The sequence below is a fragment of the Paraburkholderia sp. C35 genome (assembly GCF_003121405.1).
In the GTDB taxonomy this organism is placed as follows: Bacteria; Pseudomonadota; Gammaproteobacteria; order Burkholderiales; family Burkholderiaceae; genus Paraburkholderia.
In genome coordinates this window covers 1-219375 of the sequence record NZ_QBUY01000005.1, presented here as the reverse complement: position 1 = coordinate 219375, position 219375 = coordinate 1, and the positions used below count along the sequence as shown (strand labels likewise).

Sequence of the window (219375 nt, the reverse complement as noted above, 5' to 3'; positions counted from 1 at the left end):
CTTCGCGCAAATCCCACCACCAACGCCGAGTCCGTGACGACGCGTCACTCAAACCACCTCAGTCCCGGCCTGCAAAGAGAGTTTTTCAACAGTATCGGCCGGACCCGGTCAGCCGTGAAAGGCTGGTCTCGATGGATTCGGCAAATCACCACCAATCTTCATCGGCTGCGCACGATCGACTAGCCATATCATCATGATCTGTGCGGCACGGCTATCAACATCAGATGTTGGGCTTCGCCACTGCGACCACACTGACGTTCGAAAGAGTCAACAATACCGAAGGCGCAAGCAGAAGCTTCGCCTCGCGTATGCCAGCGCCCATGACAATGGTTTGACGTTCCAGCACGGCTGTGTCTACCAGGATTGGCCAGTCCACAGGCACCCCAAATGCGGTAATGCCACCGTATTCCATTCCCGACGCATCAACCGCTTCATCGCGCGACGCGAAAGAAATGCGACTTGCCGCCAGTGTTCTTCTGGCGGCGCCATTGACGTCGATCCGTTTGCCTGCGAGTGCGACGACAGCTGCCAGATGCTCGGCGCCGTCCTTCCTGAACCGCAAAATGATTGTGTTCGCATTGTCTTCCACGGGAATGCCGAAACGCGCCCTGCATGCGTCGGTATCCGATGCATCGTCGGGCACGTTGAACACCATCACGTCTTGTCCATCGAGCGAGTGAGCAACCCTGTTGGGCAACCGGACAAAGCGTTCAGCTTCAGGGAGCAGATCCAGTCTGGAAAGGTAATCGGGTGTCAACATGCGCTAAATCCCTCAGGCAGTCATCTTGTCCCGGCCACCCACCTTTGACTGATACAGCGCGCGATCGGCTCGTTGAAGCGCATCACGCAGATGCGATTCATCCTGCCTTACCTGAGCAAGACCTACGCTGATCGTCCATTTCGGCATACCGGACGAGTGCAAACGGCACGCGTCGTGAATCTGTTGCGCGCACGCCTGCGCGTATGACGCTCGCGATGCCGGCAGCACGGCGACGAATTCATCGCCCCCCAGGCGTCCGAACTCACCACCTAACGACGCCACCTCGCCACCGGCAAGATCCGCAAGTGCCCTCAGCACTTCGTCGCCCACAGCATGACCGTGGCTATCGTTGATCTGCTTGAAATGATCGAGATCGATCGCGAGCACCGTTGCGCCAGGCTCGACGAGCGAGCGCGCATGCGACTCAAAGCCCGCGCGATTCCAGACGCCCGTCAACGGATCGCGCTGCGCAGCGGCGCGCAATCTCTGGTGCGCGCGTTCAGCTGGCATGGCCAGCAGCCCGAGATTGAGCACGGCGAGCAGCAACTGGTCCGACAGCATCGGAATGAGCGCGAGCAGATTGTGACCCGGAACCGTCCACAGGTACCCGCTGAGCGCGATTGCATAGCCGGGGAGATAACACAGCATGGCGAAGCCAGCGAGGCGTCGGCCGCGGCTGCGATATCGCGGGACCATGCGTGAGCCAGAGCGACGCTCTTCTCCAGGCTCCCGGGTGAGGCAAGCAAGGCCGGCAATCGTCGCCGATACAGCGATGCTCAACGTGTCGCAGACCTGCGTGACAACTTCGATGTGCGGATTTACACCGGCGATCCAGAACGGCAGAACGTGCGTGCCGACGCATGCCGCGACAGGCAGCACCATCCACCAGCGAAACGGTGGCACCCCGTCAAAGGCCCGGATTCCGGACACGATGAGCATGTTGGTGACTGCGAGCGCGCCGAGCAGCGCACTCTTCAGGTACGGATGGCCCGGCGCAAATTCAAAGCCAATCAGCACCGCCGCGTAAAGCAACGCACTCGCTGACCAGTGAAAGCAGTAGCGCTCTTCCTTGCGCCCCAGACCAACGAGTGCGAATACAAGTCCAAACGCCGTGCTGGAGAGGACACTGCACAGACGAAGCGTTTCGGTATCAGGCGTGTGGAACATGGGGAGAAAATCAGAAAACTTGACCGACTGGCCGACATGCGGCTCGATATAGCCGGTTAACGGCATTTTATCCGCACTCTTTCACTGGCCTTTTCCGCGTAGCCCGACGATGCTGATTCATCACCGCGTCCCCGAGGCCGCATGAGCGTCTGGGATACCGCCTTACCTGGACTTCGCTGGTGCGTCACCTATGCTTAACGCATGCCCCTCTGTCGAACTGGAAAATGGCATGGGAAGCTGTACTGCATGTAGCGGATTAGCAGGGATGCCCTCGACCGTTCTGCCGCACGCGGGTCTGCAACGCGCCGGTACCGGCGTTTTCGGTACGCCAAGAAACCTTATCCGGCGCTACATCCAGTATCGGTGCACTGTTTGCGGCTGCTGGATGCATCAGAATACACTCGCCGGAGTGCCTCCGGGCGCATGGTCGATTTGCGGTTCGAATGTGCCAGCCGTTGAACTGAATCAACGTAGTAGCAGCACGTCGGCCGACGGCCAATCCGTCGCGACAAGCACAAGGTCAGAACCAGCCCACTGATAATCTAGCTTTTCAGACAAACGAAAAACCGAACCGCGCTATTGCGATAAGTTTTCTTATCAAACTATTTTTTTGGTTTCGATGTTACTTGCTCTACGTATTCCAATCTTTAAGTATGTCTTCTTGCTCGCGCCATTCGTGGTTTCTTCACAACTCTGTCTCTTCTAAATGGCCCGAACCGTTCCAACTCTATCTCTTTAGCGTTCAATCGTTCTTCATCAGGAAGTCTACATGGACAACGTCATAAGGAAACTCAATGGCACCGTCAGCGTTGCGCTCAAGGACACCGACATCGAGTAATGCATGAACATCGCGATGCACGCACTTTACGTCTCGCGTCACACGGCGCGCGATTTCGCGGATTGATAAAGGCCCCGCACCCATGATGGAGCGGATAAGGCTCCAACGCAGCGGTGTCATTGTCTGAAACAGCAGCTCGTGCGATGCGAACGAAATATGCGCGCCCTGCGCATTGCCTTTGAAGGCTTCGATGAACCGATCGGATATTTCCTCACGCGAACTTACGCCAAATGTAACCGTCCTCATCTTTCCTCCCCGTGCTTGACGCATCGTCCGCACGCTTACCGGTGCGTATTACGCAGCAAGCTGATGCTCGAAATACGGGTGCACCTTGTCGTCAAGAATTGCGTACTGGGCCGCCAGGTCTCCCGGATCCGGGTTGAGCCACGCCGCGACGTTCTCCGGCTTGATTGAAACAATACAGCGGTCATGTCCCGCCGCTGCAACCTCTGCCGGAGGCTCGTCGGTGATAGCCGCAAACGAATAGAGGTCTGGTTCGCCCGGCGCCGGCCACTTCGACCACAGGCAAGCTACGAGCATCCTGCTCCCATCGCGCGGTGAGAACTGAAGGACGACGTTCGCGTCATCTTCCCCCTCCGCCAGAACGCGACCCTCCATTTTCGATCGAGGGACGTTTTCATAGAACGAGTCAACGATCACCAGACCGTGCGAGTATCCGAAAAGCGGCGCCCAGAATTTCGCCAGGCTGTCCAGCCTGGCATTGTAGGGCCCCGGAAATCTGAAATCGTACTTGGCCGGCTTGCCCGCTATCCTGCATTGGTATCGCATTGGCCGCACCACGAGTTGCCCGGCTTCCTGAATCAGGACCGGCGCATAGTGCCCGGGAAAAATACGCGCATCACGCGGCTTGCTGTCCGTGCGCCTGATGTCATCAATGCGGCGAAGCGCGCTTTCGATCTTGTCGCCCGCGATGCGTTTGCTCTCACTCGCGGCTTTCGTTGTCTTCGTCTGCAATGTCCGCTCGGCTGCCACAAAGCGCGCGCGCTGCGCAAACAGCTCCTCCTCGAGTGCCTTCATTTGATCACCGTTGTAATGGTCAATGAGGTCTTTGATTTCACGCTCTTCGTCAGACTGCGGGTTCGCGAATGCCTCGTCTATCGCCTTCGGAATCTTTACCTTCATGCGACCTTCGGCACGCTCCCAATACAGGCGCGCAAACTCCCGGATATCAATGGTCGCACCAAACATTCGGACGAATTTCTTGTAGTCCGCTTCAATCTGGGCTGAGTAACACACATGACCTCCGTCAGTGCTCGAGGAATCTGGCCTTATTGGTCGAGTGCCTCCATGGCCGCTCCCTGCGTCGCCTGCGACTCTTCAAAAGGCGCAGGCGCGGCTATGCGCGCACTCTGACGTCGTGGTAATAGCAGCACGGGCGTTGGTTGCAGCGACACGGAAACAGGCTCAGCCATGGTCGGCCCTCGCCGCTTGACGACATCCACAATAAGTCCATCCGCTGTTGGTCGTAAAGCGAGACGTAGAACCGTTGGCCAAGCATCTTGAGACGTGGCGAACGGTCGGACCATGATGAACAGTGACTCCGCCGACTGGGCGGCCAGGTGCAGTCGGCATAGCGACGAGTCTTTAACATGCTGCGCCCAGAAGACGACACTGCTGCACGTGCCAGCACGGAGAATCTGTTCCACTGACAACAGCGCATCCGCAGTCGTTGCCGCTTTGATCAGCATCAGCCAGTCAAGCGGCAGGCCAATGTAGGCGAGGCCCAAACCGTCCGGCTGATGCGGAGGATTGACCAGGGCAATGGCTCCTCTATCTCTCGCGCTCACAATGCCCGTCGGAGCAAACGCAGCTCGCCCACGCCCGCCTGCTGCACGAGGAGGTCCACCAGCGCTGCGAGCGGCCACCCTCCTCTGGGCAGTTCTTTCGATAATTCCGGATAGCCCGTTTCCAATACGCGCCCGCGGCCCCGGGCGAGCTGCGAAGCGCGCCAGATGAACGGATGTATGTCTTCCGGGGACGTAGTCGATGCAGTCATCAGCAACAAAAACTGTATATATACAGTATCGATAGTACCTCGCCGTTTGTCGAGGTGAAATCTCAACGACCTTTGGGACTGGATGATCGCCCGGTCTTCACCAAACTGGCCGCCACGCGTTGTTGTGCTATTATTGTGCGTCAAATGTGCGTGGAGTCTTTCGATGAATACGGAATCCGTGACTGCCCGCCCCAACGCGGGCCTAGGCTTTGACCAGTTCATGGCATCGCTTCGGGACCCGGACAGCCTGGCACCGATTGTCTCGGCCCGACGCTTCGGCGAGGCGTTGCATATTGACCTGCAAACCCTCGCCCAGCAGGCGCATGTGCATCGCAACACGCTCAGCAGGCAGCCGGCCTCGGAGAGCGTCCAACGCTTCCTGCGGGAAGCGCTGAGGGTGATCCGCGCCGCAACGGACATCTCCGGCGACGTCAATCAGGCGTTGTTCTGGTACAGGAATGAGCCACTGCCCGTCTTCGACTACAAGACAGCCGAACAGCTGGTGTCGGATGGTCGGACTGACGACCTGCTTCGCTATATTTCGTCCCTCGAGGCGGGCGCAGCCGGATGATCCTCACAGCGCTATCGAAGGTAACGGCGTACCGGATGCATGTGCCCAAATGGGCGGTTGCGCCGACGAGTGGCGCTGGCGCGGGTAAGCACGGCGGACGGGCCAACCGTGTAGGACTCAACGCCCTCTACCTTGCTCTTGATGTGAACACGGCGGTGCGGGAATATCAGCAGATCTCCCCGTTGATGCCCCCGGGCACGCTTGTAAGCTATCAACTGACCGTCGATCCGGTTGTTGACTTCACGACCGGGTACCGCGCCGAAAAGTGGCTCCCCATCTGGGAGGACTTCTATTGCGACTGGCGTGGTTGCTGGTTCAACCAGCGCATTGAGCCACCAAGCTGGACTATCGGTGACGAGGTGATCGCGGCCGGTGCGAAAGGCATTCTGTTCAGATCAAACCTGTCGCCGGACGGCGTCAACCTTGTCGTCTACGTCGATGAGCTGGAGGCAGCAGACCGTCTTGATGTATACGATCCGCAACGCGCGCTTCCGCAGAACCAGTCGTCCTGGACATAACCGCTGGGCGGTGGACGGTCGGCGTCGCAATCTGCGGTAAGACTCTGGATCGCCCACCGGGACGCTCCTGGCACGCATATCCTTCCGATGTTTTCGATAGGAGTGGTGAAGCCGCATTGACTCCCGGTCGCGGCTGCGCCCCCCGTCGAGACACCCATTCAAGCCGGTCCACGTGTGCGCAGCGCGAGACGTTTCCGGCGAGCGCTGGATAGACAGTTCTTACGTCGCCGCCGGGTGGACAATCCAGGCCGGCGTGGCGAGTATCGGATAGGGATGTGGCTTCAATACATACGTCGAGCACCGGGTGATGCAAACGCCACCAAATGATTTCATTGTCGCTCGCCCCTTGTGTCCAGCGATGAGTCGAACTCGAGAACTCGCCGCTGCTGTGTTAAATGCGATGACGCAAGACAGACCGACGCCGTGGGCGAGAATCAAATATCCGCAACGCATGCCACAGGTCCTTACTAGTCGCCATTCAATCGTAAAAGGATCAAATACTCGCCGATCAGCACACCCGGCAGGTCAGGTGCATTGGTCAAGACACGAAGGTGTTCGTCAAGGATTATCATCCGGCGGCAGCGCGCATCGTGTCTATGACGAGACGTCTCGAGCGCGTGGGGCGATGGAACTTGGATCGGGATACATCCTGTCACGGCGCGAAAGTCAAGAACACCATTTACTCCCGAATGACAGCGACATACCGCGTGCGGCTCGGCGAGCTTGGTCCGCGCCGCGCACTCACGGGTATCGACATCAACGTAGCAGCGCGCCGCGAGCGGTTAGAAGTGGGACGGTTCCTCATCACAAGATCGAGCCGCTCGCGACAGATTTCGCGGTTTGCATGGCCCCCTGCATGAGCCGTAGGCTCGCCGATATCATATAGCGAGCGCAAACGTCCGCGCATATCGGTCACGACTCGCTATCGGGCGATATAGGCATGACCGCCTTTCTAGAAATGTGGCGACGGCGAAACTCAGGAGCCAACCTGACGGCATCGGCAGTTAGTGGATTTTCTCGACTCAGGGAGCGCAAACGCCCTCGGGATAGCCACTTTCGAATCACGATCGCTTGCGGTTCGAACGAGCCCAAGAGGTCTGCAGGCGCATCCAACCACCCCCCGCAGCAAACACTCTTCGTCCGCGACTGATACCCACTCGTAGTCTCGATCCCCGGCCGCGTCGGCGGCGATCACTGGCAGACAACGGCGGTCGCTCGTCAAGCACGCGCACACGTGCGATCAGAGCGCCCGACATCGTCGCGATCGCGAATGCCAAAGATGAATGCATAGCCGTCGTTGGCGTGCAAATTCCTGCTATGTCAGACTGTTAACTGAACCTGCTCAGCCTTGTCTGGTATGGGTTTCCGGGGGAAATATCCGATTCACAAGGGCTTTTATGGTGAAAAAGTCCGGCTCCTCAGTCTGTTGGCAGGGCGACGCCCCAGCAGGTGATTCGACGACGTCAGGACCATACGACTCACAATGTCCGCCCGCCATCCAATACACACAGCTGTCTTCGAGACCCTTTCGCTAGCTGCGCCGTTGAAACTTAATAGCCCGGACACCCGGCGGACGGCTGAGGATTTGCAATACCCTATACCCTGACGAGAAGATACCTACCTAAGTCGCACATATGAATGACTGCCGCGGCGAGTCCGTCAGTCGACCAGCCGAGGTACGGAAGAAATCACACATATGTCGTCGTTAAGTCGCTTCGGGAGCATTCCGGGACATTCATTGGTCTCTGACATACGAGTGCTGGGGGCACCGCATTGCGTCGAGGAAGCCATCTGGTTCAAATCAGAGATCAGCTGAGACTTCTCGCAGCTGGACGGAAGTCAATTGCCGCGCCACAGCGACCGATCGATTTGAATAACTGGGAGGATCAAGTTTTGCGCTTCGATCAGCCATTGGCGGCCGTTGACATTCAGGCTGATCGGCCGACATCCTGCACGCCGGCTTTGCGATTCGAATCCTACGGGGCGCTCAGGTCGGCGGTGTCCCCTGCACTTCGATTGCGTCCCCTTGCACGAGTGATTTGACTGCCGTTATACTTGAGTCAGATTCAAACGCCTTACTCAGGCATTATCACCACGCTTTAATCCGGCCTACCAGCGCAAGCTCTTAGAAGCCGCAGAAAATACCCGTCACTTCGCCAGAAGTGACCAGGGATAGCACGCGCGACAAAAGCAATCGGCTCGCGCGCGCCAGAAACATCCATCCGTAACCAGGCTTCCGGGTCGATACCCGAGCCAGAAATCATCCATAACGCTCACGGACTGCCTGGACTATTTGTCCAGACGGAACTCGGAACGTCTTCTTGCCGTGCTCACCGCGCACCGGCCCGCAAATCGTCAACTCAAAACCTTCGACTGCCAAGGCCCAGCCGCGCCTTGTCCGCAAGATTTATCTCCAAGCGGCTAGGAGCGGGTGCGCCCACTCCGAAAGGCGATCATCGCCTTGGTCTTTCCGCTTTACTGCTTCATCGCACTGCTAGCGGCGTCTCCGGAGTGGGACGTGTCGCTGACTCATATTTTCAACCCACCGGACGGTTCGAAAACGATGTCAATGCAAGAATTGATAGCTGCGCTACGCGGGCAATATGGCGAATGTCCACCCGCAAAAGAACGACAACGCAGGCGGCCGGCCCCGCTTGACGAGTTTCTTCCCCTGATGCGGAGCTACACCATGGCCCGCGTCTACGCCGAGGACGCGCGGCCCTTTACGCTTGAGAGGCTGGCGGACGAAATCGAGGTCGCAGCCGGCCGCCGGTTCTGTCAGTCTGCCATCAGGAAGGCGCTGATCGAACACGCGCTGTATCAGTTGTGGAGCCGATAGCATGAACATTACCCAGCGCGCCTGCGAGACGATCGCCAGCATCACGGCACATGGCGCATCCAAGCAGGATCTCCAAGAGAAAAAACTCGACAAGCTCGCGGTCCGGTCTGTCGGGACCGAGCGTACGTATCGCCAAGCCTTCAAAGGCTATCTGCGATGGCTGATTGACAATCGAATCTCTCTGGACGATGCAGGCTTTCGGCCCATGATGCTTGAATACCTTGAGGAGTTCGCAGAAGGCCACGCGCAAAAGTCCGTCAATCAGGCCAAAAACATGCTCGAAAAGGTCTATTCGGTCCGACTCCCCTGGTTTGAAAGCTGCATTCCGGCTGTGGTCCAAAGAAGAGCCTATGACTTTGACCAAGTCGAGCGGTTGATTGCGTTTCAGACACCTCAAAACCAGCTATCGACACTCTTGTGCTACGACGCCGGACTCCGGTCGCATGAATGCATCACGTTGCGCGAGAGAGCGTTGGGCAAGCCGTCTCCGCGGCGGAACTGGACAGACGCGCGTTTCTGCGGGCGCACGGACGTTGAAGTGTTCCTCGTCACGGGGAAGGGAGGACTTACGCGCGAAGTCGCAATCTCAACGCCGCTTGCCCGTGAACTCAGGAAATACGCACGGCCACATCCAACGGTAATCCGCGACCGCGAGATCGAGCACCTCAGCTATTTTGAGATTGGGGGCGGGCAGGCACTCTCCACAAGTTTCAGCAGGGCGAGTCAAATTGCCCTTGGCTGGACCCGGGGAGTACATGGCCTGCGTCATAGTTTCGCGCACAACCGCATGCGCACCCTCATTCCGCTCGTGGGTGCAAAACTGGCGCTTGAGATACTAAGCCAGGAGTTGGGGCATTTCCGACCCGAAATCTGCCTGGCTTATCTTGTGGGACGCTAGACCGACATGGAAAAGAACACACTTCCTCCCGGCCTTCGAGCGCGACGAACGCTCGCAGGCAATGTCTACTACTACCTGAAAACGGACCTGCAAAAGGAAGTTCCCTTGGGGCAGGACCGAGGCAAGGCATTCGCTCGGTGGCGCGCGCACACCCTTGAGCGGTACGTCGCGGCTCAACAGATTGCGTCGCCCGTCGCATTGCTCCGGTGCTTTCTTATTTGCGAGATTCCTCTCCGGGAGCCGCACGCGCGTCCCGCGCTGCGGCGACAGGTGGCAGCACTCGAGGCGTACTTTTCCCTGTGCGGATGCAACACGCTCACGGGACTGCCGGAGCCCGGTCTGTATCTTGCACATCGGGGACCAAACTACCTGATACGGGCAGGCGCAGAAATCAGGCTTTTCATTCACATCTGGACGTGGGCAAAGCGCCATGTCACCAATCTGCCGGCATGCCCGTGGACATCCACTATTGTCGGACGTCTATCGCAAGATGCTCGCATGACTGATCTCGCCGATGCGCTTAGACTCCATGGCCGATCTGCCTTTTTGGCGGGGCAGAAGGTGCCTGCAAGTCAGTCCCAGCAGGAAATGGCCGACAGTCACGCGAAGTACCTCGATGACGGGACTCTCACCTCCTTCGCACGACGTGTGGCGGACCAACTCGCACGGGATGGACGGCCCGACCTCGCGCGCGCACTCTCACGATTAGATATCGTTGCGATACGCACCATACTGGAGGCCGGAGAGGGAGAACATTCCCGCTCGCCTGGGAACCTGATCCTCGGCACGAGCCGCCGAAAACGGTTGCAGGAGCTACGACAGGAGCTACGAGAACGATCCGCGACGCAAGCCATCGGCAACAAGCGATAGACAGCGCCATATGTCCAAGGAGTATGTCGTACGTAGCATCCTTAAGTGTGTCGGGACGCGACGACGCTGCAGCTGTGCCTGGCCCATTCAGATATGGCGGCGTACGACATCTCAAAAAAAGCTTGCATCTTTCACTCCATTCGTCGTACGATCGACTCCGCGAGTGGCCGCCTCTGCGGCATTAACACAGCGATCATATGAACGAAATGCTCGAACGCTCACCGATGGCTCAGTTGTCATAAGTTGCAAATGGGCCATCAGTGAGCGTTAAAGCTAAGTCTCCCGCGGCGCAATTGCGCCGGATCTGTCAAGCGGATCTGCGGGACAGGAATATCGCAATTTATCAAAAGTTGCGGTTTCCCATGAATTGTACTGTATCAATCATCTCCGAAATCTCGTCTTGCCTGCCCTCAGTCCGTTTCGGGCTTGCGGGGCACGCGCAGTCCTAAACTATCAAAACTGAACCATCGTCAGGGCACCCTTTGCGGAGTCGTGACGAGATTGCGCGCGAAGGCCTAGCTGCGCTCGTCTGCAATTCGACAACGGCATTCTTTCAAAGCCGGTTCAGAGTCGTCCTTCTTCCAGCTTTTGGACGATTCCTGCATCTGAAACCTGCAAGCAAGGGTCCTCGCCAAGACCAGCCCTTTCCTTCTCGATCAATCATCAATCTACGCGCACCGTCACTAACCGGTGCAATCAAATCGTGCCCGTTCGACTGGTCGATGGCGTGAGAGCACGTCCACCAGGCTGATCTTCGCCCGGCACTTTTCATCCCGAAATGAGGAATACGACCGCCTCTCGATCGTGTCGCTAACTTCGCTTTCCGTTCGCTTTCTACTTCTTTCTCATCCTTCAAAGGAGGATCTATGCCGATCTGACCAAAAACCAAAAATGCGAACCAGCTTTGTCGTTCATCCACTTCATACCTCAATAAGGACTACTGATGTCACAATTCGCCCGTACCAATACCGACCGGATTTTGTCGTACAACCCGTTCCGCCCGGACATCCGTCTGATGGCGGAGATGCTCGGCATCCCATTGCGCACGACGCCAGAACACCTGGCGGATTCGATTGCGCTCTCCCAGATGCTGTACGAGGTTGAGAAGGACGCCACCAAATCGCAGCATATCGAGCTCTGGGACACAGATGAGCGGAAGCTGCGCGAAACGCACGCTTTCCACGAGCGCGTTTCCGATTTGCTCTCGCAACGTGCCTACTATCTTGATTGCCCGTGGGGCGAACTACAGCTCCTTGACGCTAGCTTCCGTGAATGCGGTCACGTGCATTCGCAGGTGGCGTTGGTGTGTTATCCAGACGCGATCATTGATGATCCGAAGATCGCTGATGACTTGTGTGTCGCAGATGAGTACATGCATAACTACGCGCTGGATGTAATGCTCGTGGAAGAGCTCGGCCCGCTGGTTTACAAATACAGCGGACCTTGCGACATCGACGTCGACGAGGGCGACGAATACCACGAAGGCATGATCATTCGCATCTGCAGTGAGCCGGGAAAGCCCTTTCCTAGCGCGGAGGTTGCAGCGGGTATCGCCCGCATGTTTGAGCGCGAGAATTTTCACGCATGTTTCCAGCAGGTCGTGGAGCAAGTACAGGCAATTCATGACGAGCTCCGGGGAGGCGTATAGATTTGTCTGCATGAGCTTGAGCATCTCCGGTCATCAGTCGACGGGAGGTGCTCACTGGACAACGTACCAGATTGTTTCTCTGCTCCGTTGACGGTCTATGACGCGCACCCGCTGTTCCTGCCTTTTTCACGAAACCAGATGGGTTCATATGTCTGCCCATCTGTTTTCTTTGTAGTTCGCAGTTGAATGATTATGCAGCCCGATCTGGCTTAGCTATTTATCTCTGCTGCCACGTCGAAGCCGTCTTTAACTTCTTGTCCGATTGCAGGACTCAACCGGAGGATGCTATGCACCCGTACCCCCTTCATCGCGAGCCGCGTCTTAAAAAAGCTGTTGTTGGAATTGACCTGGGCTTTGGCAACGTAAAGGGATTCATGGAGGATCCCGACGGTCAGGTGACGACCACGTTCTTCCCTTCCTGCATTGAGCCCCTCGATGCTTCGTCACAACTAGCAGAGTTTGCCGCAGGGTCAGCCGACAAGGATGGCGAGGTGCATCCCGTTGTAAATGGTAAAGAGTTTCGTGTGCTTACTCGGAGCACGTCCCTGTCCACAGTCGCGCGGCCAACCCCACTTGACGACTTCCAGCAGAGTGACGAATACACAGCACTTCTTGCTGCCGCTCTCCACTCCCTGAAAGCGTACGAGATTGAGGTCCTCGTCGTCGGCACCCCAATCTACAGCTTTTCGCAACACGCCCCCGAACTTCGCCGCAAGTTTGAAGGCGTAAAAAATCACGGGCTCGGCACAGTAAAAATCCAAAAGGTGGTTGTGTTGCCGCAACCGTTCGGATCATTGCTCACCGCCCAGAACACCGGACAGCTTCCGCAGGACCCGACGCTTGCGTCCGTCATTTTCGACGTTGGCTTCCGGTCCACTGACTCGCTGTGTTCGGTAGGACTGCGTTGCGATCCAAAGCGCAGCATCGGCGTACCTATCGGGATGCACGCAGTGCTCACTCGGATGGCCGATGTGCTGGAGAAAGAGCTTGGCCAGCGTATCTCCAAACTCGAGCGCATTGAGTTTGCGCTGCGCAATAACATGACACTGCGGGTACGCGACAAGGATGTCGATATAGCTTCCCTCTGTCTCCCTCAGGTGCAACCGATGATTGACGATGCGATCAAGACTATCAAAGGCAAGCTCGGGACGGACGAGGATATCCACATCATTGCAACTGGCGGTGGAGCGAAATATTTCCTGCCTGCACTGCAACGCGCGTTTCCAGGGACGCCAATTGTCAGCGTGGTCGATCCTTTGCATTCGAACGCCAAGGGATTTCTCACCGCAGCGAAGACCACGGCCGAGCAGTTCGCACAAGCACCGCTTCCGAAACAGTTCTGATGACAGGAGCAGTGCGATGACACGGAACGAAGGGAATTCACGACGCAAGCCCGTGGCGGCCGAAGACTCTATTAAAACGACCATTACAATTTCGCGGTTCAGCACCCCTCGACTTCACGCGGCCGCTCGTGAAGCGGGCCGGGGAAAGGATCAAACGCCAGCCATGGTCAAGCAGCTTGCTGAAGAAGCCCTCATGCTGCGCGAAATGTTCGCTCGGGGACACGCGCGTCTTCGGGAGGACGCGTTCCCTGGATTCCCAGTTGTATCTTCGAGTTCCTCTTCTGCGACTGAGCCGTACGAAGGCGATCGTGCGAACCTGCTCGATCGCGACAGCGTATTGGACGCGTTGTCTCAGTTTTCAGATAACGCGTGAGAGACCTATGCGTTCCTGCAGCAGCCCAGCGCACGAGAAGACCGACATCACGTGGAGGGGTTATCCGTGCCCCCGACAGCGAGGCGTTGTTCGTTTCCGGCATCCATTGAGAAACGCTGTCGTCGACGTGATGTCGCGCATCGGCAGGTCCACTGCCTTAGCGGGAATCGCCACATATCCCTTTGAGCTCTTCTAGATAACCGGGAGTAACTCACCTTGTGATGGGTACACAGCGCATATTGATCACCAGCTTTATTCGAGGTCAACCGGACGTAGGTGCATGATCGCACCTGTACCTCAAAAACTCCTGCTGATCGACCCTCGGTCTGCAAGATTGGGCTATCGATACGCATGCACGCGACGGGTAGTACGTGATGAAAAGGGGGTGAACCGCCCCTGAGTCTTTTGGTCAATCAACCGATATAGGTCGAGGCAACGCCTCATCGCGTGACCGCCGACGAAAAGAACGGTACGTGACAAAAAAAAGGGCGATCAACCTCTGAATCCTTCGATGATCCAACCGATAAAGATCGAAGCGACGCTCGCAAGCATACGTCGTGTGGGTGGGCGCGGCTGAATAGGCAGCATTAACCAACTGGTAGCTTTCTTGTAAAGCACAGATTATTTGAAAGGGACTGAAATAATGAGCAATTACACGCCTGAGCAAGCGCACAGCGTTACGAGCAACTTCCTTGGGTTTATCTCGCTTTTGGCTTACCTTGTTCTAGAAGGAAAAAATCGAAAAATCTTCGACGACGCCTTGGCGGCTGCAGAAGTTTGCTTGAAACTCCCGCCGTCAAAATCGACATGCAACGAACTGGGTCACTACTTGGGAATCATGGAAGATTGCATGCACGACGCGCCGTTGCTTTACACGAAACCCGAAGATCAAGTACTAGTAGTTCTGGATTCGTTCTCTATTCCTGGCATCGCGCTGGCTGTTGCGAGTGGACATTGGCGGCCCGCCGGTAAAACTTCGGTACATTAAAAATATGTGGAGAATGTAACCGAAGCGGCGCGAGCCTTTTTGTCGCTTCGGTAGTGCTATATCTCTGCATCGCGTGCAGGCGTAGTGCCGCTCAACTTGAGCGTTTTTCTTTGCGCCAACTCCGATGAGAGTTAACGTTTCGTACGGACCGACCGAAGACGGCTGTCCGTAAAGGTCTGCGCATGGCGCGCAGGGTTGCATCCAAAGTTCCAGGTTGAAACCCCTGCTTCTTCAACTGTGAAAAAAGGTCACGGAATTCAGCGGCAGAATGAATCAGGACGCTCGCGAGAGGTCGGGTTCCACATCGAACTCGAAAAGCACTTGCGAGATCGAGGTTCCAATGACCGCCCTCGTCTAGATCGTGTCCGGTTGCGGACTATATCCGATTGCAGTCGCACCGTGCTTCCCTACGGATAGAGAGACACATGCATCCCGGGTTCATAACCACCGATGTCAGGCATTCGCTTGTTAACCTCGGCAATAAACTCTTCTGGCGAAATCACGAGTTTGGACGTGGTTGCGGTCTCATGGATGTTTTGCGAGGAATGCTGCATAGGCGCAATCATTAGGCCTTGCTGCTTGACGCTATCTAAGGTCGATAAAAAAATCATCGCCGCCTACATCCAGCCTGTATTGGCGCCCAACAAACGCGAAGCCCGCCCCGAGTTCGAGAAGAAATCGCGTAATGTGCTGTGTAAGCGCCTGCTCGATGTCGCGTTCCTGCACGTTTTCAGTCAGGTCGAGAAAATCGAATATGTAGGGGTCTTTCAGCGCCTCCCGCGCGAGGTCTGACTGCGGCGACGGTAACGTCTCTCTGAAATTGGGCACGGCGCGGCCGGCCCGCGCATGTGCGGCCGTTTCGATCTGCATAGTCAGCACCTGCCGCGACCAGCCGTGCTCCAAGGTCTTGCCGGCGTACCAGTTTCGTTGCTCTGGATCTTTGACCTTGTCCAATAAGGTGCAGAGATGGAACCAAGGCAATTGTGCAGCAGGCTGCTGCACAAATTCCACGTCGGGCCAAGCTTGCGCCAGGGAGCGCATGTATTTGAGGTTGCGGGGGGAAAAACCACGCATGTCTGGAAACGCCTCCTTCAGGTCCCGGGCAAGCTGGTCAACTACGCCAGCCCCCCAACCTTGCTGCTGTTGGCGATCCAGAATTTCCCGGCCGATCTGCCAGTACAGGGTTACGAGTTCGCGGTTCGCGTTCGAGACGGCGCGAAGTCGCGCCCTTTCCACCCTTTGTTTCAGCTCGACGAGCCAGTGCCGGTAGTCTTCGCCCCAAGGGCTGCTCGGGAGTGATTTGTCATGCAGTGTCTGCGGTCGCTATTCAACAGCATTCATTATCCGGACGCCATCGACCCGCAGCAATCCCAAGCTCAGAAAGCGAAAAATCATTGTCCGTAGCAGGCCACAACCAGATTCGACACGCAGTCACACCGCCTATTAAAATAGGGGCAGATTATTCTATGGAGCTTAAATTATGTCAAATTGGGGCGCGATCGCGATATCGCTGGACCGCTAATGCGCAATATTTTGCGCCTTCCGACCAGTCGGCTTATACTCCAAGGCGGAGGGACGCGATCATGGACATCCGCACACTTGGCAAGACGATCAGCGAACGGCGCCGGTCACTGGGCCTGACACAAGAGCGCCTAGCAAAAATGGCCGGCCTGTCCCGTCGCACCATCCAGGCGCTTGAAGCCGGCACGCTGCAAGATCTGGGCTTTGACCGGGTTATGCGGACTCTGGGCGTCCTTGGACTGTCGTTTTCTCCAAGCGCGGAGGCGCGCAAACGTAAGCGTGGCCTATGGATGGCAGCGAAAAACGCCAGCGTCAGCTATCGCGGAGAGTTGTCCGCGGACATGCTGGAGCAGGCGCTCGCGACGGCTGAGGTGCCATCGGGCTTCGAGGCGCACGTTGGCCACTTCCTCGACGAGTCACCACTCGACTACGTGGTCATGGCGGTGGAGGAAGCGGCCCAACTGGAGCACCGCGCGCCCTCCGAGATATGGGCGAATGTCGCACGCCTCGCGCAGCGACACTCAATTAACCGGAAGGATCTGTGGGCATGACCCAGCCGAAAGAGCTTCCTGCGGGCCCTTGGGAGACTTTGCTCCTGAAGGCACTGACACTTGTCGACGAGATTTCGAAGCACGGCGGCGTATCCGATCCGTTTTTTACGTTTGGGGGCGGCACGGTCCTGATGCTTCGGCACGGCCATCGCATCAGCAAAGACATTGATTTCTTTGTGCCCGATCCTCAGGCGCTCGGATACGTAACGCCCCGCCTCAGCGATGTCGCCGATACCTTATGCGACTCGCAATATACAGAGGCGTCCAACTTTGTGAAATTGCATCTGGATGAGGGCGAGATCGACTTCGTTGCCTCCCCCAACCTGTTGCCTGATGAGCATGCCTTTGAAACGTGGGAGCTTTGCCAGCGTTCCGTTCGCGTGGAGACCGCTGCGGAGATTGTCGCGAAGAAGATGTGTCACAGGGGAAACCAGGGAACCGCCCGCGACCTGTTCGACCTGTCGATGGTCGTGGAGCGCGAACCCAACGCGCTGCAACACGTGCGACCGTTCATGTACCGGCATCTGGACGCACTTGCTGAAGCTCTCGACGCACCGCCCCTCGCGATGAAAGAGCGCTTCGCCTCAATCGAAATGTTGAACTACACTCCAACGTTCGATCAGGCAGTAAGCGTCGTCCGCCCATTTTTTGCGGAACTACGCGCGATTCAACAGAGGTCCGGCAGTGAAGCCGAGGCGTTCGTGTTGGCCCATAACCTTACCTGGCAGGAAATCGATACGACTCAGGGTGAATACGGCGGCCCGATTATCCATCTCACCGAGCGGCACGCGGTACAGGATATCGGACACAATCGGGCGCTCGTGCACGACGTTGAGCGATTGGATCGCGATGTTCAAACGGGTGACGGATTGCTCCGGATACGCTATCGGAATGGTCGAGCGGCCGTCACGCCTGCTCAGAAAGCCGTCAAGACCAAGCACATGTGAGCGACTGTCCCAAACCAATATCGCCAAATCGATCGATCCATTTGCATAGAAATCCTATTAATCTAATGTTAGCTTGGTTTATATCAAATCGTATAGCTTTACTAACTATGTGGCGGATAAGATGTCGTCCTCGCCGACGTTCGCCCTATTCCCAGTGAATCTTGCATAGGTGCACCAAAGCGATGGTTTGCCAGACGTATGACTACCGAATCCCTCTCGGCACAGCCCGAACCGGTGCTGCCTGACGGTGGCGTACGGAATTTTCCTGTCCGAACCTGTGCAGACTGCGAATGCACCAAACCGACCCAATACTGCGAGTCGTACTGTCACGCTGTGATTGACGGTTACCGACGCTCGGATGTCCGTTTCTTAACCGAGTCATCTGCTCACCGAGCATTTCCGGGCGACGATCCGCCAAAGTTGCCGACTGGCGGAAGCTCACAAGATCCCAGTTCGAACTGCGTCAGCCGCTGACGCTTGCGTCGCGCGAAAATCCTCGATATCGCCTCACAAAATCGCGAGCTTTTCCAGTACACCGTTCAAGGCATGAGCACGCACTTCTTTTTCCCAGGCTGAAGCAGGATTCTCGTCGCGATAGTACCGCTGCAGTATTTCACCTGGTCCAGCTTCGAAATATCGAACAGGAAACCGCGCGCCGTCTTTGTGACCGTCACGACATCATCGACCAACATCTGGTATGTAGTCGTAGTACCGGAGACGATGGGTGTACCCTTGACCAGGCTGGAATCTATGGTGCAATTCGTCGCGAGACCCTGGGTGGGAACGCTAGACAGATACGAAAAGCTGACGATGACACCATTGGACTGCTTCACCTCAAGATCGTGAGACACCTCTTTCTGGTCAACAGAGCATTCGAGACTGTTCGGGTCTTTGACTGCCGCTTGCGCATTGCCAGCAAGCACAATTGCCACACAAAGCACAGTTCCGGTTCTCTGCACAATCATGTTCCTTTTACATCATTGGCGGTATCTGCGATGCTCTTCGCCACCGCTAGCTTTTGAAGGGTCACAGGTGAGTCCAGTCCCCAGCGGAGAGACCAGCCATGAAGTAGAAGCATCAGTGCACCTCTCCCTCCATGAGAAACGTCGGATGCCACCAATGCTTGGGTATTTTGATTCATGAACGGAGAGAGCTTGCTTGCCGGGATTGTCGCCAATCTAGCCCTCAACGTCCAATGTCCCATTATGGCCGACTCGTGCCCGATGCGATTGACTATGGTTACCTATGTTTACCAGTCCAGTTTCCTACCACCAGTCGTACATAGGAGGCCAACGATCGCCTACAGCTATGGCAATGGGCCGGTGGATGGCATCGGGGGTGGGGAAATCATCGCCGTTGATGGCGGACGACAGATCGGGTTGAGTACGACACGCTGCGTGGCTAAGAATGGCTCGGATGCGACCAGCGTCGAGACTCGTCGTGGGCACGACGAATCACCAATCGATGTCGTGTGGGCGCGAGCCGGCCGCCCTTACCCGAGTTGCTCGGCCAGTCCGACGATGATGCCCTCAGGCCCACGAATATAGGCCAGCCGGTACGATTTCTCGTACTGCATCCGGCCAATTAGTTCTGCGCCATGGGCCTGCATCCGCGCTACGACAGAATCGATATCATCGACGGCAAACATGATGCGACGAAGACCCAAAGCGTTCACTGGCGCATCCACGGTCCCAAACCTGACTGCATCTGGCCGGTGAAATTTATTCAGTTCAATTCCCTGCCCATCGGGAGTCCGCAGCATTGCGAGGGTGGTTCGGACGTCTCCAAGCCCGATGAGGCTCCCGACAGAAGGCCCTTCAATCGTGGTTTGGCCCTCGAACTCGAGGCCCAACTCGATAAAGAAAGCCTTCACCGCTTCAAGATCGTCGACAACGATCAGGACGTTGTCCATTCGCTTGACTGTCATGTCCTTTGGTTCCCTTTTGCAACGCTGCCTCCCATTTGTAGGAATGGGCGTCCAGATCGATCCCGGGCGGATGGTTTCCCGAAGCAAACAGCCTACCTGAGAGTTGCCCTGGGCGACTAGCTGCTTTTGGCCGTGGCCAGTGCCCGTGATGGACTCGAGTCGGCCCACCAGGGACAATTGAGACTGCCCAAATCGAGCGTTCGCGCCATCGCCAGACTGCGTGTAGCCGGCGAGCCTGTCCCTGGCCGCAAGCCGCGTCGGCACGTTATACAAGCCCTTGAGCGGTCATCGCTAACAATAGTCGTTCAGCGCCGATACCAAAACCGGCTCCCTCCTGATATGCGCCACCACCCGCCACTTGCTGTTGTGCCCCGAGTTCGGTACAGCGCATTTCGAAGCCCCGACCGTTCAGATAGTAGCTGAGGCCTCTGCAGGCCGAATTGTCGAGTTCATAGCGAAGGCCGAATGAATCGAAAAAGCCGGTCGCTATCTCCTGGCTACGTTTGGCGGCCGATCCAGGATTGGAGCACAGATACTCAAATCCCAGTTGGCAGAATTCACGGTAACGACCAGCTTGCGGTCGTTCATAGCGGTAGCATCGCGCGACATAAAACAACATCCGCTCCCGTTGTCGCCCCAGCAGCTCGCCGCATCGCTCCTGAAACAGTGCCGTTGCCTCTGGAATCAGGCAACAAGCGCGCCCCTTCTTATCTGGAAAAGCCCACATCTGGCCTATGATCTCGCTGCCGCCGGCTTTTTGAATGAATGTATCTTGCGACCACAATGCAGGGACAATGGCCTCCTCTGCTCCAACGTTAATGAAGATAGCTCCGGAATCGGGTTTCCAGAGCGCGAATTTGCGCAGCTTCCTTGCCAACGATGAAGCGTGTTCCGCGAATCATGGTCATCAGAGTTCTCCTCGAGGTAGAAAATAAAAAAGGCGCCTCAGGCGCCTTGGTCGTTTGCACAGGAAGGGGAACTGCAATCCCGGGTGTCCTGTTATGGACGTAACGAGCCACGGCGCATCAAGAGGCGACCGTGATGATGACAAGATTGGTTCGGGACGTTACGGAGTTCCATACCAGCTATATTGGCACATTAAATTTGATTTGTGAATGGATGGCTCAGGATCGTCGTCGATCTATGCTCTGTTGCAGGCTGACCGATTCTCGACCTCGGGCACCTTTAACGCGACTATGCGACTTGGCACAAAGCGATCGAGTGCGCGCCCGCGTGACACATACGTCATGACGACCACGCCGAGTTTTGCAAAACGATGCGGTAGCCGTCGTGATCCTCGAAGGTTCTACCTGACACGTCCCAGTACGGATTGAACGAGGTCACGCGGATAAATCCACTTTCGGCGAGGCGGTCGCAACTGGACTGCCACTCGATCTCATCCGGGGCGTAAAACACCAGCAAGTCCTCGCGTGTTGGTGTCGGCGCTACTGGATGATCGCGGCATTGGGTGAACTCGAAGTGATAGCCCGTGCCGGGGCGCCCAAGCATCAACCCGTCGAACCCCTGATGATTCTGGAATTTTGCCAGGACAACGAGTTCGAGCCCTGCGCAATACATGCTTTCTGATTGCGCGAGGTCGCTAACAGGTCTGGCGATTCTAAGATGTGCTTGCATCGGGCCTTCGATCTCCAGGAATATTCCGAACTTAATTGTCGCCAATTTTCGTTGCTTTGCCGAGTGACCGGTTGTGGCCGAACCCGGCAGTTCGAAGCTCGCGGTTGGGAGAGCAGCGCCTAGCTGCCCCCCCAACTTCCGTAGCCGAGTCGTTGCAGCCGCTCACCCCGTCGGATATCCACGGCTGATCTCAAGGCGAAATGGTAGCCTGGCGTACGTCGTTTTTGCGCGGCGAACGGCGCCTCGTGGAGCGGTAATCTCAAGTGCCGGCATAACACTGACCGCGGCAGTAAATTGTTCGCGTTGTCAGACAGCAACAATAGTCCACGCTTCGACGCGACCAGTTCCACAAGACTGTCGACACTATGCCCGGCTTTCGGGTCAAGTCCGTTCTCCTGCAGATAGCACGTGACGATATCCTTAAGCACACTTGCCTTCTTTGATACCAGTTTCGCTACAATCTCCGAAGCTCGAACCAAGGGCCTGGAATCCACGACAAGAGATCGACGACGCTGACGAGTGCTCTTTTCCTCACACATACAGACGATGGACATCAAGCACCTGCAACTGTTTTCCGACATCGTCGAGGCGGGCAGCCTCAGCAAGGTCTGTGCATCGCGGGGCATCGCCCAGTCTGCCCTCAGCAAGCTCATCGCGACGCTCGAAAGCGAATTCGGCGCCAAGCTCTTCTATCGCACTGGCCGCGGTGTGATGCTGACGGAATTCGGACAATCCATCATGCCGCGAGTGAAATCGCTGCTAGGCGAATTCGAACTTCTGAGAAGCGAGATCAGGGATCGCGCAGATGTGCCCAGCGGGCCAGTCAGGCTGGCGCTGCAAGCGTCCATCACGCAGCACATCGTTGGCCCGCTGTTCCGGCAGGTGCGGGCCGACTTTCCGAAGATCGAACTGCGCTTGATGGAAGGTTTTGCCGGCAATATCGAAGACGCGCTCGCGAACGGCCGCACGGATGTGGGTGTCTTCTCGCGCTATGGCGACCGTCTCCACAAGACGGACGAACCGCTCGCTACCGACGAGCTCTACCTGATTGCTCCTGCAGGGGACCCCAACATCGCCAAGCCAAGCTGCCCATTCGCACATGCCGCGGCTCTGCCGCTCGTGCTGCCCGGCGCGCCCGACGGGTTTCACATGATGTTGCTGGACGAGGCGAAGAAGGTGGGCGTATCCCTGAACACCCAGATCGAGGTCGATTCGCTCACGGCCATGCGCGAGGTCGTCGCCAATGGCGCCGCGTACACGATCCTCACCCGGCAAGCCGTGGAAGTCGATGTTCGACTCGGGCGGGTCGGGGTCAGCCGCATCGTTGACCCCGTACTGACACGAACACTGGTGCTGGCCACCAGCACCCAGCGGCCGCTAACGCACGCGAGCCGCACAGTCATCAACCTGATCCGGAAGTTGACGCAGAACAGCGCCCCCGCCGAACCGCAGGTTGCGACGACGGAGACTCCTCCCACGAGCACGCGCCGTCGTAACACGCGGTCATGAGGTGCAGGTCTCTGCGCTCGCGCGCCTATGCAAGAGGTCGAGCGCAACATCGACGATCATGTCCTCCTGACCACCCACCATGCGACGTTTGCCAAGTTCCACCAGGATGTCGACGGATTTGATTCCGTACTTCGCCGCGGCCGCCTCGGCATGCCGGAGAAAACTGGAATAGACGCCGGCGTAGCCCAGTGCCAGCGTTTCGCGGTCGACGCGCACGGGCCGGTCTTGCAGCGGCCGGACAATGTCATCGGCGGCATCCATCAGTGCGAACAGATCGCAGCCGTGGTCCCAGCCCAGGCGATCGGCGGCGGCAATGAATACTTCCAGCGGCGCGTTGCCCGCGCCCGCACCCATTCCGGCCAGGCTCGCATCGACCCGGTCGCACCCTTCCTCCACTGCCACGATCGAGTTCGCGACGCCGAGCGACAGGTTGTGATGCGCATGAATGCCCACTTCTGTGTTGGCGTCGAGCACGTCCTTTAACGCGCGAACCCGATGACGGACATCTTCCATGCCGAGCGCGCCGCCGGAATCGACCACGTAGACACAGGTCGCCCCATAGCGCTCCATCAGTCTGGCCTGCTCGGCCAGCTTCGCCGGCGCAGTCATGTGACTCATCATCAGGAAGCCTACCGTGTCCATGCCGAGAGCACGCGCGGTCTCGATATGCTGCTCCGCGACATCCGCCTCCGTGCAATGCGTCGCCACCCGGACTACACGTGCGCCCGCGGCGTAAGCTTCCTTCAGGTCGTGGACGGTGCCGATGCCCGGCAGCAGAAGTGTGGCGATCTTCGCCTGCTTCACGACGCCAGCAACGGCCTCGATCCATTCGAGGTCAGTGTGCGCGCCAAAACCGTAGTTGAAGCTCGACCCCTGCAAACCGTCGCCATGCGCGACTTCGATTGAGTGGACGCCAGCCTCGTCCAGCGCCCTGGCGATCGTCCTGACCTGCTCCACGCTGTACTGATGACGGATGGCGTGACTGCCATCGCGCAGTGTGACGTCGGACACGTAAATCTTCTTGCTCATGTTCTGCTCCTTCAAATGGCAGTCACAGATCGTTCGACCAGGCTCACGGCAATCCGGCTGGCAATCTGCTCGGCTGTCGACAACGCTGCGCTGGTCATGATGTCCAGGTTACCGGCATAAGCCGGCAGGTAATGCGCGGCCCCTTCGACTTCCAGCAGCACTGTGGTCTTGAGTCCGTCCATCCGGCCGAGGCCCGGCACGTTCAGGTTATGCACGCGGTCGAACTGGACATCCTGTTTGAGCCGGTAGCCTGGCACGTAGCGCTGCACGGCCGCCGCCATCTCCTCGATGGACGCTGCCACCCGCGCCTCATCCGTCTGTTCGCTCAGGCAATAGACCGTGTCGCGCATCATCAGCGGCGGTTCGGCCGGGTTGAGAACGATGATCGCCTTGCCGCACCGGGCGCCGCCTACCGTCTGGATCGCCCGGGAGGTAGTCTCAGTGAATTCGTCGATGTTCGCTCGGGTACCCGGTCCCGCCGATCGGCTGGAGATACTGGCAACGATCTCCGCGTAATGGACGTTCGCCACTCGTGACACGGCGGCCACGATGGGAATGGTGGCCTGTCCGCCGCAAGTAACCATGTTGACGTTCGGCGCATCAAGGCAACTGTCTCCATTGACGACAGGCACGCAATAAGGTCCGATCGCTGCCGGTGTAAGGTCCACCATCCGTATGCCGGGCTTGCGTTCGCGCAAAAAACGGTCTTTGGCGATGTGGGCGGCGGCGCTGGTGGCGTCGAAGACGAGTTCGAGGTCAGCGAACGCAGGCAGGCGAGCCAGTCCCTCCACACCTTCATGCGTAGTCGCCACGCCGAGTCGAGCCGCGCGCGCCAGCCCTTCCGATTGCGGATCGATGCCGACCATTGCCGCCAGCTCCACGTTGCGTCCATGTCGCAGGATCTTGATCATCAGGTCCGTGCCGATGTTGCCGCTGCCGATAATGGCAGCCTTGACCTTTCTGGTTGACATGCAGTGCTCTCCCGTTCAGTTGGCGGAAAAGGCCGTCCGGACGACGCCCAGGCCCGCGATGGTAGTTTCGATGAGGTCGCCCGGCTCGACGGTGACCATGGGCCCAAGCGCGCCCGTCATGATGACGTCGCCCGCCTGCAGCGGCCGGCCGACTTCCGCCATCTTGCGAGCCAGCCAAAGCGCGGCATTCAGCGGATGGCCAAGGCAGGCAGCGCCCACGCCTAGCGAGACGACTTTGCCCTTGCGTTCCATCAGCATTCCGCACATGCGCAGGTCCACCTCCGACAACTTGCGTGGCTGGGTGCCGAGCGCATACAGACCGGACGACGCGTTGTCGGCGACCGTATCCAGCAAGCGGATGTCCCAGTCCCTGATCCGGCTGCCGACAATTTCAACCGCGGGCAGAACGTAAGCCGTGGCCGAGATCAGTTGCGACAGCGTTACCTCTTCGCCGTCGAGATCGCGCTCCAGCACCACGGCGACTTCGGCCTCGACCTTCGGCTGCAACACGCGGCCCGGCGCCACTTCTTCGTCGGGGGCGAGCTCCATGTCGGCGAAGAGCATGCCGAAGTCGGGTGCGTCGACGCCGAGTTGCTGCTGCACGGACTTCGAGGTCAGGCCGATCTTGCGGCCCGTCAGACGGCGTCCGCTTTCGAGTGCGTGGCGCGTGTTGATATCCTGGACCGCGTAAGCGCCCACGATACCCATCCCGGCGAGTTCGTCCCGCACCGGCAGGATTGTCTGGCGCTGCCGCGCGGCGTCGCGAAGCGACGTCGCCAACCGGAGCAGCACGGTGCTATCCATCGTCATGAGCAGCTCCTCAAAGCGGCGGGTTCAGGTTGTCGGCGCATGCGAAGACAAGCTTCCATGGTTTCATCACGATCTCGCGGAACAACGACGCCTGCGCGAACGGGTCGTCGGCGGCGAGCCTGGCTGCTTCGCTCTCGTTGGCGACCTCGTAGACGAACAGCCCGCCGCTGCCATCGGCGAACGGACCGGCGACGACCAACCGTCCCTGTTGCAACAGATCCTGCAGGTACGAGCGATGCGCGGGCCTGAACTGGGCGAGCCGCTCAGGCTCGTTGGCGTATTCAATGAAGGCTGCAAATTTCATGTCAGTAACTCAGTGAGAAAGGAATCCGGTGGAAATCCAGGGCACGGCGGCGACCACCAGCGTCCCGACGATCAGGGAAACCAGATAGCGCCAGATGTGGCGCGCGCCGTCGCCCGGCTTCGTTCGGCTGATCGCGCAAGCGGCGTAGTAGCCGACTCCGAACGGCGGCGCGAACAGACCGATGCCCATGGCGAGAACCACAACCATCGAGTAATGCACCTCGTGAATACCGAGCTGCCGCGCAATCGGGAACAACAGCGGACCGAACAGGACAATGGCTGGAATCCCCTCCAGCACGCTGCCGAGCAGGACGAATGCCACGATGGAAACCGCGATAAACGCAGCAGCGCCGCCCGGCAGCTTCGCCATCGCGGCGGCAAGGTCGCTCGCAAAGCCTGACTGCGTGAGCGACCAGGCCATGCCGGTAGCAGTCCCGATGATCAACAGGAACGCGCCGGACAGCGCCGCCGTATCGACGAGCGCCGGCCAGATGCGCCGGACGTCGAACTTCCGGTACACAAACAGCCCAACGACGATCGCGTAGACGATGCCGAGGGTCGACACCTCCGTCGCCGTCGCCACGCCCTCCACCACTGCCGCGCGAATGACGAACGGAAGCGCCAGAGCTGGGAATGCCACCAGCAGGCTCTTGCCGACCGCTCGCCAGCCTGCGCGCGGACTGCATGCGGCGCCCGCCTTGCGCGAGCGCCACCACACCACCCCTGCGAGCATCAAAGCCAGCACGACGCCCGGCAGCAGACCGGCAGTGAACAGGTCGGCAATCGAGATGCTGGTGACGGAACCGATGGTGATCAACACGAGGCTCGGCGGCACGGTCTCGGTCTGTGCACCCGGGGCCGCGAGGAGCGCAAGCATCTCGCCGTCGTCCGCGCCACGCTTCTTCATCTCCGGGAACAGCGCCGGCGCGACGGCTGCCATGTCCGCCGCCTTCGCGCCTGAAATGCCCGACACGAGATACATCGCGCCGATCAGCACGTAGGACAGGCCGCCCCGCACATGCCCCAGCAAATTGGCCAGGAACTGCACCATGGCTCGCGCCATCGAGGTCATCTCGATCAGCATGCCGAGGAAGACGAACAGCGGCACCGCCAGCAGGATCAGATGCGACATCCCTTCATCCATCCGGCCGACCACGACGATGGTCGGCGTCGACGTGGTGAGCGACAGATAGCCGATCGTTGCCAGTCCGAACGAAAACGCGATAGGCACGCCGGAAAACACCAGCATTCCCACCATGCCCACGAAGAACAACAGCAGGTTCGCATTGCCCAACGCCTGCAAGATCGGCTGCAGCTGGACCAGCCCGGCGATCACAGCGCCGCACACGACGAGTGCCGCGAGCACCGTGCGCGGTCTGGCCGTCGTTAGCAGCCGCACCACGCTCATCAGCAGGATCAGCACGATCCCGACGGGCAGCGCCGAGGCACGCCACGCGTTGGAGATGTCCAGCCCCGGCATGGTGACCAACGTCTCTTCGCTGGCGAATTCGTACGCAGGCGCCGCAACCAGTGCCAGCCACATCAACGCGGCGTCGGTCGCCACGAGTTCGAACACGCTGCGCCATTCCGGCCCCGCCTTGTCGACCAGCGCCGTCATGCGCATATGGCTGCCGCGCCGGAACGCAACCGCCGAGCCGAGCATGATCAGCCAGATGAACAGCAGCGACGCCAGTTCGTCGACCCACACCAACGGTGTGTGCAGCACGTACCGGCTCACGACACCGCTGAACAGCACGCCGACCTCGGCGACCACGAGCAAGGCGGACGGCACCTCCGTCGCGACGCCCAGCACCTTGTCCGCGACTCGCAGCGCGCGAGCCGGCGAGCCGCCTCCAGCTTCATCCGCGTCGCACTCGATGCCGTGCGGGTCCGCTTCGACGATATGGTTGGACATGATGCCCCCTCACTTTTGCGGCAATCCAAGCACGTTGGCCTGAATCTCAGGATCGGTGAAGCGCTCGAGACGCTCCGGGTACACGGTGACGGTTATCTCGCATGAGCCTGTCCCGACCGTCAGGCCGAGCAGATGCCCGCCCGCCGCCTCGAAGTTGCCGCCCGTCACTGTGCCATGCGCATGGATGGACGGCTTGCCTTCCTTCCACGCGATGGAGCCGGTCATGTTCGCCATCTCGACGTTGTGGTACGTCTTCGGATCGAACTGCTTGCGGCTGAAGTCGTAGAACCCGAAGGTCGCCTCCGACATGAAGCCAATGCCGACGAAACTCCCGGCGGGAATGTTCTGGTCGCGCGCCAGTTGCTCCAGGCTCTGCAGCACGTTGTCGCCATGCCGGAGCACCATCAGGTAGCCGGTGGGGGTTTTCATGAACTTCCCCTTGAGTTCGGGCGTCTGCGCGCCGCCGCTCGTCGCCATGCAGGAAAGGGTGAGGCCAAGTGTCAGGACAGAAATCGCGCGCTTCACAAAATTCATGATGTCTCCTGGAATTCGAGTGCGAGCGCCACCGTGGCAGTGGCGAATTGCCACCGGCCATCGGTACGCCGGATGGGAAATCGGGGAGGACTCCGCGAGCCTGCCTGCGTACTTCTCCAGCAAGGCCCAACTCGCGGCTGGGAACTTCTGCTGCCAGCCCGTGTAGAAGCCGACCTTGCTCAGATAATTGCGGAAGGACTGGATATCGGGCTGGTTGAACGCCATCCCGCGCCCTTTCAGTTCGTCTCGCAGGCGCGTGTTCAGCGCTTCCACTGCCTGGCGCTGCTTCACGGCATAGGCATCGAACGTCGTGACGGCGAGTTGCCGCAGATCCTCGGGCAGCACGTTCCATGTGCGCAGGTTGGCCACGAGCCAGAACCCGTCCCACACATGCGATGTGAGCGAGCAGTACTTCTGGACCTCGTACAGTTTCTGCGTTTGCAGGATGGTCAGCGGGTTCTCCTGCCCATCGACGACTTTCGTCTGCAGCGCAGTGTATGTCTCCGCCATGTTGATGCCTGCGGGCGCCGCGCCGAAGGCCTTGAACATCGTGGTAAGCGCGGGACTGAGCGGCACCCGGATCTTGAAGCCGCTGAGGTCTTGCGGCGTGGCGATCTGCCGGCTGCTGCTGGTGACCTGGCGGAAGCCGTGGTCCCAGATTTTTGGCATCGGCATCAGGTTGACCTTCGCGAATTCGCTACGGATATGCGCGCCCAGTTCACCGTCCATGGCGCTCCACACCTGGTCATAGCCTGCAAACGCGAAGCCAATCCCGCTGATGGAGGCCGCCGGCACCAACGTGCCCCAGATAAGGCCCGCCGTGCTGACGAAGTCGATAGCGCCGGCGCGAACCTGCGAGATCATGTCCGTGTCGTTGCCCAACTGGCTGCTGGGGAACACACGTATGTTCAGCCGTCCATTCGATGCGCGGGCAATCTCGGCCGCTGCGGCGGTGAGGTTGACGGTGGTCGGATGGGTAGCATCGAGTGCGATGCCGAGTTTGTAGTTATAGACCTGCCCGGCTGCGCGCGCCGGCATACCGGGCATCAGGCCGGACGCGACGGAGGCCGCTGCCATGGCACAACCGTGCTTGAGCGCCAGACGGCGCCCGCTGTTGAATCCGCTCATCACTTGTCTCCTTCGACCAGAATCGGCGCTTCAGCGCCTGACTCCGGTCCCATGCAACGTCGTTGCTGGTCTGTTTTATAGTGTCTGGCGATACGATGACGATGGCCTATGCGGCCCGCGCCGGCCGGGCTTCCCGGCCGCTGAGATACTTCGAGAAACTGCGCGCGCCGTCCCAGTCCTGGATCAACGTCAGCCGGCGCTTCAGGAACAGCCCGTCCGCCACGCGTTCCGCGAACGCCTCGAAGGTATCGGTCGGATCGTCGATCTCGAAGACGAAGTAGACCTTGGCTTCCTCGTTGGACAGCCACGGTCCTGCGAGAAGCTTCAGGTCACCCGGCAAGTTGTGCGGACGCACGCCCTGGCGCAGGTTTCCAAGGAAGTTCACGACGCCCTGCATGGTCTTCGGGGACATGTCGCGCAACCAGACTTCATTGAAAAATTTCGGCATGTTTTTTCTCCTGTAAGTTCAGAGCGACACGCGTTCCGTGTACGCCTTCATCTGGTCCCAGCCCGACAGCAGCGTGAGCTTGCGGCGTGCGAACAGCCCGCTGACCACGCGCTCGGCGTAGGCGTCGAACATGGTGGAAGGGTCGTCGATTTCGAAGATGAACATCACCTTCGCTTCCTCCGCGGAAAGCCACGGGCCAGCAATCATTCGTAAATCAGGCGGCAGATTGCCGGGCTTGGTGCCGACGCTCAGGTTGCCGAAGAAGATAATCGCCTCTTCGATCACGTCGGGTTTGATATCGCCAAGCCAGACTTCGTTGAGAAACAGGGGCATTGATGTCTCCAGGTCTATGTTCGGGCCGCTCAGGGTGCGGCGCGATGACCCAAGGATATGAAATGGTCGCCCCGCGTCATATCCTCAAAGTGAGATATCAGACTTTCCGTTGGCAGCTATGGGTAATGTGCGATCAGGAGTACTGGGACGCACTAACCGGAACCTCGTATCAATAGCGGCCGAAATGCAGTTTTCGGCTTTGGCTTATCTCGGAGCGGACCGGCCCTTCGGATGATGGCTTCACGAAACGAGCAAATGACCAGAACGGGCCGCATATTGCCTGCCGTCTCTGTGCACAGACAATGCTGCTCGATCTCTACGAGACCGAACGGGCGGCGTCCCCCCAAACGCGATGGCCCGACGGGTGCGCTCAGAGAACCTCAAACGGCATGCAGGCTCGTGGGCACCGTATAGTGTCGATCACGATACTCAAGAAGAAAGTTACACGTGAGTGGTCCGCGGCTCCTGCAGAAGGAGCTCACTTGGTTCCGATGTCGAGATAGGTTTCTTTAGGCGTCTCTTCGTATGCTTCCTGATGAATAGACGCATCGTTCTGGCCACCATTGACCGTTTGTGACCGATCCCAATATCTCGAAGGCCGCCGAGGGCCTAGCGGCCGAGGCGCTCCCGAACTTCCGTTGCGCCCCGTAGCGGCCTTTCGGAATGGCCGATACAGGTCACTCGCCACGCGCCTAGGTGCTTGGCCGAGTGCGCTTGCCTGTTACGCAGCACTCGCTTGAACCGTTTATGTTCTCCAATTGTCGCCGAATCAAAAACGTGTATCGAACTTCTCTGCCTGACCGAACTCTATCGCATGCGAGTAGCATGGACTACGCGAATTTCGCGGTCAGCATCGACCACACGGAGCCTTGAGCAGCGCTTCGACTTCATCCTAAGAGGCAGCGCAAACGTCTGGTGAAGCTGCTTTGACGGTCAGTCACCCGCGCGCCATTCCATTTTCTGGACTTCGACGTTTGGATGACTGGCCAACGTTTCCCACTCCGGCAAGAACACGAAGCCGTGCCGACGATAAAGACTCGCTGCTGGAGCATTGTCTGGTGAAAAGTTCAAGACAGCCCTACGGTGCTCTCTCTCAATCGCCCGTGTCTTGACCGAGTCAACCAGGCACCTCGCAACTCCTCTGCCCGGAACATGGGATTAACCCACATCGCGATCAGGTTGTATTCCTGCGTTGGGCTAACAGCGTCGCCGATGAGACCGACCGCTTGCCCTTGATGGATGGCGAGCAGAAATGCAGGTTGTGTCTTATTTGACGCACGTTCGCGCCATTCCTGTTCGGTATAGGCAGCCGCAGTCGCGTAACTCACGCCAAACGCCTTTGGGCTGTCTAGCAGCGCGGCAAGACGAACTGTCTTCAGGGTTTCCCAGTCTTCGTCCGTCGTTGCACGCACCGCCGAAATACTCAAGTCCGTTGTCATGTCGGTCCCTAGAGTAAGAAAATAAAAAAGACGCCATTGGCGCCTTGATCACTATCAGCATCATTCGGGACCTGAAGGTACCAAATCAATTACGTAAACGAAGCAAATCATGGCGCACGAGGCTCCGACCGCAACGCTGGTGAAAGTGGACGAGGAAGTTGAACGATTGCATGACTTCAATATTGGCAAAAACCCCAGATTTTGTCAGCAATTCACGGCGTTATTTCGACCGTCGCGAACTGGCCGCGCCAGATACCTACCAGACCAGAATCGGTCTTCGCAAACCTAGCGCGTCGTCGCGTAGAGCGGCTCTTGACACAAGCTGGCGATACGCCCCTGCTGCTGGAAACCCATTGCCATATATATGTTTCCGGCATGGTATGCCTCATCTGCAACGATGATAAGCCGGTTTGAACGCCCAGCGATCTGCCTGATAACTTCGCTTACCAAGGTCTTGCAAATACCTGTGTTTCGATGCTGGGGCGCCGTAATAACTGACTGAAAACGCGCGATGCCCCCAAGGAAGAATAAGCCAAGACTTCCTACCTGTTCATCTTCGATATAAGCGCCCCACCAGTTTCCCAGATCGCGGTTGATCAGACTCGTGTAAGCCTTCCGTTGATATTCGATGTATCGCTGTGAACTATCGGTTGGATCTGACATATCGGAGAGGTGCATTCGTGACCATGCATCCCAATCTTCCGCTGTGTCAAACGGGCGCACTTTGATCAATGAGTTTTTTTCGATGGGACGTATGTCGTCAGGATGAGCAGCTAACACTCGACAGACAGCCGGGATGTAGCCTTGCTTGACGAATGCATCCAGATTCACAGTGCTTTCGGCGCTTTCTGACCACGCAAATGTCCGATGTGCGATCAGGGGCGGCTCTCCGACGAGTTGCGCGAAATCGTACTCCAGCCGCTTGAGATCCCGGGTCGAGGGTCGCCAGGGTAAAACTAGCATGTTTCCGAAAAAGTACTCGGGCGCGTCCGGTGTACGGACGGCGATATTCTCGCCCTGCGACTCGACCAGGCTGCCGGTTTCCGCGAGCAGCAATAGATCAGTCGCAAGGCCGACGCTAACAGGTAAATGACACATTCTTGGTAGGGTAGCGGCAGTTGGACCTTGTTCTTACGTCCCTAGGCGTTTAGATGAATTCTCGGGGCGGGTTATCGCGTGCTCGAATTCCGATGCCATGACTGCGATTGTCAATGATCGATACAGTTATGTCGACCATCCAAAACTAGCCCTGCTATACGCCTTCGAATGTCGTGCCGATCGCTTGTCTCAGCAGAGCAAGGGAGGCGGCAGGCTTAAACGCGGCCTCGAATATGCAGAAATGCTGTTCGATGGTTTCGCTTAATGTTCGCAAACTCTGTTTGGGACCCAAGTACCACTTTCCACGAACGACAAAGCAGTCTTCAAGCAAAACGCAAAGAAGCCAGTGACGACGGCAGTTCCCCTCTGCGTCCGCTTTGGCTGTTCGCTCGGGCATCTTTTCTGCTCAAATTTTTCGCACACGCAACTCTGACTGGCATTGCCTCCGGTCCTGCGTCGACAAGCGCCTGCACCCGAGAAAGCACATTGTCGCCGAAGCTGTCCTTCTAGATCGTTGACGTGATATGCGTAGTTGCCTGCTGGTGTCTCGTGAGCCGTCGCATAGCTATGGACGTAGTCGCGCGAAAATGTGTACTGTCGCCCTAGAGTCAGCGAGCCGATTCCTTTCATGTCCAAACCAACCCACCCCTGGCGTCCGAAGAGTGCACCGCCTTGCGATATCGATCCGTCTCCAGAACTGAAGCCGCCTTCAATCGTGAAGATCGCGCTGATCCCGCTGCCGAGGTCGTCCTTCCCTCGAAGACCCCGACGGCTCCCCTCCGCCAACGGTACCTCGACGACGGCCGGGCGACTGTTGAAGTAAGCCGTTAAGCAGGCTGGGGGGTCTTTGCAAAGGCAACGTGACGCGTTGCTGTCCAATCCACGGGACCTCTCGTCTCGTTGTGCAAGTTCGTGAAATTTCTGGTTCAACAGCGCACATCGCGATCGCTGTCTCGCCTCGACTTCGCTGGTGCGTCGCCTATGCTTAATGCATGCCCTTTGTGGGCAATTCGAACTGGAAAAAGCGTGAAGCGATGTCTCGCATGTAGCGGGCTAGCAGGTATGCCCTCGACCCTTCCGCCGCACACAGGCCTGCAACTCGCCGGTACAGGCGTTTTCGGTACCCCCAAGAACCCGATCCGACGTTACATCCAGTATCGGTGCACGATTTGCGGCTGCTGGATGCACCAAAACACGCTCGCCGGGGCGCCGCCGGGCGTATGGTCGGTTTGCGATTCGAACATACCCTCCATTGAATTGAATCAACGCAGCAGCACATCGGCCGACAGCCGATCTACGCCTACAGGCGTAAGACCAGAGCCGGCCCACTGACGATCCACGAGTCTGCGCGCGAGATTCACTGTGCCAGACCGCAGCTCTTAGGCTTTTTGCGTGCTGCGTGCTTCCAGAATTGCCTTCAAGCGTGAGAGGCCCGCGAGATAGAGACTACGATAGTTTGCGGTGATCGTCTCTGCTTCGCCCGGAATGTTCGGTTCAAAGCGGCTCGCCCATGTCACTGTCGTGCTACGTGCGTCAAGCCGCCGCACCGACATCGACGCAATGTAGTCTGTCACCGGGTCGGGGCTTTCGATGATCGTGTAACGATACTCCATGTTTGCATCGCTATGATCAAGCAGCCTTTCGACGACGATCGAGCCGTTCGCCGCCGCCAGACGGCGAACCCGGCTGTCGTCCGACAGCCGCGATGAGCGGATGAGTTCGAGCCACACAGGCAACCCGTCGAAGTCGCCGACCAGCAACCACACTTCTTCGGCAGATGCTGCAATGTCGATGGATACGCTAACGCTCGCCATGTCCTTTCCTTTAAACATTGAACGCGCGGCGTCTGCGCGCTCTCGTTGTCGATTCGCACGACGGTCGCCCGTCAGCCGTTCGTGCCTGTGAGGGCCGGGTAATCGGTCAGCCCTTGAGCACCGCCGCCAAATAGCGTCTCGCGATGATGCGATGCAAGTTCAGCATTCGCGGCGAGGCGTTGCGGAAGATCGGGGTTCGCCACGAATGGTCGGCCGAACGCAACGAGATCGGCCCAGCCTGCAGCGATTGCCTCGCGCGCGCGCTCCGCCGTGTATTTGCCCGCGTAAATCAGCACGCCCGGAAACGCTTTCCGGATGCGTTGCTTGAATTCGACGGGCATATGCGGCGCGTCGTCCCAATCGGCTTCTGCGATATGGATGTACGCGACGCCGATCTGGCCTAGCATCGTCGCGGCGCCGATATAGGTCGTTTCGGGGTCGGCATCGACGCAGCCGTTCAGCGTCGTCAGCGGCGCGAGCCGGATGCCGACGCGTTGCGTGTCACCCGTGCCTTCGATCAGCGCATGGGTGACCTCGTTCAGAAAGCGCAGGCGATTTTCCAGCGAGCCGCCGTATTCGTCGGTACGGTTGTTCGCGCCGGAGTCGATGAACTGATTGACGAGATAACCATTGGCCGCATGCAGTTCGACGCCATCGAAGCCCGCGAGCATCGCATTGCGCGCCGCATCGCGATACTGCGCAACGACCTCGGCGATTTCAGCCTTGCTCAGCGCGCGCGGTGTAGAGGCCTGCACGAAGCCCGGCACATTGCTGCCGTCAGTACCGGCGATAAACACATTGACGCCCTGCGCCTGAATCGCCGATGACGACACCGGCTGTTCGCCGCCAAGCAGGCTCGTGTGACTCAATCTGCCGACATGCCAGAGCTGCGCAAAGATTCGGCCGCCTGCCTGATGGACAGCCGTCGTAACCTTGCGCCAGCCGTCGATCTGCGCCTGAGTGTGAATGCCAGGCGTCCATGCATAGCCCTTCGCGAGCGGTGAAATATACGTGCCTTCGCTGACGATCAGACCGGCACTCGCGCGCTGTGCGTAATAGGCGGCCATCAGATCGTTGGCTTCGTCGCCGGGCTGGCTCGCGCGCGAGCGTGTCATCGGCGGCATTACGATGCGGTTGGGCAGCGTGAGCGAGCCGAGCGTGAGTGATTCGAAAAGCGGGTCGTTCTTCATGATGCGATTCCTTGCGACACGCGCGGCAATCAGGCCGCGCACATCGAGCGTAAGAGCGTGGTGTGTGCTTAGTCCCAGACGGGTGCAAGGCCTTCGGGGCTGACTTCGCGGCCGTTGCGTTCGAGCGCGGCGATCTGCGCCATGTCGTCGGCGGTCAGTTTGAGCTGTTGCGCGAGCAGGTTGCTCGCAAGGTTCTCTCGCTTCGTCGACGACGGAATTACCGAATAACCGAGTTGCAGTGCCCAGGCGAGCGCGACTTGCACTGGCGTCGCGTCATGGCGTCTCGCGATCTCGCCGATAACGGGATCCTTCAGCACCTTGCCGTAAGCGAGCGTCATGTACGACGTGACGTGAATGCCTTGCTCTGCGAGGAACTCGACCAGCTTGCGGTTCTGCAGATACGGGCTCAGTTCGATCTGATTGGTCGCGATGTTGTCCTTGCCGACCGCAGCAATCGCCTGTTTCGTCAGTTCGATGTTGAAGTTCGAAACGCCGATCTGACGCGTGAGGCCCTGCGCCTTTGCATCGGCAAGCGCGCTCAGGAATCCTTCGAGCGGCACGCCATTGTTGGGTGCGGGCCAGTGGATCAGCGTCAGGTCGACGCGGTCGGTGCGCAGCTTCGTCAGGCTGTCTTTCAGGCTCGCAACGAGCTTGCTGCGCGAGTAGTTGTCGACCCAGATTTTTGTTGTCAGGAACAGTTCGTCGCGCGCAACGCCCGATGCGGCGATCGCTGCGCCGACTTCGGCTTCATTGCCGTAAATCTGCGCGGTGTCGATCGTGCGATAGCCGAGTTCGAGACCATTGCGTACTGAATCGATTACAACCTGACCTTGCAGACGGAACGTGCCGAGACCGAATGCAGGAATGTGACTCATGGTGATGCTCCCCAGAATGGATGAATTCGTATAGCGATGAACAAGGCTTATTCTGCTCCGCCCGATTCAATCGAAAAACCCTTAGAAACGGGAAAGAATCTTGATTTCTAATCAAGGATTGCCGACCGCTTCCAAAGCGAATGAAGACTGCACATTCTGTTCGGCCGCATGAAAACGCGGCAGCACTTCTTGCGCGATCTCATGCAGCGTTTCGTCGAGCGGCCGACGGTTGCGCCTGAAATGCAGCGCGATGTGATGCACGCCCGCTGCGTTCATCGCGGCAAGCTCGTCGATCAGCGCGAAGCGTCCGGCATGCGCGCCAAAGCGGTGACGTGTGAGCGGCTCGTGCGGATCGTCGGCGAGATCGAGATGGATAAAGCTGATGTACGGCTTGTTGCCCGCCACCGCGCGCCACGCGGCGGAGCGGCGCAGATGGTCACCGGGCGTGCCGGGATAGGCGAGACAGCCGTCCATCTGCGCGCCGAGCCATTCGGGCTGCTGCTGCGCGAGCCCCGCTACCAGCAGCGGCAAGCGGCGTTGCATATGCGGCAGCACTTCGATGCTGGGCGGCAAGTGCTCGCGCGCGCCCGTGCGCAGCATCGCGATCTGCTCGCGGAACTGCGCGCCGCGCGTTGCGAAGTCTCGCCCGAACAACGGATATTCAACCGGCCGGTCACCGCTTGCGACACCCAGCAGCAGACGATCGCCACTCAACTGCTGGATCGTTGCCGCCGATTTCAACGTGAGCAGCGGCTCACGCAACGGCAGCACGACGGCTGCTGTGCCGAGCAATACGTTGCGCGTGATGCCCGCGAGATACCCAAGGTACGAGAACGCTTCGAAGACCTGCGCGGCATCGCCGAATGCCGGATCGTAGAGCGGCACGTCACGTACCCACAGCGCACGGAAACCCAGTGTGTCGACGAGCCGCGCGAGTTCCGCGTGACGGCTCATGTCGGGGACACCGGGACGACGCGGTGCGTGTCCGTGATCACGTTGCGTAGCGGGCGACCAGTCGTTGTCGAGCGGCAGTTCGACGCCGATGCTGAAGCCGCCTTGCGTGAGTTTGTCGAGTGAGTCGATCATGAATGGCTCCGTTCAGGTTCGATGCGCACTTTAATGGGTTACGGCGACGGCTTCCGCCGGACGCTCGGGCAGTCCCGCGCGGCGGTCGAGGCGGCCGCTCAATGCTGTCAGCGCGAAGGCGAGCAGGGTCACGGCAGCCGCGATCCAGGGCGTATGGCCCAGCCCCAAATGCGCGACGATCACGCCGCCCAGCGACGAACCGCCCGCGACGCCGAGATTGAATGCGGCGATGTTGAAACCCGATGCGACATCCGTGGCTTGCGGCGCGAACTGCTGCGCCTGCTTGACGACGTAGACCTGCAACCCCGGCACGTTGCCGAACGCGACGGCGCCCCACGCGAGCATCGTCAGAACGGCGAGCCACGCGTTGTGCGACGTGAACGTGAACACAAACAGCACGGCTGCGAGCAGCAGGAAAATGCGCTTCAATGCCTTGATGGGGCCTTGCGCATCGGCGAGCTTGCCGCCCCATACGTTGCCGAATGCGACCGACACGCCATACGCGACGAGCACCATGCTGACCTGCGACGGCGTGAAACCGCTGATCTGTTCGAGAATCGGCGCCATGAACGTGAAGGCGATCAGCGAGCCGCCGTAACCGACAGCCGTCATCGCATACACCAGCAACAGACGCGGATGCGCGATCACGCGAGCCTGTTCGAGCAGCGCGGCAGGGCGCTTGTGCGGCAGATTGTTCGGCATGAAAAGCAGCGCGCCGAGCATCGCGACGAGACCAAACAGGGCGACCACGAGGAACGTCGCGCGCCAGCCGAAATGCTGGCCGATGAACGTGCCGAGCGGAATGCCCGCGACGAACGCGACGGTCATGCCGCTGAACATCGTCGCGATGGCGCTCGCGGATTTCTCCTTCGGCACCAGCGTCGTCGCGATGATCGAACCGACTGAGAAGAACACGCCATGCGCAAGGCCGGTAAGAATCCGCGCGATGACAAGCGATTCATACGAAGGCGCGCGCCACGCGACCAGATTGCCGATCGTAAAGAGCGCCATCAGCGCGACCAGCAAGGTCTTGCGCGGCACGCGTCCCGTTAGCGCGGTCAGCAGCGGTGCGCCGATCGCGACGCTCAACGCGTACAGGCTGACGAGCAGGCCCGCGGAAGGAAGATTGACGCCGAGATCGGCAGCGATGGTGGGAATGAGGCCGACGATAACGAACTCGGTCGTCCCGATCGCAAAAGCGCTGAGTGTCAGCGCAAAAAGAGCAAGTGGCATGGTCGTCTACCAGAGAGCTTCAAAAGGATGGACGAAGTGTGCCGTCTTTACTTTTGCAGAAAAACTGGTCTATAGAGGAAACACTTTTGATTTCCAATCAAGTATGAAAGTCACATCCGATGAACTGCGGACCTCCGCAACCGTAGCCGACATGGGTCCGATCACGGCCGACGCCGGGAAGCTGGGTAATTGGGTTTTCGGCGTAAGCCGGGCGCTTAGACGGCCCGATGTCCATGAATTGACCGAAACCGCGCGGATATTGGATCTCGAGATCGCTGCAGTCGCGAGTGTCAGGTGGCCCCTGTTTCGGGGTAGTCGCTCTTTCCGTGATGTATGGACCTGGCGCCTTTTGCACGCTTCTTATTCGTGATGTCGAAACGGTCTGCATGCATGTATCCGGCTTGCCAGATGGGCAGTTGCCGAAGCACGCCCGCAGCCTTGATGAGATCCCCGCGCCCCTGTCCTTAGCAAAATCGCGGCTTGCCTGAAAGTGCAGCCGGCACGGAAAGGGGTAATCGTTCGATGCGTGCAAAATCTGGCGGTTTTCACGAAAAACGACCGATAGATCAATGGCGTGCGCAAACCTTGATCGCACGAAATCGAGGAAGCGGCAAACCTTTAGTGCGCAAGCCTCTGTGCCCTGCAACCGCCAGATTTTGCATGATAAGTACGAACACCCCAGACAGCGTCACGCCTGTGGATTTCGATGCCGTGTTCTATCCGGGCGGACATGGTCCGCTGTGGGACCTGGTCGACGACCGGAACTCGATTGAACTGATCGAGTCGTTCATCGCTGCGGGCCAACCCGTCAGCCGTTGCTGAACGGCAAGGAAGTCACGGGATTCAGCAACACCGAAGAAGCCGCCGTCGGTCTGACCTATGTGGTTCCGTTTCTGGTCGAGGACGTACTCAAGGACGAAGGCGCTACGTACTCGAAAACCGAGGACTGGGCTCCGTACGTAGTCAGCGACGGCCCGCTAATCACAGGGCAGAATCCCGCATCGTCTTTATTGGCAGCGACGCATCTGCTGAATCAGCTTGCGCTGGCAGCGAACGCGTAATCGGCTTGTATTTGGAGATTGATCTGCGCCGATGGGTTTTGCGGCCAGAACGGCAGCTTTGGCACAAGACGGACGACGTACCCCCTACGTCGCCCTCAGAAACCCACACGCTCATGAACAAAGAAGACTCGAAACCGATTTCTTCGATTGACACGGAAAGTCATATCAGTTGTGTGAGCGTGCATGAGCGGCGGTGAACGAGAAACCAAACCGTACTATTGCGATAAGTCTTCTTATCGAGCTATTTTAGGTTTCAGTGCGCGCTCGCTCTATGAACAGGCCATTGATCTTGGGCATAAAGCTTCCGCGCTCAATCCGGACTTTTCCGGGAGGGGGCGTGTGAGGCGCAGAAGACGGGAGCGTCGTCCCGGACCGCACAAAGGCTATGCAGTGCGATCGCCGCGGCGGTGATGACAAACATTGCCAACGCCGACTGGAAGCGCTGCGTTAAGTCGTGACCGCCTGCAAGTCGCTCCGGTGCAACACGGCGGCCCTTAACATTATCGGATGGAACATCGCCTCTTCTATAATCAGGAAACGCAGATCAACCCCTTCGCAGGGAGTCCCAGTTTATGAGTCAAGCCCGCGGGCGATATGCGGGATCCCGGGACAGCGGCCAACGCCATCCTCGCCGTGACAATCAATCCCAGCCAAACCGGCAGGGACAACCGTACGCGAAGACGCCTCCCCGCGACGCCGCCCAGACTGCCTCAATTTTCAAAACACGGTCGTTCCAGTTTCTGGTGGAAGCGGTGGGCGCGGAAAATCTCGCGATCGCACTTGAATCGAACATGACACGCGTGGGCGAACTGATGAAAGGCGAGCGGTTCACACCCGAGACTGCGTTTCATATGGAAACCACGCTTGGATTACCGCATGGCTTTTTTGACCAGCCCAATCCCGGGCTCGCAGCCGAGACCATCGCGCGCCTGAAGTCACCGCTCGACTTCATTCAAACGGACGACGGATCCGACGTGGAGTCGGAAGCACTTCAGCCGGCTTCTGCCCTGAACGTCGATACGCAATCAATTCCTGAAAACGGTTTGTCCGAGGAAGTGCACATGCCCAAAAAAGCAGCTGGCGGGTCCCCCAGAGCCAGCAGGAATAGTCGAAGCGAAATGCCCGAACAGCCAGCAACCCGCGCGCCGCTCAAAGCTGCGCCTTCGAAACACAAAGCGCCTTCCAGAACGCCCCAGCAGCAACCGCTGGCATTGAACGACATCGCCGAGGTAGAGAGCATCCGACGCGCGATTCTCCGCCTACTCACGAGCCGTAACGGATCGAAGGTGAAACTTGGCGTTGTCATGGAGATGAGTGGATTTAACATCGCCGATCGCCTCCATGGCAAAAAGCGCATGGACAGCGTCGAAGCAAACCGGTTCACGGAACGGCTTGGTTTGCTGGCCGGCTGGCTGGACACGCCGCGCACCGAGGCCGAGATTCCAGAGTCGGTGTCACAGATGCTGACGCCTGCTTCGCGCGGCCGCTCCGCCTCCCAATCAAACGTCCCACTTGCGGCTGCGACAGACAAAGGCACGCCGGGGAAGAAGGCCGCAAGGGCGAAGGCACACGCCGGGCGCGCGCACGCGGATGCCGTGGGTGATTCGGCACACCCCTCACCTGTTTCGGCGGGCGCTGCAGAAGCGCAGGAAACGATCGTCGTCAGCCCGCAAGTGCATGTCGATGATTTTCGCGGCGATCCTGACGGTCGCGCACAGGGTGGCAGCGATGGCCAGGCATCCGCAGCCTCACCGTCAGCCCGTGGGTCGCTCCCCGCCTCCGCGACACTGCAACAACACCCGGCATCGCTTCCTGTAGCGTCTGTCACCAGCCTCGACAACCTTCACGGCATTGAACCGATAGCAGAAGCATTGATCAAGACGCTGGCAGGTAAGGCACGCACCGGTCGACTGGATGAATTGAAAGCGCTGGAACTTTTGCAGCAGGCGATCCTGTTGTGAACGGGTGGTAGCGTGCCAGCCCGCCTTCTACCATCATGTGTAAGTGCATCGAGGTAGTCGGACTGGTATGCAGAAAATCGCTACCGTGCGAGTCGGCGATCGATCATCGATCCGGCCGCGGATCGTCGTGAGTGCCGCACTGTCGGGAATGGTGGTGAATCGGATCGTCTGCCGCGGCGACAGGATGCGGCTGTTACGGCGATTTGCGGATTCGCAGCAGCATCAGGTGATGCGGCAGCCATCGACCTGCTGATTGGCAGGTCTCATTCCGGCGTGGTACAAAGTCATCCGTCGTGGGCGGTCGCTACGTGCCGTACCGCGTTCCTGACAGCGATTTTCAACGTCTACAGGTTTAAAAATGGCAACTGGTACAGTGAAATGGTTTAACGATGCGAAGGGCTTTGGTTTCATCACGCCGGACGAACGGGGCGAAGACCTGTTCGCTCACTTCTCCGAGATCAAGACGGAAGGCTTCAAGTCATTGCAGGAAAACCAGAAAGTAAGCTTCGACGTCAAGATGGGACCGAAGGGTAAGCAGGCCGCAAATATCAAGCCGGCGTAACAGGCACTTGCATCATCCTGTCGCAGAACCCGCCTCGCGTAAATCACATTTCGCGCGCCCAGCGTAGCAGGAACCCTCGAGGGTGATGGCGTTGTGGGTGTAGTGACACCGGGCAGGACAGACAGGGTCTGCGCGAACCCGTTTCTGGTGCAGTCGGCAGCACGGTCGCTGTCGACGCGCTCCCCTTCCTCGTCGCTCCCTTCTCGCCCACTTTCGGCTGTCGCCACGTTCTCACACGTACAAAGCGTCGTAACTACGCATGGCCCCTCAAAACAACGCTCCGCGTTTCATTCCAGTGACCCGGTTCGCCGCACTCGTCGGACACCACGGCGTTGACATCCGCCCATCTTTTATCGTATGTCAAAGCCACGGTGTTCATGTACGTCGGATTACATCCGGCATGGGTTGCGTGCCCTACCCGACCTTCGCCGTACCCTCCAATCACACAGATCGAGGATCCGTCGATCCACGGCAAACAGGAATGCCAGCAAGGCGCGCAGGATTGAGAGGAGCGCGCCTCAGTTCATCACCCGGCTGACAAGCATTGATAACGCCTCGGGGCTTGTCGACTCCAGCTCCTGCCTGTTCTCGAATTCCACCACATATCCCCAAACACAACCCTCCTCGTCCCTGGGAAAAAGACGCGTTATAAAATGCCCCCTCACGCATGGGCACCCGACCAGACCGCATCCGCCGTCTGGTGGGCTCGTCGCTATCATGCCGTTGACCGGCACTTGCGCACTTTCATCGATCAGTCCGTCGACGGGAACGCCGTCATACTGGATAATTTCTACTCGAGGCATTGCTTTCCTGGCATGGGTTAAGGAAATTCAACTAAAGAAACAATGACCTTTCGACACACTGTATTCATTCACTTCGAAAACCCTATCCAATCGCGTCCTTGAAGTTGCCTTCAGCGCTTCCTCACCGACACTTATAGGGTGTCGCCAGGGTGCCTTCCACCTCGTCGATCACACTTCTAAATAACGTTATATGGAGTGCGAATGAAGTTTATCAAGAAGGTGTGGTTCTACTTTTTTCCATCCGATGCTAGCGAAACTCCGATTCTCTTTTTCGCACTTGCAGTTTCGGTGACAACATGTGGCTGTTTTATCCTTTGGTTGTGGATCGTACACACGCCAGAGGCGCTGTCAACAGACGGTGCAGCGCATGCCAGTTGCCTGAGTAATCGCCAGCGGGCATTTAGCCCGACCGGTGGCTAGTACCTCACAACAGTCAGTCAACAGAACCGGGAGGCAAATCCGTTGGATATTCTCCATCTGAGGAACAACTTGAGAATGCTGAGACCCATTTTCCAGTAGCTTCCTGAGTGCGCAAGAATATCAGCGATTTTTGTTCCCCGGTCATCTTGTAAAGGCAACAACTGAGCGACCACCGCTACGACGCTCATACGAGGGATAATTTTGGCGCCAGACTTCTGGAGCAGAGACTATGTGCCGCCCTATCGCGTGATTAACCGGACATGTCCAGCCACCATCCCGGCGAGCCGAAAAGCTGATATCCGTCGTCGGTGCGACACTTCAGTCATCTGATTCCCGGTCCGCTCCCCATTTCTCTCGGTATAGCCAGACAGTGCCAGCTTCACGTTGGTCATCGTATACCACCAGGCTCGTTCACCGAACGCAGCTACGCGAGCTTGAGTCCCCGGCGCATCCGCACTGCACGGCACCGTCCGGGATGCACAATCTGGAATGCCAGGGTTTCGCACTCGTAGAAAACGATGAGGCAATTCCCGAGCGGCCCTTACGGTCCGTGAACCCTATCTCAAGCGATCAACTGGTTTTTCGAAATCGTGCAGCAAAGCATGAAATCTCCACCAGGCTTGCTTTTTGGCGGAGCCAGAATCCCCCTCTTTCTAGCAAACGGTTTGATGGCGCAGCTCGAGATGTTCTGCGATGAATCAGACCGTTAGTTGCATACGCCCTTACGCAATCGACGGAGTCGACGGCTTCGAAATGCTTGCCGTTTGAACATTAGACGCTTCAACGAGCCCATCAAGCAGTCCATCACAGCGACTGTGCGTCTGCCCTGGATACATCGCCGACATCCGGGCGAAGTCTGGTTGTTCTCTGCAGCCAAGGTTAACACCAGCGTCATCGCCCCGGTCCAGCAAGCGCGTGGTGCCTGCGTTCGCACCCACCACGCGACCTCTACGCGGGAATTTGCCTTATATGCGGTCGCACATACGCTGCGCTGGCTGCGGAGCGACCGGTTTGGGCACACGTTTGCGAAAAGACTATGCGAGTGCCGATACCACTCGACTTGCATCCGGAAGGTGTCGTGCGATCCTTGGCATCAACTAACCGGATATCTAAATGCGCACACTGCCACCAAACCTAAGTGTTGCCAATCACTTGCTCCGAACTTCTTCGGAATGCTCCGTATCGGAGGAAATCGATGCTCAAGGCCCATGACCGCGAGGTGAGAATGGGGAACGTGTTCTCTTCGTTGGCACTTCCGCGGCCTCCTCCCACAGAGCGGCGTGAGCGGTCAACTGCTTTATAAGATCTGCTCGCCTACCGGGCCCCGGTCCGTGCCCTGAATCCCCTACCGACAGACATTGCACGTTCCTATCGACGACTCCTCGACGGCCTGCTCTTTTACTCTCATCACCACACTTTTTTTATGAAAGGAACCGGAAATGAAACTATCCAAAAAGCTCTGGCATGCATTCGTTGACGAATGCAGGGCGTTTATCGTCGAATGCTTCATGCCTTTCATTGCCTTCGCAAAGAAAATAGCGCGTTGCCGTCGTAAGTGACGACATGGAATACTCGATATGGAGTTTTCGCAATGAAAGTCACCCGATTTACGACGATCAACGACCAGAAAGCAATTCGGGTCGTCACAGCATCCGGCGTCACCGGCTATGTTGATACCGCGATCCCGCCTGAAGCCCTGGAAGCATGGCGCCGGCGCCTTATCGCGAGACTGAAGCCCACGATCTCCCCGCTACGCCGCAATGTAAGACGGCAGCGAAGACGCGTGCGTGTTTCTGCCCGTCAACACGCACGCCGCCCTCGTCGGAACCTGCGCATGAACCTGCATAAGCGTCGCATTCCCCTCATCAGGCGTCGATAGCATGTACCGGCTTGCGTCTCAGCAGAACCGTGTGATCCTGGACCTGCTATCCGCTGCATACAACCTGCGTGACGGCAGTTGAGCCCTTATCCACTACCTTGAGGAAATGATTGATGCGCACCGGCAAACACAGCGACTCGCTGCTCAATTTCATTCACCCGGACCATGCGTGCCTTCCGTTCTACGTCAGGATGTTCTTCAATGGTGTGGCCTTACTGATCTTCTTCGCACCACCGTTCATGGCGATCACATCCGGCTTGGGGATGGTGATGGGACTGTCATCGCTTCAGCAGATATTTCCAGCGTTGGCGCGCGGTTTTGCTCACGAAGTCATCACACTCGCCAGGCTCGGAGCCATCGCGTTCTCCAGTCTCTTACTGACAGTCGATTTCTTCGAACGGCATGAACTCGCCCGCGTCGTCCGCAAAGATATCCATGACATGATCGAAGAGTTCGTGATGCCCCTGTTCCGCTAGCCTTGGTACAGCCGTCCACCAGACGACCATAAAGTGGCACGCACACCCGAATGTTCCAGCCCGGCCGCTGTTTCTTGAAGTCCGGCGGCGAGCGCATCAACGCTTGACTCCGTACCATGCGGGGTTGGCGATACGCATCGATGCGATGCGCGAAACGCTCACAGAGCGCATGCCGAACTTTCGTCGTGGAAAGATCATGCCTCGACTTGCAGACCCTCAACTTTCCCACAACGGCTTGCGCTCAACCTTTCATTACCTCCACCCTGACCGAAGTCTTTGGCCAGCGTTGCCTGGATTATCTGTCGACCTGCGCTCACATCGCCGATCGTGAGCTCGCGGCTTACGGGTTGTGTAACGGCATCAGCAAAAAGTCCTAGGCAACGACGTTATTCACAACGACGTCGCTCGCTGAACAGGCTTCCCGTTCTTGGCCCAAGCATAGTCGGATCGGCTGTCATGCCGAAAGCGCAGACATGTCGATTTCCTTAACTGATGAAGTTTGGACGGTGCGAAAAGGAGGTAGATCGTTCGACGTCATTCGAAGCACAGGCGCCGACGCATTGATTTGCCTTTTGCTCGACCCGAATGAATATGGACGTGAAGCATGGCGAACAAGATCGCGATGGTCGCGAAGATCGTAGCTTCTATCAAACAATTTCGAGGACCCAATGCGCGAGCTTCTCCGAGATTTCTTTGATGTGTTTTTCTGGGTCCCAGCGGCTCTTCTGGCGCTGAACCTGCTCAGATCTTTCGACGTAGGTGGTGCTCGCCTTAGCGTCGCGTCGAGCCAGTATCTGCTGGCGATCACGCTGGCGGCGGCGTGGGCGTTCTGGGCACGCCGCCGCGACAGCTGGACGTGGACGCAGGGCGCATTCGGTGTGCTGAGGCTTGGCCTCCTTCGACTGTTGCTCGCTTTCAACCAGTACAGCATGTATGGCGCGATTATCTGGGGCCTGGGTTTCCTTGGCATGGTCTACCAGCTTCGTCGCATGCAGCGTAACGGCGCATCGAACAGCACGGCAGCGCCTCAGGTCGCAAAGGCATCGACGGCGGCACAGGGCCAGCCGTCCCAGCAGCAACAGCCGCAAGCGCCCACCTACGACTATGACCACAAGGTGCAGGCCGCCCGCTATACGTTTGACGACATCGTAGGCATGGCGGACACGAAGCGTCGACTGCTGGCCGCCGCGGAGGAGATTATTCAGGGGGAGGCGTCCAAGCGAAACGGCATGATGCTATTTGGCGAACCCGGTAACGGCAAAACACTTTTCGCGGAAGCGCTTGCCGGCCAGCTGGGCATCCCGTTCTTTAGCCTCGCGTACGGCGATGTTGCGTCTGCCTGGATCAACGAGACGCCGATGAAGGTAAAGGCAGCGTTCGATCGCGCCCGTCGTGCTGGTGTCTGTTTATTCTTCGTGGACGAATTCGACTCCTTTGTGAAGGCCCGTGACAGCCGGGCATCGCATTCGATGGATCAGGATCTGACGAACGTGATCCTGACGGAGGTAGTGTCTCTGCGAAACTCGCGCGTGGTATTCGTCGCGGCGACGAACTTTCTGGACAAGCTCGACGCGGCGAGCATTCGCGAAGGTCGCTTCGACTACAAGATCGAAGTCCCCTCGCCCGACTTCGAGGCGCGGCAGGCCATCCTGCGCAAGTCGATCGGCGAAGCGTTGGACTTCGCTGCCGTGGATGGCAACGTCGTCACTAGTCTCGCGGACCGGTGGGAAGGTTTCAGCGCCAGCCGTCTGTCGAAGGTCGGAGACGAGCTCAAGTCGATGCGTCGCGATGGTCTGATCGGTCAGGGTAAGGTGTCCTTCGACAGTGCCATGCTTGCGATGCGACAGATGGTCGGCCGTAAGGGCAAGCTGCCGGAGAAGGTGCTGTCGATTGACGAGATCATCATGCCGCCGCAGTCGCGCGACGCGCTGAAGGATCTGGCGTTCAAGATGAAGAACATCGCCAGTCTTGAGAAGATTGGTGGTCGTGTGCCGGTTGGTCTCGCATTTATCGGCCCGCCGGGAACGGGCAAGACGGCAGCAGCGATGGCGTTGGCCAAGGCAAGCGAATGGGCGTTTCTCAAGATTACGGGCGCTGAAATCATGGCGGATCCGGAATCCTGGGACAAACTCATTCGCGAGGCCCGGGAGATACGGCCGACGGTAGCGCTTCTCGACGAAGCGGATGACATTTTGTGTGACCGACGTTACTCGAGTCACCACACGCTGACCAACAAGCTCCTCACGACACTGGATGGCGGCAGCGGTCGTATTCGCGACATCATCTACATCGCGGCAACCAATCACTACGACCGCATTGATGAAGCAGCGACGCGCGGCGGTCGCTTTGAGGAAAAAATTGTGTTCGACGTGCCGTCCGCGGACGACATGCAGCAATACGCTACGAAAAAGCTGAAGACGCTGGCAGGTACGAATTACCGGATCCTCCCGGCTACGCTAGAGACGCTGGTACTGGCTCTCACAAACCAGGCCATTGCCAATGCCGACGCCGTTATCCAGAGGACGATCGACTCTGCGGCAGTGAGGGCATTGCGTGAGCAGATTGCCGAGATCCGACCGGATGACGTCGAATCGGCGGTCCGTACGGTGTTCGCCGACGTCCCTGATCGAAGTAGAGATCGCTTCAACGGCTAGCTGCACTCGCGCTCTCCGCTGCTTGCGACGCGCCAGCTGTCGGAAGTGCAGCAACAGGCTGCGAGCGTGCAGCAGTCAATACCAAGCACTCTGCCCTGCCCAATCGGGCATAAGGCCATCGCTTAAGGCGGAATGACTCGCCGCACAGCCCAACGCGCCGCTTCGCCCGTCCGAACCCGAGTACAAGCGTGCCCATACGCTCGCCCGCTTGCGACGAAATCTGACGACAACAGCCTTAGGACTGTGGTGTGCACCGCTCCAGCCGTCTGGTGCCGCTTCAGCCGTGACCACCGGGTCGTGCCGCTGAGCACACACCGTCCGCGACATATGCGCAAATCGTGGGTCTGCACCGAGATGATCTGTCGCACCAGCCCAACAATGAGGACATCACACGATTCCTAAAACGCGGGAGCCTGCGGCAGCGCCCCCACGCCGTTAGGTGCCACCTCAATCGTCCACGTCGTCGCCCGGAGATTTCCCCCGTGTAACGCGCGTGATCGTTGGCAGCCGGTCCCGGAAAGGCAGACGCAGTTGACGGTCAGCGTGCTGGCGGCTCTTCACCGTTCCCTTGCGTTTCACAGGCTCTGCCTTCACCCTTTCATTGACGACTTTGGCTGCAAACCTGCCGACACCACGCACCAGTGGTTTCGACGGATCAGGACGAACACGCCCTGCTGGCATCGTGCGGTAATAGGAACCAATGAGGTCCAGAACTCCTTTCGGCGCTTCGCCCGCAGCGGCGAGCCGCTCCTCCAGGCTGGTCACAGTCCCAACCGGCGCTCGCTGCGTTGCGTTGTCGACGATACCGGTGGACGCACCGCTCCCGCTTTCCCCCGGGGATTCCGAGCCAGCCGTTTGCGGATCTGTGTTCGGTGGGCTGCCATAGTAACTATCTCGCGTAATCCGGGCGCGGCTGTGCCCGAGGTTTTCGCTGACCTGTTTCTCCAGAATCTCTAGGTCTTCGCGCGGCATCTGGTTTGCCTTCCCACCGAGTGACGCCGGAACGAACCCGCGAAGGAGCGCGCAGTTTTCCGCGTACTCTGCCCGGCCCCCATGGCCCGTCACAAAGACATCCCTTCTGGAGATGCCGAGCTTCTTCATATATTCCTTGTACCGCTCAAGGCTGTACGGCAACTTCGCGTCTTGGCCGCGCCGCGTTTTTTGCCACCCCAGATGAGCCCGCTTGGGAATCCGCGATTTCGCATAGTCGAGCGCCCATACCTGAAAAGGGAACTCGAGCCGGATCAGCCGCTGCCGCCCGCCCTTGGTGCCGTCGCGCTCATACATCATGAACGCGTTCTGTCCCACCGCCCGAAGATCGTTGATCCACGGGCGAATGCTGATCGTTTCCTTGCGCCGGTAGCCGAACGCAAATTGCATCGCAAGAATGATTCCGAAGCGCTCATCCAGCGCAAACGCCTCCTGGAGTTTCTTCTCGACGTCGATCCCGTTTGCGCTCCAGGACTTTGACCTGTTCCCGGTCGCGGCCATGTTCCGGCGCTCAACGCGTTCGACCGGTGCGTCAGGGAGATAGTCCCTGAGCGATCGCACAACCCCTTTCTTCCCCATCCAACCGTAAAACTTCCGGATCACGGAGAGATCGTTGTTCATCGTCGACGCCGCCTTGCCCTGCTCGTACCAGTACCGCACAAGCACCTGCACATGGCGCTCGGTCAAATTCTGCGGCTTTTTGACCTTGTGGTTGAGCTTGTTGTGCCACGTGTCAAACGCGCAGAAGATGACTGTCGTGTTGTGCTCTACCGTGCGATGCGCCGCCACACGGCCATTCACGCGTCGGCGAATATTGGCTTGCAGAATCGCGTCAACACGCTTGCGCCAGCCATCCGGATCATTGTCGAGCGTATCGTCGACACGCGGTTCCGATCCCGTACTTCTCAACTTATAGCGAGACATCTCCCTCTCCCACAATGTGAAATATCGCCCCTCTGCCTCTGTTTGACATGGGGAGACTGGTTCGCGCAATGACGCCGCGAACCTGTGCGTTGGAGCTCGTTCCTCGTCCCGGTCTCGCCGCCGGTCTGAGTTCGATGCGCGATCTTCCGCGCACCCGGGAGGAAGCAACTCCCGCATATCACAATGAGAAATGGTCGGTCTGTCGTAAAAATGTCCATTCCGGCGGTAGCCTGACCACTCAAAACTCCGCTCAGCCTCGCCCTTACGGTCACGAGGTTACCTGGTACCAGACCAGGCGCCGGCCCCTTGAAGGGGAGCCAATCCTGCGCGCTTCCATCCTTCGCGATGAGGAACGGTCGGAGATAGCGCACGTATCTCCAGTGTTTGATCTTCCCTGCCATGACTGGCGGGCAAGGCGACCCCACTCACCCCGACGCTCTCGCGTCCAGTGAGTAGTCCGTCCACCAAGGACGGTTACGCCTACGGTTCTTGCGAATCCGATGCGTTTCCCCCAAGCGCGTATGTCGTACGACGGTTGAGGCAAACAACCCGCTCGGCCGCACTCGTCAAGGGTTTGCGCCTTGCCTCTGTGTGGATATGTCGGGGATTCGCTATGGGCTGAAAAAAACGCCCGTAAGGGCGTCGGATGCAAAAAACGACGTTCGCGCGGATAACTCCGCGGAACCTTTGAGGGGTGTTCAGTGCGAGTACTGAACACAGATGCCGCCTAACCGCGACCCGGACTAATTCGTTGTCGCACTCGGGTTAAACACCTCAGAGTAGCGCTGGCTCGAAGTAAAACATAGACACCTGGCATTTGCAAGGGATGTACGAAACGAAAAACGTTAATCGCTTAGCAATACATAGAAATCCTCCAGACTGCACTTCAAGGGCAGTGAGCGAATGGCGCATTTTGAGAGCGAGCTGTTGGCAGCGGCCGCCGCGCAACCAAATCTACGGCGCCTATTCGAGACATCGGCAAAAGGCTTCAACATCGCCTCTGCACGGCCTCCTAACGGCAGCCCTATGGCATCGGTGTGGCATCGGTGTGGCATTGGACGGCAGCAACGCGGCGGCGTCATGGCATCACTGTGGACCCCTCGGCATCAAATGGTATCCACGTGGCACCGATGTGACATCAGCCGGCATCGCGATGGCCTTGTGTGGCATCGAGACAGCTTTTATGTGGCATGGATCCGGCATCGGAACTGCATCGATGTGACATCGGAGTGGCACTTTCCTCGGCATCGCACGGCATCGACATGGCACCGATGCCACTCCGTGGTGGAATCGCTACGTCATCGACATGGCATCGAACGGCAGCAGTGGGGCACCCACAGCACACCGATACGGCATCACGGACCTTGCTTGCGGCCGATTCTTAAAATGGCGCACTAAATGGGTTCACATTTCTCCGACGCCTTGTGCGGGAGATCCAGCAAACTGCTCATGCATGGACTATTCAAAGGCCAGGCACATATCTCCCTAAAGAGACATCGAAAGAAATGAAAGTAGAAGAGTTCCTTGCGTCCGAGCACTTCGAGCCGCGCACAAAAATAAGTGAGTTCGATGCAGAGATCCGCCTGTTGAGATCACGCGGCGTGAGTGCACGAAACATCGCCAAATTCCTGGTTCTAAACAGTGTTCCGGCCACAAAGAACGGGGTGGTCAAATATTTCCTGCGCCACCCGGAGCGCTATTCCCCAAATAAAAAGGTGGCCCGCTCACAGCACCGCGATGCTTCGGGTCCCGCAGCCTTGCAAGAAGAACCGGCTCGATCATCGCAACACGAGGGCGATTCGACTGCAGAGCACCTGGCGGACTCGACCAAGCAGGAAAGTCCCAAAGCAAACGCGATTTTGCCCGCTGAAGAGCCGAAACCAAGAGTTGCACCGGGCAATCACTCCCTCACTGCCCGCGACCCTATGGCGACTATTCGGCCAGCAGATCCAGCAGAAGAGTCTCGTGGTCGAGAACCCGGATGTGAAAACAAAGGAGATTTGCAGGAGCAACCCAGTGACGCCACGAATGAAAGCGAAAACACCCGTACTTTCGATACGAGTGGCACCACGAGCGTTCACTATGATCGGGATACACGCGTGCGAACTCAACTGGAGCCGTTCGAAGACGAGCGCCGCGTGCAGGGCAAGATTAAACACTGGGACCCGTACCTTCCTGAGAACCAGGAGGCCGTGCGTGAATATGTACAAGGGCTGAAGGCAGGGACCATCCCCACGGGCGTGATTACCAATTCTGAAGGACAGTCAAATGAGCGGAAAGAAGATCCTGATCATCCATAGTTTCGGCGGCGTCGGCAAAAGCACCATCGCGGGTTGCCTGATTCATCCGCGCACTGGTGGCGAGCTCCTGTCCGTCGAAAGCAGCAACCTTGATGCGTCGGCCTATGATCTGCGGGTCCATCGATACAACGCAGCTGAGTACACAGAATTCTATACAGACTTTCGCAGGTACTCAGCGCTCGGCAACGTCATCGCAGACATCGGCGCATCGAACGTCGAGAAATTCATCGACCATCTCATTAAATCCGGTGGTCATGAGCAGTTCGACTACGTCGTAGTCCCCGCGACGCAGAAAGTGCGTGGTGAGACCGAAACCATTACCACGTTGCAAACCCTTCTCGACGTCGTGGGAATTGCTCCCGCCCGAATTCGCGTTGTGTTTAACAAGGTCGACAAAGCCCGGACCAACGCGCCCATCGAACAATACTTTCCACGCCTGTTCGCTTTCGCCGGGCAGGATGGCCGGATTCAACTCAATCCGAACTGCTGGATCCCGGAACTGGAGGTCTTCTCGGTTCTCGCCTCGGCAACCCGCAGCTGGTCGAGCGTACGTAGCGACCATACTGACTATGATGCCAAGATTAACGAAGCCACTATTGCGCAGGAAACGCGAGCTATTGAGCAAGCCGCGAACAATGCCCTGATGCAGACGATGGTGCGTCAGGCCTCCAGATATGTAGACCCCGCCTGGGACGCGCTGAATATTGATATCGCCGAACCAGCTACCGAAAAACTTGTTGAAGATCTCAGACGTAACCATCAAGTCGATTGCTCATGAACAGCGACATCCCGACGATCGAGACTGCTCGCGTAGCACTCTTCTACAAACAGATTCTCGAGATCACTCAGAATCTGGAGGCAACGCAGACTGCTACTGCACAGACCGCCGAAAAATTGGAGGTTCTGATCAGCGCGGTTAGCAAGCAGGGAGTGCTGCCGGAACACGCGAAACAGCTCATCGACGAAGCCATAGCGAGAGTCGCCGAGATGATCAAGGATGATCCGATCTGGGAAGAGCGCTATAAAAAGATGGGCGAAGAAGTGCATTTCAACGGTTATGCCGAGCTCGCAACACTCGTCGAATTCAAGAAGAAAGAGATCGAACACAACTTCAGCACAGCAATCACGGACGCGCTTGCTGCGGTAGAGCTTCAGGTCAGCCACTTGAAGGATGCTGTCACGGGCAGGTCGTCCCTCCCCATTCTGGCGACCGAATCGACGCTCGGCCAGAAGATAGGTTGGCATTTCGCCAAGGCGGCCGCGCGGTTGCATCGTTGGTGTATCAGCGCAATGCCGCTTCATGTCTTTATCGTCGCTATTCTGCTTACACTGATGCTAGGCAAACTGTTCTTCCCTAATAACTTCTCGCGCTAGTGACCCACGGGGTGCTCAATCGAGCTCCCCTTCTCAACCCTCAGATCTACACGTTCCCGCTCGCTTCGGATCAGATAAGTAACCGAACCGCCGCTTCGTCGCGCTTCGCTTGAAAGAACGCTAACGCAATTTCAGAAACTGAATATGCAGCGCCCGTTTTCATCCGAGTCCAACAAGGCGGACTGCTCCACGAACGATTACCGCCTCTCGCTATGCGCGATGGAGTGACGCACCGCCGAGCGTTCGACATGAAATCTCAGGGTCCTTAGCGATCCACATCCCAAGCGCAGCCACTTCGTAGCAGGACTTGTCGCTCCTCAGCAACCCAAAACCGCTCTTTTCAAGCAGTCAACTGACCACGTCCGACGTCTTGGCGTGCATTGCGCTGTCGATTTCAGTCTCACAGTGAGACGAAATCGCGTGCGCTCCACGTTGATTTGAAAAGAAAAGCCCGGATCGAATTTGCACAGAATCGCTGATCCTTTGAATAAATTCGATCCGAGATCGCTCTGCGCAGCAGCGCTCTGACCGTCCATCGGAAGAAAGTCCTTTCGCTAAATTCCACACGTATTGAACCGATAATGGCTGCACTCGTCCCCGCTTCCGCCATACATTTCAGTACGTAAGGACGGCCGTTCTTAAAGGTACATCGGCCATCCTAACGGTCGCAATGGCTGATTACTTGCAGCGATTGCGACCGTTGGAACCGAATCGTGTTCCAGCCGGCGCGCGTTTTGGGGTTCGCGGGAATCTTCGAGGCGGTCTATGGCCTTGCTATCCACCTGCGGGAGCACCACGACGTCGATATATTCGAGATGGCCATACTTGACCTTGTCCTGGTGGTAGAGGTGGCGCCAAGTGGAGAGACGCCGGTTGCCGTTGACTACGAAGCCGTCGTGGTCGAGCAGGATCGGATCGACTTGCTTGTTGTCGGGTTTCTCGAAGAACTTCCGAAGGTCCGACTTGTCGGCATGAGACTCAGCAGAAGCGCATGCTGGGCTTCTTGTGCATCGAGCATCTCCGGGTCGCCAGTGAAGAGGTCTTCGCGTGCGGTCGGGTTCTTGGCGAGGTATTCCACCTGGACCGAGGCCGTGCGCCCATTCTCCAGGCGATACCTAGGGATGTCTTGATGAATGCGGATGACGGGCAGGTCACGAGTTTGTCCTTGGAGGACGACGCGAAAGGTCGCGGTCGTCCCGGCGGTCATCGAGTTCTTGAACTGCTCGCGCCGCTCAAGGAGCGGCCATACTTGATGAACGATCGCTTACTAGCACCACCGGGAAGAACAGAGGCGCCTGGAATCATTGCCAGTCGCAACTGCCTGTGTCAGTCGCAGCGCCGGACTTCAATCCAAACGCGGTTTTCTTGGCGCTTTTTCTGTTGATATGAACCATCGTTCCCTGACTCACCATCTGATACTCACCTGTGACCTGCTTTCCGTAGACCTCAATCCACGTCGTGGTGTTTTCATCAGGGGAATTCTTGTCGAGTGTTTCCGATGTTGCTTGCTTGTCTCACGAGGCCACAATGAAGCGTCTCGAATTGAATTGACGATTGGTGACCTGCCCAAGGTGTTGGATGCCGTGGACAAGAAGGCTGACTGGTCGCTGGAGGAGCCTGAGCAAGCGACAACTCCGTTACCTTTGCCTCTATCTGAATCCGAAATCAGTAGTTCAAACCCGCCAGTTCTCTTTTGAACCTGGCGGGTTTTCTTTGCCTGCGGGCGTGGGCTACATACAGCGGTGGAGTCACTCAGCCGTTCAGTTGCGACTCGACATTCAGGACGATCCGTGCGAGCGGGTTGCTTTCTGCGGATTGCGGCGCGAGCTTGATCTGGGCGAAGGTGACGATAGCGAGAGCGACGACCAGGAGTGCGCCAGACGCGGCGATGCGGGGAAGGTATTTCATAGGGACCTCATCTTGATGGTGAAGACAGAAACTGGGCGTAGCTGACAGGCGTATCGACTCACCTTCAGCGGCATGTCTGTCCGCAACCCGGCAGCGCCGGACGCGGTCGTCTGATCGAACTTGCCGATCGGACGGGCTTTGTGCAGTGCACTATAACACGACCGTCAGATCGCACCTACCGATCGCACGGGCTTGTGCAATGCACTATAAATGGTTAATCCACGTGCCCGACGCGGCATCCTGTCGCCAGCGGATGCTTAATTGCTCGAGCGTTTCGCACAGGCACGAACGAGGCCGAGGTGTCCGCCTCGACAGTCTCCCTGCTGGAGCCCGCTAGATTGAAGATGGGTTTGCGGTCGGTATCAATTGCGCTATGATTAGGTATCAACTGATACTTTAATCGGGAGTCGCATGTCGCTGATTACGCCTGAAGCAGTGGCCGCGGTCATGGGACTGCGGCAGGTTCCGCACACGCTCGCGGAGCTCGAGGCACTTGTCCGCGACGGCCTGCCCAAGTCCGCGCTGCGCGCGGGCGTCGAACATGCGACGCAGGGGGCCGACGCCCGGCGTGCGCTACTTGCCCGCATCATCCCCGAAGCGACCTATAAGCGACGTCGCGATCGGCTGACACCAGACGAATCGGAAAAGACTGAGCGGCTGGCCAGGATCGTCGCGACGACGGCCTACGTCTGGAACGACGAAGAGGACGCGCGGGAATTCCTGTCGACGCCGCATCCGGAGCTCGAAGGGCGGGCGCCGCTCGATGTTGCGCTGACCGAGCTCGGCGCGCGCCGGGTAGAAGAGCTGCTCTGGAAATTGTTTTATGGGTTGCCGGCGTGAAGCTGTTTCGAATCGCCGACACTCGACACACGGTCTGGAGTGGCACTGGCGCGATGCTGGTGGGCGGTCGCTTCAATAGCCCGGGGCGACCGGTCAGCTACGCCGCGTCGACCTTCGCCGGTGCGATGCTCGAGGTTCTTGTTCATGCGCGCATCGGCAAGGTACCGAAGACACACGGATGGGTTGAAGCAGCGGTTCCCGACGATATTCGCGTCGAACGCCATTCGGTCGAATCGTTGCCTAGGGGATGGGATGCGCCAGCACTGCAGGCGGCAAGGGAGTTCGGCGACGCCTGGCTGACCGAGTCGCGGACCGCGCTCCTGATCGTACCTTCCGGCGTCGTCCGTGCAGAATTCAACGTGCTGGGCAATCCCGCACACCCCGACGCGGCGCGGATTGCCGTGACCGAGCCGCAACCCGTGGTATGGGACGACCGCCTCTTTGGGATGCCGTCGGTCGGACACTCCTAGATTAGGATGGTGACGCTTTGCTACTCGATGGATATGACTAGGACGTCGCTTCCAGTTTAGTCCGTACTCGCCGCTCGGAATTGCCAGTGCAGCGCCATCCCGTATGCTCCGTGTCTGGTTGCCAAAGCCGACTCGGCGGTCAGTTTTTGACAATTGCCCCGACATTTGAATCTGGCCCAAGTGCCTTGCCAGAAAGGAGAGACGGCTATCGTCCCAAGCGTCACATCCGGATTGACACTGTGTGCCGCCCGGGACCGTCGTTCGTCGGATATACCTGTACCGGTGCGCGTCTATCTTTCATCTCAAGCCGCGACCTGTGAGCCCGGCGCCGGCATATAAAATCCGTTTGAGACGGATCAAGTTGTCGCGCAAATATGCGAGACATAGGAGGAAACATGCGCCTTGATGATGAAGCAGAAAGTCAGAACGTCGAAGACCGGCGAGGCGGCGGAATGCGGGTAGGAGGTGGCGTCGGTATAGGCACCATCATCATCGCGCTGGCCGCTTCGTATTTCTTTGGCATCAATCCACTCACCATCATCAATGGTGCACAGGTGCTCCAGGGCAGCGCCCAACAGCACCCAGGGCCGACGAACGCGCGTCCCGTCGAAGATCCGGGCAGCCAGTTTGTACGTCGTGTGCTCGGTAATACGGAGCGCACCTGGCAACTGATCTTCCGGACGCGCTTCAACCAGGACTACCCGGCGCCCAAACTCGTGCTCTTCACCGACGCAACGCCAACTGCTTGCGGTACCGGTCAGTCCGCCATGGGCCCTTTCTACTGCCCGCCTGACCGCACCGTGTATATCGATTTGTCGTTCTATCGTGAATTGCGTGACCGCTTCGGTGCCGGTGGTGATTTCGCACAAGCGTACGTGATCGCGCACGAGGTCGGACATCACGTGCAGAACGTCCTGGGCATCTCTGACAAGTATGAAGCGGCCCGTGCGCGTATGTCTGGCGCACGGCGCAACGCGTTGTCCGTGCGTCTTGAATTGCAGGCCGACTGTTTTGCCGGTGTATGGGCTGCCGTCGCGAAGCAACAAAATGCCAGGCTGATCGAGCCGGGCGATTTCGAACAGGGTCTCAACGCAGCCGGCGCAATCGGCGACGACCTTCTGCAACGGCAATCGCAGGGGCGTGTCGTGCCCGAAGCATTTACGCACGGAACAAGTGAGCAACGGCAGCGCTGGCTGCGGCGCGGCTTGTCGAGCGGCGATATCCGCCAGTGCGACACGTTTTCAGCGCAGTCGCTATGATTCGTAGTCGTCGCGAATATCGTTCCAGCGCGCCCGCAAGCCGTCTGGCATTGCGTAGCGCCCGCTGGGGATTATGACGCTCTACGTCGGCACGCACTGCCCGCCCACCACTGCCTGAAGCTCCAGGCTACTTTCAGCGGCAATGTTCGCCGCGGCCTGCGTCAGGTCGCCATCGGGTTGCGTTCCAGAATGAGTCACGCCACAAGCGAGGCGCGTAAGCCGCGATCGGCGGTTCGACTGCACCGCTTACGCCGGGAGCGCAGAGTCAGAAGGTTCCATCCAAAAACCACGCTTCAAGGGAAGCTCTAGCCTTCAGGCCGGGATAGTTCAAGCGTCGAAGTAGATTGATTCGAGCGACAGCGAGATGTCGAAGATGGATTGCTTCCGTTGTCCCTCGGTGCCATAAAACTGCACCTGACCGCGTGATCTGATGATAGCGACTTCGCGAGCGCCGCTTTCCAGATAAGCGTTCACTCTGTTTGCAATGCCTGTCGTAGGCCGATCCAGAAGCACTTCCACACAGAGATCTGGCGCAAACGGAACAGGGAGATCCCGGTCAATTCCTTCCCACTTCTCTGGGAGCATCCACACCACGTCTGGCACACGGATACCGAACGACCGCGTCATGACGGCAGTCGACATCCCGGCGATATGACCGATCTGCTCGGTAATCTGACAGTAGACATCCGTCGCAATGATCTGTCGCCGGGCTGACTGTTGTGGAAACGCTACCACTTCACCGTGTTGACCCACCTCAGAACAAACAGCGCTACTGTGTTCCGCACCAACGTTGATTCGACACCAGGTTGCTACCAGTCCGTCCTGTTCCAGAAGAGTCGACACAAGCAAACGCCTCAATAGGGAAGTTTTCTAAGGGTATTCCCTTTCTGCGTTTTTGAACATATTGTTTTTGTGTGCAACGCACAAGACAGCCTTGCTGTTCGCCATGCAATCGGCCAGCATTCGGCCTATCCTGTTCTGTGCCGATACTCCGAGGCGTTATGCAGCAACTGTTTGCCGGAGATTGTTGATCTTGTCGATTAAGAATTGGTGCAGTGCGGAATAATTTCTGAACCACCGCTGTTCAATTCGGTCTGACGCCCTACGCCCATCGATGCCCTAAACGGCGTGCGTTTTTCCGGCGTGTTAGCGTATCGAATGCTTGAGGCCCGTCGTACGTGAACACGTTTCCTCAGGAGTTGCTCGTTACCAGACCTACGGTAAACCTGCCGTAACGGTGAAGGGCTAGCATTCGCGTGATCACAGGAACTGAGATGGAACTGGACTTAGACACTTTTCGACGGTTGCGTCGCCTCGCCCCCGTACTTGACGACGTGCTGAACGCACGTGAAATTGAACACGCAGATCAGGCTGTGTACCTCGACGACCTCGCGCGACTCTGCTCCCAACTATTTGACGAGTATCGTCGTCTGCACCCGGAAGAGACTGCACAGGCTCAGCTGGAGGCGCTTGTGCCCCAGTGAGATTGCTGGGCAGGCGATCGCCGGCACATACGCGTAGAATCCTGCCTCGCGCTGTCATGCCGCAACCGGGTATCTTGATCCACGTCCCACGCCCTTTCGCCAGTGAGTCCGATGCGCTCAGGAGGCCTTGAATCCGCCGGCGACAGGCGAATTGCCCAACATGCGGCAAGCAGATAGCAAACAGCAACCTTAAAGACAACAAATAATTGTGCTGCCTCACAAAGACCCGTGCAGCCGCGATCGCGCTAACCGGACAATTGCACGAAAATGAAGGTCGCCCCTAACGTCCATTAAATCTGGCGGCTCACCCGATCAAGCAGCAACTGATCCGCAGCGAATCAGAACTCGCCCTGGCTCCCTAGCCGCTATCGTTACGGGATCGGATGGGAAAAAGTCATGCGCCGTATCGCGCATGACTTCCCAACAGTAATATCGCGCGTTTAGCGCGTTCGTAGCTGGCAAAACCCGCCGCCAGCGCGCCGTCGGATGGCACCTGCGACGATACACGAAGACGCTGAAATTTTAAATAGTGGGATCGCTTCCATTTGTGGTTTGTAGTTCGAGCGATTTATTTCACCTGGCGCATACGTGCTGCATGATTTCTATTTTTTAGACCTTTTTCGCCGAATTTTTATTTAGCTATCCATATTAAAAAATGATCAATTGAATTACGCCAAACAATATGCAGTTGGAATGTATGGCGTACGCGACCAAATCGATCCGATCCGCTTTGATCGCCAAGGTGGCGTTGACGTTTGAACCTACAGAAGGCATGAAAAACGTAATGCTTATGCTGCATACGACCCGATTGGTCGCACAAATGCCGCACCAACCCTCTGCTTTGCGCGATCGATCGATCAAAGAATGACGCGATTCAAAACACACCTTTGACCGCTTCGTCACCTAACTGGTAATTCCGGTTAGTCAGACGCGGGGTCCGGTTCACCAATGGTCGCGCATACAGCGGATGACGCAAACTCCTGACTTCATGTTCCAGTCTGAAGCACTGCGCACCGCTGACAGGATCGATGAGATCGGCGAAGCGAAACTGATGGGGCTCTTCTCCGTACGCCAATCCACGTCCCGCGAGCCGTGCATGGGGTTCCGAGAAATTAGCCACGTAAATCTGAATATGATGCCCATCGTATTCCCGGCTTGCCGTGGGCGTTTCCGCGTAGATGAGCTGCTGATGCCCACCGACTGCCACCACGGCCTGCATCGATCCGTTGCGCTCGTGCACGTCTGCTGAGGCTGCGAAGATCTCGCCATAGAACGCAGCAATCGACGCCGCGCAGCCCACGGGTACGTCGAGTTGAACATACGCGATGCCAACGTCGATGCGTGACCACGGATCAGCTGGCGCACGCGCATCGGGGTCGAGGCAATCGTAACGATTGCCCCATGGACACGTCACTTCGACGCGGTCGTCCCGTTCGATCCACCCGAACTGGCTGTGGACGAGCAGCGGCTGCGCGGCCCGCAGCCGCTCGATCAGCGCCGCGCGCGTGCCCACAATCAGCCCGACATGTCCACGCAATCGCTGGGCCTCGCCGTGCGGCAAGTGGATCTGCGAGCGACCGATATTGATCCACATGTTCGTCACGCCCGTCATCAGATAAGGATCGCGCGTCAGCCCGAGTGCGCTTACGTAGAACACCGTCGCGAGACGCTGGTCCGGTATGGTGAGATTGACGTGCTCTAGCAACACGAGATTGCCCGTATCTTCACGTGTGTAATCGGAACGATCCATCTAGGGTCCTCGAAGTGTTGGTGCGATAAAGCAAACATACACCACTTGTGCGGTGCTAACCGTCTCGCTGCTGGCGCCTGAGCCCGGAAACTCGATGCGCAGGACATCGTCGAGAACGAAATGTACGACACTGAACCCACCACTGCCATCACGCCGAGTTACACAAACCTTAAGAGCCGCCAAGGTGGACCGAAGTGGCTGTCATTCGAAGCAAAGAAAGGCACGCTCACCCTCGCCGACTCTCCAGATATTTGTGAACGAATGCGATTGCCATACTGCCTTCTCCAACGGCAGAGGCGACGCGTTTGACTGGACTCAGTCGTACATCTCCGCATGCGAATACGCCCGGGATACTCGTTTCGAGTAGATAAGGGTCGCGAGTTTCGGACCAGCGCCCGGCCTTAACGACATCGTCGCCCGTGAGTACGAACCCACGTTGATCGCGCGCGATCTCTATCGGTCGCCAACCGGGCTCCGCATCTGCACCGATAAAAACGAAAAGCCCCCCGCAGGCTTTCCAGCTCACCTCTCCATGTGACCGATCCCGCAAACAGATCTCCGAAAGACGAGAGTCTCCCCGTACCGCGGTCACTTCTGAATCGAGTTGGACGGAGATGTTGGATTTTGCCTTGATCTGCTCAACGAGATAGCGGGACATATTTTTCTCAAGCGAATCCCCACGCACAACAAGTGTTACGTGCCGTGCATGATTGGCGAAATTCAAAGCGGCTTGACCGGCCGAATTGCCACCGCCGATGAGGAAAATGTCGAGACCATGCGTACCGCCAGAGTCGCCGCGCGAGGCACCATAATGGATACCCTTACCAGCAAATCGGTCACAGCCCTCGATGTCGAGCCTTCGCCAGCTGACGCCTGTCGCGAGGATGATTGTTCGCGCCTGAATGATGTCGTCACCGTCGAGGTGTAGACAGTGAGCGCCAATCTCGACTTTCCTGACCGATCGCGCAACCACGATCTCTGCACCAAGTCGCTTTGCCTGCTGCAATGCGCGGCTTGCAAGCTCTTCCCCTGATACGCCATTCGGAAAACCCAGATAATTTTCGATCCGCGATGATGTACCCGCCTGCCCACCTAGTGCCTCGCGCTCGAGCACCAGAGTACGCAGACCTTCAGATGCACCATAGACGGCTGCCGCAAGCCCAGCCGGACCTCCTCCGATAATTACGGTGTCGTAGTCCCGAAGGCTCGGCTGGGTTCGCAAGCCAAGCGCTGTAGCGAGCTGTCGAGTTGACGGGTGCCGGAGAACAGTCCCGTCATGTAACTTTAAAACGGGAAAATCATCTACTTGAAAACATTCCCCGGACTCCGAAGATCGCTTCTCGAAATCGTCGGGCGCCGTCACCTCGAAGCTGACCTGATTGCGTTGCAGGAACTGTTGCAACGCCCTGCAGGCGGGATCAAGCCGATCGCCGATCATCGTCGCCCGAGTCCTGGGCGGCTCGTCAGCGATTTCCTGCAGCCCTCCGACGCGCTCTCGGGCGAGGAGGCCTACTTTTACTGCGATTTCTCGGCATGAGGCCGCAATTGCATAGTAGTGTTGCGTGTCGACACGCACAACGCGGGAGGGCGAAGCAGCTCGGTAAGAGATAACGAATGGCGAACTCAACACAAGCGGAAGTTCACCGAACACACTTCCGGGCGTTCTCCAACCCAGCGTGCGCTCGACATTATCAAACACCTTGAAGGCTTCTAATTTCCCTTCCAGCACTGCGTACAGTGCGGGCTCTCCGCCCTCATGTACGGCAAAATCTCCGGCCTGCAAATGTATATCGCCAGCGGACCTTGCCAACCGCTCAAGTTCGCTGTCGGGCAGACCAGCAAACAAGGGAATCATTCGTATATCGTCTATCGTGAGCATATGAAGTGCGGAAATATGGCGGATATATAACTCGTGAGAATAATTTGCTTCTCGCGATGATCCGCTTCCGCAAATTGTGTCCCCGCACTACTTCATACATCAGGTTTTCGACGGCTTTCAGATCATTATAATTTGCAACACACAAAGCTCGCTTGGTACCGCTCTCGATGTATTCGGCAGCTTTAGTCGCACGTGGACGCCGTCCTCGCAGTCGATTGGCGTGGATGTCGTCGAGCGCACCACCACGGGCACATCTTTCGTGTCATGCCCGCTGTTACCGACAGCAGCCTGCGTTGCGAATCACGGAGATGTCGCCCGGCTCCCGCTGGGTAACTTTCCAGAAACCAGGCGGCTCTCCGAACAGGTCACGAATAACGCCGTAGGCGACTGTGACGTAGCGAGCTTATTGCACAGGGCCGCTTGCGAGTCGGCGTCTCAACTATTCGTTTTCCCAATTGCGACAAGAACAAATCAGTCTTGGACGCTATAGCTGAACAGGCTCATTCTTCGTTCATCGGTTCCCGCCGGATAGTCCGCCTCCATGTCGGGCAATGTCGGCAGAGATCCGGTTGAGCCGCCTGAGCAGATCTTTGAATCTTTCGGATAGAAGAAAACGCGAAGCTCGGCCCTACAGTTGAGTCCAGGCCATCCGGAGATTCCCGCTTCTTTGGGATAGGCGGTTTGCCAGGCCTATCAACGTCGGTGACGCGCGGATCATGTCCTGAACCGTCGCCATTTAAGCAGGAATTTCATGAACACAATGTTAGCCACCCTGTCGTCCAGATCGGCGACATCCAGGCCACTTGTCATCGCAGCCGTGATGGCCTCGCTGGCGATGGTCGCCATCGAAGCAACAATCGTCTCGACCGCCATGCCGCAGATCGTGACGAAACTCGGCGGGCTGCATTTATATAGCTGGGTTTTCTCATCGTTTTTGCTGACGCAGACTGCCATGACGGTGGTCTTCGGCAAGCTCGCCGATATCTTTGGCCGCAAGCGCATCATGCTGACCGGCATTGCCATTTTTCTGGTCGGATCGGTGCTCGCCGGCTTCGCATGGTCTATGCCTGCGATGATCGTCTTCAGACTCATTCAGGGCATTGGCGCCGGTTCAATACAACCAGTCACGCTGACCATCGTTGGCGACCTCTATCCGGCAAAAGAGCGTGGGAAGGTCCAGGGATATCTGGCCAGCGTGTGGGCAACGGCAGCTGTCCTCGGACCGATGATCGGCGGCTGTATTATTCGCGACTTGTCCTGGGCCTGGATCTTCTGGATCAATATCCCGATCGGATTGATTTCAGCCGCAGGATTTGTCCTGTTTCTGCATGAAAAGGAAAGAGACGCCCGGCCGTCGATCGATATCGGTGGTGCGGTTCTCTTCACCGTCGCCATCGCCGCGCTCATGATCGGCTTGACGAGCCTGAGTACAGCGCAGTACACGCACGCTATACTTAGCGGCGCCGTGTTCGTTGCAAGCTCAGCGCTGTTTGTCTGGCAGGAGCTGCGAAGCCCGGACCCGATGATCTCGTTTAGCCTGTGGGGGCATCGTCCCATTGCGATGACCAATCTCGCAACGGTTTTCTCCGGTATGGCGTTAATGGGGCTGACAACGTTTCTGCCGATGTATGTTCAAGGCGTGCTGCATCGCACGCCGGTGGTCGCGGGCTTTGCGCTAACCATGGTGATGGTGGGGTGGCCGCTCGGCGCCACGCTTTCCGCCCGCTCCTTTCACAGGTTCGATCTGCGCAAGCTGCTGATCGTTGGAAGCGCAGTGATCCCTGTCGGCGCGATAGTCTTTGTCTCCTTGACCCCTCACAGCGCACCGCTTCTTGCGGCTATCGGGTCGCTGGTTATGGGCTTCGGAATGGGCGCGCTTAGCGTCACTTCTCTCGTCCTCATTCAGGAGCAGGTGGACAAGTCACAGCGTGGCAGCGCTACCGCGTCGAATCTCTTTTCGCGCAACCTTGGAAGCACACTTGGCGCGACCATCTTCGGCGCCTTGCTCAACTACGGACTGGCTCACTCGAAGACGCTTGGCGTCGTCACTTCCGATCAACTGCGCAAGGTGATCGAGTCATCAACTGGCGGCACGGACAACTTTGCCGCCATTCGTCTGGCGCTGCATCAGTCGGTCCATTTGACGTTCGTCGGACTCTTTATCGTTGCTTTGACTATCGTCGTTTTCGCGGTTCTCGTGCCTGCCATTGCTACAGCCAGAAACCGTGAAGCGCCGCAGCGTTAAGGCTGGCGTCACTATTCCACTCACACATTGAGCGCCGGCAAACCGCTTGCACATCCAATGCAACGGTGCCGGTAGCACAGCATTAAGTTCTTCGTTGTAGTCGCCTGAACGCTACGCGCTTCATATCTACTTGACAGAAACATCAAAGGAAACAGCATGACCCGTCTTACTACCGCCACGCCTGAAACCGCAACTGGCGCAACCGCAGAAGTATTCGCGAGGGTTAAAAAGAACGTAGGCAAAGTTCCCAATGCATTTGCGACGATCGGCACCCACAGTCCTGATGGACTTCAGGCCATATTCGCTGTCGACGCGGCGGTCACCCGAAGTGAACTGTCGAATGCGGATATCGAAGTACTCAAGCTGGTTGTCAGCGAGGGTTCGGGCTGCGATTACTGTGTCGCGGCTCACGCACTGAAGGGTAAATTCGCGGGCCTGTCTCAGGACGTAATAACGATGGTCCGCGCTGGAAAGCCTACTGGCGACACCAGGCGAGATGCGCCGGTCCGTTTCGTGCGGGTTCTCGTCGAAACCCGGGGTACGCTTCCCGTCGCGGAACTGGATGCATTTCGCGCGGCTGGCTACAGCGAGCATCAGGTGATCGGCGTAGCTCTGGCGATCGCTTCCATCACCTTTGGGAACCTGGTGAACCGCATCAACGATACAGTGATCGATTTCCCGCTGCCAACCGCGCTGGTGACCGGGAGCAACGAAAGCACCCGCGGATAACTGAATTGAGTCCCGGCAGTCGCGCGACGAGCACCCCCGCTTGTTCGTGCGAGTTGCCCCTGACCTCGCAATCGGCGAACGAAGCGCAATCCGGTTTCGGCGATGCGTTCGCCGGCATCGGTAGCTTCGTGGACAGTGCCATCGGATAGGCGCACGCTATGGGCTGAATGACGCAAGAGAATGCTACCAACCCAATGCCAGTTCGGCTCAGACTGACGGGCCAACCATTGACGGCTTAACTATGTAGCACCTTCATCAATCGCTGGCACCATGTCGAGAACACTCACCGATCCGCTGCATCCGAGTGAACGCTTCGTCGTCGATCTGTCCAGGCTGCGCTTCTCGCTTCTCACTTATGTCGCCGCGTCGATAGTATTGATCATATCGTTCACGTCGAGTCTGCCGCGTCCGTGGTGGGCGCTGCTGACGCTCTACGTCACAGCGCAATCGATGACGGGCCCATCCGCACCGAGAGTGCTTTATCGCATTCTTGGCATTGTCATCGGCGCCTTCGTGACCCTCGCGCTCGTTCCGAACATGCAGAACTCACCGGTTTTGCTCGTGCTGTGTCTGTCAATCTGGACTGGACTTTGCATCTATCTCGCGGTTCTGGACCGCACGCCGCGTGCCGTTCTATTTCAGATGTCGGCGTTTAGCGCAGCCGTCATCAGCTTTCCCTATCTCGACGACCCGACCAACATCTTCACGACCACGATTTCCCGCGTGCTGGAAATGATTGTCGCAATCCTTTGCATCGCATTCGTGCATGGCGCCACGCGGCCAATGAATGTGCACGCTGTAATCAGCAAGCGTTCATGTTCATTCCTGGTCCATGCCGCCCGGTGGACGGCCGACGCACTCGGGACTCGCCACACGACGCTCGAGTACGAACATCGCAGGATGCTGGCCTCCGATGTGACTGAACTCGGCATGCTTGCAGTAACGCTTGGCCGTACCGATCGCCAGGCGTTCACGACGCGCGACAACGTGATTGAACTGCAGCACCATCTCGCCGAACTGTTGCCTCTTGCTACAGCGGCAGCGAACCGGCTGGACACATTGCGCGCGTTGCAAGCCGTCGATTCCACGACTAATGCTCTCGTTGCGAGAGTCATCGACTACCTGCGCACCCCACCGGATGTCGCGAATGCAATGGACATCGGACTCTCGGCTCATTGTCGCGAGCTGGCAACGCAGCACGCGCTCAGCAAACAATGGACATCGCTTCTCATGGCGAGCTTCTGCGACCGGATCGCGGAGTTCATCGACACCTTGCACGCCGCGCGCGCGCTCGTTCGCGACATCGGCGACAACCGTACCGGGGACACGGATGATTCACAGAGACGACAGCCGCGCATCTTCCCGCTGTCGTCCGATGGAAGCATTGCTTTGCTAGCAGGCATCGCTACGATGACGGCCGTATTGATCTATTGCGGTGTGTGGATTCTGCTTGCATGGCCAAGCGGATCGACGACGGCCGCCTTTGCCGCGCTCATTACCTGCTCGTTCGCCGCGCAGGATGACCCCGCACCGGCAATCCGGCGATACCTGGTAGCCACACTCAGCACCTTTCCGCTCGCCGCGTTGTATCTGTTCGTGTTGCTGCCACGTGTGGACGGAACACCGATGCTGATCCTCACGCTCGCTCCCGCGCTCATCTGGATGGGATATCTTCAGGCCGATCCAGCAAGCGCTGCGCGCGCGTTGCCGATGTTGTCCTGTTTCATTGTCGCGCTCGGCTTTCTCGACCGGTTCCATGTGGACTTCGCCGCATTCGCCAACACTGCGCTAGCGCAGTTGACTGGCATCGTCACGACACTGGTCGTCACTACCCTGTTTCGATCCGCGAGTCTGCGGTGGAGAGCGTATCGGATCGTGCACAGAAACTGGTCGGACCTCGCCAGGCTTGCCGACCCGCACGAATCACCCGATACCGGATTCTGGACTGCGCACGCGACCGACCGTCTGGGCCAACTTGCCGCGCGGATGGCGCTCGTCAGCGCGGAGGATGCGCTGCATGAAGCGGATGGATTGATGGATCTTCGAATCGGTCGCAACATCATCCGGATCCGGCAGGGACTCGAACGTGGACCAGAAAGCGCACGCGAGGCACTACGTGAAGCACTAAGTCGAATCTCCGCGCTCTATCGCGAACGTATCGGCGAGAGCAAACCGGTCGCTGGATCGGTCGAATTGCTGAATGCACTGGATCGCGCGATTGGTGTATCTCTGGATCAGGAAGGACCCGGTGAGAACACCCTGCTGGCGCTCGTTGGTTTGCGCTGCAACCTGTTTCCGCATGCGCCACCCTTCGATATGGAGGGACGATGATCGAAGAGATCCACATCTTTGGCGTCTATCTGCCTGCAGGTCTCGCATGGGCCGTAGTTGCCGTGGCCATCACCATGGTTGTTCGGGGCCGTCTGCACCGCCTTCCGCTTCACGCCGTGCTGTGGCAACCCGCGCTTGTCGATCTGGCGCTATTCCTCGTTCTATGGTGGGGCATCGCGCGACTGGCCGATTCCTGTCTCCCGCACGGGTTCATTTCCTGACATGCTTCGCGCTACCCACCTCATTCGCACGCTTGTTACAGCAGTGGCCATTCTGGCCATCCTGGCGGCGATTTATGGCTTATGGGTGCGCTATCAGATCGAGCCGTTGACGCGCGACGGCAAGGTACGCGCGGACGTGATACCGATTGCGCCTGACGTCAGCGGCCTCGTGACGGACGTCAGGGTGCGCGACAATCAGCCCGTGAGAAAGGGCCAGGTACTGTTCGTCATTGACCAGTCGCGTTACAAGATCGCGCTCACACAGGCCGAGGCTATCGTATCGAAGCAACAGGCGGCGCTTGCAGAGGCGGTCCGCGAAGACCGGCGCAACCGCGCGATGCCCGACGTCGTCGCGCGGGAAACGACGGAACAGGATGTCTCCCGCGTCCAGCAACTACGCGCCGAAGTCAGCCAGGCCATCGCATCACGCGACCTGGCGGCGTTGAATCTTGAACGCACGTTGGTGCGGGCACCCGTCGACGGCACATTGGCAAACGTCGTTCTGCAACCCGGTGTGTACCTGAACGCCGGCATGGCGGCGATGGTGCTGGTCGACAGCGGGTCTTTGAGAGTAGAGGGATATTTCGAAGAGACCAAGCTGCCCGCCATTCATGTGGGCGACCCCGCGAGTATCTATCTGATGGGTGTCGCCAATGAAATCCGCGGACACGTGTCGAGCATTGCGGGCGGCGTCGAAGATCGCGAGCGCGCTGGGACCAGCGGCCAGCTTCCGAATGTCAATCCATCGTTCACGTGGGTACGACTCGCCCAGCGCGTGCCCGTCAGAGTGGAAATCGACCAGGTTCCGCCAGGTGTACTTCTCGTACCGGGCCAGACGGCTTCCGTCGAAGTGCATACCCGCCCCGGCGAGGTCCAGATACGGCGGAGTCTGCCGTGGTAAGCGTGCGCATCACGGCGATGGCCAGTCTGACCGCCGCATTGGTGGCTTGTGCAGCCGTCGGACCGGACTACACGATCCCGCCCGAAGCAGTCGTGAATGCGCCAGCCGCCAATGCGGGCTTTATCTCCGGCGGATCCGCCGTGTCGAACAGTGCGCTGCCCGATCATTGGTGGCACCTCTTCGACGATCCCGTTCTCGATAACCTGGTTGAAAAAGCGCTCGCGGGCAATACCGATCTCCGGGTCGCACAGGCCAACCTCGAACGAAGTGACGCGCTACTGGCGGAAGTCCGGACGCGCCGTGAAGTCAGCGTCGCGACTGACGTGGAAGCGAACTACACGCAGCAATCGGCTGAAGCCGTGCTGTCGCATGTGCAACCGCCCCGGCACGGCATCTACAACGTGGGCCTGACGATGAGCTATGACCTCGATCTCTTCGGCGCAATCCGTCGCGGCATCGAGGCGGCCTCCGCCGAAAACGAAGCGGCCGTTGCGGCACGCGATCTGGTGCGTGTCAATGTTGCCGCGGAAACCGCGCGCGCCTACGCCGACCTCTGCAATGCAGGTAACCAGATCGTCGTGATTCAGCGCGCTACCGCGATTCAGGAGCAAAGCCTTGCACTCACGCGGCAACTGGTCACGACGGGGCGCGCCGCACCGTTCGAGGAGGGACGGCAACGCAGTCCGCTCGAAGCCACCCGTTCTTTGCTCGCGCCGCTACATGCACGGCAACTGAATGCGGCATTTCGGCTTGCGACATTGACGGGACTTCCACCTGAACAATATGACGACACGCTGCTCGCATGTCATACGCCGTTGAAGCTGCAGACGGCACTACCGGTGGGCGACGGTCAGTCGCTGTTAAAGCGCAGACCGGATATTCGTGCGGCTGAACGCCGACTCGCCGCCGCCAATGCCGAGATCGGCGTCGCGATCGCGCAGTTGTATCCGGACAACAAGCTCGGGGCGTCGATAGGCTCGACAGGCGCGCTCACTAACTTCGGGTCGCCATTGACGAATCGTTTTGCCATCGGACCGCAGATCAGCTGGGATTTGCATCGCAGCGCGATTCGCGACCGTATTGCCGCAGCGCAGGCTCAAGACCGCGCGACTCTCGCGTACTTCGACGGCGTTGTGTTACGCGCACTACAGGAAGCCGAGAGTTCACTGGATACCTATGCGGCAGCGCTCGATCATCTCGATCGCCTCGAGGCGGCGAAGGATGAAGCGCTGAAGGTAGCGCAAAGGACCGAAGAACTCCGGCGAGGTGGGAGAGTCGGTGGCCTCGTCGCGCTCGACGCGCAACGTACCTGGATTCTCGATGAGATTGCTGTTTCTTCAGCGCAGGAAGCCATCAACAACGACCAGATCACACTATTCCTTGCGCTTGGCGGCGGTTGGCGCTAGCAGTTGAGGATTCGACGTTTGAAGAATGCTTAATGACATACGAGCTCTAAGCCGTCAGCAAAAGCGCGCCGTTACAAAGGAAAGTCGGTCTCAAAGGGACATGGTCTAGTATCCCCCGGAAGCCCCGTACTGTATGGCGCAAAGCCTGATTTGCATTTCAGCTAAAGTAGGTCCTGCCGGTGCCACGCCGTCAGCTAAAGTTGTAACGCGATGGGCTTGAGGTCGAACCGAGTTGATCATGGCTTACGAGCCGATCCAGGGTGCATACTGAGTAAATAACCGGGCAGCTTGGTTCGCAAAGGGCGGGCCTCGCATCAGCGAATCGAACCCGCTTGACTATTAAGCTGGCAGTCATGCCTTCCCCGAGGCTGCCTCGGGAAAACCGCAATCGGAGATGTAATGCAATTTGACAAGCAACAGGAAAGACTCAGGCAGAATGGCGCAACCGTGCGCCCTGGCCCCCCAAGCTTAATGGCGAAGGTGCTGACCGTAGTAATAGGGGTCGCGTTGCTCGTGGTAGGGTTTGCCGTATCGCTCGTGATGCTGGCAGTGGTACTTGGAGCAGGCATCGCGATCGGCGGCTTTATCTGGTGGAAAACGCGCAACCTGCGCAAACAGCTTCGCGAGCAGGCAATGCGCGCACAACAGATGCATGAGCAAGAGGTGCACGGGCGCGCGAGCCAGCGCACGAATATCGACGGCGAGATCGAGGATGTCGAGTTCCACGACGAGAATCGTCAGAAATAACCCGGACCGACCCGCCCTGCCTGTTGAGCTCGAGGACACCACCTATCACGGCACGTATCGCGTCATGGCAGGAAAGCGAAAGCGCAGTCTGCCTGCGCCGCCGATGGGCAGGCGCTGAGTTGACGGGTACCTTCCCGGCCGAGGCGAGCCTTGCCGGGACAATTCTGCTAGGGGCGACGCAAGGCGTTCAGACGGGCAAACTCCGCGGGCCTCGCAAAGGAACGGTAAAGTTCGCCGACGGTGCCAAACGCTAACGCGGGTTTCAACGTCGCACCGGGCAGCGCGCTCGAAAGCCAGTCATACGCGTTCATGTCCCGCTGCTGGCAATGAATTGCATTTGTGAGTACTTGAAGCGCTTTGTGTGCCGAATGTCCACCCAGGTCGATGAACAGTCTTTTCAACGCGTCGCTATGACATTCTGTGACGCGAGGTACAGCCGAGCGCTCAGTCAAATCATTCTCCTGTCAGAGAGTGGATAGTGATCAACACGAGATAACGTTGATGCAACGCGTCGCAGCTCCGCAGGCGAGGTCAACAACGGTACCTCCGTGACAAACTTCCAGCAGGTTCCCATGTGTACTTTGCATGTCCGTGACACTCATCGATCGGGACCCGCAACAATCGCAACATTATCTGGAGCGCTCGCATATCTCAAGGATATGCGTGACGGGCTCCAGAAAGTACGTCAATCATCGCCCTCACGGCGCCCGTCATGGGCCGTCATGACTCTGTGGGCAATCATATCCATGGCTGGCTTGACCAGACCATTCTTGTCCGTCCATACCTTTGGGGTCAATGCACCGCTCAGTGCGACGCTATCCGCGTCGGCCAGTGCGAGCAAAGTGGTTTGCACATCATCGTCGAACGCAATCACGTTGACGAAAATCGTATCGCCGTCATTGGTAGTCGCCCGGACCTTACAGGTCACGAATCGCTTGCCATTCTGCCCCGTCCGAATCTGAGCTTCGCCATACAAGCGCCCGCCCACCAGTCCATCGATCATCGCCCTTCTCCTGTGATGCTTGCCGGGCAAGAAGTCCCACCGCCTGGCGCAAGCCGAATGATCCCATGAAACGAAGTGCCGACAGCGTATACGCATGCACTACACACGCCTTTCGCCAGCGTCCGCGGGATAAGCCTCCGGTCACGAAATGACGAGGCAGTCTTCAGCGCAAGCCGATTCTCTGTTGAAAGGTGCGAGATGTCTTATTGCCCGCTTTTCAGGGCGTTGTACGCGTGAAACACGCCCTGTCGGTATCCTGGGCCGCGGCGGCCTGAACGTCACAGTCGACCCCGGCCCGGAATCGATCATCACGGACGCGAACAACGCGACTGACTGAAACCGCCGGCAGGGCTAACTCAGGCGATGGCCTTCTGCTCCGCTGCAGCCTGCTCCCGCATGCGACGGGCTTCATCGCGCAGGAACTGCTGGTAATCGTCCAGATCGCCGTCGAAGGGCTCGACGCCCCCCTTGGTGACCAGCCAGAACTCATCACATACCGCGCGCAACAGGGCCCGGTCGTGGCTGACCAGCATCACCGTGCCTTCGAATTCGTTGAGCGCCATGCCTAGCGCTTCTCGGGTGGCCAGGTCGAGGTGATTGGTAGGCTCATCGAGCAACAGCAGATTGGGGCGCTGCCACACGATCATGCACAACACGAGCCGCGCCTTTTCGCCGCCACTCATCGTGTGGACCGCTTGATGGACCATATCGCCACTGAAGCTGAACGTGCCGAGGAAGGTGCGGAGCGATTGCTCGGTGCCGCTCTGGCCGGGCGCGCGCATGTGCGGCGGGGTGTCCCTGGCAAGGCGGATCATGTGTTCCATCGGCGTGTCGTGCGGACGCAGCACGTCGAGTTCCTGCTGGGCGAAGTAGCCGATGTTCAGGCCCTTGCCCTCGCTGATCTCGCCAGCAATAGGCGCCAATGCATGCGCCACCGTCTTTACCAGCGTGGACTTGCCCTGGCCGTTTGCACCGAGGATACCGATGCGCTGCCCGGCCAGCACGGACCGGTTGATGCCTCGCACGATGACCGTGGGCGGTGTGCCGGCTGGTGCATCGGTCGGCGCCGGGTAGCCAAAGCTCGCGTCCAGCATCGACAGCAGCGGGTTCGGGACGTTGAGCGGCTCCTTGCACTCGAAGCTGAACTCTGCGTCGGCAAGCACGGGAGCGATCTTCTCCATGCGTTCGAGCGCCTTGACCCGGCTCTGAGCCTGCTTTGCCTTCGAGGCCTTGGCCTTGAAACGATCGATGAATTTCTGCAGGTGAGCGATCTTGTCAGCCTGCCTGGCCAACGCGGCCTGCTGCAACACGAGCTGCTCAGCGCGCATCTCTTCGAACTTGCTGTAGTTTCCGCCATAGCGCACAAGCTTTGCGTTGTCGACGTGCACCGTCACCTGTGTCACTGCATCGAGGAATTCGCGATCGTGGCTGATCACGACCAGGGTGCCTTGATAGCGCTTGAGCCACGCTTCCAGCCAGACCAGTGCGTCGAGGTCCAGGTGATTGGTCGGCTCGTCGAGCAGCAACAGGTCGGACGGGCACATGAGCGCGCGCGCCAGCTGCAGTCGCATGCGCCAGCCACCGGAGAAACTGTTGACCGGTTGATGAAGCTGCGCATCACTGAAACCAAGGCCCAGGATCAACGCCTGGGCACGCGCAGGGGCATCATGCGCACCGGCGTCGTGCAGATCCATGTAGGCGTGCGCCATGCGCATACCGTCCTCACTGGCTTCAGCGGCGGCTACTTCGGCCTGCGCGGCCAGAAGCACCGTGTCACCCTCGACTACAAAGTCGGTCGCGCTCTGCACGGTCTCCGGCATATCCTGCGCGACCTGGCCCATCCTCCACGCACCGGGAATCGAGAACTCGCCGCTATCTTCGTGCAACGTGCCGTTGAGAAGGCCGAAGAAGGACGATTTGCCGGCGCCATTGCGGCCGACAAGACCAATCTTTTCGCCTGGAGTGAAGGTGATGGACGCGTTGTCGAGTACGACATTCACGCCGCGGCGCAAGGTGAGATTACGGACGGAAATCATATGGGGCTACTTCGGAGAGGATAGGCATGATAGCCGACTGATGACGGCGCTGCCTCTTTTCTGGCCGGAGGAGTGAAGGATCGCTTGCGCCCTGCGGCGCCCACCGGCCTCAACGCAAGGCAGTACCGGCTGCGGGACCGGCGAACAGGATGATGACGTGTTGAGCCCTGCCGCGTTACCGGTTGGCTCAGCCGGCAAGCGCGCGCGACATCTCGCCAATTGGCAGCGCACGGATTGAGCCCAGCAAGCGTCGCTCTCCTGCGCCAGGCTGTGCGATCTCCAGGATCCGGTTGAACGTCTCATCGAGCCGCGCACGAAACGATTCGAGCATCGCATCGAGTAGCCGCTCGGCCCCTCTTTTGGGAAGACCGAGTTCATCCGCGAACCTCAGCATGTTGTCTCTCGATACGTCGGCAAAATGCTTTGCGTCGCCTATGGGCATCGTCAGTTCGCAATCTGGCCACTGGTCTGCCCGCCCGGCCTGATACGTCGGCGTGTGATAGACCACCGTGCTCACGATGTCGTAGAACGGCGCCAGCATGTAGCCGCGCGGCGTCACGAAAAACGACAGGTTCTTCATATGCGCGTCGCCATTGCCGACGAGCACGTTGAAGACAGCCCAGCGGAAGATCTCCAGGCGGGCGGCGGCGCGAGTGTTCGTGCTGTCGATCGCCTCCCGAAGTTTTCCCGCGTTCGCGCCGTCGTACTTGAAAGTCCGCGAGAAGTTCAGCAGTTGAGCCGCATCGATCACGTGTAACCTGCGCGCCGGCTGCATTGACTTGTCCCGGTCGAACCGGTCGATCAGATAGCACGGCGTCGGCACCCGCAGGAAATGCGTTGAGGGCACAGGGAGCGCGACAGCACGCGCGAGGCGCATGCAGAAGAACTCGTTGACCGCCGAGTGGGGATAGCCTGCTGCGCGCGAGTCGGGCTTGAGCAACTGCATGGAAGGCTCATTGCCTTCAGGCTCAAAGAGTTCACACTCCGGGGGCTCGCCCAGCATGGCCACTAGCAGCTTCGGTTGCGCTCCTGCCGCAGACATCCGTTTGGGTGAATCGGCCGTCAAGGACTTGTGTGGCATCGCCTGAATGCGTCCATCGAGATCCTCGAACGACAGCGGCTTTAGCGCTCCGGGCGGCTCTTCCTCATTGGGCGCGAGCAGCGTGAGCGCACCCGCAGACTCGCGGCCGTAGTATCCCAGCAAGCCCCACGCATCTTCCCGGTCAATCTTTGCTTCGCGCGCGAGTTCGGTACGCATGTTTTCTTCGGGAAGGAGATTGTCGAAGAACCACTGCACGGGCCGGTTACTCGATCCGTCGACGAATGGCTCCTCGCCCAACGGGAAGGCTGGCGACAACGGGAATGCACCTCGTGATGCCGGCCATTGCGCGTCATAGACGAATGACCAGATGTCGTTGTCGTCCTGAACCACTCCCACGCGCTCGCCGTTGGCCCATGCCACAAGCTGTCTAACCGGCATGGGGACTCCTGCGGGTGCGGCGGGCCTGCTCCGCGACCTTCGACGAGATGGCGACGGACGTCTGGGCCTGCAAAGTGATACCCAACTCCCGGAGCAGGACGAACACCTTGCCGATCTGCGATGTCGGCTTGCCCGACTCTACGTGCGTAATGAACTTGGGCGACAGTCCCGTGACGTTGACGAGGTCGTCGCGCGTGAGCCCTTGTGCGATCCGAGCGGCGCGCACCACATTCGCCAGTGATCCAACATCCGTTATTGGGAAATCCGACTGGTCCATGGGACGCCTCCTAGTCTTCGTATCCGCTCGGGTACATCATATCAGATCAATTGGTCGGGCGTGCTGTAAAGGCTACGATCGGGTACGAAGACTGGTGTGTGGATGCATTTTTAAACCCTGGTATCCGCTCGGGTACGATGAGCCGCACTTCGCCGCACCTCGCGGCGTTGGCATTCGATCGGGTACGACTGATGTAAGGGCCGAGAAATCGGGTATCCGTGTGCACTCTCGCGTATGCATCGGTCTCGTGGAACAGCGAGATGGTGTATCAAGGAATGGGATTGGCCCAGGTGTCTGCTCCTTTAACCGGGTCGTCCACATGGCCGCAACCGCACGCCGTTAGTCCTACCCTACTTCCTAAAGGCTCGAATTTTTTCGAGCGTCCACCCGGCTAATTTGAATTCGAGCGTGGCCCCGTTCGAGTTTCCCATTCAGCCGCTGAGAGAATCAGGGAGGATGCTACGGCGCGCCAAACAGAGTCGGGATCGTCAAATTTCAAACAACAGGAAGGAACGAATGAAGAGATGGCAAAGCCTGGTCGGACTATTGACCGTCGCAGCAGCGAGCTACTTGTCGGTGGGACAGGCTCACGCGCAGTCCAAAGCTGGTGGAAACTCGAAGACTGAAGCTCAGGCGCTGTCCACTCCAAAGCAGGAAGATGGGTTCGGCACGAAGCTCCCGGATGGCTTCTCGCGAGCCTTCGTCATCAGTCAGGTTGCGCCGAAGGAAAATCCCGCTTCCGCGTTACTGGTTGGCGTGAAGCCCTGGCCCGCGCGCGCGAACTCGTACGTGGCGATCGTCTGTCTCGCCGAGTCAACGGATGATGCGAAGCGAAGACGCGAAAACGCCCCCGACTGCGACGCGAGAGATCCATTTTCCGCGTCAGTCTGGCTGGGTGTCTTCGAAAAGACGAGTGATAACCCGCCGACGCTCGTTGCGCGCAGCCCCGCCGCGGTGGACATGCTCCCCGACTGGAGTGACACGAATATCGACACACAGCAAGCGTTCGGCGACACTGCGACCATGCCCGAGCTATGGTCGCGATTCGACCTCGCACCGTACCAGCTGCGCGCGGGAGACTACGCTTTCGGGATACGAGCGGGCTGGAGCGAGAGTTACGCTGGCGGCGGCGGTAGCTTCGAAGGCCTGTACCTCTTCAGGATCGATGGCAAGGAAATTCGTCCTATCTTCGCTGAGCCCATGTCGTTCTCGAAGTTGATCGCTGGCGAGTGGCATAAGGACGGGACACGCGATCACGAAGAGACTGGCGCGACCAACACGTTGATCGTTTTGCCAGGTCAGACCAGCGGCTTTCACGATATACAGCTCCGTGAGTTGCACGGAAAATGGCGGCGGACGTACAAGTGGACCTCGCAAGCAGGCTCCTACGCGGCAGACCACTGATTGTATTGGCGGTCGCACGTAGAGAGAGAAATCCCCCTGCCTCTCTATTACGCGCGCGCTGTTTCCAGCACTCCGGCCCGTGCGCGGCTTCGGCTTCCCAGTGGAGAACAAGAGGTTTGTCCAATATGCCGAAGACGGACGGATGTACTTCGTGACTGAGATCGTGCTTCAGAATTTTGATCACACCTCGAGGGTGCGGTTGTATTCCAAAGATCGCGGGCCGGTGGAGTTGAAGGCGAGGGCCTCGGCTGAGAAGTGCGATCTAAGCTTCTAAGTGCATCATAATGGCCAATACATCGTTGTATGCGCGACAGGTCAATGACTGGGCAGAGGCATTCGCGATTGCTATCGGCGTTACGCTGCTCAGGCATTCGCACTAACCAGCCCGGTTAGCGAATGTAGGGCAAGCGGCGTGAAAGTCGCAAACGTGTTGGCGACGGGCCATCCTTGCCCGAGAGCGAAGCTTCAATATGCCCGTCCGGGAAAAAATGCACCTCTGGATATGCTGGCTTCTCAGCGACCGGACCCGTGACGCGAACGTGCGCTCTCACGATATCTTGATCCGCTGGCTTGATGATACGCTCCGAGGGATACTCGACCAAGGCTTCGCGTATGTAGCCGACGTCGATATCGAACGGCGTCTGGATAGTCGGATCAAGTCGGACGCAGCAGGCGTATTTTCCGCCACCTGCGGTGCTGGTGCTCAGAAGGACATTGCCACCCGACATCCCATTGACGGAAAAACCGAGCAGGGCTCGATCGGTGTAATCGTAACCCACAAGCGCGACTTCAATGGGATGCCTTTCGCACCCGCTCAGACTGCAAGCTCACAGAGAAACAGCAAGAGCGAGCAGACGGACGCTGAACATTCGGAATGTCATGAACGTTACTGTCGCGCGAGATCGCGGGTGCTCACCCACCGCACGACGTCTTTGCCTCGTTGGAAGTAGTCGACTTGCACCCACTTGTCTTCTTTTTGCAGCACAGCGACGACATCGTCGCGCACCAGATAGGCTTTGGTTCGTGCGCCATCCGCAGGCCCGACGAAGAGAGTCGCTCTTGCACTCGCAATGCTTGCGAAACCGATCCAGTTTCGCGTCGACTCCAGCGTCAGCGAGTCACCCGATTCAAGTGTCGGCACTTCGCAGTTTGGAAGATCACCGTCGACGTGTACCGACCACACACCCACATTGCCTGGTGACAGCGCGAGGCTAGCGCCCAGCTTGCCGGCGAAAAAGGTTGTCACTTGCAGTTTCCCGTCCGGAGCCGATGCCCCCTTGAACAGGAAACGGCAGGTTGGATCGCGGTCGGGGATGTTCTCCGCGGGCGTGGTGAAAGGGTTATCGAAATAACCCGTCACCTGTCCCTTGTCCACGGCGATATAGACCTTGCGATGATCAAGGTCGGCGCCGGGTACAGTGCGCAATGCATAGACGCCCGAGCGTAACTCTTCCGCGCCCGCAGCGCGTGCTATAAGAAGGCATCCGGCCATGAGCACAGTCACGCCAATCTTCGCATTAGCCCACTTCTCGCGTCTGTAGATCATTTTCTCTCGTGCAATATAGGGCTACGCGCGCCGCTCTCGTCGCGTGGCCCAGATTCAACGCTTTCCAGCAAAACATGGCCAGGTCCAAACACCAGGCTCACGATCGTGTCTGCATTGCTGGGTGATACGAGGCGCCCGGCCTTATCGCGCGAAATCGTCTCGATTGCCACGACGGGCACGCATGAAACAGCCGAGTCTCGGCCGACGAGTTCGCCATTGGCATCGTTGCAACGAAAGATGAAAGAATCGGGCAGCGTGCGCGCATCCAGTACGTCCCGCGTGTCGTTCCACGCATAAGAGACAGTGATAGTGCCCGGGTGCGGGGCGCGTGGATCCTGCACGCCAGGCTGCGGCTCTGCTCTCGAGATTGAACACATGCAGGCCATCAACGAGAGACCGACGATGACGACGCGCGCGCCCCTCGCGATTGTTCCGATGCATTTGGAGTAAGGTCGATTGGTGCTGGGCAAGTTATGAGGTTTCCGCAGGGGTTGGCCGACGTAACGCTAACATCAAAGTGTCGCTAAGCTACAAAAATGAGAGCCCTGCGGGAAGTTGAACATCCCCGTAGGTCTGATGCACTGTCAGCCGGCGACCGTCGACGACGACCTCTCACACCTATTCGCAATTTTTTATACGGTGCGATTAAAGGCATACGTCATTCATGCCGATAACCCAGACTCGTGTGCTAAGACCGGCAATCGACGCAGGTCTGGCGCCTGCTGTCTGGTCAGGTAGAGAGGCCTGACCTTGAGATCTATACAAGGACTTGAATGACGATTCGCAGCCCCATCGCGCTGGGCGTGGCCCTATGTGTCTCAGGATGTGCCATCAATCCGCAAACCGGTCAGCCGGAAGTCGCCGCTTCAGTCAAAACCCAGTTCAACAGCATATTCAATAGCGAAGACCCCTGCTCGAACAATGACCGCAATATCGGCATTGCCGTTGGCGTAGTCGCTGGCGGTGTAATCGGTTATCTGGCTGACGGGGCGAAGGGCGCGGTCGCTGGCGCCGCGATCGGGGCCGGCGGTGGCTTTCTGGTCGGTCATGCGCTGGACGCGCGCCGCTGCGAGTTGTACCGGATTGCTCAGGCAAACGGCCTGAAGCTGGCGTCCGCACCCATCACCCAAGGCAAGCCCAATGCTGGTTCCGCCGATAAACCCACGACAGTGGGCCTCGATGTCCAACTCGAAAACAAATCGGACGAGTTCGTCGCGGGCTCGGCGGAACTGACTCCGCAAGCACGTAAGTACCTTTCGCAGATTGCGAACCAGTATTCGCCCAAAACACTGATGGCTGCACTGCCGCCTGACGCGACGGCCGAGCAACGTGCGCAGGCAAGCGGCCGCAAGGTGCTGATCGTCGGACACACTGACGAAAACGATTCGTCTCTCGGCGTGGATGTTGCGTCGCTTTCGCAGCAACGCGCAAAAGCGGTAGCCAAGGTGTTCGCGGATCAAGGCGTACCTGTGCAGAACATCTTCTATCAAGGCGCGGGCGACACGTTGCCAGTCGCACCGAATGGGACGGATCAGGGACGCGAAGAAAACCAGCGCGTGCAGATCGTCGACGTTCCTACGGAAGCAGACCTTCAGCAGTTCCTGTCCGCGCGCACTGCCGACCCGGCCAATTACCGTTTCGCTAACGCAAGCACAACGTCCATCCAGGAGCCGTCATCGGTCGCGCGCAAGAACAGCGTTGCCTCCGCATCTCCGGACCACTCGGCAACAGCCAAACAGCCCGCCAAACCCCGCTCCAAACCGGTCGCTGTCGCGAAGTCGAACAACGCGGCTAGCGCGAAGACGGAAACCAATGCAGACCAGTCTGCCGCATCCAATGGTACGGCCGCCGTTGCGCCTCAGCAGCAGACCACAGTGACTGCGAGCGATGCTGGAGCATCGGGTTACAACTTCGGCGGCACGCCCACGGCGGGTAGCGGCATACCAGTGCGGCTGGGTTCGAGTCCCGCCAGGTCGTCGTTCAGCCTGATCAGCAATGCCAACGCGGGCGCACCGATGACACTCAACTCGTGCCTGGGCGATCGCCCGCACGTCGCGTCAGCGGTGCGCAATCTCGCCACTGGGCAGGTGCTGAACGTTCGCGACTACCTGCCCGGATTCTACGGCGCGCCATGGGCGGCTGGAATGGGCGGCAATCTGGTGGCGCTCCTCGACGTGCGCGTTCCCAGCGATGCCGGCAGTCCCGTGCCGCAACCCGAACTGAAGATCTACAAGGACTACACCGGCAACGTGAGCCAGAAGCCCTCGTATTCCGCGCGGGTGCCTGTCAACGTATATCGCGGCAGTGACGCGACGCTCTATCGGGTCTTCGTGGACGGACCGATGCAGTGCATGGATCTCGTCGTTCCGCTCAGCAAGCCTCGCGCGACGGGCAACGTCTACTACACGAACCGCTCGGTGGACTACACCGCATCAGGCAACTTTGCACTTCGTTGAAACCACCTAACAACCAATAACCAACATACTCCGGGGCTCGAACGTGATATCCGATATTCTCCAGGCTTTTGTCTCCACGATCGTGTGGTCGCTGCCGCTTCTGATTGCGGCCGTCTTGACGCTTTTTTTCGTGTGGAAACGCTATACCGACGACCTGTGGTGGGCTGACTTCTGGGTCTGCGTGCCGCTGGTCGGCAAGATGCGCCGCTGGAAACAGCAAACTCATGGCATCGAAAACGTGGCGACGTGGAAGGACGCCGGCCTGCCGCCGGCAGAAGAGTCGCTGTGCTCGACCTACATCGACAAACTGCCGAAAGTCAACCAGACGGTTTTCGAGCGCGCCAGCGAGTATCTGAAGATCACCCATCAGAACGGACGCTCGCCGATGTCTGCGTTCATGTTCGTCGCGCTGATCATTCTGACGATCGCAGAAGCGGCCGGGACAGGGATGCTGATTGCACCGTTCGTCGCTAGCGAAATCACGGGCAACCAGATGGTATGGATCGGCTATGTGATCGCTACTGTGATGGCGGTCGGCCTGCTCGGACTCACGCATGCAGCAGGCGCCGCTGTGTATAAGCGCTCGGCGATCAAAAAAGCGCTCGGTTCCGTGAATGCGACGGTCGAGGGCTATACGGGGCATAAGATCAGCAGCGGCGACGATCAGGACGTCGACAGGGACGCATCGCCGAAAGTCCGCTTCGGCAGCCGCATTCTGGAAGGCGCGCATGATCGCGGTAGCCTCGTTGTGCCGGTTGTTGCCGTTACGTTGCTGGCCGTGCTTCTGATCGGCATCACCTGGATGCGAATCAAGGGCCTGCAGATCGAAATGACTAATCATGTCGCGGATCACGGCCAACTGGCAGTGAGCGGCGGCAGCAACCCCTTCCCCGCCGTGCCGGGTCTCGATGCCTCCACGCCGTTGCCGACGGACGTGGCCGACTCGTCGCGCGCTGCACAGCAGAACGTTGACCATGAACTGAGCAGCGAGATGTTCAGCCAAGGCATTGCCGGCGCGATCGTCCTCGCGATCATCTATGTGATCACGCAGGCACTCGGGTTCTTCCAGGCATTCGGCAGTTCGTTTATCGGCGATGGCAAGAACGCCTATCGGCAGACCTTTGGCCATACTAGCTTCCAGAGCTACCAGGCGAAACACATCAAGCCTGCGCTCGATCGCGGCAACATGCGTCTGACCGACCTTCGATCACACCTCGGCCGAGAAGAGCCGAAATATCGGGAAAATGTGTCGAAGCTGAGCTGCAACGCCTACTACCGGCGCAAGGTGGACGAGGAAACGGCCCCCACGTCCGTCGCTCAATACACGCAGCAAAGCGATGCTACCGCTGCGCCTGCTGTTGTCGCGCAACCGTCTCAAGCGCCCCTCCAGCAAGAAGCAGTCGTCAACGTCGCGCAGGCGGCAGACGCACTGCCGATCTTCAGCGATGTCGCGCGAATCGCAGAGCGCATCGTGGATGAGCCTGATCAAGAGCGTCGCAAGGTGATTCTCGACATTGCCGCCGAAGGTTCGGCGGAACGCCGCAGTTCGCTTCTTGCCGCCGTGCAGGCCCTCAAGGCGCACCGTAAGGCCGCCGCCGAACAGGCGCGTCTCGAAGACGATATCCTTGGAGATCTCTGATGCGCCAATCGATCAAGGCACTGCGTTCGTTCGCGGTTGGCGCCGGCCTTTTGCTGTCGGCCGCGATGCCCGCTCACGCGGGTCTGACGAACAACGTTCCCAGTTGCTATGCGGCGAACAGGATCGCGCCGCCGCAGGTTCCGTACGACCAGCTCATCTACGTGCTGATCGACCAGACGGTGCAGCTCGACGCGACCTTGCAGAAGTCGGTGCTCGACAATGTGCAGTCGATGCTCAAACCTGGGACGAAGTTCGTCATCGCCGAGTTTTCGGCCTTTTCGCAAGGGCACTATCTCAACGTACTGCATACGGGTGTCATCGAACGTCCGATTCCTGCAGCCGATGAAGGCAATGTCGTGATGAGCCGTCTGCGGGATTTCCATACCTGCATGCAGCAACAACTCGCGTACGGCCAGAGACTCGCGCTCGCGACCACCGCACAAGTGCTGAAATCCGGCACATCGAGCCTCGATCAGTCGGACATCCTGATGGCGCTAAAGAGCGTGTCGCCCGCCGTCGCCCAGGAAAAGGCCACGCACAAGCTGGTCTTCGTCGTCACGGACGGGCTGGAAAATTCTAGCGTGACCAGCTTCTACGCACGCAACGCGGTGCGACGTGTCAATGTCGATGTCGAACTGAAGAAAGCGCAGGACAATAATCTCTTCGGTGACTTCGGATCGGCACGCGTGTACGTGCTCGGCGCCGGCGTGATGCAGCCCGCCTCCAATGGATCGACTGCTGAGCGCAACGGCTATCGGGACCCGAAGACCTTGATGGATCTGAAACAGTTCTGGAGCGGGTATTTTTCGCGGTCGAACGCGCAGCTTGTCGAGTTCGGCGCACCCGCGCTACTCGAACCGCTGTCGTGGTAGGTCGAAAACACAGAGCCATCAATCGGTGTTCACGATGCACACAACAACAATCGCCGCATCGCTTGTCGCTGCTGCGGGGCTCGAAGGTTGCGCTACCAGAGCGACCCTCGCAGAGGGTCTCGAGCCGCTCTACGATGGACCTGTGGTCCGCTTGCGCCACGCGCCCGGCCCCTCCGCTTCGAAACTATTGGTATAACCTCTGGAAAACATAGGATATCGGTCTTGGACCCTATAACTGGACTCGTGCATTCTTACTCCATCGTCACTTTTTTCTCACGGAGAGAATCATGAAATCCCGCTTCCTCGCTGCACTGATTATCGCCGGCGCTGTCGCCAGTCCTGTATTTGCAGCTACCGATGCGCCGGCGCTGACCCGCGCGCAAGTTCGCGCCGAACTCGCGCAACTGCGAGCCGCCGGCTATGACCAGTCTCGCGGCGAAGACCCAAGCTACCCCGCCGAGATACAAGCGGCCGAAGCACGTGTCGCTGCCCAGCATGGGAACGACAACAGCTATGGCGGCGTCAACGCAGAGGGCTCATCTTCAGTCGGCGCTCGCAAGATCGCGCGTCATCTGGACAACGACGGCATGCAACCGATCTATTTCGGCCAGTGAGGATCGGAGGCTTGATGGGCCGGGCGATTCTTCAAACATGTCGATGTCTTGTGTGAAGATTCGCCGGTCGCTTCAGCCTGCCAGGCCGACCGATTCCCTGCACAATGCGACCGTGCGGAAACGATATATTTCACATACGCCCGGCGACTAGAATTATTAGCAGTTTGCCTCTGTCGGGGTTACGCACGCGCCAGGCAAGGAGGTGCACATGATTAACACGCAAACCGCGCGTCTCTTCGCCCGGTACAAGGCATGGGCCGACGAACTGCTCTTCACCAGTGTTTCGCAATTGCCTGCCGCGGAAGTGAAAGCGACCCGACAGACTCTTTTCAAGTCGATTCTCGGTACGCTGAATCACAACTACGTAGTCGATTTGATCTGGAAGGCAAACCTGCTAGGAGAACCGCACGGCTTTAGCCGGCGTGACGAGATCCTTCATCCCGAACTGAACGATCTCTTTCAGGCGCAACGGCGCGAAAATCAATGGTTCGAAGAATGGGCGGCGAAGCAGACTGAGTCGTCGCTAGCCGAAGTCGTTCCGTTCAAGTATGTGTCAGGGCAAGAATTCGCGATGTCGCGAGGTGCGATGCTCATGCATCTCGTGAATCACGCCTCGTATCATCGCGGGTGGGTTTGCGAAATGTTCTTCGAGATTCCTGCAAAACCACCCGTCACAGATCTGCCTGTTTTTCTGGAGTCGCATCCGGCTTTTGACAGTCCTCGCGACGCCGACAGCCATCACGCGAGCGCGTAGGGACCAACAGCTTCAATCGCTGCGCGTCAGGCCGGTTGCGAGTGAATGCGCGTTAGAAATGCATTCAGATTGGCATATGTCCTGTCGAGTCCGCCACGTTGACGCGCATCCTCCAGCGGAAAGCTCATCACGATGTCGACAGCCGTAAATGTTTCTCCGGCAAACCATGGGCGCCCGGCTAGCACGGCGTCCATCCAGGCGAGATGGCCAGCGAACGATTTCCGAACATTCGTCGCTGCCGCCTGTCCCGCTTCTCCAATTTCCTCCGCCAGTGAGGTTGAAGATGCTCGCGACAATCGCCAACACAGATATCTTTTTCTCCGACGAAGGTCGATTGAATCCCGTCGTTTTCATACATGGACTGGGCGGGCAGTCAACGAACTGGGCTTATCAACGTCGCTATTTTCAGCGCGACTATCGGGTGATTTGCCCGGACCTTCCTGGTCACGGTGCTTCGTCGGGACGTGACCTTTCGTTCCAGCGCTTCGCCGCTATCGTCATTGCGTTGCTCGATGCGTTACAGCTGCCCCGCTACGCGCTGGTTGGTCTCTCTACGGGTGCGCGCGTGGCTCTCTCTGTTGCTGCTGCACGCCCCGATGCAGTAGCCTGCGTGACCGCTATCAACACGTTCGTGAATCTCACACCACGAGATCTGAGCACGCGCATCGCGATCTACGACCTTCTCCTCCAGGAGGACCACGCAGACAGTTGGGCAACGGTTCTACTTCGCGAAATGAACGTCCAGGAAGACTCAGCGATCGAACGAGGCTTTCGACGAGCCGCCGCAGCGAGCGACCCAATCCATATCCGTCGAATCTTTCGAGAAATGGCCGGGTGGGACCAGAACGATGAATTGAAGAACGTCTCCTGTCAGGCCCAGATTATTCGCGGCTCGCTCGACAAGTTCGTGCCTTCCTATTGCACCGAAGATCTCGCTTCGAGGCTGCGCGCGGTTCAGGTCGATGTCCTCGAAGGCCTCGGTCACTTGCCCTATCTCGAGGACCCAATCCGGTTCAATGACTGCCTGCAGCGATTTCTGCAAGCGAAAGCCAGTTGGTGACGATTGTCCCAGCGAAAACTTGAGCCGTTCGAGCATAAACTTGAGCTGTATAGAACTGGTTTTCCGGTTGGCGAAGCAGACAATACCGGCAACCTTACCGGAGAGCATAATGAGCCGCTTGCAGCTTCACACCGCAGATACAGCCCCGTCTGACAGTCGTCCTTTTCTTGAACGTTCGCTGGCAAACAACGGCTTTCTTCCCAATCTCGTCGCAACGCTCGCCAACTCGCCAGCGGCAACTTCGGCTTATTTCACCCTCGGAGAAATCAACGCGAAGGGCTCGTTGTCGCTGGCAGAACGAGAGATTATCCAGATCGTCGCCGCGACGATACATGGTTGCGGCTTTTGTGTCGCGGGCCACACCGCCGTTGCGCTCAAGAAGGCTCAATTACCTGACGCTATCGTTCAGGCCGCTCGACATGGTGAGCCGATAGAAGACCTCCGCTTGAATGCCGTGGCGTCATTGACGCGAGACATCATCGCATCGCGAGGTGCAGTGTCAGATTCTGCACTTGCAGCCTTCAGAGAGGCTGGCTTCGACGATCGAAATGCTCTCGATGTCGTGCTGGGCGTCAGCCTCGCCACGCTGTGCAACTTTGCGAACAACCTCGCAGGCACGGAGTTGAATCCGCAGATGAACAACTATCGGTGGGAGCCGGCAAAATCGTGACTTCGCGCTAACGCGTGAGTGCAAGACTTGACACGTTGGCAGCGTGATCTAGTCAAATCACATCGATGTAAGGTGCAATGTCTCGTGCGGGAACAATCAGCGCATCTCCCCGGACGGGACGCTGCATCTTCGGCATAGGTGGCAGATCACAGATAATGGTCGCCAGTTCGTTTATTGGACGTTGACCATCACTGTCTTCATCACGAAGGACCATCATATGCTCGTCATCGAGCAGCATCACAAACGTCAGCGAATTGCTTTCAAGGATTTTCTCAATTTCGCGTGCGGAAAATGGCCCCTTTAGATCTATTGTTTCCCCGCTGCTCTTGAACAGCCGCCTCATTTTCGCCTCCTGATTCTCTCGCATCGGAACTAGGAACTCTGCAAACAAGGCCCTCGATAAAACCACGCGGCATAGGTCAAAGTATCAAACACCCGACTAAAGCGGAAACTTTCACGACCTCCTGGCTTTCCCGCTGGAAACACTCCGACCGCGCGCACAGTGGTATTTCATCTTGCTACGCACCTTCTTCATTTGAGTCGTATTTTGCCAGGCGAACCCGCTCCGCTATAGAAGAATCCCATCAATATTGGACATTCTTATCGTAACGCCTGAGGCAATCGTCAGGGTCTCCGACCCGCCTTCCAGACCTTAGGCGTGGTGCCGACGATTTGCGAGAACACGCGAATGAAATGGCTCTGATCTGCGAATCCGGTTGCTGACGCAATCTCGGATGCAGTCATCTCACCCCGCTCCAGCATGATTTTGGCCAGTGCGACCCTGCGTAGCAGAAGCCACCGATGCGGCGGCACGCCCGTCGACTGCCTGAAGGCACGGGCGAAATGATAGGGCGACATGCCGCACTCCTTTCCAAGCAGCGCCAGGCTGACATCACCGGAGAGATTCTGGTCGATGAGTTCTTTCGCTCGCGCGAGGTCTCTCGGTGAGAGGCCGCCCCTGAAACCCACGGGTTTTGCGGAAATATTTCCATACCGCCACGATAGATGGGCGAACATTGCCTCCATCAGACCTGACAGGAATAACAGGTTCGCTTGCTCCGGATGCGTGAGTGCCGGACGCATCAGCAGGCTCAGCTGATATGCGACCGGGTCCATCGTTCCGTTTGGGATCACGACGTCGTGGACCAGTGGTGCGTCTCCGTCGTCAGCCATCGCTGCAAGGCTCTCTTTCGGAAAGTAAATCTGCAGCGAATCGAGCCTTCCGCCGTAGTATCCCGTGGGCTCCTGCTCCAGATTCACCACGGAGATCGTTCCGGCCGGCAGAGGTCCGACGGGGATTGATTTCCCTGCCAACCATAATTCGTGAACCAGCGGCTGGAAGAGGATGCAAACTATGTAGGCCGGACGCGCCGGAATGGGGAGCGTCTTCCCGATACCCTCATCCCCACACAGCATATGCGTCGCAGCGAAGAATGCACCGGGGCGGAGGTGGGTCGTGATAGATGGGGCACTCTTCAGCCGGAACCTGTTCGCAATGCCGTCGCCGTACGCCTGATTCAATTGCATCGTGCCTCCTGCGATATCCGGTTCGTGGTCGAGGGCGTGCCTTGAATCGATGCCTGCCGCTCTCACCAGTCTCACCTCTGAGAAACACACATCAGCCGAATAAAGCGTAGGTCTCTACCAGCGGCAAGTTCAATGGCCTGCGGATCTTCCTGGGTCGTGGGTATTCGCGCAGCATTCGCACAACTCGCCAACGCTGCGAGCGAACTAAGCACATTCCTTTCGATCCACCGAAATTCTGCGCAGACCTCACCCTACGTCATAGAACGATGCATCGCCATGTATCAGCCTGCGAGCCAGATACTCCGTTTCAGATTGCGGTGCAAAGTTAAATATTTCTTGTGACGCTAATGTTCTAATGAAACTGTCATTGCAGTGCACGGCTTTATCAGTTTCTTCAAAAACCCGACTGTGGCTGTTAACGCTTTGATCGCGACGCCTGTTCCCGCCAGCGTTTGGGTGTCAAACCCGTCGCCTTGCGGAACACCGTCGTGAAATGCGCCTGCGTATGAAACCCCACTGCATAAGCAATGTGCACGATCGGCAAGCGACCTTCCGCGAGTAACGATTTGGCAGAGGCCAGTCGCTTTTCCGTCAGATACGCATGCGGGCTCAATCCCGTCGCAAGCTTGAATTGCGCTGCAAAGTGCATTCGGCTCAAGCCCGCGCGCTGTGCGAGGTCTGTCAGGCTAATCTGCTCGCCGAGATTGTCTTCGATGTATTCAATTGTGCGCTTCAACCTCCACGGAGCCAGCCCCTGACGAAGTCCATCGTCTGAGAATTCGTTCTGAAACTCCATTGCCCGCGCGAGGATCGCCATGCCAAGGCTTTCGCAATAGAGGCCAGAAAATGGACTTCGCAAGCTCGTTGCTTCAAGCAAAGTACATCCCAGCTTGCCCATCACAGTATCCGGGGCGAACCCTGGGTCTGACAGGTGATATTCGGCTGGGCAGCTGCATTGCTGCAACTCCTCATAGGTCGAGACGAGAATTGACCGCGGTATAAATACGTGAATTGCTTCAACTGGTCTTTTGAAGTTGCAACGGATTTCTTCTCCCGGTGCTGCGATTTGTGTTCCGCCAAAGCCTCCCGTGCCCTTTGTTATGCGCTTTCCATTTCGAAAGCAGTCGACGATAGTGTTTCGCAGCAGTACTTCAATGATGTAATGCTCTTCAAGCACTGGCGCGCTCAACTGTCGCTCATGTTCTGCAGCATCACGCCAGAACGCAATAGAAATGCGTGACGCTGTGAGCTGGATGTGGGAAGACTTTCGCCAATCCGCCTCTTCTTCGAGCGAGTGACCTGGATCTCCTGGCTTTCCGACCCCAGCCTCGCAAGCAAACATGTCTGGATACATTGCACTGCCTCTCAATCGAATCCAATACGCACTACTGATTTAATTATCCTCAATTCACACGGATACTAATCACACGACTAGGATTGCAGCGTGAAATTCAGGCAGCTAAGTGGCGGCTCTCTATCCGCGCACAGGCGGAGGGCGACTCCGCACGTATCGGCCACATTTAAATTTATCGGATCTAGCTGCGTGGGTGAGCGCAAGACAATAACATAGGGACTTTGTCCCCTACGCGCGACATAGCTCCGCACGCCCGTAGCCATCTCTGTCGTCGCCAGCGTTGCGTCGCTTACCAGAACGACACGCGTCTGTTCGAAATCGACCGTTCCCATGCATACACCAACTGTGTCCGCCTCCGAACAGCGCACGCCCTCGAGTTCGAAGAGTTGTTGGTATCGAACAAGGGACGCTGGAACGTCGACAACTGCGACGTAAATCGAATCCATGCCAGTCACGCCATTGGGATGCAACCGGATATCACCGTCAGGAACTCGAGCGATGCGAGGCGTGATGTCGCAGCAAGCGAATGGAAGTTCTCTTGAAGCTGGCCATCCAGCTTCCCACTGCAAATCAAAACCCTCGACGGTCCTTCTGGACCCGCCAATAGGCCCGGTCATCTGAACGTCGTGTCTTTGCGCACGATCAAGTAGGCCTGCAAGGTCCCGCATGCTCACAGCGAAATCTACAAGACCCTCACCGTCTGTCTCCAGAATGTTTTGCCAACGGTCTTCCGGTGAATGCGCGGTCCACTCGATCAACTCGATGAACGATCCATCACCCAATACAATCAACGCGTTTCGCGTCGGTGCATGTCCGTGTTCTCCGCCAGCAATGACATGAAAACCCAGCGCACGATAAGCGCGACTCGCCTCGGCAAGATCCCGTACCGCGACGACCACATGGTCGATTTGCAATGTCGGGTTCACGACAGGCACTCCTTCAAATACTCACTGATCGAAACAAGTTCGAAATCGTATCAATCCGATGCAGCTGGATCGGGATCGCCCTGTATTGGCTCGTATCCACCCTCTGCAGTGTGAGTCTCTTCGCCCGCAAGGGCCGGCGTGAATACACAGACCAGTCGAAGGTCGCCTTTGATCGCACGCACGAGATGGCGGTCATGCTTATCGAGGACATAGACGCTACCGGGTCCGAGCTGAAACGTCTCGCCGCTCGTGAGGTCTACAACCTCGCCTTCGCCAGCGAAGCAATAATTTGCCTCCACATGGTGCCGATACTGCAGCTCCATCTGTGTGCCCTCTTCGACTGTCGTATCGTGGAGGGAAAAACCTACGCCGTCGGCCGCCACGACCAATCGCTTGCTGTCCCAGCCTTCCCCGCGAACGTGCCTCTGTGTTCCAACGGTCGTCTCGACATCACGTACTAACATGTCATGTTCCTCTCACGACTGCGCGCATTCGTTGCTGGCTCACGCAAGGCGACGCAACGTATTCCTACTTGCCACGCGCGACGAACACTTTCTCGTCGATCCATCTGTCGCCAGCCAGGCGATACACCGTGTACGGCGCCGCAGCGAGGTCACCGTTATTGTCGAATGCAATCGGCCCCGTCAAACCACTCATGCTCGTCTTTCGCACCGCCTGCAGTACGTCGGCGGCTTTGGCAGATTGGGCAGTCAGTACGGCCTGCACGATCACCGAAGTTGCATCGTAGGTGTAGGGACCTTGAAATCCTTCCATCTTTGCCTTGAATCGCGCCTCATAACGCGACGCGAAATCTTTTGCCGGCATTTTGTCCGATGGCAATCCAGGCTGGATCGTGACCGTGCCTTCACCGTCTCCGTGCGCAAGGTTCAGGAAGGTGTTGTTGTTGAATCCTTCACCGGCGAGCGTCGCATTCATGCCCAGACTGCGCATCCGTCTGACGATCTGGCCGGCTTGCGCATCGAAACCGCCGAACACAACCACGTCGGCATTCTGCGAGCGTATCCGGGTCAAAACGGCGCTGAAATCAACGGTCTTATCCGTCACGTACTCGCGCGCAACGATAGCGACGTGACGTTGGCTGATGAACTCGCTCACGTGGTCCGCGAGTCCCGCACCAAAATCCGTTCTGTCGTCAATGATTGCAACACGCCTCGCCTGAAGATCTTCGACGATATAACGCCCTAACTCGGCGCCCGCAACCGCGTCCTGCCCGACCACTCTGAACGACGACCGTTTCCCTCGAAGCGTATAGGCAGCGCTCGTGGAACTTGGACTGACCTCCGCAATCTGCGCGCCGTCGTACACGTTCGACGCGGCAATGCTGCACCCGGAATTGAAATGCCCCACTACGCCAGCCACCGACATGTCGGCAAAGCGCTGCGCGACCTGACTCGCAATCCGTGGGTCGGCCTGGTCATCTAGCGGCACCAACTCGAATGAAACGGGACGTTCGGCTATCCTGGGATGCCGGTCGTTCGCATCTTCGATTGCGAACCGCGCTGCGTTTTCCATTTCTTTTCCGTCGGCGGCAGACGGACCCGTCAGCGGTGCTGCAAATCCAATTCGAACGACAATCACATCCTCTGCCTGCGTGCCCTGACACGATAGCGCCCCCAACGCGATCACTGCTCCGCCGATGAAGTGCCGCGACGTGGTCATGAACCAGCTCATGATCTGCTCCCGATGAACAAGACTCCCCTAGTTCAACGGCGCGGTGTAGAAGCACAGGTTTTGCTGCATCGCGCATATCCATACAATAGAAACAAGCATCGCGAAATGCAAACAATTTTCTTAGAAAAATCCAATTGTCTGCATTCAATCATTCAATTAAGCGCATACATTTTTCTCCATTGCATTCGCGCGGTTGTCGCCCGCTTTGGCGCTATTTCAGAGCCTTTTGCTATTGTTCACATGTTTTGATCGCTTCAATCAGTGTTCGATGTATGCATCGCTTCAATTAAATTCGTCATATTCCGCTCAGAGCGCTTCATCTTTTCAAGCGAAGCGGATGCAGACACTCACGCACAAAAGCGGAGCAGATGTCAAAAATGTTGCATACAATAAGAACAGATTGCTCCGGGCGAGGTGCGAAATGTTGCGAACATCTGGCTGGACTCCCGTCCTTGAAGATGGGAACGGTCCTACGTATCTGGCAATCGCAAATGCCGTCGCCGAAAGCATCAACAACGGCGAACTCCGCGTCGGCGACAGACTGCCTCCACAACGCGCACTCGCCGCATCTCTCGGCATCGACTTCACCACGGTTAGCAGGGGCTACGCCGAGGCCCAGCGACGCGGCCTGCTCGAGGCTCGCGTGGGCCGCGGCACCTACGTAAAAGCAGTACATCGTCCACCTGCCGTCCCGACGAACGTGTCTGGCATCGACATGCTGATCAATCAGCCGCCGCCATTCGACGATCCCGCACTGGAAAAACGTATCTGGGAAGGCATACCCGCCATGCTGGCCGAGCGCGGGATGGACATGCTGATGCGCTATCAGGTGCCTGGCGGAGCCATGAGAGACCGTCTGGTGGGCGCAAACTGGCTTGCAAGGCGTATGCACGGGCTTGGGCCTGATCGCGTGCTCGTGTGCCCTGGCGCACAGGGTGCGCTGCTTGCTGTCTGCCTGATGCTGGCAAGCACCGGCGACACCCTTTGTGTCGAAGCGCTGACCTACCCCGGGTGCATTCTGCTTGCAAAGGAACTCGGTATCCGCCTGTCCGCCGTCGAGATGGACGAGCACGGCGCGATACCTGAATCACTCGATGCGGTGTGCCGGTCCGACAAGCCAAAAGCATTCTATTGCACGCCGATCGTTCATAACCCCACTACGATTACGATGCCCCTGGACCGGCGCATTGCATTGATTGAAGTAGCGCGCCGTCATAACCTGCCCATTATCGAAGACGATAACTATTGGCCGCTCGTCAACTCGCCCGATGACTCCGACGATGCGTTGCGCGAACTCCCCAGTCTTGCATCGCTTGCGCCCGAACTGGTCTATTACATTTCCGGTCTTGCGAAATGCGTTTCGCCCGCATTGCGGATCGCCTATCTGGCCGTTCCTGATCAAAACGCTGCGGAACGAGCTTCTGTCGTCATACGTGCGACGGCCTCCATGGCGGCACCATTGAGCGCAGCAGTCGCGACCTACTGGATCGAATCTGGCCTCGCAGACGAGATGCTTCGCGCGACCCGCACAGAAAGCGACGCTCGCCAGGCTATCGCGCGTCGATATCTCGGTGCGGACCTTGAAAACCGGCATAGCCACGGTTTTCATGTATGGCTGCCATTGCCCATGCCCTGGACGCGCAATGCATTCATCACTCAACTGAAGCTCTCGGGTATATCCGTTGCCGGCACCGATGCCTTTGCGGTTTCCGAGGCCCCCGATGGCGTTAGGCTCTGTCTGGGCGCACCGAGAACACGCAACGATCTTGAGAATTGCCTGCACAGAATCGCTGACATCCTGCATCTGAAATCATATGAACCGAGTCAGGTCATCTGATGCCTGTGGCGCAGTACGCAGAAATGTTCAGGCGCAGAGCGTCGGGGTTGCTCGAAACAACTAGATATCCAGCGTAACGCCTTCACGATTGAGCGTTCCGTCTTCGAGGTGAGGACCGGGATGCGGCCGCGCGATACAGATCAGCGCTTCACCCGGTTCCACGTCGTGCGCCGGCGCCTCGGAGTAATCGACTTCACCTTTGACGACTCGCGTCACGCAAGTGCCGCTACTGCCCGACCGGCAGGCATAAAGCGGCTGGAGTCCATTGGCTTCAGCCAGTTCGAGCAGACTGCCAGCCTTTGGCCTCCAGATTGCGGGCTTGCCACTTTTCGCGAACGTGACCACGACACCCTCGCTGTTGTCCACTTCCGCAGTCGGTTCGATCCGGCGCGCCACTGACGCCGGGCCGAAGCTCTCAAGGTGGATTCTGGAATCTCGCACGCCTAGCGACAGCAGTGCGTCGTACACGCTCTGCATGAAGCCCGGCGGCCCGCAGAGATAAACCTCGTAATCATCGAGGGGAAGCACTTTTCGCAAAAGCGTCCGGTCGATACGCCCCTCGCTGTGATAGGTTTTTCCAGGTACATCGTCTTCAGATGGCCGACTGAACACCGTATGGAGAATCAGGTTGGCGTGAAGCTCTGCTTTCTTCGCGAGATGCGCTGCGAACGCCTGTTGCCTGCTATTAACGGCGGAATGTATGAAGTAGATTGGCTTGTGGAGCAGCGTACGGCCATCGTTGACCAGTTGGCTATTGAGCATTGCGATAACGGGTGTAATGCCAACTCCAGCGGAGATAAGCGCCAGAGGTCGCCCTGCTGCTTCATCGAATACGAATGCGCCGCGCGGTGCGAGTGTCTCAATGGTATCGCCAGCCGTAATGTGGTCGTGCAAATAGTCGGAGCATCCGCCGTTGCCTTCTCGCTTGACGCTGATACGGTAGGTTCGCCCGTTCGATGCGTCCGACAGCGTGTAGGTTCGGGTTGCGGGTTCGGCCCAATCAGGCGGCTGCACCCTGATAGGCAGATACTGCCCTGCCTGGTAAGTCACGAGGCCGCTACCGTCCGTTGGCGCAAGAATGAAAGAGCGAATAGTTGTGCTCTCGTCGACGGTCTCGAGCACCTTGAACGGTCGCCAGACGGTACGTAGGCGCTCTGCTTCCAGCGTCTTGGCAACGTCATCCCAATGACCAGTACGCTCGAGGAGCGGCGAGTAGTCCGGCGCAGTGAAGGTGCATGGCAGGCTTGCTTCGACACGGCATACTTCGTCAATGTGATAGCGAAAGAGGCGCTGCGCGCCAGTAAAGGCACGGATCTCAGGACCGTCCCAGATAACCTCTGCGTGAGCGGCAAGGTAGAGCATGTCGCCACTCTCAAAGTCGACGAACATCAACCCCGCGTGACTGTCGAATTGCCAGTTGCCAATCGTATTGAAGATAAAGTTGCCGACAAAGTCCGGCGCCGTCAGCGTATGGTCGTCATCAATACGCACGAAGCCGGGCCGTCCGCCGCGGTGGGACACATCTGCGCCTGTTGCGACCGCATCCCTTTCCTGCAGAAGGACACTTGCAACAAAATAGGTATCGGCTCTGGAAATAATGGCCGAGGCCGAGGCATCCAGGTGGCGACTGCGATGAACCGGCCGTGACTCCGGTAAAAGCGGGTCGCGATGAAAAGAAAGCTCTCGCCCCTGAATATATTGCGGGCAGATTCCTAACGTCTGCCGGACGTCGATCGTGAAGCCATCGGGCAGCAATGCCCCAACCGTGCCTATCATGCGATTACGGCGGCGGGTATGAAACTGCACGCCGAGCAACGCGACTTCCGCGCCGGGCATGAGCGTGTCATTAAGTGGGTCCCCGTAAAGCGCGCGTGCGCGAACCTTGACTGCAATGTCAGTGGTGGGATCGACGAAACCGGGCTCGCCAACCAGCAACGAGGCCCAAGGTCGCCCAGCCCGGTCGACGGACGCCATGAAAACGTACGGCAGCAGCGGGAAGAACTCCCTCTGTTGGGGCGTCAGGTAGCGGCGAACAGCGCGCCGCCCCTGGACGTCTATTTTTTCACGAACGCCGACTCGTTCTTGCACGGCCAGTTCGCCGTCGTGGAATGGCGAACGCTCAAGGTCCCAACCTGGTGAAGGAGGAACGGTTGAACTGCTCATGACGTTGCTCCCTACGTCTCACCGGCTGACGCCAAACTTCGGGATGTAGTTCGATAGTGCACGTCTTCAGGCGTTTAAGCCAGCCGCGGTCTTCTGAAATTCCACGAATCCCGGCAGTGCCTCAATTCGTCGCAACCACGCGGTGACATTCGGATAGTCCTTCAGATCGACGTTACCTTCGGGTGCCCGCGCGATATAGCTGTATAGCGCCACGTCAGCGACAGTCGGGTGATCGTGTGAAATGAATTCGTGCCCGTCCAGTTCCGCCTCGATGAGCTTCAATATGCCGTGAGCGCGGCCAATGACCTGCTCCGGATCGTACTTCGCTCCGAAGACCGTGATTAAACGCGCTGCGGCAGGACCATGCGCAATCTCCCCCGCAGCCACGGACAGCCAGCGCTGGATGGCGGCAGCAGCCTGCGGAGACTCCGGCAACCAGTCTTCCTTGCCATACTTCTTCGCAGCATAGATGAGAATGGCATTCGAGTCAGAGATAGCGACGCCATCGTCGACCAGCACGGGGACTTGCCCAAAGCGGTTGAGCTTGAGAAAGTCGGGGGCCTTATGTGCGCCTTTCATCAGGTCGACCTCGACCAGTTCCGGTTGCAAACCTATGAGGGATAGAAAAAGTCGGGCGCGGTGTGAGTGACCGGACAGCGGATGATAATAGAGCTTCATGGCTTTCTCTCAGGATGAAATGGAACATGGAAGCGCTGCGGATGCCGTCACAGTCCTAGATCACTTAGCCCGGCGTGACCGTCAGGACGGCGACCGAGCGGCCAATGGAATAGCCTCTCTTCTTCTTTGATCGGGAGATCATTGATGCACGCGAAGCGACGAATCATCAGGCCGCTATCGTTGAACTCCCAGTTCTCGTTGCCGTATGAACGAAACCAGTTTCTGGAGTCATCGTGGGACTCGTAGGCGAAGCGCACGGCAATCCGGTTACCTGTAAACGCCCACAATTCCTTGATCAGCCGGTAGTCCAGTTCGCGCTGCCATTTGCGCGTAAGCAGGGCAACGATCTCCGCTCGCCCATTGGCGAACTCGGCGCGATTTCGCCAGCGCGAATCGATGGAGTAAGCAAGCGAAACCCGCTCAGGGTCACGTGTGTTCCATCCATCTTCTGCAAGCCGCACCTTCAATGTGGCGGTTTCGTTGTCGAATGGGGGACACGGAGGGCGTACGTCTTCCGACATCATTCACCTCCTGCGCAGGCAAAAGGAAGTCAATAAATGACAGGCGATAGACCATCGATACCGATCGCCGCCACTACTTTTTCTTGGGCCGTGAAAACTGCTTTGGTACGACGAAGTTCACCACTGCGCTGTCGAGCGTCTCGTGATTCGCATCCACGAGTTCGACCAGAACCTTGTGCGGTCCGACAGGCAGGCCCACGATAATAAGTGGCTCCCCGCTCGCATCGGCCCAATGCCAAGGCGCGTCGTCCACTGTGACGTGAATCTGACCGATGCGCGGCGAGTCATCGAGTGCCTTAGGGCCGAAGACGGGTACGATATGAAGGTTCTCTGCGCGGTACTGGATAAAAACAAAGCCTTTCGATAGAGGATCAGGCAATGGTGGATCGACCACGAGTCGCGCGGGAGGCTCGTTTTCCAGCGGAACCACAGGGTCCGCTCCACGTATGTCTCGCGCGCTCTGTCCGAAGGCGCAACCGGCCCACAAGAAGACAGTCGCACCGGCGATACCAGCCAAAGTCCGATTCACGGCAGTCCTCCATAGCTCACGTCACATGCTTCGCAGGCCGTTGATTGCGTCATGCCGCTTATCAAGCTGTCGATGGCGAGTATAGGTTGCAACCTTCGCAGGTTTTTACCCATACGCACGGCAGAAACAGGGATTTTTTCCGATTCAAGCGCTCGTCGCGTCGCGACGGATCGGCACGTGCCAACCCACGATCTGTAGCGCATGCAGCGGCATTCGAGGCACACACGACTCCCGTGCAAACGTGAAGCTTTTGCGTGCAAAATCGAAATACTTTGGCCGCGACCGACGACTAACCTCAATGCATCCTCAAGCCGATGCAGGGGGCGTCATGAAAGAGATTATTGAGGGGTTTCTACGGTTCCAGAAAGAGGTCTTCCCGGAACGAGCCGAGCTCTTCAAAAAGCTCTCCCGTGCCCAAGCTCCCACCGCGCTATTCGTCACGTGCTCAGACAGTCGCTTCGTACCCGAAATGGTCACGCAGCGCGAGCCCGGTGACATTTTCGTGATCCGCAATGCCGGCAACATCGTGCCCGCTTACGGCGGCGAGCCAGGTGGCGTCTCCGCAACCGTGGAGTATGCGGTTTCGGTTCTGGCAGTTGCCGATATCGTTGTGTGCGGACACTCGGACTGCGGTGCGATGACCGCCATCGCCACTCACAAAGACCTTAAGCATCTTCCTGCCGTTGCTGGGTGGTTGCGTCATGCGGACGCGGCCGCCGCAATCAATGACTCGCATCAACATGCATCACCCGCCGACGCGCTGAATTCCATGGTGCGTGAGAACGTCATTGCGCAGCTAACCAATCTCAGGACTCATCCATCTGTTGCACTGGCGCTCTCAAACGGTGCGGTGCGGCTACATGGGTGGGTATATGACATCGAAACCGGTTCAATCGTTGCCTTGAATTGGGAAAGCCGCTGCTTTGTGCCGCTTTCCGAGTATCCGGAAGCGTGTGCAACACCTGTCATGTCAGCGTCCCGTCTACCGTAAATCGTTACTGATAGAGGATCCATCATGCTTCAGACACTTGTCTCATCGACTGCCCGCGAACAGCTTACCGACAAGGTTCTTGCATCGAAAGCGAGTAAAGGATTGTCGTGGCAAGACCTGACTGAGGGAACGGGACTGAGTCTGGTCTTCCTGACGGCGGCACTCCTTGGTCAGCATCCGATATCGAAAGAGGCAGCGGAGACGGTATGCCGACGGCTCGAACTCGATGACGAGGCAGTCGCGCTGCTGCAACAGGTTCCGCTACGCGGCAGTATCCCGGGCGGCGTACCGAGTGACCCGACCGTCTACCGCTTCTACGAGATGATTCAAATCTACGGGACGACGTTGAAATCGCTTGTACATGAAATGTTCGGCGACGGCATTATTAGCGCAATCAACTTCAGAATGGATATACAGAAGGTAGCGGACCCCGAAGGCGGGGAACGAGCCGTCATCACCTTAAATGGCAAGTTCCTGCCCACCAAGCCATTCTAGATAGTCGTTGATGTTCACCCTCATTTTGCAGATGCATTTCGACGTTATCGAGGAGTCTGACAAGTGAACTTCAATCCTGATAATACGGCTGTCGTGATGATTGACCCGCAAAACGACGTGCTGAGTCCGAAGGGAACAGTTTGGGCTGCCGTCGGTGCTAGCGTCACGGAGAACGGGACAGTAGCGAACCTGGAGCGAGTATTGAAGGCGGCAAAAGCTAAAGGTATCGATGTATTCATATCGCCCCACTACTTCTACCCAACCGATTCGGGCTGGAAATTGAACGGCCCGGTTGAAGCGGGAGAGCTTGACGCAGGGACGTTCGCAAGGCGCGGACAACTCACGCTCCAGGACTTCGAAGGCTCAGGTGCGGACTGGGTCGAGTCGTTGAAACCCTACATCGAGGACGGCAAGACAGTCGTCGTCAGCCCACATAAGGTCTTTGGACCACAAACCAATGATCTAGTGCTTCAAATCAGAAAGCGCGGGTTACAAAAGATATTACTCTGCGGGATGATCGCCAATCTCTGCGTCGAATCGCATCTTCGCGATTTTCTCGAACAAGGTTTCGAGGTCACGGTGATATCCGATGCGACGGCCGGTCCGCGGCATCCGGAATGGGGCGACGGGTACAAGGCAGCGATGGTGAACTATCAGTTCCTAGCTCACGCTGTCTTGCCAACAGATGAGGTGGTCAAGTTGCTTGGATGATAGACAGATGCGTCCCGACCATTTCCCATCCGTCGAGCGCGCTCCGGCACGGCTTTCATCGGATCGACGCATCCGGGATGCAATGACCTGCATGACGGAGGTGCTAATGGGCGAGCACTCAACGTCAGATCACCTCGTATCTCCACCGAGACAGCGGCTGCCCAAATTCCGCGCGTGCGACTTCGCCGCGGCGGCCGTCGCATCCGAGCCAGTCCGACCGGTCATCGGACCGACCCGGTTCCATATTGTCGAGCGATTGTCGCGCGAAACACTTTCCGTTTACTGGAGTGACGCCCGGACGGGACTTTACGCCGATCAGTTGTGGAGATTGGGTCGAGCACGCATTCGTTCGTTTTGCGTGTTGACGGGTGCGGCTATCCAGATTGGTGATCTCGTCTATCGCCCCAAATCACAAAGCGCGGGGAGTCCTGCCAATCGCGACTTCATGATACTTGCGGCGATGGTCCACGATGAATTCTCAGAAGCGAGTTAGCTTTGACAGCACCTGTGACTAGCCTCGACGACGCTAACGCTTTTAGGTGCCCCAGCGCGCCCGCCGAAAACCCCAGACACTGATCATCGCCGCCACGATAATACCCGCAGAGACGATTGCAAATGCGGCTTCGAGATTCATATGCCACACCGTCACTGCGACTGACGCGGCAAGCGCAAAACTGAATCGGGCGATAGCAGCCATCATTGGCCAACCGACACGGCCTGCGCCCTGCCCCGCAAAATAAAGCTCCGAGATCACAGCGATCAACCCATAAACAGGACCCACCATACGGAAGTAGTTTGCACCGACTTCGACAATAGCCGGGTCCTGTGTGAAGAGGTTTATCCAGAGTCGGGGGACAAAAGCCATCAATAGTCCCAGTCCTTCGAGCATGATGGCCACGAAGATCGCATTAAGCAACGCCGCGCGTCTGGCACGGGCGACGTTTCCCGCACCAAGACTGGTTCCTACCATCACCAGTGCTGCCGTCCCGAAACCAAACATGACGGGAATCAACAGCATGTCGAGTCGAGACGCAATGCCGTATCCTGCGATTGCCGACACGCCGAATGCACCTGCCGCGGCCGTCACTGCGCTGATGGAGAAAGTTGTCATCAATGCGTTAGTGGTAGAAGGAAATCCCACAGCCAGAATCGCGCGAAAGTGGGCGCGATTCAGGGGATATCGCCGCAGTTGCAACGTGGCCCGCTTTGAACGCATATAGGCAATCTCCGCGGCAAGCGCGCCAACGTTGCAAATGACCTGTGCGATACCGGCACCCGCCACACCGAGCGCCGGCAGACCGAATTTCCCCGATATGAGAGCGGGTGAAAGGATAAGGCCGGCGACCACACTCCCCAATATCATCAACGCCGGCGTTTTGACGTTGCCGGAACCCCGCAATGCAGATTGCAGAAGTGCGAGCATCCAGTACGGAATAGCGCCCGCAAAAAGAATGTTGGAGTACAGGATGGCTTGTCGAAGTGATTGCTCAACGCCACCGAGGTATCGGTATATTGCCGGGCCAATCGCAATGGCGGTAAACGAAAACAGCGCGCCTGCGACCGTTGCGATCACCACTGCGTGCCATGCGATGCTTTCGGCCTCGTCATAACGACCGGCGCCACGCGCGCGCGCAATCGCTGAAGATACCCCGCCGCCGATTCCGCCATTTGCGACCATGGTCATCGTCAGCATGACGGGCACAACCATGGATGCAGCAGCGATGGCATCCGCACCGAGCGTACTCACAAAGTATGTTTCGGCAATGCCTAATACTGTCGTCATCAAAAGCACGGCGACGGTCGGCAAAGCGAGTCGGACAAGCGTGGACAGTATGGGGCCGTGCAGCAGTCGATTCGTCGACCGGATGGCTTTGTCTGAATGTACGGGACTGTGCGTTGTGACTGTGGTGAGGCGTTCAGAGGTCGGCGTTTGGAATGGCGTCATCTATTCGTTCTTGGCGTTGTCGTACGATGCTGGTACTAAAGCTGCCGTCCGTATAGGCGTCGAACTGGAAGCACGCCTGGAGCAAGTGCGGAGCGGCAAGAACAAATGAGCCCGCCTTCCTCGCGTGGTATAGAAGGTTTTTGCGCAAGCCACGCGATGAAGTTGTCTCTGAGAATCAGGCAATGAAACCATCGGCCCTTGCGCAAGTGCGTCAGGAACCGATGGCTTTTATCATTACGATTGACACTCGAATCACGCTATGCCGCAAATCGAGGAAGTCCAGGTTGCGAATTAAATCTGCGCCGAGCCGCCGTCGACAAACAGTTCGCTTCCATTGACGAAACTGCTTTCGTCGGATGCAAGGAATAGTGCTGCGCTGGCGGTTTCGTCAGGGTTACCCAGGCGCCCGAGCGGCGTCGTTGCCTGAACCGCGCTCAGCATGCCTTCGTGTACATCATTCGACGGAGCCAGGTTATGCCAGCCCGGCGTCGACGTCGCGCCCGGCACGAGAACATTGATGCGAATCTTGCGCGGTGCAAGGTCCAGAATCCAGCTGCGTGCGAAATTGCGGATGGCCGCCTTGCTCGCGCTGTAGACGCTAAATGCCGGGATACCCGTCACGGCCGACGTCGAGCCCGTGAGAACAATGGATGCACCATCCTTGAGAAGCGGCAGCGCTTTCTGCACAGTGAAGAGCGTGCCTTTCACGTTGATCGCGAAGGTCTTGTCGAAATGCTCTTCGGTGATATCGCCGAGCGCCGCGAACTCGCCACCGCCAGCATTTGCGACGAGGACATCGATGACGCCTGCTTCTTCCCTGATTGTCGCGTAGAGGCGGTCAAGGTCGGCGAGGTTCGATACGTCCCCCTGGATTCCCCGCGCACTGCCGCCAACTTCGGCAACAGCCTTGTCCAGTTCTTCCTGACGACGACCCGTCATGAAAACGCGCGCGCCTTCCATCACGAAGCGCCTGGCGATTGCGAGCCCGATCCCGCTGTTCGCACCAGTGACCAATGCAACTTTCCCTGTAAGCCTTCCCATCTCGACACTCCAATTACCTTTCGAGGTCGCATTATGGATCGGTACATTCTGATAAGATAGTACCTACCTAAAGGTAAGTGTGAGGTTGTTTGATGGAACTGCGTTCGGACAGTTGCGGATTAGAGGTGGCGTTGACGGTGATCGGCGGGAAGTGGAAACCGTTGGTGCTCTTTCATCTCGCCCATGGCCCCCGTCGCTTTGGCGAGTTGAAGCGGCTCGTGACGGGCATCAGCGAAAAGGTCCTGATCCAGCAATTGCGGGAGCTTGCTGACGATGGCGTCGTCACTCGCCGGGACTATCAGACAGTTCCGCCTAAGGTGGATTACGAAATGACCCCATTTGGTCATTCGTTGGCGAAGGCGTTGAAACCGCTTTGCGCCTGGGGCGATGAAAACCGTCTGAGGATTACCGCGTTGCAAGAGGAAGCACAGTCGGCTGCTGCCTGACATTGGGTGGAATAGCGCCCGCGTCTCAGTGTTCTTGTTACGAGAATGCTGTCTTCTGCTGTGTCCCGTTTCTGGAATTCAGGCAAGCGCACATACTCGGCGCCATCAATCACGAACGACGTGATTCCGAATTCAACCGGCGAGGCACCTCATGGCAACCGCAGCGCACACCCACCCGTCCGACATCGACTTCTATTATTGGCCAACCCCCAACGGGCAGAAGGTTGCCATCTTCCTCGAAGAGGCGCAGGTGAGTTATCGGGTGCATCCCATCGATATCAGCAAAGGGATGCAGTTTGCTCCAGCGTTCGAAAAGATTTCGCCAAACAACCGGATGCCCGCTATCGTCGACCGTCAGCTCGATGCGTCGGTTTTCGAGTCGGGTGCCATCTTGCTGCATCTCGCAGAAAAGACCGGCCAGTTCATTCCTGCCAATCCGCAAGGCCGGATTGAGGTTCTGCAGTGGTTGTTCTGGCAGATGGGCGGTCTCGGCCCGATTCTGGGTCAAACGGTGTTTTTCCGTCACTACGCATCCGAACCGGTGCGGCTGGCGATCGACCGGTTCACCAAAGAAACGACGCGCCTCTACAATGTACTGAACAAGCAACTGGCCGACCGTGAATACATCGCGAATGAGTATTCGATTGCTGACATGGCGGCTTATCCGTGGGTGCTTCAGTATGCAAAGCAAGGCATCTCCATCGACGACTTCCCGCATGTCGCGCGATGGCTCAAGCGCATTGAGAATCGGCCAGCCGTCAAACGCGCATACACGTTGGCAGAGGCGGTGCGCCCCTCACAAATGACCGATGAGCAGCGCAAACAACTGTTTGCGCTGCAAAAGCAAACGGCTTGATGAGAAAGTGGCATCGCAAGGGGGACAGTGAAGCGTTCGCCCTTGCGTGACTGACTTCTATTGTGCTGGATCAACCAGTACTTTCATTTTTCGCCCCGCTCGCAGTTCCTCGAAACCGTCTGCGAGCACATTTTCCAGCGGCACCGTTTCCACCCAGCCTGTGGTCCGATAATGTCCGCGCTCCATCAGGTCGATCACGCTCTTATAGTCCTTGCCTGTGTAGCAGAGCGTGCCCTGTATGCGCCGCTCACGCATAACGGTCTCGAGTAACGGTGTCAGCATCGGTTTGTCGTAGATCGCAACACTCACGAGTGTCCGATGTTCGCCGAGCGATTTCAGCGCGGTCGCAACAGCTGCGGGAACACCTGCGGCGTCGTACGCTGCATCGACGCCTTCACCGTTGGTTCTATCGGCGATAAGCGTCGGCACGTCGACGCTCGTGGGATCGATCGTGCGTGCGCCTAGTCCTTCGATCGCCTTGCGCCGGGTCGCCGAAGGTTCGACAACGTCGATCTCGGTTACGCCCATCCCGCGCAATGCGAACCACAGGCCAATGCCGATCGGACCCGCGCCGAAGATCAGCGTTCGACTCTCGTCGTTCACGTCTCCAAGCGTAGCGGCGTGATAGGCGACCGCCATCGGCTCAACCAGTGCGCCCATCTCGACAGGCACGTTCCCGGGAAGCTTGTGAACCATGTGACCCGGTACGACTGCATATTCCGCCATGCCGCCATCGGATGAAAGTCCCTGGAAGCCCACGCAACTGCACACGTTATAGAATCCGGATCGGCACGGCCTGCACGTGCCGCAACGAATAACCGGTTCGATCGCGACGTTATCTCCTTCCCGTATGCCCGTGACGTCAGGCCCGACCTCGACGACAGTTCCAGAGAACTCATGCCCGATCACGACCGGCAACGTTCTCCCCGTAAGTGGATGCGGCTCAGTCTTTGGAATCAGGACTGGACCGTCGAAGTATTCGTGAATGTCGGTGCCACAGATGCCGTTTCGACTTACCTTGATCTTCACTTCGCCTTTCGATGGAGACGGCTCGGGAACATCGTCAATGGTGATCTGGCGATTACCGTAGTAAACAGCAGCTTTCATAGTGAACGACTCCTTCTGTTAAATACAGAATTCACGTCGCAGTTCATCATGCAACGCTCGTTACCCAAAGATGGGTGAAGATCAGGCAGCCATGTCATTCACGGTCTTCTTTCTCGAAAGACCATAGAATTCGAAGTAGACGACATAAATCAGCATCACGAAGTTGAGAAGATCGACCCAGGTAAGCGGATCGCCACCAAAGCCCGGTACGATTTCCGCTTCATGCAGTACGGAAACGGCGAACCATCGGGTATAGATTTCAAAAGAAATCAAACCCAATCCCCAACAAACCGATGCGCGAATTACCCGGTTCGTGAACATGCTGAACCGGTTCGGCCAGTTTCCTGCGACGTTGACCCAGAAGATCAGCCAGAAAGCAATCCAGACACCCAATTGCGCGGGCCAGACTGGGAGTGATGTGCCGAGCTTTTCGATCGCGCTCGATGGCATGAGAGCCCACTTGAGCAACGCGAGATGGATTGAATAGAGTGCTGTTCCCAGTACGAAATTGCCTGCCAGTGCTGCAAGCGCCGTGTGGCTTTTCCGTCCTAGCATGCTCCATGGCCAGTTGTCGAAAATAAGGTATGTGGTTAGCCACGCGACGATAACGGAATAGAACCAGCCGATCGCGACGGGCAAGGTAAGCAGCGGTGCGTGCGGTGAAGAAGTTGTCGTCAGGTTCGGGTATATGAGCAAGAAATAGCCGAGTCCTGTGAGGCAACAACCGCTCGCCAATTGCGCAACGCTGCCTGCGACCGGCTTCACGCCGCTATCGGACCACGGCCATCCCGACATGCCCGTCGCCAGGATGCCGAATCCGTAAAAGCCGATCAGCACGATAAGGCCGGTCGCACCGTACCCAGCACCGCCCACTGCGGTAAATGTCGGGTCCAACGCGCCATAGCCATAAACGAGTACACCCGGCAAAAGGAATGCAAGTGCGATGGTAGCGACTGTCGCGATACATCCCCGGACAGGTTGTCTGAATGCAGAAAAACCCGCCATGCCGAAGTTAAACCCGATAAAGACAAGCACCAGGATGCCCCAGAACAGATACATGCCAAAGGGCTGCGGCGAGTACTTCCAGACGGCCAGTTTGGCGTCGACGAAAAGACGCCATATACACAGGCTGATGACGTGCACAACCACAAACACAGCAACCGAGAACGCAAATGGATTGAGGACGAATCCCGCTGGCGCAGAAGAAAGTTCCTCTTGCGCAGCCATGTTCGAACTGGTGGGTTCCATGATCGGCGTATCCAATACGATAAGAGCCCGATCGAGTGGCGCGCTGGCATTACGACAATCAGTCGCACGCGTGGAAATCGGACGTAAAGAGCCCCAGCCGCGTCGATCGACGCGGCGCTATGGAGTGAACGGACGTCGGCCGGAGACGGGACGATCCGGCCAGTTACGAGACCGCCAGTGCGCTATCGGTAGACCAGTCCTCCGTCGATCAACGGTGCCTGTCCGGTCATGTAATCGGAGTCAGGGCCCGCGAGGTAGGACACGAGCCCGGCCACATCGTCGGGTGTTTCCGCACGACCCAGCGCGATCCCCTCGACATACTTCTTGTAGGTTTCGCCGACGGGCACGCCAGTTATTTCCGCCATGCGCCTGTCTATCTCCACCCACATGTCCGTTCCGACCACACCCGGACAATAGGCGTTGACCGTGATCCCATCACTCGCCAGTTCTCTCGCCGCCGCTTGCGTCAACGCTCGAACCGCGAACTTCGTTGCGCAATAGACGCCCAGCAGCGCGAACGCATCATGACCCGCGATCGAAGCCGCATTGATGATTTTTCCCTTCTTTTTAAGCGCCTTGAATTTCTTCGCGGCAGCCTGAATACCCCACAACACGCCTTCGACGTTGACTTTCAGAATCCGCTCGACCTCGGCCGGCGTGACATCGAGAATCGCCTGTACCTGAGCGATGCCTGCGATGTTGACCATGATGTCGAGGCTCCCCAGTTCTTTTTCCGCGTGATCGACTGCGGCATAAATGTCGTCGCGCTTCGACACGTCAGCCACGTAAGTGGTGACCCGTCGGCCTAGATCGCGAATCTCGCCTGCAACTGCCTGCAATTTCTCCGCATGGATGTCGACCAGCGCAAGGTCGGCGCCATCCTTCGCGAGGCGCACTGCAATACCACGGCCGATACCTTGTCCGGCACCGGTGACGAGCGCCACCTTCGTATGAATAGTCATCGCATTTCCTTCGAGAAGTTTGAACCGGCAGCCCGATTTGTCAGCTTCAACAGAAAAGGACTGCCGGACCGTTGCTTTCGGCATGCGCAGAACTCACTGCTGTTCCGCCATGCCGGTCGCCCCATGAAAGAATTGTTATGCAAGCTCGCTTGAACGCCGTGACCTGCGTTCAATGTCAGACGTCGGCATCGCCTTACGACAGGTGATGCACTTCCTGCAGCCCGAATACCGGCGTCGGAATACCTTCCATACGTGCTTTCAGTTGCAGTGACAGATACTGTGAGTAATGACGCGACTGATGCAGATTGCCGCCGTGAAACCACAGCGCTTCCTGTTGCGTCGGCTTCCACATGTTGCGCTGCTCCCCTTCCCACGGACCTGGGTCCTTCGTCGTCGCTGAGCCGAGGCCCCACACCTTACCCACCTTGTCGGCCACTTCGCGAGAGATCAGATCGGCGGCCCAGCCGTTCATCGATCCATAACCCGTTGCATAGACAACGAGGTCCGCTGGCAACTCGGTGCCGTCCGACAGCAGTACCGAACGCGCTTTCAGCTCCACCACGTCGACGCGGCTTTTCAGCTTGATCTTGCCGTCGGCGACGAGGTCGGACGCGCCGACATCGATGTAATAGCCCGAGCCGCGCCGCAGATACTTCATGAAGAGACCCGAGCCATCGTCGCCAAAATCGAGCATGAAGCCCGCGCGTTCGAGACGTGCATAAAACCCGGAGTCGAGTTCACGGATCCTCTCGTAGACGGGAATCTGGAACTCGTGAAGGATCTTGTACGGCAACGACGCGAACGTCATGTCGGCTTTCCATGTCGTCATGCCCGAGGCAACCGCACGCTCCGAATAAAGATCGCCGAGTGCATGCTCCATCAGCGATTCCGACTTCACGATATGCGTCGACGAGCGCTGCACCATGGTGACGTCCACGCCCGCTTCCCATAGCGCGCCGCAGATGTCGTGCGACGAATTATTCGCGCCGATCACCACGACTTTCTTGCCGCGATACGCGTCCGGTCCCGGATGCTGCGATGAATGGTGCTGCTCGCCCTCGAATACATCCTGCCCCTTGAATGCGGGAATGTTCGCCTTGCCCGACATGCCCGTCGCAAGCACGAGCTGTTTGGGACGCAGCGTGAGCGTTTCGCCACCGCGCTCGACTTCGACCACCCATTCTTTCGCGGTCTCGTCATAGCGGGCCGATTTGCAGGTGGTGGCGCTCCAGTAGTTCAGCTCCATCACCTTCGTGTACATCTCCAGCCAGTCGCCGACTTTGTCCTTCGGTGTAAAAACCGGCCAGTTGTCGGGAAATGGCAGATACGGCATGTGGTCGTACCAGACGGGATCGTGCAGGCACAGCGTCTTGTAGCGCTTGCGCCATGCATCGCCCGGCTTGTCGTTCTTGTCGATGATGATGGTCGGCACGTTCAGTTGCCTCAAGCGCGCACCGAGCGCGATGCCGCCCTGCCCGCCACCGACAATCAAACAATACGGCTGCGTCGTCACGCCCAGTGTTTCATTTTCATGCTCGCGACGTTCCTTCCAGCTTGTCCGGTCCGTGCGCGCGCCGTGCTCCGCGCCCATCGGACGCCTGGCATTCTTCGGTTCTTCGTGGCCCTTCAGTTCGCTCATCACGGTGAGCAGCGTCCAGATACGACCGTTCTTCAGGCGGATGAAACCATTGCCGCGCGCAACGCCCGTCTCGAACGTGATCCACGCCTGCGCGAGTCCATCTGCTTCGGTTTCGGGTTCACCGGCGGCGACGCGGAAGTTCGACGCATCTGCGCTATCCAGTTGCGCTTCCAGCATCGCGGCAATCTGTTCACGCCCTTCCATGGTCTTGATGTTCCAGGTGAAACTCACGAGGTCGCGCCAGTAACAATCAGGCTGGAACAGTTCGACGACGGCGGGAATGTCCCGCTTCGCGAGCGCGGTGTTCAGGCGTTCGAGCACGTCTGCTACGTTGGATCTGGAATTGACTTCGGCCACGGTTACTCCTCCATAAAAAACGGATGGTCAATACAGTGCTAAAGGCGGGTTGTGGCCCCTTGGAATGGGGCCACAAGTGCGGCGTGATCAGCGTCGGTGTGGCGGGACGATGTTGTGCTTTGCGATGCGCCGGTAGAGCGTCGCCCGCGATATGCCGAGGAGCTTCGCTGCTTCGACGGGATGCCATTTGGCCGTCGTCAGCGCATTGACGATCCGTCGACGTTCGTTCGTATCGGTTTCACCTGTTGGCGCCGGAAGGGAACTGACGGCGGCGTCTACTGCGCCATGTCTGTGATGCGACGCATGAAGGACCGGCGGGCGTACCCGCGCAAAAAGCGGCTCGCCGCTCCCTGCGAGCCGCAACGTGATGAAGTCGTAGCCCATGCGGGCATCGAGAAGCCGTAAGGCGCGAATATCGAAGAGTTCGGACACGTCGCACGGCATGTGCTCGAGTCCCGGCACGCATTCCTTCGCCCGGCGATTCGCGGCAACCGCGTGGCCACGCTCGTCGAAGGCAATCAGAATCTCGGGCTGCGTTTCCACGAAGTGCCGATTGCGATGCGCGAGTATCACCCAGCGGTGCGTGGTGCCATGCAGAAAATAGCTGTTTTCGATGAGCACCGCGCTTTGCCGCACGATATGGTTCACGAGGCGCTGGCTGTCGCGGTCGTCCGGTGAGCGTACAGCCGATGCGTCCAGCACGCCGATCAGTTCGCCGGAAAGGCCGAAGATCGGCGACGCGCTGCACGTCAGCGTAGTGAATGCGGCGCGAAAGTGGTCGACCTTGTGCACGGTGATGGGTTCGCGGTCGAGCAGCACGGTGGCGACGCCGCAGGTGCCTTCCTCACGCTCGGACCAGCACGAACCGGGGTACAGGCCTGCGCGCTTGAACACATTGCGCCGGTCAGGGTCGACGCGATAGTCGATTGTCACGCCCGCCGCATCGGTCAGCATCACGCAGTAGTCGGCTTCGCGCACCATTTCATGCAGTTGCGACAGACACTGCCCTGATGCGCGCAGCACCGGTTCCTCGCGTTGCCGCACGTCGCGTAGCTCCGTCGTGGTGAGGATACGGGGCCCAATCGTGGCACCTGGATCGAGGTGATATTGCTCGAGCGAGCGCCGGTACGACGAGATGAGTCGCGGCGATGCACTCTCGCCCGGGCGCAACGTACGCGCTTCGATCGCATTGCGCACGCGTTCGATATGTCGAGTCTGCGGAACATAGGGCATGTCGTGTCTCCGGCGGTCCGATGGCGTCGCGCCCATCGCGTCACTGCGCGACGCATCGATACTTCGTTGGTTATTGCGTTGTACCACGCGTGTTCGCGGAGATCACACTGCAATGCACCATCGATGTCATTGAGACGTTCGTCTCAGTCGACAGGCCCGGCCCGCCGCTCTCACGCGGATGCCTTTGAACGAGTCACCACTGCATCGACCGTGCGAGCACTGAGCGCCACTGTGCACCCAGTGTCACACGGCCGCGCTTCCAGCCGTATCGGCAAAGAAGGTTCAAATCGACCTGAACAGCGGACTCTTCGCGAGTGCCTCCGCTCCGTCTGCGCTGGTGAGAAACTTCTCCGTATAAATGTCGCGCTCGAAAAGTTGCCCTTGCATGAGCGTGCGGATGGCTGCTTCGATCATCACCGGCGGCCCACAAAGATACGCCTTATGCCCGCGAAACAGGCCGTCGAAATGCGCCTTCGCTGCATCATGCACATAGCCGCGAAAGCCTTCCCACGCTGACTCCCCCGGTTCATCGGACAGCGCAGGCACGTAGGTAAAGTTCTCGTGCCGGCTTTTGAGTTGCAGGAAGAGCTCGTGATAGTAGAGTTCTGAAAGATTACGCGCGCCATACACCAGCGTGATTTGCCGCGCGTCGTTTTCTTCGAGCAAATCGATCAGCATCGACTTCGGGCTCGACAATCCTGATCCGCCTGCAATCAGGATCACCGGCTGCGGGTCCGACTTGCGCACGAAGAAGCGCCCGTACGGGCCGCTAAAGCGAATCTCGTCGCCCGATCTTATTTCGTCGTGAAGATAGCCTGTGCCTTTTCCACCCGGCACACGTCGCACGTTCAACTCGATCAGCGTGCGCGAAGCCGGTTTATCCGCAAGCGAGAACGCGCGCGGCATATTCTCACCCGGAATATGCACGTTCACATACTGGCCCGCCTGGAACTCGATGCCGTCGCCTTCCAGTTCGACGAAAATGCCCTTGATCGTGGGCGTCAGGTCCACCATCTCCTTCACGCGGCCGGTGTAATCGCGCACGGGAAAATGCTGCGCGTCGTCGTCTTCGTCGATGTCCGCTTCGATCGTCAGGTCCGATTGCGCCGTCGCGCAACAGGCAAGGCACTTGCGCTCGTCGCGCTCGAAGTCCATCAACGCAAATGGCGATGCCTGTCCGTGCTCGATCTCGCCATCCAGCACCTGCACCTTGCAGGTCGCGCACAAGCCGTGACAGCATGCATGCGGCAACCACACGCCCGCGCGCATGCACGCATCGAGCAGGGTCTGATCTTCCTCGATCTCGATCGTCTGTCCAATCGGCTCGATGGTCAGTTGGTAGCTCATCGCATCGTCTCCCTTCTAGTTGCGCGATCCGTCGATACCGTTCAGCCCCGGCGTGCGACACCGGATCACCGCCTTGTGACCAAGCCCGTTCTCGCCGACGCTAGCATTGAAATCTGGCGCGAACGGCTGCCCCGAGCGGAACCACTCGGCAGCGCGGATATCGACCTTCTGCCAGTCGGGATGTGACGCGTACATCGCTGGCAACACCGTGTCGATGAGTGTGCCGAACGGCATGGCCGCTTCAACGGGAATGCAATGCGGCGCGCAGAACATCAGATGATCTTCCCAACCGACGAACAGCAACTGCTTGCCGTGATAATTCTCTACACGGTCCCTGATCTCGCCCGTATAGCCTTCCTTGAGCGCAACAACTGACATGATGTGTCTCCAATGTTCTGTGCTTAAGCGGCTTTCTGGCTTGCCTCGGGCGCTTCTTCGCCGCCGTGGCTCGGTTTGCCTGTCCAGCGCAGCCAGTTCTTGCGATCGGGCGAGTCTTCGAACTCGTGACCGTCTTCGCCCACCTTGATGTGGTAGTACCGCAGCACTTCCTGCATCGGTTCGAAATCGGGTGCGCCCGGATCGGCATCTTCGGGAAAGCAGTTGCCCTGAAAGATCTGCTGCACGGGCATCCAGGCCTGTACGTACTTCTCAGGTTCGTTGTCGAAGATGTCCTTGCAGCCGTCGGAACAGAAGTGAAATTTGTTGCCGAGATAGTCGCTCTCGCGGTAACAGATTTTCGTCGGATCGTCGGGCTCGGTGAAAGCCATCGGAATCTGGCAGATCTGGCACAGCATCGGCAGCGTCATGTTGTAGAACCTGCGACCCGCCTGCTGTTCTTCGCGCCAGTATTCGAGGCGCGGCCGATACAGCGAGTCGAACGTGGCCGGATACTTCTCGGCGAGCCACTGCATTTCATCGTCGGATGGAATCCACGTATGCATCGCCGCTGCGTGCGTATAGTTGTAGAAAATGCCCCATGCCTGATGCGAAAGACGATCTTTCTCCTTCATTGCCACTTCGTGATACTTCGGCATACGGATGCCATAGCGTTCGAGGTCATGAAACAGTGCACCGCCATTCTTCTCGAAGTACGTTTCCCACGCTTCCTGCCACGACATGATGCGTTTGGGCAGCATGTAGTCCATCATCATCGCGACCAGCGTCAGCAGCCGATAGCCGCGCCAGAACCACTTGTCGATCCACTTCTGGATGATCGGCACATTGCCCGGGTCCTGCTCCAGCAGGAACTTCACGACTTCGAGTCCGAGTGTCATATGGCGCGATTCGTCGGACTGCGCGGAGAAGCCGAACGTGACCGTCGCCATGTCGCCGTTAAACGCTGCACCCGACATGAACGGCATGAACAGCAGATTGGTCAGCACGTATTCGAACGAGAACGAGATGGCCGTCACGAACTCGAACGGACCCGCGCTCATCGCGTCTTCGAAATACGACTTCGGCACCGACAGATACCACACGCGGTCGTGCATATGCCGGAAATCGTGAAAGCCGTTGAAGTACTTGTTGTAGTGGCTGATCGTATGTACCTGCGTCTGCGCATGGCGCAATTCGTCGATAGCCTGCATCTGGCAGGCGATGCGTGCGCCGGCGCCGCGGAAATTGCGCCCTGCAAGCGCGAAGCCGCGATGCGCTGCGTATTCGAGCGGGCTCACGCCTGTCAGAAAGAGCTTGAGTGCATTGATGTAGCGCGGATCGGTGACATTGAACTGACCGTTGTTCTGCTGGAATGCGTCGATGATCGCGTACAGCTTGCGCTCCTTCTCGCCCTGATACTTCCAGTACGCATCCATCGTTAAACGGAACGGGTCTTCCCATTTGTCCCAGTCGTGCACCTTGATGCCTTCGAAACGGTCATACGGGAACACTTCATCCATCGGTTGATAGGTGGTTTCCCAGCCGAGACCGCGTGTGAGCATCGCGTAGTTTTCCTTGATGCTCAGCTTCTTCGGCGTTGCCGGTTGTGTGCTCATGGTCGTGTCTCCTTTCTCTCGCCGCTCAGGCTTTCCATTCGAGGATGAATTCGTCGTCGGTCTCGTCGATGTTGCCGCCGAGTGAAATCAGGTTCAGTTGCAGTTCGCGCAAATCGAACTCGCGGCCGATCAGCGCTTCAATCGACGCACGCCGGATCACGAGTTTGCCAACGGCATCGATCTTGATCATCGCGGGAAATGCGTTGACCACCGCGTGCGGATTGTCTGCTTCGATGGCCTCGATGATGGGCCGCGAATCGTCGTTGGCCTGAAACGCGATGAACACGGAATCAGCCATGGCTCACCTCCACGCCCTGCTTCGCGACGCGTGCGTCGAAGGTGTTTGCGATGTCTTCGAGCGCGTGATGCGCGTCGTCGCCGAGACCCGCGATTGCGAGCGGCCCCAGTGCATCGAGCACTGCCGTGCGCCACTTCGTGACCCACTGACCAAGCAACGCCTTGTTCTCGGGCGATTCCGCTGCCGCCGTCTTGACGGTCGCATCGACCCAGCGGCTCGTTTCATCGAACCAGCTGCTGGCAAACTCGTTGAGCATGCCAAGACCCGGTCCATGCAATCGCGACACACGTTCGTCGACATGCCGATACACGAGTGGATACAACAAACCATCGAGTACCAGGTTCTGCGCGACAAACGTCTCGAACCAGTCTTTCACGACCATCGTGTTCTCGACTACACGCCGCAGTCCTTGCCACATCGGATCGCTCAACCATCTCTCCTTCCCTTCGACCAGCGACGTGCCCTGATTGCCATCCAGCGCGAGCCCGATACGCGACAGGTACTGCGCAATGCCAAGCCGATCCATGCAATGGAACATCGTCGCCTGCGTGATCGCCGTGCCCCAGCCATAGCCCGTCACGAAGCAGTTATTCGTGTTGGCGGCCCATTCGACGTGACGCAACGGCACCATCAGCGCGGCGATATGCGCCTTCGCTTCATCGGAGAGATCCGTGAGCAGGCGTCGCTTCGCAACGAACTCGAAGTTCTTCTCCATCGCGTCCTGCTGCTTCGCACGAGCTGTCGTATAGGCGCCGTAGTAGTACTGGCGCGGATCCTTGAACGCATACCAGTCGTTCATCACGATGGCCGTGCGGCCCTTGTCATAGAGTTCGAATTCGGGCTGCCAGAGCGGCCGATAGTGAAAATTGACCTCCGGCTGCAGGTCGAACGTGGCTTCCTGGTAGCGCGACGCGGGCTTGTCCGCACCGAGCCGTCTTGCGACGTGAGAGAAGGTCTGCCGTACCTGCTCGACTGCCGTCGTCTTGATATCGATCTGCATTCGTCACTCCTTTGTCTGGATGGTCATTCAGAGAGTCCGGGTTGCCCGTAGCGCCACTTGGCCTGATCAATGTCGAGTTGTGTGCCCTCGTCACGTGTCAGATAGATCACGTGATTCGTGCGGCAGAACGACTGAAAGTCGCGCAACGGCATCACCAGTTCGACGCTCAGCGCCGGGTCGCCAATCGAGAAATCGAATTCGACGAAGCCGTCATCCCTCTGCTCCCTGAAGCGCACGTAGCGCCGGGTGACGTCGAATGTGCGCGGGGACTGCGCGTAAGCAGGCGGTTGCATCGCTGTCTCCTTGGGTTTGGTGTTGATGGCCGGCGTTGTCATTGAATGATTCGATCGGGAACCGGCGTGCACACCCTATAAGGCAACACCTATGCCAACGCAAAGTTGCAGATACAGCGATCATTGCGGCGCGAGGCCATGAGACCCTTGCGCCACGAGGCCTGGACGACATCGATTCGTTTTCTGACGCATGCATCGCGGCCCGGATATGCGCACAACCGGTTTGATGAAATGCTCGAAAAGCGTGGGCTAGTGCGCGCTGCGCGTTGATCAATTCCGTATCAGGGAACGCCCCGATAGCGCCGCTGACGCCATCTGCCAACCATACGGCCTGGCGTTGCGCCGCTCACGCAGATCACCTATCGTGACGCAATGACTATGACCAGACAGCAGGAGACACCCGCAATGCCACGCCGCGAGAAAGCGTCCGCGAGCACCCAGGACGGCATGTCGATGGTCGCGCCCAACGGCGCCCCCGTCGACAGCCTTCGTTATCCCGACATCGCGGACCTGATGTCGCGTCTGCACTTTTCTCCCGGCGATGGCCGCATCTGGCTCGATGAGCAGCGCATGCTGCTCATGCACACGGGTGCAATGGGCTCGATGCGCCGCGAACTGATCGAAAGCCTCGGAATCGACGCCGCGCGCGGCCTGCTCACGCGCATGGGCTACAACTCGGGCGCTCGCGATGCCGAACTCGCGCGCCGCGTGCGTCCTGAGAACAGCATCACCGAAATGTTCGCGGTCGGTCCGCAGTTGCATATGCTCGAAGGGATGACGGTGGTCGAGCCAGTACGGCTCGAAATCGATGTGGAGCGCGGCAAGTACTACGGCGAATTCATCTGGAAGAACTGCGCGGAAGATGAAGAGCACGTGCGCATCTATGGCATCGGTGCCGAACCGGTGTGCTGGACGCAGCTCGGCTATGCAGCGGGTTATACGAGCGTTTTCATGGGCCGACCGATTCTCTATCGCGAGGTGGAGTGCCGCGCACTTGGCCAGGCGCATTGCCGCATCATCGGCAAGCCGGTCGAGGAATGGGGCGATGAAGCCGCCGACGATCTGCGCTTCATGCAGGCGCAGGCCTTCACGCAAGGCTTATCTGCGTCTGGCAAGGTCGATCACGGCAGCGAAGGCGCGTTCGGCGACGCGAACATGGTCGGTGCATCGCCCGGCTTCAATGCCGTTTGTCATATGATCAAACGCGTCGCGAGCACGCGAGCGACTGTGCTGTTTCTTGGCGAGAGCGGTGTCGGCAAGGAAGTGTGTGCGCGATCGCTGCATCGGATCAGCACGCGCAGCGACGGCCCCTTCGTCGCGGTCAATTGCGCGGCAATTCCCGAAGCGTTGGTCGAATCCGAACTCTTTGGCGTAGACAAAGGGGGCTACACCGATGCGACGCAGTCCCGTCCCGGACGCTTCGAGCGCGCGCACGGCGGCACGCTCTTTCTCGACGAGATCGGTATTCTCAGCATGACCGCGCAAGGCAAGCTCCTGCGTGCGCTGCAGGAAGGCGAGATCGAGCGCGTCGGCGGCACGGAGACCAAGCGTATCGATGTGCGAGTCGTCGCTGCGACCAATCTCGATCTGCGCGATGAAATTCGCGCGGGTCGCTTTCGCGAGGATCTGTACTTCCGTCTGAACGTGTTTCCGATTCGCGTGCCATCGTTGCGCGAACGACGCGAGGACCTGCCCGTGCTGCTCAATCACATGCTGCGCAAGTATCGCGAGCGTCATCAACGCGACGTCACCGGCTTTACACCACGCGCACTGGACGCCCTGCTCAATTATGGCTGGCCTGGCAATATCCGCGAGATGGAGAACATCGTCGAGCGCGGTGTAATTCTCGCCAATGACGGCGGCGCAATCGACATCGGCCATCTCTTTACGAGCGGCGAAAGCATTGAAACCAGTAGCTTTGGCATCAGCGACGATGGCTCGCTTGCGGCGTCGAATACTTTGCTGACGCAGTCGGGCGATACAGAGGGCAACGAGGTCCAGCGGGTAACGCGAAAGGTGAACAGCCTGCTGCTCGGCATCGGCGGAGACGATGCGCAACCCACTTCCCTCGACGACATTGAAACCGCGCTTCTCAAGAGTGCGGTGCAACGCGCCGATGGCAATCTGTCGGCCGCGGCGCGGATGCTGGGCATTACGCGGCCGCAGCTGGTCTATCGCCTGAAGAGTCGGGGCTTGCGGATTTAAGTGCCCATGGTTGCGCACCGTGCAGCAGGCGGAAACACGCGCCACGTGCCGTCGTCGTGCCGGAAGAAGAAAATCAGGAGCGTTCCATCTGGCCGGGCGGACTCTACGCACACGTAACGCCTTTGGTCTGACGTCATGCGACCAAACCGCACGAGACGGGCTGGCGCGGTCGACGTCGGCGCAAACCATTTTTCGACCAACATACGCAGGGACATCCCACCGACATTCATGATTCGCTCCAACTGCGTTCCGTCGCGCGATTGCGGGCGCGTTACCGCCTCTGCCTCATTCTTGCGAAACCAGTCAGTCGACGGTTTCGTGCAATCTGAGTGCTTCGCTACGTTTAAGGCAACGGATGTGCCAGGATCGCCCGGATGCACAGACAGCAGGCAGCCGAATCAGTTGATGGCGCAGACAGCGCGTTTTCAGGCCACACGAATCGATGGGTTGGGTCACGAAGCGAAGCCCTGCGGTCGATGGGAATCGACGAAAAGGTGAAATTCGCAACTTCGTATCGGTGACAGGTTGGATCAATTGGACATCAAGGAAAACCCTTGCTCTCGGCTCGCGATTCAAGTGTCCTTCCACTCCGTCATTCAGCCTGTGCTGATTCCGATTCCCGGCTAGCAGCCTGCAGCGCCGCCAGCACCACGGACACCGCCGTGCTTCGCGGCTCGGCCGTCAACGCACCGATGCGCTGCACTGCGGTCGACACCTTCAACGGCAACTGCCGCAGTTCTCCATTCAGATCCGTTTCGCCGCGCCGCAAGCGGGTCGAGACGAACAGGCACGGGACGCGCCGCGCCACCGCACAGTTGGTCAGATGCGAGGTCGACTCCATCAGCACGTGCGGCGCGGGCACGCCCGCAGTCGCGAATTCCACTTCGAGAGCGGTTCGCATCGGAGAACCCATCGACGGCATGATCCACGGCCATGCAGCTGCGTCACGCCACGTGACACGACTGTGCCGATGCAGCGGATGACTTTTCGGCGCGACAACCAGAATCTCGTCGCTATATAGCTCGGTGACCGTAAAGCCCGCTGTCAGCACCGACGATTCCAACCGGCACACGACCATATCGAGTTCGCGGCGCTGCATGAGCGGCAGCAAATGGTCGAGCGTGTTTTCCGAATAGTTGATCTGCTGCGTCGGCGCATGCCTTGCGAGGTACTCGATCACACCTGGCAGCACGCGCATGGAAATATACGGCAGCATGCCGACCTTCAACGGCAGGCTCGTGCCGCGTTTCAATGCATCGAACGCGGGCTGGATCGTGTGCAGGTCGGTAAGGATGCGCGCGACGCATTCGAGCATCGCTTCGCCGTATGCCGTGGGCGCAACCCGTCGCGAGGTGCGCTCGAACAACGGCAGGCCCAGTGTGTCCTCCAGTTCGCGCAACCACTTCGACAGCGCCGGCTGCGTGATGGATGCCTCCTCGGCCGTACGCGCAAAGCTGCGATGCCGCCCTAGCCAGTCGAGCGTCTCCAGATCACGTATGCGCAGCCTGCGCAACACGTGCGGCAAGTGCTCGATACGACTGCGATCGGCGCCCGGTGGCACCACGTCGGGAAGCAATACGGACGGTCTTTTCGTTGCAGCCATCGCGGTTTCTCATCCATTACCGTGCGGTTATTGATCAACCTTCATCTTTCATCGAATCGTATCGCAGATCGCTACACAATTGAGCATGCATCCATGCTGCGCGGATGCGGGAAAGCGCGAACATAAACCTATGAAAACAGGCAGTGACCTGAACGTCGACGCTTCAGACCTGAACGACATCGAAGGAGACACGATGAAACACCTCACCAGCGCATGCGCGTTTGCATGCGCAATACTCGCGACATCCGGCGCCCACGGCGCACAAGACACAGACCGGCGCCCGAACGTCCTGCTGATCGTCGCGGACGATCTCGGCTACTCGGATATCGGCGCGTTCGGCGGCGAGATCAACACGCCGAATCTCGACCGTCTCGCGAAAGAAGGCGTGCGCATGACCGACTTTTACGCCTCGCCGTTCTGCTCGCCGACGCGCGCGATGCTGATGTCGGGCGTCGACAATCATCGTGTGGGGCTTGGCGGAATGGCCGAACTGCTGACGCCCAAACAACGCAGCGCGGCCGGCTACGAAGGCTATCTGACGCATTCCGTCGTCACGTTTCCAACCTTGCTCGAGAACGCGGGTTACCACACCTACATGGTCGGCAAGTGGCATCTGGGGCTGACGGAGGAGTACAGCCCCGCGCAACGCGGCTTCGAGCAGTCGTATGCAATGGTGCAAGGCGGAGCCAGTCACTTCGACCAGACGGGAATCATCACGACCGATCCGGATAAGACGCCGAAAGCGATGTACCGCGAGAACGGCAAGCTCGTCGATCTGCCGGACAACTTTTATTCGACCGTTTTCTATACGGACAAGATCCTGTCGTATATCGACAGCAACAAGGATGACGGCAAGCCGTTCTTCGCCTACGTCGCGTACACCGCGCCGCACTGGCCGCTGCAGGCTCCCGATGAGTACATTGCGAAATACGAGGGCGAGTACGATGTCGGCTATGACGTAATCCGTGCACAGCGCCTCGCGCGCATGAAGACGCTCGGCATCGTGCCGAAGGACATGCAATCGTATGAAGGCAATGGCGCCTGGCCGAAGTGGAGTTCGCTGACGCCGGTGCAGCAGCGCATCGAAGCGAAACGCATGGCCGTGTACGCCGCGATGGTCGAGACGATGGACGCGCAGATCGGGCGCATCGTCGCGCATCTGAAGGAAACGGGACAGTACGACAACACGCTGATCTTCTTCATGTCGGACAACGGCGCCGACGGCAACAGCATTCTCGACGAAGCCGCCGATCGTGACTGGATCAGACGCCACGCCGATAACAGCATCGCCAACACCGGACGCAAGGGCTCGTTCGTCGAGTACGGTCCGGGCTGGGCGCAGGTCAGCGCGACACCGTTGCATCTGTACAAGGCGTTCGCCCATGAAGGCGGCATCGCCGTGCCGAACATCGTCGTGATGCCACACTCGCCGCGCGCCGGGCAGATCAGCCGTGTGCCCGCCCATGTGACGGATGTGGCGCCGACCATTCTGCAGCTTGCGGGCGTCTCGCCGCCCGATGGCAGATACGACGGGCGTCCCGTGTTCCGCATGCAGGGCACGTCGATGCTGAGCTTCCTGTCGGGTCAGAGCAGCAAGGTTCACGGACAGTTCGTCGAAGGCTGGGAGCTCAATGGCCGCCGCGCGATGCGCAAAGGCGACTGGAAGATCGCCTACGCGAACAAGCCATGGGGCAAGGACCGCTGGGAGCTGTATCACGTAAGCGTCGACCGGGCCGAATTGCACGATCTCGCCGCGCAGTACCCGGCGAAGCTGAAGGAACTGGTCGCGGATTATCAGCAGTACCAGACGGCAAATGGCGTGCAGGACATCCCCGGTCTCGCGGAACGCCCCGGTTACAGCAACGGTACCCACTACTATCAAGATGAACTCGATACGAATCAGTAAGCGCTGCGTGCTCGCTGCCGTGTGGCTCGCGACGGCGTGCGCGTCGGCCTTCGCATCGGCAGACAAACCGTTGTGTGAAGCGTATCGCGGCGTGCCCGATGGCTTCGGCGCGATGCGCGGCAATATTCCGAATCGGGCAGGCATGATCGCGATCCCAGCGGGCCGCTTCCGGATGGGCTCGACCGAAGGCTATCCGGAAGAGCGCAACGTGCAGCCGGTGAAGCTGGACGGCTTCCTGATCGACGTGCACGAGGTGACGAACGCGCAGTTCGCCATGTTCGTTCAGGCGACCGGCTACGTCACCGAAGCCGAGCGCCAGCGCGATCCCGCCGATTTTCCTGGTGTGCCGGCGGCGCAGCTACGACCGGGGTCGGTCGTGTTCGTATGGCCGAACGGCGCCGAACAGTTCGAGGAGTCGTACCGATGGTGGCGCTTTCAGCCGGGCGCAAACTGGCGGCATCCGTATGGACCAGGGAGCAGCATTGCCGGCAAGGCGAATCATCCCGTCGTGCAGGTAACGTATCGCGATGCGCTGGCGTATGCCAAATGGCTGGGCCGCGACCTGCCGACCGAAGCCGAGTATGAATACGCGGCGCGCGGCGGCAGGGAAAGCGAGACGTACCCGTGGGGCAACACGTTCAAGGTCGACGGCAAATACATGGCCAACACATGGCAGGGCGACTTTCCGGCCCATAACGAAGCGAGCGACGGCCAGAAGGACAGTGCGCCTGTCGGTTGTTATCCCGCGAATGGTTATGGGATGCTCGATCCCGTCGGCAACGTGTGGCAGTGGACGAAAGATGTCTACGCCGATCGGCATCCTGCCGAGGAAGCTCAGAACCCGCTTGTCGTCAGAGTGTCGGCACCATTCGATGACGAACGTCACCCGGCTCGCGTCATCAAGGGCGGCTCGTTCCTGTGCGCGCCGAACTTCTGCGTGCGCTACCGGCCATCCTCCCGGCAGCCCCAAGATCCGACCCTCGGTACGGTACACATCGGCTTCAGGACGGTGCTGAGAATATCGTCGGAACAGGCTAAGCAGGGAGCTTCACCACGCAGCGGACGTGACTAACGATTGAAAATCCGCAACCTCGACGCCGGCTCCCGCTGGTACTGCTGCTGTTGCCAGTACTTCTTCGACTACTGATGAAGCAGCGGTCAGCAAAGGCAACCTGAAGGGCGCGGCAGATGACATGCCACCGCGAAATGGCATCGCGCCAGACGCTTAATCGTTTCCTAAGCCTATGACCACTAACATCGCCTTTACTACTTCGGTAGACCATCCACGCAGGTGGTTAAATCGCGGGCATCGAAGGTTTCGAATACTTCAGATCGCTCGCCACGACCGCCTTTACAGGGCCCGGCTATCAAGCCGGGCCCACTTTTTATCGGCTACAAATAAGCAACTGCGACGTCACACCATTTCAGCACGACGGCTTTACTGATAGAAATTGAGCGTCAACATCGCGGAGCGACCCGGCGCCCACGTCGCGTAGATCGGATAAGCCGTCGAGTAATACTCGCGATCAAAGATGTTGTTGACGTTCAGTTGCAGGTCAATAGACTTGGTCACGTGATAGGCTGCCACCGCGTCGAATCGCGCATAGCCCGGCGTCCACTTGCGTACCGTCGATGACACCGATGCATACGTCTTGCTCGCGACCGTCGCACCACCGCCGATGGAGAACTTCGGCGTCACGTTGTAGTAGGTCCACAGCGTGAAGTTGTGCTTGGGCACCATCACCATCGGCAGCCCCGATGCTGATGCATTCGCTGCGCCGGCATCGACCGTAATCGCGTCGAGATATGAGTAGCCGCCGAAGACGCTCCAGCTTCCCGTCAGATTTCCCGCTGCGCCGACTTCGACACCGCGCACACGCTGATGGCCTGCGTTCACCGTACCGCCGAGCCCATCGCTAACGCGTGCATTCGTTTTGTCTGTCTGGAACAACGCGGCATTCAGCGACAGGCGGTCCATCGCGTCCCACTTCACACCGACTTCGATATTGCGACTACGTTCGGGAGAGAGATCCTGATTCGTCGTAGTGATCTGGTCAGTGCCGCCGCCAAGTCCCGAGTTCGCACCAGGCGGATTCGCCGACGTGCCGTACGACGTATAAAGACTCACGGAGCGAATCGGTTTATAGACGAGACCGACCTGATAGCTGAACAGGTTCGAATCATTGGAGAGATCGGGTACACCTGCCTGCGTCGCCGTCACGTCGAACCGATCGAAACGCACACCGGCGTTGAAAAGCCACTGATCGGTAATCTTCACGCTGTCGAACAGATACGCCGATGCGACGTTGGTCTGCGTATGTGTGGCAGGTCCCGGAAAGCTCTTGTCGCCGTTCAGGAAAGCGTGCCCTGTCCATGGGTTGTCGGGGTTCCAGTTGTTCACCGGCGCGCAGTTGAATGTGACCGTACATGGACCACCCGACCGGATGTTATTGCCCGCACTGTCGGTGACGAGATAGCCTTCGTACAGGCTCTTTTCGTGGCTGAATTCGACGCCGCCCGTCATTGTGTGCTGCATGCCGAACAACGTCGCCTTGCCCGTCAGTTCGGTCTGGTTGGCGATGCTGTTGGTCGCATACTTGCCGCTCTTCGCCTGCAGGCTGAGGATATTCGACGTGGCATTCAGCAACTGCGGATTGGTCGCGATGTAGTCGAGCGTCGAACGCCCGAACATCGTGGTGTTCTTCAGCTTGAGGTTATCGTTGAAGCGATGCTCGACACGGATCTCGCCCGTGTCGGTCTGCGCATAGCGGTAATCGCGCGTGTTCAGGCCATAAAACTGACCACGGTTGCTGCTGATCGGCGTGCCGCCCGTCGAACGGAATGGCACGCTGAAATCCGGCATGTCGTACGTGTTCAGGTGGTAGTAGCTCAGCGTGACGGTCGTCGGGCTGTTCAGTCCGAAGGCGACCGACGGCGCTACGCCCCATCGCTTGCTGTAAATATCGGTACGTCCTGCCTGATCCGAGTCATGTCCCATCACGTTCAGGCGCACGGCGGCGTTGTCGCCCAGCTTGCGATTTGCGTCCAGTGTGATGCGCTTGTAGCTGTCGGTGCCCACGCCGACGCTGCCGTTAATGAAGTCCTCGTACTTCGGCATTTTCGTTTCGATGTCGATGCTGCCACCGACAGCGCCCCGCCCCGCATAGACCGAGTCCGGACCCTTCACCACGGTGATGCTCTCGACGTCGAACGTTTCGCGGTTTTGCACGCCCGAATCGCGCATGCCATCGACGAAGATCGAATTGCGCGATTCAAAGCCGCGGATCACGGGGCGATCCGCCGACGGATTCGCGGCCGCGTCTCCGCCCAGGAACGTGATGCCGGGGACCGTCTTCAGCGCGTCGGCAAATGTCGTCGCGTTGGTCTGCTTGATCAGTTCTTCGGGAATCACCGTGATCGAGCGCGGTGTGTCGAGTAACGGCGCGGTGAACTTGTACGAGGGCGCAGTCTTCGTCTGCATGTCAGACGGCGAACTTGCCTCGACGGTCACGGCGGGAAGCGTAGCGCCATCGCCTGTGGACGCTTTTTCCGTTGAATTCGTTTGTGCGAATGACGGCGAAGAGGCTAGAAAGCTGGCGCAATAGACGGCACCGACGGACGCGAGCAGACGCGCCCGCGTCTTGAACAGAGCGGACATAGAGGATCGGAACGAAGTGGATGTGGCGCCAGAAGTACAGGCGCAAAGCGACTGCACCGGATCGCGGCGCAGACTCGCAAATGCAAACGAGTCGCATTTACTAGAGCGAAGCGAAGTGTAATATTTCTTTACGAATGTGTAAACATGTATTTAATTCCCTTACTTCGGGCGCGGGGCGTGTCACGGGAAAGTGCGCGTTAGAACAATGCGCTGTACACAGCTGCGCTCGTGGTTTTCGATCGTGCGTTCAGCGGTTGAAACACCGGAGCATTTCCCGAATGAACGTCAAGACTTCCGATCGAGAAGCGCAGTCTCGACTTCAGGTTGATCGCGCGTTTGCGCCAGAATCGGCTTCAGAAATCCAAGGTTGCCGAGGCGTTAGCCGGTGCATAGATGTTCGACAGGATTGCGGTTACGGAATCCACGATTCCTAAACGGACAGTTAGCCGAAATTCACCGCAAAATCTCCCAGAAGACCTGTCGATTTTCGATCATCAGCTTCGTCGTCCGTGTATCCCCACCTAAAGGAGCGAATATGAAATATCTCGGCCTGGCTTACTTCACCCCGGAAAAACTCGCCGCAATGTCGCCAGACGACGTCAAGGAATTGAGGAGCCAATGCCCCGCTTTGGACCAGCAGATGCAGGCTACCGGCAAGGTTCTGATTTCCGCGTCACTTGGCGATCTGGAAAACTGGAGGACGCTGCACCCGCGCGGCGGCAAGACACATGTCACCGACGGACCCTACACGGAGTCGAAGGAAGTCGTAGGTGGCCTGTTCGTCATCGAGGCAGACAGCAGTGATGAGGCGTTGCGCATCGCCTCGATGCACCCGGCGGCTACGCTCGGCGAAGCAGGCGGATGGGCCGTTGAGCTTATCCCTTTAGATTTCTATCTCGCCCGATAAGCGCGTGTAAGCTGATCTGGCGAACTCCTTGGCGAGACTCTGCACCGAGAATGGTGGGACCGAGGTTGCGCAGGGTCGGCGCCAGCCGCACGACGAGCAACGTGGCGCCGTGTCGATTGCTGATCAACCAGTTGCGTGGCCGGCCACTGTTCAAGTCACAGCCAGCAGCTACGTCACTCCCGCGCAACCGACAACCTGAACTGCTGCGGCGTCATCCCCGTTACCCGACGAAACATCGCTCCAAAAGTACGTGCATCCGTATAACCAAGCTCATCCGCAATAGCAGTCACGTCAGCGCCCACAGCAAGCCGCGACATCGCATCCGTCACGCGCAATTGCTCGCGCCACTGACCAAATGTCATCCCCGTTTCCTGGCGAAACAATCGCGCGACGGTTCTCCCGCTTGCGCCGACCTGTTCCGCCCAGTATTCGAGCGATTCGTTGTTCCGCGGCTCGGCGATCAGACTTTCGCACACGCGCCGCAGACGTGCGTTCGCGGGCAACGGCAACTGACTTTCGGATGCTTGCGCAAACGCATGCCGGATCAATCGCAAGATCAGCGGCACAAGCAATGTTCCACGCGTGTCTTCCGGGTCGTCGAGAACGGGATCGAACATGCCGAGTATCGATGCATGTAACAGCGCCTCCACTTTCAGCGCCCGACACTCGTATGCCAGTTCAGGCAGCGCTTCGGGCTGGATATAGAGCGTACGCATCGACACCTCGCCCACCATGTGCAACGCATGCTCGACGGCAGACCCGATCAGCAGCGATTGTCCGGGCGTGAGCATCCACAGGCCGAACGGCGTCACGACACGCACGATGCCGCCCGTCGCGTACACGAGTTGCGCGCGGTGATGAACATGCGCTATCTCGTGGCTGCCGTCCGCGTAATCGATCGACTGCGCGATCAGCACGGCCGATGCGCGCGCCGCGCCGAAGGTTTGCACATTGGGTCGATTCATGTCTCTTTCAGATCCTGATTGGTATAGTCCGTCATCAATCCGGACGTTTATGACCCAATTGACGCCTAGGTTGTCCGGACAGATTCGTTATCCACCGATTATATTAGCGGCAGTGACGCATTCAGCAGTCACTTACCTTGTTGTCCCCACCCCGGTTTTCGTCCCATAGCCGTCGCACAAGAACGGCTCGATATTTTTTACGCTTTTACTGTCAATCATTCTCATTTACATTTACGCGACGGAGAGACCATGATGAGCGCAGGGGTGCGCAATTCGACTGCCTTCACAATGCTGCTTTGCCTGCTGGGCGGGACTTCCGCGGTCTACGCGCAGTCGACGGACACGCCCGCTTCCAGCAACGGAGCGCAGTTGCCCGACGTCAAGGTAAGCGCGCAGCGGGATAATCCCGCCGTCGGCGCCGCTGACGGTTATGTGCCGGTTACGGCAACGACGGCCACTAAAACGGACACGCCGCTGATCGAGACACCGCAATCGGTGTCGGTCGTCACACGTGCCCAGATGACCGACCAGAACGTCCAGAGCGTGCCCGAAGCGTTGCGCTACACGGCAGGTGTGGTGTCCGAGATTCGCGGCGGGTCGGCTGCGGGCGCGCCGTACCTGTTCAGCCGCGGCTTCTACCTCGAACAGTTTCTCGACGGCTCGCGTCTGCCAAGCGATGTCGGCTTCGGTTACGCGATTCCGAGCTTTGATCCGTACGGACTCGAACGCATCGACGTGTTGCATGGCCCCTCTTCCGTGCTGTATGGACAGGCCAATCCCGGCGGCGTGGCGAACCTCGTCAGCAAACAGCCGACCACGACGCCCGTCCACGAAGTGTTCTTCACGACGGGCAGCCACAATCGCGTGGAAGGCGGCTTCGATCTGGGCGGTGCGCTGACACCGGACGGCACGTTGTCGTATCGCCTGACGGCTTCCGCCACCGACGTCGACACGCAGGTCAACGACACGAAGCAGAAGCACGTCTACATCGCGCCCGCGATCACGTGGAAGCCCGATCAGGACACGACGCTCACCGTGCTCGCGAAGTACCAGCGCGACCCTGATGTCGGCTACTACAACTTCGTGCCCGCGCTCGGCAGCCTGTACGACACACCGAACGGCAAGATCTCGTCGCACACCAATCTCGGCGATCCGAACTTCGATTCGCATTCGAAGACGCAGGCGTCGATTGGCTACGAGTTCGAGCATCGTTTCAATCCTGTCTGGACCTTCCGCCAGAATCTGCGCTACACCTATGTGCGCGACGATTTCTCGAACATATTCGCGAACGGCTTTGCATCGGGTTCGGACACGGAACTCAACCGCTACTCGTTCTTCAACGACGAAAGCGCGAAGTTCTTTACCGTCGACAATCAGGCGCAAGCGAAATTTTCGACGGGCCCGGTCTCGCACACGGTACTGACCGGCTTTGACTATCAACGCGTGCTGTATCGCGAGACGGTGGGTCTCGGCGCCGCGCCGCAACTGAATCCGTTTGCACCCGTCTACCAGCCGATTGCGACGCCCGCAGCGTTCTCCGATGACAACATCCGCATGAAGCAGTTCGGCGTGTACGCGCAGGATCAGATCGCGTGGGGCAACTGGCGGTTCCTGATTGGCGGCCGCGAAGACTGGGCATCGGCCGATGACAACAATCCGCTCACGCAATCGGTCACGTCGCAGTCCGAGCGCGCGTTCACGTGGCGCGCGGGCCTCGTCTATCTGTTCGACAACGGCTTTGCGCCTTACGCGAGTTTTGCGAAATCGTTCGATCCGCAGGCCGGCGTGCTGGCCGACGGCTCGGCGGCCAAGCCGACCACGGCGCGGCAGTACGAAGTCGGCGTCAAATACCAGCCGCCCGGCTACAACAGCTTCATCACCGCATCGGCATTCGATCTCACCGAGCGCAACGTGCTGACTTCGGATCTTGCGGATCCCGGCTGCAGCGATCAGGCGGGCCAGGTACGCGCACGCGGCTTCGAGCTGGAGGGCCATGCGAGCCTGACCGACAACCTGAACATCGTGGCGTCGTACACGTATCTGAGCAACATCACGACCGAGTCGAACGACACGACGACCACCATCGACGGCGCCACGACCTCGCTGCAAGGCAAGTCGCCGTGGGGCATTCCGCGCAATCTTGCGTCGGCGTGGCTGGATTACACGCTGCATGGTGGGACGTTACGCGGCCTTGGATTCAGCGGCGGGGTGCGCTATCTCGGCGCGAGCTACGACCAGTCGAATTCGATCCGCGTGCCGTCCGTGACGCTCATCGATGCAGCGATTCACTACGACACGGGTACGCACTGGCTGTTCTCCGTGAACGGCACGAACCTGTTCAACCGGCGATACGTGTCGACCTGCTTCAGCGCGGCGGCGTGCACGTACGGCGACGGAGTCGAAGTGCTCGCGACGGCGCGGTATCGCTGGTAAATGCGAGGGATCGACATGCAGAACGCACGCATTATCAATGCACGACCAACGGCCGGAACGCACATGGCGGCAGATGGAGCCATTCAAATTCAGCCCTTGTTCGACCTGGATGGCGCGTCGTTCGATGTCGATGGCCGCACGCTGTTGCATCCTGTGTCGCTCACCTTGCGGGCGGGATGCATCACGGCGCTCATCGGCCATAACGGTTCAGGCAAGAGCACGCTGATCAAACTGCTCGCGCATCAGCAAACGGCCACACGCGGCGCGGTGCGCTTTGGCGGCATCGATCTCGCGAAGTGGCCCGCGCGTGCCTTCGCGCGTGAAGTCGCCTATCTGCCGCAACAGACACCCGCCGCGACGGGCCTCACCGTGCGCGAACTGGTCGCGCTCGGGCGCTATCCCTGGCACGGTGCGCTCGGCCGTCTGCGCGACGACGATCGCACGATGATCGACACAGCGCTGAACTTCACGGATACCACGCGCTTTGCCACGCAACTGGTCGATCATCTGTCGGGTGGCGAACGGCAACGCGTCTGGCTGGCGATGCTGCTGGCGCAGCGCGCCACCTGTCTGTTACTCGACGAGCCGACCTCCGCGCTCGACATCGCTCATCAGATCGACATGCTCAAGCTGCTGCGCAGGCTCGCTGACGAGCAGCGTCTGAGCGTCGTCATCGTGCTGCACGACATCAATCTGGCCGCGCGCTTCTGCGATGAACTCATCGCACTGCACAGCGGACATCTGCTGACTACCGGGACGCCGCAGCAGATGATGCAGCCGGGCGTGCTCGAATCGATCTACGGCATACCGATGGACATCGTCACCAGTCCGCACGACGGCCGCCGTCTCGCGGTTGCACGCTGACATGAAACGACGCGCATTACTGCTGTCGGCGTTGTCCTGGTCCGCATATGCTGTTTCGGGCGGCGCGCGGGCCGACGCCCGTCGACGCACGCCACGTCTCGTCGTGCTCGACTGGGGCTTGATCGAGACGCTGCTCGCACTCGGCGTGCAGCCCGTCGGCGTGGCGGAAGGACAAGACTACGACGCGAGCGTCGTCAGTCCGCTGCTGCCGCACGACGTTGCCGACGTCGGTCTGCGTCTCGCACCGAGTCTGGAGATGATCCAGCAACTCGCACCCGACGCCATTCTCATCAACTCGAGTCAGGAATCGCAGCGCGCGCTGCTGGAACGCATCGCGCCCGTGCGCGCGTTCACGATTTATTCCGATGCAGGCGCACCGTTCGATCGTTCGGTGAAGGTGACGCGCGAACTCGGCACGTTATGCGGCTGCGAGGCCGCGGCGGAAGCGCTGATCGCACGCACGCAGACAGCACTCACCACCGACCGCGCGCGGCTTGCGGCGCATTGCGCGAGTCACGACGCGAGCGCCATGCGGCCGGTCTATATCATCCGTTTCTTCGATGCACGTCATATCGGCGTGTACGGCGCGCGCAGCCTGTTCCAGGACGTACTGGACCGGCTCGGCGTGCGCAACGCCTGGCACGGCGCGACGGACTACTGGGGCATCGCGGTCGCAGGTATAGAAAAGCTCTCGAACCCATCCGATGCCGATGTGCTGACCATCGGGCCATTGGCAGCGGGCGTCGGCGGATTGCTCGCGTCGAATCGCCTGTGGCATGCGTTGCCCGCCGTCGAAGCGGGTCGCGTCGCTAACCTGCCGCCCTTCTGGGGCTTCGGCATGTTGCCGTCGGCCGCGCGCTTCAGCCGCGTGCTTACCGATGCGCTATTGCAGATGCCACACGCGTGCGATACCGGCGGCGACAAGACATGACGGCCCTCCAGCAATCTCACGACACCGCTGCAACGGACACCTCGTCGCACGCCATCGCGCCTCGAGCGAAGCTGGGCGCGCTGCCTGTCACGCTGGTCTCGCTGGCATTCATCGCCGCGCTCGGACTAACGGCCTTCAATTTCGCCGCCATCGTGCCGCCGTCGCAATGGGTGAACGCGATCTTCACGCCGTCGCCGCATGCTATCGAGCAACTCGTCGCGCACGATAGCTGGTTGCCGCGTCTGATCGTCGCGTGGCTTGCGGGTGCGTTACTCGGACTGACGGGCACCGTTTTTCAGCAGGTATTGCGCAATCCGCTTGCTGAACCGACGACGCTCGGCGTCTCCGCAGGCGCACAACTCGCGCTGACGACAGCGACATTGTGGGCGCCCGCGTGGCTTGCGGGCATGCCGCAATGGATCGCGCTGGCGGGCGCGCTCGCGGCTGCGCTGGCCGTGCTGGCGCTTGCATGGCGCAGCGAGCTTGCGCCCGTCACGACGGCCGTCGCAGGTCTCGTCGTGACGCTGTATTGCGGCTCGTTCGGCATTGCGTTGCAGATGTTTCATGCGCCCTATCTGCGCGGGATGTTCATCTGGGGCGGCGGTTCGCTCGCGCAGAACGACTGGCATGCGGTGACGCTGCTCGCGTGGTGGCTCGTCGGCGGTGCGCTGTTGTGTTGTGTCCTGCTACGACCACTGACACTCTTCTCACTCGACGACACCAATGCGCGCGGCCTCGGCCTGTCGCTGCGGCGCACGCGCGTCGCTGCGCTGATGCTCGCCGTCGTGTTGAGTGCGATCGTAGTCAGCGCGGTCGGCGTGATCGGTTTCATTGGACTCGTCGCGCCCGCATTGGCGCGGCTCGCGGGCGCACGACGTCTGGCGCAGCGCGTGTGGGTGGCGCCATTGTTCGGCGCCCTCCTGTTGTGGCTCACCGATCAGGCCGTGCAGCCGTTGTCGGGTGCACTCGGTGACCTTATCCCGGCGGGCGCGGCGAGCGCACTGTTCGGCGCCCCGCTGATGCTGGTGCTGCTGATGCGAATGCGCCGCGCGCATTGGCCCGATACGCGCACTGAGGTATTCGCGCATGCGCTCAGGGACGTGAATCTGCCGCGCCGTTTTGTGCTGCTGACGCTGCTGTGTGTACTTGCCTTCGCGCTCGCACTCGATGCAGGACGCGGCGCGCAAGGCTGGCATCTGTTGTCATCCGATGCACTACAGGGCGTGTTGCGCTGGCGCGCGCCGCGCGCGATTGCGGCGCTGTCCGCAGGCGTAATGCTGGCTGTCGCCGGCACGCTGATGCAGCGGCTCACAGGTAATCCGCTTGCGAGTCCGGAGCTGACGGGCGTATCGGCAGGTGCTGCGCTCGGCATGATCGCGCTGCTGCTCGCCGCGCCTGCAGCTGGTCATGCACTACGTCTGTCTGCGACAGCGGCAGGCGCATTCGGCACACTGCTCGCGATTCTCTGGTTCGCGAGGCGCTCGGCCTTCGCGGCAGACCGCGTACTGCTCGCAGGCATCGCAATCGGCGCGCTGTTTCAGGCGGTTTCGGGAATAGTGATCGCTTGCGGCGGCGATCGTGCGGTCGTGCTGCTGTCGTGGCTCGCAGGTTCGACCTATTCGATCACATCCGATGATGCGCTGCATGCCGTCGCGCTCTGCGTCGTGCTGTGCGCGCTCACGCCATTCACTGCACGCTGGCTCACGGTGTTGCCGCTCGGCGAACCCGTTGCGCGCGCACTGGGCGTCGACACGCGTCACGCGCGCCCCCTTCTCTTTCTGCTGATCGCGTTGCACACGGCGGCGGCGACGCTGATCGTCGGGCCGCTGTCATTCGTCGGCCTCACCGCGCCGCACTTCGCGCGGCTCGCAGGCGCACGCCGCCCGCTCGCGCAGATCGCGCTGGCAGCGCCCATCGGCGCGCTGATGATGGTCGTCGCCGACTGGCTCGGCCGCGAACTGCTGCTGCCGCGTGAACTGCCTGCCGGCCTAGTGGCGACGTTGATCGGTGCGCCGTGGCTGATGTGGCTGCTCGCACGCCGTCGGTGACCGACACCCACAATAATCGAGGACACACACCATGCTCGCAGACCTGCTGCCGCTATTGCGACGGCTGTGGCCCATCACCGTACTGTCGACGCTGATGGGCGCAGCCAGCGGCGCGGCCACCGCCGCGCTGCTCGCCATCGCCAATCATGCGCTGCACGAAGGCCCGGGCGCGCGTCCGGCGTTGCTATGGGCATTCGCCGGCTTGTGCGCGCTGGCGCTGACTGGTGAGGTGATCTCCGACATCGGCAACAACATTGTCGGTCAGCGAGTGATCGCGGCGCTGCGCCGCAGCGTGTGCGCGAAGATTCTCGTGGCGCCCATCTCGGCCATCGAACAGATGCGCAGCCAGCGCCTCATCACACTGCTGAATCAGGACATCGATACGATCAGCGGCTTTTCGTTCATGTTTTCGAGCCTCGCGATTGCGACGGCGACCATAGCAGGCTGTCTGGTGTATCTGCTCGTGCTCTCGCCTGCCATGCTGGCGATCGCGCTGGTTGCGCTCGCAATCGGTTCCGTCGTGCAGTCGCTTGCGCGACGCATTGGAATCCGTCGATTCGGCGAGGCGCGTGAGGCCGAAGACCGCTTGCAGCAGAACTACCGCGCGATGACGGACGGCGCGAAGGAACTGCGTATCAATGGTGCGCGCCGACGGTTGCTGTATCGCGAGCACCTGTCGGGCTCCATCGACGCGATCTACCGTCTGCGCGTGCGCGCCGCCAATGTGTTCGTCAGCGCCAATGCGTTTGGCTCGCTGCTGTTCTTCATGGTCGTCGGGCTGGTTCTGGTGTGGCAACTGACCAGCAGCGTCGCGGATCGGCAGGTCGTCACCGGTTTTGTTCTGGTGCTGCTGTACATGAAAGGCCCGATTCAGGAGATCGTCGGTGCGTTGCCCTCGATCGGACGTGCACAGGTGGCGTGGAAACGCGTCGTGCAGATGTCCGAGCGCTTTCAGAGTGGCGAATCCGCATTGCTCGATGAACCGTCTCGCGCGGGCGACAACGCCGTCGCACCGGTCGAATCGCTCGCGTGGCGCGACGTGCGGTTTCAGTTCGCCTCTACGCAAGATGACGGCCCGGCGCAAACGCACCCGCAAAAAGGCTTCGCGCTCGGCCCTCTCTCGCTGACTGTGCGGCGCGGCGAGACCGTGTTCATCGTTGGCGAGAACGGTTGTGGCAAGACTACACTCGTCAAACTGCTGCTCGCACTTTACGAGCTACAGCACGGCGACTTGCTGATGAACGGCGCGCCCGTTCGCGACGATCAGCGCGAGAGGTATCGACAGCTGTTTTCAGCGGTGTTTTCCGATTACTACCTGTTCGATACGCTGCCGGCCAGCGATGCGGAAGCAGAAACCAAAGCGCGGCATTATCTGGAGCGGCTCGAAATTGCTCACAAGGTATCCGTGATCAACGGCGCATTTTCGACGACCGATCTTTCCACGGGACAACGTAAGCGCCTTGCGCTCGTGCATGCGTATCTGGAGCGCAGGCCGGTGATCGTGCTCGATGAATGGGCTGCAGACCAGGATCCTACGTTCAGGCGGATTTTCTACACGGAGATACTTCCGGACCTCAAGCGCCAGGGCAAGACGCTAATCGTCATTTCTCACGACGATCGCTTTTTCTCTGCGGCCGATCGCTGCTTACGGATGGAAGATGGGCATATCGTCGAAGAGTTTCGTGTGTTGAAGAGTGAGGTGGATGGGCGTTTATCTGGAAGTAGCGCTGTAATGATGCCGCCGGGGTGAATCACCGGGCAATATCGTCGAGCGCAAGCCCGGTAGTCCGCGGGCCGAACAGCGCGACTGCAATCACCACGATTGCCATAGCCGCACCAATGAACGCAAACACACCGCCGACACCAAATTCGCGCAGAAAGAACGCAATGAAGAAGCCCACGAAAATCGACGACAGCCGGCTCCATGAATAGACAAAACCCACCGCACCTGCCCGCATGCGTGTCGGAAACAGTTCAGCCTGGTACGTATGCACGATGGTCGAGAGCCAATTGACGACCAGTGTCTGCGCGATGCCGACGGCAATCAGCCACGCCGGCGCCTTCAGCATCGAAAAGATCACACCGATCACCGCGACTGATATCGCGCTCCAGACAAGCTGCCATTTCCGCTCGAAACGATCGGCAACCAGCATGACGACGAACGGCGCAATCGGATACAGCAGCACGATGAGAAACGTGTATTCGAGGCTGCGCGTGACCATGATGCCCTTCGCGATGAGCAGCGTCGGAATCCAGCTGACGAAACCGTAATAGCCGATGGTCTGAAAGAAATTCACCACGACAAGCATGAGCGTGCGGCGGCGATACTGTGGGCTGAAGGCTTCGCGCAGGGTGCCTTTCTGCTCTTCCACTTCGGGTGTGTCGTCAGGCGCGGGCAGCTCCTTGCCATATTCGTTGCGCACGCGGTATTCGATCATCTGCATCACGCGCTCCGCTTCCTCGACGCGGCCTTTCTGCGCAAGCCAGCGCGGCGAGTCCGGCAGGCGAAGCTGCAGATACCAGACGAGCAGCGCACCCGCCGACCCGATCGCGATCACCCAGCGCCATCCGTCGAATCCCAGCGGCGCGATGGGGACCAGCACCCACGCGAGAAACGCGATCAACGGTGCGCATATCTGCGCAACGCCGTACACGAGTCCGAAGGCCATGCCGCGAGCGTGACGCGGCGTCAACTCGGAAACGTAGGAATCGATCGTCACGTATTGCACGCCCACACCGATACCGCAAATGAGACGCCACACGTTGAGGCCGAGCGCGGTGTCCTGAAACGCGATGACAATGGTCGCAACGCAGTACCACAGCATCGACGCGGCAAAGACGCGACGTCGACCGAAACGGTCGGCAAGACTCCCGAAGACGATCGTACCGATGAACAGACCGATAAATAGCGATGCAAGAAAGCCTGCAAGGCCGTTCATTGCGAAAAACGTGGGCGTGGTCGGCGTGAGAATGCCTGCGTGAAAGAGGCCTGGCGCGATATAGCCCGCGAAGTAAACATCATAGAGTTCGAAGAATCCACCGAGCGCAACGAGCGTCAGCAACTTCCACATGGTCGCTGTCATTGGCAACCGGTCGAAGCGCGCGGTCACGGCACCCGCCGTGATGGGACGTGACGGATAGTCTGCCCGTTCAGACGCGCCGATGACGTCGGCGCCGATCGCCCTGTTTGGCGTACTCATCGTGTCTTCCTCCTGTGCGGCCTGTCTCGCGGGTCGCTGGGTATGCAGCCCACATCGACGCGGGCAGTCATGTCGGGATGCTAATTATTTTCGTTCGAGGTGGAAAAGTCGGAGACAGCAGCGTCGCATCTTCTGATGCTCGCGCTTGCAGCTCCCCACCCGGCCGTCAGTCCCTTACAGTAGACCCAGTCTAGTGACGCGCGAGATCGCCCACAATACTTGATCGTTGAATCAACTTCGCTTTGTATGCCTGCCCGTGCGAGCCGCGCTGCGATGATCTGCGCGCGCAACAAAAACGGCCCGCAAGGGCCGTGGCCGAACCGGGTGCAATCAGGCACTGATCACACGCAAATCACGCGCGAATCATGAAGACGATTGCACAGACAACAGCGTACCGCCGGCGGGCAGCAGATCTGCCGCATCGTCCGGGGCGGGAGGCGTTTGCAGATAATCGGCGCGCGGGCGGATCAACGCGCCGGACTCGCGCTGTTCGACGATATGGGCGACCCATCCCGCCGTCCGACTGATGATAAACAGCGAGAACGCGCTGCGTGGCGGCAGGCCCAATGCGATCGTGAGCAGCGTCAAACCGATTTCGAGACTCGGCAGACAACCGTGCTTCGCCGCAATATCGAGCGCGGCATACAGCGGTTCGACCGACGCATGACGTCCCTCGAGCCGGCGCGCTGCGTCGATCAGATAGCGAGCCCGCGGATCGCCATCGGGATACAAAGGATGATTGAACCCGGGCAGATTCCGGTGTGCCGCATAGTGCTCTTCGAACAGCCGCCGTGCCTGTGCCGGTGTTTTGCACGCACGCAGCAGGTCTTCCGTGGCTTCGTACGAGCGCGCAGAGGTGAGGCCCGTTTGCGTCAGGATGGCCGCTGCCACGCATTCACCGACGTCGGCTCCCGCCGACGCGGCAATCCGCGCGACGAAGGTGGCCTGCGCGAGTTCGTGATCGGCACACAGCACGAGGGCGGCATCAAGTGCGGCGACGTGTTCGGGCGAAGCCGTGCCGCCCAGTATGGCCAGCAAGGTCGCGGCGAGGCCTCCCCTGTGCTTGCGCGGCACCGTAGCCACTGCCGGATCGTGAGGCCGGCGCAGGTGAACAAGACAGTGCGCCATCGTCGCGATCATGCGGGTCGCTGCGGCAAACTGCAGCTCTGGCGTTCGTTCGCCGCGCAAGTGCTCACTGCCGAAGCGCAACGCGATGTCGGCGAAGAAACGCACGAGTTCACGCCGGGGCTGCATGCCCGCGACGCCCGGCCACGCATCGGCAAAACGCAGCGTCCGCGTGCAGGGTTGCCATGGCAGTTGGAGCGCGCCGTCGGCATCCCACAAAGCTTTCACGACCGTTTCGAACGAGCGCCCCTCGCGGACCAGTTCGAGCGCGGCCACGCCGCGATAGCGTGGCCCCTGTGCAGTGATTTCGGTGAGCGTGCTGGAGATGATGGGTTCGCCCCAGCGCATCGCAGCGGCCGCCACGGGAGCGTGGCCGCTGCGTGCATCGGCACGCGACTTCATGCGTTCGACGTCGTGGCGCGCGTACAGTCGGCGACCGTTGTCCCCCTGCGGCACGCTGCGGATCAGGCCGCGGCTGACGTAGGCATACAGCGTCTGCAGCTTGATCTGCAACAGCGCGAGTGTTTCGGCTCGGGTCAGATAGTCGCCGAGCGCTTGCACGGAGACTGCCGCGCCGTCTTGTCGGTTGCGTTGCACCTCGGTCTCCTTGCCGGCGACGGGACGCCGTTCGGGGGCACACTGACCGACAAGATAATCGAATGCCGAGGCGCTCACAATCCGGTTATGCCAGTAGCGCGACACCGGCTGGCCGCCTCACGCGGCATGAAGCGGCGCTACCGCGCGATACGTCTTCGGAATACCCGCTTTGGGCACCTGCCCGTACATGGGCTCGGCGGGGAGTCCTTCATGCAGCAGTTCGCGCGCAGCGATCAGCCGGTCCAGATCGATCCCCGTGTCGAAACCCATGCTCTCCAGCATGAACACAAGGTCTTCCGTCACGATATTGCCCGACGCACCGGGCGCGAATGGACAGCCTCCCAGGCCTGCGAGCGCCGAATCGAAGGAGCGAATGCCCTCCTCGAGCCCGGCCAGCGCATTCGCAAGCCCGAGTCCCATGGTGTCGTGCAGATGCAGCTTGGTCAACCTGGCACCGATCTCGGCGCGCACGGCCCTGACCATCTTTCGCACCTGCGCGGGATTACCGTAGCCGACTGTATCGGCGAGCGCGACGGCGTCGACACCGGCTTCGGCGAGTGCCACGGCTGTCTCGATCACTTTCTCAAGCGCAATGATGCCGTCGATCGCGCAGCCGAACGCGGTTGCGCAGCCTGGCTCGACCGCCATCGGTCGATCCTGCTCCCTGACCCATTCGACGATGCGTCGCACTTCCGCGACCTGCTCCATGGTGCCCTTGCGCGTATTCGAGCGGCTGTGGCCTTCGCTCACCGAAACCGGCACGCCGACGCCATGTGCACCGGCTGCATACGCGGCCTGTGCGCCGCGCAGATTGGGCACGAGCGCCATGACGCGCAGCCCCGGCTGCTGCAGCGCCGCCCTGACGATTGCCTCGGTGTCGGCCATCTGCGGCACGAGCTTGGGCGGCACGAAACTGCCGACTTCGATCTCGCCCACGCCTGCCTGAGCAATCGCGGCAATCCAGCGGCTTTTCAGTTGCGTCGGCATGATGTCATGGGCCATCTGCAGGCCATCGCGCGGCCCCACTTCGCACACTGCCACTTTTTCTTTCATTTCACGGCTCCTTCCGATAGACGGAACGTCAGCGCAGCACGCCCGTCTCTGTCAATGTCTCTATCTCGCCAGCATCCAGTCCAAGCAGTTCCCTGAACACGTAGTCGTTGTGTTCGCCGAGCCGTGGCGGCGGCGCAAAGTCACCCCGAAAGTTCTCGCTGTCGCGCCACGGCAGCGCGATGCTGCGCGAACCGTCGGCGAGTTCCGGGAACAGGCCGCGCTTCGCGAAGTAAGGATCCTCCATGACCGCACCGATATGACGCGACCGCGCCGCCGGCACCCCGCGCGACTGCAACGCGCTGAAGGCAGCGTCGGCGGGCTGATGCGCCAGCCACGTCGCCAGGAGTTCGTCCACGGCCGCACGATGTGCAGCGCGTCCGGATGCGTCGGCGAAGCGTGAATCGGCGGCGAGTTCGGGCCTGCCTATCGCATCGCACAGCGCAGTCCATTGCGCGTCGTCGCAAACCGACACGGCAAGCCACGCGTCGTCGCCTTCGCAACGAAAGCAGCCCGACGGCGCGGCGCTCCATTCGCGGGCGCCGCTCGCCACGGGCGTATCGCTTCCGAGCGCCTCACGAAACAGCAGTTCAGGCAGCAGCGCGACCGTGCTCTCCAGCATAGAAAGATCGATGAACGCGCCCTCACCCGTTGCACGACGATGGCGGATCGCAGCCAGCACCGCGCAACATTCCCACAACGCGGTAATCGGATCGGTCCACGCAGGCAGAATGCCCATGGCTTCGACACGCTCGTTCGGCGTACCGACGACGCTCGCACGTCCGCTGTAGGCCTGCAGCAGCGAACCGTAGGCGAGCGCATCACGTTGCGGTCCCTCGCGCCCTGTGCCTGACGCTGAAACGAAGATCAGATCAGGCCGGATCGCTGCAAGCGCCGGATAGTCGAGCCCGAATTTCGCCAGCACCCCATTCGAGAAGTTCTCGACCACCATGTCGCTCTGCGCGATCAGCCGGCAGATCAGTTCGGGGCCTTGCGGCCTGCTCAGATTGATCGTGCAACTTTTCTTGCCCGCGTTGACCACGGCCCACCATGGCTGGCGCTGCGTATGCTCGCGCCGGGTCGCCGATTCGATCTTGATCACTTCGGCGCCCATTCCGGCGAGCATCTTGGTCGTCATTGGGCCCGCGAGCACCCAGCTGAAGTCGATTACGCGCAGCCCCGATAACGCCCGCTTTTGCGTCGTTTTCATCACACGATTCCTTGCTGGCGCAACGTTTCGACGTGAGCGGGTGACAGTCCCAGACGCCCTTCGAATAGCGCCTGGTTAGCCTCGCCCAATCGGGGTGATGTCACGTCCCGACTGCGAGGCAGTTCGTCTCCGGAGCTGGTGCGCAGGCTGAACGGCAGGCCTGGCATCGATAAGGGCGACTCGCTCGCGCCTTCCCAGCGATCAAAAAAACGGCGTGCGCGCAACTGCGCGTTCTCCAGCAAATCACGCGCACCGCTCACGGGGAAACACGCGACACGCGCGGCCTGAGCGCGCTCGAACACGTCCGCGCGCGTGTGTTCGCGCGACCACTTCGCCATTTCGTCCTGCAGGACCATCCAGTTCTCGTTGCGGGCGGCGCGCTCGCCGCATAGCGCGACGTCGCGCGACCACGGTGGGTTGCCGAGCAGTTCGACCCAGCGCTCCCACTGATGCTCCTCGCGCGGCGAAATCATCACAAAGCCGTCCTTGCAGGGCAAAAGCCAGATAAGCCCGCCCGCGACTTCCGTGCCTTGCAGTGCCTCGCGCAAGCGGCTGAAGACGCGCTCGCCGCGCCCATAGTCGGCGACAGGCTCGATCAACAGGTGAGCAATGACGTCGAGTTCCGCACATTCGATGCTGCGTCCCTCGCCGTGCATCTGTGCTTCGAGCAATCCCCAGAGCGCCGCGTTTGCAGCGGCGATACCAGTCGCAAGCGCCACCTCGCGATCCGCGCATGCGACCGGCGGCTGTGCGTTGGGCGCATGCACCGGCCGCGCCTGGTGGAACGCATAGCCCGCATGATGGGTGAGCGTGAAATCCGTGAACGCGGCAAGCGGATCGGCGACTGTGTCTGTTGCCGAAGCGTCTTGCGCAGAAAGCGTTCCAAACGGCGTGACAGCCAGTGTGACGAGTGAAGGCCGTGTCTCTCTTAGCGTGTCGCTGTCGAGCCCAAGCGCCGTAAGACGCGATGCGTGCGTGGACGTAATCAGCAGATCAGCCGACTCGAGCAGGCGCTTGAGCAACGCGGCCCCTGCCGGACACGATGGATCGAGCGTCGCGCTTTGCTTGCCGTGATTCAAATAGGCGAACAGCGCGGCGTCGTTGCCATAAGTGGCATTGGGCGCGAACGGGCCCACGTGCCGGAGTGGATCGCCTGCACCGGGCGGTTCGAGTTTCAGCACATCGGCGCCAAGATCGGACAATATCCGCGCGCAAAACGACGCCGACATCGAACCGTTCCATTCGATCACCTGAACACCGGCCAGCGGCGTGGCGAAGGCGGCGGCCATACTCATGCGGCCTCGTCGAGCACTGCAGGATCGAAAGGATACGGTACGGGCGTACCGTGCCGCAGCGGCAGGACGACCGTCGCGGTGCCGGGCGTGCTTTCCTTCCCGTCCTGATTGCGAAGCCCGATCTCGAGATGCACGAGGCCATATCTGCCGCGCTGTTCGCGTCCTGTCACGCGGCCCCATGCGGTGATCACATCGCCGGGAACATTCATGCCGCGAAACTGGAACTGGAGCTTCCATGCCCACCCGCTCTCGCCGGCCCAGTCCGTCAGCAGTTGCAGCATGATGTGCTGCTTCCACGATCCGTTGACCATCACGTCGGGCAGTTTGTCGTGCCCGGTTGCGAATCGCCAGTCGTAGTGGATACGATGCCAGTTCTCCATCGATGCCGACCAGCGCATGATATGCGCAGTCGTCATCGGCCCTTTGACGACATGCGGAATCTCCATGCCGACTTCGACATCTTCGAAACACAGTGCGGCCATGACAGTCCTCGCCTAGCGCATGATCTGCGTATTGGTGACCTTGAGCAGCTTTTCTCCGGCTTCGGTCGTATAGATTTCCTCGATGATGACGAACACCATCGGACCGCTCTTGCCGTCGCGCTGCACGATGTCCTTGTAACGCGCCTGACGCATTACCTTCTCGCCGACGCGTGCGTAGCGATACAGCTCATATTCGTAGCCGCCGTTCAGGTCGCGCGGCAGTTCCACTTCGACGGCGGGCAGGCCGCTGAAACTCCGGCTCAGGCCGTCGTAATCGGGTTTGTTCATGTCGTCGAGTGGATCGGGCGAGTTCGCCTCCCGGCGAAACGCATGCACGGGAAAACCGGGCGGCGCGACCACGCTGCCGTAGCGGCTCGTGGCGGCCCAATCCTCATCCCAGTAGCGTCGCGCACCGTCCATCGTTGCGTGATGAAAGCGGCGCACTTCGCCTGCCTCGACGGGATGCGTCGACTCGACCCAACCGGTCTGCGCACCGATGATAGATTTCACCTTGTCGGTGATGTATTCGTTGCTCACGGGTATCTCCTCGGTCCCGGCTACGTTCCGCAAGACGATGCAGCGATGACCCTGCTGTATCGGCCAAACCAGTCTAGGTGAGCAGCCGTGCAGCGCACAATACTTGATCATTGAATCAACGTCTTCTCAGCCTTCGCTCAGTCGACTATCGTCTGTCTCATACCGCTGGGGCCAGCGTCCTGCGCACGCTGCCACCTCGCATTCGACAACGGGAGACATAGCGATGGAACCGAGGCGCTACGATGCACATGCGTTGCGTGACTATGCATACGGCCTGCTGTGCAATGTGGGACTCGCCAGCCGATACGCGCAGGACGTGGCGCGCACACTCGTCGAAGGCGATCTGCTGGGTCACGATACGCACGGTCTCGCGCTGCTATCGGGATATCTCGGCGCGCTGTCGGCAGGAACGATGACGCGCGACGGCGCGCCCGAAGTCATTTCCGACCGCGCGGCCGCGATGCTATGGGATGGCTGCCGCTTGCCGGGCCCTGCACTTGTGCATGCCGGCATCGATGCATTGATACCGCGGGCGCGAGAATCGGGCAGCGCAACGCTCGTCATCCGGCGAAGTCACCACATTGCGTGCCTTGCTGCGTATCTGCTGCGTGCAACCGAATTGAATCTCGTGATGATGCTGGCGAGTTCCGATCCCAGCGTACAGAGCGTTGCGCCGTTCGGCGGTACGCGGCCGCTGTTCACGCCCAACCCCATCGCGCTCGGTGTGCCCACGTCGACCACACCGCTGTTGATCGATATTTCCGCATCGCTAACGACCAACGCGATGTGTGCGCGCCTTGCCGGCAGCAATCAGCTTTTCGATGAACCCTGGATGCTCGATGCGCAGGGCGAAGCGACGCGCGATCCCGGCGTGCTGTTCGCCGATCCGCCCGGCACTATCCTGCCGCTCGGTGGAATCGCTTCAGGACACAAGGGATTCGGCCTCGCATTGCTGATCGAAGCACTTACGGGAGGACTCGCAGGGTTCGGCCGTGCGGACCCGTCTGAAGGCTGGGGTGCCACCGTGTTCCTGACGCTCTACGATCCCGCTGCCTTTGGCGGCATCGACGGCTTGCGAAAAGAGATGGACTGGCTGGCCGATGCTTGCCGCAGCAACGCGCCACGCATGCCGCACGAACCTGTGCGTCTACCGGGCGACCGTGCGATGGCCCGGCGTGCCGATCAGCTTGCCCACGGCGTGCGCCTGCATCCTGCCGTAGCAGAAGCACTCGAAGCATGCGGCACGCGATACGGCGTCCCGTTTCTCGCGGCGCAGGATGCTGGCTCGGGCATGACAAACATGTGAGCCCCCTTCAGCCTGCCGACGTTTGGCAGTTCTGCGGCGCAACCGTCCAGCCAAGTCCGCGCACGTTGCGGATCAGAGACTGGCCGAATTTCTTTCGCATGCTGTGAATCAGCACGTCGACCGAGTTGCTCTCGACTTCCCTGCCCCAGCCATACAGGCGCTCTTCGAGTTGACTACGCGACAGGACCACACCACGCCGACCCAGAAATGCATACATCAAGGAGAACTCACGCGCTGACAGTGCCGACTCGACGCCATCGCGCAGGAGCGTACGCTTGTCCAGATCGAGCCCGAGCGAGTTGTCTCCAATCCGTGAGGTCGCGTAACCCGCAGCGCGACGTAGCACCGCGCGTATGCGCGCGAGTACTTCGCGCACGTCATACGGCGTCGTCACGCAGTCATCGGCACCGACGTCGAGGCCACGCACTTGAGCGTCCCGATCGTTGCGCGTGCTCATCAGCAGCACGGGGACCTTGCTGCCTGCGGCACGCGATGCCTTGAGGATCTCGATGCCGCAGATGTCTGGCAACGCGTGATTGAGCAGCACGACCGCATAACTTTCCGCATCGATGGCGACCCGGGCGGCCCGGCCATCCCGTACCCACTCGACGCGATACTGGGCATCGCTGAGTGCCCGAAACAGATCTTTCCCTGTCTGAAGATCGTTTTCTACCAATAGCAAGCGCATCAATCTCTCCGTGTCGTTTGCCTGGAATCCGTCTGCCCTGTGGCAGCACTGGTCAGGCTGAAATCTCCCCGTCGATCTGAAAAGCGAAACGTTTCTCTGCCCCAGAGGCTACTGGGCTTTTTATCACTGCATTTATATTTCGTGATACTTACGAATTACCAAAGATCTTTGTTATATATCGGCAGTTCATCATGTATTGCTTTACCGGTTGACGGCGCTATCGCACACTTGCTTGCGCCAGACGCGCCTTTTCGAGTTGTTCGAGATCGCGGCGCGTTCCCTGCAGCATCCAGGTCATGGCGGCCACCGCTTCTTCAGGCTGTTTCCGTTTGATCGCGTTGAATACATCGCGATGTTGCTGCAATGCCGCCTCCGACGAGTCGTGATGTCCGCCTGTCAAACGGATGCTCGCTTCGAGGGCGGCCTTGATCATTACGACAAGCTGTCTGAACACCCAGTTACCCGACGCATCGATGACGGCTGCATGAAACGCCAGATCCGCGTCTGGCCAACCTTCTCCCAGCGTGCCCTGCGCCTCGGCCGCCATCGCATCCAGCGCCAACTCGATGCGGGCAAGGTCAGCGGGATCTGCACGTCGTGCTGCGAGTTCGGCTGCCCGCGGCTCGATTGCAAGCCTTGCTTCCACTAGCGAACGATAAACCTCAAGGTCCGACGCGTTTTCAATCGTCAGACTTAACACTGTCGGATCCAGCATGTTCCAGTCACGCCGGGGCAACACCGTCGCACCTTTGCGACGCCGGATTTCCACGAGCCCAAGGGTGCGCAGCGTCTGCATGACTTCCCGTGCCGCCGTGCGGCTGACGCCGTGTGCCTCGGCCAGTTCATTCTCTGTCGGCAAGGTCGAACCGGGCGCATATACGCCGGACGAAATGTCCTTCACCAGCGTCTTGACGATCGCTTCATGCAATCGGGTCATCGGGAGACGTGCAGTGTAGTCGGCCATCGATATGCCATACATAATTTGCTTGACGTGATTTATATGTCACACATATTCAAAGGTCAAGGACATATTTTGGGATTTTTCCGATGGCGAGACGTTGGCTGAAAAGAGCTTGCCACACTGATTTGGTGCTTCTTTTGAAGCGTGCTGCTGTCTCAGTTCGATAGCGGATGGCAAAAATTATTCCATGCAAACGGATCGGTTTTGCCATACATATCTAGAACGAAAGCAGCCGGCGTTGGCTGCAGTCTCTGGTGGGCGATTTGCGCGAAGCCGCATGCGAGGCCTCGCTGGCATTCGACAGCCACCCGATCAATGCAGTGGCTATCGCAGCGATCTCACGAAAGAGGGTAAGGACAAGCTGAAGGAAGCCAAGTCGTATCGGAAGCCGACTCAACGTCGCCTGGCGGCAAGAGTGGGTATATCTGCAAGCAGTCGGTTGCCCGCTTCGTTAGACCATATCGCTTCGCCCGGCTTTCGCGAGAGATTCGCGGAATAAAGGTGGCCCCTTTCCTGCCCGAATCTATAAGCGGCGGGCTAGTTGCTACAGCAACCTTTAAGCGAACAACGATAGATGTCGATTCACGTACGCGTCGATAAAACTGCCCTCGACACCATCTTCTTCAATGTGCCACATGATCCGTTCGCGCCAGGTACTGCTCCAGCTTTCGCAAACCGATCGTCAGTGCGAACGTCATCAGCCAATATGCGGCGGCGATAGCCAGGTAAGGTTCCCAATACCGGCCATAAGCACCTGCCACCGTGCGAGCGGCGTAAGCCATCTCCCCCAAGCCGATCGCCGACACCAGCGACGTGTCCTTAAGCAGCGAAATCATGTTGTTGCCCAAGGGCGGCAGCATGCGCCGGAACGCCTGCGGGATAACCACGTAACGCATCATCTGCCAATGCGTCAGTCCCAGTGACAGGCCGGCCTGGCGCTGCCCACGCGCAATCGACAGTATGCCCGCGCGAAACACTTCCGAAATATAGGCACCCGAATTCAACGTGAGCGCCACGACGCCAGAGATCAGCGCGCCGTAATCCTGCTTCAGCGTGCGTGCCAGATCGCCCCTGATAAACAGCCCATTCACCGGATGGATAAATAGCGGCATCACGGCGAAGTGCATCAGCAGAATCTGAACGAACAGCGGTGTGCCGCGAAAAAAGCTCACGTATGCCGTCGACGGCCAGCGAAGCAGGTACTTGCAAACGCTCTTCCATGGTTGATGGCGCGCATCGGCCAGCCGCGCCAGCGCCAGCAACAGCCCCAACGCACTGCCCGCCAGCACGCACACCACGGTCATACCGACCGTGACGAGCGCGCCTTGCCAGAACAGTTGCTTGTACTCGACGAGGATATCCGGGCGGAACCACCCGAACCACACTACCGGATTGCTATCTTCCATGCTCGCTTGCAAAAACCAAAGGCGAAGTGACTGCCAGGTGCGTTCGCATCACGCCCTGGCCCGCGTCTATCCAACCCGTCGCATCAGACCGTCATTGCGGCTTGAAGTCCTGATTGAACCACTTCTTGTAGATCACGTTGTAAGTGCCGTCGGCGCGGATCGCGGCAAGACCCGCGTTGATCTTGTCCAGCAAGGCCTTGTCGCCCTTGCGCACGACGATGCCGTAGTATTCCTTCGGGAAGTTTGCGTCTTCGACAGTCTTGAGCCCAGGATTCTGCGAAACTCGATAGGCAATCACGCCGTTGTCACCGATCGCAGCATCCACGCCACCTGAAACCAGTTCGGAAATAATCAACGGCGTGCTCTCAAAGCGGCGGATATTGGGGTTGGTCTTTCCGACTTCGCGGCTCATGACATCATCTGCCGTGGAACCGCTATCCACCGAAACCTTCTAGCCGTCGAGATCTTTCAGCGATTTCACCGTACTGCTCTTTGGCACGGCAATCAGTTGGCGCGCATCGAAATACGGCGCCGAGAAATCGAAACTCTGTTTGCGCTTCTCGTTGATCGTCACGCCCGAGATCACGAAGTCGACATCGCCGTTATTGAGCGACGCAAAGATGCTCGTAAACGGCGTATTCACAATGCGCAGCTTCATATGCTGCTGTTTTGCAATCGCATTGACGATGTCGATGTCGAACCCGACGATCTGCTTGTCCTTGTTTTCGAACGCGAAAGGCGTATAGGTCGCACTGGATGCGACCACCAGTTCGCGATCCTGCGCCTGCGCCGCGGCAGAACCCAAAACCAGCACGGCCACCGACGCGGCCAGGGTGAGGATGATCTTTTTCATAGCTACTTCGCCCGGTACGAGAAAAGTAGCGATTATATGGCGAACCAGGAAAGAGACCTGATTCCCTCAAAAGGCGATGCCCCTTACCCCGACGAAGACCCGACAGAAGCACCGCGATGGTGGTACTTCGAATCCACCTCGTTGATGGCAGCGACGTTGTCTGCGCTTCGACCCTGCTCGTCGAATGTATTCGAAAGGAACGAATCGGCGATCGCCTTGGCCACCTCCGGTCCAATCACACGTGATCCCATCGTGATGATCTGTGCGTTGTTCGAGAGTGCGGCACGCTCCGCGGAATAGGTATCGTGGCACAGCGCGGCGCGGACCCCCGGCACCTTGTTTGCCGCGATGCTGACGCCGATCCCCGTGCCGCAGACGAGTATCGCGCGATCGTATTTGCCGTCCACCACGCCTGACGCGACGCGGTCCGAAAGGTCAGCGTAAAACTCGTTCGGGTTGGCGTCCGTATTCGATACTTCGAACACTTCGAAGCGGTCTTTCAGATAATCGGCGAGCACACGGGCCAGTCCGACACCGGCGCTATCGCCTCCAACAGCAACTTTCATTGCAAGTCCTCCTTTGTCGTTCAGATTGCAAGGCACAAGTCAAAGCGCTTGCCCGACCCGCATCACTATCTCCAGATAACCACTGACGTTCCATGCAGAGCGGCCAATGAAAAGACCATCGATATCCGGACACGCCGCCAATTCCGCGCAATTCTCGAGATTCACCGAGCCGCCATACAGGCAAGGTATGCGACGACCGAGCACGGTCCTCGCCACCTCGCTGATTTCGGCTTGACGTGCATTCGCATAAGCCGGGCTGGCGGGGATACCGCGCTCACCGATGGCCCACACGGGTTCGTACGCAAGCAGAATGGGCGCCGCGCGCTGATGAGCATCAAGACGCGACAAGGCAGCGCGGACTTCAGCCGCCAGCACCTCGGTGGCACGACCGCTGTCCTTATCGGCGAGCGTCTCGCCGATGCAGATCAGCGGCGTCAGCCCGTGCCGCACGGCCGCCTCGACCTTCAGCGCGATCGTGGCGTCGGTTTCACCGAAGTGTTCGCGACGCTCCGAATGGCCCAGCTCGACCAGATCCATCGCGCAATCGACCAGCATCGGCGGCGAGACTTCGCCCGTCCACGCACCATCCTCGGCCCAATGCATGTTTTGCGCGCCGACCTTGACGTTGCTCTGTGCCAGCATCGACTTCACTTCGCGGATCGCGGTGAAGGGAGGAATCACGAAGCGCTGGATCCGCGCATCGTCCGGGCTGGACAGCAGGCCGTCAGCGAAAGCGCGAGCCTCTGCCAACGTCTTGTTCATCTTCCAGCTCGTACCGACCCAGAAAGGGACATCACGCATGGTTGCCTTGTTGAAAAGTTTCTCGACACATCAAGTCGCAGGCGGCACCAGGGCCGACTGGTTCGGCCCGGTGCTGCATGTCATTTCGCCAGCACGAACGGCGCGGTGTATTTGCCGACATTGGCTTTGGTAATCAGCACGCAGTCGAACAATTGCTTCTCGCCGGCAGCGCCTGTTTTACCCGTCTTCAGATACTGGTCGGCTTCCTGCACCGCTCTAGCCGAGAATTCGGCCACCGGTTGCAGCACCGTGTATTGCAGATCGCCTGCCTTGACGGCATCGACAGCTGCAGGCGATCCATCGAAGCCACCCACCTTGACGGTCTTCAGCTTGCCCGCCTGCTTCAGCGCGGCAATCGCACCCAGCGCCATTTCGTCGTTACCGCTGATCACGCCGTTCACATCCGGGTGCGCCTGCAACAGGCTCTGCGTGGCATTGAACCCTTGCGTGCGGTCCCAGTTCGCCACCTGTGTGCCGACGGTCTTGAGGTCGGGATACTGGCTCAGCACCGAGCGATATCCGTTGGAACGCGTCGCCGCGTTGTTGTCCGAAGGCGCGCCGAGCAGTTCCACATAGTTGCCCTTCGCGCCGACGTCTCTCGCCCATTGCTGGGCGCCCAGCGCCGCGCCCTGCGCGTTGTTCGACACCAGTTGCGCCTTGGCGAGCCCCGGCTGGTTGATTTCCGCATTGACGAGGAACACGGGGATATTCGCCGCCACCGCTTTCTTGACGGCACCAACGGAGCCACTCGCGTTGGCGGGATCGAGAATGATGGCGACCGACTTGTTGGTGATGGCGGTATCGATCTGCTGGCTTTCCGTATTCGTGTCGCCCTTCGAGGCCGACACATTGGCTGTATAGCCCAGCTTCTTCGCTTCGGCGGCGGCGATGTTGCCTTCTGCGAGCCAGTACGGATTGGCGGGATCGTTGACGATGATGCTGATCAGTCCACCTGCGGCGCGCGCCTGCCCGGCAATCAGGGGCAATGTCATCGCGAAAGCGGCAAGGATCAGGGTCTTTCTCTGGATAGTCATGGCAGGTCTCTTATCGGGTTGATGTTGACGCAGGACTTCGGTGTTCTTCTCGCAGACGGGAGGCACGCTCACACCTTCCCGCCGCCTTGCGGAGAAGCCAGTTGGCTGCCCGTCGGTGCACGGCGTTTGACGCGGCGGCGATATTGGATGGCGTTCAGCAGCACCGCGAGCACGATGACGGCCCCGGTAAATACCGTCTGCCAGTAAGAAGAGATCCCGATGATGACGAGACCATCGGACAGAAAGCCGATCACGAACGCGCCGAGCAGCGTGCCGCGGATATTGCCCGTGCCGCCCATCAGCGACGCCCCGCCGATCACGACGGCGGCAATCGCAGTGAGTTCGTATGTGGTGCCCGCCGTCGGGCCCGCGGACGTCAACTGCGACGAGAGGATCAGGCCCGCTACAGCCGCGCAGATACCCGACAGCATGTACACGCCGAGCAGCACCTGCCTGACGGGCACACCCGACAGTTCGGCCGCGCGCTCGTTGCCGCCTGACGCGTAAAGCCATCGTCCGAATGGCGACCGGTTCAGCGCGACGCTTCCGGCGAGCGCGATCAAGGCCAGCACCAGCACGCCGATGGGTACATGCCAGAGCCGGTCGAAGCCTAGCCACTCGAAGCCCGTATTGCCCAAGGCCGTCTGGCCGCCCAGATTGTTATAGGTAAGGCCGTTGGTCATCAGCAGCGCGAAGCCGCGCACCACGTACATCACGCCGAGCGTGGCAACGAAGGCCGGCACCTTGAAGCGCGCAATGAGTATGCCGTTGACCAGACCGATGCAGGCACCGAGCAGCCAGCACAGCACCACGACGACCCACACAGGCGGATACAGCACGACACCGAACGCGTTCAGCGTGACGCCCTGCATGAAGTAACCCGCGACGACACCCGACAAACCCAACGTCGAACCCACCGACAGATCGATACCGCCATTAATGATGCCGAGCAGCATGCCGATCGCGAGAATGCCGTAGATGGCCACGTGCGATGCCATCGTCAAGAAATTTTCTAGTGCGAAATAATTAGGTGACAATAAAGAAAAGATCACGACAATGGCGATCAGCGCGAGAAATGCGCGCCCTTCGAGCAGCATCTTGCCGAGATCGATTCCTTCGCCCGACGCGGCGGTGTGATTCGATCCGGAAGTTTTGGCAGCGTTGTTCATGTTCAATGTCTCCAGACTTTTATACGATCAGGCGACCACGGCTTCGCCCGACGCGGCCATGATGTCGTCCTTGCTGGCATCGGGGCCGAACTCAGCGGAAATCCTGCCGCGATGCATCACGACGATCCGATGCGCGACGCTCAGGCACTCACCCACTTCCGAGGTCGAATACACCACGGCAAGACCCTTGCGCGCGTTCTCCGCGAGCAGGCGAAACACCTCGGCCTTGGCACCGATATCGATGCCGCGGCTCGGCTCATCGAGCAGAATCACTTTGGGGTTGGTCGCGAGCATCTTGCCGATCACGACCTTCTGCTGGTTGCCACCTGACAGCGAGCGGATCGACGCATTCGCGCCCGCTGTCTTCACGTGCACGTTGCGGATCGACTGGTCGACGAGTGTGCGTTCGGTCGGCGGCGACATCAGCATGCCTTTGACGAACGTGCGGATGCTCGCCAGAGACAGATTTGCGCCCACGCTCATGGTCGGCACGAGACCATCGCGCTGACGGTCTTCGGGGACCAGCACCAGCCCTTTGGCGATCCGTGCGGCGATGCTCAGTCCTGCCAGATCGTCGCCTTCAAGCAGCACTCTGCCGCCCGTCACGGGCAGACGTCTGCGGCCCGCCGCGGCTTCGAGCAGTTCAGTGCGGCCCGCGCCCATCAGGCCATAGATACAGACGATTTCGCCCGCCCGCACCTTGAGCGACAGGTGGTCGACCACGCACGCGTCCGTACCGGATTCATCGGCGACACTCAGATCGTCGATATCGAGCGCGATCTCGCCGAAGGCGTAACCCGTGGGCGGCGCACCCAGGTCGAAATTCTCGCCCACCATGTTGCGCACGATCCAGCCCAGATCGATGTCCTTGCGTTCGGCCGTCGCAGTGATCCTGCCGTCGCGCAGGACCACCGCATGGTCCGTCACCTGCAACGCCTCTTCCAGGTGATGCGAGATATAAACGATCGACACGCCGCGGCTCGTCAGGTCACGGATGACCTTGAAGAGCACCTCGACTTCGGAAGCGCTCAACGCCGAAGTCGGCTCATCCATGATCAGGATGCGCGAGTCGACCGACAGTGCGCGCGCGATTTCGACCACCTGTTGCTGGCCCAGACGCAGATCCCGCACCAGCGTCAGCGGATCGATCTCTTCTTCGAGATCGGCCATCAAAGCACGCGTCTGACGCGCTTCTTCGGCGAAGTTCACGCCCGTGGGCGTGCGGATTTCGCGGCCCATGAAAATGTTGTCGCGTACGCTCAGGTTCGGTGCGAGGCTGAGTTCCTGGTGGATGATCGAGATGCCGTGATCGCGCGCATCGCTCGATGACGTGAACGCAACCGGCTCGCCATCGAGCTCGATCTCACCTGAAGTTGGCTTTTCCACACCGGAGAGTATCTTCATCAGCGTCGATTTTCCGGCGCCGTTCTCGCCGAACAGCGTCGTGACCTTGCCGCGATGAATCTCGAAGTTCACGCCCTTCAGCGCGTGCACGCCGCCGTACGACTTGACGATGTCGCGCGCGGACAGCAGCACGCTGTCTTTCGCGTGCGCTTGTGCAGGGATGGGAGAGGTCGTGTTCATTGCACGTCCAGCTTCACGGGGGTGATTAGCCAGCCATTCGGATTGACGAGTTGAAATACGCCGACAACAGAAATCGTCTTGCCCGTCAGCTTTGCCGTATCGATCTTCGACAGCACGTCTTTTTTCATCGCCGCGTTGATCGCATAACCCGCGTTCTGATAGTCGATCTGGTTCGTGAACTGGCCGAAATTGATGTCGCCCGTCGCGTCGCGCAGATCGGTGCCGATGATCGCGGGCCCCGTCTGCACGCGGATCACGAGCGAATCGGGCAAACCGGGAACCTTCACTTCATCCACGCCCGAATCTTCCTTGCCCGCGACACCCGTGAATTTCACCGACATCTCAGGACCGATGCCGCCGCCCGCGATGCCGTATTGCTTGCCAGCCGCATCCTGATCTTTGGCAATGGCGGCAGCGAGCACATCGGCGGCCACTGCGCGCTTTTCGATAGCTGCGAGCGTCTTCGGAAACTGCGCCTCGCCGTAGGCGGCCGGCTCGAATTCTTTCGTCTGCGTATCGGCGCCGGAGCCGATCTTGACGACTTTCGTGCTGAGCGCCATCGCCGCCAGCACGATCAGCAGCAGTACGACTTCAATCGTCAGCCGGACTTGATGCCGTTGATTACGCTTCATCGAGGGAGTGACCGTACTCATAGACCTGTCTCCGTTGTGTCGCAATGGCAGCCTTGCGCGGCTGCATGTCGATTCAGTCCGTGCCGTGCCGCACCCAGTCCTGCGCAATCACGTTCAGCACGATCGCCGCCGATGCCGCGCCGGGGTCCATATGCCCGACGCTGCGTGAGCCAAGCCGCGACGAACGCCCTTTGGTGGCGACCATCAGCCGCGTGGACTCGGCGCCTGCCGTCGCGGCTGCCTGCGTGCGCGCCATGATTCCCGCAAGGGACAGTCCATCTGCCATGCCCTGCCCGGCGGCTTCTGCGGCAGGCGCCCACACATCGACCATCGTCTTTTCGCCGACTTCCGCCTTGCCGCGCGACCGGATGCCTTCCGCCATCGCGACGATCAGACCCGGTGCTTCATTGAGCGGCACCGCGTGGCGTGCGCCCGCAACCTTCGCTGCACGCATGAACGCCGTCGCATACAACGGCCCAGACGACGCGCCCACAGCATTCAGAAAGCCCTTCGCCGCCGCGTTCAACTGATCTGCAAGCGTCGATTCTTCGGGCAGCGCCTCAATCGCTTTCGACGCTGCCGTAAAGCCCTGTTCCATCGCGATACCGTGGTCCGCATCGCCGATCACGCCGTCGAGGCGGCAGAGTTCGTCTCGCGCGCCTGCAATCGTGCTCGCCAGTTCGCGGAACAATCGCGCGATATCGGTCGTGGTCAGTGTGTGCATCGTCCTGCCTCCTGCTGAAACATCGCGCACTCGCAGGGATGATCGAGCAGGCGCTGCAATTCATCGTCGAGATGCATCACCGTGATCGACGCGCCCGCCATTTCCAGCGACGTACACAGCGGCCCGACCAGCGTGCGATGCACGACGAGTCCCGCATCGTTCAGTCGCTGCGCGACCCGCCGGTTGAGGATGTACAGCTCCATCAGAGTCGTGGATCCGAGCGAATTGACGAGCACGGCCACGCGATCGCCTTTTGCCGCATCCATCTCACCGAGGATCGCGTCCATGATTTCATCGACGATGGCATCAGCGGAGCGCAGTGCTTCACGACGCATGCCCGGTTCGCCGTGTATGCCCATGCCGATTTCCATCTCGCCCAGCGATATCTCGAAGTTGGGACGCCGCGTCTGCGGCAGCGAGCACGGCGCCAGCGCAACGCCGAGCGTGTAGGTGCGCGCATTCGCGTGACGTGCCACGCGCTCAACTTCTTCGAGCGGCAACATCAGATCGGCGGCTGCACCGGCGGCCTTGAAGATGAACACATTGCCCGCCACCCCACGACGCTTCTGATGCTCTTCACGCGGCGCGGACGCAATATCGTCGGTCGTCAGCACCGTACGCGCCTCGACGCCTTCGAGTTCGAGCAGCTCGGTGGCCATGTCGAAGTTCATCACGTCGCCAGCGTAGTTGCCGTACATGAACAGCACGCCCGCGCCGCCATGCGCGGCGAGCGCTGCATCGACGGATGGCTGCGGTGGCGGCGACGCAAACACGTTACCGATGACGGCTGCATCCGCAAGACCTTTGCCGACGAAGCCCAGAAACGTCGGCTCGTGTCCCGATCCGCCGCCGATCACCAGCGCCACCTTGCCTTCGCGCGGGCCGTTGCGCGCCATGATCGCGCGCGGCGCGCCGGGGTGGCGCGTCAGCACGTCGCCGTGCGCAGCCATGACGCCGTCGAGCATTTCATCGACGGCAGCATCGCCGTCGTTGATCAGTTTTTGTGTGATCGTGCCGTGCATCGTCTGATTCCTTCAGATGTTCAGATCGGCCATGCCGGTGTTGAAATGCGGCGCCCAGAACGCCACCGATTCCGCGATCTGCGCGACCACTTGCCGGGCGGTCGGCTCGCGTTCCTTGAACGACAGTTCGAGGCAAATCTCGTTGTCGCGGCCACCGCCGTCGTGCAACGCCGCAATCAGCGGTTCGGGCTGAATGCGGCCGCGTGCGTTGTACTCGGCGGTGAAGGGACGATGCCCGCCTTTGTCCAGCAACGACTGCTTGATATGGATGATGGGCGACACGCGCGGCACAGCGCGCGCCCACGCATACGGATCGAAGTCGTCGGGATTCGGGCTGGTGACATCGCCGTGGTCGATGTCGGCCATCATCCACATGGGGATCGCCATGCGGGCGGCACTCAAACGCTCCTGCAACGCCATGCATGCGGAAATCGTTTCGCCGAATTCGCGGCCGATCGACATCGGTTCCCAGAATACGTACTTCAACCCCGCGTGCTTCGCGTGCTCGGCGACCTCGGCCCAGCAGTCGATGGCTATGCGGATCAACGCTTCACGCCGCTGCAAATCGTCGAAATCGCGATACGTGAAAATCGCGAACTGCGTGCCGATCGCGTCGCCGCCGAGATCGGCGGTGATGTCGGCAAAGGTCTTGAACCAGTCGATGTAGTAGCGCCGCACGTCCGCATCGGGATGCCCGAAGTGATTCAAACGTCCATACGGACCCGTCATGCCCGACGTGATGCGCACACCCGTTCTGGCCATGGCCGCGCGCATTTGACGCGTAAGCCGTCGGATCGTCGACGCGGGCCACGATGGATTGATGAACTCATGCGTCAGTTGCACGTCGCGGATTTTCATCTCGTGCGCAATCGCGTCGATGAGATCGTCCGGTTCGGCAAAGCGGTTCACCAGCGGATTGGTGTTGAGTGCAAGCGTGAATGGCATGTTCGTCTCGTTTCGGCTCGGGGCGTACGCTGATTGCGCTTAGGCGAACTTCATCACGCGGCTGTCCAGCCACGCTTCGAAGGTGGCGATCTGCGCTGTGCTCATATGCAGACCGTGCTTGGTACGACGCCAGAGGATGTCGTCGGCTGTCTCCGCCCATTCGTGGGCCATCAGATAACGCGCTTCCGCTTCGTAGAAATTGGGCCCGAATTGCTGGCCGAGACCTGCGAGCGACGACATGCCATCGATCAGTTGCGCAGTACGCGAGCCGTGTGTCTGCGCGTAGTAGCGCGTCAGGTCGCGCGGCAACCAGCTATGGCGACTCTGCAGATGCGCAACGAAACGGGTCATATCGGCATCCGCTATGTCGCCGCCCGGCAGCGTCGCACTCGCCGTCCAGTCTTCGCCCATGTTCGGAAACGTCGGGCGCAGCCGTTGCAATGCGTGCTCGGCGAGCTTGCGAAACGTCGTGATCTTGCCGCCGAACACGTTGAGCAGCGGCGCGCCCGCGCTGTCGTCGAGGTCGAACACATAGTCACGCGTCACCGCCGACGGATTGCCCTGCCCGTCGTCATACAGCGGGCGAACGCCGGCAAAGCTCTGCACGATGTCCTGACGGCGCAGCGGACGCCTGAAATAACGGTTCACGGCGGAAAGCAGATAGTCGATCTCTTCGCTGCTGATCGTGACGCGTTCGGGTGCGCCGTCCCATGGCACATCGGTGGTGCCGATGAGTGCCTTGTCGCCTTCATAGGCGTTGATGAAGATCACGCGCTTGTCGTGGTTCTGCACCAGATAAGAATGCGCGCCATCCCAGAACTTTGGCGTAACGATATGGCTGCCTTTCACCAGCCGCACCTTGCGCGTCGACGCCGCGCCCGCGCGCCCGATCACCTCCGATACCCACGGCCCCGCTGCATTGACGAGCGCGCGGGCGCTGACGCTGCGTGTCGCGCCATCGCGCGCGTCGCGCAGTTCGACACGCCACATATCGCCGTCCCGCCGCGCGGACACACACGCTGTTCGCGTCAACACCTGTGCGCCGCGCTGTGCCGCATCGACGGCATTCAGCACCACGAGCCGCGCATCGTCGACCCAGCAATCGGAGTACTCGAAAGCCTTGCGGTATTCAGGCTTGATCGGCGCGCCTTCGGGATCACGCCGCAAATCGAGCGAGCGTGTGCCCGGCAGCTTCTTGCGGCCTCCGAGGTGATCGTAGAGAAAGAGCCCCGTGCGCACCAGCCATGCGGGACGATCGCCGGGACTATGCGGCAAAACGAAACGCAGCGGCCAGATGATATGCGGTGCTGCATTGAGCAACACTTCGCGCTCGATCAATGCTTCGCGCACGAGTCTAAATTCGTAGTACTCAAGATAACGCAGACCACCATGCACGAGTTTGCCCGAACGAGACGATGTGCCTTGTGCAAGGTCGTCCTTTTCGCACAGGAGCACGGACAGTCCCCGGCCCGCCGCATCACGCGCAATCCCCGCGCCGTTGATGCCGCCGCCGATCACGCAAAGGTCCACCACGTTGTTCGTGCTCATCTCAACGTTCCGTATTCGACGTTAGTCAGGGCTGGCGTAAGCGGCTCGACATGCTGCATCGTCTGCGCCGGATGCATCAACTGGGCGGTTTGCGCCCATGTCGGTGCGAGCGCTTCGCGCGCGTTGCGATACACAGGGAACAGGCGCGTGTAGCGATGCGTCAGATCCTGATCGGCCGTTTCGACTTCACCCAGCAGCGGCGTGACCCATTGCGCGATGCAGGCCTCCATGTCGGGATAGACGCCGAGCGCGATGGCGGCCATCATCGCCGCACCCGCTGCGCCCGCTTCTTCCCGCATCGAAATGCGCGTCGGTGCGCCGACTGCCGCGCCGAGCACGCCACGCAACGCGCGTGAACGCGTCGCGCCGCCCGTCAGGCGCAGTTCCTTCGGCATCGGCAGGCCCATCGACGTATAGCAGTCGCGCGCCGCCATTCCGAGCCCTTCGACCACCGCGCGCACCAGATCCGGAAAACGGCTTTCGCTCGTCAGCCCGATAAAGCCCGCCCGTGCATTCGGATCGACGAACGGCCCGCGTTCGCCTGCATCGGAGATATACGGGTGATAGAGCAGCGAACCGGCGCGCGCTGGCTGCAGCCAGCCATCGATGCATTTCATGCCGTCGCTGTGCGACAGGCGCGTGCCGAACTGCGCCAGCAGATCACTGGCAAGATGCAGCAGCCAGTCGATATTGAGCGTGGCGGCCATGTTCGACTGCACTTGCGCCGACATGCCCGGCAGCGGCAAGGCGATGACATAGCCCGTACCCTCGGCGTTCAGATGCACATCGCTATTGCGTACCGCCCGCATATGCATGCCCGTCGAGCCGACGATCGAGCAACTGGCGTGCGCTGCGTTCGCCGTGTGAATGCCTGCACCGAGCGCCGTCGAGACGATATCGACGAAACCCAGGCACACGGGCGTACCCGCGAGCAGTCCTGTCGCCGTGGCCGCCTCAGGCGAGAGCGGATGCAGCACCTGCGTGCCATCGACAATCTCCGGCAGCAGACCGCGCCGCGCGCTCAGTCCGAGCGCTTCGATCACCGTGTCGTCGTAACGGCGCGTGCGGAAATTGCCGTAGGTGAAGCTCGCTTCCGATGGATCGGTCGCGCGCACACCAGTCAGGTTCAGATAGAGCCAGTCCTTGCAATGCAGCGCCACTTCGGCACGGTCGAGCACGTCCGGCATCGTTGCGGCCATATGCGCGATCTGCACGCCCTGGCTGCATGCGGCGAGTCCCGTGCCCGTGGCTTCGAATCGCGCGCGCGCCAGCGGTCCCTGCTGCAAGCGCCGCACCGTGCCCGCTGCGCGGGCGTCGAGCCACAGCCATGCATCGCTTGCGGGGCGATTGCCCGCGCCGACCAGCCAGGTGCCGTCGCCTTGTCCCGTCACGGCAAGCGCTCGCGTTCGCTGCGCCAGACCGGCGACCTTGGCGCCGAGATCACGCAGCGTCTTCGCGCAGTTGAGCCAGGTCTGATCGAGCGGTTGCGATGCTTCGCCATCGGCTCGCGTCGTGTAGCTGTTCGGCACCGATGCGCACGCTATCTGCCGGCCCGACAGATCGTAGGCGACCGCCTTGATGACCGATGTACCCGCGTCGACACCGATCAGAAGATCATGCGCCGCGGCCGTCATCACGCTGCCTCCGTCGCGGAGGATTCGAGATTCAGCTCCAGTGCGGTCGCTTCGTCGGTGATAAGACCGCTCAGCAGGCCGCTGTTGAGCACGGCGCGAATCGCTTCGATTTTCGAGGCACCGCCGGCAATCGCGATGATGCGGCGCCCCTTCAGATCGGCCAGCCGGGGCGCAACCGTGCGCGCCGCCAGCGAAGTCTCACCCGACTTGCCCGCGCGATTGAAGAAGTGCCCGAGCAACTCGCCCTCGCCGCCCAGCTTGCGGACTTCCTGAATCTCCGCGGGCTCGATCATCTGCGAAGCAACCAGTTGCGCGTCCGCGCCCACCGAGCCGATGCCGACCACCATCAGGTCCGAACGCGCCGCCAGGTCGAACACCTCGCGCACGCCGCGCTGCGAGAGCAGCACTTCGCGATCTTCGGCCGTATTGGCGAAGAACGGCAGCGGCAGCACGTACGACATCGCGCCCGTCTGTTCGGCCAGACGATGAATCACGTCGTACGGATTCGCGGTGTATTTGCGCGTCACGCCACCGAGCAGCGACACGAAGCGCACGGTGCCGGCGTCCATGCGCGGAATGTTCGCCACCACGGCGGCCAGCGTGCGTCCGTGGCCAATGCCGATCACGCCGTCCTGCCGCGCGCCGATCTCCCGTTGCAGGAACTGCGCACCGGCGACGCCGCGCGCGAGCAGCGGCAAGTCGCCTTCGCTGAGATCGGGCACCACCTCGCAGTAGTCGAGACCGTAGCGTTGCGCGAGTTCGCCTTCGAGCACCACGCATTCGGTGACGTCGCCGTCGATGGTGAATTTGACCGCGCCCGTCTGATGGGCCCGGGTAATCAGCCGATGCGCCTTCACATTGCTGACGCCTAGCCGGGTGGCGACGTCGGCTTGCGTCTGTCCGGCCACGTAGTGCAACCACGCGGCCCGGATGGCGAGACTGTCCTCGGCATCGCGTTTGATAGCGGATTTCGTCATATCGTCTCCGTGCTCACACGAACTGATATTTTTTCCGTGTGCTGAAATTTATTTCAGTTGTGAGCACGATAGGCAGCCAGGACTTCAATTGCCATCCGCTAAAACCCTGATACGCCGGATCGATCGATCAGCGCCAGAGAAACTCTGCTGCAGTGCACAGTTGCCTTCGGGATCGCTCGCGCATCCCGTCCGCTGTCATAACGGCTCGATCAACCGCGCGTCGCCATGTTCGCAATAGCCATGACATGCAGCACGCGCGGCATTGGCGGCGCCATGCACGCACAGCGGCGCATCGGAACGGCGCGACATCGACACGACGATCGAAGGCGGCGACGGCTGCAACGGCAACTCGACCCCTTCGCCGCGCGCGATCAGTTCATCGACGAACAGACGCGGAATGGCCGCGACACCGAAGCCGTCGCGCACAAGTTGCACGATCACGGAAATAGACGGCGAACCGGTGATGCGCGTGTCTGCCATCGGCACGCCGTTCGCGAGCGCCAGCTTGCTGACGATATCTTCAAGCGCACGATGCGGCGCCGTTCCGCGCCCGAACGTGAGAATCGGATGGCGCAACACGCGTTTCGCCAGACCGCTGCGCGAGAGCGGCAAAAGACCCGCGCGCGCGATCCAGTGAACCGGATAGTTGGCGAGCGCATCGCATACGACCGATTCCTCGTCGCTGCCTTCCACCCGGATGATCAGATCCAGTTCGCCCGCCATCAGCCGGCGTTGCAACACGACGCTCACATCGACGGCAAGCTCCACCTCGAGTTGCGGATAGTCGGCCGCGAGCCGCCGCATGTAGTCGGCGAGCCAGCTGTGCACCACCGTCTCGATCACACCCAGCCGCAGCTTGCCGCGCATCGCGCCTTCGTTAGACGCGGCCGCCTGCAACTGGCGCGTCGCTTCGACCACCGCTTTCGCGTAGCCAAGCAGATATTCACCATTCGGCGTCAGGCGGAATTCACGGCTATCGCGATCGACGAGCACCGTCTGCAATTCATCTTCGAGCGCTTTCACGCGCTGGGAAATCGCGGCTGGCGTTGCGTGCAGCGCCGTTGCCGTGGTGCGGAAGCTGCGCAGTTTGGCGAGCGTGACGAAGGTTTCGAGGAAGCGAGTATTCATGGCGCTAAGCGCTTCAAAAAAAGCGACGTGACTCGGGAAAACCCGTGGTTTCGTTAAGAAATTCTATCCACCGACAGCAAAGAAAACTAGTTGGCGTCAAATTTTCTTCTTTTCTATGCTTTGCCTGACGGTACGCAATTCGACACGCGAAGCGCGCCACACACCGAAAACCATCGCCAGAGACGTCCCCACCATGACTCCTTTTGAATTCCGCCAGGCTGTGCGCCACCGCGACTTTCGCGGCCCGACGGCCGGACATTGCGGCGAGTACGCGCAAGCCAATCTGGCGATCCTGCCCGCCGCCGCTGCGCACGACTTTCTGCGCTTTTGCCACGCGAATCCGAAGGCTTGTCCGCTGCTCGGCGTCGGCGAACCGGGGGATTTCCGCCTGCCGATGCTCGGCCGCGACCTCGACATCCGCACCGATGTGCCCGCTTACAACGTGTATCGCGATGGCGCGCTGAGCGCACGCGTGGAATCGATCGAGGCGCTCTGGCAGGACGATTTCGTTGTGTTCGCAATCGGCTGTTCGTTTTCTTTCGAGCACATGCTCGCGCAGGAAGGCATCGGTCTGCGCCATGTCGAAGAAGGCCGCAACGTGCCGATGTATCGCACCAACATTCCCAACCAGCGCGCGGGTACCTGCGGCGGGGCACTCGCCGTGTCGAGGCGCCCGATGCGCGGCGCCGACGCGATCCGCGCGGTGCAGATCACGAGCCGCTTTCCTGGCGTGCACGGTGCGCCCGTGCATATCGGCGATCCGTCGGTGCTCGGCATCGCCGATCTCGCGCGTCCCGATTTCGGCGATGCCGTGACGATCCACGCTGCCGAATTGCCTGTGTACTGGGCCTGCGGCGTGACGCCACAAACGGCGCTGATGGCAGCAAAACTGCCGCTCGCCATTGCCCACGCGCCGGGCCACATGCTGATGACCGACATCACGAATGCATCGCTAGCCGTGTTCTGAACGCTGCGGCGCACGCAGCGCCGCAACGCCGGGTGTCCCCTTCGTTGACCGAAATCTGGCCGCGCCGACCAGAGGGGCCCACTCGACTCTACGAAATCTCTTCCGGCAGTCGAACGGCGCCTCTCGTTCCCCACGCGACTATCAACAGGAGCTACAGATGGACAGCAAGACACTCACGGCAATCGCAGACGAACCTGTCGAAGCGGCCGTTCCCCGCCAGCTTTCTTGGTACGCCGAAGCGGGTCCACGTGCGCGCCGCGCATTCTGGAGCTGCAAGGTCGGCTACATGCTCGACGGCATGGATACGCAGATGCTGTCGTTCGTCATTCCTACGCTCGTCGCGACGTGGGGCATCACGCTCGCGGATGCGGGTTTCATCGGCACGTTGACGCTGCTTTCATCGGCGCTGGGCGGCTGGATCGCGGGGATTCTGTCGGACCGCATTGGCCGCGTGCGCACACTGCAACTCACCGTGTTGTGGTTCGCCGTCTTCACCGGTCTGTGCGGCCTCGCGCAGACCTACGGCCAGTTGCTCGCAGCGCGCGCGCTGATGGGCTTTGGCTTCGGCGGTGAGTGGACGGCGGGCGCCGTGCTGATCGGCGAAGTGATCCGCGCTCGCGACCGCGGCAAAGCAGTGGGTCTCGTGCAGTCGGGCTGGGCGCTCGGCTGGGGCCTGGCCGCCCTGCTCTATGCCGTGCTGTTTTCGACGATGGCGCCAGAAATCGCGTGGCGAGCGCTGTGTCTCGTCGGCCTCGTGCCTGCGCTGCTCGTGCTGGTGATCCGCCGCTATGTGAAAGAGCCGGAAGTGTTCGAGCAATCGAAAGCCGAACAGCAGGCCGCGCAAGACACGCCGCGCTTCACTGAAATCTTCGCGCCAAAGCTGCTTTCCACGACGTTGCGCGCCGCCCTGCTCACGACGGGCGCACAGGGCGGCTACTACGCGATCACCACATGGCTGCCAACTTTCCTGAAGACGGAGCGTCATCTCACGGTGATGGGCACGGGCGGCTATCTTGCGATGATCATCGTCGGGTCGTACGTGGGTTATCTGTCGAGCGCATGGCTCACCGATCGCATCGGCCGCAAGCCCAATTTCATTCTGTTCGCAATCGGCTCGATGGCAATCGCGTTCGCCTACACGTCGCTGCCGCTGACGAATGCTTCGATGCTCTGGCTCGGCTTTCCGCTCGGCTTCTTCGCTTCCGGCATCTTCGCGGGCATGGGCGCGTTTCTTACGGAACTCTTCCCGACCCGCGTGCGCGGCTCCGGCCAGGGCTTTTGCTACAACGTCGGCCGCGCAATCGGCGCGCTCTTTCCTGTGCTGATCGGCACGCTGTCGAAGCAGTTCGGACTCGGCACGAGCATCGGCATCTTCGCGGTCGCTGCGTATGGCGTGCTGATCATCGCGGCGCTCACCTTGCCCGAAACACGCGGGCGTGAACTCGAATCGGCCTGAGCGCGATCGCACATCTGCGTCGTCGTTCGATCGACTGTCTTCAACCTGAAAGCGTCTCTCATCGCATCATGAATCGTCATTCCACTCCCGAAGCTTGTGTGCCGTCCCGCTGGCAGTTCTGGATCGACCGCGGCGGCACCTTTACCGATATCGTCGCGCGCCGTCCCGACGGCTCGCTGACCACGCACAAGTTGCTCTCCGAAAATCCCGAGCAATACCGCGATGCGGCTGTCGCGGGGATTCGCCACCTGCTCGGCCTGCGTGCCGACGAGCCGATCACGCCGCGCGACGTCGACATGGTCAAGATGGGCACGACGGTCGCGACCAATGCACTGCTGGAGCGCAAGGGCGAACCCGTTGCGTTCGTGACCACGCGCGGCTTTCGCGACGTGCTGCGGATCGCGTATCAGAACCGTCCGCGTCTGTTCGATCTCGACATTGCGCTGCCTGAATCGTTGTATGAGCGCGTGATCGAAATCGACGAACGGAGCGGCGCGCAAGGCGACGTGGTCGCGCCGCTCGATCTCCATGCCGCCGAAGCCGCGCTGCGCGAAGCTTTCGATGCCGGCATCCGCGCTGTCGCCATCGTGCTCGTGCATGGTTACCGGCACACGGCACACGAGCGCGAGATTGCTGTGCTGGCGCGCCGTATCGGCTTCACGCAGGTGTCGGTTTCGCATGAGGTTTCGCCGCTGATGAAGATGGTGTCGCGCGGCGATACGACTGTTGTCGACGCCTATCTGTCGCCGATCCTGCGCCGTTACGTCGATCAGGTGGCGCGCGAGATGCCCGGCGTGAATCTGCAATTCATGCAGAGCAGCGGCGGCCTCACGCGCGCCGATCTGTTCCAGGGCAAGGACGCGATTCTCTCCGGCCCGGCGGGCGGGATCGTCGGGATGGTGCGCGCGGCGCAGGCGGCAGGGTTCGAACGTGTGATCGGCTTCGACATGGGCGGCACGTCGACCGATGTCTCGCATTTCAACGGCGAGTTCGAGCGCGTGTTCGAAACACAGGTGGCCGGTGTGCGCATGCGCGCGCCGATGATGAGCATTCACACCGTTGCGGCAGGCGGGGGTTCGGTATTGGGTTTCGATGGCGCCCGTCTGCGCGTCGGGCCGGATTCGGCGGGTGCGAACCCAGGTCCGGCCGCGTATCGGCGTGGCGGCCCGCTCGCCGTCACCGACTGCAACGTGATGCTCGGCAAGATCCAACCGGCGTTTTTTCCGCACGTTTTTGGCCCGCACGCCAATGAAGCGCTTGATCGGGATGTCGTTGTGGAGCGCTTTAGCGCGCTGGCCGATGAGATTTTCGCGGCGACCGGCCAGCGGCGCACGCCGGAAGATATCGCGGAAGGTTATCTGGAGATTGCGATCGGCAGCATGGCGAACGCGATCAAGAAAATTTCCGTGCAGCGCGGCCACGACGTGTCGCAATACGTGCTGACGACTTTTGGCGGCGCAGGCGGACAGCACGCCTGCGGTGTCGCCGACGCGCTCGGCATGACGAGCGTATTCGCCCATCCGCTTGCGGGCGTACTGTCGGCGTTCGGCATGGGCCTCGCCGATCAGACGGCGATGCGGGAACGCGCGCTGGAGATCGTACTGGACAGCACGTCGCTTGCCACCGTCGACGCCGCACTCGACGCGCTCGCCAGCGATGCAACAGGTGCACTGCTCGATCAGGGCGTCGACGCTGAGCGTATTTCTACGGTACGTCGTGTGCATCTGCGTTACCAGGGCACCGACTCGGCGCTCGCGGTCAACGCAGGCAGCGTGCAATCGATGCGCGAAGCGTTCGAGGCCGCGTACCGGCAGCGCTACGCGTTCCTGATGGCGGACACGCCGCTCGTCGTGGAACTGGCCTCCGTCGAGGCAATCGGTCACGCAGACGCGCAGGCCGTCACCGATCAACTCGCTGCACGCGCGCCCGGCGATCTTCCCGCCGTGGCCGCAACGGTTCGCATGTATTCGGGCGGACGCTGGCACGATGCATCGCTGTATTCGCGCGACACGCTGCTGGCAGGCGACAGGCTCGACGGCCCCGCGATCATCGCCGAGAAAAACGGCACTACGGTTGTCGAACCAGGCTGGCAGGCTGTGCTGACCGCGCAGGGCAATATCGTCATGACGCGCGTGCTGCCGCTGCCCACGCGCCGTTCGATCGGCACCCAGGCCGACCCTGTGCGGCTCGAAATCTTCAACAACCTCTTCATGTCGGTCGCGGAGCAGATGGGGCTGCGGCTGCAAAACACCGCCTACTCCGTCAACATCAAGGAGCGGCTCGACTTCTCGTGCGCGATCTTCGATGCTGCGGGCAATCTGATTGCGAACGCGCCGCACATGCCCGTGCATCTGGGATCGATGGGCGAAAGCATCCGGACCGTCATCGAGCGCAATCGCGGCACGATGCGCGACGGCGACGTGTACATGCTCAACGACCCGTATCACGGCGGCACGCATCTTCCCGATGTCACCGTCATCACGCCCGTATTCGCCGATGGCAGCGACGCGCCGCTTTTCTATGTCGGCTCGCGCGGCCATCATGCGGACATCGGCGGGATCACGCCGGGTTCGATGCCCGCTGCGTCGTCGCACATCGAAGAAGAAGGCGTGCTGATCGTCAACTGGCAGCTGGTTTCGGCAGGCGTGTTGCGCGATGCAGAGACACGTGCGCTGCTTGGGTCTGGCCGATATCCTGCGCGCAACATCGCGCAGAACATGGCGGATCTGCGTGCGCAGATTGCCGCGAACCAGAAAGGCGTCGATGAATTGCGACGCATGGTCGCGCAGTTTGGCCGCGAGGTCGTGCTCGCCTTCATGCAGCACGTGCAGGACAACGCCGAAGAAGCCGTGCGCCGCGTGATCGGTGCGCTCAAGGATGGCGCGTACCGTTACGCGCTCGACAACGGCGCAGTGATCGACGTGGCCATTCGCGTCGATGCTGACACGCGCAGCGCGACGATCGATTTCACCGGCACGTCCGCGCAACTGCCGAACAACTTCAACGCGCCGAAAGCAGTGTGCATGGCCGCCGTGCTCTACGTGTTCCGCACGCTGGTCGGCGACGACATTCCGCTCAACGCCGGTTGCCTGAAACCGCTCTCGGTGATCGTCCCTGAAGGATCGATGCTCAATCCCGTCTATCCCGCTGCGGTGGTGTCGGGCAACGTGGAGACGTCGTCCGCGGTCACGAACGCGCTGTATGGCGCACTCGGTATCGTTGCATCGAGCCAGGGAACGATGAACAACTTCACGTTCGGCGACGCGCGCTACCAGTACTACGAGACGATTGCGGGCGGCAGCGGCGCGGGCGAAGGGTTTCACGGCGTCGATGCGGTACAGACGCACATGACCAACTCGCGCCTGACCGATCCTGAGGTGCTCGAATGGCGCTATCCCGTGCGGCTCGAATCCCATCTGATCCGCGCGCAATCGGGTGGCGGCGGACGCTGGCGCGGTGGCAACGGCGCGATCCGACGCATCCGTTTTCTCGCGCCGATGACGGCTTCGATTCTTTCGAATAACCGGCTTCACGGGCCGTTCGGTGCGGCGGGCGGACACGCGGGTATGACGGGCAACAATCGCGTCGAGCGCGCGGGCGGTGAGGTCGTCGCGCTTGGGCATATCGCGAGCATCGAGATGGCAGCGGGCGATGTGTTCGTTGTGGAAACGCCGGGAGGTGGTGGATTCGGCGGGGCTTGACGAGGCTTTACTTCGAACCGCACGAGCAGAGTGGATCGCCAGAAGTGTTAAAGCAAACCCCGCCAGATCTCCATCTCGCGGGGTTTTTACTAGAGCTGTCGTATCACGCGCTCACTTCTCCACGACACTCAGCAGCGCCTGCTTGCCGTCGACATACTTGTAGAGCGAAATCACCCCGTGCCGCAGATCGCCGTTCGCGTCGAACTGCGTTTCGCCGAGCACGCCGTGGTAATCGGTAGCGGGCATCGCAGCCAGAATCTTCGCCGGTTCGGTCGATTGCGCGCGTTTCATCGCATCGACGATCACGCCCACCGCGTCGTATGCAAATGGCGAGTTCAGCACGGGCGCGTAGCCAAAGCGCTTCTTGTACCGGTCGACAAAGGCCGGCCCTTCGGCCATTTTCAGCAGCGGTGCACCGGCAATCGAGCAGATCACGTTGTCGGCGGCATCGCCTGCGAGCTTGGCGAGATCTTCAGCACACAGGCCGTCGCCCGCCAGCACCTTCGCGGGAATACCGAGTTGCTTGGCCTGTTTCGCGAACGGGCCGCCTGTGCCATCGAGACCGCCATACATGATCACATCGGGCTTTTCGCCCTTGATCTTCGTGAGAATCGCGCGGAAATCGACGGCCTTGTCGGTGCTCGCATCATGCGACAGCACGGTGATGCCGTTCGCCTTCGCCTGCTTCTCGAACTCGACGGCCAGTCCCTGCCCGTAAGCGGTCGAATCATCGACGATCGCCACCGTCCTGACCTTCAGGTTCTTCGCCGCGTAATCGGCCAGCGTCGGGCCCTGCTGCGCGTCGGTGGCGACGACGCGATATGCCGTCTTGAACCCTTGCAGCGTGTACGCCGGATTCGTTGCGGACGGCGACACCTGCACGATACCCGCATCGTTATAGATCTTCGACGCGGGAATCGTCGAACCCGACTGCATATGCCCGACCACGGCCACTACCTTGTCGTCGGCCAGTTTCTGCGCAACCTGGGTAGCCTGGCGCGGATCGCCCGCATCGTCCTGAGCGTCGAACACCAGCGTCACTTTTCTCCCGCCGATCACGAGACCCTTCTGGTTGATCTCCTCGATCGCAAGGCGCGCGCCGTTCTCCGTGTCCTTGCCCAGATACGACGCAGGCCCGGTGACGGGCGCGGCTTCACCGATCTTGACCGTCTCGTCGGCACGGGCGACGCCGGTTGCAGCGCTCGACAACGTTCCCAGAATGCCGACAGTCGCGATGCTGCGACCCCAAGCTGTGCTCTTGCTCATGCTTCACCCGAAAAGTAGTTGTGGTTGGCCACGACGAACAGCCAACGCCGCCCATCGACCGGCTACGCGCAGCGCGATGTCATCTGCCGGTAGTTCGAAATTTATGCAGCCAGAATGCGGCGGCATTGAATCGATCTGCCGGAAAATAGAAGAATTGCGGCAGAGGCGCGCGACGCTCCACACGCGCCCCGCCACCGTATAATCCGGACGATCCCCCCACGAGTTTGCGCATGCCGACCGCTGCCTCTCCTTCGAAATCCGCTGCAACCGCGGCGCAAACGGCACATGAACTGGTCGAGCAACTGGATGCGCTGCCGCGCACGCTTCAGACGCGGCCCAGCCGGTCCGAAGCGGAACTGAGCGTCGGGATTCTTCTGTGGCCACGCTTTCCGATGCTGTCGCTGGCCGGGCTATGCGATGCGCTGCGCCACGCAGCGGATCGCGGCGACCAGAGCCGGCAGTTGCGCTGTCTGTGGACCATCGTCGGCCTGCAAGGGGAATCGGTTGAAGCGAGTTGCGGTATTCCGGTGCCGGTGCAGTCTGCCTTTCCGGATCTCGCGCAATTCGACTATCTGGTTGTTATCGGCGGGCTGCTGCCGGAACTCGATCACGTCGATCGCCGCTACTGGGATTACCTGAAGCTCGCCGCTCAGGGAGGCATTCCGCTCGTCGGCCTGTGCACCGGCAGCTTCGTGCTGGCGCGCGCGGGGCTGATGGACGATCACGTCGCCTGCGTGCACAGCTTCCATCTTGAAGACTACCGGCGCCTGTTTCCCGCGTTGCGCGTGATCACGCACGCGGACTACATGATCGACGGCAACCGCATCACCTGCGCGGGCGGGATTTCCGTGGTGGAACTGGCCGCGCGTCTGATCAGCCTGCATTGCGGACCGGATCGCGCGTCGAAGGTGATTCATCAGATGACGGTGAGCCGTCAGGGCGGCTCGTCGTTCGTCGAACGGCGCGCGGCGCTGGGCTATCTGTCCGTTGGTGATGCGACCGTGCGGCACGCGGTCCTGCTGATGGAAGAGAACCTTGAAGCGCCGCTGAACATCGCCGTCATTGCAAAGATGATTGGCACCAGTGTGCGCAATCTCGAACGCGCATTCATGGCGGAGATGGACACGTCGCCCAACGAGTTCTATCGACGCATGCGGCTGCGCTACGCGCGCTGGCTGCTCGTCAATACGGCCCGCAAGATCACGGACATTGCCTATGAGTGTGGCTTTGCGGATTCCGCGCATTTCATCCGCGTGTTTCGCGAAGCCTACGGCGTCACGCCTGGCAAACTGCGCGCGTCACGAACGACTGGCGCTGACTGAGCGCGCTGGACCTGCAATCGGGCTTACGCATCGCTGCTCCTGCACGTCTGTCGCGTTTCTTCTACTTTGCGGCAGATCGGTGCAATTCCTCTGCTTACCGCCGCACTACAGTCGGGTCATCGGGTGAGCCGTGTTTGCGCGGCGCCTTTCTTCCAATCAGAACGAACCCGCATGACCGAAAAGCCTAATATCCTGGTGATCGGCACTGGTGGCACCATTGCCGGCCAGGGCAAAGCCGCTATCAACACGTCAGCTTATCTGTGCTCGGTGCTCGGCATCGACGAGATTCTCGACACGCTTCCTCAGGCAAGCGCACTCGCCAGCCTGCGCTCGGAGCAGCTATTGCAAACCGGCTCCGAGAACTTCAACAGCGAGCATCTGCTCGCAATCGGCAAGCGCGCCGCCGATGCGCTGGCGCGGCAGGATGTCGATGGCGTCGTGATCACGCACGGGACCGACACGATCGAGGAGACTGCGTATTTTCTGCATCTCACGCTCAAGAGCGTAAAGCCCGTGGTCGTAGTGGGATCGATGCGGCCGCCATCGGCGATGAGTTCCGATGCGCCGCTCAACCTCTACGATGCGATTGCGGTGGCGGCGCATCCCTCATCACGCGGCATCGGGACGCTGGTTGTTGCCAACAGCGAAATCCACACCGCGCGTGACGTCGTCAAGAGCAACAGCTTCAAGCTCGATGCGTTCAGTTCGCCATATGGTCCGCTTGGCTGGGTGATCGAAGGCGTGCCGCATTACTATCGCCGTCCGGCCCGCGCGCATACGCTCGATACGCCGTGGTCGCCCGACGGGCTGGCGAATTTGCCCAAGGTCGATATTGTCTTTGGATACGGCGCACTGGAAGCCGATGCGATTGAAGCGATTGCCGCGAACGCTCGCGGGCTGATCTTTGCGGGCACAGGCAACGGCAACATCGCGAGTCATTTGCTCGGGCCGTTGCGAGACGCGGCGAGGCGCGGCGTGTTAGTGGTGCGCGCGTCACGGACGGGACATGGCATCGTGTTGCGCAATGGCGCACAACCCGACGACGAATACGGCTGGCTCACCGTCGATGATCAGATTCCGCAGAAAGCGCGGCTACTTCTTATGCTTGCGCTCACACAGGTTGCGGACAGGAATGCATTGCAAGCGGTGTTCGAGCGGTATTAAGACGCGCTCTTTTCTGCGTGAAGATGTCGGCGACCGACCGGACGCCGACATCTTCGCTCATCAAGCCTGGAATTCCGCTTTCAAGCTCGTGTACAACCGCCGATAACGACCATACCGCTCCTGATTACTCGCCTGCCAATCGGACTGAGGTTCAAACGTGTCCAGAACCGGCGGCATCGAGCAGACGGCGGAAACATCCTCTTTCCCGTGAGCCAACCGCGCCAGCCGCGCCGCACCAAGCGCCGCGCCAATGTTGCTGCCTTCATGCAGATGCAGCGGGAAACCCAGCGCTGTCGCGCACAGGCTTCCCCAGAACGCGCTTCTCGAACCACCACCGACAAACGATGCGCCCTGCAACTCCGTGCCGGCGCCACGCAACGCGGCATAACCATCCGCCATCGCGAACGCAACGCCTTCCATCACGCTATACGCCAGATGCTCGGCGCGATGCGATCCCGTCATGCCGAAGAACACGCCTTTTGCGGATGCATCGTTATGAGGCGTGCGTTCGCCATTCAGGTACGGAAGGAATATCGGCGGATTGCCGTCGCGGCCTTGCGGCGCGATGCCGACGAGTTCGGATACATCCGTCTTCAACAACGCAGACAGCCATTCCAGACTGGCCGCCGCCGAGAGGATCACGCTCATCTGATGCCATTGCTCAGGCAGGCAGTGACAGAACGCATGCACGGCTTCGCCGGGATTGGGCGCATATCGCGCGGTACTGGCGAACAATACGCCCGATGTTCCCAGCGACAGAAACGCATCGCCCGGATTCACAACGCCGATCCCGACTGCACTCGCCGCGTTATCGCCCGCTCCGCCACACACGACGACGGAACCCGACACACCCCACTCGCGGCGCAGTTCATCGCGCAGTTGCCCGCCAGGCTCACTGCCTTCCACGAGCCTCGGCATGTTGTCCCGCGACAACCCCGTTGCGGAGAGCATTCTGTCCGACCAGTCACGTCGCGCGACATCGAGCCACAGCGTGCCCGACGCATCGGACATGTCCGACACGAACTCGCCCGTCAACTTCCACGCAACGTAGTCCTTCGGCAGCAGAACCTTATGAACGGAGCGATAGACGGCCGGCTCATACTTCGACAGCCACAAGAGCTTCGGTGCCGTAAATCAGGGCATCGCAAGATTGCCGGTGATGGTGCGCGAATCAGGGACCAGCGCTTCCAGTTCGACACACTCGGCATACGCGCGGGTGTCGTTCCACAGAATGGCGGGCCGCAGCACGTTACCGCTGCGATCCAGCAGCGTGGCTCCATGCATCTGCCCTGACAGGCCAATGCCGCTCAACGCAGCAAACTCGGGCGCATGCTCGGCCCGGATGCTGCCGATGGCGTCGAGCGTCGCATTCCACCACGCCTGCGGACTCTGCTCCGACCAATGCGGATGCGGATTCTCCACACGCAAGCGGACACCCGCCGTAGCCACGACATTCGATTCGTCGTCGGTAAGCACAACCTTGACCTCGGAAGTACCCAGGTCGATTCCAAGAAAACTCAAGATCTGATTCCTCTGGTTATGTGGCGCGACATCACGCTGCCGCGCGATGTTCCGGACGCGAAACCTCGTTGAGCCGATGCAGCGCGCGGAATCGCGACGGCGGCATGCCCTTCTGCGCGAGAAACTGCCGATTGAAATTCGATACGTTGTTGAAACCGACGCGATAGCAGACGTCCGTCACGCTGAGGTCCGTGCACATCAGCAGTTCGCAAGCCTCATTGAGCCTGAGCCGGTTCTGATACTGAACGAACGTGCAGCCGGTGTGGCGCTTGAAGTAACGCGTGAAGCTGCTGACGCTCATGCTGGAAAGCGCCGCGACATCTGTCTCGCGCAGGTTGCCAGAAAGGTTCTGCTGGATATACGACAGCACCTGATTGATCGTCGACGACATATACCGCTGCGCGTTCACGTCATACGACGGCCCCGCGAGCAGCCTTCTGTCCGTGCAACCGACAAGCTGTTCGAGCACGCTCATGAGCAACGCAACCCGGCGCGCGCCATGCGCCGCCGACAGATCCTGCATGAATGGCGTAATGGACCGCCCAAGCGAATCGGGAAACTGAAGTCCGCGCGATGCCTGATCCAGCATCGCCAGCACGGGGCTCAATTCGGCGAATGCGGCCACCATGCGCTCGACCGCTTCACGCGAGAACTGCAGCACCAAGTCGCGCGACGGCACATCGGCGTCGGCGCCTTCGTCGCTGATCCAGTTGTGCGGCAGGTTCGGGCCGGTGAGAACCAGATTGCCCGGTTCGAAGTCGCCAATGAAATCGCCCACGAAGAACTTGCCCGTCGAAGCACGAATGACGTGCACTTCGTACTCGGGATGAAAATGCCATTTCGCCACGCTATGCGGATAGTCGTGGACCCATGCCCGGAAGGATTCATCCTGCCGGGTGTGCACCAGTTCCAGATCTGGACTCATTCGTTGTCTCCTTCTTACCGGTTTATCCGGTTTCTTCTGCGTTGCCGGCTATGCGCGCTAATGCATCCCCACTGAGGATGTTGCCCGCACACCATCCGTGCGACCCAGTTCCTTGCCGGACGCGAGCGTGAGATTTTCCTCGGTCTGCGCGTCGAACACATGCAGGTCGCGGCGGTTCATCTCCAGCGTGACACGCAAGCCGATCGACGGCAGGTTGTCCGACGGTATCAGGGCCGTGACCCGCTCGCCAGAACAATCCACCGTAACGAGCGCATCGGCGCCGAGTATTTCGACCAGTTCCACGTTGCCGCGAATCTTCAGCGAGTCGGCCTGGCCGCTTCCTTCTGCGATCCGCACGTAATTCGGCCGGATCGCCACCTTGACGTCCTGACCGGCACGCAAGGACGCGAAGCGCGACCCGGAAAGTATCCACGTTTCGTCGAGCACGCGCACGGAAAATGCATCCGGCGAACCCTCAACCGTGCCGGACAGGAAGTTCATCGCTGGCGTGCCGATGAAACCTGCCGCAAACAACGTGCGCGGATAGTGATACAGCTCGCTCGGCGTGCCCGCCTGCTCGATTCTGCCGCCGCGCATCAGGATAACCCGATCGGCCAGCGTCATCGCTTCCAGCTGATCGTGCGTGACATAGACCGTGGTGGTCTGCAAACGTTGATGCAGACGCTTGATGTCGGTGCGCAGTTGCGCACGCAACTTCGCGTCGAGGTTCGACAGCGGTTCGTCGAACAGGAACACGTCGGGCGTCTTGATCATCGCGCGTGCAATCGCCGCGCGCTGTTGCTGTCCGCCCGACATCGCGCGCGGCTTGCGTTCGAGCAAGGTATCGAGATTGAGCATCGACGCCACCTCGCGCACGCGGCGGTCGATTTCCTGCATCGGTGTCTTCAGGCGGCGCAATCCGAACGCGATGTTGTCGTACACGTTCATATGCGGATACAGCGCGTAGTTCTGGAAGACCATCGCGACGTTGCGTTCGCGTGCGGGTACGTCGTTGACGACCGTCGCGCCAATCGACAGATCGCCGCCCGAAATGCCTTCCAGCCCAGCAATCATGCGCAGCATCGTCGATTTGCCGCAACCCGACGGGCCGAGCAGCACGACGAATTCGCCATCGTCGATCTGAAGGTCGAGCGGATGCAGCACGGGCGGGCCGCCGTCGTAGTGCTTCGTCAGTCCTTTGCACACAATATTGGCCATGGCTTTAGTCCATTTCGATCTGGATTTTGACGTCTTCCGGATGACCGGCCGCTGCTTCTTCGAACGCCTTCACGCCTTCAGAAAAGGCGAACTTGCGCGAGATGAACGGCTTCACGTCGATCATCCCCGAACTGATCAGCGCCAGCGCACGCGGAAAGATATTGGCGTAACGGAACACCGATTCGAAGCGCAATTCCTTCGCCTGCATCGCGACCACGTCGAGCGCGACCGGTCCCGGCGGCATGCCGACGAGCACCACGCAGCCACCTGGGCATGCGTGATCGAGCAGCGTGTCGAAGACCCTGGCATTGCCCGATGCTTCGAATACGACGTCGGCGCCCCAGCCTTGCGTCACGTCCGCGACCACATCGGCCAGCGACTGCTCGGTGACGTTGACTGTCGTGACAGCCGGGTTGTCGGCGAAATGCTTCAGCTTCGCGCCCACCACGTCCGCGAGAATGACGCGCGATGCGCCGCCTGCGAGTGCCGCAAGCGCCGTCATCGCGCCAATCGTGCCCGCGCCGATGACCACGGCCACGTCACCCGGCTTCATCGCTGCCTTTTTTGCGGCCTGCAAACCAATCGACAACGGCTCGACAATCGCACCTTCCGCAAACGACACGTTGTCCGGCAGTCGGAACGTGAACGCGGCGGGATGCACGACGAACGGCGTCAGGCAACCGTGAATGGGCGGCGTCGCCCAGAAGCGCACGGCGGGATCGAGGTTATACATGCCGCGCATCGTCGCGGGCGAATCGAATTGCGGAATGCCGGGTTCCATGCACACGCGGTCGCCCACTTTCAGGTGCGTGACGTCTGCGCCGATTTCGACGATCGTGCCCGATGCTTCGTGTCCGAGCACCATCGGCTCTTCGACCTTGAACGGACCGATGCGTCCATGCGTGTAGTAGTGAACGTCGCTGCCGCACACGCCTACCGTGTGGATCTGGATCTTGACGTCGCGCGGACCGACGGCCTGCGACAGTTCGATGTCACGCAGGCTCAGTTTGCGGGTGGCTTCCAGTACAAGTGCCTTCACTACAGTCTCCTTACTTTCCTTTGAGCATCGAATTCAGCAGGCGGCTCAGCGCGCCCACGAAGATAATCGGCGGCAGTGCCAGCAGCACCGTCGACGCGTTGATCACACCCCACGGCACTTCCTGTCCCAACGACGTAAATGCGGACGCGACGACGGGCAGCGTTGCGCTGTGCGACGAGGTCAGCGCGAGGCCGATCATCAGTTCGTTCCATACCAGCACGAAGCTGAAAATGATCCCGCCCATCAACGTGCTCGCGCAGGTCGGCAAGGCGACGCGCCAGAACACTTCGTACGGGCCGCAGCCGTCGAGCGTGGCCGCTTCCTCGATCTCGCGCGGTACGCGCTGGAACACGGGAATCGACAGCCATGTGATGGTCGAAAGCGTCGTCAGCAGATACGTGACGATCATCGAGAAGCGCGTGTCGTACAGCCCGAGATCGACCCAGATCGCAATCAGCGGAATGGCCACCGCCACGGGCGGCAGAAAGCGCAGCGACAGCAGAAAGAACTGGATATCGCGCTTGCCCGGCACGTGATAACGCGCAATCACATAGGCAGCCGGCACGCCGAGCAGCGTGCCCAGCAGAACAGCCGTACCGACGATCACCGAACTGTTGCCAAGCGCGATCAGAACTTCAGGGCTCGAAATCACCTGCCGGTAGTTATCGAGTATCGGGCTGAAGAAAAAGCGCGGTGTCGGCGTGACGATATCGAGCAGGTTTTTGAGTGAATTGAGTACTGCCCAGAACACCGGAAATACGGCGATCAGCGCCAGCGCAATACCAAACAGGAGAACCGTGCTACGCGGGATCAGTCTTCCCATTTGTTCACCCGTTTCCAGATAAAAGTGAAAATCAGCGTGGTCGCCACCATCATCAGCACGGCCATACTCGATGCATACGACACCTTGCCCGACAAGCCGATACCTTGCGAATACGCGTACATGTCGAGCGTTTCCGTCGATACACCTGGTCCGCCTTTGGTCATCACGTAGATCAGATCGAACGAACGCAGCGACTCGACCATCTTGATGAACACGAGACTCATGATGGGCGCCTTGAGCATCGGCAGCGCGATATACGCATAGACCTGCCACGTCTTCGCATAGTCGAGACGCGCGGCTTCGAGCGGCTCAGGCGGCAAGGTCTCCAGCAGCTTCAGCACGACGACGGAGAAGAACAGGCCCCACTGCCAGATATCGACGAGCGCGACTGCGTAGAGCGCGAGACTGGGATCGGACAGAAACGCAGTGTCCTGTATGCCGACGAGTCCAAGCATCCAGCTAAGGATGCCCGTCAGCGGCGAGTACATAAACTTCCAGATAAACGCCGCCGATACACGCGGCAGCAATACGGGCGTAATCAGCAATACGCTGATCGCATTGCGCATGCGGCCATGAACGTGTTCGAACAGGTAGATCGCAATCACAATGCCCACCGCCACCGCGCCGACTACCGTCACGATTTCCCAGCTCGCCGACACTTCAATCGAATTGACAAAGCGACGATCGGAAAACAGACGCGCGAAATTGCGAAACCACACGTACTCGCTATCCGAATAGCGCAGCACGCGATTTCTGAGTGCAAGATTGATTGCAGCAATAGTGGGCACGAGACCCAGCACCGCCATCACGACCAATGGCGGGACGAGAAAAACAAACGGAAGACTGGTCTTTCCGCGATTGAACATACGACACCTCGACGGCCAATGAAGCTGAAAGGCGATACCGCCTTCCGGAACAGATTGAAGCGGGCAGAGACGACACTCTGCCCTCACCTGCGCACGCGCTTACTTGCGTGCGTGCTCCATTGCGTCCTGCGCATATTGCGCGGCGTCGTTCAGTGCGCCGGGCACATCCTTTTGCGTGCCCGTGAAGACTTCTTCGAGCGCGACGCCGAGGTTGTCGCCGATATCGGGCCATTGCGCGCTCGGCCAGAACGTGACCTTCGAAACCGGCGTCGTGTCCTTCAGACCGGCCAGGATCTGCGGCTTCACGTGCTTCTGGAAGTAGTCGCTCTGCACGGTACTTGTGCGGTTGTAGTCGCTGAATACGTTCTCGCGCAGACGTGCCTGCTCCTGTTCCTTGCTGGTCGCAAACGCAATGAAGTTACCCGCCGCCTGGCGCGTGCATTCATCCTTGGCACCGACCGACGAAATCGCGAGGCCGTGACCGTAGGCTGCCGAAGGCAGCGGTGACGGCGGTTTCGTATAGCCGACCTTGTCCGCGACGCTGGATTTCGTGGGGTCTTCCATCCAGTCCGCGAACGGCGTCGATTCAATCATGAACGCGACCTTGCCGGAGCGGAATGCTTCGAGTGCATTACTCCAGTCGTAAGTCGCGGCGCCCGGCGGCGCGTATTTGAAGAGGTCCGCGTAGAGTTGCGTTGCCTTCACTGCCGCGGGCGAATTGAATGCCGCCTGCTGGTTCTTGTCGGTCCACGTGCCGCCCTCTGCGAGCATGAACGGCGCCCAACGCCACACGTTCATGCCCGAGCCGCGCTGTCCGCGCGCGACCCAGCCGTACATGTTGGGTGGCGAGTTCAGCTTCTTGATGTCGGCGACGAGTTCATCGAGCGTGCGCGGCACCGGCATGTGCGCTTTTTCGAGTACATCGCGGCGATAGAACAGGAAGTCCGATCCGCCGATCAGCGGCGCAAAGTACGCGACACCCTTATAGCTTGCAACGTCGCGGCGGCCCGGGAGGAAGTCGTTGTAGTCGGCGTCTTTCGGGTAGTACTTGAGCAGCGGAACGATCCAGCCAGCCGACGCGAACTCGGCAACGTTCGCTTCATCGACGTAATACACCTGATACGAGCCAGCACCCGTCGATGCATCGAGACGCGACTTGGCACGTCGGTCGTTTTCGCCGAAATAGCTGATTTCAACCTTGGTGCCCGTGCGCTTCTGATAATCCGCGAGGGACTTTTCCATGACGGTCAGGCCCAGACTTTTCTGCGCCAGTACCTTGAGAACGGGGACGTTGCACGATTGCGCAAACGCCGAGAGAGGCAAAGCCGCGCCGATGAGGGCACACGCTGCTGAATAGCGGATGTTCACTGCTGTCTCCTGAAGGATTTTTGTGTCGATCGCGTTGTTATCCTCGGGCCGGCTTCAACACACCCGTGAATACGGTGGCTAAGTTAACACCCGCGAAACACGCGATCCACGCCAAAACGGATCAGCAGTTCAATACTTTTTGCTCAGATTTTGTGTGCGGCGCAAAATTTGGTGTAGGTTCGACGGGATAGTATCAATCGTTGATGCGATCCCGTGTTTCCGGCGCCCGTGAGCTTTCAGGCCCGGCAGACGCAACACCATAACGACGACGATCTTTTGCGTCGACGATGGACTAACGCAATCTGCTCGACCAAAGCCGGCTAACCTGATTGCCAGTTCCATCGACAAGCCGATGTTGCGAAATCACTCACGTCTGAATCTGAGAATGCCCCTTCCCACCGGATTTCCTGGCACTAGCGGATTCGGCATCCATGCCGTACTGACCTCGAGCACATCTCCATCAAGCTTGTAGAAGCGTTCCTGCTCACTGCCATTCCACGCTTCATTCCAGCAAGAATCAATCTTTGTAATGAACCTATCCTTCTCTATCCGACATTGTCCTGTATAGGCCATCAGAGTGCGGAAGAGTGCTGCCGCCTTCTCATCTGTGATCCCTGGTTCCCGTGCTTGTGCTGTAACGAGTACCATCATTCGCCCATCGGGGGAGAAGATAAGATACCCGTTCGGATTGGCGCCCCAAGGTTGAGTACGTGCGTTTGAATCTTTCAGTTCAGTATTAAAAGAAATCAGCTGCCAGGAGCCGTGGAGTCCCGTTTCACGCTCAGTCATATCTCCTCCCATAGCATCGCCAAAACCCAGTTAGATCCTTATCGCTCTTACCGCCCGTTCCAGATTTGCCCGCACGATCACGCGATGAAATGGCGCAATTGCAGCAAGGTAAATTCGTCCCAGCCTGTTGTGGCAATGCACCACCGTACCCGCGAGCAGTTCGCGCCCATTTTCCGCACTCGCGCGAAGCTGGATGATAGCGCGGAAGTCGAGATGCCGGTCATCGGCGCCCACTACCAACTCTGTCGCGCTCTTCGACAGCAGCGGTAAAAAGCCGATAACCGGCCCATGCGCCGCTGCAGACAAACCGACCGCACGAGACGATTTGACGCCGACTGTCACCATCACCACGTCGCGGATACACGTGAGTGCACGAATCCACCACGCCTGCCGCTCGAACGCGGCGCGCGCCAACGCTTCAAGATCATCTCCGGCTCCCGCCGGCAGTCGAATTGCAAAAGCATCCAGAAGGTCTGCGCCAGCGTAAAGCGGCGCGAGCACGCTGTTGCTCGGCATGGGCACGGCGAACGCTTTGGTCAAGGTCATGTCCCGTGTTGGTCCTGGTGTCCAGCAGTATAGGCGCGTCGAAGCGACCGGCTACGGCACATTGGAAACAAACTTGATAGCGTGATTCCCTATATTGCGACAATTGATGTAATTTTGTAGCATGTTTGTGTTCCGAGGGATCGCGCCGACTAACAGCGAGTCAAACATGAAAACCGGGCGGCGTGAAGCGAACGCAGCGCGAGAGTCGTACAAACGACCCCGCTGCCCGGGCCTGCGCAGCGCCGCAGGCCTTCTTTTATTCTGGTGAAGCATCGGTCGGCCAGCCGGCGTCGTCGCATTCCAAAACATCGATGTCGATGAAGAGCGCACGTCACGAAAGAAACAGGGGGCCGTGATGATCTTGATGATGCTTTCCCGAGCGAAGTACCTGATATTCAACACAACGCTCATTGCTTGTCTGTTGACGGCATTCAGCGTTGGTCCTGCACGAGCCGATAGCACGATTGCACTCGACTCGCGCGACTTGCCCGTCGTCTGGATTGCTTCAGCGCAGGGGCGCCCGACACTCATTCTCCTGCCGACCATCCATTGGCTGCCGTTTAACGACCCACGCATCGATGCCCGACTCTCGCGCCTCGTCGATATGGTCGACGCTGTCGTGCTCGAACTATCGACCGCAGATTTGACCGCGCAACGGTCGGTGCTCATTCGTCACGCGCTCTACCCCGCCGGCGACAACCTGACCAACCATATCAATCTGATCACACCCGCTGAACTGGCGGGATGCGCGTTGCGCGAGCAACGTCCGCTCGCGCAGTTCTTCGAATTCAAACCATGGCTTGCGGCTACCAGCATAGAAAAACATCGCGTGGAGTTGCGCCGCACGGCAGCAGGTATCGTTACGGCAGAAAGGCCGGTATTTGCCGGGATCGACGACCGGCTCAATGCACTCGCTGGTCGAACCCAGAAGCCCCTCATCGGACTCGAGACGCCCGAAGAAGCGTTTGCTTTGCTCGACAGCCTCCCCAAGTCAGGACAGGATGCGTGGCTCCGTGACGCGTGCGACGGAGAAAACGGGCAGACACCTTCCGAAATATCCGTCGTCGATGTCGAACGGGCATGGCTGTCGGATAACTTCGTATCAGTCGAACGACTGATCGGGAATATGCCGGGAGAACGGCCGGAGCTAAGGTCCCTGAACGACTATCTGATTCATGCCGGCAATGAGCTTTTCATCCGGACCATAGAGAAGGATGGATATTTTCACGCGCGAGGCCCAATTCTCGTGGCTGTTGGTGCAGCGCATTTCTTTGGGAAGAACTCGTTCCTCGATCTGCTTGCTGCGGATGGTTATCAGATTCAGGTTCCCACGCGATCTGCGAACCAGCGGCTACCGTGATATATGAACCGTGGTCTTTAGTTCGTGTGTGAGCGGCAACGATTTGCCGTACTCATTCGCTGCGTCAACCCTTTCCGCCTTCTGGCCTCAGTAGCCGCCGGGGCGCGACTCTGCAGAGCGGGCACCGCAGCGCGACCCATCCGCGGCAGTTTGCCAGTCATACTGGCAGTTCCCCGGATAATTGCTGCCACCGCCGCCACTCCCCGCCTTCGCTGCCACCACAGCTGCCGTAACGACCAGCGCCACCGCGCCCACAGCCTGAGCTACGTGCACTCGTTTCATACATTTCTCTTTGTCTTCACTGCTGTCACACCAGCTTGCGCAACCTGTCAGCGTGAAGACAAGCCCCCAGACGATTAGATTTTTTCTCATAGCGACGTTTACGGTCGCTTCCAATTCCTTCTTTAGCCTTTCATTCGCGTTTCGCTTTAAACGAACGGCACGGGCACTAGAATATCTGAGTGACCGCGTTCACAAATGGCGCCGATCTGTTGTCCACCTCGGTGCACGCAGTGGCGCAGCGTGCTACGTCGCTCATTGGCTGTCGCTGACTTCTTGCAAGCAGGCATCAAGCCTCACAGGAGGGTTCTCCATGCCACAGTTCTATATGTTCAAGTGCAGCACTTGCAGCACGCCGATCAAGGGCCCGAAGGTTCAACCCGACAAACCAAAAACTTTCAAGCCGGGCACCCTATTCGTCGGTACCAACCGGCCACCAGGCGTGGCATGCGGTAACGCGCTGCACACGGGGATCACGTACACCGGGAAAGAAGACCTGCGGGCGACGCTCTACGAGTTGTGCCAGGACCCCATCATCACGAGCCCAACGGGCGGCAGCAATGTGGCGGGCTACATTGATGGCACCGAGTTCAAATTCTATAGGTCCAGCAACCTGGCGCGTCCCGCAGTGGTCAACGCAATACTGGGCAAGGATAAGTCCAACAATGCAACGGTCTACACCAATCGCGCGGATGCCCTTTGGATCAAGCACTATCCAAGGATAAAGGTGAAGTTGATGGACCAACTGAAGCCCAACGAGGGTGACGGAGCAGTTGGCGTGACATTGACCGTTCAAACCGTCAGAAAGTGGCCCCGCCAGATTGCTGCACTCGCGCTGAAAGCCCCCCTTCCCGACGGAGGCCTCTACGCAGCGGCGGCAGGCCTCACCAAAGACCTCGACCTCCCGCCCGGCAGCCGCAAGAAGGGCCTGGCCCGTGCACTTCGATACTACATGCTGGCCACCTATTCGCTGGTGGACATCAGCTCGGCCGAGAGCTACGAAGGGTTGAAGAACTACGTGGGCGCCTTGCTCGTCAGCGACCAGGGGCAGATCCTCGCCGCGGGCATCAACACCGGATCGTTTCGCCACGCCGAGGTCAGCATGCTGCTGTCCTACTTCCGCAACAACCCCACGGCGACCAAGGTGCCCGAGAATAGTGTCATCTTTTCGACGCTCACACCGTGCAAGGGGTGCACCGGCTTTCTCTCGGTAACGAAATCCAGCAACTGCGTGATTTATTTCGGTCAGGAAGACACTGGCAAAGACGGCAGGGTCGGCAAGAAGATCTCAACTCAACTGAGTGAAAAAACCAAGGCCCCTGTCGGGCATAGCAAGGAAAAGCTCCCCGGCGAAATCGTTACCGACGATGCCGAGGACGCCGAGGGCACAGGCGTCGTTGCGTTAGGCACCGCGAGCGAAATCCACAAAATTCAAGTGGACAAAGGCCTGACCAGTTGCATGGGCGACGGGTCGATCGCGACCCAGATCGGCAAAGCGAAGCATGCGAAAGAAGTCCTGCGTTCGGGGAGCGAAGCCCTTATTCACAAGATGCTCAGGACTCGCGCAGCCACAGACGCCGAGAGTGAGGTCAAGCGTGCTGTCCTCACGTACATTGGACAATGGCTGGGTACGTCGAAGTCCGTTGAGTGATTCGGCTTGCACCGAAGAAGCCCTGCTGATGGCGCTGCAGTTGCATCAGCAGGGCGATTGGGACGCCGCCTGAAAATTTCGCCGACGCAATTTAGATACTGGGCTTAGATGATTCACGAGGCCTTCCGGTGTTCATCACCTTCGATCCGCGACGAGGCAAGTCGGCCTCTACCGGTCGCTATGCAGAGAGCGTAATTTCGAAATGGTGGATGATGTCCAAGATGAATGATCCATGCCTCATGGTCGTCTTCGCAAATGGTTTAGTGGGTGCGCTGCCAGCAGTATGTTCTGTTTCGGAACCTGCAATAGTATGGTGCCGTACGATTAATAGATGAAACCTTAAAACGTTGCTTCGTATTGGGGAGTGCTTGCAGCGAAGCGGATTCTTGCGTGATTAGGGCTTTCTTGTCGACGTGTGTAACGCTCCTTACGCAGACAGCTTCGCGATGATCTCCGCTGTCGACACGATGGCGCTCGCGTAAGCCGGCATGTTGTATTGCAGTGACGCATCCATTTCCGCCTGGCCAAAGCTGCCGATCGCGTCCTTCACCAGCGTGACTTCGTAGCCAAGCTCAGCGGCGTATCGCACCGTCGACTCGATGCAGGTGTTTGCACGCATGCCGATCACGACGACCTTGCGGACACCATGCTTCTTGAGCTGAAAGTCGAGGTCCGTGTTTTCGAAGCCGCTGGAAAGCCAGTGTTCTTGCGCTACCACGTCACCGGGGCGCGGCTCGAAATCTGGATGGAAAGTTCCACCCCATGTGCCGTCGGCAAAGACGCGCGCCTTGTTGGAAGCGGCACCAATTGGCGGTATGGTTTTCCAATGGCTGTGCGAGTCACCCTCGCGCCAGCGATGGTGGGGAGCGAAAAACACCTGCACGCCGCGCGAGCGGGCCGCTTCAAGGACCTCCCGCATGTGCTGCACGACATTCTGTGCTTCCAAAGTCGAACGACTGATTTCGAAGAGCTTCCCGCCTTCCGACAGAAAGTCATTGTAGGGGTCGACGATAAGCAACCCCGTCAATTCTGGCTCATAGGTCAGCCCAGTGCTCGTTTGCTCCGACATTTCAATCCTCTCTCAGGCTCTAATGATCTGTTACTACAGTATTTGAAGTCACTAGCTTTGTAAAGGATATAAATCAGCGCCGGACTCGCCAAATGTCTTGGAATGCTTCATGCACAGGTTCACAATGCGGGGTTTGTGAATCCGAGGAACCCTGGTGAAACAAGAAAATACCGACGACACGTTGTGTCCTATCGCCCGGGCGGCAGCAGTCATTGCGGACCGCTGGACAATCCTCATCCTGCGTGAACTGAGAATGGGAAATGATCGTTTCGACGGCATCCTCGCCCAGACCGGGATGTCCCCCAACCTGCTCACCCAGCGCCTCAAAACGATGGAGGACAATGGGCTCATCGTGCGGCAGCCATATCAGGAGCGACCGAAGCGATACGCGTATTGCGTAACCGACAAGACACGCGAGCTTGACGGAATGATGTTGACGTTGCGTTTATGGGGGATGCGCCATTGTGGGCTGGATCCCAAAGCCGAAAGCGCGGTAACGATGAAACATCGCCGAACCGGCAAGATTATTGATGCTCGCTGGCAACCGGAAGCAGAAGACCTGCCTTTCAACTTTAGCCAGATCGACACCCGAGTGAATCCTGCATGGGCGGCTGAACGGGCCGGCCGTGCAGAAGCGTTCGCGGAAGAACGGCGAATTCGGGTTTCCAGGCGTGCCCCTGCAAAAAAGCAATCGGCGACTGTGGCAAAACGTGCGAATGAAAAGAAAGTACCGCGTAAGCGCAAGTCCGCTGTCGCGACGGACTGACTTAAGACGTGATGGAAGCGTCTAGTGGAGTCTTTGAAGCGCCGTGCCAGCGATATCCGACGGTGTCCATGAATAATCACGCGCTCTCGTGCACGTGATCACATAGGTTCGGGTGCAGACGTTATTCGGCATTCTTGTGTACGTCTGCCTGTGTCGGCATACGAAGCTGCTTGTTGCAATGTCGAATGACCTCACACGCCTTTGCAACTCGAAGGCTTCGCCCGCTGCGGGCGACGGAACATCGATATCTTCAATCTGAAGAACCTCAGGCCTGCCGACACAGAGCGGCTCAAGGTAAATGCGGACCTGCTTCTATGCGTGCCCTGTTTCGTGCCAGTCATCAATCGCGGCGCGGGACTTGTGCTCGAGCGCGCTGATTGCCATCAAAGGATCAATCTTGGCCCGGGGAAGAGTCAGATCGATGCCCTCAGGTGCGCCTTTCTTCGAATCACCATCAGTACGCTCGATAAGAGCGTGACATACCCACTGAACGCCAAGCTCGTCTGTCACAGCATCGGCAGTCACCCGAAATCCACGATGTTCAAAAACCACAAACGCTCCTGAAAAGTTCCAAAATATTGGTTATCGACGGTCTATCCGGCAAGGTCCATCAGAAAACCGACATGCAAGCTCAACACCATGCGGTGAAGCTCATCAGCCGATGCAATCGCCCGTCGCGACGCGCTATTGTCGAGGATGCCGCACGCGCCGTCACTCGCAATTCAGGCAAATAGTGTTCTCACGAATGGGAATAATCAGATTTCTTACAATGGCATAAACACGCTCAGTAACCGCTTTTTAATGGCGCGTTGTTGGCCGTCTTGTTGTGAGTCGAGTCTCGCGGGACGCTCCGTTACGGACTAAGCAGGTAGAGTCCAGCCTACTGAGAACCTTATCGTGCTTAACGTAGAGATACACGGAATCACGCGAAGTTCGAACTATTACTCTCTGCAGATCGCCGGACACTCTCCCTGCGTGCCAACTGACACATCCGTGCAAGCGCGGCGACGAGCAGGAGTACGGCAATCCACATTGCTTTATCCTTTGCTACCGCTGTTGTATATCCACCTAGTACTGCTCCCGTCAGGAAGCAGAATCCAGCGGCTCCAAGCAGTGAGGCATCGTGAAGTGCTCCTTTGTCATATCGAGGGATGAGTCCTTCAAGCAGCATCTTGGTCGCGCGTCGCAAATTGCCCGTTGTCATCACTGAGGTATACGCCAGATTTCCAACGTGCGTGAACGATAGCGTTTGCAAGGTCGCAACGAATGTGATTCCGGGGATCAGCCAGATATCGGAGACAGGAACCAGATTACTGGCGGCCAATGCCAGAAAACCGATCTCGAGCAAAAGACACACAAGCGCGGGGCGCCTTATATATTGATTGACGCGCGTCAGGCTCAACAGGTGCGCCACACACACCGCCAATACGAAGGCAACGAGCGGCGGAACATGTCGAGCCGCTTGCGTCCAATCTCCACTGGCCATGTGTATTCCCAGAAGAGCGATGTTTCCCGACATCGCGTTTGCGAATACACCGCCGTGGCCGACATAGGTGAATGCATCCAGAAAGCCACCAGACAGCGTCAAAAGTACAGCTACGCCTCGGCTCCTCCCAGCCAGTTCAAGCGGTGTCATGTCCCTTCCTGATGTATCGTGATTTCAGGTCAACACGCGTGACATCTCTGCATCACGCGCGGATCTTCTGAGCATAATCTGTCGTGATTCAGGCGCAGGCTTGTTTGAATCCTTTCCCTCTCGTTACGAGGGAAAGGAAAAGCCTCTGCCTATTTAACGTTCTTTCCAAGCCACGAGGTGATCAAACCGGCGATCTGCAGATTGTTCTTCTCGAGCATCATCATGTGCGCGTTGCCGTGAATACCGACGTCAGGCAGACGAACAAAGTCCGTATCCACGCCAGCCTGTTTCAGATACTGCGCAGTGCAGTGATCGTATGCGGAGTGATATGAGGCTTCCGACGTCACCATCATCACCGGGATACCGCGCAAGTTCACCAGCGTATGCGCCGGCTCCGTCTGACGCCAGCATCGCACCAGGTCCGGCTTGTCCGGCGTGGCTTGCTGCTCCTTTTGCAACTGCGAAGGATCGGTGATCGGCGGATCATAGGTCATGGGAATATCGGTCACGCCCCAAGCTCGCGCCTTGTCTGTGCCGAAAGGGATTTCGTTCTGGAACGGCGGCCCGGAAGGCTCGACAGCGATAATCGCCTTCACGAGCTTGGGCCGTGCATCGGCGATCAGCCAGCCGAACGGACCTGATTGCGAGTGCGTGAGCACAATAGCCGGTCCAATCTTGTCCAGCAGTGCCGCCGCGGCGTGTTGAATCAGCGTCTCCGTTTCCGCATTGCTGGCGAGGAACTGCACTTGCGTTGAATAGAACTGGTCGAAGATCGGGTCGCCGATTTTTCCGTGATTGGGTCCGCTACTGCCCGGCCACTGTGTATGGTATTTCGCCTGCGGCCAGAGATTGAATTGCTCCGGTATTGAGAACAGGCTCTCTTCGGTCTTTGCGTCGAAAGTACTCAACTTGCCGTCGATGCCTTCTTGCCAGGCTGATCGTCCACGCGCTGGCTGGTCCACCATGTAGACCTCGTAGCCCTGAGAAACGAAGAATTTTGCCCAGCCTTCGCGCCCATCGGGTGTGCCCATCCAGTTCGTCGCCGTTTGCCCGGCGCCATGAATCAGCACGATTGGATACGGATGGAGACGCCGTGCCGGCGTGAGCTTCTCCACATACATCTGGCCGTGCATAACGGGCTTAGCCGGATCGCCGACGTAGCTACCACCAACGAAGAAAAAACTGTCTTGTGCGACCGGGTTGGATGTCGGAACGCTCTTTCGACTCGCCGGATATGCTTGTGCTGAAGAGCATGCAACGGAAGCCAAAAGGCACGAGAGAAAGATAGCGCACAGTTTTGACCGCGCTGATTTTCCACCCAGATTGATTCGTTCATTCAATTTCATGCTCTAAAACTCCTACGTACATTTATGCAAGGTCTGTTCACGAGTACATTCGCGGACAAACAAAGTTGTTCGTGAGACGACCAGGCAAAAACCTGACGCACGACGATGAAATCACTCGTTCTATATCGGCTTAAACCTGTCAGAAGGTCATACTTCCCCTTCCTGAAAGCTTTCCGATGATGTGGAGATTATTGGCCTCGAATTAGTCGAAAATTAAGCCAAATGGAATCGACTGGGCAATTTGCGAAAGAGGGGTGCTCGCTGGCGCGAGTGAGTATTGCCCGACAAACGGGAAGCGCACGAACCAAAGTACCAACGCTCACATCGCTGACATGCTGCGTGATTTGGAACGTGCGCCCTTGCATCGTCGGGAAAGGTGACGAGTCGAAGCAGATCAGGAATGACTGCTTGTGCGACCAGATTGAATTAGCCGCTGTTAGCAGCCTAACTGCGCAGCGAGATCAAGAAAATCTCGCGCATTGATGTCGAACCGGTCTTCGAACCGGGTATCGACGTCGCCATTCGGTCCAAATTCGAGCGGCCGGGCGACGAAAGCGGTCTTCAACCCTAGATCGCTTGCGGCGTTCAAATCGTATTTGTGACATGCAACCATCATGGCTTCGCCAGCCGACAGACCCAGATAGCGCAGAGCCAATTTATAGGTCCGCGGATCGGGCTTGAACGTCCCGACCATTTCTGCAGCGAAGATGGCATCCCACGGCAACGCGCCACGCTTCGAGATATTGATCACAGCACTGACGTCCGCGTTCGACAACGTCACCACTTTGAACTTGCGTTTCAACCGGTGCAGCCCCTCGACTGCATCGGGCCAAGGCGCGATTGTCTGCCACGCGAAATTGATGCGCTCGCGTTCATCGAACGTCAGAAATCTCACATCGTATTTTTCGATTACTTCATCGAGTGCCAGACGATAGATCCGATCGACTGGCCTCCACGATTGAGATCCTGCAAGCACTTCATCGAGCGACACACGATACTGTCGCCGCCAGTCATCGACGAAGCGTCCCCAGTCGACAGTCGGTGCGCGATCGGCCGCAATAGCGCGCGCCGCAGCAGCGACGGTCGAACGAAAATCCGTCGTACTTCCTTGTACGTCAAAAATCAGTGCTTTAAGAGAATTCATGTTGAGCTCGTGTGGTGCAACGCAGGCTGACGTGCCCAGTCGACGGTCTGGCGACAGGGCCGACTATCCAAAAGATCGAAGATGCGCAGCTTGCGAATTCGTGATGATTCGGGCAGATCATCACGTTTCGCACATGCGCGAGTCTCCGGCTTTCTTGATCGTAGCGGGCGCCACTTAGCTCAAAATTACCTGGCAGGATGCATCGACAAGGGTGCGGCAATGCAGTGAGCGGCGGGGTGGCAAGCGCGAATACTTGCCACAATCGCTCGCACATCCCGACTTTCAGGACCTTCCATTCCGCTCGCTTACCTCGCCCCAATCGTTGTTACCGGGACCCATTTTCCGTTCTTGACCTGGTACAGCGTTGAGGTCGGATCAGTCAAATCTCCGAACTTATCGAACGAAATGTGGCCAGTGATTCCGTCATACTGGGTTGAGCGAAGCACCGACACAAAGACAGCCGGGTTTGTCGAGCCTGCTTTTTTCATCGCATCGATGGCGATCCATGCACAGTCATAGGAGAACGGCGAAAAAGTAAGGGGATCCATACCAAACCGCTTTTTGTATTTCTCACCGAAAGTTCTCCCCGCTGGCATCGAATCAATCGGACGTCCGTACTCCCAAGCCATCGAACCATCTGCAGCATTGCCGGCCGACTGTACAAACACGGTATCGGCGATGCCTCCGCTGCCGACAAACTGCGTGTGCATCCCAAGCTGCTTCATTCGCTTTACGATCAGGCCCGCTTGCGCATTGCTCCCCGAGAAAAACAGGAGATCTGCGTTTGCAGCCTTTATATTCGTCAACAAGGCGTTGAATTCAACTGCCTTGTCATTTGTATACTCAGACGTGACGATCGATCCACCTGCGGCCTGAACGGCCTTCTTGAATTCTTCGACAGCGCCCTGACCGAAGGCGGTGCGATCATCCATCGTTGCGATTCGCTTCGCTTTCGTTACGGTTACCGCGTAGTTGCCGGCATTGCCCGAGTTTTGAACGTCGGTAGCGATGATCCGGAAAACATTGGTCAATCCAAGGCGCGTGATCTGGGGATTCGTCGCTGCTGGATCAAGCAGTGGAATGCCAGCCTTGGCAAAGATAGGGGCTGACGGCAGAGCGACCCCTGAGTTGTAGTACCCGATCGTCGCTACCCCCCCATCGTCTACCAGTTTTTGCGCCACCTGAACCCCGACTCGTGGATCGCCCTGGTCGTCAACGGAATCGAGTTCGAACTTGACCTGCTGGCCACCAATAGTGAGGTGCTGCGCGTTTGCCTCTTCGATCGCAAGGCGCGCGCCGTTCTCCATGTCCTTACCGCTCGCCGCGCCTATACCGGTCAGCGGCGCAGAGATACCAATCTTGACGACTTGCTGCGAGAGCGCCTCGCCTGTCATTCCGGAAAGAATGGTAGTAACAATGAGGGGTAAAAGAACTTTTCGCATGGTAGGCACCGATTCAATAAATGTTCAACTTGCCAAACTTCGGACTAGTAGAGCAGCTCACCTATTCGCGCTTAACGCACATCTAACTACGTATAACTAAACAATCTTTCTACAGCCCAATAAAAATCGGATTTTCACTTGATCTTTTTTAACCCCAACCGATGACCGACGATGGCTTCTGCCTGCCCCAGCCAGTGCTTCTTGCAATCGGCGTTGCTATCAATGTGATTCCAATTGATTGACAACATACTGGCTGACGATCAGATCCAGATGCGCACCGCCTGCATTCTTGTAAACCGTCCGGTCCTCGGCCGAACGGTGGAACGCAGGCATCCGGCACAGATCGAACAGATCGCCCTCGATATGATCATCCCGGATCACACCCTCCTGCATCGGGATGCGTATGTCGCCAGATCGCAGCGCATTCGGTATGTCGTCGACGAAGATTCTTGCGTCGCGGAACACATCGCAATCGGCCTCCTGCATGTCCGGCCGATATCCGCCGACCAGATCGACATGCGTACCGGGACGAACACACTCGCCCCGGATCATCGGCGTCAACGCGCTGGTGGCGGACGTGATGATGTCTGCACGGGCAACCGCCGCGTCGAGATCGTCGACAATGCGAACTCGGATGCCCCTTGCTTCCAGCGCCTGGCCCGCGGCCGCCAGCTTCGACGGCGTGCGGTTCCACAACAGCACTTCCCGAATGGCCGGACGGATATGCAGGTAAGCATCCGTCAGTGACTGCGCAACCGGCCCTGCGCCGAGGACCAGTAGAACTTTGCTTTGCTCGTTGCTCAGCATTCGTGCCGCCAGCGCGGAATCGGCGGCGGTCTTCCAGCGCGTGATCTCGGGGCCGTCCAGTATCGCGACCGGTCCTTTGGTTTGCTCGTCCATCACGAGGAACGCAGCCTGCTCCGAAGGCAACGGAGGATCAGCCGCGCCGTTGGCCGGATAGATCGACGCGATCTTGATTCCGGCGCCCTTGCCGGGCAGGATCACGCCGCGACTGAAGAGACCGAAGTTCGAATCGCCGATAAAGAAACCATCGCCGCCTGGCCGTGGTCCGCTATGTCCACGATACAACGCGTCGAGAACACCGCGCCAGTCGAGCACCGAACGGATCTGCTGCGCCGAAATGATCTGCATGAGCGCCACTCCTACTGTTTCGGCCAGATATCGCCGAGGGTGTAGCCCTCAGGAAACGGATCGTCGTGATCCAGCACAATGGTCTGGATGCCATGAATCCAGCTGGTGCCCGCGAGCGTGGGCACCACGGCTGTCTGGTCGCCGATCCGTGTGGTCTCCTCCAGGCGGCCGGTATAGACAGTACCGAGGATGCCCTGATGCCGGAAATCCTGGTGCAGCGGCAGTTCGCCTTTCGCGTGCAACACGGCCATCTTCGCGCAAGTGCCGGTGCCGCAGGGGCAGCGGTCGATCGCGCCCGTCCAGGTGGCCGGATCGTCCCACGACAGCGGTCCGGTGGGCATCGTGACCGCGTTCTTCCAGTCGGCACGCGGATCGTCGGTGGGACCCGAAAGCTGGGAAATCGTGATGCCGACGCCCGGATAATCGGGGTGCGCAACAGGCAACTGCTCGATAGCGGCCTGCCGGATCATCGCTGAACCGCGCGCGATCTCCTTGCCGTGTTCGGGCTTGAGCTCAAGCCCCGGAAATTGACGCACGTCGGCAATCGCGTAGAACATGCCGCCCCACCCGACGTCCACCCGCACCTTGCCGAGATGCGGCACGTCGATCAAAGCATCAAGATGCGCGGCGAAAGCTGGGACATTTTTGAACTTGACGCTCTTGACCTTACCGCCCTCGCACTGCGCGGTGATGCGGATCAGCCCGGCCGGCGCTTCAAGCGTGAGCTCGGTCACGGGTTCCTGCATCGGCAACATGCCCATTTCGAGCAGCACGGTGGCCACGGAGATCGTGTTGCCGCCCGACATCATCGGATATTCGACCTGCTCCAGGATGATGTAGCCCGCATCCGCTTCCGGATGACAGGGCGGCACGACGATGTTGCAACAGTGGGCCGGATAGCCCCGCGGCTCGCGCAGCAGCAGCTTGCGCAGTCCGTCGTCATTGGCTTCCAGCCATTTCATCTTGGCCTGGACGGTGTCGCCGGGAATATGCGGGATACCGCCCGTCACGACGCGCATGGGAATACCCGAGTGGGTCTCCACGGCATGGATGCTTCTCTTGAAACCCATCTGCTGAAATCCTCTTCGGTGCCGCCGCCCCTGTGCGACTTAAAGAGGAATTTATGCCGGTTTTGCCATTAAATTAAGCAACGTTTTTTCCGGCGTTGCTTCAACTTTTGGTTGACGATGGCAACGCAAGCTCCCGTCTGATCCACTCGCAGAACCGCTTGCAGACGCTGGTTTCGATCTTGTCCTTCCGCACGGACAGGTAATGGCCGCGGTTCTTCATGACGGTCTCGTGAGGCAGCGGACGCACCAGGTCGCCACTCTCCACCAGGTGTCTGACGAGATGATGCCAGCCGAGCGCCACGCCCTGGTGCGCGAGCGCCAGCTGCACGATCGCCGGATAGTCGTTGGTGATGAACAGCTGGCGCGGGATATCGGCGCACCAGTTCGTATCCACGTCATGCAGCGCCAGCCAGACCTTCCAGTCGATATGCTCGGAGATCTGCGAGCGGCCATAGGCGCTGAGATCCAGCAGCGACATGCCGAGCAGTTCCTCGGCAGTCTCGATCGGACCGTGCCTCTGCAAATAATGCGGCGTGCAGACCGGATAGACCACGTCGTCGAACAGATGCTCGCTGTCGTATCCGTCGCGCAGGCTGGCCAGCTTGGCGATGTACACGTCCGGCCGTACGCCCGCCTCCATCGCGACGAAATTCTGTGTGGCCAGCACGGTGAGTTCGATATCGGGAGCGTCCTGCAGGAATTCAGGTAATCGCCTGTGTAGCCACAACGCCGAAAACGCCGGCGAACAGCACAAAGTCAGCGTCTGCCTCGCGGGCATGCGCTTGCGCAGGCGCTCGGCGGCCTGATGAATATTGATCAGCGAAAGCTGGGCGGCATCCTTGAACATCTCGCCATCGGGCGTCAGCGCGACGGCCCGGCCCGAGCGGACAAACAGTGCTGTGCCGAGGTAGTCCTCCAGTTCCAGCACCTGCTTGCTGACAGCCGCCGGCGTCACGCTCAGTGCGCTGGCCGCCTTGGTGAAACTGCCGAATTTCGCAGCGGCGAGAAATGATTTGATGGCCCGCAGCGACAGTGCGCCGACCAGGGTTTCGCTAAGTTCGAACTGAGACGCCATGACGATGTCGACCGGGCTAAGGGGAGCGAGATAGAGCCTGAACCAGGAAGCTGTCCGAGATCACGTGGATGACACAGCCACTCTGAACTATCCGGACAGGCAATGTTTCAGACCACCGTCAATGCACAGGAGCCGCGCCAAATCAGGACATTTGCTGACTGCTTTTACGTGTAAAGCAACCTCTTGCATGGTGATGATACGCGAGCGGTGAAGGCCTGGTCTTGACCGTTCTCGACCGACTCCACTGTTGCCTGACGATGATCGGCCTGCGACGTAACCAGCTAACTTGAGCGGAAAGTTTTATCAGTTCTTGCGGCCGCCCTGCATATGTCATGGAGCAGACTCAGATCCGTAGCACTCAATGCATTTTTCATCTGGTCTATCGGCGACTGCCTCAGTGTCCACTAATGAAAAAAAGTGAGTGCACGCCGCTATATATGATCCGATCACTGATGGATGACTTCCATCCGCTTCGTACAGGTCAATGTCAGGTCGAAGTCTGCGAAACTGATCCCACGCCAGACCGACCGGGATTACGCTGGCGCCGGTCGCGCTGGCCAAGCCCTGAAATGCCGTAACGATATTTGCATGCGACGCCGGGTCATTTTTCCGGGCCCAGGTCATGTACAAATACGGTTTCGCACCAGAGCTGAGAATCTCGTCGACGAATCTTCGCGCGTACTCTTGCATGCTTTTCAATGCACGGATCGGTCGAGTGCTTTGGTCCTGCAATACGACAGCATCCCATTTCCGGTCAGCCAGACGCTTTTGGACTTCGCCTCGGTTCCAATGCGCGGCAAGCGACGCTCCGCCGAACGCGAATACCTCTACTGTCACCTGCATACCGGGAATGCTTGCCTCAAGGAGACTGGCAAGCGTCGTCGGCATATCGTTTCGCGTTGTATAACTGTTGCCGACAAAGAGGACTCGGAACTCGCTGCTCATCGTAGTGACGGGATAGAACGACCTGTTTGCCAATCGATGCGATGACCGCAACGACATACCCATGCTGCTTCGTTTCGCATGTTACCGCGATTGAACGGCCTGTTTGTCTCGTGATCTTCGGTTATAGGCCGTACGCCCAGTCGCTTCGAGTCAACAGTTCAACGATTACGACACCGGTATCGTCGCGCGCCGTCATCGCAAACTGCGCTTCATCGCGAATCGCCACGCCATCGCGTGCGGACAGGCAGACGTGTCCCACGTCGAGCCGCCCTTGATCCGCGACCAGATACGCAGAACCCGGCATCGGCAACGTGTATTGCATCCGCGTGCCTTCGCGCAGCGTCGCAACACGCACGCGCGCATCGGCATTGATGGGCAGTGCGCCCGCGGCCACATCGTCCGGATCGCCGCTCGCCAGCGTGATAAAGCGGCCTTCGCGCAGTTCACGAGAACAGACGCGCGTCGCCCAGCGCGGCGTGCCGCCCGGCGTGCGTGGGCGCAACCAGATCTGGAACAGCCGCGCGGGCGAGTTTTCTTCGTTGCGCTCGGCGTGATGGATCGCGGTGCCCGCACTCATCGCCTGAACGGAATCGGCGACGAGCCGCGCGCGATTGCCTGCGTCGTCTTCGTGCGTGATCGCGCCTGAGCGCACCCACGTGACGATCTCGACGTCGCGATGCGCATGCAGCCCGAAACCCGAATGCGGCGCGAATTCATCGTCGTTCCACACGTGAAGCGGGCCGAGCGGCGCATGCCCGGCGTGCCCGGTCTCGCCAACGCGGAAATGCAGCCGCGCGTCGAGCCAGTCGCGCCGGATTGCGCCGAGCGAAAGAAAAGGACGATGTTCGATCATGATGACACTCCGTTCGGGCGCGCCTCGCGCGGATACGATCATCAATGACCGCATCCACGCGCCAGGCCGCACTCAGATCTGCTGTTGTCCACCATCGACGAACAGTTCGATGCCGTTCACGAAGCTCGCATCGTCCGAGGCGAGGAACAGCGCCGCGCTCGCGATTTCTTCGGGTTCGCCCAGACGTCCCATCGGGATCTGCGCGGCCAGATAATCGGCCAGACCCTGACGCTGGGCTGCATCGTCACCGGCCAGATCGAGCAGACCAGGCGTGCGGGTCGCGCCGGGGCTGATCGTGTTCACGCGGACCTGGCGGTCCTTCAGGTCGAGAATCCAGTTGCGTGCGAATGAACGCACCGCTGCCTTCGACGCCGAGTACACGCTGAAAGCCGCCGTGCCCGCGCTGCCTGCCGTCGAACCCGTGAGAATCACCGACGCGCCCTTGGCCAGCAGCGGCAGCGCCTTTTGCACCGTGAACAGCACGCCCTTCACATTGCGATTGAAGGTGTCGTCGAAGTGCTCTTCCGTGATGCTGCCGAACGGCAGCATCGAACCACCGCCGGCGTTTGCGAACAGCACGTCCAGACGTCCCTGTTCTTCCTTGATCTGCGCATACAGCGCGTCGAGTTCGCCGAGCTTCGTGGAGTCGACGCGTACACCTGTCGCCTTGCCGCCCGCTTCGTGGATGCTCTTCACGGCGGCGTCGAGTTCGGCCTGACGGCGGCCCGTGAGGTAAACGTGCGCGCCTTCCGCTGCGAAGCGCTGCGCGGTGGCGAGGCCGATGCCGCTGGTTGCGCCGGTGACGAGTGCGATCTTGTTGTCGTGCTTGCGTGCCATGGTATTGCTCCTTTCGTTTCGTTCAGTGGATGTTGGCGTTCGGTGTTTCGTGCTGCGATGTGAGGAGAATATCGACGGCGCGATCTATTCGAAATAGAATTGATTGCAAACCAACATTGCAAATATGCAACAATGAGGACGAATGGCGAAGCTGCCTGATTTCGAAGGACTTGCGATGTTCGCGAAGGTCGCCGAGGAAGGATCGTTCGCGGCTGCGGCCCGCACGATGGGCGTCTCAGTGGCGACGGTGTCGCGCGGCGTGGCCCGCCTGGAAGATCGGCTGGGCGCACGGCTTTTCAACCGGACGTCGCGGCAGCTGTCGCTCACCGAGTTTGGCCGCACGATCTGCGAGAAAGCCAGCGAGCTCTACCGGCAGGCCGAGGAAGCGGAGAGTGCGGCGCGCGAGATGTCGGTGCAGCCGCGCGGCATGGTGCGCCTCGCCGTGCCGATGTCGTTTGGGCTGCGCTGGGTTGCGCCGCTGCTGCCGGGCTTCTTTCGCGCCTATCCCGAGGTGTCGATCGACCTGCATCTGTCGGATGCGCCGGTTGATCTGGTCGCCGATGGTTTCGATGCGGCGTTACGCATTGCCGCGTTGCCCGATTCGTCGCTGGTGGCGCGGCGGCTGTGTGCCGTGACGCAATTCGTGGTGGCCTCGCCGGACTATCTGCGGCGCGAAGGCCGGCCCGCGCAGCCACGCGAACTGGCAGATCGGCCGTGTCTCTCGTATGCGTATCGCGCGCGTAGCGATGTGTGGCGTTTCACGATCGACGCGGGCGAGGAAGAACCCGTGATGCCGAGTGGTCCGGTGCGCGGGACGAATTCCGATGCGCTGTTGCCCACGCTGCTCGATGGCCTGGCGATCGCCGAACTGCCCGAATTTATCGCCGGCGAGTATCTGGCCGATGGGCGTCTCGAAGCGCTTCTGACCGACTGGTCGCTGACGAAAGGCGGTCTCTACTTCGTGACGCCGTCAGCGCGTGCGCGCCCCGCGAAGGTGGCCGCGCTGTCCGATTACTTCGCCGATCATCTCTCCGATCCCACGTGGCGGTGGCCGAAGTAACGCGCGCAGCCGTCGATCAGAATGGCCCACTAAAACTCGCGATCGCGAACCCGTTCAACCCGCGTTCGCCTGTTCGACGTAGGTTGTGATCGCATCGATCAGCGCTCGCACCCTCGCCGGCCGCACCCTCGAACCTGGCGTGATGAGATTGACCGTCAGCGGTTCAGGCCGGCAATGCGGCAATACTTCGACGAGCGTGCCGTCCGCGAATCGCGGGCGCGCGAAAAATGCCGGCACCTGCGCCAATCCGGCGCCGAGCGCCGCGGCTTCCGCTAACGATTCACCATGGCTGATCGACATGCGCGCGTCAGGTGTAAAGACGACCTTGCTGCCGTTCTCGATGAACTCGAATGGTCGCTCGCGCCCCGTCGTCGGCATGCGGAACGCGATCAGCGAGTGCTGCGCCAGATCCTTCACGGCGCCGATGGGCGCTCGACGCGCGAGATAGCGCGGGCTTGCGCACAGCACGAGCGGCTGCTGGTCGATCTGACGCGCGATCAGTGTCGAATCGTCGAGTTCGCCGAAGCGGACCACGGCATCCAGTCCATCGTCCAGCAGGTTGACGCGCTCATCCGACAACCGCAGATCGATATCGAGCGACGGATAGCGCTCCCGCAACTGCGTCATCGCGGGCAGCACGACACGTCCGCCGTATCCGATGGGCGCTCCGCTCCGCAGCACGCCAGCCGGCTCGTCGTCGCCTCCGCCCGATCCGCGATCGAGCGCCTCGATCTCCTGCAGCCGCCGCGCGGCCTTTTCGTAGAGACGCCGCCCCTCTTCCGTGAGCGTCACCGAGCGAGTGGTCCGATGGAACAGTCGCGCGCCTGACTCGTTCTCGAGCCGCGCCACGCTCTTGGCCACTGACGACGGCGCAAGTCCCAACTCTCGCGCCGCCTGCGCGAAGCTGCCGTGTCGCGCGACAGCCGAAAAGTTGACGAACTGGGTGAGATTCTTCATCGCGTGATTCCCGACAAACTGTCATCAAAGAGACGGCATGGCTGCCGGCAAATTTTCAACCCACGTCGCGTACAGTCGAACCATCAAGCGAACGCTTGAGCCTTTTGAACTATCTGGAGAATCCGCTGTGTTCGTCCTGAATGACAAGCCCGTCGAATATGACTTCGGCGGCTCGCGGACTCGTCTGCTCGTCTCCGGCGATCAGACGGGTAACGCGTATTGCATGCTCGAACTGTTCTCACCCGCTGGACGCGCATCACCGATGCATCGGCATCAGCATGAAGACGAAACGCTGCACATGCTCGACGGTGAACTCGAAGTGATCGTCGACGGCGCACCGCAATGCTTGCGTCCTGGTAGCATGCTCGTCTTGCCGCGCGGCACCGAGCATCAGATCATCAATCGTACCGGACAGACCGCACACTACCTCGTAATCTGCACGCCTGCCGGCTTTGAACGCTTCGTCGATACTTGCGCCGATGCGCAGACCGGTCCCGTCGAAGCACGTATTCCAACCGACGCAGACAAGGTACGCATGCGCGATGCCGCAACGCAATTCGGCATCACGTTGCTTCCGCCGCGCACGGCGTCTTAAGCCGTCAGTCTGACCCGACATCAGCGTATCGATACCACCCTCGCTATACTGACCGCGATCAACTTCCTGGGAAGTGAAAAAAGAATGAAGATCGACTATCGAGCCTGTGCCGACCTCGTTCGCACCATCACACTGCAAATCGCGTCTACGCAACCTTCGGGCGCTCAGGACGCGTCTATTGCGCAACTGATCGGGCAGGTGACCCGCATCAGTGCAGAAGCGACGCAGCAATTGCGGCACGCATTGCATGAAAAGTACCCGGAGATCGGTTGGAACGACGAGGAGGATCGACCCGATCACGCTGATAGTTCCTACTGGCTCTACGATCCCATCGACGGCGCTTACCACTATCTGCAGGGCTTGCCGTTGTGGTCTGCATCGCTTTCCCTCGTGCATCGTGGCGAGACTGTTTTCTCAGTCGTATTCGATCCTGCGATGGATGAACTGTTCGTCGCGGTTCGCGGCGAAGGTTCAACGCTCAATGGCCGCAGCCTCCACGTTTCGCCGAAGGCGGAATTGCAGGCCGCTGTCGTTGGTACAGCCGTCGCGCCGCGCATACAGATCGGTCCACCAGCCCAGGAAGCGGCGATCGCGCTGTTTGGATCGGTGGCGAGAGAAGTGTTCGTCGTTCGTCCAATGGCCGCAACCTCGTTGCAACTGGCCTATGTCGCTGCAGGGCGACTCGACGCCTATTTCGAAACTGGCGACGATGCCGCCGACTGGCTTGCCGGTGCATTGCTGATCCGCGAGGCCGGCGGCACAGTATCGGATCTACGCAATGAAGCATTCGGCTGGTCCGGCGACGGCGTATTGGCGACGAACAGCAAGTTGCATTCAGCACTCGTTGCGATTGTCGGACGTGCTGGTGCGGAAACCAATCAGCTTTAAGTTTAAATCAGTGGTTCCGACGACACGCAACAGATTCATGCACAGCGGCGCGGAACACACTACCGTGTGCGACGGGGCCGCTTCGATCGTGATTCAAACTGCGCGAGCTCTTTGTGAGCGAGCACGTAGTCACTGCAATCCTGCAACCGGGCGATTGCAAGATCGAGAAACGCTCTGACTCGCCTGGGCATGGCGCTTCGGCTTCCATAGTAGAGATGCAAGCCCGTGTGCGCGCTGACATGCTGCAGAAGAACTGGCACCAGTCGCCCTGCCCGGATATGGGACGCCGCCAGAAAATTGGCGAGTTGACCGATGGCCTGTCCCGCGAGCACAGCCTGCGCTTCCAGATCCGTATCATTCGTCGCAAACGCAGGCGGCATCTGCCGATGTTCAAGCTTGCCGTCCACAGTCAGATACCAGGGCGAAACCTTGCCGGTCACCGGATGCCGAAACACGCTGCAGCGATGCGTCGCGAGATCGTCGAGTGTCGATGGCGTCCCATACGCCTTGAGATAGCCGGGTGTTGCACACACGATCATCTGGATCGGAAATAACTGGCGGCCGATCACGCCTTCGCTGGCCGACGCGCCGAACCGGAAGCCCACATCGACACGATCCAGCACCCAATTGCCGATAGCGTCATCGAGCTGCACGTCAGGCTGAATGCCAGGATGCGCGCGACAGAATTCGTCGAGCAGCGGCATGAGGATCGCACCGAACGAGGATTTCGGCCCAACGATGCGCAGCGGACCTGCGATCTCGTCCTTCGACTCCTGCGCCAGTATCAACGCCCTGTCGAGTGCTGCCAGAGCAGGTAGCGAGTTTTCCAGCAAGCGCTGCCCTTCCTCAGTCGGGGAAAGGCCGCGTGTCGTCCGGTTCAACAGTCGAACCCCGAGACGCTGCTCCAGTTGCGCGATGGTCTGACTGGCCGCCTGAGGCGTGACGCCCTGGGCGAGCGCCGCCTGCCGGATGCTGCCGAGTTCCACAGCCTTCGCGAACGTCGCGATGGCCTTGAAGTCGTTGATAGGCATGGTGCATGTCTACTGTGGGAGCACGAGCATAACGGTCGCGCGAGGTAGTCAGTATCAACCTTAAATTGATACTGATGCAACCCAGCACCTACTATTCACTTGAAACCGAATCTCCTAGAGTGGCAGCTATTGGATGTGACCTGAAGCGAGCTCAACCCCATGAAGCACAAAGTCCTGGTTCCACGCGCGACCTTTCCAGACGTCGTCGAACGGCTCAAGTCGCACTTCGACATCGAATACAACGAGGGCGACGTTCCATTTGGACCCGATGAGTTGCGACGCCGGATGGCTGACAAAACGGGTGCGTTATTGCTAGGCACCGATCGCATCGATCAGGCTCTGATCAACAGTGCGCCACATTTGCGGGCGGTGAGCAATGCATCGGTTGGTTACGACAACTTCGATCTTCCTGCCATGACGCGCGCATCCATCATCGCGACGAATGCGCCAGATCTGTCGAACGAAAGCGTCGCCGATCTCGCATGGGGTCTGCTGATCGCCGCTTCGCGACGCATGATCGAGAGTGACCAGTTGGTGCGCTCCGGCGCGTGGCGCGGTTTCGCGTATGACCTGATGCTTGGCATGGACCTGCACCGATCGACGTTGGGGATCGTCGGTATGGGACGCATCGGTCAGGCGATTGCGCGTCGCGCAGCAGGCTTCGACATGAACGTGCGGTACTACAACCGGACGCGGCTCGCGCCCGCAGTGGAGAAACAAACCCGGGCGAGTCATGTGCCGCTCGACACGCTACTCGGCGAAGCGGATCACGTCATCCTGGCGCTGCCGTACAGCGCGCAGGCGCACCATCTGATCGGCGCCCCGCAGCTCGCCCGGATGAAACGCTCGGCTACGCTCGTCAATATCGCACGCGGTGGCATCATCGACGACGCCGCACTGGCACAGGCACTTGTTGCGGGCACAATCGCTGCCGCTGGACTCGATGTCTTCGAAAACGAGCCGGCGGTGCATCCGGAACTGCATCGCGCCCCAAACCTCGTGATGACGCCGCACACTGGCAGCGCGACAATCGCAACGCGTCGCGCGAACGCCAACCACGCTGTCGATAACCTGCTTGCGGCGCTCGATATCGGCCCACGTGCGGGTCGACCGCCGAGCATCCTGAATCCCGAGGTGCTGGATAGGCGTGCATCGCATCAATCTGGCTTTCGAATTTTTTTGTAGCCGGAAAGCGGGCCGTGCAGAGTGCCGACCGAAATTGCGTTTGAGTCTGCAGAGTCAGTCTATGGCGGCTTCTCGATGGAATGGCTCCGCGAGAATGATCGCTGCGAGGCAAAACGGACTTTACCCAAGCCGTTGTTTCATACCCATTTCCTGGTAAAGCGAGCCCGCGTCTGCTGCATTCTGCCTGGCCAATGATTCGTTTCCGGTCATCTCTTCCAGTCGAGATAGCCCATACAGGCACTGCGCCTGCAACGGACGCATTCCAAGCTCGTGGGCAACTATCAACGCCGAGCGATAGTGATTGCGAGCTTCCTCGATGCTCGTAGAGCTAGCGCTGGCACCAGAGGCCAGATCGCCCAACAGGTGGCATGCCCAACCTTCATTGCCTCGTTCGCCGCAGGCCCGAGCCACATCAACTGCGTCGTGTGCGTGAGTAAAGGCTTCGTCGCCTCGACCCGCGAGTTGGCACACTCGGCCGAAACTCGAAAACGCCAGGGATTGGCCGAACTTCAAGTTACTGGCCGCCGCGTGACGAATCGCTTCGTCCAAAAGAGAGAGGGCCTCATTTGCCCGACCGAGCGACGCATACGCAGTTCCAAGACTCGACGCTATCCGGGAAACATAGATTGGAAACTCAGCGCCCTTGCACATAGCCAGTGCCGGCTCAAGGGCCTCGACAGCAAGTTCTAGATTCCCTCGAATGAGGTGCATCCGGCCGACACCGAGACCGGCAAAAATCATTTCCTCAGGCGCATTCATCCCTCGGGCCATGTCGGTCGCCTCCTGTCCAAAGACAGTGGCCTCGTCAAATCGGCCGAGTTCGGCAAGACTCAGCACCAACCAGATACGAGCGGTCACAGGCGTGAATTGCAGATAGGTCTCATCGGGGCCGTGCCGACGCGCATGGAGGATTGTTAGCACCTGTCGCGCATGTTCCACCGCGCGCTCATAGTCTCCGCGCCCATACTGGGACCTTGCGAGCATCATGGTCACACGAGCCTTCGCATCAAGGTCACCTTGCCGCTCTGCCAGCGCGAGCGCGCGTTCGCCCGCCTCAACGGCACCTGCGAGATCGCCTAACGAGCCGAGACTATATGTCAACCTCGATAAGACGCGTGATAGCCGTACCTCATCACCCAACTCTTCGGCAAGTCGCTTCGCCTTCTCGAGATTCGCGCGGTCACGTTCCAGTTCTCCCAACGGATAAAGCGAGTGATGAAGATCCCATCGGACGTCGATGATTTCGCAAGATGTGTTGACCGAAGACGGCAGAACCGCATAGGCAGTCAGAGCTTTCTCGAACAAGACCGACGCCTCGCGATGCGCGGCGCGTTTTGCAGCATTGTGACCCGCGCGTCGCCACAGGCGGGCTGCCTTCTCCGTTAAACCGGCCTGGGCACAGTGTTCAGCCAGGATTTCCGGCTGTTGCTCCGCTACGTCGGAAAAATGATCTTCGAGCTCGATAGCAATGCGCGCGTGCAATTGCTGCCGCCGTTCCCGTAACAGCGAACTGTAAGCGGCGTCTTGCACTAGCGCATGCTTGAAGGTGTATTCCGCATCGGGTGGCGTCCCGTGCTGGAAAACGAGCTCCGCACCGACGAGATGATCCAGTGCGTCGTCGAGGCGCTCCGTGGGCATCGACGCGACCGCACTGATGAGCTCATAAGAAAATCGACGGCCGATTACAGCGGCGATTTGCACTACATCCCGTGCAGCCGAAGCCAGCCGATCGAGACGCGCCATCAGCGATGCGTGCAGCGTCATCGGGATCGCCCGCGGTGGCAGAGGACCGTCGAGGACGTAGCACCCGTTTTGCTCACGAAGTACGCTGCTCTCCAGCACGGTCTTGGTCAGCTCTTCGACAAACAGCGGTATGCCATCTGTTCGCTCGATGATCCGGTCAGCGATCTCTTTCGGCAGTGCCTTGCCACCGGTGATTCGCCCGATCATTTCCGCGCGCTGCCGAGGCTGCAGACGATTCAGCGTGAGAAGCATCACCTCTGGGCGACCAACCCACGCCGGGATGAAGTGAGGCCGAAACGTGACGATCAACAGGACAGGCAGAGTGGCAATACGATCGACCAGCCGGTCCAACGCTTCGAGTGAACTGGGATCGGCCCCATGCGCGTCTTCGAACAGAATCAGCAGCGGCTGGCGCGTTGCCAGACCGTCGATCTGCGCACGGATTGCGTCCAGCGTCTTTTCTTTTTGCTTCTGCGGCGTGAGATTGAGGTTAGGGTATCGATCTTGCGTCGAGATCGATAGCAATGCCGCCATCAGCGCTGCGGCCTCGCCCAGATTGTCGATGGCCAATGCAAGCACTTTCTCCAGTTTGTCGAGACGTTGTTCGGCGGTATCGTCACGCCGCAAGTTAGCCGCCCGCTCGAGCTGGGCGATGAAGGGATAGAAGGCGCTCTCTTCATGGCGACGCGAGCAGAAGTACCGCAAGCGCTCATGTGGCTCGAACTGGAGCCGCTCTTCGAGAGCAGTGGTCAGCCGCGATTTCCCGATACCTGGCTCGCCGGAAAGCAGCACAACCTGCCCTTCGCCGTTCTTGACGCGCTGCCATCGGTGGAGCAGCAGCCCGAATTCTTCGTCGCGCCCGACAATTGGCGTCAACGTGCTCGCGTGCAACGCTTCGAAGCGGCTTTCGACCTCGCTAGGGCCGAGCACTTGCCAGACCCGCACGGGTTCGTCAAAACCCTTGGCGGTGGCAAAGCCCATGTCACGGTAGTCAAACAGCCCGGCCGTCAGCCGCTGCGTGCTGGCAGAAATCACCACGGTTCCTGGCTCAGCCAGGGTCTGTAGCCGTGCAGCGAGATTAGGTGTGTCGCCGACAACGCCATGCTCCAAGGCCGCGCCTTCGCCGACGAGATCACCCACTACCACGACACCCGTAGCGACCCCGATCCGCACGCGCAAGCTCTCGTGCAACCCGGAATCGGGTTTGCCGATCGGGCGCACAAGCGTCAGACCCGCGCGCACCGCCCGTTCCGCGTCGTCCTCGTGCGCCTGCGGGTAACCAAAGTAGGCCAGTACGCCATCGCCCAGATACTTTGCGATGAAGCCGCCCGCCGTGGTAATGATGTCGGCGCAACCGCGGTAATAAGCGCTGATGATCTGCCGTAAATCCTCTGGATCGAGCCGCGTAGACAGCGCAGTCGAACCGACCAGATCGCAAAACATGACGGTGATCTGACGGCGGTCTGCATCATCACGAGGCACAGGCGACGCGCCAACCGGAGATAGTGCGAGAGCGCCGTCGCCACGTTCGGCGATGGCGCGCAGCATCTTGCGGCGATGCCCGAGCAGGACGCCGAGATCCTTCAGATCCTGATCGGTGAGATCGCGAAGGACCGACCGATCGATACCGTTTTCGACAAAGAGCTGTGCATACTCAGACAAGCCGAGTGATGCCAGCCACTCTGCAATGCTTTCCACCGCTGCTCTCCGGAAGGCGGCTGCCTCATGCAATGGTAGGAGAGATAGCTGATCTGTGCTGGCCGGCATCATGGTTAGCATCGTGAGCGAAATACCGCTCGCGATGCGATTTACGCTTGCTGGTCGAGCAAGCCGAGCCGCAGGAAACTCTCCGCACTCGCGATGATGGCTTCTTCGCTTGAACGCGGCTTCCAGCCTAGCAGGCGGATAGCTTTTGCACTCGTTGCATTCATGTCGATGCCGAGCAAAGGCGCGATCGACTTCATACCGGGATGCTTGCGGACCTGCTCGTCCGGCAAGACGTTGGTCGGTACCTTGCCCGCTACCGCGCCGAGCCTGTCTCGCAGTATCCTCGCGACATCGATCATCCGCAGGCTCGCGTCAGCTGTCGCGAGAAACCGCTCGCCGTTAGCGGCGGGATCGGTCATTGCCAACAGATGCAGATCGGCGACGTCGCGGACATCGACGAAACACGAGTTAATGTTTACGCATCCCGGCTGCCCATCCAGCAGGCTTTTGATGATGCGCGTGGAATGCGAGAAATCCGCGCCTAGCACTGGGCCGAGCACTGCCACGGGGTTCACCGCCGACAGCTCCAGCCTGTGGCCCTCACGCTTGATAAAGTCCCACGCGGCCCGCTCCGACAGCGTTTTCGATTTCTGATACGGCGCGACATTGCCCGTCAGATCGCTCCAGTCCGTTTCATCGAAAGGACGCCGGTATTCGGGCGGATGTCCCATGCCGATCGCCCCGAACGCGGACGTCAGTACCACCCGACGCACACCCGCATCGCGCGCGGCACGCAGCACACGCAGGTTGCCTTCGACTGCGGGTCGAACCCAGTCGTCTTCGTTGACCTGTTCACCCGATGGCGTGGGCGATGCGCCGTGCAATACGTACACGCAGCCCGACATCGCGTCATGCCAGCGGGCGTCGTCGGACAGATCGGCCTCGACGAACGAAAGGCGATCGTCCGCGACATTTCCGCCGACCCGCAACTGCGCGCGCACCTCTTTTTCCCGCGCAAGCGAGCGAACCGTCGTCCGCACGCGATAGCCGCGCTCAAGCAGCGCCAGAATGCAATGCTGCGCAATGAAGCCAGTGCCGCCGGTCACCAAAACCAATTCGCCGTTCATGAAATCGATCTTTCCTTGTGTTGAAGTTCGATCAGATTAACGGCACGCGGGCGTACGCAGAATGCTTGAAAGTGCGACTTAGTTGCGCAATAGTACGAAAATGAACGCTGATCCCTTGTCCGACATTCTTAGGCTGACCAGCGCCCAGTCCCTCGTGACGGGCGGCTTTTCCGCGAGCGGCCCGTGGGCCATCCGCTTTCCAGCGCCCACCAGGATCAAGTTTTTTGCCATTGTGCGCGGCCATTGCTGGGTCAACATTGAGGGCGAAGCCGAACCCATCCGCTTCGCCGAGGGCGATGTCGGGCTGATGACCATGCCGCGACCGTTCGTCGTGTCGAGCGAACCAGATCTTGTTCCCGTCGATGCGATGAGCCTCTTCTCGGGCGCCGGAAAGTCGCCCGTACGAATCGGCGACGGCCAGGACTTCGCGTATATCGGCGGACATGTTCTGCTGGATGCCGCGAGCGGCCAGTTGCTGGCGAATGTCCTTCCGCCGTGGATCAGAATCGATGCGTCGCGCGCACAAGCCACCACGTTCCGGTGGCTGCTCGCCGAACTCGTTGCAGAACGCACCGATACCCAACCCGGCGCGCAGCTAGCGACCGCACATCTGGCGCAGTTGCTGTTCATCCAGATTCTGCGCGCGCACATGGAGTCCGACGCGGTGCTGTCCGCTGGCTGGTTCCGCGCGATGAGCGACCCGCGCCTCGCGCCGGCGCTGAGCTTGATGCACGGTGAACCCGCGCGCAACTGGCGCCTTGAAGAGCTGGCCGACGCGTGCGCGATGTCACGCACCACCTTCGCAGTGCGCTTCAAAACCACGGCCGGCTTGCCCGCTCTGACCTATCTCGCAGAATGGCGCATGCGTCTCGCGGAGCGCGCGTTACGGGATGGCGCGACGCCAGTTGCAGTCATTGCAGAATCAATTGGCTATGCGTCAGAAAGTGCGTTCAGTAACGCTTTCAAGCGAGCAACCGGACACTCGCCGAGGGAATATCGCAACGCGGCGCGATCATCCGGTGAGCACGTTGAGATTCTGGAGTCCGAGCATGAATCGCCATGATCGTGCTCAGTGCAAATCCAGGCGCAAGCCGCTCAGGCCACGCCCAGATGCTGACACAACAGCGAGCGCAGCGCCGCGCTCGCCACAACCCGATACTTCTGCCACGATTGTTTTCAGATCGTGTACCTGATAAAGAAACGCCTAGGTCTTCCGTACATCTCCCGACATCGATGGCAACAAACCGCCCATGTCCGACGGGTAATCTGCCGCTGCAAGTGCGCGTGCCTTCGCTTCAAAATACTTCCGCGACCATCGCAGGCGCTCACCATCAGATGGCAGGCCGACCACAACGGCCGTCGTTTCGAGGCTGATTGGCACACCACGGGTCGACCAGTTGCCCTCGGGTACCTCAGTGATGACCGTCAGGAGAGGAACATCAGATGCGGCGTGACCAGTGGCTTCCGAGATGGCAGAGGCGACCCACGAATGCACTTCGTTTTTGTGCGTGCGGTTCATATATCCTTCTGGAATCGTGACATCGACCAGGAACGTGGGGCCAATCTCCGCACCGACGTTCGACTGCCCTCCGATCCAGAAGTCGTCCCGCGCGGATTCGTCGAAACGCACCCAGGCAAAATCGCGACCGCCGGGCGTGTTGGCACCCCCTTCCATCTGAATCAGAACCTCTGTCAACCGATTGGCCAACACCGCTTTACTGGCAGCGTCGAGGCTTCCCACCGCGTAGCGTACATTCATAACAGGCATCGTTCTCTCCTACAGTTTTAAAGGCTTCAACAGAATCCGCTCCTCAGAGGTAAGCGGCGTATTCCTGCTTCCGTGCTTCGACCCGAGCTTCTTCGTTGATCAGCACGGTCTCCACAAAAAACACATCGCTGGTGTCCGCGACGACACATTCGAAGTTCTCGACGCCACTAATACCCAAACTGTCCTTCGGTCCAAGCGTCACGTCTCCACACCGTACCTGGCCTTCTTTCACGAACACATACGTGCCATGGTCGACACTGCGCGGCGTGTACGTGTACGTGCCGTCGCGATCCGTGACGAGACGTGAAACGCGTACATCCTGAGGGACTGGCAAGGCGTCGTCGCTATCGCCGATCAGTTGCACGATGCGGTTGCGGCGTCGGCGGAAGTCGAAGTGAGCCCGGTGATAAGTCGTCGGCAGGTAAAGCTTGTTCGGCATCAACCAGAGATAAATGGCATGCATGTCTTCCTCACCGATGCTCAGTTCGGAATGCTTGCCGCCTGAGCCGGCGGAAAAGACGTAATAGTCGCCTTGACGAAGCTGGTCGACCACGCCACGTCCGGCGGTGTTGATGTGGGTCAGTTCGCCTTCAAGCACGAAGGCGCAAATGACGAAGTTATGGTGAGGATGCATGTTGTAGCCGCAGCCTTCCCCGTGGAAAATTTCATCGCCGAATACGCGGATTGCACCAAAGCCGGGGCGCCCGCTCTGAAAATCATGAAAATTAAAGCTCGACTCGCGGCTGACGTAGTTCGGCTTACGCCCGGATACATACGCAGCATTCCGACCCTCTGAACGGTCGATGGCATGGTTGCGCTCGTTGGCGCGAATGACGAATTGCTGTGCCATTTCTTGGGTTCCTTTAACTGGTAGTCAGGCGTTCTGCGCCAGATGAGGCGCGCCTTGGGCGTAGCCGATTTCGACCATTTCGAACTTGCTCTTTGGGGTCCCGCAGTCGGGACAGCACCAGTCGTCGGGAAGGTCGGCCCAGCGGGTTCCGGGCGGAACGCCGTGCTCAGGCAAGCCGAGCGCCTCGTCATATGAGAAGCCGCAGCCGAGGCAGAAGAAGCGTTTAAGCGGGGTGTCCATCTACTGATCTCCAGTGTCTGCGTAGCGCCAGATTGGTTGAGTAGCGCGCTACTACAGGTTGGAGATTAGGGAGCGAGACTTAGCGTGGAATTAAGGCATTGCATGTCGACCGGCTGGAGACGGCTGACATTGCATGACGTGGGATTCTGCACGTGGACTCCGCGCGCCCAGGGTTTAGATCGCGCGTACGGATCATCGGATCTTTTAGAGGCGTGTCGACAGCGTCCTGACTCGATGCTGTCAGTCGGCTAATGCGAGTTCTGCGGCAAGGCAGTCAGTCAGCAACCTGCATGACTGGACGCGCCAGACGGACCGGCCTGGATCATTCACGAGCAATTAGATGCTCGCCACGAACATCGTACGTTTTATCATCATGAATCATCCGCTCGATTCAAAGGCGATACTACCCTCACCTATCCGCAGCATTCGGACTGTTAATCCAGATAGGCAACCATACCTTTCCGAGTCTAATTTTTATCGCACGATTGCAGCGAGAATTCCGGGGTATAGGCAGGATCATGGCGTTCGATCGATCTCTTCTCAATATCGAGTACGTCCACACCGAGGCGTGTGGTGATCGCCACGAATTTCCCGTCCATACTGAAATCTGCGGAATAGATTCCCGCTCCGTACGCTTGCTTCACCACTACCTTCTTGTCATTTCCCAGCTTGTACAGTGTCAGGTAGTTTGCTTGCGGGGAATTCGCACTCGCCTTAAACGGCATTCCATACAAAACCAGATATATATCATCGTGACTAAACTTTCCTCCATCAACACGATGGCCAATTTTCACGGTCTCGGAGTCGCCACTCTTCCCTTCGATTGTCAGAACGCCGAGCCGGGAAACGCTTGCCTGGTATGAACCGTCACATGAGACCATTGCGTCTTTAGCATGCGCAATCCCACATGCAAAGAATAGCGCCCAAATCGACTTCTTTAACATTTCACTCACCCAATTTCTTGAACCTTCCGACTATAACCTCTCGAAGCGGACAGACGTATATGTCCTCGTCATCCATATAGGCTCCTCAACAGTTACCGAGGCCGCGGTCGATGAGGCTACTTAGCCAGTAGCGATGTACTTTCACGAAGTCTTCGCGATTCTGTTGTGCAAGCGTCGCACCCGCCGCGACACCAAACTGGGCCTCGAGCAAGGGCTGCGCCCCGCGAGCGATCAGTCTCGGCTTATGCTTCGGTTTGGCCGGGGCATGGGTGTCGTCCGCCACAATTGTGCGAGCCAGAGAAGGTGCGCTATCACCGGTCTTCTGAAATACAGGATCTCATCAGTTCCGAATCCGCGCGCTTCCGCTTGCAATTGCTCAACCCTCCCTACACACCCTCATCGAACGGATGCATAAGCCACTAGCTCAACGAGCATTTCCTCCCGTGCAAGTCCCGCCACCACGAACGACGCGCGATTCGGAAAAGGCTTGTCGAAATTAGCGAGCCAAGCTGTATTCACAATCGGCAGCCATGCACGATCGGTGACGTAGATCAGCACCTGCGCTACGTCCTGTGCGGATGACCCTGCGGCAGCGAGTGTCTGAAAGAGATTGGCAAAAACCTGCTTTACCTGAGCCTCGATGCCACCGCCGACAACCGCGCCATCGGCTCCAACTGGAATCTGCGCTGTGTACAGCATGCCGTTGGCCGCCACGGCCCATTCGAATAGCGATTTTTCGCTTTGCGGCAGTCCTGTCCGGATCGGCACAACCGACCTCTCCGTATTCGTGTCGCGCTCAAAAGCCATCGTCCTGCCCTCCTGCGCCGTGTGCACGCGAGGCCGCCGTCGCTTCCACGAGTACCCGGTTTTTCCATTCGCCAAGACGCGCAAGCTGCGCGTCGTCTAGTTCGACGCCACGCCAGAGCGTTTCGTAATAACGCGCTTCGAACTCAGCCGGGCTGACCTCATCACGGAGATCTTTGACGATATCGAAAGCAGGCGGCAAGGCATCGTTCGTGCGGCAGCACACCACGATATCTGTCCCGTCCGGCTTTCCACCAGCGACACAACCGAGATATGACGGAAACGCATCATGTCCCGTGGTGGTCGCGAAGTGCTGACAACCTGCCTCATGCCACGAGAGGTCGAAGCGGCGTCCACGCGCGCTCATCATCCTGAGCCCATGAAGCGCGAGGCGCGGTGCGAGGGCCTGCTCGACACGTACGATGCCGACACCGTCACGGCTCGCCTGTGCCCACGCCAGTTCAAATGCGAGCAGGCAGCCTACCAGCCCCCGTGCCCGTTCGAACTCGGGGTTTCTATCCAGTCCGCCTTGCACGGCATAACGCTCGCCGGGCGCAGCGCCGAGCAGCCCGTTCAATGCCTCCACGCCCTCGAACCCGACTGCCTGAAGCCAGACTGCCGCGTCCGCCGCATCCTCGTAGTCGCCCTGCTGCCAGCCGCTCCCTTCGAGCGCCGCCCGGCACAGTGCGGCCAGTTCGTTCATCGCCATCTTCATGTTTGTCAGTTCCCTGTTTCGTTCCCATTCGGGACACACGGAAAAATCCAGTCGTCGATCATGTCGGGCGCCAGATCGTCGAGCATCGGCGCTCCCTGGAACAGCGTCACGCGTACCCACAGGTTCGACTTGGGATCGAACTTGCTGGCGCCGAACATCGCGAGCTTGGCGCGCATGAGATCGATGGGCAGCGTGTCCCGCGCGAGCAGGTTTTCGCGAATTTCGCCATACGCATTGCCCGCAAGGGTCTGCACCCGACGCACGATTGCGCGATGCTGCGGATATGCGCAAACAAACGCGGCGACACTTGCATCGCTGTCTTCGTAAGACCTCAGCGAATCGTGAAGACGGCACACCTGACGCGCGATATCGAGCGGCATCTCGAGTTCGGCTCCGGGCTCTTCCGCTCGCACGCCCAGACGCGGCTCCTCTTTCTCTGCGGATCGATACCAGAAGAAATGGTCGTCATCGCGATGTGCAGCGGGACCTGTGAGCGCCCATCGATAGTCGCGTTCAACCAGCTCGCGCAGGTCGCCAACGTCCATGTCGGAATCGAGGCTGAGCGATTCGTCGACAGGCCCGCCACAGTCGATCGAATCGACGAGATCCGGATACAGTTCCAGCAGCACTGAAACCAGCACCTCCTGCGTCGCACTCGACACATCTTTTTCCGTGTGTGCCAGCAGCGTGCGCCACGGATAAGCGGCACACGTCGCAGCTTCGCGCTGCAACGCCTGTTCGATGCGAGGCACCTCACCCAGAATCTGCCTGTTCCGAGCCGCTTCGCGCGGATGATCGGTGTGCACCTGGGCGATGTGGCGCGCGGCACGTGCGAGCAGATTGCCTGCGCGCCCGAACGTAGCCGCGTCGGCGTGCTCGACGTTCAGCACACGTGCAAGGGCCGTCTCGCGTCCGCGCATCCACTGATCGAGCAGCACAGGGTGACGCACCAGAAACGGCGCCATGCCCAGGCCCGTAGCGTTGCCAACGCCGAGGTAGCGTCGATAGCTGCGTGCCAGCTTCACTGCCGTGCGTGGATTGCGCCGCGTGGCGATATGTTCTGCGAGGCGCACGCTGAAATCGCGCAGCAAGAACACGGCGCACATCTGCGCCGAAAAACCCGAGCGGAACGCCTGACTGTCCATGAGCCTCGGATAGTCGGCGATACCGAACTTGCCGTTGCCATACACCGCTGTAGTGCGGATCAGGTAACCGACGCGCTCGAAGATCGCGGGGTCCGGCTGCTTGCCGTCCGCGAGGCAGTTCACGACATAGTCGAAGTTGCGCACGCTCTTGTTCGCGCGGCACAGCACGACATCGTTGGCGCCCAACCGGCCTGCTTCCTGCAATGGCACGTTCGCACGCAACTGCTCGAGGTCGGCAGCCTGCGGCACACCGCAGACGAGCGCCGAGGTAATGTCCCACTTTTGCGCAATCACGCGATCCGTACGATCGGCGGCATCGAGATGCTGCGAAAAGATCACCTGGCTGTAGCGCTCGCCGTATGCCTCGATCGAATAGACGCAAAAGCCGTAGCCGTTATCGTCGAGTTCCATCTGCGCGATGCGGATGCGCCAGCTATCGCGGGCCATCCGTCTCACGAGTGAGCGCACGAAGCTGAGCCGCGTCCCATGCATCGCGCCGAGATATTCCGTACGATTCGTGCGATCGGCGCTGCGCAGCGTGAGGCGAGTGTCGCGCGCCTCTGTCTGCGTTTGGTCCTTCACATTGTTGAGCATGACTTCGGCATCCATCATTGCACTCCCTGTTCGGCGGCCATCGTGCGCGCAATCCGCACTGCGTCCCACAGCGAGGGCAAAATCAGAATCGAAACGGGCACAGCCGTAATGACGATGAATGACTGCAACGCACTGACGCCGCCAGAGCCCATCGTGATCAGCACGGCACCGACCAGTCCCATGCCGACAGCCCAGAAGATCTTGAGCCAATGTTTCGGCTCACCGCGATCACCCGTGATAGCCATCGCGATCGTGTAGGCCATCGAGCCCGCATTCGTCACGACCGAGAAAAAGCTGAGGAACAGGAACAGCGCCGAAATCAGATTGCGCAGCGGCATTGCCTGCGCGACGCCGAGCAGCAGTGCCTCCGGCAAGGTGCCATGCGCGATGACCTTGCCCGGCGACGCCAGTTCGATGCCGATGCCCGCACCGCCCACCAGCGTGAACCACAACATCGTGATGATGGGCGCGGCAATCGACAGCAACACAACCAGCTCGCGGATCGTGCGTCCACGCGAGACCTTCGCGACGTAGATCGCCATGATCGGCGCGTAGCCGATGAACCAACCCCAATAGAAGAGCGTCCATGCATTGAGCCACTTGCTGTCGTCGCGATACATGGCCGTCTGCACGAAGTCGACCAGATGTGTCGCGAAGGCCTGGAAGAACACGCTCGTCAGAAAGCCGGTCGGACCGCACACGTAAAGATACGCAGCCAGACCCAGCATCAGCCACACATGGATCTTGCAAACGAAACGCAAGCCTTCCAGCCCTGCAATGCAAGCCGTCGTGAAGATCGCGGTCACAGCGAGAATGACGAGCGCCTGCGTGACGATCGTGTCGGGCATGTGCCAGACCGAATGCAACACGTAGGCAATCTGCAGCCCAAGAAATCCGATCGGTCCAATCGTGCCGGCGGCGACCGCGATGATCGAGGTCGCATCCGCGATTGCGGCAATGGGACCTTTCAGCGCACGCTGGCCGAACAGCGGATACAGCAGCGTACGCGGCGCGAGCGGCAGGCCTTTGTCGAAATGCAGATGCATCAGCACGATGGCGAGCAGGCTGCCGAGCACAGCCCACGCAAGAAAACCCCAGTGCAGAAACCATTGCGCAAGCGCAGCGACACCCGCCGCTTCCGTGCGCGGCGCCGCGCCGAAAAACGGCGGCGGGCTGGTGAAGTGCATCAGCGGTTCGGCGGCGGCCCAGACTGCACCGCCACCCGCGAGCAGCGCGCACATGATGACGACGACCCAGTTGAACGTCGAGTTCGACGGCACCTGGTTGCGCCCGCCTAGCCGCACACGCCCCAGCTTCGAAAACGCGCTCCCGAGACTGATCACGAACGTTGCCAGCATCAGCACCTGCCAGTAGAGGCCGAAGCCACGCGTCGCCCAGCCGAACACGGTATCGACCAGCGTCGACAACCACGACAGGTTGACAAGCGCCGCCACCAGAAACAGCACGAAAAAGCCGCCGCTGATGAGAAAGATGGACCAGTCGATGCGTCCCTTGTGTGTGGCCGGCTGCTCTCGCGTCGCGGCGAGATCCGGCGTGGTCTGTATTTCCATGTCTCCTCCAGGGATGAATATAGTCTTGTGCGCGCGCGGCCACTAGCGGCCGTGGTCGCTGTCTCGCAGAATGCGCATCCAGTTGCCGCCCATGATCTTTGCGACTTCGGCGTCGGCGAATCCGGCGTGGCTGAGTGCTGCCGTGAGATTCGGGAAGTCCGCGTTCGAGCCGAACCAGCTGACAGGCTCGGGCCAGGCCGCGTTCGCGGCGCTGCCTTCGCCGTAGTCGGTTTCTTTGCTCCAGCGTCCGTTGCGCATCCACTCGAGCACGGCATACGGTTGCGCCTGACACAGGTCACTGCCGATGCCGACATGATCGATACCGATCAGATCCACGGCGCGCGCCACCATGTCGGTGAAATCGCCCGATGTGCAGCGGCTGCCGTTCTTCAGATGAAACGGGTAAAGACTGAAACCGATCAGGCCGCCGCTTTCAGCAAGCGCACGCAACACGTCATCCGACTTGTTGCGCTTCGCTGCATGAAAGAACGATGGATTCGCATGACTGATCACGATGGGCCGGGTGGAGAGCGCGATCGCTTCGAGCGTCGATTGCTCGGCGCTGTGCGACATATCGACGATCATGCCGACGCGATTCATCTCCGCGATCACCGCGCGACCAAAGCGTGTGATACCGCTATCGGTTGACTCGTAGCAGCCCGTGGCAAGCAGGCTCTGATTGTTGTACGTCAACTGCATCGTGCGCACGCCGAGGTCGCGAAACACTTCGACCAGACCGATGTCGTCCTCGATCGGCGAGCAATTCTGCAGGCCGAACAGGATCGCGACTTTACCCACGCGTTTCGCTTCGAGGACATCGTCCATCGTGCGGGCGCGCATGATCAGATCCGGGTATCGCTCGAAACGCGCGTTCCATTCGGCGAGGCGCGACAGTGTTTCGCGGGCATTCTCCCAGTACACAATCGTCGCGTTGACGGCCGTGACGCCACCTGCGCGCATTTCCTCGAAAATCTGGCGATTCCAGTTCGAATACTGCGTGCCGTCGATCAACACCAGTGAATCATGCAAACTCATGACATTCCCCGCTTCGTTCAGGCGCGTGTATAGGAGGTTTTCAGCGTCGTGTAGAACGAGGCTGCGGTCCGACACTGTCTCATATACACATATCCGAGCCCACGAGACGGCCTCCCCGCGAGGAAGCC

At 59.4% G+C, this 219375-nt stretch carries 193 protein-coding genes and 6 pseudogenes; 73 read left to right on the top strand and 126 right to left on the bottom strand.

Annotation, left to right across the window (positions count from 1 at the left end):
• The coding region (locus tag DK391_RS44800; protein WP_204117292.1) for a hypothetical protein at positions 1 to 183 on the top strand (183 nt) is incomplete at its 5' end.
• Positions 184 to 220: 37 nt separating this feature from the next.
• Here DK391_RS44800 and DK391_RS05535 read toward each other — a convergent pair.
• The 5 genes from DK391_RS05535 to DK391_RS45675 form a co-directional block, all read right to left on the bottom strand.
• Entirely contained in the window at positions 221 to 760 is a 540-nt protein-coding gene (locus tag DK391_RS05535) for a YbaK/EbsC family protein (protein ID WP_109476972.1), read from the bottom strand.
• A 12-nt stretch (positions 761 to 772) separates the two neighbouring features.
• Positions 773 to 1993, bottom strand: a complete 1221-nt coding sequence (locus DK391_RS05530; protein ID WP_109476971.1) for a GGDEF domain-containing protein — start codon at positions 1991 to 1993, stop codon at positions 773 to 775.
• 676 nt (positions 1994 to 2669) lie between these two features.
• Entirely contained in the window at positions 2670 to 3011 is a 342-nt protein-coding gene (locus tag DK391_RS05525; RefSeq protein WP_109476970.1) for a transcriptional regulator, read from the bottom strand.
• Positions 3012 to 3059: 48 nt separating this feature from the next.
• Positions 3060 to 4022 carry an SOS response-associated peptidase family protein gene (locus DK391_RS05520; protein ID WP_109476969.1) on the bottom strand — a complete coding sequence of 321 codons (963 nt, stop codon included), beginning with the start codon at positions 4020 to 4022 and terminating at the stop codon, positions 3060 to 3062.
• Positions 4023 to 4054: 32 nt separating this feature from the next.
• Positions 4055 to 4513 carry a hypothetical protein gene (locus DK391_RS45675; RefSeq protein WP_343225267.1) on the bottom strand — a complete coding sequence of 153 codons (459 nt, stop codon included), beginning with the start codon at positions 4511 to 4513 and terminating at the stop codon, positions 4055 to 4057.
• Positions 4514 to 4945: 432 nt separating this feature from the next.
• Here DK391_RS45675 and DK391_RS05510 point away from each other — a divergent pair, with 432 nt between their 5' ends.
• The 9 genes from DK391_RS05510 to DK391_RS44135 all read left to right on the top strand — a co-directional run bounded on the left by DK391_RS05510 (position 4946) and on the right by DK391_RS44135 (position 14830).
• On the top strand, positions 4946 to 5353 hold the full coding sequence (locus tag DK391_RS05510; protein ID WP_109476968.1) for a DUF2384 domain-containing protein: 408 nt from the start codon (positions 4946 to 4948) through the stop codon (positions 5351 to 5353).
• Entirely contained in the window at positions 5350 to 5871 is a 522-nt protein-coding gene (locus DK391_RS05505) for an RES family NAD+ phosphorylase (RefSeq protein WP_109476967.1), read from the top strand. The genes DK391_RS05510 and DK391_RS05505 overlap by 4 nt, the downstream gene beginning before the upstream one ends.
• Before the next feature lie 2689 nt (positions 5872 to 8560).
• Positions 8561 to 8710: a hypothetical protein gene (locus DK391_RS44140; RefSeq protein ID WP_162600689.1), complete on the top strand. Its 150-nt coding sequence runs from the start codon at positions 8561 to 8563 to the stop codon at positions 8708 to 8710.
• A 1-nt stretch (position 8711) separates the two neighbouring features.
• A complete protein-coding gene (locus DK391_RS05495) occupies positions 8712 to 9608 on the top strand; it encodes a site-specific integrase (protein ID WP_109476965.1) in 897 nt (298 codons plus the stop codon).
• A 6-nt stretch (positions 9609 to 9614) separates the two neighbouring features.
• Positions 9615 to 10478, top strand: a complete 864-nt coding sequence (locus tag DK391_RS05490; RefSeq protein WP_162600688.1) for a hypothetical protein — start codon at positions 9615 to 9617, stop codon at positions 10476 to 10478.
• 943 nt (positions 10479 to 11421) lie between these two features.
• Entirely contained in the window at positions 11422 to 12126 is a 705-nt protein-coding gene (locus tag DK391_RS05485) for a hypothetical protein (RefSeq protein ID WP_109476963.1), read from the top strand.
• 287 nt (positions 12127 to 12413) lie between these two features.
• Complete coding sequence (locus DK391_RS05480) at positions 12414 to 13469, top strand: hypothetical protein (RefSeq protein WP_109476962.1); 1056 nt, start codon at positions 12414 to 12416, stop codon at positions 13467 to 13469.
• 16 nt (positions 13470 to 13485) lie between these two features.
• Positions 13486 to 13842, top strand: coding sequence for a hypothetical protein (locus tag DK391_RS05475; protein ID WP_109476961.1), 357 nt, complete (start codon positions 13486 to 13488; stop codon positions 13840 to 13842).
• Between the two features lie 643 nt (positions 13843 to 14485).
• A complete protein-coding gene (locus tag DK391_RS44135; RefSeq protein ID WP_162600687.1) occupies positions 14486 to 14830 on the top strand; it encodes a hypothetical protein in 345 nt (114 codons plus the stop codon).
• A 591-nt stretch (positions 14831 to 15421) separates the two neighbouring features.
• Here DK391_RS44135 and DK391_RS05460 read toward each other — a convergent pair.
• Positions 15422 to 16078, bottom strand: a pseudogene (locus DK391_RS05460) (PDDEXK nuclease domain-containing protein); the annotation flags it as partial.
• 335 nt (positions 16079 to 16413) lie between these two features.
• Between DK391_RS05460 and DK391_RS05455 the strand changes: the two are divergent.
• Positions 16414 to 16902, top strand: a complete 489-nt coding sequence (locus tag DK391_RS05455) for a helix-turn-helix domain-containing protein (RefSeq protein WP_109476959.1) — start codon at positions 16414 to 16416, stop codon at positions 16900 to 16902.
• Complete coding sequence (locus DK391_RS05450; protein ID WP_109476958.1) at positions 16899 to 17849, top strand: nucleotidyl transferase AbiEii/AbiGii toxin family protein; 951 nt, start codon at positions 16899 to 16901, stop codon at positions 17847 to 17849. The genes DK391_RS05455 and DK391_RS05450 overlap by 4 nt, the downstream gene beginning before the upstream one ends.
• 539 nt (positions 17850 to 18388) lie before the next feature.
• On the opposite strand, the gene DK391_RS05445 is transcribed toward DK391_RS05450, so the two are convergent.
• From DK391_RS05445 to DK391_RS05430, 4 genes are all read right to left on the bottom strand, one after another.
• The gene (locus DK391_RS05445; protein WP_162600686.1) at positions 18389 to 18781 is read right to left on the bottom strand and encodes a hypothetical protein; all 393 of its coding nucleotides are present in this window, start codon (positions 18779 to 18781) and stop codon (positions 18389 to 18391) included.
• A 560-nt stretch (positions 18782 to 19341) separates the two neighbouring features.
• Positions 19342 to 19776 (bottom strand): VOC family protein, encoded by a 435-nt coding sequence (locus tag DK391_RS05440; protein WP_109476991.1) that lies wholly within the window; start codon positions 19774 to 19776, stop codon positions 19342 to 19344.
• A 265-nt stretch (positions 19777 to 20041) separates the two neighbouring features.
• Entirely contained in the window at positions 20042 to 20653 is a 612-nt protein-coding gene (locus DK391_RS05435) for an ATP phosphoribosyltransferase regulatory subunit (RefSeq protein ID WP_162600685.1), read from the bottom strand.
• A gap of 368 nt (positions 20654 to 21021) precedes the next feature.
• The gene (locus DK391_RS05430) at positions 21022 to 21411 is read right to left on the bottom strand and encodes a VOC family protein (protein ID WP_109476989.1); all 390 of its coding nucleotides are present in this window, start codon (positions 21409 to 21411) and stop codon (positions 21022 to 21024) included.
• Between the two features lie 546 nt (positions 21412 to 21957).
• Here DK391_RS05430 and DK391_RS05425 point away from each other — a divergent pair.
• Positions 21958 to 22920 (top strand): LysR family transcriptional regulator, encoded by a 963-nt coding sequence (locus DK391_RS05425; protein WP_239482713.1) that lies wholly within the window; start codon positions 21958 to 21960, stop codon positions 22918 to 22920.
• Here DK391_RS05425 and dmpG read toward each other — a convergent pair.
• The 10 genes from dmpG to DK391_RS05375 all read right to left on the bottom strand — a co-directional run bounded on the left by dmpG (position 22915) and on the right by DK391_RS05375 (position 32886).
• Positions 22915 to 23949 carry a 4-hydroxy-2-oxovalerate aldolase gene (gene dmpG / locus DK391_RS05420; RefSeq protein WP_109476956.1) on the bottom strand — a complete coding sequence of 345 codons (1035 nt, stop codon included), beginning with the start codon at positions 23947 to 23949 and terminating at the stop codon, positions 22915 to 22917. The genes DK391_RS05425 and dmpG overlap by 6 nt on opposite strands.
• Positions 23950 to 23960: 11 nt before the next feature.
• Positions 23961 to 24920: an acetaldehyde dehydrogenase (acetylating) gene (locus DK391_RS05415; protein WP_109476955.1), complete on the bottom strand. Its 960-nt coding sequence runs from the start codon at positions 24918 to 24920 to the stop codon at positions 23961 to 23963.
• A gap of 15 nt (positions 24921 to 24935) precedes the next feature.
• Positions 24936 to 25730 (bottom strand): 2-keto-4-pentenoate hydratase, encoded by a 795-nt coding sequence (gene mhpD / locus DK391_RS05410; protein WP_109476954.1) that lies wholly within the window; start codon positions 25728 to 25730, stop codon positions 24936 to 24938.
• Positions 25731 to 25740: 10 nt separating this feature from the next.
• Positions 25741 to 26034, bottom strand: a complete 294-nt coding sequence (locus tag DK391_RS05405; RefSeq protein ID WP_109476953.1) for a YciI family protein — start codon at positions 26032 to 26034, stop codon at positions 25741 to 25743.
• Positions 26035 to 26043: 9 nt separating this feature from the next.
• Positions 26044 to 27948 carry a TRAP transporter large permease subunit gene (locus tag DK391_RS05400; RefSeq protein ID WP_109476952.1) on the bottom strand — a complete coding sequence of 635 codons (1905 nt, stop codon included), beginning with the start codon at positions 27946 to 27948 and terminating at the stop codon, positions 26044 to 26046.
• Between the two features lie 9 nt (positions 27949 to 27957).
• Positions 27958 to 29610 carry a DctP family TRAP transporter solute-binding subunit gene (locus tag DK391_RS45215; protein ID WP_109476951.1) on the bottom strand — a complete coding sequence of 551 codons (1653 nt, stop codon included), beginning with the start codon at positions 29608 to 29610 and terminating at the stop codon, positions 27958 to 27960.
• Between the two features lie 106 nt (positions 29611 to 29716).
• Entirely contained in the window at positions 29717 to 30058 is a 342-nt protein-coding gene (locus DK391_RS05390) for a hypothetical protein (RefSeq protein WP_054922202.1), read from the bottom strand.
• Positions 30059 to 30076: 18 nt separating this feature from the next.
• A complete protein-coding gene (locus DK391_RS05385) occupies positions 30077 to 30391 on the bottom strand; it encodes a hypothetical protein (protein WP_109476950.1) in 315 nt (104 codons plus the stop codon).
• Between the two features lie 1067 nt (positions 30392 to 31458).
• A complete protein-coding gene (locus DK391_RS05380) occupies positions 31459 to 31830 on the bottom strand; it encodes a hypothetical protein (RefSeq protein ID WP_204117291.1) in 372 nt (123 codons plus the stop codon).
• A 285-nt stretch (positions 31831 to 32115) separates the two neighbouring features.
• Positions 32116 to 32886: a GNAT family N-acetyltransferase gene (locus tag DK391_RS05375; protein ID WP_239482712.1), complete on the bottom strand. Its 771-nt coding sequence runs from the start codon at positions 32884 to 32886 to the stop codon at positions 32116 to 32118.
• A gap of 139 nt (positions 32887 to 33025) precedes the next feature.
• Here DK391_RS05375 and DK391_RS44130 point away from each other — a divergent pair, with 139 nt between their 5' ends.
• Positions 33026 to 33193: a hypothetical protein gene (locus DK391_RS44130; RefSeq protein ID WP_162600684.1), complete on the top strand. Its 168-nt coding sequence runs from the start codon at positions 33026 to 33028 to the stop codon at positions 33191 to 33193.
• Positions 33194 to 33432: 239 nt separating this feature from the next.
• Here DK391_RS44130 and DK391_RS05370 read toward each other — a convergent pair.
• The 6 genes and pseudogenes from DK391_RS05370 to DK391_RS05345 form a co-directional block, all read right to left on the bottom strand.
• Positions 33433 to 33714, bottom strand: a pseudogene (locus tag DK391_RS05370) (porin); the annotation flags it as partial.
• A gap of 593 nt (positions 33715 to 34307) precedes the next feature.
• Complete coding sequence (locus DK391_RS05365; protein ID WP_109476948.1) at positions 34308 to 34742, bottom strand: SRPBCC family protein; 435 nt, start codon at positions 34740 to 34742, stop codon at positions 34308 to 34310.
• Between the two features lie 71 nt (positions 34743 to 34813).
• Entirely contained in the window at positions 34814 to 35932 is a 1119-nt protein-coding gene (locus DK391_RS05360; protein WP_109476947.1) for an alkene reductase, read from the bottom strand.
• A gap of 68 nt (positions 35933 to 36000) precedes the next feature.
• Positions 36001 to 36807: a 2,5-didehydrogluconate reductase DkgB gene (dkgB, locus tag DK391_RS05355; protein ID WP_109476946.1), complete on the bottom strand. Its 807-nt coding sequence runs from the start codon at positions 36805 to 36807 to the stop codon at positions 36001 to 36003.
• Between the two features lie 111 nt (positions 36808 to 36918).
• The gene (locus tag DK391_RS05350) at positions 36919 to 37893 is read right to left on the bottom strand and encodes a TIGR03571 family LLM class oxidoreductase (protein ID WP_109476945.1); all 975 of its coding nucleotides are present in this window, start codon (positions 37891 to 37893) and stop codon (positions 36919 to 36921) included.
• A gap of 30 nt (positions 37894 to 37923) precedes the next feature.
• Complete coding sequence (locus tag DK391_RS05345) at positions 37924 to 39126, bottom strand: MFS transporter (protein ID WP_109476944.1); 1203 nt, start codon at positions 39124 to 39126, stop codon at positions 37924 to 37926.
• Positions 39127 to 39825: 699 nt separating this feature from the next.
• Here DK391_RS05345 and DK391_RS05340 point away from each other — a divergent pair.
• The 5 genes and pseudogenes from DK391_RS05340 to DK391_RS05305 all read left to right on the top strand — a co-directional run.
• Positions 39826 to 40187 (top strand): annotated as a pseudogene (locus DK391_RS05340) (type 1 glutamine amidotransferase domain-containing protein); the annotation flags it as partial.
• A 572-nt stretch (positions 40188 to 40759) separates the two neighbouring features.
• Positions 40760 to 42148 carry a hypothetical protein gene (locus DK391_RS05330; RefSeq protein ID WP_109476943.1) on the top strand — a complete coding sequence of 463 codons (1389 nt, stop codon included), beginning with the start codon at positions 40760 to 40762 and terminating at the stop codon, positions 42146 to 42148.
• 358 nt (positions 42149 to 42506) lie between these two features.
• The gene (locus DK391_RS05320; RefSeq protein ID WP_091790428.1) at positions 42507 to 42710 is read left to right on the top strand and encodes a cold-shock protein; all 204 of its coding nucleotides are present in this window, start codon (positions 42507 to 42509) and stop codon (positions 42708 to 42710) included.
• Positions 42711 to 45925: 3215 nt separating this feature from the next.
• Positions 45926 to 46288: a hypothetical protein gene (locus DK391_RS05310; protein WP_109476940.1), complete on the top strand. Its 363-nt coding sequence runs from the start codon at positions 45926 to 45928 to the stop codon at positions 46286 to 46288.
• A gap of 668 nt (positions 46289 to 46956) precedes the next feature.
• Positions 46957 to 48942, top strand: coding sequence for an AAA family ATPase (locus DK391_RS05305; RefSeq protein WP_109476939.1), 1986 nt, complete (start codon positions 46957 to 46959; stop codon positions 48940 to 48942).
• A gap of 447 nt (positions 48943 to 49389) precedes the next feature.
• On the opposite strand, the gene DK391_RS05300 is transcribed toward DK391_RS05305, so the two are convergent.
• Complete coding sequence (locus DK391_RS05300) at positions 49390 to 50856, bottom strand: phage integrase N-terminal domain-containing protein (protein ID WP_162600683.1); 1467 nt, start codon at positions 50854 to 50856, stop codon at positions 49390 to 49392.
• A 1505-nt stretch (positions 50857 to 52361) separates the two neighbouring features.
• Here DK391_RS05300 and DK391_RS05295 point away from each other — a divergent pair.
• The 4 genes from DK391_RS05295 (at position 52362) to DK391_RS05280 (ending at position 55660) form a co-directional block, all read left to right on the top strand.
• Entirely contained in the window at positions 52362 to 53156 is a 795-nt protein-coding gene (locus tag DK391_RS05295; RefSeq protein WP_109476937.1) for a hypothetical protein, read from the top strand.
• Positions 53125 to 53934, top strand: coding sequence for a hypothetical protein (locus DK391_RS05290; protein ID WP_109476936.1), 810 nt, complete (start codon positions 53125 to 53127; stop codon positions 53932 to 53934). Before DK391_RS05295 ends, DK391_RS05290 begins: the two co-directional genes overlap by 32 nt.
• Positions 53931 to 54530 (top strand): hypothetical protein, encoded by a 600-nt coding sequence (locus DK391_RS05285; RefSeq protein WP_109476935.1) that lies wholly within the window; start codon positions 53931 to 53933, stop codon positions 54528 to 54530. Before DK391_RS05290 ends, DK391_RS05285 begins: the two co-directional genes overlap by 4 nt.
• Positions 54531 to 55243: 713 nt before the next feature.
• Positions 55244 to 55660 (top strand): hypothetical protein, encoded by a 417-nt coding sequence (locus tag DK391_RS05280; RefSeq protein WP_109476934.1) that lies wholly within the window; start codon positions 55244 to 55246, stop codon positions 55658 to 55660.
• Positions 55661 to 56282: 622 nt separating this feature from the next.
• Here the strand turns inward: DK391_RS05280 and DK391_RS44125 are convergent.
• Positions 56283 to 56438, bottom strand: a complete 156-nt coding sequence (locus DK391_RS44125) for a hypothetical protein (protein WP_162600682.1) — start codon at positions 56436 to 56438, stop codon at positions 56283 to 56285.
• 411 nt (positions 56439 to 56849) lie between these two features.
• Between DK391_RS44125 and DK391_RS05275 the strand changes: the two genes are divergently transcribed.
• The 3 genes from DK391_RS05275 (at position 56850) to DK391_RS05265 (ending at position 59007) form a co-directional block, all read left to right on the top strand.
• Entirely contained in the window at positions 56850 to 57278 is a 429-nt protein-coding gene (locus tag DK391_RS05275) for an antitoxin Xre/MbcA/ParS toxin-binding domain-containing protein (protein WP_109476933.1), read from the top strand.
• Positions 57275 to 57748: an RES domain-containing protein gene (locus tag DK391_RS05270; RefSeq protein WP_109476932.1), complete on the top strand. Its 474-nt coding sequence runs from the start codon at positions 57275 to 57277 to the stop codon at positions 57746 to 57748. The genes DK391_RS05275 and DK391_RS05270 overlap by 4 nt, the downstream gene beginning before the upstream one ends.
• A gap of 395 nt (positions 57749 to 58143) precedes the next feature.
• Positions 58144 to 59007, top strand: coding sequence for a neutral zinc metallopeptidase (locus DK391_RS05265; protein WP_109476931.1), 864 nt, complete (start codon positions 58144 to 58146; stop codon positions 59005 to 59007).
• 327 nt (positions 59008 to 59334) lie between these two features.
• On the opposite strand, the gene DK391_RS05260 is transcribed toward DK391_RS05265, so the two are convergent.
• The gene (locus DK391_RS05260) at positions 59335 to 59850 is read right to left on the bottom strand and encodes a Uma2 family endonuclease (protein WP_109476930.1); all 516 of its coding nucleotides are present in this window, start codon (positions 59848 to 59850) and stop codon (positions 59335 to 59337) included.
• A gap of 431 nt (positions 59851 to 60281) precedes the next feature.
• Between DK391_RS05260 and DK391_RS05255 the strand changes: the two genes are divergently transcribed.
• Positions 60282 to 60491 (top strand): hypothetical protein, encoded by a 210-nt coding sequence (locus DK391_RS05255; RefSeq protein ID WP_109476929.1) that lies wholly within the window; start codon positions 60282 to 60284, stop codon positions 60489 to 60491.
• 874 nt (positions 60492 to 61365) lie between these two features.
• On the opposite strand, the gene DK391_RS05245 is transcribed toward DK391_RS05255, so the two are convergent.
• From DK391_RS05245 to DK391_RS45210, 3 genes and pseudogenes are all read right to left on the bottom strand, one after another.
• Positions 61366 to 62241 carry a glyoxalase/bleomycin resistance/dioxygenase family protein gene (locus tag DK391_RS05245; protein WP_109476927.1) on the bottom strand — a complete coding sequence of 292 codons (876 nt, stop codon included), beginning with the start codon at positions 62239 to 62241 and terminating at the stop codon, positions 61366 to 61368.
• Positions 62242 to 62467: 226 nt separating this feature from the next.
• The gene (locus DK391_RS05240) at positions 62468 to 64096 is read right to left on the bottom strand and encodes a cyclic nucleotide-binding domain-containing thioredoxin-disulfide reductase (protein ID WP_239482711.1); all 1629 of its coding nucleotides are present in this window, start codon (positions 64094 to 64096) and stop codon (positions 62468 to 62470) included.
• 310 nt (positions 64097 to 64406) lie between these two features.
• Positions 64407 to 64543 (bottom strand): annotated as a pseudogene (locus tag DK391_RS45210) (carbonic anhydrase); the annotation flags it as partial.
• A gap of 328 nt (positions 64544 to 64871) precedes the next feature.
• Between DK391_RS45210 and DK391_RS05235 the strand changes: the two are divergent.
• The 7 genes from DK391_RS05235 to DK391_RS05205 all read left to right on the top strand — a co-directional run bounded on the left by DK391_RS05235 (position 64872) and on the right by DK391_RS05205 (position 72700).
• Positions 64872 to 66365, top strand: a complete 1494-nt coding sequence (locus tag DK391_RS05235; RefSeq protein WP_239482710.1) for an MDR family MFS transporter — start codon at positions 64872 to 64874, stop codon at positions 66363 to 66365.
• A 156-nt stretch (positions 66366 to 66521) separates the two neighbouring features.
• Positions 66522 to 67094, top strand: a complete 573-nt coding sequence (locus DK391_RS05230) for a carboxymuconolactone decarboxylase family protein (protein ID WP_109476925.1) — start codon at positions 66522 to 66524, stop codon at positions 67092 to 67094.
• Positions 67095 to 67364: 270 nt separating this feature from the next.
• Positions 67365 to 69425 carry an FUSC family protein gene (locus tag DK391_RS05225; protein ID WP_109476924.1) on the top strand — a complete coding sequence of 687 codons (2061 nt, stop codon included), beginning with the start codon at positions 67365 to 67367 and terminating at the stop codon, positions 69423 to 69425.
• Complete coding sequence (locus DK391_RS05220; protein WP_109476923.1) at positions 69422 to 69646, top strand: DUF1656 domain-containing protein; 225 nt, start codon at positions 69422 to 69424, stop codon at positions 69644 to 69646. The genes DK391_RS05225 and DK391_RS05220 overlap by 4 nt, the downstream gene beginning before the upstream one ends.
• 1 nt (position 69647) lies before the next feature.
• Positions 69648 to 70547 (top strand): efflux RND transporter periplasmic adaptor subunit, encoded by a 900-nt coding sequence (locus tag DK391_RS05215; protein WP_109476922.1) that lies wholly within the window; start codon positions 69648 to 69650, stop codon positions 70545 to 70547.
• Positions 70541 to 71953, top strand: coding sequence for a TolC family protein (locus tag DK391_RS05210; RefSeq protein ID WP_204117290.1), 1413 nt, complete (start codon positions 70541 to 70543; stop codon positions 71951 to 71953). Before DK391_RS05215 ends, DK391_RS05210 begins: the two co-directional genes overlap by 7 nt.
• 399 nt (positions 71954 to 72352) lie before the next feature.
• The gene (locus DK391_RS05205) at positions 72353 to 72700 is read left to right on the top strand and encodes a hypothetical protein (protein ID WP_109476921.1); all 348 of its coding nucleotides are present in this window, start codon (positions 72353 to 72355) and stop codon (positions 72698 to 72700) included.
• A gap of 685 nt (positions 72701 to 73385) precedes the next feature.
• Here the strand turns inward: DK391_RS05205 and DK391_RS05195 are convergent.
• The 4 genes from DK391_RS05195 to DK391_RS05180 all read right to left on the bottom strand — a co-directional run bounded on the left by DK391_RS05195 (position 73386) and on the right by DK391_RS05180 (position 77496).
• Positions 73386 to 73703, bottom strand: a complete 318-nt coding sequence (locus DK391_RS05195; RefSeq protein ID WP_109476919.1) for a single-stranded DNA-binding protein — start codon at positions 73701 to 73703, stop codon at positions 73386 to 73388.
• Between the two features lie 356 nt (positions 73704 to 74059).
• Positions 74060 to 75739, bottom strand: a complete 1680-nt coding sequence (locus tag DK391_RS05190; protein ID WP_109476918.1) for an ATP-binding cassette domain-containing protein — start codon at positions 75737 to 75739, stop codon at positions 74060 to 74062.
• A 187-nt stretch (positions 75740 to 75926) separates the two neighbouring features.
• Entirely contained in the window at positions 75927 to 77219 is a 1293-nt protein-coding gene (locus tag DK391_RS05185; RefSeq protein ID WP_109476917.1) for a HipA domain-containing protein, read from the bottom strand.
• Positions 77209 to 77496 carry a helix-turn-helix domain-containing protein gene (locus DK391_RS05180; RefSeq protein ID WP_109476916.1) on the bottom strand — a complete coding sequence of 96 codons (288 nt, stop codon included), beginning with the start codon at positions 77494 to 77496 and terminating at the stop codon, positions 77209 to 77211. The genes DK391_RS05185 and DK391_RS05180 overlap by 11 nt, the downstream gene beginning before the upstream one ends.
• A gap of 516 nt (positions 77497 to 78012) precedes the next feature.
• Here DK391_RS05180 and DK391_RS05175 point away from each other — a divergent pair.
• The gene (locus DK391_RS05175; protein ID WP_109476915.1) at positions 78013 to 78900 is read left to right on the top strand and encodes a hypothetical protein; all 888 of its coding nucleotides are present in this window, start codon (positions 78013 to 78015) and stop codon (positions 78898 to 78900) included.
• A gap of 389 nt (positions 78901 to 79289) precedes the next feature.
• Here the strand turns inward: DK391_RS05175 and DK391_RS05165 are convergent, their stop codons facing one another.
• Together DK391_RS05165 and DK391_RS05160 are read right to left on the bottom strand one after the other, a co-directional pair.
• Entirely contained in the window at positions 79290 to 79679 is a 390-nt protein-coding gene (locus tag DK391_RS05165) for a DUF3304 domain-containing protein (protein ID WP_162600681.1), read from the bottom strand.
• 107 nt (positions 79680 to 79786) lie between these two features.
• Positions 79787 to 80446 carry a hypothetical protein gene (locus tag DK391_RS05160; protein ID WP_109476912.1) on the bottom strand — a complete coding sequence of 220 codons (660 nt, stop codon included), beginning with the start codon at positions 80444 to 80446 and terminating at the stop codon, positions 79787 to 79789.
• A 773-nt stretch (positions 80447 to 81219) separates the two neighbouring features.
• On the opposite strand from DK391_RS05160, the gene DK391_RS05155 reads away from it, so the two are divergent.
• The 5 genes from DK391_RS05155 (at position 81220) to DK391_RS05135 (ending at position 86781) form a co-directional block, all read left to right on the top strand.
• Complete coding sequence (locus DK391_RS05155; protein WP_109476911.1) at positions 81220 to 82902, top strand: OmpA family protein; 1683 nt, start codon at positions 81220 to 81222, stop codon at positions 82900 to 82902.
• A gap of 43 nt (positions 82903 to 82945) precedes the next feature.
• Positions 82946 to 84541 (top strand): hypothetical protein, encoded by a 1596-nt coding sequence (locus DK391_RS05150; RefSeq protein ID WP_109476910.1) that lies wholly within the window; start codon positions 82946 to 82948, stop codon positions 84539 to 84541.
• A complete protein-coding gene (locus DK391_RS05145; protein WP_109476909.1) occupies positions 84541 to 85413 on the top strand; it encodes a hypothetical protein in 873 nt (290 codons plus the stop codon). The genes DK391_RS05150 and DK391_RS05145 overlap by 1 nt, the downstream gene beginning before the upstream one ends.
• Before the next feature lie 287 nt (positions 85414 to 85700).
• Complete coding sequence (locus DK391_RS05140; RefSeq protein WP_109476908.1) at positions 85701 to 86027, top strand: DUF4148 domain-containing protein; 327 nt, start codon at positions 85701 to 85703, stop codon at positions 86025 to 86027.
• Between the two features lie 208 nt (positions 86028 to 86235).
• Positions 86236 to 86781, top strand: coding sequence for a DinB family protein (locus tag DK391_RS05135; protein ID WP_109476907.1), 546 nt, complete (start codon positions 86236 to 86238; stop codon positions 86779 to 86781).
• Positions 86782 to 86807: 26 nt separating this feature from the next.
• Here DK391_RS05135 and DK391_RS05130 read toward each other — a convergent pair whose 3' ends face one another.
• A complete protein-coding gene (locus DK391_RS05130; protein ID WP_239482709.1) occupies positions 86808 to 87077 on the bottom strand; it encodes a glutathione S-transferase C-terminal domain-containing protein in 270 nt (89 codons plus the stop codon).
• Between DK391_RS05130 and DK391_RS05125 the strand changes: the two genes are divergently transcribed.
• Together DK391_RS05125 and DK391_RS05120 are read left to right on the top strand one after the other, a co-directional pair.
• Positions 87065 to 87841, top strand: coding sequence for an alpha/beta hydrolase (locus tag DK391_RS05125; protein WP_162600680.1), 777 nt, complete (start codon positions 87065 to 87067; stop codon positions 87839 to 87841). The two genes, DK391_RS05130 and DK391_RS05125, sit on opposite strands and share 13 nt — an antisense overlap.
• A 109-nt stretch (positions 87842 to 87950) precedes the next feature.
• A complete protein-coding gene (locus DK391_RS05120; RefSeq protein ID WP_109476905.1) occupies positions 87951 to 88511 on the top strand; it encodes a carboxymuconolactone decarboxylase family protein in 561 nt (186 codons plus the stop codon).
• A gap of 52 nt (positions 88512 to 88563) precedes the next feature.
• Here the strand turns inward: DK391_RS05120 and DK391_RS05115 are convergent, their stop codons facing one another.
• The 6 genes from DK391_RS05115 to DK391_RS05090 form a co-directional block, all read right to left on the bottom strand.
• Entirely contained in the window at positions 88564 to 88854 is a 291-nt protein-coding gene (locus DK391_RS05115) for a hypothetical protein (RefSeq protein ID WP_162600679.1), read from the bottom strand.
• 281 nt (positions 88855 to 89135) lie between these two features.
• On the bottom strand, positions 89136 to 90038 hold the full coding sequence (locus DK391_RS05110; RefSeq protein WP_109476903.1) for an AraC family transcriptional regulator: 903 nt from the start codon (positions 90036 to 90038) through the stop codon (positions 89136 to 89138).
• 415 nt (positions 90039 to 90453) lie between these two features.
• Positions 90454 to 91392, bottom strand: a complete 939-nt coding sequence (locus tag DK391_RS45205; RefSeq protein ID WP_239482708.1) for an AraC family transcriptional regulator — start codon at positions 91390 to 91392, stop codon at positions 90454 to 90456.
• A gap of 77 nt (positions 91393 to 91469) precedes the next feature.
• Positions 91470 to 92318: a VOC family protein gene (locus DK391_RS05100; protein WP_162600678.1), complete on the bottom strand. Its 849-nt coding sequence runs from the start codon at positions 92316 to 92318 to the stop codon at positions 91470 to 91472.
• Positions 92319 to 92368: 50 nt separating this feature from the next.
• Positions 92369 to 92782, bottom strand: a complete 414-nt coding sequence (locus tag DK391_RS05095) for an ectoine synthase (protein WP_109476900.1) — start codon at positions 92780 to 92782, stop codon at positions 92369 to 92371.
• A 64-nt stretch (positions 92783 to 92846) separates the two neighbouring features.
• Positions 92847 to 94010: a branched-chain amino acid ABC transporter substrate-binding protein gene (locus DK391_RS05090; RefSeq protein ID WP_109476899.1), complete on the bottom strand. Its 1164-nt coding sequence runs from the start codon at positions 94008 to 94010 to the stop codon at positions 92847 to 92849.
• Between the two features lie 12 nt (positions 94011 to 94022).
• Here DK391_RS05090 and DK391_RS44120 point away from each other — a divergent pair, with 12 nt between their 5' ends.
• A complete protein-coding gene (locus DK391_RS44120; RefSeq protein ID WP_162600677.1) occupies positions 94023 to 94259 on the top strand; it encodes a hypothetical protein in 237 nt (78 codons plus the stop codon).
• Between the two features lie 172 nt (positions 94260 to 94431).
• On the top strand, positions 94432 to 95847 hold the full coding sequence (locus DK391_RS05085; protein ID WP_162600676.1) for a PLP-dependent aminotransferase family protein: 1416 nt from the start codon (positions 94432 to 94434) through the stop codon (positions 95845 to 95847).
• 60 nt (positions 95848 to 95907) lie between these two features.
• Here DK391_RS05085 and DK391_RS05080 read toward each other — a convergent pair whose 3' ends face one another.
• The 4 genes from DK391_RS05080 to DK391_RS05065 all read right to left on the bottom strand — a co-directional run bounded on the left by DK391_RS05080 (position 95908) and on the right by DK391_RS05065 (position 99738).
• Complete coding sequence (locus tag DK391_RS05080) at positions 95908 to 98010, bottom strand: 2Fe-2S iron-sulfur cluster-binding protein (RefSeq protein WP_109476897.1); 2103 nt, start codon at positions 98008 to 98010, stop codon at positions 95908 to 95910.
• Positions 98011 to 98076: 66 nt separating this feature from the next.
• Positions 98077 to 98688 (bottom strand): glutathione S-transferase, encoded by a 612-nt coding sequence (locus DK391_RS05075; RefSeq protein ID WP_109476896.1) that lies wholly within the window; start codon positions 98686 to 98688, stop codon positions 98077 to 98079.
• Positions 98689 to 98735: 47 nt separating this feature from the next.
• Complete coding sequence (locus DK391_RS05070) at positions 98736 to 99209, bottom strand: nuclear transport factor 2 family protein (RefSeq protein ID WP_109476895.1); 474 nt, start codon at positions 99207 to 99209, stop codon at positions 98736 to 98738.
• A gap of 73 nt (positions 99210 to 99282) precedes the next feature.
• Positions 99283 to 99738, bottom strand: a complete 456-nt coding sequence (locus DK391_RS05065) for a DUF6130 family protein (RefSeq protein WP_109476894.1) — start codon at positions 99736 to 99738, stop codon at positions 99283 to 99285.
• Positions 99739 to 100066: 328 nt separating this feature from the next.
• Between DK391_RS05065 and DK391_RS05060 the strand changes: the two genes are divergently transcribed.
• The 4 genes from DK391_RS05060 (at position 100067) to DK391_RS05045 (ending at position 102428) form a co-directional block, all read left to right on the top strand.
• A complete protein-coding gene (locus DK391_RS05060) occupies positions 100067 to 100729 on the top strand; it encodes a carbonic anhydrase (protein ID WP_109476985.1) in 663 nt (220 codons plus the stop codon).
• Positions 100730 to 100753: 24 nt separating this feature from the next.
• A complete protein-coding gene (gene cynS, locus DK391_RS05055) occupies positions 100754 to 101224 on the top strand; it encodes a cyanase (protein WP_109476893.1) in 471 nt (156 codons plus the stop codon).
• A 63-nt stretch (positions 101225 to 101287) separates the two neighbouring features.
• Complete coding sequence (locus DK391_RS05050; RefSeq protein ID WP_109476892.1) at positions 101288 to 101935, top strand: cysteine hydrolase; 648 nt, start codon at positions 101288 to 101290, stop codon at positions 101933 to 101935.
• Positions 101910 to 102428, top strand: coding sequence for a DUF3331 domain-containing protein (locus DK391_RS05045; RefSeq protein WP_343225261.1), 519 nt, complete (start codon positions 101910 to 101912; stop codon positions 102426 to 102428). Before DK391_RS05050 ends, DK391_RS05045 begins: the two co-directional genes overlap by 26 nt.
• 42 nt (positions 102429 to 102470) lie before the next feature.
• Here the strand turns inward: DK391_RS05045 and DK391_RS05040 are convergent, their stop codons facing one another.
• Both DK391_RS05040 and DK391_RS05035 read right to left on the bottom strand, forming a co-directional pair.
• The gene (locus DK391_RS05040) at positions 102471 to 103880 is read right to left on the bottom strand and encodes an MATE family efflux transporter (protein WP_109476890.1); all 1410 of its coding nucleotides are present in this window, start codon (positions 103878 to 103880) and stop codon (positions 102471 to 102473) included.
• A 291-nt stretch (positions 103881 to 104171) separates the two neighbouring features.
• A complete protein-coding gene (locus DK391_RS05035) occupies positions 104172 to 104921 on the bottom strand; it encodes a glucose 1-dehydrogenase (RefSeq protein WP_109476889.1) in 750 nt (249 codons plus the stop codon).
• A gap of 92 nt (positions 104922 to 105013) precedes the next feature.
• On the opposite strand from DK391_RS05035, the gene DK391_RS05030 reads away from it, so the two are divergent.
• On the top strand, positions 105014 to 105367 hold the full coding sequence (locus DK391_RS05030; RefSeq protein ID WP_109476888.1) for a helix-turn-helix domain-containing protein: 354 nt from the start codon (positions 105014 to 105016) through the stop codon (positions 105365 to 105367).
• A gap of 151 nt (positions 105368 to 105518) precedes the next feature.
• Positions 105519 to 106223 (top strand): glutathione binding-like protein, encoded by a 705-nt coding sequence (locus tag DK391_RS05025; RefSeq protein ID WP_109476887.1) that lies wholly within the window; start codon positions 105519 to 105521, stop codon positions 106221 to 106223.
• Between the two features lie 57 nt (positions 106224 to 106280).
• Here DK391_RS05025 and DK391_RS05020 read toward each other — a convergent pair whose 3' ends face one another.
• From DK391_RS05020 to DK391_RS04970, 11 genes are all read right to left on the bottom strand, one after another.
• Positions 106281 to 107330, bottom strand: a complete 1050-nt coding sequence (locus DK391_RS05020; protein WP_109476886.1) for a 2,3-butanediol dehydrogenase — start codon at positions 107328 to 107330, stop codon at positions 106281 to 106283.
• 81 nt (positions 107331 to 107411) lie between these two features.
• Complete coding sequence (locus DK391_RS05015) at positions 107412 to 108578, bottom strand: hypothetical protein (RefSeq protein ID WP_109476885.1); 1167 nt, start codon at positions 108576 to 108578, stop codon at positions 107412 to 107414.
• 182 nt (positions 108579 to 108760) lie between these two features.
• Positions 108761 to 109624 (bottom strand): acetoin reductase, encoded by an 864-nt coding sequence (locus DK391_RS05010; RefSeq protein WP_239482705.1) that lies wholly within the window; start codon positions 109622 to 109624, stop codon positions 108761 to 108763.
• Between the two features lie 109 nt (positions 109625 to 109733).
• Entirely contained in the window at positions 109734 to 111536 is a 1803-nt protein-coding gene (locus DK391_RS05005; protein WP_109476883.1) for an NAD(P)/FAD-dependent oxidoreductase, read from the bottom strand.
• 87 nt (positions 111537 to 111623) lie between these two features.
• A complete protein-coding gene (locus DK391_RS05000) occupies positions 111624 to 112769 on the bottom strand; it encodes a helix-turn-helix domain-containing protein (protein ID WP_109476882.1) in 1146 nt (381 codons plus the stop codon).
• 282 nt (positions 112770 to 113051) lie between these two features.
• Positions 113052 to 114116, bottom strand: a complete 1065-nt coding sequence (locus tag DK391_RS04995; RefSeq protein ID WP_109476881.1) for a phenol 2-monooxygenase domain-containing protein — start codon at positions 114114 to 114116, stop codon at positions 113052 to 113054.
• Between the two features lie 15 nt (positions 114117 to 114131).
• Positions 114132 to 114494: a phenol hydroxylase subunit P4 gene (locus DK391_RS04990; RefSeq protein ID WP_109476880.1), complete on the bottom strand. Its 363-nt coding sequence runs from the start codon at positions 114492 to 114494 to the stop codon at positions 114132 to 114134.
• Between the two features lie 23 nt (positions 114495 to 114517).
• A complete protein-coding gene (locus DK391_RS04985; protein WP_109476879.1) occupies positions 114518 to 116107 on the bottom strand; it encodes an aromatic/alkene/methane monooxygenase hydroxylase/oxygenase subunit alpha in 1590 nt (529 codons plus the stop codon).
• Positions 116108 to 116132: 25 nt separating this feature from the next.
• A complete protein-coding gene (locus DK391_RS04980; RefSeq protein WP_109476878.1) occupies positions 116133 to 116405 on the bottom strand; it encodes an MmoB/DmpM family protein in 273 nt (90 codons plus the stop codon).
• Entirely contained in the window at positions 116398 to 117405 is a 1008-nt protein-coding gene (locus tag DK391_RS04975) for an aromatic/alkene monooxygenase hydroxylase subunit beta (RefSeq protein ID WP_109476877.1), read from the bottom strand. The genes DK391_RS04980 and DK391_RS04975 overlap by 8 nt, the downstream gene beginning before the upstream one ends.
• Before the next feature lie 23 nt (positions 117406 to 117428).
• Positions 117429 to 117698: a phenol hydroxylase subunit gene (locus DK391_RS04970; protein WP_109476984.1), complete on the bottom strand. Its 270-nt coding sequence runs from the start codon at positions 117696 to 117698 to the stop codon at positions 117429 to 117431.
• Between the two features lie 453 nt (positions 117699 to 118151).
• Here DK391_RS04970 and DK391_RS04965 point away from each other — a divergent pair, with 453 nt between their 5' ends.
• Entirely contained in the window at positions 118152 to 119903 is a 1752-nt protein-coding gene (locus tag DK391_RS04965; protein ID WP_109476983.1) for a sigma-54-dependent Fis family transcriptional regulator, read from the top strand.
• Here the strand turns inward: DK391_RS04965 and DK391_RS45200 are convergent.
• On the bottom strand, positions 119900 to 120133 hold the full coding sequence (locus DK391_RS45200; RefSeq protein ID WP_109476876.1) for a hypothetical protein: 234 nt from the start codon (positions 120131 to 120133) through the stop codon (positions 119900 to 119902). The two genes, DK391_RS04965 and DK391_RS45200, sit on opposite strands and share 4 nt — an antisense overlap.
• Positions 120134 to 120495: 362 nt before the next feature.
• A complete protein-coding gene (locus DK391_RS04955; RefSeq protein ID WP_109476875.1) occupies positions 120496 to 121506 on the bottom strand; it encodes a LysR substrate-binding domain-containing protein in 1011 nt (336 codons plus the stop codon).
• A gap of 193 nt (positions 121507 to 121699) precedes the next feature.
• Here DK391_RS04955 and DK391_RS04950 point away from each other — a divergent pair, with 193 nt between their 5' ends.
• Together DK391_RS04950 and DK391_RS04945 are read left to right on the top strand one after the other, a co-directional pair.
• Complete coding sequence (locus DK391_RS04950) at positions 121700 to 123412, top strand: arylsulfatase (protein ID WP_109476982.1); 1713 nt, start codon at positions 121700 to 121702, stop codon at positions 123410 to 123412.
• Positions 123390 to 124484, top strand: coding sequence for a formylglycine-generating enzyme family protein (locus DK391_RS04945; protein ID WP_109476874.1), 1095 nt, complete (start codon positions 123390 to 123392; stop codon positions 124482 to 124484). The genes DK391_RS04950 and DK391_RS04945 overlap by 23 nt, the downstream gene beginning before the upstream one ends.
• Positions 124485 to 124850: 366 nt before the next feature.
• On the opposite strand, the gene DK391_RS04940 is transcribed toward DK391_RS04945, so the two are convergent.
• Entirely contained in the window at positions 124851 to 127070 is a 2220-nt protein-coding gene (locus tag DK391_RS04940; protein WP_109476873.1) for a TonB-dependent siderophore receptor, read from the bottom strand.
• Positions 127071 to 127605: 535 nt separating this feature from the next.
• Between DK391_RS04940 and DK391_RS04935 the strand changes: the two genes are divergently transcribed.
• Positions 127606 to 127977 (top strand): YciI family protein, encoded by a 372-nt coding sequence (locus DK391_RS04935; RefSeq protein ID WP_109476872.1) that lies wholly within the window; start codon positions 127606 to 127608, stop codon positions 127975 to 127977.
• A gap of 173 nt (positions 127978 to 128150) precedes the next feature.
• On the opposite strand, the gene DK391_RS04930 is transcribed toward DK391_RS04935, so the two are convergent.
• Positions 128151 to 128942, bottom strand: coding sequence for a helix-turn-helix transcriptional regulator (locus DK391_RS04930; RefSeq protein WP_109476871.1), 792 nt, complete (start codon positions 128940 to 128942; stop codon positions 128151 to 128153).
• 249 nt (positions 128943 to 129191) lie between these two features.
• Here DK391_RS04930 and DK391_RS04925 point away from each other — a divergent pair, with 249 nt between their 5' ends.
• The 5 genes from DK391_RS04925 (at position 129192) to DK391_RS04905 (ending at position 136968) form a co-directional block, all read left to right on the top strand.
• Positions 129192 to 131375 carry a TonB-dependent siderophore receptor gene (locus DK391_RS04925; RefSeq protein WP_239482704.1) on the top strand — a complete coding sequence of 728 codons (2184 nt, stop codon included), beginning with the start codon at positions 129192 to 129194 and terminating at the stop codon, positions 131373 to 131375.
• A gap of 63 nt (positions 131376 to 131438) precedes the next feature.
• Positions 131439 to 132239, top strand: coding sequence for an ATP-binding cassette domain-containing protein (locus DK391_RS04920; protein WP_109476980.1), 801 nt, complete (start codon positions 131439 to 131441; stop codon positions 132237 to 132239).
• Between the two features lies 1 nt (position 132240).
• The gene (locus tag DK391_RS04915; protein WP_109476870.1) at positions 132241 to 133170 is read left to right on the top strand and encodes an ABC transporter substrate-binding protein; all 930 of its coding nucleotides are present in this window, start codon (positions 132241 to 132243) and stop codon (positions 133168 to 133170) included.
• Entirely contained in the window at positions 133167 to 135218 is a 2052-nt protein-coding gene (gene fhuB / locus DK391_RS04910; protein WP_109476869.1) for a Fe(3+)-hydroxamate ABC transporter permease FhuB, read from the top strand. The genes DK391_RS04915 and fhuB overlap by 4 nt, the downstream gene beginning before the upstream one ends.
• Before the next feature lie 31 nt (positions 135219 to 135249).
• Positions 135250 to 136968 (top strand): cyclic peptide export ABC transporter, encoded by a 1719-nt coding sequence (locus DK391_RS04905; protein ID WP_109476868.1) that lies wholly within the window; start codon positions 135250 to 135252, stop codon positions 136966 to 136968.
• Between the two features lies 1 nt (position 136969).
• Here the strand turns inward: DK391_RS04905 and DK391_RS04900 are convergent, their stop codons facing one another.
• The 7 genes from DK391_RS04900 to DK391_RS04870 form a co-directional block, all read right to left on the bottom strand.
• Complete coding sequence (locus DK391_RS04900) at positions 136970 to 138418, bottom strand: MFS transporter (protein WP_109476867.1); 1449 nt, start codon at positions 138416 to 138418, stop codon at positions 136970 to 136972.
• Between the two features lie 363 nt (positions 138419 to 138781).
• A complete protein-coding gene (locus DK391_RS04895) occupies positions 138782 to 140140 on the bottom strand; it encodes a citrate/2-methylcitrate synthase (RefSeq protein WP_109476979.1) in 1359 nt (452 codons plus the stop codon).
• 117 nt (positions 140141 to 140257) lie between these two features.
• Positions 140258 to 141193 carry a hydroxymethylglutaryl-CoA lyase gene (locus tag DK391_RS04890; RefSeq protein WP_109476866.1) on the bottom strand — a complete coding sequence of 312 codons (936 nt, stop codon included), beginning with the start codon at positions 141191 to 141193 and terminating at the stop codon, positions 140258 to 140260.
• Positions 141194 to 141221: 28 nt separating this feature from the next.
• Positions 141222 to 142400 (bottom strand): CoA transferase, encoded by a 1179-nt coding sequence (locus DK391_RS04885; protein ID WP_109476865.1) that lies wholly within the window; start codon positions 142398 to 142400, stop codon positions 141222 to 141224.
• Entirely contained in the window at positions 142400 to 143695 is a 1296-nt protein-coding gene (locus tag DK391_RS04880; RefSeq protein ID WP_239482703.1) for a CoA transferase, read from the bottom strand. Before DK391_RS04880 ends, DK391_RS04885 begins: the two co-directional genes overlap by 1 nt.
• The gene (locus DK391_RS04875) at positions 143692 to 144177 is read right to left on the bottom strand and encodes an acyl dehydratase (RefSeq protein WP_109476863.1); all 486 of its coding nucleotides are present in this window, start codon (positions 144175 to 144177) and stop codon (positions 143692 to 143694) included. The genes DK391_RS04880 and DK391_RS04875 overlap by 4 nt, the downstream gene beginning before the upstream one ends.
• A 12-nt stretch (positions 144178 to 144189) precedes the next feature.
• Entirely contained in the window at positions 144190 to 144714 is a 525-nt protein-coding gene (locus DK391_RS04870) for a MaoC family dehydratase N-terminal domain-containing protein (RefSeq protein ID WP_109476862.1), read from the bottom strand.
• A 223-nt stretch (positions 144715 to 144937) separates the two neighbouring features.
• Between DK391_RS04870 and DK391_RS04865 the strand changes: the two genes are divergently transcribed.
• On the top strand, positions 144938 to 146020 hold the full coding sequence (locus tag DK391_RS04865) for an Ldh family oxidoreductase (protein ID WP_204117289.1): 1083 nt from the start codon (positions 144938 to 144940) through the stop codon (positions 146018 to 146020).
• 7 nt (positions 146021 to 146027) lie between these two features.
• On the opposite strand, the gene DK391_RS04860 is transcribed toward DK391_RS04865, so the two are convergent.
• The 17 genes and pseudogenes from DK391_RS04860 to DK391_RS04780 all read right to left on the bottom strand — a co-directional run bounded on the left by DK391_RS04860 (position 146028) and on the right by DK391_RS04780 (position 163692).
• Positions 146028 to 146708: a response regulator transcription factor gene (locus tag DK391_RS04860; RefSeq protein WP_109476861.1), complete on the bottom strand. Its 681-nt coding sequence runs from the start codon at positions 146706 to 146708 to the stop codon at positions 146028 to 146030.
• A 217-nt stretch (positions 146709 to 146925) separates the two neighbouring features.
• Positions 146926 to 147645, bottom strand: coding sequence for a FadR/GntR family transcriptional regulator (locus tag DK391_RS04855; protein ID WP_162600674.1), 720 nt, complete (start codon positions 147643 to 147645; stop codon positions 146926 to 146928).
• 647 nt (positions 147646 to 148292) lie between these two features.
• Positions 148293 to 149075: an amino acid ABC transporter permease gene (locus tag DK391_RS04850; RefSeq protein ID WP_109476859.1), complete on the bottom strand. Its 783-nt coding sequence runs from the start codon at positions 149073 to 149075 to the stop codon at positions 148293 to 148295.
• A gap of 91 nt (positions 149076 to 149166) precedes the next feature.
• Positions 149167 to 149928: pseudogene (locus DK391_RS45195) on the bottom strand (basic amino acid ABC transporter substrate-binding protein).
• Positions 149929 to 150011: 83 nt separating this feature from the next.
• Positions 150012 to 150494 carry an RpiB/LacA/LacB family sugar-phosphate isomerase gene (locus DK391_RS04840; RefSeq protein WP_109476858.1) on the bottom strand — a complete coding sequence of 161 codons (483 nt, stop codon included), beginning with the start codon at positions 150492 to 150494 and terminating at the stop codon, positions 150012 to 150014.
• Between the two features lie 39 nt (positions 150495 to 150533).
• Entirely contained in the window at positions 150534 to 151295 is a 762-nt protein-coding gene (locus DK391_RS04835) for a triose-phosphate isomerase (protein WP_109476857.1), read from the bottom strand.
• Positions 151296 to 151375: 80 nt separating this feature from the next.
• A complete protein-coding gene (locus DK391_RS04830) occupies positions 151376 to 152329 on the bottom strand; it encodes a D-ribose ABC transporter substrate-binding protein (protein WP_109476977.1) in 954 nt (317 codons plus the stop codon).
• A gap of 68 nt (positions 152330 to 152397) precedes the next feature.
• Positions 152398 to 153498, bottom strand: a complete 1101-nt coding sequence (locus tag DK391_RS04825) for an ABC transporter permease (protein WP_109476856.1) — start codon at positions 153496 to 153498, stop codon at positions 152398 to 152400.
• A 27-nt stretch (positions 153499 to 153525) separates the two neighbouring features.
• Positions 153526 to 155082 (bottom strand): sugar ABC transporter ATP-binding protein, encoded by a 1557-nt coding sequence (locus DK391_RS04820; RefSeq protein WP_109476855.1) that lies wholly within the window; start codon positions 155080 to 155082, stop codon positions 153526 to 153528.
• Positions 155079 to 155735 (bottom strand): DUF2291 domain-containing protein, encoded by a 657-nt coding sequence (locus DK391_RS04815; RefSeq protein ID WP_162600673.1) that lies wholly within the window; start codon positions 155733 to 155735, stop codon positions 155079 to 155081. The genes DK391_RS04820 and DK391_RS04815 overlap by 4 nt, the downstream gene beginning before the upstream one ends.
• A 52-nt stretch (positions 155736 to 155787) precedes the next feature.
• Positions 155788 to 156438, bottom strand: a complete 651-nt coding sequence (gene dhaL / locus DK391_RS04810) for a dihydroxyacetone kinase subunit DhaL (protein ID WP_109476853.1) — start codon at positions 156436 to 156438, stop codon at positions 155788 to 155790.
• Complete coding sequence (locus tag DK391_RS04805) at positions 156426 to 157460, bottom strand: dihydroxyacetone kinase subunit DhaK (protein ID WP_109476852.1); 1035 nt, start codon at positions 157458 to 157460, stop codon at positions 156426 to 156428. Before DK391_RS04805 ends, dhaL begins: the two co-directional genes overlap by 13 nt.
• Positions 157461 to 157472: 12 nt before the next feature.
• Positions 157473 to 158405, bottom strand: coding sequence for a TIM barrel protein (locus DK391_RS04800; RefSeq protein ID WP_109476851.1), 933 nt, complete (start codon positions 158403 to 158405; stop codon positions 157473 to 157475).
• A 39-nt stretch (positions 158406 to 158444) separates the two neighbouring features.
• Positions 158445 to 159953 (bottom strand): glycerol-3-phosphate dehydrogenase, encoded by a 1509-nt coding sequence (locus tag DK391_RS04795; RefSeq protein ID WP_109476850.1) that lies wholly within the window; start codon positions 159951 to 159953, stop codon positions 158445 to 158447.
• The gene (locus DK391_RS04790) at positions 159950 to 161587 is read right to left on the bottom strand and encodes an FGGY-family carbohydrate kinase (protein ID WP_109476849.1); all 1638 of its coding nucleotides are present in this window, start codon (positions 161585 to 161587) and stop codon (positions 159950 to 159952) included. Before DK391_RS04790 ends, DK391_RS04795 begins: the two co-directional genes overlap by 4 nt.
• Positions 161587 to 162564 (bottom strand): sugar-binding transcriptional regulator, encoded by a 978-nt coding sequence (locus DK391_RS04785; protein WP_109476848.1) that lies wholly within the window; start codon positions 162562 to 162564, stop codon positions 161587 to 161589. Before DK391_RS04785 ends, DK391_RS04790 begins: the two co-directional genes overlap by 1 nt.
• Positions 162565 to 162759: 195 nt before the next feature.
• Positions 162760 to 163692, bottom strand: a complete 933-nt coding sequence (locus DK391_RS04780) for a LysR family transcriptional regulator (RefSeq protein WP_109476847.1) — start codon at positions 163690 to 163692, stop codon at positions 162760 to 162762.
• 193 nt (positions 163693 to 163885) lie between these two features.
• Between DK391_RS04780 and DK391_RS04775 the strand changes: the two genes are divergently transcribed.
• From DK391_RS04775 to DK391_RS04765, 3 genes are all read left to right on the top strand, one after another.
• The gene (locus DK391_RS04775; RefSeq protein WP_109476846.1) at positions 163886 to 164659 is read left to right on the top strand and encodes a putative hydro-lyase; all 774 of its coding nucleotides are present in this window, start codon (positions 163886 to 163888) and stop codon (positions 164657 to 164659) included.
• 157 nt (positions 164660 to 164816) lie between these two features.
• Positions 164817 to 166115: an MFS transporter gene (locus tag DK391_RS04770; protein ID WP_109476845.1), complete on the top strand. Its 1299-nt coding sequence runs from the start codon at positions 164817 to 164819 to the stop codon at positions 166113 to 166115.
• Between the two features lie 68 nt (positions 166116 to 166183).
• The gene (locus tag DK391_RS04765; RefSeq protein ID WP_109476844.1) at positions 166184 to 169816 is read left to right on the top strand and encodes a hydantoinase B/oxoprolinase family protein; all 3633 of its coding nucleotides are present in this window, start codon (positions 166184 to 166186) and stop codon (positions 169814 to 169816) included.
• Between the two features lie 111 nt (positions 169817 to 169927).
• Here the strand turns inward: DK391_RS04765 and DK391_RS04760 are convergent, their stop codons facing one another.
• Positions 169928 to 171082, bottom strand: a complete 1155-nt coding sequence (locus DK391_RS04760; RefSeq protein WP_109476843.1) for a branched-chain amino acid ABC transporter substrate-binding protein — start codon at positions 171080 to 171082, stop codon at positions 169928 to 169930.
• Between the two features lie 230 nt (positions 171083 to 171312).
• On the opposite strand from DK391_RS04760, the gene DK391_RS04755 reads away from it, so the two are divergent.
• Both DK391_RS04755 and DK391_RS04750 read left to right on the top strand, forming a co-directional pair.
• On the top strand, positions 171313 to 172404 hold the full coding sequence (locus tag DK391_RS04755; RefSeq protein WP_109476842.1) for a GlxA family transcriptional regulator: 1092 nt from the start codon (positions 171313 to 171315) through the stop codon (positions 172402 to 172404).
• 123 nt (positions 172405 to 172527) lie between these two features.
• A complete protein-coding gene (locus tag DK391_RS04750) occupies positions 172528 to 173568 on the top strand; it encodes an asparaginase (RefSeq protein WP_275426809.1) in 1041 nt (346 codons plus the stop codon).
• Positions 173569 to 173628: 60 nt separating this feature from the next.
• On the opposite strand, the pseudogene xylB reads toward DK391_RS04750, so the two are convergent.
• The 9 genes and pseudogenes from xylB to DK391_RS04705 all read right to left on the bottom strand — a co-directional run bounded on the left by xylB (position 173629) and on the right by DK391_RS04705 (position 182663).
• Positions 173629 to 175089: pseudogene (gene xylB, locus DK391_RS04745) on the bottom strand (xylulokinase).
• A 31-nt stretch (positions 175090 to 175120) separates the two neighbouring features.
• Entirely contained in the window at positions 175121 to 176014 is an 894-nt protein-coding gene (locus DK391_RS04740) for an AraC family transcriptional regulator (RefSeq protein WP_109476840.1), read from the bottom strand.
• Positions 176015 to 176071: 57 nt separating this feature from the next.
• A complete protein-coding gene (gene ugpC / locus DK391_RS04735) occupies positions 176072 to 177232 on the bottom strand; it encodes a sn-glycerol-3-phosphate ABC transporter ATP-binding protein UgpC (protein WP_109476839.1) in 1161 nt (386 codons plus the stop codon).
• A gap of 4 nt (positions 177233 to 177236) precedes the next feature.
• Positions 177237 to 178271 (bottom strand): NAD(P)-dependent alcohol dehydrogenase, encoded by a 1035-nt coding sequence (locus DK391_RS04730; protein ID WP_109476838.1) that lies wholly within the window; start codon positions 178269 to 178271, stop codon positions 177237 to 177239.
• 10 nt (positions 178272 to 178281) lie between these two features.
• Positions 178282 to 179094, bottom strand: coding sequence for a carbohydrate ABC transporter permease (locus DK391_RS04725; protein ID WP_109476837.1), 813 nt, complete (start codon positions 179092 to 179094; stop codon positions 178282 to 178284).
• Entirely contained in the window at positions 179082 to 179960 is an 879-nt protein-coding gene (locus tag DK391_RS04720) for a sugar ABC transporter permease (RefSeq protein ID WP_109476836.1), read from the bottom strand. Before DK391_RS04720 ends, DK391_RS04725 begins: the two co-directional genes overlap by 13 nt.
• A 99-nt stretch (positions 179961 to 180059) precedes the next feature.
• Positions 180060 to 181328, bottom strand: coding sequence for a sugar ABC transporter substrate-binding protein (locus tag DK391_RS04715; RefSeq protein WP_109476835.1), 1269 nt, complete (start codon positions 181326 to 181328; stop codon positions 180060 to 180062).
• Between the two features lie 363 nt (positions 181329 to 181691).
• Positions 181692 to 182117 (bottom strand): lipocalin-like domain-containing protein, encoded by a 426-nt coding sequence (locus DK391_RS04710; RefSeq protein ID WP_109476976.1) that lies wholly within the window; start codon positions 182115 to 182117, stop codon positions 181692 to 181694.
• A gap of 30 nt (positions 182118 to 182147) precedes the next feature.
• On the bottom strand, positions 182148 to 182663 hold the full coding sequence (locus tag DK391_RS04705) for a DUF2867 domain-containing protein (protein WP_239482699.1): 516 nt from the start codon (positions 182661 to 182663) through the stop codon (positions 182148 to 182150).
• A gap of 355 nt (positions 182664 to 183018) precedes the next feature.
• Here DK391_RS04705 and DK391_RS04700 point away from each other — a divergent pair, with 355 nt between their 5' ends.
• On the top strand, positions 183019 to 184023 hold the full coding sequence (locus DK391_RS04700; RefSeq protein WP_109476834.1) for a TraB/GumN family protein: 1005 nt from the start codon (positions 183019 to 183021) through the stop codon (positions 184021 to 184023).
• Positions 184024 to 184110: 87 nt separating this feature from the next.
• Here DK391_RS04700 and DK391_RS04695 read toward each other — a convergent pair whose 3' ends face one another.
• Positions 184111 to 184305 (bottom strand): hypothetical protein, encoded by a 195-nt coding sequence (locus DK391_RS04695; protein ID WP_204117297.1) that lies wholly within the window; start codon positions 184303 to 184305, stop codon positions 184111 to 184113.
• Positions 184306 to 184615: 310 nt separating this feature from the next.
• On the opposite strand from DK391_RS04695, the gene DK391_RS04690 reads away from it, so the two are divergent.
• Entirely contained in the window at positions 184616 to 185953 is a 1338-nt protein-coding gene (locus DK391_RS04690; RefSeq protein ID WP_109476833.1) for a hypothetical protein, read from the top strand.
• Positions 185954 to 186380: 427 nt separating this feature from the next.
• Here the strand turns inward: DK391_RS04690 and DK391_RS04685 are convergent, their stop codons facing one another.
• The gene (locus DK391_RS04685; RefSeq protein WP_109476832.1) at positions 186381 to 187022 is read right to left on the bottom strand and encodes an isochorismatase family cysteine hydrolase; all 642 of its coding nucleotides are present in this window, start codon (positions 187020 to 187022) and stop codon (positions 186381 to 186383) included.
• A gap of 154 nt (positions 187023 to 187176) precedes the next feature.
• Here DK391_RS04685 and DK391_RS04680 point away from each other — a divergent pair, with 154 nt between their 5' ends.
• Positions 187177 to 187788 (top strand): helix-turn-helix domain-containing protein, encoded by a 612-nt coding sequence (locus DK391_RS04680; protein ID WP_109476831.1) that lies wholly within the window; start codon positions 187177 to 187179, stop codon positions 187786 to 187788.
• 312 nt (positions 187789 to 188100) lie between these two features.
• Here DK391_RS04680 and DK391_RS44115 read toward each other — a convergent pair whose 3' ends face one another.
• From DK391_RS44115 to DK391_RS04625, 11 genes are all read right to left on the bottom strand, one after another.
• The gene (locus DK391_RS44115) at positions 188101 to 188340 is read right to left on the bottom strand and encodes a hypothetical protein (RefSeq protein ID WP_162600672.1); all 240 of its coding nucleotides are present in this window, start codon (positions 188338 to 188340) and stop codon (positions 188101 to 188103) included.
• Positions 188341 to 188710: 370 nt separating this feature from the next.
• Complete coding sequence (locus tag DK391_RS04670) at positions 188711 to 189424, bottom strand: YoaK family protein (protein ID WP_109476829.1); 714 nt, start codon at positions 189422 to 189424, stop codon at positions 188711 to 188713.
• A gap of 149 nt (positions 189425 to 189573) precedes the next feature.
• Entirely contained in the window at positions 189574 to 190770 is a 1197-nt protein-coding gene (locus DK391_RS04665) for an alpha/beta hydrolase (RefSeq protein ID WP_109476828.1), read from the bottom strand.
• A 436-nt stretch (positions 190771 to 191206) separates the two neighbouring features.
• Positions 191207 to 191914 carry a haloacid dehalogenase type II gene (locus tag DK391_RS04660; protein WP_109476827.1) on the bottom strand — a complete coding sequence of 236 codons (708 nt, stop codon included), beginning with the start codon at positions 191912 to 191914 and terminating at the stop codon, positions 191207 to 191209.
• A gap of 305 nt (positions 191915 to 192219) precedes the next feature.
• On the bottom strand, positions 192220 to 193308 hold the full coding sequence (locus DK391_RS04655) for a branched-chain amino acid ABC transporter substrate-binding protein (protein WP_239482714.1): 1089 nt from the start codon (positions 193306 to 193308) through the stop codon (positions 192220 to 192222).
• A gap of 267 nt (positions 193309 to 193575) precedes the next feature.
• Positions 193576 to 194508, bottom strand: a complete 933-nt coding sequence (locus tag DK391_RS04650; RefSeq protein WP_109476825.1) for an ornithine cyclodeaminase — start codon at positions 194506 to 194508, stop codon at positions 193576 to 193578.
• Between the two features lie 11 nt (positions 194509 to 194519).
• On the bottom strand, positions 194520 to 195578 hold the full coding sequence (locus DK391_RS04645) for a proline racemase family protein (protein WP_109476824.1): 1059 nt from the start codon (positions 195576 to 195578) through the stop codon (positions 194520 to 194522).
• A gap of 100 nt (positions 195579 to 195678) precedes the next feature.
• A complete protein-coding gene (locus DK391_RS04640) occupies positions 195679 to 196653 on the bottom strand; it encodes a LysR substrate-binding domain-containing protein (RefSeq protein WP_109476823.1) in 975 nt (324 codons plus the stop codon).
• Positions 196654 to 196983: 330 nt separating this feature from the next.
• Entirely contained in the window at positions 196984 to 197598 is a 615-nt protein-coding gene (locus tag DK391_RS04635; protein WP_162600671.1) for a hypothetical protein, read from the bottom strand.
• A 121-nt stretch (positions 197599 to 197719) separates the two neighbouring features.
• Complete coding sequence (locus DK391_RS04630) at positions 197720 to 198451, bottom strand: pirin family protein (RefSeq protein WP_109476821.1); 732 nt, start codon at positions 198449 to 198451, stop codon at positions 197720 to 197722.
• A 72-nt stretch (positions 198452 to 198523) separates the two neighbouring features.
• A complete protein-coding gene (locus tag DK391_RS04625; RefSeq protein ID WP_109476820.1) occupies positions 198524 to 199288 on the bottom strand; it encodes an SDR family oxidoreductase in 765 nt (254 codons plus the stop codon).
• A 142-nt stretch (positions 199289 to 199430) separates the two neighbouring features.
• Here DK391_RS04625 and DK391_RS04620 point away from each other — a divergent pair, with 142 nt between their 5' ends.
• Positions 199431 to 200348: a LysR family transcriptional regulator gene (locus tag DK391_RS04620; protein ID WP_109476819.1), complete on the top strand. Its 918-nt coding sequence runs from the start codon at positions 199431 to 199433 to the stop codon at positions 200346 to 200348.
• A 54-nt stretch (positions 200349 to 200402) separates the two neighbouring features.
• Here the strand turns inward: DK391_RS04620 and DK391_RS04615 are convergent, their stop codons facing one another.
• Entirely contained in the window at positions 200403 to 201305 is a 903-nt protein-coding gene (locus tag DK391_RS04615; protein ID WP_109476818.1) for a LysR family transcriptional regulator, read from the bottom strand.
• A 127-nt stretch (positions 201306 to 201432) separates the two neighbouring features.
• Between DK391_RS04615 and DK391_RS04610 the strand changes: the two genes are divergently transcribed.
• Both DK391_RS04610 and DK391_RS04605 read left to right on the top strand, forming a co-directional pair.
• Positions 201433 to 201900: a cupin domain-containing protein gene (locus DK391_RS04610; RefSeq protein WP_162600670.1), complete on the top strand. Its 468-nt coding sequence runs from the start codon at positions 201433 to 201435 to the stop codon at positions 201898 to 201900.
• An 84-nt stretch (positions 201901 to 201984) separates the two neighbouring features.
• The gene (locus tag DK391_RS04605; RefSeq protein WP_109476816.1) at positions 201985 to 202788 is read left to right on the top strand and encodes an inositol monophosphatase; all 804 of its coding nucleotides are present in this window, start codon (positions 201985 to 201987) and stop codon (positions 202786 to 202788) included.
• A 59-nt stretch (positions 202789 to 202847) separates the two neighbouring features.
• On the opposite strand, the gene DK391_RS04600 is transcribed toward DK391_RS04605, so the two are convergent.
• Positions 202848 to 203819 carry a LysR family transcriptional regulator gene (locus tag DK391_RS04600; protein ID WP_109476815.1) on the bottom strand — a complete coding sequence of 324 codons (972 nt, stop codon included), beginning with the start codon at positions 203817 to 203819 and terminating at the stop codon, positions 202848 to 202850.
• 159 nt (positions 203820 to 203978) lie between these two features.
• Between DK391_RS04600 and DK391_RS04595 the strand changes: the two genes are divergently transcribed.
• Positions 203979 to 205004: a D-glycerate dehydrogenase gene (locus DK391_RS04595; RefSeq protein ID WP_109476814.1), complete on the top strand. Its 1026-nt coding sequence runs from the start codon at positions 203979 to 203981 to the stop codon at positions 205002 to 205004.
• 120 nt (positions 205005 to 205124) lie between these two features.
• Here DK391_RS04595 and DK391_RS04590 read toward each other — a convergent pair whose 3' ends face one another.
• Complete coding sequence (locus DK391_RS04590; protein WP_109476973.1) at positions 205125 to 208445, bottom strand: adenylate/guanylate cyclase domain-containing protein; 3321 nt, start codon at positions 208443 to 208445, stop codon at positions 205125 to 205127.
• A 110-nt stretch (positions 208446 to 208555) separates the two neighbouring features.
• Positions 208556 to 209581, bottom strand: a complete 1026-nt coding sequence (locus DK391_RS04585; protein ID WP_109476813.1) for an aldehyde reductase — start codon at positions 209579 to 209581, stop codon at positions 208556 to 208558.
• A gap of 115 nt (positions 209582 to 209696) precedes the next feature.
• On the opposite strand from DK391_RS04585, the gene DK391_RS04580 reads away from it, so the two are divergent.
• Positions 209697 to 210644, top strand: coding sequence for an AraC family transcriptional regulator (locus DK391_RS04580; RefSeq protein WP_343225257.1), 948 nt, complete (start codon positions 209697 to 209699; stop codon positions 210642 to 210644).
• Between the two features lie 141 nt (positions 210645 to 210785).
• Here DK391_RS04580 and DK391_RS04575 read toward each other — a convergent pair whose 3' ends face one another.
• The 9 genes from DK391_RS04575 to DK391_RS04530 form a co-directional block, all read right to left on the bottom strand.
• Positions 210786 to 211349, bottom strand: coding sequence for a 4-oxalocrotonate tautomerase (locus tag DK391_RS04575; RefSeq protein ID WP_109476811.1), 564 nt, complete (start codon positions 211347 to 211349; stop codon positions 210786 to 210788).
• A gap of 43 nt (positions 211350 to 211392) precedes the next feature.
• Positions 211393 to 212199: a pirin family protein gene (locus DK391_RS04570; RefSeq protein ID WP_109476810.1), complete on the bottom strand. Its 807-nt coding sequence runs from the start codon at positions 212197 to 212199 to the stop codon at positions 211393 to 211395.
• 24 nt (positions 212200 to 212223) lie between these two features.
• On the bottom strand, positions 212224 to 212439 hold the full coding sequence (locus tag DK391_RS04565) for a rubredoxin (protein ID WP_109476809.1): 216 nt from the start codon (positions 212437 to 212439) through the stop codon (positions 212224 to 212226).
• 467 nt (positions 212440 to 212906) lie between these two features.
• Positions 212907 to 213383, bottom strand: a complete 477-nt coding sequence (locus tag DK391_RS04560) for a hypothetical protein (RefSeq protein WP_109476808.1) — start codon at positions 213381 to 213383, stop codon at positions 212907 to 212909.
• A 396-nt stretch (positions 213384 to 213779) separates the two neighbouring features.
• Positions 213780 to 214190 carry a RidA family protein gene (locus tag DK391_RS04550; protein ID WP_109476806.1) on the bottom strand — a complete coding sequence of 137 codons (411 nt, stop codon included), beginning with the start codon at positions 214188 to 214190 and terminating at the stop codon, positions 213780 to 213782.
• Positions 214180 to 214890, bottom strand: coding sequence for a DUF3726 domain-containing protein (locus DK391_RS04545; RefSeq protein ID WP_162600669.1), 711 nt, complete (start codon positions 214888 to 214890; stop codon positions 214180 to 214182). Before DK391_RS04545 ends, DK391_RS04550 begins: the two co-directional genes overlap by 11 nt.
• Before the next feature lie 17 nt (positions 214891 to 214907).
• Positions 214908 to 216659, bottom strand: coding sequence for a hypothetical protein (locus DK391_RS04540; protein ID WP_204117285.1), 1752 nt, complete (start codon positions 216657 to 216659; stop codon positions 214908 to 214910).
• Complete coding sequence (locus tag DK391_RS04535) at positions 216656 to 218212, bottom strand: BCCT family transporter (protein ID WP_109476804.1); 1557 nt, start codon at positions 218210 to 218212, stop codon at positions 216656 to 216658. Before DK391_RS04535 ends, DK391_RS04540 begins: the two co-directional genes overlap by 4 nt.
• A 42-nt stretch (positions 218213 to 218254) precedes the next feature.
• Positions 218255 to 219247, bottom strand: a complete 993-nt coding sequence (locus tag DK391_RS04530; RefSeq protein ID WP_239482698.1) for a dipeptidase — start codon at positions 219245 to 219247, stop codon at positions 218255 to 218257.
• Positions 219248 to 219375 lie beyond the last annotated feature (128 nt).

Bases quoted from the DNA above. Each gene is read 5' to 3' on its own strand.
- DK391_RS05220 (WP_109476923.1), top strand. From the start codon at position 69,422: ATGATCGAAGAGATCCACATCTTTGGCGTCTATCTGCCTGCAGGTCTC.
- DK391_RS05350 (WP_109476945.1), bottom strand. From the start codon at position 37,893: ATGATCGACTCACTCGACAAACTCACGCAAGGCGGCTTCAGCATCGGC.
- DK391_RS05455 (WP_109476959.1), top strand. From the start codon at position 16,414: ATGGACATCCGCACACTTGGCAAGACGATCAGCGAACGGCGCCGGTCA.
- DK391_RS04800 (WP_109476851.1), bottom strand. From the start codon at position 158,405: ATGCCATTCACGCTTGCACTCAACACCAATCCGCTGGTGAACCGCTTT.
- DK391_RS04720 (WP_109476836.1), bottom strand. From the start codon at position 179,960: ATGTTCAATCGCGGAAAGACCAGTCTTCCGTTTGTTTTTCTCGTCCCG.
- dmpG (WP_109476956.1), bottom strand. From the start codon at position 23,949: ATGAGCAAGAAGATTTACGTGTCCGACGTCACACTGCGCGATGGCAGT.
- DK391_RS04695 (WP_204117297.1), bottom strand. From the start codon at position 184,305: ATGAAACGAGTGCACGTAGCTCAGGCTGTGGGCGCGGTGGCGCTGGTC.
- DK391_RS05290 (WP_109476936.1), top strand. From the start codon at position 53,125: ATGAGCGGAAAGAAGATCCTGATCATCCATAGTTTCGGCGGCGTCGGC.
- DK391_RS04830 (WP_109476977.1), bottom strand. From the start codon at position 152,329: ATGACTATCCAGAGAAAGACCCTGATCCTTGCCGCTTTCGCGATGACA.
- DK391_RS04970 (WP_109476984.1), bottom strand. From the start codon at position 117,698: ATGCAACCGCCTGCTTACGCGCAGTCCCCGCGCACATTCGACGTCACC.
- DK391_RS05345 (WP_109476944.1), bottom strand. From the start codon at position 39,126: ATGCCACTTGCTCTTTTTGCGCTGACACTCAGCGCTTTTGCGATCGGG.
- DK391_RS05320 (WP_091790428.1), top strand. From the start codon at position 42,507: ATGGCAACTGGTACAGTGAAATGGTTTAACGATGCGAAGGGCTTTGGT.
- DK391_RS04630 (WP_109476821.1), bottom strand. From the start codon at position 198,451: ATGATCGAACATCGTCCTTTTCTTTCGCTCGGCGCAATCCGGCGCGAC.
- DK391_RS04540 (WP_204117285.1), bottom strand. From the start codon at position 216,659: ATGATGGATGCCGAAGTCATGCTCAACAATGTGAAGGACCAAACGCAG.
- DK391_RS04565 (WP_109476809.1), bottom strand. From the start codon at position 212,439: ATGGACACCCCGCTTAAACGCTTCTTCTGCCTCGGCTGCGGCTTCTCA.
- DK391_RS04795 (WP_109476850.1), bottom strand. From the start codon at position 159,953: ATGAGCACGAACAACGTGGTGGACCTTTGCGTGATCGGCGGCGGCATC.
- DK391_RS04710 (WP_109476976.1), bottom strand. From the start codon at position 182,117: ATGACTGAGCGTGAAACGGGACTCCACGGCTCCTGGCAGCTGATTTCT.
- DK391_RS04790 (WP_109476849.1), bottom strand. From the start codon at position 161,587: ATGACGGCCGCGGCGCATGATCTTCTGATCGGTGTCGACGCGGGTACA.
- DK391_RS04725 (WP_109476837.1), bottom strand. From the start codon at position 179,094: ATGGGAAGACTGATCCCGCGTAGCACGGTTCTCCTGTTTGGTATTGCG.
- DK391_RS05080 (WP_109476897.1), bottom strand. From the start codon at position 98,010: ATGAGCAGTTCAACCGTTCCTCCTTCACCAGGTTGGGACCTTGAGCGT.
- DK391_RS05385 (WP_109476950.1), bottom strand. From the start codon at position 30,391: ATGCCCCTGTTTCTCAACGAAGTCTGGCTTGGCGATATCAAACCCGAC.
- DK391_RS04955 (WP_109476875.1), bottom strand. From the start codon at position 121,506: ATGGCTGCAACGAAAAGACCGTCCGTATTGCTTCCCGACGTGGTGCCA.
- DK391_RS05120 (WP_109476905.1), top strand. From the start codon at position 87,951: ATGAGCCGCTTGCAGCTTCACACCGCAGATACAGCCCCGTCTGACAGT.
- ugpC (WP_109476839.1), bottom strand. From the start codon at position 177,232: ATGGCCAATATTGTGTGCAAAGGACTGACGAAGCACTACGACGGCGGC.
- DK391_RS04815 (WP_162600673.1), bottom strand. From the start codon at position 155,735: ATGAGTACGGTCACTCCCTCGATGAAGCGTAATCAACGGCATCAAGTC.
- DK391_RS45200 (WP_109476876.1), bottom strand. From the start codon at position 120,133: ATGAATGTCGGTGGGATGTCCCTGCGTATGTTGGTCGAAAAATGGTTT.
- DK391_RS04965 (WP_109476983.1), top strand. From the start codon at position 118,152: ATGGTCGCGCCCAACGGCGCCCCCGTCGACAGCCTTCGTTATCCCGAC.
- DK391_RS05390 (WP_054922202.1), bottom strand. From the start codon at position 30,058: ATGCCGAAATTTTTCAATGAAGTCTGGTTGCGCGACATGTCCCCGAAG.
- DK391_RS05125 (WP_162600680.1), top strand. From the start codon at position 87,065: ATGCTCGCGACAATCGCCAACACAGATATCTTTTTCTCCGACGAAGGT.
- DK391_RS05085 (WP_162600676.1), top strand. From the start codon at position 94,432: ATGTTGCGAACATCTGGCTGGACTCCCGTCCTTGAAGATGGGAACGGT.
- DK391_RS04640 (WP_109476823.1), bottom strand. From the start codon at position 196,653: ATGGCGTCTCAGTTCGAACTTAGCGAAACCCTGGTCGGCGCACTGTCG.
- DK391_RS04705 (WP_239482699.1), bottom strand. From the start codon at position 182,663: ATGACCTTGACCAAAGCGTTCGCCGTGCCCATGCCGAGCAACAGCGTG.
- DK391_RS05305 (WP_109476939.1), top strand. From the start codon at position 46,957: ATGCGCGAGCTTCTCCGAGATTTCTTTGATGTGTTTTTCTGGGTCCCA.
- DK391_RS05485 (WP_109476963.1), top strand. From the start codon at position 11,422: ATGTCACAATTCGCCCGTACCAATACCGACCGGATTTTGTCGTACAAC.
- DK391_RS05140 (WP_109476908.1), top strand. From the start codon at position 85,701: ATGAAATCCCGCTTCCTCGCTGCACTGATTATCGCCGGCGCTGTCGCC.
- DK391_RS04605 (WP_109476816.1), top strand. From the start codon at position 201,985: ATGAAGATCGACTATCGAGCCTGTGCCGACCTCGTTCGCACCATCACA.
- DK391_RS04875 (WP_109476863.1), bottom strand. From the start codon at position 144,177: ATGGCCGCACTGTGTTTCGAAGATGTCGAAGTCGGCATGGAGATTCCG.
- DK391_RS05495 (WP_109476965.1), top strand. From the start codon at position 8,712: ATGAACATTACCCAGCGCGCCTGCGAGACGATCGCCAGCATCACGGCA.
- DK391_RS05400 (WP_109476952.1), bottom strand. From the start codon at position 27,948: ATGTCCAACCATATCGTCGAAGCGGACCCGCACGGCATCGAGTGCGAC.
- DK391_RS04905 (WP_109476868.1), top strand. From the start codon at position 135,250: ATGCTCGCAGACCTGCTGCCGCTATTGCGACGGCTGTGGCCCATCACC.
- DK391_RS04940 (WP_109476873.1), bottom strand. From the start codon at position 127,070: ATGTCCGCTCTGTTCAAGACGCGGGCGCGTCTGCTCGCGTCCGTCGGT.
- DK391_RS04645 (WP_109476824.1), bottom strand. From the start codon at position 195,578: ATGGGTTTCAAGAGAAGCATCCATGCCGTGGAGACCCACTCGGGTATT.
- DK391_RS04740 (WP_109476840.1), bottom strand. From the start codon at position 176,014: ATGAGTCCAGATCTGGAACTGGTGCACACCCGGCAGGATGAATCCTTC.
- DK391_RS05480 (WP_109476962.1), top strand. From the start codon at position 12,414: ATGCACCCGTACCCCCTTCATCGCGAGCCGCGTCTTAAAAAAGCTGTT.
- DK391_RS05155 (WP_109476911.1), top strand. From the start codon at position 81,220: ATGACGATTCGCAGCCCCATCGCGCTGGGCGTGGCCCTATGTGTCTCA.
- DK391_RS04985 (WP_109476879.1), bottom strand. From the start codon at position 116,107: ATGAGCACACAACCGGCAACGCCGAAGAAGCTGAGCATCAAGGAAAAC.
- DK391_RS05530 (WP_109476971.1), bottom strand. From the start codon at position 1,993: ATGCCGTTAACCGGCTATATCGAGCCGCATGTCGGCCAGTCGGTCAAG.
- DK391_RS04835 (WP_109476857.1), bottom strand. From the start codon at position 151,295: ATGCGTGATGTCCCTTTCTGGGTCGGTACGAGCTGGAAGATGAACAAG.
- DK391_RS04880 (WP_239482703.1), bottom strand. From the start codon at position 143,695: ATGAGTATGGCCGCCGCCTTCGCCACGCCGCTGGCCGGTGTTCAGGTG.
- DK391_RS04885 (WP_109476865.1), bottom strand. From the start codon at position 142,400: ATGAAAACGACGCAAAAGCGGGCGTTATCGGGGCTGCGCGTAATCGAC.
- DK391_RS05185 (WP_109476917.1), bottom strand. From the start codon at position 77,219: ATGCCGGTTAGACAGCTTGTGGCATGGGCCAACGGCGAGCGCGTGGGA.
- DK391_RS05255 (WP_109476929.1), top strand. From the start codon at position 60,282: ATGGAACTGGACTTAGACACTTTTCGACGGTTGCGTCGCCTCGCCCCC.
- DK391_RS05405 (WP_109476953.1), bottom strand. From the start codon at position 26,034: ATGAAATTTGCAGCCTTCATTGAATACGCCAACGAGCCTGAGCGGCTC.
- DK391_RS04930 (WP_109476871.1), bottom strand. From the start codon at position 128,942: ATGAATCGACCCAATGTGCAAACCTTCGGCGCGGCGCGCGCATCGGCC.
- DK391_RS04945 (WP_109476874.1), top strand. From the start codon at position 123,390: ATGAACTCGATACGAATCAGTAAGCGCTGCGTGCTCGCTGCCGTGTGG.
- DK391_RS05205 (WP_109476921.1), top strand. From the start codon at position 72,353: ATGCAATTTGACAAGCAACAGGAAAGACTCAGGCAGAATGGCGCAACC.
- DK391_RS44135 (WP_162600687.1), top strand. From the start codon at position 14,486: ATGAGCAATTACACGCCTGAGCAAGCGCACAGCGTTACGAGCAACTTC.
- DK391_RS05525 (WP_109476970.1), bottom strand. From the start codon at position 3,011: ATGAGGACGGTTACATTTGGCGTAAGTTCGCGTGAGGAAATATCCGAT.
- DK391_RS05430 (WP_109476989.1), bottom strand. From the start codon at position 21,411: ATGCAAGCACATCTTAGAATCGCCAGACCTGTTAGCGACCTCGCGCAA.
- DK391_RS04585 (WP_109476813.1), bottom strand. From the start codon at position 209,581: ATGAACGGCGAATTGGTTTTGGTGACCGGCGGCACTGGCTTCATTGCG.
- DK391_RS05360 (WP_109476947.1), bottom strand. From the start codon at position 35,932: ATGAAGAACGACCCGCTTTTCGAATCACTCACGCTCGGCTCGCTCACG.
- DK391_RS05380 (WP_204117291.1), bottom strand. From the start codon at position 31,830: ATGACAACGGACTTGAGTATTTCGGCGGTGCGTGCAACGACGGACGAA.
- DK391_RS45205 (WP_239482708.1), bottom strand. From the start codon at position 91,392: ATGTATCCAGACATGTTTGCTTGCGAGGCTGGGGTCGGAAAGCCAGGA.
- DK391_RS04990 (WP_109476880.1), bottom strand. From the start codon at position 114,494: ATGTCAGTTGTTGCGCTCAAGGAAGGCTATACGGGCGAGATCAGGGAC.
- DK391_RS44120 (WP_162600677.1), top strand. From the start codon at position 94,023: ATGAACAAGACTCCCCTAGTTCAACGGCGCGGTGTAGAAGCACAGGTT.
- DK391_RS44125 (WP_162600682.1), bottom strand. From the start codon at position 56,438: ATGAAATACCTTCCCCGCATCGCCGCGTCTGGCGCACTCCTGGTCGTC.
- DK391_RS04530 (WP_239482698.1), bottom strand. From the start codon at position 219,247: ATGAGTTTGCATGATTCACTGGTGTTGATCGACGGCACGCAGTATTCG.
- DK391_RS04840 (WP_109476858.1), bottom strand. From the start codon at position 150,494: ATGAAAGTTGCTGTTGGAGGCGATAGCGCCGGTGTCGGACTGGCCCGT.
- DK391_RS04950 (WP_109476982.1), top strand. From the start codon at position 121,700: ATGAAACACCTCACCAGCGCATGCGCGTTTGCATGCGCAATACTCGCG.
- DK391_RS05060 (WP_109476985.1), top strand. From the start codon at position 100,067: ATGAAAGAGATTATTGAGGGGTTTCTACGGTTCCAGAAAGAGGTCTTC.
- DK391_RS05045 (WP_343225261.1), top strand. From the start codon at position 101,910: ATGAGGTGGTCAAGTTGCTTGGATGATAGACAGATGCGTCCCGACCAT.
- DK391_RS44130 (WP_162600684.1), top strand. From the start codon at position 33,026: ATGACTGCGATTGTCAATGATCGATACAGTTATGTCGACCATCCAAAA.
- DK391_RS04550 (WP_109476806.1), bottom strand. From the start codon at position 214,190: ATGGCTTTTGAGCGCGACACGAATACGGAGAGGTCGGTTGTGCCGATC.
- dkgB (WP_109476946.1), bottom strand. From the start codon at position 36,807: ATGAGTCACATTCCTGCATTCGGTCTCGGCACGTTCCGTCTGCAAGGT.
- DK391_RS45215 (WP_109476951.1), bottom strand. From the start codon at position 29,610: ATGAGCGGATTCAACAGCGGGCGCCGTCTGGCGCTCAAGCACGGTTGT.
- DK391_RS05190 (WP_109476918.1), bottom strand. From the start codon at position 75,739: ATGATTTCCGTCCGTAATCTCACCTTGCGCCGCGGCGTGAATGTCGTA.
- DK391_RS05300 (WP_162600683.1), bottom strand. From the start codon at position 50,856: ATGTCTCGCTATAAGTTGAGAAGTACGGGATCGGAACCGCGTGTCGAC.
- DK391_RS04980 (WP_109476878.1), bottom strand. From the start codon at position 116,405: ATGGCTGATTCCGTGTTCATCGCGTTTCAGGCCAACGACGATTCGCGG.
- DK391_RS05030 (WP_109476888.1), top strand. From the start codon at position 105,014: ATGGAACTGCGTTCGGACAGTTGCGGATTAGAGGTGGCGTTGACGGTG.
- DK391_RS04850 (WP_109476859.1), bottom strand. From the start codon at position 149,075: ATGGAAGATAGCAATCCGGTAGTGTGGTTCGGGTGGTTCCGCCCGGAT.
- cynS (WP_109476893.1), top strand. From the start codon at position 100,754: ATGCTTCAGACACTTGTCTCATCGACTGCCCGCGAACAGCTTACCGAC.
- DK391_RS05235 (WP_239482710.1), top strand. From the start codon at position 64,872: ATGAACACAATGTTAGCCACCCTGTCGTCCAGATCGGCGACATCCAGG.
- DK391_RS05040 (WP_109476890.1), bottom strand. From the start codon at position 103,880: ATGACGCCATTCCAAACGCCGACCTCTGAACGCCTCACCACAGTCACA.
- DK391_RS04780 (WP_109476847.1), bottom strand. From the start codon at position 163,692: ATGAATACTCGCTTCCTCGAAACCTTCGTCACGCTCGCCAAACTGCGC.
- DK391_RS05510 (WP_109476968.1), top strand. From the start codon at position 4,946: ATGAATACGGAATCCGTGACTGCCCGCCCCAACGCGGGCCTAGGCTTT.
- DK391_RS04900 (WP_109476867.1), bottom strand. From the start codon at position 138,418: ATGAGTACGCCAAACAGGGCGATCGGCGCCGACGTCATCGGCGCGTCT.
- mhpD (WP_109476954.1), bottom strand. From the start codon at position 25,730: ATGACGATGGATAGCACCGTGCTGCTCCGGTTGGCGACGTCGCTTCGC.
- DK391_RS04995 (WP_109476881.1), bottom strand. From the start codon at position 114,116: ATGAGCTACCAACTGACCATCGAGCCGATTGGACAGACGATCGAGATC.
- DK391_RS05265 (WP_109476931.1), top strand. From the start codon at position 58,144: ATGCGCCTTGATGATGAAGCAGAAAGTCAGAACGTCGAAGACCGGCGA.
- DK391_RS04660 (WP_109476827.1), bottom strand. From the start codon at position 191,914: ATGAATTCTCTTAAAGCACTGATTTTTGACGTACAAGGAAGTACGACG.
- DK391_RS04575 (WP_109476811.1), bottom strand. From the start codon at position 211,349: ATGCCTGTTATGAATGTACGCTACGCGGTGGGAAGCCTCGACGCTGCC.
- DK391_RS05195 (WP_109476919.1), bottom strand. From the start codon at position 73,703: ATGATCGATGGACTGGTGGGCGGGCGCTTGTATGGCGAAGCTCAGATT.
- DK391_RS04655 (WP_239482714.1), bottom strand. From the start codon at position 193,308: ATGACAGGCGAGGCGCTCTCGCAGCAAGTCGTCAAGATTGGTATCTCT.
- DK391_RS05285 (WP_109476935.1), top strand. From the start codon at position 53,931: ATGAACAGCGACATCCCGACGATCGAGACTGCTCGCGTAGCACTCTTC.
- DK391_RS04855 (WP_162600674.1), bottom strand. From the start codon at position 147,645: ATGACCCGATTGCATGAAGCGATCGTCAAGACGCTGGTGAAGGACATT.
- DK391_RS05310 (WP_109476940.1), top strand. From the start codon at position 45,926: ATGCGCACCGGCAAACACAGCGACTCGCTGCTCAATTTCATTCACCCG.
- DK391_RS04545 (WP_162600669.1), bottom strand. From the start codon at position 214,890: ATGAACGAACTGGCCGCACTGTGCCGGGCGGCGCTCGAAGGGAGCGGC.
- DK391_RS05505 (WP_109476967.1), top strand. From the start codon at position 5,350: ATGATCCTCACAGCGCTATCGAAGGTAACGGCGTACCGGATGCATGTG.
- DK391_RS04685 (WP_109476832.1), bottom strand. From the start codon at position 187,022: ATGTCGGAGCAAACGAGCACTGGGCTGACCTATGAGCCAGAATTGACG.
- DK391_RS05035 (WP_109476889.1), bottom strand. From the start codon at position 104,921: ATGGGAAGGCTTACAGGGAAAGTTGCATTGGTCACTGGTGCGAACAGC.
- DK391_RS04670 (WP_109476829.1), bottom strand. From the start codon at position 189,424: ATGACACCGCTTGAACTGGCTGGGAGGAGCCGAGGCGTAGCTGTACTT.
- DK391_RS04785 (WP_109476848.1), bottom strand. From the start codon at position 162,564: ATGACGAAATCCGCTATCAAACGCGATGCCGAGGACAGTCTCGCCATC.
- DK391_RS05230 (WP_109476925.1), top strand. From the start codon at position 66,522: ATGACCCGTCTTACTACCGCCACGCCTGAAACCGCAACTGGCGCAACC.
- DK391_RS04765 (WP_109476844.1), top strand. From the start codon at position 166,184: ATGAATCGTCATTCCACTCCCGAAGCTTGTGTGCCGTCCCGCTGGCAG.
- DK391_RS04600 (WP_109476815.1), bottom strand. From the start codon at position 203,819: ATGCCTATCAACGACTTCAAGGCCATCGCGACGTTCGCGAAGGCTGTG.
- DK391_RS05365 (WP_109476948.1), bottom strand. From the start codon at position 34,742: ATGGCGAGCGTTAGCGTATCCATCGACATTGCAGCATCTGCCGAAGAA.
- DK391_RS04700 (WP_109476834.1), top strand. From the start codon at position 183,019: ATGATCTTGATGATGCTTTCCCGAGCGAAGTACCTGATATTCAACACA.
- DK391_RS04775 (WP_109476846.1), top strand. From the start codon at position 163,886: ATGACTCCTTTTGAATTCCGCCAGGCTGTGCGCCACCGCGACTTTCGC.
- DK391_RS05010 (WP_239482705.1), bottom strand. From the start codon at position 109,624: ATGCCGAAAGCAACGGTCCGGCAGTCCTTTTCTGTTGAAGCTGACAAA.
- DK391_RS04770 (WP_109476845.1), top strand. From the start codon at position 164,817: ATGGACAGCAAGACACTCACGGCAATCGCAGACGAACCTGTCGAAGCG.
- DK391_RS04865 (WP_204117289.1), top strand. From the start codon at position 144,938: ATGGAACCGAGGCGCTACGATGCACATGCGTTGCGTGACTATGCATAC.
- DK391_RS04915 (WP_109476870.1), top strand. From the start codon at position 132,241: ATGAAACGACGCGCATTACTGCTGTCGGCGTTGTCCTGGTCCGCATAT.
- DK391_RS04690 (WP_109476833.1), top strand. From the start codon at position 184,616: ATGCCACAGTTCTATATGTTCAAGTGCAGCACTTGCAGCACGCCGATC.
- DK391_RS05240 (WP_239482711.1), bottom strand. From the start codon at position 64,096: ATGATTCCCTTGTTTGCTGGTCTGCCCGACAGCGAACTTGAGCGGTTG.
- DK391_RS05160 (WP_109476912.1), bottom strand. From the start codon at position 80,446: ATGATCTACAGACGCGAGAAGTGGGCTAATGCGAAGATTGGCGTGACT.
- DK391_RS05015 (WP_109476885.1), bottom strand. From the start codon at position 108,578: ATGGAACCCACCAGTTCGAACATGGCTGCGCAAGAGGAACTTTCTTCT.
- DK391_RS04935 (WP_109476872.1), top strand. From the start codon at position 127,606: ATGAAATATCTCGGCCTGGCTTACTTCACCCCGGAAAAACTCGCCGCA.
- DK391_RS04595 (WP_109476814.1), top strand. From the start codon at position 203,979: ATGAAGCACAAAGTCCTGGTTCCACGCGCGACCTTTCCAGACGTCGTC.
- DK391_RS05075 (WP_109476896.1), bottom strand. From the start codon at position 98,688: ATGAAGCTCTATTATCATCCGCTGTCCGGTCACTCACACCGCGCCCGA.
- DK391_RS04650 (WP_109476825.1), bottom strand. From the start codon at position 194,508: ATGCAGATCATTTCGGCGCAGCAGATCCGTTCGGTGCTCGACTGGCGC.
- DK391_RS05090 (WP_109476899.1), bottom strand. From the start codon at position 94,010: ATGAGCTGGTTCATGACCACGTCGCGGCACTTCATCGGCGGAGCAGTG.
- DK391_RS05450 (WP_109476958.1), top strand. From the start codon at position 16,899: ATGACCCAGCCGAAAGAGCTTCCTGCGGGCCCTTGGGAGACTTTGCTC.
- DK391_RS04860 (WP_109476861.1), bottom strand. From the start codon at position 146,708: ATGCGCTTGCTATTGGTAGAAAACGATCTTCAGACAGGGAAAGATCTG.
- DK391_RS05175 (WP_109476915.1), top strand. From the start codon at position 78,013: ATGAAGAGATGGCAAAGCCTGGTCGGACTATTGACCGTCGCAGCAGCG.
- DK391_RS05070 (WP_109476895.1), bottom strand. From the start codon at position 99,209: ATGTCGGAAGACGTACGCCCTCCGTGTCCCCCATTCGACAACGAAACC.
- DK391_RS04805 (WP_109476852.1), bottom strand. From the start codon at position 157,460: ATGCACGGCACGATCACACAAAAACTGATCAACGACGGCGATGCTGCC.
- DK391_RS05490 (WP_162600688.1), top strand. From the start codon at position 9,615: ATGGAAAAGAACACACTTCCTCCCGGCCTTCGAGCGCGACGAACGCTC.
- DK391_RS04825 (WP_109476856.1), bottom strand. From the start codon at position 153,498: ATGAACAACGCTGCCAAAACTTCCGGATCGAATCACACCGCCGCGTCG.
- DK391_RS44140 (WP_162600689.1), top strand. From the start codon at position 8,561: ATGGCCCGCGTCTACGCCGAGGACGCGCGGCCCTTTACGCTTGAGAGG.
- DK391_RS05440 (WP_109476991.1), bottom strand. From the start codon at position 19,776: ATGACAGTCAAGCGAATGGACAACGTCCTGATCGTTGTCGACGATCTT.
- DK391_RS04975 (WP_109476877.1), bottom strand. From the start codon at position 117,405: ATGCAGATCGATATCAAGACGACGGCAGTCGAGCAGGTACGGCAGACC.
- DK391_RS04635 (WP_162600671.1), bottom strand. From the start codon at position 197,598: ATGAGCAGCGAGTTCCGAGTCCTCTTTGTCGGCAACAGTTATACAACG.
- DK391_RS05025 (WP_109476887.1), top strand. From the start codon at position 105,519: ATGGCAACCGCAGCGCACACCCACCCGTCCGACATCGACTTCTATTAT.
- DK391_RS04925 (WP_239482704.1), top strand. From the start codon at position 129,192: ATGATGAGCGCAGGGGTGCGCAATTCGACTGCCTTCACAATGCTGCTT.
- DK391_RS04760 (WP_109476843.1), bottom strand. From the start codon at position 171,082: ATGAGCAAGAGCACAGCTTGGGGTCGCAGCATCGCGACTGTCGGCATT.
- DK391_RS05215 (WP_109476922.1), top strand. From the start codon at position 69,648: ATGCTTCGCGCTACCCACCTCATTCGCACGCTTGTTACAGCAGTGGCC.
- DK391_RS04570 (WP_109476810.1), bottom strand. From the start codon at position 212,199: ATGGCACAGCAATTCGTCATTCGCGCCAACGAGCGCAACCATGCCATC.
- DK391_RS04620 (WP_109476819.1), top strand. From the start codon at position 199,431: ATGGCGAAGCTGCCTGATTTCGAAGGACTTGCGATGTTCGCGAAGGTC.
- DK391_RS04820 (WP_109476855.1), bottom strand. From the start codon at position 155,082: ATGAACACGACCTCTCCCATCCCTGCACAAGCGCACGCGAAAGACAGC.
- DK391_RS05415 (WP_109476955.1), bottom strand. From the start codon at position 24,920: ATGTCAACCAGAAAGGTCAAGGCTGCCATTATCGGCAGCGGCAACATC.
- DK391_RS04535 (WP_109476804.1), bottom strand. From the start codon at position 218,212: ATGGAAATACAGACCACGCCGGATCTCGCCGCGACGCGAGAGCAGCCG.
- DK391_RS05330 (WP_109476943.1), top strand. From the start codon at position 40,760: ATGAGTCAAGCCCGCGGGCGATATGCGGGATCCCGGGACAGCGGCCAA.
- DK391_RS05425 (WP_239482713.1), top strand. From the start codon at position 21,958: ATGGACATCAAGCACCTGCAACTGTTTTCCGACATCGTCGAGGCGGGC.
- DK391_RS04615 (WP_109476818.1), bottom strand. From the start codon at position 201,305: ATGAAGAATCTCACCCAGTTCGTCAACTTTTCGGCTGTCGCGCGACAC.
- DK391_RS04560 (WP_109476808.1), bottom strand. From the start codon at position 213,383: ATGTTAAAGAAGTCGATTTGGGCGCTATTCTTTGCATGTGGGATTGCG.
- DK391_RS04920 (WP_109476980.1), top strand. From the start codon at position 131,439: ATGGCGGCAGATGGAGCCATTCAAATTCAGCCCTTGTTCGACCTGGAT.
- DK391_RS05180 (WP_109476916.1), bottom strand. From the start codon at position 77,496: ATGGACCAGTCGGATTTCCCAATAACGGATGTTGGATCACTGGCGAAT.
- DK391_RS04625 (WP_109476820.1), bottom strand. From the start codon at position 199,288: ATGGCACGCAAGCACGACAACAAGATCGCACTCGTCACCGGCGCAACC.
- DK391_RS04890 (WP_109476866.1), bottom strand. From the start codon at position 141,193: ATGAAAGAAAAAGTGGCAGTGTGCGAAGTGGGGCCGCGCGATGGCCTG.
- DK391_RS05135 (WP_109476907.1), top strand. From the start codon at position 86,236: ATGATTAACACGCAAACCGCGCGTCTCTTCGCCCGGTACAAGGCATGG.
- DK391_RS05535 (WP_109476972.1), bottom strand. From the start codon at position 760: ATGTTGACACCCGATTACCTTTCCAGACTGGATCTGCTCCCTGAAGCT.
- DK391_RS05020 (WP_109476886.1), bottom strand. From the start codon at position 107,330: ATGAAAGCTGCTGTTTACTACGGTAATCGCCAGATCACCATTGACGAT.
- DK391_RS04665 (WP_109476828.1), bottom strand. From the start codon at position 190,770: ATGAAATTGAATGAACGAATCAATCTGGGTGGAAAATCAGCGCGGTCA.
- DK391_RS04755 (WP_109476842.1), top strand. From the start codon at position 171,313: ATGCCGACCGCTGCCTCTCCTTCGAAATCCGCTGCAACCGCGGCGCAA.
- DK391_RS05295 (WP_109476937.1), top strand. From the start codon at position 52,362: ATGAAAGTAGAAGAGTTCCTTGCGTCCGAGCACTTCGAGCCGCGCACA.
- DK391_RS05245 (WP_109476927.1), bottom strand. From the start codon at position 62,241: ATGGATCGTTCCGATTACACACGTGAAGATACGGGCAATCTCGTGTTG.
- fhuB (WP_109476869.1), top strand. From the start codon at position 133,167: ATGACGGCCCTCCAGCAATCTCACGACACCGCTGCAACGGACACCTCG.
- DK391_RS05095 (WP_109476900.1), bottom strand. From the start codon at position 92,782: ATGTTAGTACGTGATGTCGAGACGACCGTTGGAACACAGAGGCACGTT.
- DK391_RS05225 (WP_109476924.1), top strand. From the start codon at position 67,365: ATGTCGAGAACACTCACCGATCCGCTGCATCCGAGTGAACGCTTCGTC.
- DK391_RS05475 (WP_109476961.1), top strand. From the start codon at position 13,486: ATGACACGGAACGAAGGGAATTCACGACGCAAGCCCGTGGCGGCCGAA.
- DK391_RS05000 (WP_109476882.1), bottom strand. From the start codon at position 112,769: ATGCCCTATGTTCCGCAGACTCGACATATCGAACGCGTGCGCAATGCG.
- DK391_RS05145 (WP_109476909.1), top strand. From the start codon at position 84,541: ATGCGCCAATCGATCAAGGCACTGCGTTCGTTCGCGGTTGGCGCCGGC.
- DK391_RS05275 (WP_109476933.1), top strand. From the start codon at position 56,850: ATGTCGCTGATTACGCCTGAAGCAGTGGCCGCGGTCATGGGACTGCGG.
- DK391_RS05115 (WP_162600679.1), bottom strand. From the start codon at position 88,854: ATGAGGCGGCTGTTCAAGAGCAGCGGGGAAACAATAGATCTAAAGGGG.
- DK391_RS05110 (WP_109476903.1), bottom strand. From the start codon at position 90,038: ATGCAATTGAATCAGGCGTACGGCGACGGCATTGCGAACAGGTTCCGG.
- dhaL (WP_109476853.1), bottom strand. From the start codon at position 156,438: ATGCACACACTGACCACGACCGATATCGCGCGATTGTTCCGCGAACTG.